203 protein-coding genes and 5 pseudogenes are annotated in these 229715 nt (G+C 64.3%); 118 read left to right on the top strand and 90 right to left on the bottom strand.

Annotated elements, in window-relative coordinates; translation table 11 throughout:
* The first annotated feature begins 166 nt into the window (after positions 1-166).
* Complete coding sequence (locus J4P02_RS01040; RefSeq protein WP_426186784.1) at positions 167-874, top strand: HPP family protein; 708 nt, start codon at positions 167-169, stop codon at positions 872-874.
* Between the two features lie 7 nt (positions 875-881).
* Here the strand turns inward: J4P02_RS01040 and J4P02_RS01035 are convergent, their stop codons facing one another.
* The 8 genes from J4P02_RS01035 to J4P02_RS01000 form a co-directional block, all read right to left on the bottom strand.
* Complete coding sequence (locus tag J4P02_RS01035; protein WP_426186781.1) at positions 882-1745, bottom strand: LysR family transcriptional regulator; 864 nt, start codon at positions 1743-1745, stop codon at positions 882-884.
* 62 nt (positions 1746-1807) lie between these two features.
* Positions 1808-2842, bottom strand: a complete 1035-nt coding sequence (gene astA / locus J4P02_RS01030) for an arginine N-succinyltransferase (protein WP_426186778.1) — start codon at positions 2840-2842, stop codon at positions 1808-1810.
* Positions 2839-3777, bottom strand: coding sequence for a citrulline utilization hydrolase CtlX (ctlX, locus tag J4P02_RS01025; protein WP_426186775.1), 939 nt, complete (start codon positions 3775-3777; stop codon positions 2839-2841). Before ctlX ends, astA begins: the two co-directional genes overlap by 4 nt.
* Positions 3778-3972: 195 nt before the next feature.
* Entirely contained in the window at positions 3973-4452 is a 480-nt protein-coding gene (locus J4P02_RS01020) for an Lrp/AsnC family transcriptional regulator (protein ID WP_426186772.1), read from the bottom strand.
* 12 nt (positions 4453-4464) lie between these two features.
* Entirely contained in the window at positions 4465-5226 is a 762-nt protein-coding gene (locus J4P02_RS01015) for an ABC transporter ATP-binding protein (RefSeq protein ID WP_426186769.1), read from the bottom strand.
* Positions 5227-5281: 55 nt separating this feature from the next.
* Positions 5282-5992 carry an ABC transporter permease gene (locus J4P02_RS01010; RefSeq protein WP_426186766.1) on the bottom strand — a complete coding sequence of 237 codons (711 nt, stop codon included), beginning with the start codon at positions 5990-5992 and terminating at the stop codon, positions 5282-5284.
* Positions 5989-6714 (bottom strand): ABC transporter permease, encoded by a 726-nt coding sequence (locus J4P02_RS01005; RefSeq protein ID WP_426186763.1) that lies wholly within the window; start codon positions 6712-6714, stop codon positions 5989-5991. Before J4P02_RS01005 ends, J4P02_RS01010 begins: the two co-directional genes overlap by 4 nt.
* 73 nt (positions 6715-6787) lie before the next feature.
* On the bottom strand, positions 6788-7567 hold the full coding sequence (locus J4P02_RS01000) for a transporter substrate-binding domain-containing protein (protein WP_426186760.1): 780 nt from the start codon (positions 7565-7567) through the stop codon (positions 6788-6790).
* A gap of 459 nt (positions 7568-8026) precedes the next feature.
* Here J4P02_RS01000 and J4P02_RS00995 point away from each other — a divergent pair, with 459 nt between their 5' ends.
* Positions 8027-9133, top strand: a complete 1107-nt coding sequence (locus J4P02_RS00995) for an enoyl-CoA hydratase/isomerase family protein (RefSeq protein ID WP_426186757.1) — start codon at positions 8027-8029, stop codon at positions 9131-9133.
* A gap of 4 nt (positions 9134-9137) precedes the next feature.
* Positions 9138-10289, top strand: coding sequence for an acyl-CoA dehydrogenase family protein (locus tag J4P02_RS00990; protein WP_426186754.1), 1152 nt, complete (start codon positions 9138-9140; stop codon positions 10287-10289).
* 99 nt (positions 10290-10388) lie between these two features.
* Here J4P02_RS00990 and J4P02_RS00985 read toward each other — a convergent pair.
* From J4P02_RS00985 to J4P02_RS00955, 7 genes and pseudogenes are all read right to left on the bottom strand, one after another.
* A pseudogene (locus tag J4P02_RS00985) lies at positions 10389-11816 on the bottom strand (type VI lipase adapter Tla3 domain-containing protein); the annotation flags it as partial.
* A gap of 195 nt (positions 11817-12011) precedes the next feature.
* Positions 12012-12785, bottom strand: coding sequence for an enoyl-CoA hydratase (locus J4P02_RS00980; RefSeq protein ID WP_426186751.1), 774 nt, complete (start codon positions 12783-12785; stop codon positions 12012-12014).
* A gap of 21 nt (positions 12786-12806) precedes the next feature.
* Entirely contained in the window at positions 12807-13934 is a 1128-nt protein-coding gene (locus J4P02_RS00975; RefSeq protein WP_426186748.1) for an acyl-CoA dehydrogenase, read from the bottom strand.
* Between the two features lie 12 nt (positions 13935-13946).
* Positions 13947-15137, bottom strand: coding sequence for an acetyl-CoA C-acyltransferase (locus tag J4P02_RS00970; RefSeq protein WP_426186745.1), 1191 nt, complete (start codon positions 15135-15137; stop codon positions 13947-13949).
* 12 nt (positions 15138-15149) lie between these two features.
* The gene (locus J4P02_RS00965; protein ID WP_426186742.1) at positions 15150-15911 is read right to left on the bottom strand and encodes an SDR family NAD(P)-dependent oxidoreductase; all 762 of its coding nucleotides are present in this window, start codon (positions 15909-15911) and stop codon (positions 15150-15152) included.
* A gap of 14 nt (positions 15912-15925) precedes the next feature.
* Entirely contained in the window at positions 15926-17590 is a 1665-nt protein-coding gene (locus tag J4P02_RS00960) for an AMP-binding protein (protein ID WP_426186739.1), read from the bottom strand.
* 279 nt (positions 17591-17869) lie between these two features.
* Positions 17870-18886 (bottom strand): AraC family transcriptional regulator, encoded by a 1017-nt coding sequence (locus J4P02_RS00955; RefSeq protein WP_426187693.1) that lies wholly within the window; start codon positions 18884-18886, stop codon positions 17870-17872.
* Positions 18887-19225: 339 nt separating this feature from the next.
* Between J4P02_RS00955 and J4P02_RS00950 the strand changes: the two genes are divergently transcribed.
* The 7 genes from J4P02_RS00950 to J4P02_RS00920 all read left to right on the top strand — a co-directional run bounded on the left by J4P02_RS00950 (position 19226) and on the right by J4P02_RS00920 (position 27483).
* Positions 19226-20536, top strand: a complete 1311-nt coding sequence (locus tag J4P02_RS00950) for an ABC transporter substrate-binding protein (protein ID WP_426186737.1) — start codon at positions 19226-19228, stop codon at positions 20534-20536.
* A gap of 66 nt (positions 20537-20602) precedes the next feature.
* Entirely contained in the window at positions 20603-21529 is a 927-nt protein-coding gene (locus tag J4P02_RS00945; protein WP_426186734.1) for a carbohydrate ABC transporter permease, read from the top strand.
* 10 nt (positions 21530-21539) lie between these two features.
* Positions 21540-22370 (top strand): carbohydrate ABC transporter permease, encoded by an 831-nt coding sequence (locus J4P02_RS00940; protein ID WP_426186731.1) that lies wholly within the window; start codon positions 21540-21542, stop codon positions 22368-22370.
* A gap of 48 nt (positions 22371-22418) precedes the next feature.
* Positions 22419-23522, top strand: a complete 1104-nt coding sequence (locus J4P02_RS00935; RefSeq protein ID WP_426186728.1) for an ABC transporter ATP-binding protein — start codon at positions 22419-22421, stop codon at positions 23520-23522.
* Positions 23523-23539: 17 nt separating this feature from the next.
* Complete coding sequence (locus J4P02_RS00930) at positions 23540-25024, top strand: mannitol dehydrogenase family protein (protein ID WP_426186725.1); 1485 nt, start codon at positions 23540-23542, stop codon at positions 25022-25024.
* A 13-nt stretch (positions 25025-25037) separates the two neighbouring features.
* A complete protein-coding gene (gene xylB / locus J4P02_RS00925; protein WP_426186722.1) occupies positions 25038-26534 on the top strand; it encodes a xylulokinase in 1497 nt (498 codons plus the stop codon).
* Positions 26535-26547: 13 nt separating this feature from the next.
* Positions 26548-27483 (top strand): carbohydrate kinase family protein, encoded by a 936-nt coding sequence (locus J4P02_RS00920; protein WP_426187691.1) that lies wholly within the window; start codon positions 26548-26550, stop codon positions 27481-27483.
* A gap of 78 nt (positions 27484-27561) precedes the next feature.
* Here J4P02_RS00920 and J4P02_RS00915 read toward each other — a convergent pair whose 3' ends face one another.
* Positions 27562-28863, bottom strand: a complete 1302-nt coding sequence (locus J4P02_RS00915; RefSeq protein ID WP_426186719.1) for an OprD family porin — start codon at positions 28861-28863, stop codon at positions 27562-27564.
* A 645-nt stretch (positions 28864-29508) separates the two neighbouring features.
* Here J4P02_RS00915 and J4P02_RS00910 point away from each other — a divergent pair.
* The 17 genes from J4P02_RS00910 (at position 29509) to J4P02_RS00830 (ending at position 47873) form a co-directional block, all read left to right on the top strand.
* Positions 29509-30861, top strand: coding sequence for a UDP-glucose dehydrogenase family protein (locus J4P02_RS00910; RefSeq protein ID WP_426186716.1), 1353 nt, complete (start codon positions 29509-29511; stop codon positions 30859-30861).
* Positions 30858-31877 carry an NAD-dependent epimerase gene (locus tag J4P02_RS00905; RefSeq protein ID WP_426186713.1) on the top strand — a complete coding sequence of 340 codons (1020 nt, stop codon included), beginning with the start codon at positions 30858-30860 and terminating at the stop codon, positions 31875-31877. The genes J4P02_RS00910 and J4P02_RS00905 overlap by 4 nt, the downstream gene beginning before the upstream one ends.
* 56 nt (positions 31878-31933) lie before the next feature.
* Positions 31934-32686, top strand: coding sequence for a sugar transferase (locus J4P02_RS00900; protein ID WP_426186710.1), 753 nt, complete (start codon positions 31934-31936; stop codon positions 32684-32686).
* Between the two features lies 1 nt (position 32687).
* Positions 32688-33332, top strand: coding sequence for a CpsD/CapB family tyrosine-protein kinase (locus J4P02_RS00895; protein WP_426186707.1), 645 nt, complete (start codon positions 32688-32690; stop codon positions 33330-33332).
* Positions 33333-33354: 22 nt separating this feature from the next.
* Positions 33355-34374 (top strand): polysaccharide biosynthesis/export family protein, encoded by a 1020-nt coding sequence (locus J4P02_RS00890; RefSeq protein ID WP_426186704.1) that lies wholly within the window; start codon positions 33355-33357, stop codon positions 34372-34374.
* Positions 34375-34385: 11 nt separating this feature from the next.
* The gene (locus J4P02_RS00885) at positions 34386-35978 is read left to right on the top strand and encodes a GumC family protein (protein WP_426186701.1); all 1593 of its coding nucleotides are present in this window, start codon (positions 34386-34388) and stop codon (positions 35976-35978) included.
* A gap of 11 nt (positions 35979-35989) precedes the next feature.
* Positions 35990-37090 carry a glycosyltransferase family 4 protein gene (locus tag J4P02_RS00880; protein WP_426187689.1) on the top strand — a complete coding sequence of 367 codons (1101 nt, stop codon included), beginning with the start codon at positions 35990-35992 and terminating at the stop codon, positions 37088-37090.
* Positions 37087-38442: an O-antigen ligase family protein gene (locus J4P02_RS00875; RefSeq protein ID WP_426186698.1), complete on the top strand. Its 1356-nt coding sequence runs from the start codon at positions 37087-37089 to the stop codon at positions 38440-38442. The genes J4P02_RS00880 and J4P02_RS00875 overlap by 4 nt, the downstream gene beginning before the upstream one ends.
* Before the next feature lie 74 nt (positions 38443-38516).
* A complete protein-coding gene (locus tag J4P02_RS00870; protein WP_426186695.1) occupies positions 38517-39482 on the top strand; it encodes a glycosyltransferase in 966 nt (321 codons plus the stop codon).
* Complete coding sequence (locus J4P02_RS00865; RefSeq protein ID WP_426186692.1) at positions 39475-40611, top strand: glycosyltransferase; 1137 nt, start codon at positions 39475-39477, stop codon at positions 40609-40611. The genes J4P02_RS00870 and J4P02_RS00865 overlap by 8 nt, the downstream gene beginning before the upstream one ends.
* Position 40612: 1 nt before the next feature.
* A complete protein-coding gene (locus J4P02_RS00860) occupies positions 40613-41611 on the top strand; it encodes a polysaccharide deacetylase family protein (RefSeq protein WP_426186689.1) in 999 nt (332 codons plus the stop codon).
* On the top strand, positions 41608-42915 hold the full coding sequence (locus tag J4P02_RS00855) for an oligosaccharide flippase family protein (RefSeq protein WP_426186686.1): 1308 nt from the start codon (positions 41608-41610) through the stop codon (positions 42913-42915). The genes J4P02_RS00860 and J4P02_RS00855 overlap by 4 nt, the downstream gene beginning before the upstream one ends.
* On the top strand, positions 42915-44843 hold the full coding sequence (locus J4P02_RS00850) for a hypothetical protein (RefSeq protein WP_426186683.1): 1929 nt from the start codon (positions 42915-42917) through the stop codon (positions 44841-44843). The genes J4P02_RS00855 and J4P02_RS00850 overlap by 1 nt, the downstream gene beginning before the upstream one ends.
* Positions 44840-45544: a GNAT family N-acetyltransferase gene (locus J4P02_RS00845; protein ID WP_426186680.1), complete on the top strand. Its 705-nt coding sequence runs from the start codon at positions 44840-44842 to the stop codon at positions 45542-45544. The genes J4P02_RS00850 and J4P02_RS00845 overlap by 4 nt, the downstream gene beginning before the upstream one ends.
* A complete protein-coding gene (locus J4P02_RS00840; protein WP_426186677.1) occupies positions 45541-46665 on the top strand; it encodes a GNAT family N-acetyltransferase in 1125 nt (374 codons plus the stop codon). Before J4P02_RS00845 ends, J4P02_RS00840 begins: the two co-directional genes overlap by 4 nt.
* Positions 46662-47477, top strand: coding sequence for a ChbG/HpnK family deacetylase (locus tag J4P02_RS00835; RefSeq protein ID WP_426186674.1), 816 nt, complete (start codon positions 46662-46664; stop codon positions 47475-47477). The genes J4P02_RS00840 and J4P02_RS00835 overlap by 4 nt, the downstream gene beginning before the upstream one ends.
* A 144-nt stretch (positions 47478-47621) precedes the next feature.
* Entirely contained in the window at positions 47622-47873 is a 252-nt protein-coding gene (locus tag J4P02_RS00830) for a DUF2790 domain-containing protein (protein WP_426186671.1), read from the top strand.
* Between the two features lie 48 nt (positions 47874-47921).
* Here J4P02_RS00830 and J4P02_RS00825 read toward each other — a convergent pair whose 3' ends face one another.
* Both J4P02_RS00825 and ilvA read right to left on the bottom strand, forming a co-directional pair.
* Complete coding sequence (locus J4P02_RS00825) at positions 47922-48185, bottom strand: DUF1652 domain-containing protein (protein WP_426186668.1); 264 nt, start codon at positions 48183-48185, stop codon at positions 47922-47924.
* Between the two features lie 331 nt (positions 48186-48516).
* Positions 48517-49530: pseudogene (gene ilvA / locus J4P02_RS00820) on the bottom strand (threonine ammonia-lyase, biosynthetic); the annotation flags it as partial.
* Positions 49531-49825: 295 nt separating this feature from the next.
* Here ilvA and J4P02_RS00815 point away from each other — a divergent pair.
* Positions 49826-50026: a ParD-like family protein gene (locus tag J4P02_RS00815; protein WP_426186665.1), complete on the top strand. Its 201-nt coding sequence runs from the start codon at positions 49826-49828 to the stop codon at positions 50024-50026.
* Positions 50023-50787 carry a type I methionyl aminopeptidase gene (gene map, locus J4P02_RS00810; RefSeq protein ID WP_426186662.1) on the top strand — a complete coding sequence of 255 codons (765 nt, stop codon included), beginning with the start codon at positions 50023-50025 and terminating at the stop codon, positions 50785-50787. The genes J4P02_RS00815 and map overlap by 4 nt, the downstream gene beginning before the upstream one ends.
* 8 nt (positions 50788-50795) lie before the next feature.
* Here the strand turns inward: map and J4P02_RS00805 are convergent, their stop codons facing one another.
* Positions 50796-52382, bottom strand: coding sequence for a RimK family protein (locus J4P02_RS00805; protein ID WP_426186660.1), 1587 nt, complete (start codon positions 52380-52382; stop codon positions 50796-50798).
* Positions 52383-52475: 93 nt separating this feature from the next.
* On the opposite strand from J4P02_RS00805, the gene rimI reads away from it, so the two are divergent.
* Positions 52476-53579: a ribosomal protein S18-alanine N-acetyltransferase gene (rimI, locus tag J4P02_RS00800; RefSeq protein ID WP_426186657.1), complete on the top strand. Its 1104-nt coding sequence runs from the start codon at positions 52476-52478 to the stop codon at positions 53577-53579.
* 91 nt (positions 53580-53670) lie between these two features.
* Here the strand turns inward: rimI and J4P02_RS00795 are convergent, their stop codons facing one another.
* From J4P02_RS00795 to lpxO, 3 genes are all read right to left on the bottom strand, one after another.
* Positions 53671-54822, bottom strand: coding sequence for a PQQ-dependent sugar dehydrogenase (locus J4P02_RS00795; protein WP_426186654.1), 1152 nt, complete (start codon positions 54820-54822; stop codon positions 53671-53673).
* Positions 54823-54899: 77 nt separating this feature from the next.
* Positions 54900-55274, bottom strand: coding sequence for a hypothetical protein (locus J4P02_RS00790; protein WP_426186651.1), 375 nt, complete (start codon positions 55272-55274; stop codon positions 54900-54902).
* A 252-nt stretch (positions 55275-55526) separates the two neighbouring features.
* A complete protein-coding gene (gene lpxO / locus J4P02_RS00785) occupies positions 55527-56426 on the bottom strand; it encodes a lipid A hydroxylase LpxO (RefSeq protein WP_426186648.1) in 900 nt (299 codons plus the stop codon).
* A 349-nt stretch (positions 56427-56775) separates the two neighbouring features.
* On the opposite strand from lpxO, the gene J4P02_RS00780 reads away from it, so the two are divergent.
* The 5 genes from J4P02_RS00780 to J4P02_RS00760 all read left to right on the top strand — a co-directional run bounded on the left by J4P02_RS00780 (position 56776) and on the right by J4P02_RS00760 (position 61345).
* Positions 56776-57516: an alpha/beta fold hydrolase gene (locus tag J4P02_RS00780; protein ID WP_426186645.1), complete on the top strand. Its 741-nt coding sequence runs from the start codon at positions 56776-56778 to the stop codon at positions 57514-57516.
* Between the two features lie 115 nt (positions 57517-57631).
* Positions 57632-57925, top strand: coding sequence for a hypothetical protein (locus tag J4P02_RS00775; RefSeq protein WP_426186642.1), 294 nt, complete (start codon positions 57632-57634; stop codon positions 57923-57925).
* 56 nt (positions 57926-57981) lie between these two features.
* Positions 57982-58191 (top strand): hypothetical protein, encoded by a 210-nt coding sequence (locus J4P02_RS00770; protein ID WP_426186639.1) that lies wholly within the window; start codon positions 57982-57984, stop codon positions 58189-58191.
* A gap of 229 nt (positions 58192-58420) precedes the next feature.
* On the top strand, positions 58421-60007 hold the full coding sequence (locus tag J4P02_RS00765; RefSeq protein ID WP_426186636.1) for an ABC-F family ATPase: 1587 nt from the start codon (positions 58421-58423) through the stop codon (positions 60005-60007).
* Between the two features lie 150 nt (positions 60008-60157).
* Positions 60158-61345 carry an MFS transporter gene (locus tag J4P02_RS00760; RefSeq protein WP_426186633.1) on the top strand — a complete coding sequence of 396 codons (1188 nt, stop codon included), beginning with the start codon at positions 60158-60160 and terminating at the stop codon, positions 61343-61345.
* A gap of 1 nt (position 61346) precedes the next feature.
* Here J4P02_RS00760 and J4P02_RS00755 read toward each other — a convergent pair whose 3' ends face one another.
* Positions 61347-62384 carry an alpha/beta hydrolase family protein gene (locus J4P02_RS00755; protein WP_426186630.1) on the bottom strand — a complete coding sequence of 346 codons (1038 nt, stop codon included), beginning with the start codon at positions 62382-62384 and terminating at the stop codon, positions 61347-61349.
* Positions 62385-62637: 253 nt separating this feature from the next.
* Positions 62638-63249 carry an FMN-dependent NADH-azoreductase gene (locus J4P02_RS00750; RefSeq protein ID WP_426186627.1) on the bottom strand — a complete coding sequence of 204 codons (612 nt, stop codon included), beginning with the start codon at positions 63247-63249 and terminating at the stop codon, positions 62638-62640.
* A gap of 132 nt (positions 63250-63381) precedes the next feature.
* Here J4P02_RS00750 and J4P02_RS00745 point away from each other — a divergent pair, with 132 nt between their 5' ends.
* Complete coding sequence (locus tag J4P02_RS00745; protein ID WP_426186624.1) at positions 63382-64290, top strand: LysR substrate-binding domain-containing protein; 909 nt, start codon at positions 63382-63384, stop codon at positions 64288-64290.
* Complete coding sequence (locus J4P02_RS00740; RefSeq protein WP_426186621.1) at positions 64287-64646, top strand: MmcQ/YjbR family DNA-binding protein; 360 nt, start codon at positions 64287-64289, stop codon at positions 64644-64646. Before J4P02_RS00745 ends, J4P02_RS00740 begins: the two co-directional genes overlap by 4 nt.
* Here J4P02_RS00740 and J4P02_RS00735 read toward each other — a convergent pair.
* Positions 64643-65062, bottom strand: coding sequence for a DUF1294 domain-containing protein (locus J4P02_RS00735; protein WP_426186618.1), 420 nt, complete (start codon positions 65060-65062; stop codon positions 64643-64645). The two genes, J4P02_RS00740 and J4P02_RS00735, sit on opposite strands and share 4 nt — an antisense overlap.
* A complete protein-coding gene (locus J4P02_RS00730; RefSeq protein WP_426186615.1) occupies positions 65059-65889 on the bottom strand; it encodes an undecaprenyl-diphosphate phosphatase in 831 nt (276 codons plus the stop codon). Before J4P02_RS00730 ends, J4P02_RS00735 begins: the two co-directional genes overlap by 4 nt.
* Before the next feature lie 293 nt (positions 65890-66182).
* On the opposite strand from J4P02_RS00730, the gene J4P02_RS00725 reads away from it, so the two are divergent.
* The 9 genes from J4P02_RS00725 to J4P02_RS00685 all read left to right on the top strand — a co-directional run bounded on the left by J4P02_RS00725 (position 66183) and on the right by J4P02_RS00685 (position 74282).
* Positions 66183-67817: a methyl-accepting chemotaxis protein gene (locus J4P02_RS00725; protein ID WP_426186612.1), complete on the top strand. Its 1635-nt coding sequence runs from the start codon at positions 66183-66185 to the stop codon at positions 67815-67817.
* Between the two features lie 90 nt (positions 67818-67907).
* Positions 67908-68471 carry a nicotinamide riboside transporter PnuC gene (pnuC, locus tag J4P02_RS00720; RefSeq protein WP_426186609.1) on the top strand — a complete coding sequence of 188 codons (564 nt, stop codon included), beginning with the start codon at positions 67908-67910 and terminating at the stop codon, positions 68469-68471.
* Positions 68468-68992 carry an AAA family ATPase gene (locus J4P02_RS00715; protein ID WP_426186606.1) on the top strand — a complete coding sequence of 175 codons (525 nt, stop codon included), beginning with the start codon at positions 68468-68470 and terminating at the stop codon, positions 68990-68992. Before pnuC ends, J4P02_RS00715 begins: the two co-directional genes overlap by 4 nt.
* A gap of 331 nt (positions 68993-69323) precedes the next feature.
* Positions 69324-69767, top strand: a complete 444-nt coding sequence (locus J4P02_RS00710; RefSeq protein ID WP_426186603.1) for a hypothetical protein — start codon at positions 69324-69326, stop codon at positions 69765-69767.
* A 1-nt stretch (position 69768) separates the two neighbouring features.
* Entirely contained in the window at positions 69769-70347 is a 579-nt protein-coding gene (locus tag J4P02_RS00705; RefSeq protein WP_426186600.1) for an adhesin, read from the top strand.
* 63 nt (positions 70348-70410) lie between these two features.
* Positions 70411-71406 (top strand): heme utilization protein, encoded by a 996-nt coding sequence (locus J4P02_RS00700; RefSeq protein ID WP_426186597.1) that lies wholly within the window; start codon positions 70411-70413, stop codon positions 71404-71406.
* Positions 71407-71469: 63 nt separating this feature from the next.
* Entirely contained in the window at positions 71470-72150 is a 681-nt protein-coding gene (locus J4P02_RS00695) for a C39 family peptidase (protein WP_426186594.1), read from the top strand.
* A gap of 45 nt (positions 72151-72195) precedes the next feature.
* Positions 72196-72936, top strand: coding sequence for a hypothetical protein (locus tag J4P02_RS00690; RefSeq protein WP_426186591.1), 741 nt, complete (start codon positions 72196-72198; stop codon positions 72934-72936).
* A 47-nt stretch (positions 72937-72983) separates the two neighbouring features.
* A complete protein-coding gene (locus tag J4P02_RS00685; protein WP_426186588.1) occupies positions 72984-74282 on the top strand; it encodes a hypothetical protein in 1299 nt (432 codons plus the stop codon).
* 70 nt (positions 74283-74352) lie between these two features.
* Here the strand turns inward: J4P02_RS00685 and J4P02_RS00680 are convergent, their stop codons facing one another.
* Positions 74353-75678: a sigma 54-interacting transcriptional regulator gene (locus J4P02_RS00680; RefSeq protein ID WP_426186585.1), complete on the bottom strand. Its 1326-nt coding sequence runs from the start codon at positions 75676-75678 to the stop codon at positions 74353-74355.
* Between the two features lie 353 nt (positions 75679-76031).
* Here J4P02_RS00680 and J4P02_RS00675 point away from each other — a divergent pair, with 353 nt between their 5' ends.
* Positions 76032-76298 carry a hypothetical protein gene (locus J4P02_RS00675; protein WP_426186582.1) on the top strand — a complete coding sequence of 89 codons (267 nt, stop codon included), beginning with the start codon at positions 76032-76034 and terminating at the stop codon, positions 76296-76298.
* 195 nt (positions 76299-76493) lie between these two features.
* On the opposite strand, the gene J4P02_RS00670 is transcribed toward J4P02_RS00675, so the two are convergent.
* The 3 genes from J4P02_RS00670 to paaX form a co-directional block, all read right to left on the bottom strand.
* Positions 76494-78641, bottom strand: a complete 2148-nt coding sequence (locus tag J4P02_RS00670; RefSeq protein WP_426186579.1) for a phosphocholine-specific phospholipase C — start codon at positions 78639-78641, stop codon at positions 76494-76496.
* Positions 78642-78932: 291 nt separating this feature from the next.
* Positions 78933-79937 carry an adenylate cyclase gene (locus J4P02_RS00665; protein ID WP_426186577.1) on the bottom strand — a complete coding sequence of 335 codons (1005 nt, stop codon included), beginning with the start codon at positions 79935-79937 and terminating at the stop codon, positions 78933-78935.
* Between the two features lie 205 nt (positions 79938-80142).
* A complete protein-coding gene (gene paaX / locus J4P02_RS00660) occupies positions 80143-81072 on the bottom strand; it encodes a phenylacetic acid degradation operon negative regulatory protein PaaX (protein ID WP_426186574.1) in 930 nt (309 codons plus the stop codon).
* A gap of 437 nt (positions 81073-81509) precedes the next feature.
* On the opposite strand from paaX, the gene paaF reads away from it, so the two are divergent.
* The 15 genes from paaF to nhaB all read left to right on the top strand — a co-directional run bounded on the left by paaF (position 81510) and on the right by nhaB (position 97424).
* Complete coding sequence (gene paaF, locus J4P02_RS00655; RefSeq protein ID WP_426186571.1) at positions 81510-82283, top strand: 2,3-dehydroadipyl-CoA hydratase PaaF; 774 nt, start codon at positions 81510-81512, stop codon at positions 82281-82283.
* Positions 82284-82316: 33 nt separating this feature from the next.
* A complete protein-coding gene (gene paaG, locus J4P02_RS00650; RefSeq protein ID WP_426186568.1) occupies positions 82317-83108 on the top strand; it encodes a 2-(1,2-epoxy-1,2-dihydrophenyl)acetyl-CoA isomerase PaaG in 792 nt (263 codons plus the stop codon).
* Between the two features lies 1 nt (position 83109).
* Positions 83110-84627 (top strand): 3-hydroxyacyl-CoA dehydrogenase PaaH, encoded by a 1518-nt coding sequence (gene paaH / locus J4P02_RS00645; protein WP_426186565.1) that lies wholly within the window; start codon positions 83110-83112, stop codon positions 84625-84627.
* The gene (gene paaI / locus J4P02_RS00640) at positions 84620-85069 is read left to right on the top strand and encodes a hydroxyphenylacetyl-CoA thioesterase PaaI (protein WP_426186562.1); all 450 of its coding nucleotides are present in this window, start codon (positions 84620-84622) and stop codon (positions 85067-85069) included. The genes paaH and paaI overlap by 8 nt, the downstream gene beginning before the upstream one ends.
* Positions 85062-86267 (top strand): 3-oxoadipyl-CoA thiolase, encoded by a 1206-nt coding sequence (gene pcaF / locus J4P02_RS00635; RefSeq protein ID WP_426186559.1) that lies wholly within the window; start codon positions 85062-85064, stop codon positions 86265-86267. Before paaI ends, pcaF begins: the two co-directional genes overlap by 8 nt.
* Before the next feature lie 67 nt (positions 86268-86334).
* Positions 86335-87654 (top strand): phenylacetate--CoA ligase PaaK, encoded by a 1320-nt coding sequence (gene paaK / locus J4P02_RS00630; protein WP_426186556.1) that lies wholly within the window; start codon positions 86335-86337, stop codon positions 87652-87654.
* A gap of 176 nt (positions 87655-87830) precedes the next feature.
* Positions 87831-88820, top strand: coding sequence for a 1,2-phenylacetyl-CoA epoxidase subunit PaaA (gene paaA, locus J4P02_RS00625; protein ID WP_426186554.1), 990 nt, complete (start codon positions 87831-87833; stop codon positions 88818-88820).
* A 31-nt stretch (positions 88821-88851) separates the two neighbouring features.
* Positions 88852-89133 (top strand): 1,2-phenylacetyl-CoA epoxidase subunit PaaB, encoded by a 282-nt coding sequence (paaB, locus tag J4P02_RS00620; protein ID WP_426186551.1) that lies wholly within the window; start codon positions 88852-88854, stop codon positions 89131-89133.
* Positions 89134-89141: 8 nt separating this feature from the next.
* Entirely contained in the window at positions 89142-89903 is a 762-nt protein-coding gene (paaC, locus tag J4P02_RS00615; RefSeq protein WP_426186548.1) for a 1,2-phenylacetyl-CoA epoxidase subunit PaaC, read from the top strand.
* On the top strand, positions 89890-90420 hold the full coding sequence (gene paaD / locus J4P02_RS00610) for a 1,2-phenylacetyl-CoA epoxidase subunit PaaD (RefSeq protein WP_426186545.1): 531 nt from the start codon (positions 89890-89892) through the stop codon (positions 90418-90420). Before paaC ends, paaD begins: the two co-directional genes overlap by 14 nt.
* A gap of 29 nt (positions 90421-90449) precedes the next feature.
* A complete protein-coding gene (gene paaE / locus J4P02_RS00605) occupies positions 90450-91526 on the top strand; it encodes a 1,2-phenylacetyl-CoA epoxidase subunit PaaE (RefSeq protein ID WP_426186542.1) in 1077 nt (358 codons plus the stop codon).
* Positions 91527-91589: 63 nt separating this feature from the next.
* Positions 91590-91898 carry a DUF485 domain-containing protein gene (locus J4P02_RS00600; protein WP_426186539.1) on the top strand — a complete coding sequence of 103 codons (309 nt, stop codon included), beginning with the start codon at positions 91590-91592 and terminating at the stop codon, positions 91896-91898.
* Positions 91895-93541, top strand: a complete 1647-nt coding sequence (locus tag J4P02_RS00595; protein ID WP_426186536.1) for a cation acetate symporter — start codon at positions 91895-91897, stop codon at positions 93539-93541. Before J4P02_RS00600 ends, J4P02_RS00595 begins: the two co-directional genes overlap by 4 nt.
* Positions 93542-93602: 61 nt before the next feature.
* Positions 93603-95657 (top strand): phenylacetic acid degradation bifunctional protein PaaZ, encoded by a 2055-nt coding sequence (gene paaZ / locus J4P02_RS00590; RefSeq protein ID WP_426186533.1) that lies wholly within the window; start codon positions 93603-93605, stop codon positions 95655-95657.
* 264 nt (positions 95658-95921) lie between these two features.
* Positions 95922-97424: a sodium/proton antiporter NhaB gene (nhaB, locus tag J4P02_RS00585; RefSeq protein ID WP_426186530.1), complete on the top strand. Its 1503-nt coding sequence runs from the start codon at positions 95922-95924 to the stop codon at positions 97422-97424.
* A gap of 111 nt (positions 97425-97535) precedes the next feature.
* Here the strand turns inward: nhaB and zwf are convergent, their stop codons facing one another.
* Both zwf and gnd read right to left on the bottom strand, forming a co-directional pair.
* Positions 97536-99053: a glucose-6-phosphate dehydrogenase gene (zwf, locus tag J4P02_RS00580; RefSeq protein WP_426186527.1), complete on the bottom strand. Its 1518-nt coding sequence runs from the start codon at positions 99051-99053 to the stop codon at positions 97536-97538.
* Positions 99050-100030, bottom strand: coding sequence for a phosphogluconate dehydrogenase (NAD(+)-dependent, decarboxylating) (gene gnd, locus J4P02_RS00575; protein ID WP_426186524.1), 981 nt, complete (start codon positions 100028-100030; stop codon positions 99050-99052). The genes zwf and gnd overlap by 4 nt, the downstream gene beginning before the upstream one ends.
* A 538-nt stretch (positions 100031-100568) precedes the next feature.
* Between gnd and J4P02_RS00570 the strand changes: the two genes are divergently transcribed.
* The 5 genes from J4P02_RS00570 to J4P02_RS00550 all read left to right on the top strand — a co-directional run bounded on the left by J4P02_RS00570 (position 100569) and on the right by J4P02_RS00550 (position 105637).
* Positions 100569-100751 carry a DUF6026 family protein gene (locus J4P02_RS00570; protein ID WP_426186521.1) on the top strand — a complete coding sequence of 61 codons (183 nt, stop codon included), beginning with the start codon at positions 100569-100571 and terminating at the stop codon, positions 100749-100751.
* Between the two features lie 235 nt (positions 100752-100986).
* The gene (locus J4P02_RS00565) at positions 100987-102729 is read left to right on the top strand and encodes a phosphoethanolamine transferase CptA (protein ID WP_426186518.1); all 1743 of its coding nucleotides are present in this window, start codon (positions 100987-100989) and stop codon (positions 102727-102729) included.
* Between the two features lie 268 nt (positions 102730-102997).
* Entirely contained in the window at positions 102998-103222 is a 225-nt protein-coding gene (locus tag J4P02_RS00560) for a hypothetical protein (RefSeq protein ID WP_426186515.1), read from the top strand.
* A 316-nt stretch (positions 103223-103538) separates the two neighbouring features.
* Positions 103539-104213 (top strand): heavy metal response regulator transcription factor, encoded by a 675-nt coding sequence (locus J4P02_RS00555; protein WP_426186512.1) that lies wholly within the window; start codon positions 103539-103541, stop codon positions 104211-104213.
* Positions 104210-105637 carry a heavy metal sensor histidine kinase gene (locus J4P02_RS00550; RefSeq protein WP_426186509.1) on the top strand — a complete coding sequence of 476 codons (1428 nt, stop codon included), beginning with the start codon at positions 104210-104212 and terminating at the stop codon, positions 105635-105637. The genes J4P02_RS00555 and J4P02_RS00550 overlap by 4 nt, the downstream gene beginning before the upstream one ends.
* A gap of 54 nt (positions 105638-105691) precedes the next feature.
* Here J4P02_RS00550 and J4P02_RS00545 read toward each other — a convergent pair whose 3' ends face one another.
* The 5 genes from J4P02_RS00545 to speB form a co-directional block, all read right to left on the bottom strand.
* Positions 105692-106183: a GNAT family N-acetyltransferase gene (locus J4P02_RS00545; protein ID WP_426186506.1), complete on the bottom strand. Its 492-nt coding sequence runs from the start codon at positions 106181-106183 to the stop codon at positions 105692-105694.
* A gap of 116 nt (positions 106184-106299) precedes the next feature.
* A complete protein-coding gene (zapE, locus tag J4P02_RS00540) occupies positions 106300-107460 on the bottom strand; it encodes a cell division protein ZapE (RefSeq protein ID WP_426186503.1) in 1161 nt (386 codons plus the stop codon).
* Between the two features lie 115 nt (positions 107461-107575).
* Positions 107576-107917: a nuclear transport factor 2 family protein gene (locus tag J4P02_RS00535; protein WP_426186501.1), complete on the bottom strand. Its 342-nt coding sequence runs from the start codon at positions 107915-107917 to the stop codon at positions 107576-107578.
* A gap of 51 nt (positions 107918-107968) precedes the next feature.
* Positions 107969-108685, bottom strand: coding sequence for a helix-turn-helix transcriptional regulator (locus tag J4P02_RS00530; protein ID WP_426186498.1), 717 nt, complete (start codon positions 108683-108685; stop codon positions 107969-107971).
* Positions 108686-108768: 83 nt separating this feature from the next.
* Positions 108769-109728, bottom strand: a complete 960-nt coding sequence (gene speB / locus J4P02_RS00525; RefSeq protein WP_426186495.1) for an agmatinase — start codon at positions 109726-109728, stop codon at positions 108769-108771.
* 97 nt (positions 109729-109825) lie between these two features.
* On the opposite strand from speB, the gene J4P02_RS00520 reads away from it, so the two are divergent.
* Positions 109826-110719: a LysR family transcriptional regulator gene (locus tag J4P02_RS00520; RefSeq protein WP_426186493.1), complete on the top strand. Its 894-nt coding sequence runs from the start codon at positions 109826-109828 to the stop codon at positions 110717-110719.
* 13 nt (positions 110720-110732) lie between these two features.
* On the opposite strand, the gene J4P02_RS00515 is transcribed toward J4P02_RS00520, so the two are convergent.
* The 3 genes from J4P02_RS00515 to J4P02_RS00505 form a co-directional block, all read right to left on the bottom strand.
* Positions 110733-113174 carry a TonB-dependent receptor gene (locus J4P02_RS00515; protein WP_426186490.1) on the bottom strand — a complete coding sequence of 814 codons (2442 nt, stop codon included), beginning with the start codon at positions 113172-113174 and terminating at the stop codon, positions 110733-110735.
* Positions 113175-113295: 121 nt separating this feature from the next.
* Positions 113296-114213: a FecR family protein gene (locus tag J4P02_RS00510; RefSeq protein WP_426186487.1), complete on the bottom strand. Its 918-nt coding sequence runs from the start codon at positions 114211-114213 to the stop codon at positions 113296-113298.
* A gap of 28 nt (positions 114214-114241) precedes the next feature.
* Positions 114242-114754, bottom strand: a complete 513-nt coding sequence (locus J4P02_RS00505; RefSeq protein WP_426186484.1) for an RNA polymerase sigma factor — start codon at positions 114752-114754, stop codon at positions 114242-114244.
* A gap of 257 nt (positions 114755-115011) precedes the next feature.
* Between J4P02_RS00505 and J4P02_RS00500 the strand changes: the two genes are divergently transcribed.
* Positions 115012-116451 (top strand): nucleobase:cation symporter-2 family protein, encoded by a 1440-nt coding sequence (locus tag J4P02_RS00500; protein ID WP_426186481.1) that lies wholly within the window; start codon positions 115012-115014, stop codon positions 116449-116451.
* Between the two features lie 74 nt (positions 116452-116525).
* Positions 116526-116987, top strand: coding sequence for an LEA type 2 family protein (locus tag J4P02_RS00495; RefSeq protein WP_426186478.1), 462 nt, complete (start codon positions 116526-116528; stop codon positions 116985-116987).
* A gap of 3 nt (positions 116988-116990) precedes the next feature.
* Here the strand turns inward: J4P02_RS00495 and glsB are convergent, their stop codons facing one another.
* The gene (glsB, locus tag J4P02_RS00490) at positions 116991-117899 is read right to left on the bottom strand and encodes a glutaminase B (RefSeq protein WP_426186475.1); all 909 of its coding nucleotides are present in this window, start codon (positions 117897-117899) and stop codon (positions 116991-116993) included.
* A gap of 441 nt (positions 117900-118340) precedes the next feature.
* Here glsB and J4P02_RS00485 point away from each other — a divergent pair, with 441 nt between their 5' ends.
* Positions 118341-119594: a ferredoxin reductase family protein gene (locus J4P02_RS00485; RefSeq protein ID WP_426186472.1), complete on the top strand. Its 1254-nt coding sequence runs from the start codon at positions 118341-118343 to the stop codon at positions 119592-119594.
* Here J4P02_RS00485 and J4P02_RS00480 read toward each other — a convergent pair.
* A complete protein-coding gene (locus J4P02_RS00480) occupies positions 119570-121123 on the bottom strand; it encodes an MFS transporter (RefSeq protein ID WP_426186469.1) in 1554 nt (517 codons plus the stop codon). The two genes, J4P02_RS00485 and J4P02_RS00480, sit on opposite strands and share 25 nt — an antisense overlap.
* 123 nt (positions 121124-121246) lie before the next feature.
* Here J4P02_RS00480 and J4P02_RS00475 point away from each other — a divergent pair, with 123 nt between their 5' ends.
* Positions 121247-122158, top strand: a complete 912-nt coding sequence (locus tag J4P02_RS00475; RefSeq protein ID WP_426186466.1) for a LysR family transcriptional regulator — start codon at positions 121247-121249, stop codon at positions 122156-122158.
* Positions 122158-122706: a GNAT family N-acetyltransferase gene (locus J4P02_RS00470; protein WP_426186463.1), complete on the top strand. Its 549-nt coding sequence runs from the start codon at positions 122158-122160 to the stop codon at positions 122704-122706. Before J4P02_RS00475 ends, J4P02_RS00470 begins: the two co-directional genes overlap by 1 nt.
* An 11-nt stretch (positions 122707-122717) precedes the next feature.
* Here the strand turns inward: J4P02_RS00470 and J4P02_RS00465 are convergent, their stop codons facing one another.
* Positions 122718-123638 carry a carbon-nitrogen hydrolase family protein gene (locus J4P02_RS00465; protein ID WP_426186460.1) on the bottom strand — a complete coding sequence of 307 codons (921 nt, stop codon included), beginning with the start codon at positions 123636-123638 and terminating at the stop codon, positions 122718-122720.
* An 84-nt stretch (positions 123639-123722) separates the two neighbouring features.
* Here J4P02_RS00465 and J4P02_RS00460 point away from each other — a divergent pair, with 84 nt between their 5' ends.
* Positions 123723-124658, top strand: coding sequence for a LysR family transcriptional regulator (locus J4P02_RS00460; RefSeq protein ID WP_426186457.1), 936 nt, complete (start codon positions 123723-123725; stop codon positions 124656-124658).
* On the opposite strand, the gene J4P02_RS00455 is transcribed toward J4P02_RS00460, so the two are convergent.
* The gene (locus tag J4P02_RS00455; RefSeq protein WP_426186454.1) at positions 124627-124884 is read right to left on the bottom strand and encodes a hypothetical protein; all 258 of its coding nucleotides are present in this window, start codon (positions 124882-124884) and stop codon (positions 124627-124629) included. The genes J4P02_RS00460 and J4P02_RS00455 overlap by 32 nt on opposite strands.
* A 222-nt stretch (positions 124885-125106) precedes the next feature.
* Here J4P02_RS00455 and J4P02_RS00450 point away from each other — a divergent pair, with 222 nt between their 5' ends.
* On the top strand, positions 125107-125427 hold the full coding sequence (locus J4P02_RS00450; RefSeq protein WP_426186451.1) for a DUF883 family protein: 321 nt from the start codon (positions 125107-125109) through the stop codon (positions 125425-125427).
* 57 nt (positions 125428-125484) lie between these two features.
* Here J4P02_RS00450 and J4P02_RS00445 read toward each other — a convergent pair whose 3' ends face one another.
* Positions 125485-126519: an Ldh family oxidoreductase gene (locus tag J4P02_RS00445; protein WP_426186449.1), complete on the bottom strand. Its 1035-nt coding sequence runs from the start codon at positions 126517-126519 to the stop codon at positions 125485-125487.
* Between the two features lie 273 nt (positions 126520-126792).
* Here J4P02_RS00445 and J4P02_RS00440 point away from each other — a divergent pair, with 273 nt between their 5' ends.
* Positions 126793-127794: a FecR family protein gene (locus J4P02_RS00440; RefSeq protein WP_426186446.1), complete on the top strand. Its 1002-nt coding sequence runs from the start codon at positions 126793-126795 to the stop codon at positions 127792-127794.
* 48 nt (positions 127795-127842) lie between these two features.
* Here J4P02_RS00440 and J4P02_RS00435 read toward each other — a convergent pair whose 3' ends face one another.
* Positions 127843-130179: an acylase gene (locus J4P02_RS00435; protein WP_426186443.1), complete on the bottom strand. Its 2337-nt coding sequence runs from the start codon at positions 130177-130179 to the stop codon at positions 127843-127845.
* A 295-nt stretch (positions 130180-130474) separates the two neighbouring features.
* Between J4P02_RS00435 and J4P02_RS00430 the strand changes: the two genes are divergently transcribed.
* Positions 130475-130855: a fe2+ zn2+ uptake regulation protein gene (locus tag J4P02_RS00430; protein ID WP_426186440.1), complete on the top strand. Its 381-nt coding sequence runs from the start codon at positions 130475-130477 to the stop codon at positions 130853-130855.
* 38 nt (positions 130856-130893) lie between these two features.
* Here J4P02_RS00430 and J4P02_RS00425 read toward each other — a convergent pair whose 3' ends face one another.
* Complete coding sequence (locus J4P02_RS00425) at positions 130894-131082, bottom strand: hypothetical protein (protein ID WP_426186437.1); 189 nt, start codon at positions 131080-131082, stop codon at positions 130894-130896.
* A gap of 167 nt (positions 131083-131249) precedes the next feature.
* On the opposite strand from J4P02_RS00425, the gene J4P02_RS00420 reads away from it, so the two are divergent.
* Entirely contained in the window at positions 131250-131384 is a 135-nt protein-coding gene (locus tag J4P02_RS00420; RefSeq protein WP_426186434.1) for a hypothetical protein, read from the top strand.
* Positions 131385-131467: 83 nt separating this feature from the next.
* On the opposite strand, the gene J4P02_RS00415 is transcribed toward J4P02_RS00420, so the two are convergent.
* The gene (locus J4P02_RS00415; protein ID WP_426186431.1) at positions 131468-132382 is read right to left on the bottom strand and encodes a LysR family transcriptional regulator; all 915 of its coding nucleotides are present in this window, start codon (positions 132380-132382) and stop codon (positions 131468-131470) included.
* A 121-nt stretch (positions 132383-132503) separates the two neighbouring features.
* Between J4P02_RS00415 and J4P02_RS00410 the strand changes: the two genes are divergently transcribed.
* Positions 132504-133499: an aldo/keto reductase gene (locus tag J4P02_RS00410; protein ID WP_426186428.1), complete on the top strand. Its 996-nt coding sequence runs from the start codon at positions 132504-132506 to the stop codon at positions 133497-133499.
* Positions 133500-133541: 42 nt separating this feature from the next.
* Here J4P02_RS00410 and J4P02_RS00405 read toward each other — a convergent pair whose 3' ends face one another.
* Entirely contained in the window at positions 133542-134066 is a 525-nt protein-coding gene (locus J4P02_RS00405) for a hypothetical protein (protein WP_426186425.1), read from the bottom strand.
* A 430-nt stretch (positions 134067-134496) separates the two neighbouring features.
* On the opposite strand from J4P02_RS00405, the pseudogene J4P02_RS00400 reads away from it, so the two are divergent.
* From J4P02_RS00400 to J4P02_RS00325, 16 genes and pseudogenes are all read left to right on the top strand, one after another.
* Positions 134497-135630: pseudogene (locus J4P02_RS00400) on the top strand (cache domain-containing protein); the annotation flags it as partial.
* 15 nt (positions 135631-135645) lie between these two features.
* Positions 135646-136491 (top strand): methyl-accepting chemotaxis protein, encoded by an 846-nt coding sequence (locus tag J4P02_RS00395; RefSeq protein WP_426187687.1) that lies wholly within the window; start codon positions 135646-135648, stop codon positions 136489-136491.
* 79 nt (positions 136492-136570) lie between these two features.
* A complete protein-coding gene (locus tag J4P02_RS00390) occupies positions 136571-137026 on the top strand; it encodes an SRPBCC family protein (RefSeq protein ID WP_426186422.1) in 456 nt (151 codons plus the stop codon).
* A gap of 160 nt (positions 137027-137186) precedes the next feature.
* A complete protein-coding gene (locus J4P02_RS00385) occupies positions 137187-139019 on the top strand; it encodes a copper resistance system multicopper oxidase (RefSeq protein WP_426186419.1) in 1833 nt (610 codons plus the stop codon).
* Positions 139016-139894, top strand: coding sequence for a copper resistance protein B (locus tag J4P02_RS00380; RefSeq protein ID WP_426186416.1), 879 nt, complete (start codon positions 139016-139018; stop codon positions 139892-139894). The genes J4P02_RS00385 and J4P02_RS00380 overlap by 4 nt, the downstream gene beginning before the upstream one ends.
* 135 nt (positions 139895-140029) lie before the next feature.
* On the top strand, positions 140030-140479 hold the full coding sequence (locus J4P02_RS00375) for a DUF411 domain-containing protein (protein ID WP_426186413.1): 450 nt from the start codon (positions 140030-140032) through the stop codon (positions 140477-140479).
* The gene (locus J4P02_RS00370; protein WP_426186411.1) at positions 140476-140916 is read left to right on the top strand and encodes a YqaA family protein; all 441 of its coding nucleotides are present in this window, start codon (positions 140476-140478) and stop codon (positions 140914-140916) included. The genes J4P02_RS00375 and J4P02_RS00370 overlap by 4 nt, the downstream gene beginning before the upstream one ends.
* 113 nt (positions 140917-141029) lie before the next feature.
* Complete coding sequence (locus J4P02_RS00365; RefSeq protein WP_426186408.1) at positions 141030-141983, top strand: D-2-hydroxyacid dehydrogenase family protein; 954 nt, start codon at positions 141030-141032, stop codon at positions 141981-141983.
* 475 nt (positions 141984-142458) lie between these two features.
* On the top strand, positions 142459-144027 hold the full coding sequence (glgA, locus tag J4P02_RS00360) for a glycogen synthase GlgA (protein ID WP_426186405.1): 1569 nt from the start codon (positions 142459-142461) through the stop codon (positions 144025-144027).
* 10 nt (positions 144028-144037) lie between these two features.
* Entirely contained in the window at positions 144038-145834 is a 1797-nt protein-coding gene (gene treZ / locus J4P02_RS00355; protein WP_426186402.1) for a malto-oligosyltrehalose trehalohydrolase, read from the top strand.
* Positions 145831-147912: a 4-alpha-glucanotransferase gene (malQ, locus tag J4P02_RS00350; RefSeq protein WP_426186399.1), complete on the top strand. Its 2082-nt coding sequence runs from the start codon at positions 145831-145833 to the stop codon at positions 147910-147912. Before treZ ends, malQ begins: the two co-directional genes overlap by 4 nt.
* Complete coding sequence (locus tag J4P02_RS00345; RefSeq protein WP_426186396.1) at positions 147909-150692, top strand: malto-oligosyltrehalose synthase; 2784 nt, start codon at positions 147909-147911, stop codon at positions 150690-150692. Before malQ ends, J4P02_RS00345 begins: the two co-directional genes overlap by 4 nt.
* Positions 150693-150713: 21 nt before the next feature.
* Positions 150714-151013, top strand: a complete 300-nt coding sequence (locus tag J4P02_RS00340) for a DUF2934 domain-containing protein (RefSeq protein ID WP_426186393.1) — start codon at positions 150714-150716, stop codon at positions 151011-151013.
* Positions 151014-151155: 142 nt separating this feature from the next.
* Complete coding sequence (gene glgX, locus J4P02_RS00335; RefSeq protein WP_426187685.1) at positions 151156-153288, top strand: glycogen debranching protein GlgX; 2133 nt, start codon at positions 151156-151158, stop codon at positions 153286-153288.
* Positions 153289-153559: 271 nt separating this feature from the next.
* On the top strand, positions 153560-154318 hold the full coding sequence (locus tag J4P02_RS00330) for a PIG-L deacetylase family protein (RefSeq protein WP_426186390.1): 759 nt from the start codon (positions 153560-153562) through the stop codon (positions 154316-154318).
* A 174-nt stretch (positions 154319-154492) separates the two neighbouring features.
* Complete coding sequence (locus tag J4P02_RS00325) at positions 154493-155182, top strand: alpha/beta hydrolase (protein WP_426186387.1); 690 nt, start codon at positions 154493-154495, stop codon at positions 155180-155182.
* 46 nt (positions 155183-155228) lie between these two features.
* Here J4P02_RS00325 and glgB read toward each other — a convergent pair whose 3' ends face one another.
* The 3 genes from glgB to J4P02_RS00310 all read right to left on the bottom strand — a co-directional run bounded on the left by glgB (position 155229) and on the right by J4P02_RS00310 (position 162896).
* Positions 155229-157460 (bottom strand): 1,4-alpha-glucan branching protein GlgB, encoded by a 2232-nt coding sequence (gene glgB, locus J4P02_RS00320; protein WP_426186384.1) that lies wholly within the window; start codon positions 157458-157460, stop codon positions 155229-155231.
* Positions 157457-160795 carry a maltose alpha-D-glucosyltransferase gene (gene treS / locus J4P02_RS00315; protein ID WP_426186381.1) on the bottom strand — a complete coding sequence of 1113 codons (3339 nt, stop codon included), beginning with the start codon at positions 160793-160795 and terminating at the stop codon, positions 157457-157459. Before treS ends, glgB begins: the two co-directional genes overlap by 4 nt.
* 112 nt (positions 160796-160907) lie before the next feature.
* Positions 160908-162896, bottom strand: a complete 1989-nt coding sequence (locus tag J4P02_RS00310) for an alpha-1,4-glucan--maltose-1-phosphate maltosyltransferase (RefSeq protein ID WP_426186378.1) — start codon at positions 162894-162896, stop codon at positions 160908-160910.
* 206 nt (positions 162897-163102) lie between these two features.
* Between J4P02_RS00310 and J4P02_RS00305 the strand changes: the two genes are divergently transcribed.
* The 6 genes from J4P02_RS00305 (at position 163103) to J4P02_RS00280 (ending at position 169178) form a co-directional block, all read left to right on the top strand.
* Positions 163103-163279 (top strand): hypothetical protein, encoded by a 177-nt coding sequence (locus tag J4P02_RS00305; protein ID WP_426186375.1) that lies wholly within the window; start codon positions 163103-163105, stop codon positions 163277-163279.
* Between the two features lie 51 nt (positions 163280-163330).
* Positions 163331-163564, top strand: a complete 234-nt coding sequence (locus J4P02_RS00300) for a DUF3203 family protein (protein ID WP_426186372.1) — start codon at positions 163331-163333, stop codon at positions 163562-163564.
* A 208-nt stretch (positions 163565-163772) separates the two neighbouring features.
* On the top strand, positions 163773-165188 hold the full coding sequence (ccoG, locus tag J4P02_RS00295) for a cytochrome c oxidase accessory protein CcoG (protein ID WP_426186369.1): 1416 nt from the start codon (positions 163773-163775) through the stop codon (positions 165186-165188).
* 172 nt (positions 165189-165360) lie between these two features.
* A complete protein-coding gene (gene mapR / locus J4P02_RS00290) occupies positions 165361-166770 on the top strand; it encodes a GntR family transcriptional regulator MpaR (RefSeq protein WP_426186366.1) in 1410 nt (469 codons plus the stop codon).
* Between the two features lie 540 nt (positions 166771-167310).
* Complete coding sequence (locus J4P02_RS00285) at positions 167311-168366, top strand: hypothetical protein (RefSeq protein ID WP_426186363.1); 1056 nt, start codon at positions 167311-167313, stop codon at positions 168364-168366.
* Between the two features lie 14 nt (positions 168367-168380).
* Positions 168381-169178: a PoNe immunity protein domain-containing protein gene (locus J4P02_RS00280; protein WP_426186360.1), complete on the top strand. Its 798-nt coding sequence runs from the start codon at positions 168381-168383 to the stop codon at positions 169176-169178.
* 190 nt (positions 169179-169368) lie between these two features.
* On the opposite strand, the gene J4P02_RS00275 is transcribed toward J4P02_RS00280, so the two are convergent.
* The 8 genes from J4P02_RS00275 to J4P02_RS00240 form a co-directional block, all read right to left on the bottom strand.
* Positions 169369-170115, bottom strand: coding sequence for an SDR family oxidoreductase (locus tag J4P02_RS00275; RefSeq protein ID WP_426186357.1), 747 nt, complete (start codon positions 170113-170115; stop codon positions 169369-169371).
* Between the two features lie 166 nt (positions 170116-170281).
* Positions 170282-172381: a putative bifunctional diguanylate cyclase/phosphodiesterase gene (locus J4P02_RS00270; protein ID WP_426186354.1), complete on the bottom strand. Its 2100-nt coding sequence runs from the start codon at positions 172379-172381 to the stop codon at positions 170282-170284.
* A 235-nt stretch (positions 172382-172616) separates the two neighbouring features.
* On the bottom strand, positions 172617-174110 hold the full coding sequence (locus tag J4P02_RS00265; protein ID WP_426186351.1) for an efflux transporter outer membrane subunit: 1494 nt from the start codon (positions 174108-174110) through the stop codon (positions 172617-172619).
* A complete protein-coding gene (locus tag J4P02_RS00260; RefSeq protein ID WP_426186348.1) occupies positions 174107-177214 on the bottom strand; it encodes an efflux RND transporter permease subunit in 3108 nt (1035 codons plus the stop codon). Before J4P02_RS00260 ends, J4P02_RS00265 begins: the two co-directional genes overlap by 4 nt.
* A gap of 127 nt (positions 177215-177341) precedes the next feature.
* Complete coding sequence (locus J4P02_RS00255; protein ID WP_426186345.1) at positions 177342-180434, bottom strand: MdtB/MuxB family multidrug efflux RND transporter permease subunit; 3093 nt, start codon at positions 180432-180434, stop codon at positions 177342-177344.
* Positions 180431-181762, bottom strand: a complete 1332-nt coding sequence (locus J4P02_RS00250) for an MdtA/MuxA family multidrug efflux RND transporter periplasmic adaptor subunit (protein WP_426186342.1) — start codon at positions 181760-181762, stop codon at positions 180431-180433. The genes J4P02_RS00255 and J4P02_RS00250 overlap by 4 nt, the downstream gene beginning before the upstream one ends.
* A 178-nt stretch (positions 181763-181940) precedes the next feature.
* Positions 181941-182441 carry a thiol peroxidase gene (gene tpx / locus J4P02_RS00245; protein ID WP_426186339.1) on the bottom strand — a complete coding sequence of 167 codons (501 nt, stop codon included), beginning with the start codon at positions 182439-182441 and terminating at the stop codon, positions 181941-181943.
* Between the two features lie 230 nt (positions 182442-182671).
* Positions 182672-183349, bottom strand: a complete 678-nt coding sequence (locus J4P02_RS00240) for a type 1 glutamine amidotransferase domain-containing protein (protein ID WP_426186336.1) — start codon at positions 183347-183349, stop codon at positions 182672-182674.
* Between the two features lie 530 nt (positions 183350-183879).
* Between J4P02_RS00240 and J4P02_RS00235 the strand changes: the two genes are divergently transcribed.
* Together J4P02_RS00235 and J4P02_RS00230 are read left to right on the top strand one after the other, a co-directional pair.
* On the top strand, positions 183880-185517 hold the full coding sequence (locus tag J4P02_RS00235; protein ID WP_426186333.1) for a molecular chaperone DnaJ: 1638 nt from the start codon (positions 183880-183882) through the stop codon (positions 185515-185517).
* Positions 185514-186491 carry a DUF3829 domain-containing protein gene (locus J4P02_RS00230; RefSeq protein ID WP_426186330.1) on the top strand — a complete coding sequence of 326 codons (978 nt, stop codon included), beginning with the start codon at positions 185514-185516 and terminating at the stop codon, positions 186489-186491. The genes J4P02_RS00235 and J4P02_RS00230 overlap by 4 nt, the downstream gene beginning before the upstream one ends.
* A 37-nt stretch (positions 186492-186528) precedes the next feature.
* Here J4P02_RS00230 and J4P02_RS00225 read toward each other — a convergent pair whose 3' ends face one another.
* From J4P02_RS00225 to J4P02_RS00215, 3 genes are all read right to left on the bottom strand, one after another.
* Entirely contained in the window at positions 186529-187200 is a 672-nt protein-coding gene (locus J4P02_RS00225; protein ID WP_426186327.1) for a DUF3313 domain-containing protein, read from the bottom strand.
* A gap of 273 nt (positions 187201-187473) precedes the next feature.
* Positions 187474-187968 (bottom strand): DUF934 domain-containing protein, encoded by a 495-nt coding sequence (locus J4P02_RS00220; RefSeq protein ID WP_426186324.1) that lies wholly within the window; start codon positions 187966-187968, stop codon positions 187474-187476.
* On the bottom strand, positions 187965-189638 hold the full coding sequence (locus J4P02_RS00215) for a nitrite/sulfite reductase (protein ID WP_426186321.1): 1674 nt from the start codon (positions 189636-189638) through the stop codon (positions 187965-187967). Before J4P02_RS00215 ends, J4P02_RS00220 begins: the two co-directional genes overlap by 4 nt.
* A gap of 263 nt (positions 189639-189901) precedes the next feature.
* Between J4P02_RS00215 and ccoN the strand changes: the two genes are divergently transcribed.
* Both ccoN and J4P02_RS00205 read left to right on the top strand, forming a co-directional pair.
* Positions 189902-191329, top strand: coding sequence for a cytochrome-c oxidase, cbb3-type subunit I (gene ccoN, locus J4P02_RS00210; RefSeq protein ID WP_426186318.1), 1428 nt, complete (start codon positions 189902-189904; stop codon positions 191327-191329).
* Positions 191330-191390: 61 nt separating this feature from the next.
* On the top strand, positions 191391-191609 hold the full coding sequence (locus J4P02_RS00205) for a cbb3-type cytochrome c oxidase subunit 3 (RefSeq protein ID WP_426186315.1): 219 nt from the start codon (positions 191391-191393) through the stop codon (positions 191607-191609).
* A 41-nt stretch (positions 191610-191650) separates the two neighbouring features.
* On the opposite strand, the gene J4P02_RS00200 is transcribed toward J4P02_RS00205, so the two are convergent.
* Entirely contained in the window at positions 191651-192421 is a 771-nt protein-coding gene (locus J4P02_RS00200) for a helix-turn-helix domain-containing protein (protein ID WP_426186312.1), read from the bottom strand.
* A 79-nt stretch (positions 192422-192500) separates the two neighbouring features.
* Between J4P02_RS00200 and J4P02_RS00195 the strand changes: the two genes are divergently transcribed.
* Positions 192501-193193: an aspartate/glutamate racemase family protein gene (locus tag J4P02_RS00195; RefSeq protein ID WP_426186309.1), complete on the top strand. Its 693-nt coding sequence runs from the start codon at positions 192501-192503 to the stop codon at positions 193191-193193.
* 37 nt (positions 193194-193230) lie between these two features.
* Here the strand turns inward: J4P02_RS00195 and J4P02_RS00190 are convergent, their stop codons facing one another.
* From J4P02_RS00190 to J4P02_RS00140, 11 genes are all read right to left on the bottom strand, one after another.
* Positions 193231-193749, bottom strand: coding sequence for a GNAT family N-acetyltransferase (locus tag J4P02_RS00190; RefSeq protein WP_426186306.1), 519 nt, complete (start codon positions 193747-193749; stop codon positions 193231-193233).
* A 97-nt stretch (positions 193750-193846) separates the two neighbouring features.
* Positions 193847-194824, bottom strand: a complete 978-nt coding sequence (locus J4P02_RS00185; protein WP_426186303.1) for a LysR family transcriptional regulator — start codon at positions 194822-194824, stop codon at positions 193847-193849.
* A gap of 189 nt (positions 194825-195013) precedes the next feature.
* Complete coding sequence (locus tag J4P02_RS00180; RefSeq protein ID WP_426186300.1) at positions 195014-195976, bottom strand: peptidylprolyl isomerase; 963 nt, start codon at positions 195974-195976, stop codon at positions 195014-195016.
* Positions 195973-196470 (bottom strand): YbjN domain-containing protein, encoded by a 498-nt coding sequence (locus J4P02_RS00175; RefSeq protein WP_426186297.1) that lies wholly within the window; start codon positions 196468-196470, stop codon positions 195973-195975. Before J4P02_RS00175 ends, J4P02_RS00180 begins: the two co-directional genes overlap by 4 nt.
* Before the next feature lie 20 nt (positions 196471-196490).
* Positions 196491-197138 carry a DNA repair protein gene (locus J4P02_RS00170; protein ID WP_426186294.1) on the bottom strand — a complete coding sequence of 216 codons (648 nt, stop codon included), beginning with the start codon at positions 197136-197138 and terminating at the stop codon, positions 196491-196493.
* A gap of 17 nt (positions 197139-197155) precedes the next feature.
* Positions 197156-198850: a putative porin gene (locus J4P02_RS00165; RefSeq protein ID WP_426186291.1), complete on the bottom strand. Its 1695-nt coding sequence runs from the start codon at positions 198848-198850 to the stop codon at positions 197156-197158.
* Between the two features lie 40 nt (positions 198851-198890).
* Positions 198891-199622, bottom strand: a complete 732-nt coding sequence (locus J4P02_RS00160; RefSeq protein WP_426186288.1) for an energy transducer TonB family protein — start codon at positions 199620-199622, stop codon at positions 198891-198893.
* Positions 199623-199625: 3 nt separating this feature from the next.
* Positions 199626-200048, bottom strand: a complete 423-nt coding sequence (locus tag J4P02_RS00155; RefSeq protein ID WP_053129146.1) for an ExbD/TolR family protein — start codon at positions 200046-200048, stop codon at positions 199626-199628.
* Positions 200049-200059: 11 nt separating this feature from the next.
* Positions 200060-201877 (bottom strand): DUF2341 domain-containing protein, encoded by a 1818-nt coding sequence (locus J4P02_RS00150; RefSeq protein ID WP_426186284.1) that lies wholly within the window; start codon positions 201875-201877, stop codon positions 200060-200062.
* 19 nt (positions 201878-201896) lie between these two features.
* Positions 201897-203531 (bottom strand): ShlB/FhaC/HecB family hemolysin secretion/activation protein, encoded by a 1635-nt coding sequence (locus J4P02_RS00145; RefSeq protein ID WP_426186281.1) that lies wholly within the window; start codon positions 203529-203531, stop codon positions 201897-201899.
* 74 nt (positions 203532-203605) lie between these two features.
* Complete coding sequence (locus tag J4P02_RS00140) at positions 203606-204217, bottom strand: transposase (RefSeq protein ID WP_426186278.1); 612 nt, start codon at positions 204215-204217, stop codon at positions 203606-203608.
* 923 nt (positions 204218-205140) lie between these two features.
* On the opposite strand from J4P02_RS00140, the gene J4P02_RS00135 reads away from it, so the two are divergent.
* Positions 205141-205404, top strand: coding sequence for a short-chain dehydrogenase (locus J4P02_RS00135; RefSeq protein ID WP_426186275.1), 264 nt, complete (start codon positions 205141-205143; stop codon positions 205402-205404).
* A gap of 493 nt (positions 205405-205897) precedes the next feature.
* Here the strand turns inward: J4P02_RS00135 and J4P02_RS00130 are convergent, their stop codons facing one another.
* The 3 genes and pseudogenes from J4P02_RS00130 to J4P02_RS00120 form a co-directional block, all read right to left on the bottom strand.
* A complete protein-coding gene (locus J4P02_RS00130; RefSeq protein WP_426186272.1) occupies positions 205898-206977 on the bottom strand; it encodes a DUF6708 domain-containing protein in 1080 nt (359 codons plus the stop codon).
* Between the two features lie 429 nt (positions 206978-207406).
* Positions 207407-207685: a toxin VasX gene (locus J4P02_RS00125; RefSeq protein WP_426186269.1), complete on the bottom strand. Its 279-nt coding sequence runs from the start codon at positions 207683-207685 to the stop codon at positions 207407-207409.
* Between the two features lie 47 nt (positions 207686-207732).
* Positions 207733-208056: pseudogene (locus tag J4P02_RS00120) on the bottom strand (contractile injection system protein, VgrG/Pvc8 family); the annotation flags it as partial.
* Between the two features lie 21 nt (positions 208057-208077).
* On the opposite strand from J4P02_RS00120, the pseudogene J4P02_RS00115 reads away from it, so the two are divergent.
* A pseudogene (locus J4P02_RS00115) lies at positions 208078-208497 on the top strand (serine hydrolase); the annotation flags it as partial.
* A 45-nt stretch (positions 208498-208542) separates the two neighbouring features.
* Here J4P02_RS00115 and J4P02_RS00110 read toward each other — a convergent pair.
* The 3 genes from J4P02_RS00110 to J4P02_RS00100 all read right to left on the bottom strand — a co-directional run bounded on the left by J4P02_RS00110 (position 208543) and on the right by J4P02_RS00100 (position 211020).
* Positions 208543-209769 (bottom strand): NADH:flavin oxidoreductase/NADH oxidase family protein, encoded by a 1227-nt coding sequence (locus tag J4P02_RS00110; protein ID WP_426186266.1) that lies wholly within the window; start codon positions 209767-209769, stop codon positions 208543-208545.
* 167 nt (positions 209770-209936) lie between these two features.
* Positions 209937-210377: a MerR family transcriptional regulator gene (locus J4P02_RS00105; protein ID WP_426186263.1), complete on the bottom strand. Its 441-nt coding sequence runs from the start codon at positions 210375-210377 to the stop codon at positions 209937-209939.
* Between the two features lie 223 nt (positions 210378-210600).
* Positions 210601-211020, bottom strand: coding sequence for an Imm50 family immunity protein (locus tag J4P02_RS00100; protein ID WP_426186260.1), 420 nt, complete (start codon positions 211018-211020; stop codon positions 210601-210603).
* A gap of 133 nt (positions 211021-211153) precedes the next feature.
* Between J4P02_RS00100 and J4P02_RS00095 the strand changes: the two genes are divergently transcribed.
* The 3 genes from J4P02_RS00095 (at position 211154) to J4P02_RS00085 (ending at position 212458) form a co-directional block, all read left to right on the top strand.
* Entirely contained in the window at positions 211154-211567 is a 414-nt protein-coding gene (locus J4P02_RS00095; RefSeq protein ID WP_426186257.1) for a hypothetical protein, read from the top strand.
* A 23-nt stretch (positions 211568-211590) separates the two neighbouring features.
* Complete coding sequence (locus J4P02_RS00090; protein WP_426186254.1) at positions 211591-211968, top strand: hypothetical protein; 378 nt, start codon at positions 211591-211593, stop codon at positions 211966-211968.
* A gap of 76 nt (positions 211969-212044) precedes the next feature.
* Positions 212045-212458 (top strand): DUF6896 domain-containing protein, encoded by a 414-nt coding sequence (locus J4P02_RS00085; protein ID WP_426186251.1) that lies wholly within the window; start codon positions 212045-212047, stop codon positions 212456-212458.
* 21 nt (positions 212459-212479) lie between these two features.
* Here the strand turns inward: J4P02_RS00085 and J4P02_RS00080 are convergent, their stop codons facing one another.
* The 4 genes from J4P02_RS00080 to J4P02_RS00065 form a co-directional block, all read right to left on the bottom strand.
* Positions 212480-212899: a PaaI family thioesterase gene (locus J4P02_RS00080; protein WP_426186248.1), complete on the bottom strand. Its 420-nt coding sequence runs from the start codon at positions 212897-212899 to the stop codon at positions 212480-212482.
* 171 nt (positions 212900-213070) lie between these two features.
* Positions 213071-213400: an antibiotic biosynthesis monooxygenase family protein gene (locus J4P02_RS00075; RefSeq protein ID WP_426186245.1), complete on the bottom strand. Its 330-nt coding sequence runs from the start codon at positions 213398-213400 to the stop codon at positions 213071-213073.
* A gap of 41 nt (positions 213401-213441) precedes the next feature.
* Entirely contained in the window at positions 213442-214416 is a 975-nt protein-coding gene (locus J4P02_RS00070; protein ID WP_426186242.1) for a zinc-dependent alcohol dehydrogenase family protein, read from the bottom strand.
* 63 nt (positions 214417-214479) lie between these two features.
* The gene (locus tag J4P02_RS00065) at positions 214480-214782 is read right to left on the bottom strand and encodes an ArsR/SmtB family transcription factor (protein WP_426186239.1); all 303 of its coding nucleotides are present in this window, start codon (positions 214780-214782) and stop codon (positions 214480-214482) included.
* A 483-nt stretch (positions 214783-215265) separates the two neighbouring features.
* Here J4P02_RS00065 and J4P02_RS00060 point away from each other — a divergent pair, with 483 nt between their 5' ends.
* From J4P02_RS00060 to J4P02_RS00050, 3 genes are all read left to right on the top strand, one after another.
* Positions 215266-215856: a helix-turn-helix domain-containing protein gene (locus tag J4P02_RS00060; RefSeq protein ID WP_426186236.1), complete on the top strand. Its 591-nt coding sequence runs from the start codon at positions 215266-215268 to the stop codon at positions 215854-215856.
* 203 nt (positions 215857-216059) lie between these two features.
* Entirely contained in the window at positions 216060-217598 is a 1539-nt protein-coding gene (locus tag J4P02_RS00055) for a cryptochrome/photolyase family protein (protein ID WP_426186233.1), read from the top strand.
* The gene (locus J4P02_RS00050) at positions 217595-217735 is read left to right on the top strand and encodes a DUF2256 domain-containing protein (protein ID WP_426186230.1); all 141 of its coding nucleotides are present in this window, start codon (positions 217595-217597) and stop codon (positions 217733-217735) included. The genes J4P02_RS00055 and J4P02_RS00050 overlap by 4 nt, the downstream gene beginning before the upstream one ends.
* Positions 217736-217773: 38 nt before the next feature.
* Here the strand turns inward: J4P02_RS00050 and J4P02_RS00045 are convergent, their stop codons facing one another.
* Together J4P02_RS00045 and J4P02_RS00040 are read right to left on the bottom strand one after the other, a co-directional pair.
* Positions 217774-218889: a contractile injection system protein, VgrG/Pvc8 family gene (locus J4P02_RS00045; protein WP_426186227.1), complete on the bottom strand. Its 1116-nt coding sequence runs from the start codon at positions 218887-218889 to the stop codon at positions 217774-217776.
* 216 nt (positions 218890-219105) lie between these two features.
* Positions 219106-220209, bottom strand: a complete 1104-nt coding sequence (locus J4P02_RS00040; protein ID WP_426186224.1) for a polyamine ABC transporter substrate-binding protein — start codon at positions 220207-220209, stop codon at positions 219106-219108.
* A 138-nt stretch (positions 220210-220347) separates the two neighbouring features.
* On the opposite strand from J4P02_RS00040, the gene J4P02_RS00035 reads away from it, so the two are divergent.
* Positions 220348-221139, top strand: coding sequence for a response regulator transcription factor (locus J4P02_RS00035; protein WP_426186221.1), 792 nt, complete (start codon positions 220348-220350; stop codon positions 221137-221139).
* Positions 221140-221245: 106 nt separating this feature from the next.
* Here J4P02_RS00035 and J4P02_RS00030 read toward each other — a convergent pair whose 3' ends face one another.
* On the bottom strand, positions 221246-222319 hold the full coding sequence (locus tag J4P02_RS00030) for a saccharopine dehydrogenase family protein (RefSeq protein ID WP_426186218.1): 1074 nt from the start codon (positions 222317-222319) through the stop codon (positions 221246-221248).
* A gap of 294 nt (positions 222320-222613) precedes the next feature.
* Between J4P02_RS00030 and J4P02_RS00025 the strand changes: the two genes are divergently transcribed.
* Positions 222614-223618 (top strand): acetoacetate decarboxylase (ADC), encoded by a 1005-nt coding sequence (locus J4P02_RS00025; RefSeq protein ID WP_426186215.1) that lies wholly within the window; start codon positions 222614-222616, stop codon positions 223616-223618.
* Between the two features lie 60 nt (positions 223619-223678).
* Here the strand turns inward: J4P02_RS00025 and J4P02_RS00020 are convergent, their stop codons facing one another.
* Positions 223679-224125: a MerR family transcriptional regulator gene (locus J4P02_RS00020; RefSeq protein ID WP_426186212.1), complete on the bottom strand. Its 447-nt coding sequence runs from the start codon at positions 224123-224125 to the stop codon at positions 223679-223681.
* Between the two features lie 203 nt (positions 224126-224328).
* Here J4P02_RS00020 and J4P02_RS00015 point away from each other — a divergent pair, with 203 nt between their 5' ends.
* Entirely contained in the window at positions 224329-225111 is a 783-nt protein-coding gene (locus J4P02_RS00015; protein ID WP_426186209.1) for a hypothetical protein, read from the top strand.
* 134 nt (positions 225112-225245) lie between these two features.
* Positions 225246-227465 carry an OsmC domain/YcaO domain-containing protein gene (locus J4P02_RS00010; RefSeq protein WP_426186206.1) on the top strand — a complete coding sequence of 740 codons (2220 nt, stop codon included), beginning with the start codon at positions 225246-225248 and terminating at the stop codon, positions 227463-227465.
* Between the two features lie 249 nt (positions 227466-227714).
* Here the strand turns inward: J4P02_RS00010 and J4P02_RS00005 are convergent, their stop codons facing one another.
* Complete coding sequence (locus tag J4P02_RS00005) at positions 227715-229289, bottom strand: sensor domain-containing diguanylate cyclase (RefSeq protein ID WP_426186203.1); 1575 nt, start codon at positions 229287-229289, stop codon at positions 227715-227717.
* Positions 229290-229715 lie beyond the last annotated feature (426 nt).

Here is a 229715-nt window from a genome sequence, read left to right as displayed (position 1 = left end):
GCAAAAATAATGCACTTAACCAGCATTATTATGAATTTGTCAGCTGCACCATTCCTGGGCACACTGTGCCCGTTCCTCCCCCAAATGTTGGAACGTTCAAGGGCTTTCTGGCGATCCAGACAAGCCCTTCTTTTTGCCTGCCGTTTGCCATGGAAAGTTCTCACCGATGTTTGCCCGCTGGAAACCCGCCGCCATCAATACCCGCCCCCTGGAATGGAGCCGCGCCGCCATTGGCATGGCCCTGGGCACCCTGTTCAGTGTCTGGTTCTGCGCCCAGGTCTATGACCTGCCGGTGGCGCTGCATCTGCTTGGCCCCCTGGGCGCCTCGGCGGTGCTGCTGTTCGCCGTGTCCTCGGGGGCCCTGGCCCAGCCCTGGTCGATCCTCGGCGGCTACCTGTGCGCTGGAATCATGGCGCTGCTGGTGGCCCATGTACTGGGTCGCAGCCTGGGCAGCGCCTGCCTGGCGGCGGGCCTGGCCCTGGTGCTGATGTGCTGGCTACGCTGCCTGCATCCACCGGCCGGGGGCCTGGCCCTAACCCTGGTGCTGGCAGACCCGGCCAGCATCGCCCTGGACTGGCTCGAGCTGGGCCCGGTGATGCTGGCCGCCGCCAGCCTGCTGGCCAGCGCCCTGCTCTACAACAACCTGACCCGGGTGCGTTACCCCAAGGGGGCGAGCGAAGCGCCGGTGCTGCTGCCGGCCATGGCCGCCAACGACAGCCTGGCGATTACCGCCGAAGACCTGAAGCAGGCCCTGGCGGAGATGGAAGAGTTCTTCGACATCACCCCCGAAGACCTGGAGCAACTGGTACATGCCAGCGAAGCCCATGCCCGCCGGCGCAGCATTGGCCAGGTGCTGTCTTCACGCACGGGCTAGCTCGATCTCAGAGCATCGGCGACCAGCGCTGCGACCAGTCGCTATCGCCCTGCACCACTTCGCGCAACACCCTGAATGCCTGCTGCAACTCTGCCGAATCCCGTTCCCGGGCATACAGCAGGTAGGTGGGGAAGTTGAATTCCGGAGCCTTTTCCACCCGTTCCAGCACCCCGCTGTCCAGGTAGCTCTGCACCACCCGGGTGCGGAAATAGCCACTGCCACCGGCATCCAGGATGTACTGCAGGGCCAGCGGCCCGAGGTTGAAGCCCAGCGCGGCCTTGGCCTGCTCGGGGAGCGCGGCGTCATGCTGGCGGCGGAAATCCTCGCCCCAGTCGATGTACACATAAGGCTCCGGGCAACCGGCCAGGCGCACCAGAATCAGTTTTTCCTCCAGCAACTGCTCCACCTGCAAACCCGGTGCATACAGCGGCTGGAACACCAGGGCGGCATCCAGCAGCCCCAGTTCCAGCTCTCGTTGCAGGCTGGCGCCCTCGCCGATCCGGGTGCGCAGCGCGTGGTTGGGCAACACCTGGCGCAAGCCCCGCACCCAGTTGAGCATCAGCGGGTTGCACAGGCTAGTCTCGCCGCCGATATGCAGCACATTGCGGTAGCCGGCGAGCAAGGGCAGATCGCGCTGGGCGGCTTCCCAGGTCTGCACCAACTGGTTGGCATAGGCGATAAAGGCCTCGCCATCGGCAGTGGGTCGGGCACCAGCGCGATTGCGCACCAGCAGCTTGCAATTGAGCTGGGCCTCCAGGTTCTGCACCCGGGCGCTGATGGCGGTCTGGGTCAGGTGCAAGCGTTCCGCGGCGGCGATCAGGCTGCCGCTGCGGACGATTTCCAGGAAAGTACGGGCCAGATCGATATCCATGGTGCCTCGCCGGCAGAAAATTCGAGCGCCATTGTAGCGGCGCTCGCCCGGCCCTGCTGCCCCTAGGCCGCGGACAACTGCCGGGCCGGCACCGCCAGGCTCACGGCCCGCACCGAAGCCCCCGCCACCAGCCCCAGGAGCCTGGCACTCTCGGCGCTGACAATCAGGGTGCCGGCCGCCACCCGGGCCGGCGCGGCGCTGATGCGGCAGTCGGCGAACTGGCGGTTGTGGATCAGGTAAGGCTCGGCCCCATCCCCCGGGGTGCCGACGCTCAGTTGTAGCACCTGGCTGTCGCGAACCGCGCGGATATCCCCGGTGGCGCACTCGATCAGCGGCCCGCCGTCGAAGATATCGATGTAGTCCTTGAAGGCAAAACCTTCGGCCTTGAGCATGCCCAGGGCCGGTTCGGTATTGGGGTGCACCCGGCCGATCACCGCCCGCGCAGCTTCCGGCAACAGGCAGGTGGGCAAGGGAAACTTGGGCATCAGCTCGGCGATAAAGGTTTTGTTGCCCAGGCCGGTGAGGTAGTCGGCGTCGGCGAAATCCATCTTGAAGAAATGTCGGCCCAGGCCCTCCCAGAACGGCGACACGCCCTGCTCGTCGGAATAGCCGCGCATCTCGGCGATCACCTTGTCGCCAAAGTGCTGGCGAAACTCGGCGAGGAACAGAAACCGTGCCTTGGACAGCAGCCGGCCATTGAGCCCCTGGCGATGTTCGGCATGCAGGAACAGCGAGCACAGCTCCGATTGCCCGGTCATGTCGTTGCCCAGGAACAGGGTCGGCAACTGCTGGTTGATGCCCAGGTTCTTCGAGGCGGCGACAAACAGCCCCAGGCGATAGTTGTACCAGGGCTCGCGCAGGCCCACGGCGCCGGCCAGGGCGCAGATGCCCACCACCTGGCCGGAGGCAGCCTGGAGCACGAACAGGTAGTCGGCATCGGCCCGCGAGGCCTGGCCGGCGAAGGTGCGTTCGGCCCATTCCAGGCGCGAACGCAGGCGCCCGGCATCCGCCGGCAAGGTGGTCAGGCCGGCGCCGGCGCTGTGGGCCAGGGCCAGCAGGGCCGGCAAGTCGGCCAGGATGGCGGGACGGACAATCATCGGGCGTTCTCCAGCTGGGGTTGACGTTCGGGCAGGTAGATTTCCGCCAGCATGCAGCGGGCGCTGCCGCCGCCGATGCGCTCGATGGTGTCGATATTCACCGGCAACGGCTGGACATGGCGCTCGATCAACTGACGCTGCTGGGCGTCCAGCGAGCGCCAGGCGTTGCGGGACATCACCAGCAAGGGCTCTCCGGCACTGTTGTGCAGCTCGAGCATATTGCCGGCGAAGGATTCCAGCTGGGCCCAGGTCAAGGGCAGCAGCTGTTTGCCACTGTCTTCCAGGCGCTGGCGCAGGCTCGCGCGCTCCTGGGGGTCGTCCAGGGCTTGCAGGCAGGCCAGGGCCAGTTGGCTGCCAACGCTCATCATCACGTTGGTGTGGTAGATCGGCACGCCGTGGCGGTCACGGGCATGGAAGGTGCACAGCTGGTAGCCCAGGTGCGTCGCCAGCTGCTCCAGGGCCTGGGCGTGGGTGCGGCTGGAATAGCCGGCGTAGCAGATGCGCTGCTGGCGATCGAGGACCATGCTGCCGGTGCCTTCGAGGAAGATTTCCTGTTGCTCCAGGGCGGTCAGGTCCAGGGTGCGGTGCACTTGATACTGCGCATGCAGGTGGGCCAGCACCCCCTTGAAACGTTCCAGGCGCCGGTTGTGGCCCTGCATCGGGTACAGCACCAGGGTGCCGTCGGGGTGGCTGCTCCAGCAGTTGTTGGGAAAGATCGAATCCGGGGTGTGAGGCAAGGCCCCATCCTCGTGCACCAGCACCTTGACCCCCTGCTCGCGCAAGGCAGCGACATAACCGTCGAACTCTTCCAGGGCCCGGGCCTGGACCTGTTCGGCAACCCCGGCCGGGCGCTGGAAATTGTTGTGGGCGGCGGTGTCCTGGTTGAACGCGAAATGCGTGGGGCGAATCATCAAAACGCTGTGGGTGGTCTGCATGGGGCACGCAAGCAATGTGGTTTGAGAGGTGCCCATTGTGATTTTGCAGAGAGGAAAAACCCGGCTGAAGGCCGGGCCCCGGCGAGCGGAAATGGCTGAAAGCGGGGGGCGGATCAGCCGATTCTGCGGTAACAGGTGCACACAAGATCAGCGCAAGACCCGAGGGCCTCTTCGCCGGCAAGCCGTCTCCTGCCGTTATTCCATACCGGTCTTGACCATCGCCAACTCGGGATGGCTCACCAGCTTGTCGATATGCAGCTCCGGGTCATCGAACCAGACCTCGGTCAGCACCCGGTAATGCTCCATGTCGCGACAGCGCATGCGCAGGCTGTAGTCGAAGGCGCCGCTGATCAGGCGGCATTCCAGCACCTGCGGACAGGCCCGGACCTTGGCCTCGAAGGCCTTCTGCGCCGCTCGCCCGCTCTGGTTGGACAAGGCCACCAGCACCAGCAGCGACAACCCCGGGGTCAGTTTCTTCTCATCGAGGATTGCCCCGTAACCGCGGATCACCCCCAGCTGTTCCAGTTTGCGCACCCGCTCCAGGCAGGGCCTGGGGGTCAGGTGCACGCGCTCGGAAAGCTTCTGATAGGTGATGCGCCCTTCGTGGCGCAGCACCTCGATGATCGCCTGGTCGATCCGATCCAGCACAATCGACACGTCGCGAATGTCCGCCATTAACGTTTTCCCTCACTTCAAACGACCGGATAGAAATTGCTGCAAACGCTCACTCTGGGGCTGGTCGAGGATAGCCGCACTGCCCTGCTCCTCGACCCGCCCCTGATGCAAGAACAACACCTGGCTCGACACCTGCCGGGCAAAACCCATTTCGTGGGTGACCATCAGCATGGTGCGCCCTTCTTCCGCCAGGGCCTGGATCACCTTCAGCACCTCGCCCACCAGCTCCGGGTCCAGCGCCGAGGTGGGCTCGTCGAACAGCAGGATCTCCGGCTCCACCGCCAGGGCCCGGGCGATCGCCACCCGCTGTTGCTGGCCACCGGAGAGAAACGCCGGGTACTGCTCGGCCACCCGTTGCGCCAAGCCCACCTTGTCCAGGTAGGCCCGGGCGCTGGCCTCGGCCTCCTGGCGGCTGCTGCCCAGCACCCGGCACGGCGCCAGCATGATGTTGTCCAGCACGCTCAAGTGGCTCCACAGGTTGAAATGCTGGAACACCATGGCCAGCCGCGTGCGCAGGCGCTGCAACTGGGCCGGGCTGCTGACCTGCATGCCACCGGGGGCATCGCGGGTGACGATGGCCTCGCCGTCCAGGGCAATGGCCCCGGCATCGGCCCGCTCCAGGAAGTTGATGCAGCGCAGCATGGTGCTCTTGCCCGAGCCACTGGCGCCGATCATGCTCACCACGTCGCCGGCCCGGGCATTCAACGAGACGCCCTTGAGCACCTCGTTGTCACCAAAACGCTTGTAGAGATTTTCCACGGTCAATTTGTACATCGAAAACTCCTGGAGCCACGGCAACCCGCCGCGGCCCTGGGCAAGAAATGAAGGGTCAGTGGGCCGGGCCGAGGAAGCTCAGCCAGCGCCGCTCGGCCAGGCGAAAGGCGCCCACCAGGCCGAACGACAGGCCCAGGTAGAGCAAGCCGGCGATACCGAAGGCCTGGAAGGTGAGGAAGGTCGCGGCATTGGCGTCGCGGGCCACCTTGAGGATGTCCGGGATGGTGGCGGTGAAGGCCACCGAGGTGGCGTGCAGCATCAGGATCACCTCGTTGCTGTAGTACGGCAGCGCCCGGCGCAGCGCCGAAGGCAGGATCAGCCGCCAATACAGGCGCCAGCCACTGAGGCCGTAGGCGTGGGCCGCCTCGATCTCGCCATAGGGAATGCTGCGGATCGCCCCGGCAAAAATCTCCACCGTGTAGGCACAGGTGTTGAGGGTGAACGCCAGCAGGGTGCAGTTCATCGCATCGCGAAAAAACGCCTCCAGCAACGGCTGCTGGCGAATCGCCGCGATGCCATACAGGCCGCTGTAGCAAATCAGCAGCTGGATATACAGGGGCGTGCCGCGAAACACGTAGGTGAACAACTGCACCGGCCAGCGCAGCAGCGCCCGCTGGGAGGTGCGCAGGATCGCCAGCGGCAGCGACAGGACAAAGCCCATGGCCAGGCTCGCCACCAACAGCCACAGGGTCATGGCCAGGCCGGTGAGGGTTTCGCCATCGCTGAACAGAAAGGGACGCCAGTATTCCTGGATCAGTTCGATCATCGCGCCAGCCCTCGCACGCCCTGGTTATAGCGCCGTTCCAGCAAGCGCAGCAGCTGGTTCGAGGCGCTGGTGATCAGCAGGTACAAGGCCGCCGCCAGGAGCAAAAAATCCAGCATGTTGAAGGTGCTCTTGCCGGCTTCCTGGGCCACCTTGACCAGGTCCGCAAGGCCGATGATCGACACCAGGGCGGTGGCCTTGAGCAGCACCAGCCAGTTGTTGCCCAGGCTTGGCAAGGCGAAGCGCATCATCTGCGGGAAGACCACGAAGCGAAACCGCTGCCAGCGACTCAGGCCAAAGGCCGCCGCCGCTTCCTGCTGACCCCGGGGCACGCTGAGCATCGCCCCGCGAAAGGTCTCGGTGAAGTAGGCGCCGTAGATAAAGCCCAAGGTGACGATACCGGCCACAAAGGGGTCGATTTCCATATAGGGCCAGTCCAGCAGCTCGGTGAGGCCAGTGAGCCAGCCCTGCAGGCTGTAGAAGATCAGCAGCATCAGCACCAGGTCCGGCACGCCGCGGATCAGCGTGGTGTAGCAGGCCGCCGGCAGGTTCAGCAGGCGCAACGGCGAGAGCTTGGCCGCCGCCCCCAGAAGGCCCAGGAGCATGCTCACCAGCAGCGCCAGGGCCGAGAGTTTCAGGGTCATCCAGGCACCGTGCAGCAACAGCGGGCCATAGCCTTGCAGGACCGCAAGGTCCAGGCCGAGAACAGAGGTTGAGGTAGTCACGCCAGTCACCTTGGGCGCGCCACGGCCCGACGCGGGACAGGCGCTTGCCGTCCCGCACCGAATCCGCGGGCGATCAGTTGTTGTAGAGGTCGAGGTCGCCGAAGTACTGGCGCTGGATCTGGGCGTAGATGCCCTTCTCGTGCAGGGCCTTGATCGCGCCATTGAGCATGGCCTTGAGCTCGTCCTGGTCCTTGCGCAGGCCGATGGCGATCTCGGAAGGCACCAGCGGGTCGCTGATCCCGGCGCTGTTCTCGAAGTCGGCGCCCTGGGGCGAGGCGAGGAAACTCATCTGCGCCTGCAACTTGTCCTGGATCGAGGCGTCGAGGCGGCCATAGACCAGGTCGGCGTACACCTGGTCCTGGTTCTGGTAGGCCCGCAGCTTGACCCCGGCCGGCCCCAGCTTGGCCTTGGCGTAGGTTTCCTGGACGGTGCCCTGCATATAGCCCAGGGTCTTGCCCTTGAGGGACTCGCCAGTGGGCTCCAGGCCCGAGCCCTTGCGGGTGACGATGGCGGTGGGCCCGGCGTACAGCCGGTCGCTGAAGTCGATCTGCTTGCGCCGCGCGTCGGTAACGGTCATCGACGACTCGATGGCGTCGAACTTACCGGCCTTGAGTGCCGGGATCAGGCCGTCGAAGTCGTTGCTGATCCACACGCACTTGAGTTTCAGCTCGGCGCAGATGGCGTTGCCCAAGTCCACGCCGAAGCCCTGCACACCGCCATCGGCAGTGCTGGATTCAAAGGGCGGGTAGCTCGGGTTGACCCCAAAGCGCAGTTCCTTCCATTCCTTGGCACTAGCGCCCATGGATACGCACGCAATTGCCAGGAACGGCACAGCCAGCCATGTTCTATTCATTCTTCAGAGTCCCGGATTATTTGGATTTATAGCGACCCGGCGGTAACGCCGGGCCCCACTTGTGACAGGGGCAGAGAGTGAGTGCGGGGTTACCGCCGTCGGTTCTTGTTGTGGTGTACCAGCCCGGCGCGCAACACCGCGGCTGTGTTTGTTGCCGCGCTCGGCGCTGCAACGGAGCGCCAGAATGCCAACACCCACCCGCGCCGGGGTGTCGTAAGGGGGGCTGCAAACAGCCGGGATCGGCTGATAACGGCTCATTCACAGCCGATTCTGTCGCCAGGGCTCTGCACTCGGATCCAGCGCGGTTGTGCAAGGCCCGACCGGGGTTTTCGACCTTGCAAAAATGCACAGTCGACCTGCAGGTTTCGGGGTTGTAATCGGCAAATTTGCACTGTTACGATCCGTCGATCCTTCGCGCGCGAGTGCGATATAAAAAACAATAAAAGCAGGGAGTTAGTGATGACTGCTCAGGTTTCATCCCAGGCGTCAAAGGAGTTGCACGCCGGTACTGAGGAAGTGCTGGTGGAGGTACGCAACCATATCGGCCACCTGACCCTCAACCGCCCCGCCGGCCTCAATGCCATCACCCTGTCGATGGTGCGCACCTTGCAGCAGCAACTCGATGCCTGGGCCCAGGATGCCACTGTGCATGCCGTGGTGCTGCGCGGCGCCGGGGAAAAGGCCTTTTGCGCCGGGGGCGACATTCGCTCGCTGTACGACAGCTACCAGGCCGGCGGCACCTTGCATGAAGAGTTCTTCGTCGAGGAATACGCCCTGGACCTGACCCTCCACCACTACCGCAAGCCGGTGCTGGCGCTGATGGACGGTTTTGTCCTCGGCGGCGGCATGGGCCTGGTGCAAGGCGCCGACCTGCGGGTGGTCACCGAGCGCAGCCGCCTGGCGATGCCGGAAACCGCCATTGGCTACTTCCCTGACGTGGGCGGCAGCTACTTCCTGTCGCGGATTCCCGGCGAGCTGGGGATTTACCTGGGGGTCAGCGGGGTGCAGATCCGCGCCGCCGACGCCCTGTACTGCGGCCTGGCCGACTGGTACCTGGCGAGCGACAAGCTGGCCCTGCTGGACCAGCGCCTGGACCGCCTGACCTGGGGCGACTCGCCCCTCAAGGACCTGCAGAGCCTGCTGGCCAAGCTGGGCGTGCAAACCCTCGGCGACGCGCCGTTACAGGCGCTGCGCCCGGCCATCGACCATTTCTTTGCCCTGGCCGACGTGCCGAGCATGGTCGAGCAACTGCGCAAGGTCACTGTGGCCGACAGCCAGGAATGGGCCCGGGCCACCGCCGATTTGCTGGCGACCCGCTCGCCCCTGGCCATGGCTGTGACCCTGGAGATGCTGCGTCGCGGTCGCGAGTTGAGCCTGGAACAGTGCTTCGCCCTGGAACTGCACCTGGACCGCCAATGGTTCGAGCGTGGCGACCTGATGGAAGGCGTGCGCGCCCTGATCATCGACAAAGACAAGAACCCCCGCTGGAACCCGCCCACCCTGGCCACGCTAGGCGCCGAACGGGTAGCGAGTTTCTTCAGCGGTTTCGACGGCAGCGGGAGCTGAACTCATGCACGACATCGAATTGACCGAAGAACAGGTAATGATCCGCGACATGGCCCGGGATTTTGCCCGCGGCGAAATCGCTCCCCATGCCCAGGCCTGGGAGAAAGCCGGCTGGATCGACGACGGCCTGGTGCGCAAGATGGGCGAACTGGGCTTGCTGGGCATGGTGGTGCCCGAGGAATGGGGCGGCAGCTACCTGGACTACGTGGCCTATGCCCTGGCCGTGGAGGAGATCTCCGCCGGCGATGGCGCCACCGGGGCGCTGATGAGCATCCACAGCTCGGTGGGCTGCGGGCCCATCCTCAACTACGGCAGCCAGGAGCAGAAACAGGCCTGGCTGCCGCGCCTGGCCAGTGGCGAGGCCATCGGCTGCTTCTGCCTCACCGAGCCCCAGGCCGGTTCCGAAGCCCACAACCTGCGCACCCGCGCCGAACTGCACAACGGCCAGTGGGTGATCAACGGCGCCAAGCAGTTCGTCAGCAATGGCAAGCGCGCGCAGTTGGCGATTGTGTTTGCCGTTACCGATCCAGAGCTGGGCAAGAAAGGCCTGTCGGCGTTCCTGGTGCCCACCGACACCCCAGGTTTTATCGTCGATCGCACCGAGCACAAGATGGGCATTCGTGCTTCGGATACCTGCGCGGTCACCCTCAATCAGTGCACCATCCCTGAGGCCAACCTGCTGGGCGAGCGCGGCAAGGGCCTGGCCATTGCCCTGTCCAACCTCGAAGGCGGGCGCATCGGCATCGCCGCCCAGGCCCTGGGCATCGCCCGCGCAGCCTTCGAAGCGGCACTGGGCTACGCCCGCGAGCGGGTGCAGTTCGACAAGCCGATCATCGAGCACCAGAGCATCGCCAACCTGCTGGCCGACATGCACACCCGGCTGAATGCCGCGCGCCTGCTGATCCTCCATGCCGCGCGCCTGCGCAGCGCCGGCCAGCCGTGCCTGTCGGAGGCGTCCCAGGCCAAGCTGTTCGCCTCGGAAATCGCCGAGAAGGTCTGCTCCTCGGCGATGCAGATCCATGGCGGCTACGGCTACCTGGAAGACTATCCGGTGGAACGCTACTACCGTGATGCACGGATCACCCAGATCTACGAGGGTTCCAGCGAGATCCAGCGCCTGCTGATTGCCCGGGAGTTGAAGCACTACCTGCTGTGATCGCTAGCCAGGAATAAAAAATCGCAGCCTGGGCTGCGATTTTTTTGCCTGCAATCTTTGTAGGCTCTGGCGCCGTGCAGCAGCACCGATCTACTGCCGCAGGTTCACCCCAAATGGCTGGCCGCCAACGGGCTTTTTACCCGGGGTGGGCGACGTCACGCTGATGATCGTCGCCTGGTCCTGACGACGCAGGGGAATCACCACGCTGCTGTCGGCATTCTGGTAACTGGCCATGGTGGCCAGCGCGATCGCCACGAAAGGTGAGGCGGCGCCGGTATCGCCCAGGCGTTGGCTGAGGTCGTAACTCACCCGGGAGTCGCGCAGGTCCAGCGAACTGCCGGCAGCCGTCAGTGCCGGTGCCAGTGCGGTCAGTGGCGTGCTGTCCGGCCCGCCGTCGTAGAACACCCGGGCTGGAGCAGGTGCAATGGCCTCCGTGGCCTTGACCCAGGCGCTGGCCAGTTGCGCAGCCAGGGCCTGGGGTTCAAGACGCTTGCCGCTGGCCGGGTGTTGCAAGGCAAGGCTGACCGGACGGTGCAGCTTGGCCAGCACCGGCATGGCGTCCCATTGTTCAAAGGCGTGCTCAGTCCAAGGTTGCGGGATGAAGGCTGAAGGCTGGAACTCGACGCCAGGTTTACGCCAGCCCCAGCCGTTGAACTCGGGATCGATGCGGTTCTTGTTGGCCTTGGTGAAGGGCGCGTAATAGCGCAGCCACTCGACACGCTCGGGGCGCCCCACCACCATGGCGACCATCGAATCGGTGAGCTCGCCGGGTTTGCGTGGCCCGGCGCCCCCGATCAAGGGCGCCTTTCTGGCGGACAGGGCGAAGGCCATGCTGAATCCTTCCTTGGCGTACACCAGCACCGCCGGAAGGTCGGGGTTACGTTCGAACAGCTGAAACAGGTTTTCGATCAGGTCTTCAGGAGTGTCGCTGCAGACGATGCCGTCCTGAAGATTGCGGATGCGATGCCAATGGAGCCCAGCCTTCACTCTCAGGTCATTGACCATGGCCGACAGGCTGTTTTGCGTTCTTTCAGGGGTAAAACGCAGGTTCGGAGCCTGTGGGTCCCAGCCTCGAACCACCGTGATGGTGGGGATCGGCCATTTCTCCAGAAAGTCCCACAACCCCAACTCCAATGCGTCCGCTTGGCGCTTTTCATAGGCCAGGTCCTTGTCATCGGCGCTCTGCGGATACTGCTGGGGATCCGTGGGCAGGATGCTGCCCACCTGCCGTGCCTCGGGCTGCCCGGCATTCTGCTTTTGCAACGCCTGCCAGACCTGCCCCTGACGAAACACATCCAGGCTGATGCCGATGCCGAGCACATCCAGGGTGGCCAGTCGAGGTGAAGTGCTGGGGGCACGGTAACGAGGTTCTACGGGCATGCTGGACGCCTTCCTGGCTGAGGTATAGGCCACCACGGGCGTGGCTGGACTGGCAAAGCAACGGCCTGCCATCAGGGGCAGCTCAGCGGCCTGAGCCCAGTGGCCGGCCTGCAACAGGCAGCCGATAAACAGCAGAGTGCGACGCATTGGAACAGCCCTTCCCTTCGGCACGGATCTTCAACGCCAGGCTTATCGGCTGCCGTTGGCGATCATCCATAAAAGCGGCCAAGACTACAGTGCTCTTGGGGGGCATGGGGCGGGCGAGGCAAAAAAAATCGCAGCCTGAGCTGCGATTGGATGCCGCGATGGCGAACAACGACGCTTGCAGGATCTGGCCCTTGGTTACCGGTCCTTGAACTGCGGATCGCGCTTGCCGATAAAGGCCGCCATACCCTCTTTCTGGTCCTGGGTGGCGAAGGCCGCGTGGAATACCCGACGCTCGAAACGCACGCCCTCCGACAGGCTGACCTCGAAGGCGCGGTTCACGCTTTCCTTGATCATCATGCTCACCGGGATCGATTTGCCGGCGATCAGCGCGGCCACTTTCAACGCCTCTTCCACCAGCTCATCGGCGGGCACGATGCGCGCGACTATGCCGCAACGCTCAGCTTCCACGGCGTCGATAAAGCGTCCGGTCAGGCACATTTCCATGGCCTTGGCCTTGCCCACGGCGCGGGTCAGGCGCTGGGTGCCGCCCATGCCCGGGAGCACCCCGAGGTTGATTTCCGGCTGGCCGAACTTGGCGTTGTCACCGGCCAGGATAAAGTCGCACATCAGGGCCAGCTCGCAGCCGCCGCCCAGGGCGAAGCCGTTGACCGCGGCGATGATCGGCTTGCGCCGGTTGGCCACTCGGTCGCTGTCGCTGAACAGGTCGTCGAGGTAGATCTGCGGGTAGCTCAGCTCGGCCATTTCCTTGATGTCGGCACCGGCGGCGAAGGCCTTCTTCGAGCCGGTGATGACGATGCAGCCGATTTGCGGGTCGGCTTCCAGGCGGTCCAGGGCCTGGTTGACCTCGGCGACAATCTGCGCATTCAGGGCATTCAACGCCTGGGGGCGGTTGAGGGTGATCAGACCGACCCGGTCCTTGATGTCGAGCAAAATGGTTTCGTAGCTCATGAATCAGCTCCTGCTAAAAAGTCAGAGATTGCGCGAAATGACCATGCGCTGGATATCGCTGGTGCCTTCGTAGATCTGGCAGATACGCACGTCGCGGTAAATGCGCTCCAGCGGGAAGTCGCTCAAATAGCCATAGCCGCCCAGGGTTTGCAAGGCAGCGGAACAGACCTTCTCGGCCATTTCCGAAGCGAACAGCTTGGCCATCGAGGCCTCCACCAGGGCCGGCTTGCCGGCATCGCGCAGGGCCGCGGCGTACTGCACCATCTGCCGCGCCACGGCGATTTGGGTGGCCATGTCCGCCAAGCGAAACGCCACCGCCTGGTGCTCGATGATCGGCTTGCCAAAGGTCTCGCGCTCGCGGGCGTAATCCCGCGCCGCCTCGAACGCCGCGCGGGCCATGCCCACCGACTGCGAGGCAATGCCCACGCGCCCGCCCTCGAGGTTGGCCAGGGCGATCTTGTAGCCTTCGCCCTCCTCCCCCAGGCGGTTGGCCAGCGGCACCTTCACATCCTCGAAGAGGATCTGGCAGGTGTCGCTGGCGTGCTGGCCGAGCTTGTCCTCGATCCGCGCCACCTTATAGCCCGGGGCATCGGTGGGCACGATAAAGGCGCTGATGCCGCGCTTGCCCGCCGCCGGGTCGGTGACCGCGAACACAATCACCACCCCGGCGTTCTGCCCGGAGGTGATGAACTGCTTGCAGCCGTTGAGCACATAGTGATCGCCATCGCGCCGGGCCCGGGTCTTCAGGCTGCTGGCATCGGAACCGGCCTGGGGCTCGGTCAGGGCGAAGGCACCGAGCATGGCACCGCTGGCCAGGGGCTTGAGAAAGCGCTCCTTCTGCTCGTCGCTGCCGAACTTGAGGATCGGCACGCAGCCCACCGAGTTGTGCACGCTCATGATGGTGGAACAGGCGCCGTCACCGGCGGCGATTTCCTCCAGGGCCATGGCATAGGCGCGGTAGCCGGTGTCGCAACCGCCCCACTGCTCCGGCACCAGCATGCCGAAGAAGCCCAGCTCGGCCATCTCGGCGATGGCCTCCTTGGGAAAGCGGTGCTCGCGGTCCCAGTCGGCGGCGAAGGGTTTCAGCCGTTCCTGGGCAAATTGCCGGGCCGCTTCGCTGATTTGCAGTTGTTCGTCATTGGGCAACATCACGGGTCCTCGTTACAGGCATTCAACGGCCATGGCCGTGGCTTCGCCGCCGCCAATGCAGATCGCCGCCACACCGCGCTTCAGGCCTTTCTGGCGCAGGGCCGAGAGCAGGGTCACCAGGATGCGTGCGCCGGAGGCACCGATCGGATGGCCCAGGGCGCAGGCGCCGCCGTGCACGTTGACCTTGGCATGGGGAATTTCCAACTTGGTCATGGTCACCAGGCTGACCACGGCGAAGGCTTCGTTGATTTCGAACAGGTCCACCTGGTCCAGGGACCAGCCGGTCTTCTTCATCAGGCGCTCGATGGCGCCCACCGGGGCCACCGGGAACAGGCTCGGGGTGTCGGCGAAAGCGGCGTGCCCATGGATCACCGCCAGCGGCTTGAGGCCACGCTTTTCGGCTTGCGAGCGGCGCATCAGCACCAGGGCCGCGGCGCCGTCGGAGATCGAGCTGGCGTTGGCCGCGGTCACGGTGCCGCCTTCGCGGAATGCCGGCTTGAGGGTGGCGATCTTGTCCAGCTTGGCCTTGGGCGGTTGTTCATCGTCGCAGATCAGTTTGCTTTCCTTGCCGATGGTCACCTGCAGCGGCACGATTTCGTCCTTGAAGGCACCGTCCTTGATCGCCTGCTGGGCGCGAGTCAGGGAGGCCACGGCAAAATCATCCTGGGCCTGGCGGGTGAAGCCGTTGGCCTGGGCGCAGTCCTCGGCGAAGGTGCCCATCAAGCGGCCCCTGTCGTAGGCGTCTTCCAGACCGTCGAGGAACATGTGGTCGAGCACCTTGCCATGGCCCATGCGGTAGCCACTGCGGGCGCGGTCCAGCAGGTAGGGCGCGTTGGACATGCTTTCCATGCCCCCGGCGATCACCACCTCGGCACTGCCGGCAGCCAGCATGTCGTGGGCCAGGATCGCCGCCTCCATGCCGGAGCCGCACATCTTGTTCAGGGTGGTGCAGCGGGTGCCCTTGTCCAGGCCGGCGCCCAGGGCTGCCTGACGTGCCGGGGCCTGGCCGAGGCCGGCGGACAGCACACAACCGAACAGCACTTCCTCCACGGAATCGGCGCCGATACCGGCCCGTTGCACTGCGGCGCGAATGGCTTCGGCGCCCAGTTGCGGGGCGCTGAGGCCCTTGAGTTCGCCCTGGAACCCGCCCATGGGGGTGCGCACGGCGCTGACGATGACAATCGGATCTTGAGCAATGGACATGATAAATCCTCCTTACTTGGCGGCCATGCGCAAGGCGCCGTCGAGACGGATCACCTCGCCGTTGAGCATGCTGTTTTCAATGATATGCCGCACCAGCGCGGCGTACTCGGCAGGTTTTCCCAGGCGCGGCGGAAATGGCACGCCAGCGGCCAGGCCGGCGCGCACTTCGTCGCTCATGCCGGCCATCATCGGGGTTTCGAAGATCCCCGGGGCAATGGTCATCACCCGGATGCCGAAGCGCGCCAGCTCGCGGGCCACCGGCAGGGTCAGGCTGGCGATGGCGCCCTTGGAGGCGGCATAGGCGGCCTGGCCGATCTGCCCGTCGAAGGCGGCGATGGAGGCGGTGTTGATCATCACCCCGCGCTCGCCGTCTGCGTCGGCCTGGGTTTCGGCGATGGCCGCGGCGGCCAGGCGCAGCAGGTTGAAGCTGCCGATCAGGTTGACGTTGATCACCTGGCTGAAGCTGGCCAGGGCGTGGGGGCCGTTCTTGCCCAGGACCTTCTCGCCGCGCACGATGCCGGCGCAGTTGACCAGGCCGTTGAGGCCGCCATAGGCCTTGACCGCCGCCTGCACCGCCGCTTCGGCAGCGGCCTCCTGGCTGATGTCCGCCACCACGCTGTGGCAGCCCAGCTGCTGGGCCTTGGCCGCCACGGCCTCGCCATTGAGGTCCACCAGCATCACTTTGGCGCCAGCGGCGACAAGCATTTCAGCACTGGCTGCACCGAGGCCGGATGCCCCGCCACTGACAAGAAAAACCTTGTTTGCAATCTGCATCGTTGAAACCCTGTTCAGGCGTTGACTGTTGCCGCCGTGGCCTCTTGAGCCTTGGCGATTTCCTGGTTGCGCAAGATAAAGCGCTGCAACTTGCCACTGGGGGTCTTGGGCAAGTCGCTGACAAATTCGATTTCACGGGGGTAGGAATGAGCCGCCAGGCGCTTGCGCACATGCTGGCGCAACTCCTCGGCCAACTCCGGGGTAGCGCGGTACTGCTCGCTGAGCACCACGAAGGCTTTCACCAGCTCGGTGCGCTCCGGGTCGGGCTTGCCCACCACCGCCGCTTCCACCACGGCCGGGTGCTCGATCAGCGCGCTTTCCACATCGAAGGGGCCGACCCGGTAGCCGGAGGTGGTGATCACATCGTCGCTGCGGCCAACGAAACTGATGCTGCCGTCCTGGTTCAACTCCACGGTATCGCCGCTGAGGTAGTAGTCGCCGACAAAGGCCTTGGTCGGCACCCCGGCATAACCGGCGAACCAGCACATCGGCGACTGGCTGCGGTCGATGGCGAGAATCCCTGGCTGGCCCACGCCCAGCTCCTGGTACTGCTCATCGAGCACCACGATGCGGTGGCCCGGCGAGGCAAAGCCGGCGGCACCGACATGCACCGGGTGCGCAAGACCGTGGTGGTTGCACAGCACCATGCCCAGCTCGGTCTGGCCGTAGTGATCGTGGATCACCACCTCCAACTGCTCGGCGAACCAGCGGATGACTTCCGGGTTGAGCGGCTCGCCGGCGCTGCTGACAATGCGCAAGCGGCCCTTGATCGACCGGGCGAAAGCGTCGCCGCCGGCAATCAGCAGGCGGTAGGCCGTGGGTGAGCCGGTGAGGTTGGTGATGCCGTACTTGTTGATCACCCGGCAGGTGCTTTCCAGGGTGAAGGGGCCATCGTAGAAGGTGATCGGATGACCCAGGCCCAGGGGCCCGGTGACGCCGAAATAGATGCCATAGGCCCAGCCCGGGTCGGCGACGTTCCAGAACGCGTCCTCGGGGCGCAGGTCCACCGCATCGCGGGTGTAGCTCTGGAACGCGACTATGGCCTTGAGCGGCACTTCCAGGGCCTTGGACGGGCCGGTGGTGCCCGAGGTGAACATCAACAGAAAGGGCTCTTCGCCGCTCAGCAGCACCGGCTCGCACTGGGCCGGGTACTGCGCCAGTTCGGCCCAGAAGCTGAAATCGCCGCGCACTATGCCCTGCCCCTTGGCGCCGCCCACCGTGACTGTGGTCGGGCAGTCGGCCACTTCGGCAAGCTTGGGCCGGTTGACTGCATCGGTGACCACCAGCTTGGCCTGGGAGCTGTGCAACCGATGCTCGATGGCCTTGGGGCCGAAGGCGGTGAACAGCGGCTGGTACACCGCGCCGATGCGCCAGGTGGCCAGCACGGTGATCAGCAGCTCGACATTGCGCGGCAGCAGCCCGGCGACCTTGTCGCCGCGGCCCACGCCCTGGGCCTGGAGGAAATTGGCCAGGCGCCCGGCCTGCTCCTTGAGTTCGCTGAAGGTGTAGCTGGCGCTGCTGCCGTCCCGGCCTTCCCAGAACAACGCGATACGACCGGGCAATGCATGCCGGTCACAACATTCGACACAGGCATTGAGGGCAGACAACGAACCCGCAAGGGTGCTGTCGACGGTGTGCTGGTAGTTGAAATCCTTGGTGGCGGACAGGTAGTTGCGCATTGCCAGAATCCCTCGCTGTTCTTATTAGGATGGGAACCGCATGAAAATCAGGCAAATACTGGCGCCAGAGCCCTCGCTGGACAATGGTCAAAGCTCTCAAGTTGCGTGACCGCTTTGGCCAAGAGCCCCCGATTGTCAGCGCCCGATAGGAGCGGGCCGGGCGGCGTTCCGCTTGCCCGCGAAGGCGTCCACAAGGGCGATGCATGGCTCAAGGGCCCTTTCGCCGGCAAGCCGGCTCCTACGATAGGGCGCTGTAGGCCAGGCTGGCGTTGATGCAGGCTATTGCGGGTCGTTGAGGATCAGGCTGCGATAGTGCCCGGGGTTGGAACCGGACCACTTGCGAAACGCCTTGTAGAACGAACTGGTGTCGGCAAACCCCAGGCGCTGGGCGATCTCGGCGAAGCTGATCTGCGGCTCCGCCAGCCAGAGAATCGCCAACTCCTTGCGCACGCTGTCCTTGAGCCCCTGGTAGCTCTGGCCCTCTTCCGCCAGGCGCCGGCGCAGGGTCGAGGCGGAGATGCACAGGCTCTGGGCCAGGCTCTCGCTCTCCGGCCACTGCTCCCCCGGCAACTGGCGCAACTGCTGCTTGATGCGGCTACCCAGGCTTTCGGGGTCGCGGTATTTCACCAGGATATTGGCCGGGGCCAGGGCCAGGAAACGCTTGAGCTCTTCCGGGCTACGCTTGATCGGCAGGTCCAGGTCGTCGGCGGCGATGATCATCCGCGTGCGCGGGCGGTCGAAACGCAGGTTGTCGGAGAACATCACCCGGTAGTCGTCGCAGAAATCCGGTTCAGGGCAGCGCAGCTCGATGGCCAGGATCGGAATCCGTCGCCCCGCCAGCCAGCAGGCCACGCCATGCACGATCATCCAGTAGGTGAAGTAGGTGAAGGCCCGGCGCGGCTGCGGCTCTTCCTCCAGCAGCACGATCTCCGCCAGGCTCTGCTGGCGCACCAATTGTGCCGGCAGGTGTTCGAGCATCAGCGAGAGGAAGCCCAGCACCGAATCCAGCCCCGCCGCCAGGTTCGGCTGGGCCATGGCCGCACGGCACATGAAGGCCAGGCTGCCCGAGCGCAGGCGCCGCGGGTCCATGCCGAAGAACTCATCGTCCAGGCGCCGTGCCAGCAGGCGCCAGAGCCGCGCATAGGCATTGGCCGGAACCCGGCCGCTGGCCAGGAGCAGGCCGGCGGGGTCGATGCCGACCTTGTGCAGCACTTCCTCGGTGGCGGCGCCCGGCGCACAGCTTTGCAGCAGCGCCTCGCGCACCAGTTGCAGGGAGATGGTGTCTTTTTCCGACATCGTGGCCAAGGCGTTCCAGGACAAGGGCTAGGACGGCCATCTTAGGCAGTGAGCGGGAAAAATCCAGTGGGCTTTGGGCTAAGGGGCGCTCCGCCAGAGCCTTGAAACCGATACGGATTCACCCGCCCCGTTATAACCACAAAACGGTAAACCGCCTGTCGCCCGGGTATCAGCCTTCAGCAGCAGTGCAAAAAAGTATCGATGGCAGTGTCAGGGATGATTTGTCAGGCCCTTGGCCAAGCGGCTGTAATCAGCGCAGATTCTTCCACCCCAGGTGGAAGGCATAACAACAATAAGCGTCCTTCTGTCGCCACCCGCGGCGCAGAACAGGAGTGATAGATGAAAACTCGCAACCACGCCCTGCTCCTTGCCTCCTGCATGACCCTCAGCAGCCTCGCCCTCGGCGCCCAGACCCTGACCATCGCCACCGTCAACAACAGCGACATGATCCGCATGCAGCGCCTGTCCAAGACCTTCGAGGCCGAGCACCCAGACATCAAGCTGAACTGGGTGGTGCTGGAAGAAAACGTGCTGCGCCAGCGCCTGACCACCGATATCGCCACCCAGGGCGGGCAGTTCGACGTGCTCACCATCGGCATGTACGAAGCCGCCCTGTGGGGTGCCAAGGGCTGGCTGCAAGCCATGCAGGACTTGCCCGCCAGCTATGACCTGGAGGACATCTTCCCCTCGGTGCGCGAAGGCCTGTCGGTCAAGGGCAGCCTGTATGCCCTGCCGTTCTACGCTGAAAGCTCGATGACCTACTACCGCACCGACCTGTTCGCCAAGGCTGGCCTGAGCATGCCCGAACGCCCGACCTGGGAGCAGATCGGCGAATTCGCCGCCAAGCTCAACCAGCCCGCGCAGGAGCAGTACGGCCTGTGCCTGCGGGGCAAGGCTGGCTGGGGCGAGAACATGGCGCTGATCACCACCCTGGCCAACAGCTATGGCGCGCGCTGGTTCGATGAAAAGTGGCAGGCAGAGTTCAACGGGCCGGAGTGGAAGAACGCCCTGAATTTTTACGTCGATAACATGCAGAAATCCGGCCCGCCGGGGGCCTCGAGCAACGGCTTCAACGAAAACCTGGCGCTGTTCAACAGCGGCAAGTGCGCGATCTGGGTCGATGCCAGCGTCGCCGGCTCCTTCGTCACCGACAAGAGCCAGAGCAGGGTCGCCGAACAGGTGGGCTTTGCCTTCGCCCCGCACCAGGTCACCGACCAGGGCAGCGCCTGGCTGTACTCCTGGGCCCTGGCGATCCCCGCCAGCTCCAAGGCCAAGGACGCCGCCAAGACTTTCGCCACCTGGGCCACCTCCAAGGAATACGCGGCGCTGGTGGCGCAAAAGGACGGTATCGCCAATGTGCCGCCGGGAACCCGCGCCTCCACCTACAGTGCGGCCTATATGAGCGCCGCGCCCTTTGCCAAGGTCACCCTGGAAGCGCTGCAGGCCGCCAATCCGCGCCAGCCGGGCGCGCGTCCGGTGCCCTATGTGGGCATCCAGCTGGTGACCATTCCCGAGTTCCAGGCCATTGGCACTCAGGTCGGCAAGTTGTTCTCTGCCGCGCTGATCGGCCAGAACAGCGTGAATCAGGCCCTGGCCGCGGCCCAGCAGAGCACCAGCCGCGACATGCAACGCGCCGGCTACCCGAAATAGCCCGGCGCAGCCCGGTCATACCGGCGCGGTGTTGCGCGCCCTTGTACCCAACTGGTTGTGAGCCTTATGAATACCTCGACTGCCAAGCTCCATGTGCAGCCCCAGGCCGCGCCGCGCAAGCGGCGCACGGCCCATCCCGGCGGGTTCCTGGTCAGCCCTTCGGTGGCGCTGTTGCTGCTGTGGATGATCGTGCCCCTGGGCATGACCCTGTACTTTTCGCTGATCCGCTACAACCTGCTGTACCCCGGTGAAAACCAGTTCGTCGGCCTGGAGAACTTCAGCTACTTCCTCAGCGACTCAGGCTTTTTGCCCGGGGCCGTCAACACCCTGTTGCTGGTGGGCAGCGTTCTGCTGATCAGCGTGGTGTTCGGCGTACTGATCAGTGCCCTGCTGGAGGCCAGCGATTTCCTTGGCCGGGGCCTGGTGCGGGTGCTGCTGATTTCGCCGTTCTTCATCATGCCGACGGTGGGTGCGCTGATCTGGAAGAACCTGATCTTCCACCCGGTGTCGGGGATTCTCGCCGCCCTGTGGAAGTGCTTCGGCGCCCAGCCGGTGGACTGGCTGGCCCACTACCCGCTGCTGTCGATCATCATCATCGTTTCCTGGCAGTGGCTGCCGTTCGCCATCCTGATCCTGATGACCGCCATGCAGTCCCTGGACCAGGAACAGAAAGAGGCCGCGCGCCTGGATGGCGCCGGGCCGATCGCGATCTTCTGGCACCTGACCCTGCCGCACCTGGCGCGGCCGATCGCGGTGGTGGTGATGATCGAGACGATTTTCCTGCTGTCGGTGTTCGCCGAGATCTTCACCACCACCAACGGCGGCCCGGGCTATGCCTCCACCAACCTGGCGTACCTGATCTACAACCAGGCCCTGGTGCAGTTCGACGTGGGCATGGCCTCGGCCGGCGGCCTGATCGCCGTGCTGATCGCCAATATCGCCGCGATCATCCTGGTACGGATGCTCGGCAAGAACCTGACCGACCCGCGCTGAGGAGCCCGTCATGACCCTGCAACAATCCCGACGCCTGCACAGCCTGCTGCTGGGCACCCTGGCCTGGGCCATCGCGATCCTGATCTTCTTCCCGATCTTGTGGATGGTGCTGACCAGCTTCAAGAGCGAGATCGACGCCTTCGCCACGCCGCCGCAGTTGCTCTTCACCCCGACCTTGGAGAACTACCTGCATATCCAGGAGCGCAGCAACTACGCGAGCTTCGCCTGGAACTCGCTGCTGATTTCCTTCAGCGCCACCGCCCTGGCGCTGCTGGTGGCGGTGCCGGCGGCCTACTCCATGGCCTTCTTTGAAACCCGCAACACCCAGCGCACCCTGCTGTGGATGCTCTCCACCAAGATGCTGCCGCCGGTGGGGGTGCTGATGCCGATCTACCTGCTGGCCAAGAGCTTCGGCCTGCTGGACACGCGCCTGGTGCTGATCCTGATCTACAGCCTGATCAACCTGCCGATCCTGGTGTGGATGGTGTACACCTACTTCAAGGACATCCCCCGGGACATCCTCGAAGCCGCGCGCCTGGATGGCGCCACCCTGCCCCAGGAAATGCTCCGGGTACTGCTGCCGATCGCCAAGGGCGGCCTGGCCTCCACCGTGCTGCTGTCGCTGATCCTGTGCTGGAACGAGGCTTTCTGGTCACTCAACCTCACGTCCGCCGACGCCGCCCCGCTGACGGCCCTGGTGGCCTCCTACTCCAGCCCCGAGGGGTTGTTCTGGGCCAAGCTCTCGGCCGTCTCGACCCTGGCCTGCGCGCCAATCCTGATCTTCGGCTGGATCAGCCAGAAGCAGCTGGTGCGCGGCCTGTCCTTTGGCGCAGTGAAATGAATCGCCTCCTACAACTCAAATCTGAATAAGAACAAGCGGAGGCCCACCATGGCCCATCTGAAAATCAGCAATCTGCAAAAAGGCTTCGAAGGCTTCGACATCATCAAGGGCATCGACCTTGAAGTGCGCGACAAGGAATTCGTGGTGTTCGTTGGCCCCTCGGGCTGCGGCAAATCCACCTTGCTGCGGCTGATCGCCGGGCTCGAAGAGGTCAGCGGCGGCCGCATCGAACTCGATGGCCGCGATATCACCGAGGTCAGCCCGGCCAAGCGCGACCTGGCCATGGTGTTCCAGACCTACGCCCTGTACCCGCACATGAGCGTGCGCAAGAACATGTCCTTCGCCCTGGACCTGGCCGGCGTCGACAAGGCCCTGGTGCGGCAGAAGGTCGATGAGGCGGCGCGCATCCTCGAACTGGGACCCATGCTCGAACGCAAGCCCAAGCAGCTGTCCGGCGGCCAGCGCCAGCGAGTGGCGATTGGCCGGGCCATAGTGCGCAACCCGAAGATCTTCCTGTTCGACGAGCCGCTGTCCAACCTCGATGCCGCGCTGCGAGTGCAGATGCGCCTGGAGCTGGCGCGCCTGCACCAGGAGTTGCAGGCCACCATGATCTACGTCACCCACGACCAGGTGGAAGCCATGACCCTGGCCGACAAGGTGGTGGTGCTCAATGGCGGTCGGGTGGAACAGGTGGGCTCGCCAATGGAGCTCTACCACCGTCCGGCCAACCTGTTTGTCGCCGGTTTTCTCGGCACGCCGAAAATGGGTTTTCTCAAGGGCCGCATCACCCAGGTGGATGCCCGCGGCTGCGAGGTGCAATTGCAAGCCGGGGCCTGCCTGCGCCTGGAGCAAAGCGGCGCGCAGTTGCATCCGGGCAGCACGGTGACCCTGGGCATTCGTCCCGAGCACCTGGAACTGGGCGTCCCCGGCCCCGGCAGCCTGGCGGTGACCGCCGATGTCGCCGAGCGCCTGGGCAGCGACACCTTCTGCCATGTCCGCAGCGCCTCCGGCGAGGCCCTGACCCTGCGCATCCGCGGTGATCTGGCCAGCCGCTACGGCGAGCAACTGCACCTGCGCCTGAACCCCGAGCATTGTCACCTGTTCGACGCCCAGGGCGTCGCCGTCCACCGCCCCCTGCGCGCCGCCGCCTGATTGCCGAGAGCCTCTTGATGAAACTCAATCGCTTCAACCTCAGCCAACTGCCGCTGCAGGTGCAGATTCCGCGCTATACCCGCGCCGACACCCAGCAGGGCATGGTGCATATCGGCGTCGGCGGTTTTCACCGGGCCCACCAGGCCTATTACACCGATGCCCTGATGAACCAGGGCTGGAGCCTAGACTGGAGCATCTGCGGGGTCGGCCTGCGCGCCGAGGACCGCCGCGCCCGGGATGACCTGGCAAGCCAGGATTACCTCTACAGCCTGTATCAGCTGGGCGATGGCGGAGGCCACCCGGTGCGGGTGATCGGCGCCATCGAGCAGATGCTGCTGGCCGAGGACGATCCCCAGGCGGTGATCGACAAGCTGGCCAGCCCGCAGATCCGCATCGTCTCCCTGACCATTACCGAGGGCGGCTACTGCATCGACGACAGCAGCGGCGAGTTCATGCTGCACCTGCCGCAGATCCAGCATGACCTGGCCCACCCGCAGCAGCCGCGCAGCGTCTTCGGCTTTCTCTGCGCAGCCCTGGCCAAGCGCCGCTCCGCAGGCATCCCGGCCTTTACCCTGATGTCCTGCGATAACCTGCCGCACAACGGCGACGTCACGCGCAAGGCGCTCCTGGCCTTCGCCGCCCGGCGCGACGCCGACCTGCACGACTGGATCGCCACCCACGTGAGCTTTCCCAATGCCATGGTCGACCGCATCACCCCCATGACCAGCAGCGCCCACCGCCTGCAACTGCACGACGAGCACGGCATCGACGATGCCTGGCCGGTGGTCTGCGAACCCTTTGTGCAGTGGGTGCTGGAAGACCGCTTCAGCCAGGGCCGACCGGCCTGGGAACAGGTGGGGGTGCAGTTCACCGACGACGTCACGCCCTACGAGGAAATGAAGATCAAGCTGCTCAACGGCAGCCACCTGGCGCTGACCTACCTGGGGGTTCTCAAGGGCTACCGCTATGTCCACGAAACCCTCGCCGACCCGCTGTTCGTCGCCTACCTGCGGGCCTTTATGGACCAGGACGTGACCCCGCAACTGGCGCCAGTGCCGGGCATCGACCTGGAACAGTACAAGGCCACCCTGCTGCAGCGCTTTGCCAACCGGGCGATCGCCGACCAATTGCAGCGGGTGTGCAGCGACGGCTCGTCGAAACTGCCGAAATTCATTGTGCCAACCCTCAACCGGCTGATCGCCAGCGGTGCCGACACCGAGCGCCTGGCCCTGGTGGTGGCGGCCTGGGCCCTGTACCTGCGGGGTGTGGACGAGCGCGGCGAGCCCTACCCGATTGCCGACCCTCGGGCCGATTTCTGCCAGGCCCTGGTGGCCGACGACCAGCACCTGGCCCAGCGCCTGCTGGGGGTGGAAGCCATCTTCGGCCTGGAGATCCCCCGCAGCCGGTCATTCGTCGAAGCCTTCGAACGCTGCTTCAATAGCCTGCGTGAACGGGGCGTGAGCCAGACACTGGAACGCCTGCTGGCACGGCAGGCGCTTTGATCAGGAACCCACAATGACCACAGCCAGGCTTTTTCTCGGTATCGATTGCGGCACCCAGGGCACCAAGGCGCTGATCCTCGACAGCCACAGCGGTGCAGTGCTGGGCCTGGGCAGCGCGCCCCACAGCCTGATCAGCGGCGCTAATGGCCGGCGCGAGCAGGAACCCGAGCAATGGCTGCACGCCAGCACCGCCGCCGTGCACCAGGCGTTGCAGGTGGCGGGGGTGGATGGCCGGGACATCCTCGGCATTGGCGTCTCGGCCCAGCAGCACGGGCTGGTGCTGCTGGACAAACAGGGCCAGGTGCTGCGCCCGGCCAAGCTCTGGTGCGACACCGAAAGCAGCGCTGAAAACCAGCGCCTGCTGGAGCACCTGGGGGGCACCCGCGGTTCCCTGGAACGCCTGGGGCTGGCCCTCGCCCCGGGCTATACGGTGTCGAAGCTGCTCTGGACCCTGGAGCAGCACCCGCAGTTGCTGCAGCGCATCGGCCATATCCTGCTGCCCCACGACTACCTCAATTTCTGGCTCAGCGGGCGCTGTTGCAGCGAATACGGCGATGCCTCCGGCACTGGCTATTTCGATGTGCGGCGCCGCGACTGGGATCGCCCGCTGCTGGCCCATATCGACCCCAGCGGTGGCCTTGAACAGGCGCTGCCGCAGCTGATCGAATCCCACCAGGCCGTGGGCCGGGTATTGCCCGAGATTGCCCGGCAACTGGGCATCAACCCCGAGGCCCTGGTGGCCAGCGGCGGTGGCGACAATATGCTCGGCGCCATAGGCACCGGTAATATCCGCCCCGGCATCATCACCATGAGCCTGGGTTCATCCGGCACCCTGTATGCCTACAGTGACCAGCCGCAGGTGGCCGGGGAAGCCGAGGTGGCCTGCTTCTGCTCTTCCAGCGGCGGTTGGCTGCCGCTGATCTGCAGCATGAACCTGACCAATGCCACCCATAAGGTGCGTGAACTGCTGGAGCTGGACCTGGCCACCTTCAACCTGCGGGTGGCCGAGGCGCCGATCGGTACCGAAGGCCTGCGCCTGTTGCCGTTTTTCAATGGCGAACGGGTGCCCGCCCTGCCCCAGGCCCGTGGCCAGTTGCTGGGCATGACCCTGGACAACCTGACCCAGGCCAATCTGTGCCGCGCCGTGGTCGAGGGCTGCACCCTGGGCCTGCGCTACGGCCTTGATCTGCTGCGCGCCAATGGCCTGCAAAGCCGCAGCATCCGCCTGATAGGCGGTGGTGCGAAAAGTCCGCTGTGGCGGCAGATGGTCGCCGATATCATGGGCACCGAGGTGATCTGCCCTCGCGAAACCGAAGCCGCAGCCCTGGGCGCGGCGATCCAGGCCGCCTGGTGCCACGGCCGGCAAAGCGACCCTAACCTTGAGCTGCAACAACTGTGCGAGCGTTGCGTCAGCCTCGACCCCTACAGCCAATGCCAGCCCCGGGCCGAGCAAATGGTGGCCTACGAGGCGCTGTACGCGGATTACCTGAAGCTTCTTTCAACCCTTTGACGAGCGAATGACTATGTATCTGGTGTGTGGCGAAGCGCTGTTCGATTTTTTCAGCGCCGATCAGGCCGAAGGGCCACTCAATCAAGTGGCGTTCCAGGCGATTGCCGGCGGCTCTCCCTTCAATGTGGCGCTGGGGCTGCGCCGCCTGGGTGTGAATAGCGCGCTGCTGGCCGGGCTGTCCAGCGACTACCTGGGTCAGCGCCTGCGCCGGGTGCTGGAAAGCGAAGGGGTGGACACCCGCTACTTGCAGGAATTCGCCGCCCCCACCACCCTGGCCATGGTCGCGGTAGGCGCCGACGGCTCGCCGCACTACAGCTTTCGCGGCGAAGGCTGCGCCGACCGGCAATTGCTGGTGGAACACCTGCCGCTGCTGGATGAGCAGGTGCGCGGCCTGCATATCGGCTCCTTTTCCCTGGTGGTGCAACCTATTGCCGACACCTTGCTGGCCCTGGTGCGTCGCGAGCAGGGGCGCCGCCTGATCAGCCTGGACCCCAATGTGCGGCTCAATCCGCAGCCGGATATCCAGCTCTGGCGCCAGCGCATCGGTGAACTGGTGGGTTATGCCGACCTGATCAAGGTCAGTGACGAGGACCTGTCCCTGCTCTACCCCGGGCAGGATGTGCAGGGGCTGGTCCAGGGCTGGCTGCAGCAGCGTTGCCAACTGGTGTTCCTGACCCGTGGCAGCCAGGGCGCGACGGTGTTCAGCCGCCGCCATGGCAGCTGGTCGGTGCCGGCGCAAGCAGTCAAGGTGGCCGACACCGTGGGTGCCGGTGACACCTTCCAGGCCGCGTTGCTGACCTGGCTGGCCGAACAAGGAATGGATTCACCGGCGGGCCTGGAGCGCCTGAGTCGGGAGCAGATCGACGCACAACTGCGTTTCGCCGTGGGCGCCGCAGCGCTGACCTGCAGCCGGACCGGGCCGGACCTGCCTTACCGGCATCAGCTCTAAGCCACAAGCGGCAAGCTTCAAGCTTCAAGCTTCAAGCTGAAAACTTGCCGCTTGCCGCTGCTCCTGCTGCTGCTTCTGTTAGAAGACCGAGAAGTTGTAGCTGACGATCAAGCGGGTTTCATCCATGTCGCGGGCGATCTGCTGGTAGTTGCTGCGGTAGGTGGCGTTGCGCAGGCGCAGGCTCACATCCTTGAAGGTGCCGCTCTGCACCACGTACTTGAGCTCGCTGTCGCGCTCCCACTCGCGGCCTTCGCGCAGGCTGCCCGGCACCTTGATGTTGTCACCGCTGACATAACGGGTGAGAAAGCTCAGGCCATTGAGGCCCACGGCCTTGAAGTCGTAGTCGTAGCGCAGCTGCCAGGAACGCTCCTGGATCGCCGCGAAGTCGTTGACCTGCACATAGTTCACCAGGTAGGGGTTGCTGCCATCCAGGTAGGGCATCGAGTTGTCGCCGTACATGCGCTGCCAGCCGGCGCTGAACACGTGGCCACTCAGGCTGTAGCCGAGCATGCCGCTCAGGGCCCGGTGGTCGATGCTGCCGGCCCGGGCCGCGCCGCTGTCGTCACTCTTGATCAGGCGCAAATCACCTTTCAATACCCCTGGCCCCAAGGGCTGGTTGGCCAGCAGGCCGACGAAGTGCTGGCGGTAGATATCGTCCAGCTCGGCGTAGTGGTACTGGCCGCTCAGGCGCTCGTTGAACTTGTAGTCCAGGCCGTAGGTGTCGAAGTGGTCGGCCTTGGTATTGCACGCATAGCGCTTGTTCTTGCAGTGCACGCGGATGTCCTGGGCATCGGTGGAATCCCGGGCGGTGTACTGGTCCAGGCGTGCGGCGGTCAGGGTCAGGTCCTTGACTTCCTTGGAGGTCAGTACCGCGCCATTGAACATAGTGGGCAGCAGGCGCCCGTCGTTGTACTTGAGCAGCGGCAGGTCGGGCAGTTGTGCGCCGTATTTCAGCACGGTCTGTGACAGGCGCACCTTGGCGGTCAGCCCCAGCTTGGCGTACTGGTCCGCCGAACCCCGCGGGTCATGCCCGCTGGAGGGCAGCAGGCCGCTGTTGCTGCGGTCCGGGCTGGAGTCCAGCTTGAGCCCGAGCATGCCCAGGGCATCCAGGCCGAAACCCAGGGTGCCCTCGGTGTAGCCCGATTGCAGATTGAGGATAAAGCCCTGGGCCGACTCCTCGCGCTTGGAAGCTCCTTGCTCGGTGCGGGTGTGACCGTCACGAAAATCCCGATTGAAATACACCGTGCGCGATTCGAGCTTGGCGCTGCTGTCCTCGAAGAAACCACCGGCGTCGGCCAGGGGGGCAAAACCGGCGCACAGGGCAGCCGCTCCAAGGCCCAGCAGCGGGCGCGGATTGAGTAGGGGCAAAGGGGGACGCATGAACGGGCTCCAGCAGAAAATCAGTGACGCGAGGTAAAGAAAAAGACCCAGGAGAAATTCACCCTGCTGATCGATGAGCGCAGGCTGAATTGATTGAATCAATGAGAATCGCCAATGGTGGCAGATAGCCTTGGCTCGACCCACCCGACTTTAGTCTGACTCCCCGGTCGCTCCCCGATAAGGCAACCGAGTCAAGCGAGCGCTGTCTGCGCCAAAATAAATCGATCAATTCCGCCAATTTTCGACCTCAGAAAAACCCGTCAAAAAAACTGTCGAGACGATCAGAAAACCCCTTGAAAAAGACGATGGCTAGTCGATAGTGGCAAAAAAGCATCAGCCTTTCGTCAAACTTTAATACCGTTCGTCGGATTATCTGGGTCGCTGCAAAAATAAACCAAGTATTTGACGCTTTCTATTACGACCTTAATCAATAGACTTATGTCTTTGTTTTATAACAATTTTAACTGCGTCAAAAAATCAAAATACATCCATGTGTCATTTATGCAACACCGCAAAACGTCAATTAAACGTCTTTATCTTATGGTAGTGTCAAAAAAAGAGCGCGATAGCGGCCATGTGCCACATGCTCTTTAACAAGGTGAGCCATCCCCTCACCCCACACTCATCATGGACGAGGTCGTTCCCGTGGAAGTCAGCGTTTTTGGTACTGGCTATGTCGGTCTGGTGCAGGCAGTCGCGCTTGCCGATGTCGGGCATAACGTGGTCTGTGTCGATATCGACAGCCACAAGATCGCCCAGCTGCAACGTTCCATCCCGCCCATTCACGAACCGGGCCTGGCGGGCCTGATCGAAACCAACCAGCAGGCCGGCCGCTTGCACTTCAGCACCCAGGCCAGCGATGCCGTGGGCCATGCCCAGGTGATTTTCATCGCGGTTGGCACCCCCTCCAACGAAGACGGCTCGGCGGACCTCGACCATGTGCTGGCGGTGGCACGCAACATCGCCAGCCTGATGTCCAGCGACAAGACCCTGGTGATCAAGTCCACGGTGCCGGTGGGCACCGCCGACCTGGTGATCGAGACCGTTGCCGAGCAGTTGGCGGACCTGGGCCGCTCGGGCCTGCAGGTGCATGTGGTGTCCAACCCGGAGTTCCTCAAGGAGGGCTCGGCGGTGGCCGATTGCATGCGTCCGGACCGGATCATCATCGGTTGCAGCCATGAACTGCCGCGCCAGCAACTGAGCGAGCTGTACGCGCCGTTCAATCACAGCCATGAGCGCCTGATGTTCATGGATAACCGCAGCGCTGAGCTGGTCAAGTACGCGGCCAACGCCATGCTCGCCACGCGCATCAGTTTCATGAACGAGATGGCCAACCTGGCCGAGCGCCTGGGGGTGGACATCAATGCCGTGCGCAAGGGCATCGGCGCCGATCCGCGCATCGGCTACCACTTCCTCTACCCGGGTGCCGGATTTGGCGGTTCGTGCTTCCCCAAGGACCTGCGTGCCCTGATTCATACCGCCGAGAGCCACGGCCTGGAGCCGCAGATGCTCAAGACCGTGCGCAACGTCAACGAGCAACAGCGCCACGTGCTGCTGCGCAAGCTCAAGGCGCATCTGGGTGACAACTTGCAGGGCAAGGTGATCGCCCTGTGGGGCCTGGCCTTCAAGGCCAATACCGATGACATGCGCGAAGCCACCAGCCGTTACCTGATGGAAGCGCTGTGGGCCCATGGCGCCCGGGTCCAGGCCTTCGACCCGCAAGCCATGACCGAATGCCGGCGCCTGTACGGCTACCGCGACGACCTGCACCTGTGCGCCACCCGCGACGACGCCCTGCAAGGCGCCGATGCCCTGGTGATCTGCACCGAGTGGAAGACCTTTCGCGTGGCGGATTTCAAGCTGCTGCGCGAAACCCTCAAGGCACGCCTGGTGGTCGACGGCCGCAACCTCTACAACCCGCAGCAGGCTGCGGACGCCGGCCTGCACTACCTGAGCATCGGCCTGCCGTATCGGCTACCGGAGGCCCTTGGCGCATGAATATCCTGATCACCGGGGCCGCCGGCTTTATCGGCGCCCATACCGCACTGCGTTTGCTCAAGGATGGGCACCAGGTCACCGGGCTGGATAATTTCAATCACTACTACGACCCCAAGCTCAAGCACGACCGGGTGCGCTGGGTGGAACAGCAAGTCGGGCACTTCCCCGTGCAACGCCTGGACCTGGCCGACAGCCAGGGCCTGGAGCGGCTGTTCGCCGAAGTGCGCCCGCAGGTGGTGATCAACCTCGCCGCCCAGGCCGGGGTGCGCTATTCCCTGGAAAACCCCAAGGCCTACCTGGACAGCAACCTCAGCGGTTTTCTCAACCTGCTGGAGATGTGCCGGCGCTATCCGGTGCAGCACCTGATCTACGCCTCGTCGAGCTCGGTGTACGGAGCCAACCAGCAGGTGCCGTTCAAGGTCAGCGATAACGTCGACCACCCGCTGTCGCTGTACGCCGCGAGCAAGAAGGCCAATGAGCTGATGGCCCACAGCTACAGCCACCTGTTCGGTGTGCCGGCCACCGGCCTGCGCTTCTTCACCGTCTATGGGCCCTGGGGCCGGCCGGACATGTCGCCGATCCTGTTCGCCGATGCCATCAGCCAGGGCCGGCCGTTGCAACTGTTCAACTACGGCATGCACCAGCGCGACTTCACCTATATCGACGACATAGTCGAGTCCCTGGTGCGCCTGCTGGGCAAGCCGCCGGAGCGCGACCCGCTGTGGGACCGGGACCAGCCGGACCCGTCCACCAGCATGGCGCCCTGGCGCCTGTTCAATATCGGCGGCCAGCGCCCGGTGGAGCTCAAGGACTACGTGGCGACCCTGGAAAAACTCCTCGGCCGCCCGGCCCAGGTGCAGTACCTGCCACTGCAGCCCGGCGATGTGTTGAACACCTGCGCCGATACCAGCGCCCTGGAAAACCTCACCGGGTTCGGCCCCCAGGTGCCCCTGGAGGACGGCTTGCGCCACTTCGTCCAGTGGTACCTGAGCTACTACCACAGCGGCTGCAACTGAACCCGGCGCGCACCTTTTTCTCCCAACCCTTTGCCATGGAAGTAGTTCCGGTGGATATGGAAAAACCCCTCTCTGCACCGCTGACCGAGGTCGCGGCCCCGACCCGCATCGACCGGCGCAACGACCCGTTCCGGCGCAAGGTGCAGGCTGCCATCGACCTGCAGCACCACGGCTGGATCACTGGCCGCGACGGTGGTCGGCCCTGGACCCTGTCGCGCAGCAAGCGCCTGACCTCGGCCTTGCTGGCTGCGGTAATGCTGGTGCTGCTGGCGCCGCTGCTGCTGCTGGTGGCCGTGCTGATCAAGCTCACCAGCCCGGGACCGGTGTTCTTCGTGCAACTGCGCACCGGTTTTCGCGGTCGGCGCTTCGGCATGTACAAGTTCCGCACCATGGTGGTCAACGCCGAGGCCCTGAAGGACTCGGTGCGCCACCTGAACAAGCACGGCGCGGATTCGGTGGATTTCAAGATCGACCGTGACCCGCGCATCACTGGCATCGGCGGTTTCCTGCGGCGTACCAGCCTCGACGAGCTGCCCAACCTGATCAACGTGGTGCTGGGCCAGATGCGCATCGTCGGCCCGCGCCCCACCTCCTTCCATGCCCAGACCTACAAGCAGCATCACCTCGGGCGGCTGAGCATCTACCCGGGGATCACCGGCCTGTGGCAGGTGTCCGGGCGCAGCGACGTGGACTTCGACGGCCGGGTGACCCTCGACATGACCTACATCTTCCAGCAGAGCCCCTGGCTCGACCTGAAGATCCTGATCAAAACCCCTTTCAAGGTCCTCAATGGCCACGGAGCAAGTTGATATGGCGGCAGCAACCCTAGCCAGTCTGAAAATTCAGAACCCCAGTGAAAGCAACCTGGCGGTGACCGTGCTCGACCGGGAATTGCGGGTGATCCTGCTCACCGCCGCCAACCGCCACAGCGGCGTCACCAGCAGCAGCCTGAGCATGGCCAGCGAACTGGCCCGCAGCAGCCGTGGCCGGGTATTGCTGGTGGACACCAGCCTTTCCGAGCAGAGCCTGACCCGCCAACTGGGCCTGGATCAGCAGCAGGGTTTTCTCGACCTGGCCCTGGCCGAACAGCCACCGCTGCTGGCCTCCTGCATCCAGGCCGGCGAACCCCAGGGCTTCGACTTCCTGCCCCTGGGCCGGCGCCAGCAATACGCCGAGCGCCTGACCCCGGAGCTGCTGCGCGAGCGCCTGCACAGCCTGGCCGGGGACTACCGCTTCGTAATCCTCGACGGCGACCCGGTGTACAGCAGCGGCGACATTCTCACCCTGGCCACCCAGGTGGATGGCGTGGTGCTGGTGGTGCGCAGCGAGGAAACCCGCTGGGAAGTGGCCCAGGCCGCGGCGCAACGCCTGATCCAGGCCGAGGCCAAGCTGATCGGCAGCGTGTTCAACGCCCGCAAGTACTACATGCCCAAGTGGGTTTATGACCGTCTCTGACCGGCACAAGGACCGTGTAACCATGAACAAGCCAAGATACTCCCTGCTCGGCCTGGCCCTGCTCGCAGCCCTGGGCGGCTGCGTCAACCGCGAGCCGCAGCAGATGCCGGTGCAGATCCTCAGCGCCCCGGCCGACCAGGCCCAGCTCAGCGAAGTGCTGCCCATCGAGCAGGTGCTGCGGCCCCAGGATGTGCTGGACGTGATCTTCCATATCGGCACCACCAGCGCGCAGCGCTACCTGGTGCAGCCTGGCGATCAGGTGGACATCAGTTTCCTCACCGCGGCGGAACTGGGGGGCAGCAAGCTGGTACTGCCCGACGGCAGCATCGACATGCCCTACGTGGGCAATGTGCAGGTGGCCGGGCTCTCCGCGGAGCAGGCGCGGCAGACCCTGGAAAGCCGCTACGCCAAGGTGCTGAAGAAACCGCAGATCACCTTCTCGATCTCCCACGCCATGGCCCAGCTGGACAACCTGCGCACCAGCCTGACCAACCCCGCCACCGGCCTGAGCCGGGAAATCGTGGTGGGCTCCGACGGCCGCGCCAGCTTCCCGCTGCTGGGCAGCCTGTCGTTGCAGGGCAAGAGCCTTAGCGAGCTGCAAAGCCTGATCAACCAGCGCTACGCCAAGGAAGTGGGCCAGGTCAGCGTCGACATCCTGCTCAAGACCACCGCCGCCAATGAAGTGTTTGTCATGGGCGAAGTGGGCCAGCCGGGCGCCTACCCGATCCGCCGGCCGATCTCGGTGCTCGAAGCCCTGACCCTGGCCAAGGGCAGCGCCCCCAGCGCGCGCCTGGACTCGGTGGTGATCATGCGCCGCCAGGGCAACCAGGTGCAGGCCCGGGTGTATGACGCCAGCGCCGCGCTGGATGGCAAGGCCCTGCAATTTGCCTACCTGCAGCCGGACGACCTGCTCTACGTGCCCAAGACCCGCCTGGCCAAGGCCGGCGCCCTGAGCAAGCAGCTGGCGGACGTGATCATGTTCCAGGGTGTCGGGTTCAGCTTCGGCTACCGCGTCGACAACAAAGAAACGAACAACAACTGAGTTCCCTCTCGATGACCAAGATCGAAAACTACCTGCACGAGTTTCTCCTCGTGTTCTTCGTCAATCGACGCCTGATCAAGCGGGTGTTCCTGGGTTTCGCCCTGCTTGCCCTGCTGCTGCCGCTGGTGCTCAAGCAAAGCTTCGAGATCACCGCGGAAGTGATTGTGCAGTCCAAGAAACTGTCGCAGACCGACGCCAACACCGTGCTCGCCCCGGACAGCGACAAGTTCATCCCGCCGTCCCTGGCGGATATGGAAACCGAGAGCAATATCCTCCGCTCGCCGACCCTGATCCGCGCCACCATCGACCAGCTGCGCAGTGAAGGGCAGTTCGGCGGCAACGAGGGGTTGCTGACCCGGTTGCTGTTCAAGCCGATCGGCAACGGCCTGGTCGACCCGCTGCGCAACCACCTGATCAACCCGATTCGCGGCTGGTTCGGCCTGGCCGTGGACCCAGTGCGCGACACCCGCCTGGATGCCTTCACCGAGCAGGCGGTCAAGGACCTGAAGATCGGCACCCTGCCCGGCTCCAACGTGATCTCCATCGTCTACGCCAGCGCCAATGCCGCCGAAGGCACGCGCTTTGTCGAGCGCCTGTTGGCCAACTACCTGAAGAACCGCCAGGACCTGCAATCCAACGAGCTGCCCGAAGCCTTCTATGAACAGAAGAAGGCCCAGTACCAGTCGCGCCTGGACGACCTCGAAGGCCAGCGCCAGGCCCTGCTGGAAGCGGCCCACGCCTCCGACCCCAAGGAAGAGATCACCTTCCGCCTGAATGCCATCAACACCGAGGAGCAGTCGCTCAACGGCTACCGCGACCAGGCCCTGGAAAACCAGCGCCGCCTCGACTACCTGCAAAAGAGCCTGGCCGCCGCGCGCAAGGCCAACCTCACCGACTACAGTTTCCCCTTCGCCTTCGCCAACACCGTGGACAACGTGGCCTATGAAGACCGCGAGATCAAACAGCTGGGCGAGCAACTGAGCAACCTGGTGAGCCAGTACGGCACCACCGCCGACACCTACCGCGCCGACAGCGTGCCCATGCAGCAGCAGCGCGAGCAGATTGCCCGGGCCCGCACGCAGTTTCTCAAGGTGGTGGAAAACCGTGTGCGCGAGCGCAGCAGCGAGTTGCAGATCACCCAATCGGTGATCGCCCAGAAGACCACCCGGATCAACGACTACAAGGCCCGGGTGCGCGACCTGCAGGAAGTGCAAAGCAAATTGCGCCAGCTGGACACCGAGATCGACGCCCTGCACAAGGCCTTCTTCACCTACACCCAGCGCTACGAGGAAAGCCGTGGCGAGCGCCTGATCAGCGGCGAACTGTCCAACGCCCGGGTGCTCAGCCAGCCCTATGAGCCCAGCGAGCCGGCCTTTCCCAAGCCGATGCTGATCATTCCCCTGGGCCTGCTCAGCGGTCTGCTGCTGGCCATCGCCCTGGGTTATGTCTACGAGTTCTTCGACCACCGCTTCAAGCACCCGGCCCAGGTTGCCGACCACCTTGGCCTGCCGGTACTGATGGTGCTCAACGACCAGCAACCCGCGCAGCACAACCCCTACCCGCGCTGGACCTGGCGCTGGGCCTGGCATTGGGCCAAGCAGTGAGCAACCTGGGAATGACCCCGCAGCCGATCGTGCACCTGATCCACAGCGGCGGTTTCTACGGTGCCGAACGCATGCTGCTGGACCACTGCCTGGCAACCCCGGGGCAGCATCGGGTGGTGTTTATCAACGCCCCCGACACCCTGCTGCGGCGCTTTGCCGAAGCCGGCGTGGCCTGCCACAACTGCCGCTGCCTGCAGAGCCTGCTGGGCCACCTGCGGCAACAGCCAGGGCTGCTCAACGCGCACAACTTCAAGGCCCAGGTGTTCGCCTGGGTCTGTGCCCGGCGCCTGGGCCTGCCCCTGGTGCTGACCCAGCACGGTTTCACCCCGCGCAGCCTGAAGCAGAAGCTCTACACCTGGGTCAGCCTGCGCCTGTGCCGCAGCCCCCGGGTACGCCGGGTGGCCTGCGTGGCCCAGAGCATTGCCCGCCTGCATCTTGCGGCCGGGGTTGCCGCGGACAAGCTGCGGGTGATCCCCAATGGCCTGCCGGAACCCGCCCCGCAACTGCCGGCCAGCCCCAGCGGGCCGCCCTCGGGTGAAGCCGAGATCGTCCGCGACCCGGCGCAGCCGCTGGTAGGTTTTGTCGGCCGCCTGAGCGCGGAAAAGGGCCCGGACCTGTTTCTCGACGCCCTGCTCGAACTGTGCCAGCAGCGCCCCGAGCTCAAGGCTGTGCTGCTGGGCGAAGGGGAACAGAACCAAGCCCTGCGCCAGCGTATCGAAGCGGCCGGGCTGGCCTCGCGCATCCTCCTGCCGGGCTATCAGCGCGATATGCAGCCCTGGCTCAAGCGCTTGAACGTACTGGTGCTCAGCTCGCGCACCGAGGGCACGCCGATGATCCTGCTGGAAGCCATGCAAGCCGGCACCCCGGTGGTGGCCTTTGCCGTGGGCGGCATTCCCGATGTGCTGCAACACCGGCACAACGGCCTGCTGGCCAAGCCCGAAGACAGCGCCGAGTTGCAGCAACAGATTGCCTGCCTGCTGGATGACCCGGCCCTGGCCGAGGCCCTGGCCGCGGCCGCCCGCGTCACCCAGCGCCAGCAGCATCATTTGCCGACCCTGGCCCGGCAATGGGATGAGCTGTATCGCATGGCCAGGGAGGTTGCGCCGGCATGATCGTGGTTCCTGTTCTCGGCCTGCTCCTGGGCCTGGCCAGCCTGTTGCTGCTGGCCAGCCCCTGGCCCTACCTCGCGCCCCTGGTGGTGTTTGGCCTGCTGGGCCTGGCCCTGCTGTATCGCCGTCCGGGCTGGGGCCTGCTGGGGATCTGCGCCCTGGTGCCCTTCGAGGGCCTGTTCAAGGACAGCGCCTTTTCCGCGGCCAAGCTGCTGGGGGCATCGCTGATCCTGATCCTGCTGTGCCAGCTGCTGTTGCGGCAGATCCCCGAGCGGCGCCTGGCCAGCAACCTGTGGCGGGCCCTGGGGCCCTTTCTGCTGTGCCTGCTGCTGAGCCTGATGTACAGCGAGAACCTCGGAGTGTCCCTGGACAGCCTGCGGGAGCTGGCGGTGGGCCTGGTGCTGTTTTGGGTCACCCTGCTGATTGCCCGCGAGGTCAACCTGCTGATGCTCTGCCGGTTACTGGCGCTGAGCGTGGCCAGCACCTGCGTGATTGCCCTGGTCTCGGCCAAGTACCAGGTCGGCGGACGGGCCATCGGCCTGCTGCAGGACGCCAACTATTTCGCTCTGCTGATCGCCATGGCGCTGCCCGCGGCGATCTTCCTCGCCCTGCGCGCACGGCACTGGCCGCTGCGGCTGTTCTGGGTCGGCATCTGCCTGACCCTGATGGCCGGCATGACCAAGACCGACTCGCGCTCGGGCCTGTTGGTGGTGCTACTGACCCTGGCCATCGGCGCCTGGCACTACCGCGAGCATTTCCGACGCCTGCGTCCCAAGCACCTGGGCTTCGCCCTGTTCGCCCTGGCCATCGGCGTGCCCACTGGCATCGCCGTGCTGCCGGCGGACTACGTGGCCCGGGTGCAGTCCCTGGGCCTGCTCAAGTCTGGCGCCCATTCCCAGGACGCCTCCCTGGGCCGGCGCAGTTCCTACCTGGTGGTGGGCGGGCAGATGATCCGCGAGAACCCGTTGCTGGGTTCGGGCCTGGGCACCTTCCCGATCCACTACGCGGCCACCGGCTTCGCCAGCGGCTTCTCGGAGAACCTCAACCAGCCGGACCTGTTCCGCCGCGCCCACAACACCTACCTGGAGCTGTTCAGCGAGCTGGGAATTCCCGCCGGCCTGAGCTTTGTCGCGCTGATGCTATTAGGCCTGCGCAACTTTGCCCGGGCGCGCCAGGGCTTCCTCGCCAGTAATCGCCAGGAGCAGGCCGATATCGCCACCCACCTGGGCCTGAGCCTGCTGGCCATGGCGTTGTTCCTGCTGTTTCTCAGTGCGCCGAACCACAAGTACCTGTGGATTTTCCTGGCCCTGTCCAGCGTGCTCCGGCGCCAGGCCGAAGCAGCCGAGGGCGCCTGATGCCGCACACCATCGAACCCGGCGCCGCAGTCCCGCGCCGCCGCACCGACACCATCTGGCCAAGGGAGGCAAAGATGCACAGGATCAGCGTGATAGTGCCCATGTACAACGAGGCGCGTCACATCACCCGCACCCTGGACAGCGTGATCCTCGCGGCCCGGGTGGCGGCCGTCGATTGCGAGCTGATCGTGGTCGACAACGGCTCCACCGACCAGGGGCCGCAACGGGCTCGCGAGCTGGGGGCGCGGGTGCTGCTGTGCCCGGGCCTGTGCATCGGCGCCTTGCGCAATCGTGGAGCAGCCGCGGCCACCGGTGATTGCCTGGCGTTTCTCGACGCCGATATCGAGGTGCCGGCCAACTGGCTGCAACTCTGGCAGCAGGCCCTGGCGACCGGCAGCACCGAAGTCTTCGCCCTGGATTGCGCAGCGCCGGGCCACGCCCCCTGGTTCGCCCGCGCCTGGCAGCGGCGCAGCCTGGCCGGCAATCGCCAGCCGCGCCTGCTGCACTGGCTGCCAACCCCCAACCTGTGCCTGCAACGCTATTGGTTCGAGCGCGTGGGCGGCTTCGACGAACAGCTGCGCACCGGCGAGGACAAGGACTTCGGCCTGCGCCTGCATGCCGCCGGCGCCCGTCAGTTGAGCCTGGCCCAACCCCAGGTGCTGCATTGGGGCTTCGAAGGCAGCTGGGCCGAATGGGCCGGCAAGGAACGCTGGCGCCAGGGCAGCCATGTGCAACTGCTCCGAAACGCCGGCCTCGACCTGCGCCTGCTGCGCTTTCCGCTGCTGTGCCTGGGCACCGCCGGGTTCAGCCTGCTGGCCCTGCTCGGGCTGCTGCTAGGGCGCCCGGGCGCGGCCCTGGGCTGCCTGTTGCTGGCGGCCCTCGCGCCCCTGTTACTGGCCCTGCGCCAGGGCTGGCGCCAGCGCGAACCGCTGTTGCTGCTGCAACTCTGGCTGCTGCACGGGGTGCGCTTGCACCTGGGGGCCCTGGCCCTGCTGCAGGCCCTGTTGAACAACGCTGTGGGGAGACCTGAACGTGGCTAAGACAATTTTCTGGCTGTGCCTGCTGCTGCCTTTCTATGCCTGGGTCGGCTACCCGCTGCTGCTGGGGCTGTTCGGCCTGTTCGCCAAACCGCGCCCGGTGCCCCGCGGTGAGCCCCTGTCGGTGACGGTGATCATCGCCGCGCACAACGAGGGCGCGCATATCGAGCACAAGCTGCGCACCCTGCTGCTGCAGGACTACCCGGCCAGCGACCTGCAGATCATCCTCGCCAGCGACGGCTCCAGCGATCACACCGTGGCCGCTGCCCTGGCGCTGCACGACCCGCGGGTGCTGGTGCTGGACCTGCCCCGGGCAGGCAAGGCCGGGGCGCTGAACACCGCAGTGGAGCTGGCGCGCAACGATATCCTGGTGTTCACCGACGCCGACAACCAATGGTCCACCGACACCCTGGGCAAGCTCCTGGCGCCGATGGCCGACCCCCAGGTGGGGGCCTGCGGTGGGCATATGATCATTCCCCGGCCGGGGCACAACCTGAGCCTGGGCGACAGCCTCTACCGCCACTACGAAGCCTGGCTGCGCGAGGCGGAGAACCGCACCGGCTGCATGGTCTCTGCCGACGGCGCGCTGCTGGCCCTGCGCCGCGAGCTGTTCCAGCGGATTCCCCCCGAGGTCAACGACGACTTCTTTATCAGCACCTGCGCCCCGGTGGCCGGCAAGCGCATCGTTTATGTGGAACAGGCCCAGGTGCTGGACCAGGGCGTGGACGAGGCCGGCAAGCAATACCGTCGGCGCCTGCGGGTCACGGTGGGCGGCCTGCAAAGCCTGGCCCAGCGCCGCGAGCTGCTGAACCCTTGGCGCCATGGCGGCTATGCCATCGCCCTGATCAGCCACAAGCTGATCCGCCGCCTGGCCCCGGTGCTGTTGCTGCCGCTGCTGCTGTGCAACCTCTGGCTGTGGGATGCGGGGGTGTTCTACCGCCTGTTGCTGATCGCCCAGTTGCTGGGTTATGGCGCCGGCATCCTTGGCCTGCTGGACAGTCGCGGGCGCCTGCCCAAGGTGTTTCGCCTGGCCGCTTTCGTCCTGGTGACCCTGGCCGGCATGAGCGTGGGCCTCTGGCAATTTCTCCGCGGGCGGCGCTACGCCCTGTGGAATCCGCAACAGAATCGCTGATATGAACCTCAAGCAAAGCCTCAAGCGCCTGCTCGGCAGCGCCTACCTCAACAGCTTCGGTCGCGCGCGCCTGAGCGAGGCCGGAGTGGTGCTGATGTTGCACCGGGTGCTCGCCGACTCGGCGGCCGCCAGCCTGCCCCATCGCGCGCCGCTGTGTGTCGGCCAGAGCCAGTTCGAGCAGCTGCTGCAATGGCTGCGCCGGCATTTTCATTGCGTGCCGCTGCAACAGCTGCTGGAGTTTCCCGGTGCCGATCGGCCGCGGCTGGCCCTGACCTTCGACGACGGCTGGCGCGACAACGCCGAGCTGGCCTACCCGCTGCTGGAGCGCTACGAGGTGCCGGCGAGCATCTTTCTTTCCACGGATTTTATTGGCAGCCACCAGGGCTTCTGGTGGGAAGCCATTGGCGAGACCCTGTGGCAGCAGGCCGATAGCCCTGGCGCCAAGCCCCTGCGCGAGCAATTGCAGGCCCTGGACCTGGCGCCGCCGGAAGCGCTGCTGCGACGCGGTGTCGACCCGGCCCGCAGTCGTGCCCTGGGCGCCTATCTGCAACGCCTGAAGACCCTAGCACCACAGACCCTGCAAACCCTGGCCGATAGCTGCCCGGCCACTGCCGCCCCGCATGCGCTGGACTGGGCCCAGGTGCAGCGCCTGGAGCGTTCAGGGCTGGTGCGTTTCGGCCCCCATGGTGCCAGCCATGGCATTCTCACCGGCCTCGACGGCTCGGCCTTGCGCGCCGACCTGCAACGTTCCCACCAGGCCTTGCAGGAACATTGCCAGGCACCGCTGGGGGTGTATTGCTACCCCAATGGCGATCACAGCCCACAGGTGCGCGCCGCGGTGGCTGAGCTTGGCTACCGCTTTGCCCTGGGCACCCAACCAGGGCTGATCGAGGCTGAAGGCAACTCGCTGCTGGCCTTGCCGCGCATCGATGTCAGCCAGGCCAACGCCGCGCGCCCGGGGCTGCTGGCCTGGCGCCTGTTGCAGGGAGCCCGGGCATGAAGCGCGGCGGCTACCTCTGGCACCTGGTGCTGAGCCTGGGCACCCGGCTGCTGATGATCGGCCTGCGGCTGCTGCGCAATGTGTTGCTGGCGCGCCTGCTGGGCCCGGCGGACCGCGGCCTGTTCGCCCTGCTCAGCAGCCTGCCGGACCTGATTGCCGCCGTGACCAGCGGCGGCCTCAACACCGCAGTGGGTTACCAGGCCGCGCGCCAGCGGCCCATGGGCCTGTTGCTGACCCAGGTGCTGGTGTACGGCTGCCTGTTGGCCAGCCTCTTGACCCTGGCCGGCCTGGCCTTGATGCACAGCCTTGGCAGCCAATGGGAGCTGAGCCTGCAACTGGGGGACCTGGCCTGGCTGCTGCTGTTGGCGGTGCCCTTGAGCGTGCTCAAGAGCGGCCTGTTGACCCTGCACAACGCCGATGGCCGGGTGGAGGCCTTCAATGCCCTGCGCTTGCTGGAATCCCTGGTGCCGCTGCTACTGTTCGTCGGCCTGTGGTGGCTGTACCGCGAACAACCGTTGAACGCGGCGATCGCCAGCTGGCTGGGGGGCACCTTGCTGGTGGTGCTGGTGGGGGCCTGCTGGCTGCGGCGCTGGCACGACCTGAGCCTGCGCTGGCAACCCGGGGAACAGGCCAAGCTGTTGCGCTACAGCGCCCAGAGCCATCCCGGGGTGCTGTCCCAGCAATTGCTCCTGCGTTCGGACTATCTGTTTATCGGCGCCCTGCTGGAACCTGCGGCGCTGGGCTGGTACGCCATGGCCAGCGCCGCCGCCGAGCTGCTGCTGATCATCCCCGAAGCGGTGACCACGCCCCTGATGAAGCGCCTGCTGCAACAGGGCGCCGGGATCGAGCAGCTCACTGCCCTGGCCCTGCGCCTGACCGCCACGGTGATGCTCGGCGCCTGCCTGGGCATGGCGCTGATCGGCCGTTGGCTGATCGTGACCCTGTTCGGCGCCGACTATGCCCCGGCCTACAGCGCCCTGCTGGCCCTGCTGCCGGGGCTGTTGGGGCTGTGCTACGCGAGCATCCTGCGCCTCGACCTGCTGGGCCGGCAGCGCCCCGGCGCGCTGTCCTGGCTGCTGCTGGGGGGGGCCGTGCTCAACCTGCTGCTCAATGCCCTGCTGATTCCCCGCCTGGGGCTGGTGGGCGCCGGCCTGGCCTCATCCATCGCCTACCTGGCGGTGAGCCTGGCCATGCTGGGGCTGTACTGCCGCCTCAGTGGCGTGGCCTGGCAGCACACCCTGATTCTGCTACCCGGAGACCTCCGTTACCTGCGCGAAATGCTGCGCCCCAAGGAAAAGGCCTGATGAAACTGCGTTCCCTGTCCGCCCTGATGCTGCTTGCCCTGGCCTGCTCGACCCTGGCGGCGCCCATGCAGTGGGGCGATATCCGCGATGGCAGCCTGTACCTGCAAGCCGCTGCCGACGACCGCCTGCACCTGCGCTGGAGCCCGGCCTGGCAAAGCGACGCCAACCACGAACAGCTGTACCTGCTGCGCCCGGACGGGCAGTTGCTGCAACAGCTGGAGATCCGCGCCGACCAGCCCTACGGCGAGCGCGAGATCGCTCTGCCGGCGGCCGCCGGCGACTACCGGCTGCAGGTGCCGGGCTACAGCTTCCGCAATTTCAAGGTGGGCCACGACAGCGCCACGCAAGCGCAATTCGAACCGGCCAAGGTGCATTTCAGCGCCGATGTGCCCAGCGGCGTGGAGCTGTACTTCAAGGTGGCCGCCGGTGAACACGCTGTACTGGCCGGCAAGTACCACGGCGGCGTCAGCCTGCTGCAGGCGGTGCGCCTGAGCGACAACACCCAGGTGCGGCTGAAGTTGCAGCCCTACTCCGAGTACCGCCAGTTCGACCAAGCGCCCTTGCCGGTGGCGGCCCAGGATGAAGTCTGGCGCCTATCCCTGGGCGGCTCGGGCAAGGTCGGCTTCTGGCTCGACGGCACCGCCAACCTGTTCGCCCAGGACCTGCGCCAGTTGCATCCCTTGCAGTGGACGCCGGGCCGGGTCGCGCTGCAGCTTCAGCCGCAGATGCCCGGCCCCAGCCCTCGCCTGGGCATCGCCCTGCCCTATGCCGAGCCGCCGCCGCAGACCTTCGAGCTGCTGCGTGCCCTGGCGCCGCGGGCGGCGAACTTCTACAGCTTTGTCGATGTGATCCGCCAGGAGCCTGCGCGCGAGCTGGGTTTTCGCCGGCTGTACCGCGAGCAGTTCGGCATCGACCGCGACATCACCCTATTGGCCGGCACCGGGCGCCGCGCGGTGCTGCAAGCCGACAGCCAGAGCCTGGACGGGCTGGATGCCTGGCTGGCGCACAGCGTGCAACTGGGCCACCAGGGCCTGCACTACCTGGCCTTCGCCGACGAGCCCAACCTCAACTACCCCAGCTATGGCGCCTTCGCCGAGTATTTCACGCGCATGCTGGCGCGCACCCAGGCCCACCCCGAGGCCCGGGCGGCCGGGGTGCGCATTGCCATGCCGGTGAGTTCGCGGCTGCTGGACGGGCCCTTCCGTACAGGCGCCGGGCAACGCCGCGGCATCGACTGGGCGCGCCAGCTATTGGCCGAGCATGGGGCGGATATCGACGCCCTGGCCTGGCACGAATGGATGGTCCGCGACCTTCTGGCCACCCGCCGTTACCGCGACAGCGTGCGCGCCGCCGCCGAGCTGGTGGGGCTCGATGCCCAGGGCCGGCCACGCAAGGCGCTGCTGCTGAGCCAGACCAATATCTCCAGCGGCCCGGACCTCAGCCCCTATCAGCAAGACAGCCATTACGCCGCCCTGTGGTGGATGTCGGTGGTGATCAACGCCTCCCAGGACGGCCTTTTGGACATGCTCAACTGGTTCCAGGCCGCCGACGAGCCCGAGTACCCCAAGGGCATGCTGGCCCAGCAGGACGCCCAGCATTTCAGCCTCAAGCCCGTGGCCCTGGCCCAGCAATTTATCCAGCGGCACTGGCTGGGACAGGTGCAAACCCTCGACAACCCGGCCTTCGAGCTGGACGCCCTGGCCCTGGGCGATGGCCCGCGCCACGCCCTGCTGGGGGTGAGCAAGACCCCACGCGCACAAGACATCGAGCTGGCGGGCGCCCAGGCGCTGTGCCAGTCCAACCCGCGCCTGGAGCTGCTGGGCGCCGATGGCCACAGCCGCGACGCCAGCCTGCGCTGTAGCGATGACCGGGCGCAGTTTCATGTGCCCGGTGAAACCCTGTTTGCCTTGACCTGGAAAACCCCATGAATCACCTGAACGACCTGTTGGCCAGAATCCGCCGCAAGGGCCTGCGGGGCAGCCTGCGGGTGCTGCGTGAACGCTTCTTCTATTACCACTGGGAGCTGCTGACCCTGGAGCGCTCCCTGGCGCTGCCGGTGCCCTGCCCGATCAACCCCGAACGCTGGCCCCAGGTGCCTATCAGCCACGAGCTGCTGCCGGCCTTCGACAAGTACTTCAAGGCCCAGTTGCCGGCGATTCGCGGCCTGCTGGACAAGGGCAGCCGCGGCAGCGCACACCTGGACCCGGACGGCAACGTGATGATGATGGTGTGGATCAGCGAACGCGATTATTACGACGACCAGCTGTATCGCTGCTGGATGCGCGTGCCGCCGGGCTGCCTGTACCAGTTCGCCGGGGAATGCGCGCAGCCGTTTCGTGGCTCGGGGGTGGTGATCCTGGCGCAGAAGCTGCTGTGGGACGAATACCGCGCGCGGGGATTCAAGGCCACCCGGGCCCTGGTCAACCTGCGTAACGAGCCGGCGCTGAAGATGCACATGCGCCTGGGCTTCCAGGAAGTCGGCGAGGTGCTGCATGTCTATTGCCTGCTGCGCTGCCTGCACTTTCACCGTCGCCGGCCCTATCACCAGCCCCGCCTGCACCACCTGCGACGCGGGCGCTTGGCCGAGGCCCAGCCTAGCCACCAGCCGAACAGCAAGGAGCACCTGTGAAACTGCGTTGGCAATGGTGTGCCAGCCTGCTGGCCGAGGACTTTCCGGTGGGCGCCTATGAACAGCTGCGGTGCAGCGTCGAAGGCGCCACCCCGTTCAATCGCCTGGGCTGGCTGCGCGGCGCCGAAAGCGCCCTGCACGGGCAACGGCTGCAGATTTTGCTGGGCTGGCAAGATCAGCGCCTGCTGCTGTGCCTGCCGCTGATTGCTGGACGCGAAAGCCGCGCCGGCCTGCCGCTGCGGGTGCTGCGTCACCTGGGCCACCCCTTGGCCGATCGCTTGGCGCTGCTGGTGGCGGATGAAGCACGGGGCGCCATGCAGGAAGCGCTGCAAGAGATTCGTCGACAGCTGCCCCACGACCTGCTGCAACTACACGAGCTGGTGGCGGCCGAGCAACTGCTGCAGCCCTGGGGCCGGGCCAGCTGGTATGTGCAGCAGTCTCTGACCTGCCGGGTGCCCGAGCATCGGATAGTCCCCGAAGATCGCCAGGAAGCCAGCGGCAACCTGCGCTATGAACTGCGCCGGGCACAACGGCGCTGCGCCGAGATCGAGGCCCGGGTGTTGCGCATTGCGCCCGGGGCCGATGAGGTCGATGAACTGCTGCAACGCTTGCAGACAGTGGAACAGGCCAGCTGGAAAGGCGCCGATGGCCTGGGGATTTTCTCCGGTGCTCAGCGCCAGCAATGGATGCACGGCGCCCTGCGCGGCCTGGCCGCCGAAGGCTGCCTGCGGGTGGTGCTGCTGGAGCATCAAGGCCGCTGCATCAGCTACCGCCTGGGCCTGTTGGAAAACGGCCGGTTGTATGACTACAACATCGCCTTTCTGGCCGAGTACGCCAGCCTGGGCAGCGGCCGCCTGCTGCTCGACGAATGGATTCGCTGGGGCCTGGATCAAGGCTGGCACTGGGTGGACGCCTCGCGGGTCAGCCTCGGTCGCTCCAGCCATCAACTGCATGAACGCCAGAGCGGCCAGGTGCTGCAGCAGCGCTGGAGCTTCTACAGCCGGCGGCCCCGCGGCCTGCTGGCGGGCAGCGGCGAATGGCTCTGGCAACGGCTCAAACCCCATCTTCAGGCCTGGCGCCAACGCCGCCAGCGCCACCCCGCACAAGGAACTCGCCCATGAAGCCGACCCAGGCCGCCAGCCGCCCGCAGCGGGTCATCGTCAATGCCGACGACTTCGGCCTCGACCCCGACTACAACCAGCTGACCCTGCGCGCCTTTGCCCGCGGGGTGATCAGCTCGGCAACCCTGATGGCCAATATGCCGGCCTTTGCCGATGCCTGCAGGCTGGCTCGGGAGCATGGCCTCAGGGGCCGCATCGGCCTGCATTTCAACCTGACCCATGGCGCCCCGTTGAGCCCGGGCATGGGCCAGCAGCGGCAGTTCTGTAATGCCCAGGGCGAGTTCGAGCTGAATCTGCCGCGCTCGCAGCTAAGCCTGAAGCCGGCAACCGCCGAGGCCGTGCGCCAGGAGTTGCTGGCACAGTGGCGCAGCTGCCTGGACCAGGGCCTGCGCCCCAGCCATATCGACTCCCACCAGCACGTGCACAACTTATGGCCGATTGCCGCGATCGTCGCGCGCTTTGCCGCCGAGCAAGGGGTGCCGGTGCGCCTGGCGCGCAATGTCGGCGGCAATATCGGCCCGCTCAAGCGCCTGTTCAAAAGCGCGCTGAACTGGCGCATCCGCCGGCTGGCCGGGCCCGGGGTGCGCTGGGTGTGCACGCCCAGGGACCTGCTGCAAGGGTTTCGGCCCCAAGGCCTGATCGAGGTGGTGGCCCATCCGACTCAACTGGCCGATGGCGATTTCGGCGACGACTACCTGCCGCCGGGGCAATCATTGCTGCAGGTGCTGGACCAGGCCTTGCCCGGGCATCGGCGGCTGGCCTACAGCGAGGTGCGCAGTGACCCGGTTGGCAATCAGCGAGAAAAAAGTTAGCTGCCTACTGAAATTAATCGGCGGTTAATCCTGCGCTCCGACAGTTGAGGTGACCGCGTAAGGTCGGGTTTTTCCGAATAGCTGCGCGGCAAGTTCCGAGCTTAAAGCTAGGAACTGACCTGGAACCTGCATCGGAGAATCACCATGAACCTGCGTATCGGCTTGACCCTCACCCTGCTGCTCGGCGCCGCCAGTGGCCTGGCCCAGGCGGACACCCACGCGGTGCCCTATCACTACGGAATGCCTCTGCATGTAAGCAAGGTGATCTCGATGAGCGAACCTGCAACCCAGGACTGCAAAGTGATCACCGCCGACATGAAGTTCATCGACAAACAGGGCAAGCCCGAGGAAATCACCTACAGCAAGATGTCCGACGCCTGCAGCAATCAGAACTGAGGTCCTGCCAATCCCGGGCCTGGGCTCGATCCAGGCCCGCAATAGGCGTTAGTGATGGGCGCGCTTCAGTTCCACGTGGCCCGCGCCGTGTGCCAGGTCATAGCGCAGCTCGGCGATCAGTTCGTTGATTTCCCGGCAGCCATTGAGTTGCGCGGCATCGATGCCGGTGACCAGCAGGTCGACCCGGTCGGTGGCAGGGTCGCCGAAGACTTTCACCGTCATCGACAGGTCAGGGCTCAGGGTGCATTGGCAACGCTTGGGTAGAAAACTGCTTTCGATGATATTGCGTAGTTCCAGGGCAGATAGAAACATGGCGACTCTCTCCTTCGGTGCGAGACGGCCAATCAATGGCCGAACGCTGTGACATCCGTGTTCATGGTGGGCCCAGGCGTGGTGCTAAGGGTTATTGCAGACGGGGCCAAGCTACAGACTAAGCTGCTTTCCAGGCCTCGCTAAATTCGATTTCGCTCTTTGCAATGTGGTTTTTTGCCAAAGGTGGCGGTGGCGTGCTTACCTTCATCCCCACCCTGCTTCGGTTGTCCTGACCCTGCTACCGCTCTCGTAGGAGCCGGCTTGCCGGCGAAGGGGCCCGCAAGCCATGCACCGCTTATGCCGACGCCTTGGCTGGCAAGCCGGTGCCGACCAAGGCGGCGCGTTCGGCGACGTGACGCAGGCTGTCGAAATTGATATTGGCCCCCGAATCAATGGCCACCAGGGTCTGCCCGCATGCCCCGCTCTGGGGCACGTACTGCTTGATTCCGGCCACTGCCAGCGCCCCCGAGGGCTCGGTGATGGAGCGGGTGTCGTCGTAGATGTCCTTGATCGCCGCGCACAGTTGGTCGTTGCTGACGCTGATCACCTGGTCGACATGATGCCGGCAGATCTCGAAGCCATGCTCACCGATCTGCGCCACCGCGACCCCGTCGGCAAAGGTGCCAACCGTCGGCAGCACCACCCGCTCGCCGGCCGCCAGCGCCTGTTGCAGGCAGTTGGAATGCTCCGATTCGACGCCGATGATGCGGATCTCCGGCCGCAGGTATTTGACATAGGCGGCGATCCCGGCGATCAGCCCGCCACCGCCCACGGGCACGAAGATCGCATCCAGCGCGCCCTGTTGCTGGCGCAGGATCTCCATGGCCACCGTGCCTTGCCCAGCGATCACATGGGGGTCGTCGAACGGCGAGACGAAGGTCGCACCGGTGGCCGCGGCCAGTTCCAGGGCATGGGCCAGGGCGAAGGGAAAGCTGTCGCCATGCAACAGCGCCTCGCCGCCCCGGCTGCGCACCCCCAACACCTTGAGTTCCGGGGTGTTGGCCGGGACCACGATGCGAGCGCGAATGCCCAGCTTCTGCGCCGCCAGAGCCACGCCCTGAGCGTGATTGCCGGCAGAGGCGGTGACCACCCCGCGGCGCTTCTGCTCCTGGTCAAGCTGCGCCAGACGGTTATAGGCACCACGGATCTTGAAGGAAAAGGTCGGTTGCAGGTCTTCGCGCTTGAGCAGCACCTGATTGCCCAGGCGCTGCGACAAAGCCGGCGCTGCCTGCAACGGCGTGCACAGCGCCAGGTCGTACACCGGCGCAGCGAGAATCATCTTCACATAGCGTTCCAGCAGGGCCCGGTCGGCGGGAGGCTGGCAAGTGAGGCGGCGGTGCTGCATGGCGGATCTCCTGGCTGTGTTCGAAGCCCGGGAGACAGAGAGAAAAAACCCGCCTCCAGGGCGGGTTGGGTGCAGTCGTCAGCAAGCCCGCCAATAAGGAATGGCGGTAATAATGCTTGGCTGGGCAACAACGAGATAAAAATTCATTGGCGGAAACTAGCAGAGCCAGAGAACAGCTACAAGCGGCAAGCTTCAAGCTACAAGCCGCTCTCTCTTGCAGCTTGTAGCTTGCCGCTTGAGCCTCTTTATACGTTTTATATATGATTCATATATTTCCCCAAGAGGCTCTTTATTCATGGGTATCGTCAAGATCTCCGATGAACTGCACGAGCAGATCCGCATGGCCAGCGCCGCCATGGATCGCTCGATCAACGCCCAGGCCGAGTTCTGGATCAAGATCGGCCTGTTGGCCGAGCTCAACCCGCACCTGGCCTACCACGAACTGATCCACAAGCTGCTGCTGAACAAACCCGACCTGCTCAGGGGGCGGACATGACCCAGGGCTTGATCAAGACCCCGGAGCAACTGGCGCTGATGCGCGAATCCGGGCGCCTGCTGGCCCAGGTGTTCACCTACCTCGACGGTTTTGTCGGCGCCGGCCTGTCCACCCTGGAACTGGACAGCGCGGTGGAGCACTACATCCGCCACGAACTCAAGGCGCGCCCGGCAAGCAAGGGCCAGTACAACTACCCCTTCTGTATCAACACCTCGATCAACGAAGTGGTGTGCCACGGCATGCCCCACGCCAAGGCGGTGCTCAGGGACGGCGATATCGTCAATATCGACATCACCCTGGAGAAGAACGGCTATATCGCCGATTCGAGCAAGATGTACCTGATCGGCAACGTCGGGCCCAAGGCCCAGCGCCTGGTGCAGAGCACCTTCGAGGCCATGTGGGCGGCGATCGAGGTGGTGCGTCCCGGCGCCCGCCTGGGGGATATCGGCCATGCCATCCAGTCCCACGCCGAGGCCCGGGGCTACAGCGTGGTGCGTGAATACTGCGGCCACGGCATCGGCCGGCAAATGCACGAAGAACCGCAGATCCTGCATTTCGGCCGCCCCGGCAGCGGCCTGGAACTGCGCGAAGGCATGGTGTTCACCATCGAGCCGATGCTCAACCAGGGCAGCGCCCGGGTGCGTGGGCTCAAGGACGGCTGGACCGTGGTGACCCGCGACAACGGTCTCTCGGCCCAGTGGGAACACACGGTAGCGGTCACCGCCGAGGGCTACGAGGTGCTGACCCTGCAACCGGCCTGACGCCCCGCCTACCAGGCCTGGCCGCGGCGCTTGAGCTCCAGGCGGCGGACGAACTCTTCCAGCACCAGGGAATACAGGTCGTCCTGCAGGTAGGCGTCCTCGATGCCGGCGTCAAGGTTGGGGTTGTCGTTGACCTCGATCACCACCACCTTGTCGCCGGACTGCTTGAGGTCCACCCCATAGAGGCCGTCGCCGATCAGGTTGGCGGTCTTCACCGCCAGTTCCACCACCGCCCTCGGCGCCTCGTGCACCGCCAGGGTGCGGCATTCGCCGTTGATGTCCTGGCCCTTGGCCTTGTGGTTGTAGATCTGCCAATGGCCCTTGGACATGAAGTACTGGCAGGCAAAGATCGGCTTGCGGTTGAGCACGCCAATGCGCCAGTCGTACTCGGTGTAGAAGAATTCCTGGGCCAGCAACAGCACCGAGTGCTCGAAGAGTTCCGCGGTGGCCGCCAGCAGCGCTTGCTGGCTCTCGACCTTGATCACCCCACGGGAAAAACAGCCATCGGGAATCTTCAGCACCAGGGGAAAGCCCAGGCGCTCGCCTACCCGTTCGAAATCCTGCGGTCGCTCCTTGTAGAGAATCTCGGTGGCGGGCATGCCCAGCTGGTGGCTGTTGAGCAGGTCGGTGAGGTAGACCTTGTTGGTGCAGCGCAGGATCGAAGTGGGGTCGTCCATCACCACCAGCCCTTCGCTTTCGGCCTTCTTGGCGAAGCGATAGGTGTGGTTGTCGACGCTGGTGGTTTCGCGGATCAGCAGCGCGTCGTATTCGGCCAGGCGCGCGTAGTCCTTCTTCTCGATCAGCTCGACATCAATGCCCAGGCCCTTGCCCACGCGAATGAAACTGTCCAGGGCCCGGGCGTTGGATGGCGGCAGGCTTTCATGGGGATCATGGAGTATCGCCAAGTCATAACGGGCCACTTGCCGGGACCTGGGCAGTCGCCAGACCTTGCGACTGAAACTGTCCAGGGAGTTGGCGAACTGATCTTCCTGGTCGTCGCGCAACTTATGCAAGGCCCCCGCCTTCACCCCTTCTATGTGCCAACTATCGGTGTGCTTGAAGTTGACCAAGAGAATCGGGCAAGGAAACAACTCGAATAACTGGCGGGCCAACTCTTGCAGAGGCTCTATATGGGTTTTGCCGAAATACAGGGTCAGGGTAAAACCTTCGGTAGCGCTGTAGAGGTGATTGCTCAGGGCTTTTTCCAGGCGCTTGTCGAGATCATCCAGAACCAGGCCATAGAGAGCCTTGCGGGTCAGTTCGCTGATCGTGCGCACCGAGGGAATCGCCCGGTGACCGCGGGCTTCGGCCAGCAGCGAACAGTAGTAGCCGTGCCCCAGGTACTTGTAGCTGCGGCACAGGTTGATCACCTGGAGCCTTTTCCCCGGGGCACTTTCGCGGCTTTGCTCAAGGTATTCCTGGGCCGTGAGTATGTTTTCACTGGGGAAGTAAGACGCCCAGTCTTCCTTGCGCTCGACAATGATAAGCAGCTCGCTGGAAGTTGCCCGGGGCCGTGGAAAATAACTTGTGGAAGTGATTGAAGCCGGCAAACTTTGCTCGGATACTGCTCGCCAATGACCTTGTACCGCTGACATAAAGTTCGCTCTCGCTGAAGAACCTGACCCTTTCTATTAAGCACGAACTTTTTTTGAAGTCTCGTTTCATTACGCAACTTTTACGGCGGTTATATGGATCTTGTCTTTCGCACTGCAGTCCCCGACGACTTGCCGGCGCTGGTGGCCCTGGAACAGCAATGTTTCACCAGCGACCGGCTGAGCCCACGCAGTTTCCAATGGATGATCAGCCGTGCCCATGGCCATTTGCTGGTGGCCGAGCACCAGCAGCAGGTGCTGGGCTACGCCCTGGTGTTGTTTCATCGCGGCACGTCCCTGGCACGCCTGTACTCCATCGCCATTGCCGAGGACGCCCGCGGCCTGGGCCTGGGCAAACGCCTGCTGCAACGCATCGAAGCCTGCGCCCTGGAACACGACTGTGCCTACCTGCGCCTGGAAGTGCGCAGCGACAACCTGGCGGCGATCGCCCTCTACGAGCGCCAGGGCTACCGGCGTTTCGCAAGGCTGCATGACTACTACCAGGACCACGCCGACGGCCTGCGCCTGGAAAAACGCATCCTGCAGCATCGCGAGACGCGCAATATCCGCGTGCCCTACTACCAGCAGACCACCGATTTCACCTGCGGCCCGGCCTGCCTGCTGATGGCCATGGCGGCCCTGCAACCGGCCAGGCCCCTGGAGCGGCGTGAGGAATTGCAGCTGTGGCGCGAGGCGACCACGGTATTCATGACCGCCGGCCACGGCGGCTGCAGCCCCCAGGGCCTGGCACTGGCGGCCTGGCGCAGGGGTTTTGCCGTGCGCTTGCAAGTCAACAGCGCCGGGCCGCTGTTTCTCAATGGCGTGCGCGACGAACACAAGAAAGACGTAATGCGCCTGGTGCACGAGGAGTTCTGCCGCGAGCTCGACGCCAGCCAGGTGCAGCAGGTGCTGGGCGGCCCGCTGGACCTGCCCGGGCTGTTGCGCGACGGCGGCCAGCCGCTGGTGCTGATCAGCAGCTACCGCCTGACCCGCTCCAAGGCGCCGCACTGGGTAATAGTCACCGACTGCGACCAGGATTTCGTCTACCTGCATGACCCGGAGGTGGACCACAGCCAGCATCGCCAGCCGATGGACTGCCAGCACCTGCCGGTGAGCCATGGCGAATTCGACAAGATGTGCAGCTTTGGCAGCAGCAAGTTGCGGGCTGCAGTGGTGCTGTTTGCTGCGCCTTGCTGGTAGGAGCCGGCGGGTCGGCGAACAGGCCCTGGAGCCTTGCGCCGTGATGGCGGGCGCTTTCGCGGGCGAGCCCGCTCCTACGTTTGGCGCCGGGTTATTGCAGGTCGATCTTGTAGAGCACGCCCTGGTCTTCGTCGGTGAGGATATAGAGGTAGCCGTCCGGGCCCTGGCGCACGTCACGGATACGCGCCTTGAGATCCCCCAGCAGGCGCTCCTCATGCACCACTCGGTCGCCGTCGAACTGCAGGCGGATCAGCTCGCGGCTGGCCAGGGCGCCGATAAACAGATTGTGCTGCCAGGGCTTGAAGCGATCCGCGTCATAGAAGGCCATGCCGCTGATGCCCGGGGACTTCTCCCAGACATGGTGCGGGGCCACGGTGCCCGGGGCGGTCTGGCCAACGGCCTCGGAGATCGGCTGGCCGGAATAGTCGATGCCATGGGTTGCCAGGGGCCAGCCGTAGTTCTTGCCGCGTTCGATGATGTTCAGTTCGTCACCGCCCTTGGGCCCGTGCTCGATCTCCCACAGGGTGCCGCTCCAGGGGTTGAGCGCCGCGCCCTGAGGGTTGCGCTGGCCGTAACTCCAGATTTCCGGACGCACGCCGGGCTGGCCGACAAAGGGGTTGTCGTCTGGCACACGGCCGTCCGGATACAGGCGCACCACCTTGCCCTGGAGCTTGTCCAGGTCCTGGGCGGTGGGCCGGTTGTTGTTTTCCCCCAGGGTGATGAACAGGTAGCCATCACGGTCGAACACCAGTCGCGAGCCGAAGTGATTGCCGGTGGACAGCTTGGGCTCCTGGCGAAAGATCACCTGGAAGTCCTCGAGGCTGCCAAGGTCCTTGGCCAGCCGTCCACGACCTACCGCGGTGCCGGCGGTGCCGCCCTGGCCACCGCCTTCGGCATAGGACAGGTAGACCAGGCGGTCCTGCTTGAAGTCCGGCGACAGTGCCACATCCAGCAAGCCGCCCTGGCCCTGGGCCCAGACCTGGGGCACCCCGCCCAGGGGCGCCGACAGCTTGCCATCGGCACCCAGCAGGCGCAGGTTGCCCGCGCGCTCGGTCACCAGCAGGCCTTGCCGGTCCGGCAGAAAGGCCAGGGCCCAGGGGTGGTTCAGGCCCTGGGCCAGCGGGGTCAGGCGCAGGTTGCCCTGCTCGCTGGGAAAGGTCTGGAGGTTGGCTGCCGCCGCTGGCAGCACCTGGCCCAGCAAGGCGCCGGCGCACAGGGTGGCGATAAGGGTCTTGCGCAACATGCTCGCTTCCTTCTGTGGATCAAGAGGTTCCCTGACAGTCACCGACCAGGTGGCCATCGTCTCGGTGATTTTCGGCTTCAGCGGCGATTGCCGTTGGCATCGTAGCTGGGGCTGGGCAAGCGTGGATCGGGGTTCGGCCGTTGCACCCCGCCGCGCGGGTAGCCATTGCCGATGCCGCCGTTTTCCAGGGTCGGCGCAGGCTTGGCAGGTGCGGTGTTGGGGCTGTGCAGCGACGGATTGGCCGGCTGGGTGCCCTGCATGCTGTTGGGGTTGGCTCGGCGGATGGGGTTGCTGTAGGGGTCGTTGTTGCCGCTGGCAGGCAGGTTTTGCGCCAGTTGCAGGGAGGCCGGCAAGGGCTTGGCGGGAGCAGCCTCAGGGCTGGCAGCCGAGGCTGGGGCGGCGACCCAGACCAGGGCGAAAATGGCCGCAAGGGCGCGAATCAGAGGGTGCATCACAAGCCTCCCGAGGCGTGGCGGATATCGAATTCGAGTCCACGCTACGCCCAGGGTTCGGCCTTGTTAATCAAATAATTTCGCAGAACATGTAACACCCGGTAACCGACCACCACCTTGCGCAGGAGCCGGGGCCATGAGCCTTGCAGTGTTCTCATCGACGCCTTCGCTGGCAAGCCGGCTCCTACGGTCCAGGTTCGCGGCGTTTTCCGTAGGAGCCGGCTTGCCGGCGAACAGGCCTGAGGCATCCACTCAGATATAGATGAACAGCAACAGCAAGGCGGCGAAGATCGCCCACTTTTCCAGGTAGTAGCGCGTGCGGTTGCGTTTTTTCAGCTCCTTGCCCCGCAGGCGGATCTTGTACAGCTTGGTGAAGGCACGGTTCAGGCCGCCAGTCCTGTCACCGGCATCGTTGGGCGAGCCGGCGGCGGACATCACGGTGCGGCTGAACCAGCCATTGAAGGCTGCGGCCCAGCGGTACTTCATCGGCCGCTCGACATCGCAGAACAGAATGATGCGGTTCTGCTCGGTGGTGTTTTCCGCGTAGTGGATATAGGTCTCGTCGAACATCACCGCTTCGCCATCGCGCCAGTGATAGCGCTCGCCATCGACCTCGATGTAGCAGCCTTCGCTGTTGGGCGTGGCCAGCCCCAGGTGGTAGCGGTAGGAACCGGCATAGGGGTCGCGGTGGCGCACCAGCTTGGAACCTGGCGGCAGTTCGGCGAACATCGCCGCCTTGATCGAGCCGATGCTCTGTACCAGCTCGGTGGTGCGCGGGCACAGCTTCATCGCCGAAGGATGGCTGTCGCCGTACCACTTCAGGTAGAAGCGCTTCCAGCCGGTCTTGAAGAAGGAGTTGAATCCCACATCGTTGTACTGGTCCGAACGCTTGATCTCGCCGGCTTGCAGCAATTGCTGGCCCTCGGCGCGGATTTCTTCCCAGTGTTCCTGCAGCTTGTTCATCTCCGGAAAATCTGCCGGGTCCAGGTACGGCCGGTTCGGATGCTTGGAGAACAAGTAGAGGAAGCAGTTGATGGGGGCCAGGAAGGTCGAGTGATCACTGAGCTGGCGCCCGAGCTTATGACGCACGCGCCCACGCAGGTGGACGTAGGCGATGGACAGGATATATGCAGCGGCAATGATGAGTTTCACGGAAATCGTCACACGTCAGAAGAGAACATGCTGCGCCCCTGAAAGCCCGAGGGCCAAAGGCAAATGGCAGCGTCTGAGTTGAAAAAAACTGATCGGCGCCTGGGTTGAACGCCGATCCGAGCCTTGGCATCTGGCCATTGGCTGGCATTTTAGCCACAGTTTGTAACCAATGGTTAACTCAAAATTGTGAAAAGCTTGGGGGCTTCTGTAGGAGTTTTCCTTGATTTCTGCAGGAATTGACTCAGGTCAATCGACAGGCTGCTGGCCATCCGCCTGCTGTCGCGACGCGCCGGGCAAGGTATGCTGCCGACCGCCAACGCCCCTCTTCCACCCGGCAAGGACCGCTGAATTGATCGACCCCACCCTGCCCCCGACCCTGGTACTGCTGCCCGGAATGGACGGCACCGGCCACCTGTTCGACCCTTTGTGCAAGGCCCTCAAGCCGCATATGCCGCTGCAAGTGGTGGCCTACCCCGACGATCAGTTCCTGGACTACCCCGCGCTGTTGCAACGGGTGTGGCCGCAATTGCCCAAGGACCGACCGTTCGTGCTGCTGGGGGAATCCTTTTCCGGCCCGCTGGCGGTGGCCATTGCCGCGCAACGTCCAGCCGGGCTGCTGGGGCTGGTGCTGTGCGCCAGTTTCGTCTGCAATCCACGACCGGCCTTGGCCGGGCTTTCGCCACTGCTGCCGCTGGTGCCCTTGCAACACCTGCCATTCTGGCCACTGGATGCCTTGCTGCTGGGCGGTTTTTCCAGCGCAACGTTGCGCACGGCCCTGGCCGGCGCCATTGCCCAGGTCAAGCCCAAGGTACTGCGGGCCCGGCTGCAAGCGGTGATTCGCGTGGATCAGCGCGAGGCCTTGCGCACTGTCGAAGTGCCGCTGCTGTACCTGCGGGCACGCCGGGACCGGCTGGTGCCGCCCGCGGCTTCGGCGCTGATTCGCCAAGAACGCGCAGACCTGCAACTGGTGGAAATCGACGCTCCGCACTGCCTGCTCCAGGCCGCAGCAGCGGAAGCTGGAGAACACTTGCTGGAGTTCATCCGCGCGGTGAGCGGCGAGCCCACGTCCCTGGAGCGCGCTTCGAGCTGATCCAGACGCACCGGACAAGGCTCGCGTTTTGTCGGCGCCTGCAAGCAACCGGCAGCGATATACTCCGACAACCGCTCCGGCGCCCTCCCCGGGCCGGACCTACAGGAGTTTTTCCGTGATGCGTCATCTGCCTGCTGTTATCCTGCTTTTCGCTGTCGCCACGTCGCTCTACGCCTGTACCACACAGCTCACCGCTGCCGGTCGCCAGGTCAATCTGGTCACTGCGGCCTCGGCACAGTCCTGCAAGGTGCTCAAGGCCTTCACTGTCAAGGGTTGGTCCAATGGCGACGCGCTGAACCTGGCCTTCAATCGGGCTGCCGAGCTGGGCGGCGACAGCCTGGCAGTGGTCGATGTCGGCGAAGACTCCAGGCTCCAGGCTGCGGCCTTGCAATGTCGCCAAGAGCGATAGGCTGCGGCAGTTCCATCATCCCGGTCGCGATAACGGCCTTGCAGAGGCCTCGGTATATGCCCAAGAAATCACCCCTAGAGACCCAGGCCACCAGTGCCGCAGAAATCGAACGCTCCATCCAGGCACTGAACAAGATGGCCGAGCGGCTGTGGGGCGACGGTCGGGAAGCCGAGGCGCAAGCCCTGCTCAATGCCCTGGATGCCTTGAACCGGGCGCTGGACCGAATCCGCATTGGCGAGAGCCGCAGAATCGTCACTCTTCATTAGCCATCGCCCAAGAACCGCCATACAACTGTCGTCGCAGCTATGCGACAATGCGCGCCATGTCTGGCATTAACCCCCGCATTTATCCCCCGGCAGCTCGGCCCTCCGCGCTGAAGCTGCTGTCAACTTATGCGCGCTGGATCAACCCAAGCTCGGATTGGCGCTCATCGGAACCCTTCCCGGTGACACCCAGCCGCAAAAGTGCACCCTAAGCTATTGATAGGTAAAGTAATTGATCTCCACTGCTAACATCACCATGCAGTTCGGCGCCAAGCCGCTGTTCGAGAACGTCTCGGTCAAGTTCAACAACGGCAATCGCTATGGCCTGATCGGTGCCAACGGCTGCGGCAAGTCGACCTTCATGAAAATCCTCGGCAACGACCTCGAGCCGTCCAGCGGCCAGGTCATGCTCGAACCCAATGTCCGCCTGGGCAAGCTGCGCCAGGATCAGTTCGCCTATGAAGAATTCACCGTGATCGACACTGTGATCATGGGCCACGAGGAGCTGTGGAAGGTCAAGGCCGAGCGCGATCGCATCTATTCGCTGCCAGAAATGACCGAAGAAGACGGCATGGCCGTGGCCGAGCTGGAAACCGAGTTCGCCGAGATGGACGGCTACACCGCCGAATCCCGTGCCGGCGAGTTGCTGCTGGGCCTGGGCATTCCCCTGGAACAGCATTTCGGCCCCATGACCGAAGTGGCTCCAGGCTGGAAGCTGCGGGTACTCCTGGCCCAGGCGCTGTTCTCCAATCCGGAAGTGTTGTTGCTGGACGAACCGACCAACCACCTGGACATCAACACCATCCGCTGGCTGGAAAACATCCTCACGGCGCGTAACAGCACCATGATCATCATTTCCCACGACCGGCACTTCCTCAACAGCGTCTGCACCCATATGGCCGACCTGGACTACGGCGAACTGCGCCTGTTCCCGGGCAACTACGACGAGTACATGACCGCCGCGACCCAGTCCCGCGAGCAGTTGCTGTCGGACAACGCCAAGAAGAAAGCCCAGATCGCCGAGCTGCAGACCTTCGTCAGCCGCTTCTCGGCCAACGCCTCGAAAGCCAAGCAGGCCACTTCCCGGGCCAAGCAGATCGACAAGATCCAGCTGGCCGAGGTCAAGCCATCGAGCCGCGTCAGCCCGTTCATTCGCTTTGAACAGACCAAGAAGCTGCACCGCCAGGCCGTGACCATCGAGCAGATGTCCAAGGGCTTCGACGGCAAGCCGCTGTTCAAGAACTTCAGCTTCACCGTCGAAGCCGGCGAGCGCGTGGCGATCATCGGGCCGAACGGCATCGGCAAGACCACCCTGCTGCGCACCCTGGTGGGCGAAATGACCCCGGACGCCGGTGCGGTGAAGTGGACCGAAAGCGCTGAAGTCGGCTACTACGCCCAGGATCATGCCCACGACTTCGAAGACGACGTCAGCCTGTTCGACTGGATGGGCCAGTGGACCCAGGGCGAGCAGATGATCCGTGGCACCCTCGGCCGCATGCTGTTCTCCAACGACGAGATCCTTAAGTCGGTCAAGGTGATTTCCGGTGGTGAGCAAGGCCGCATGCTGTTCGGCAAGCTGATCCTGCAAAAGCCCAACGTGCTGGTGATGGACGAACCGACCAACCACCTGGACATGGAATCCATCGAGGCGCTGAACCTGGCCCTGGAGAACTACCCGGGCACCCTGATCTTCGTCAGCCATGACCGCGAGTTCGTCTCCTCCCTGGCCACCCGCATCATCGAGCTGAGCCCTAGCGGCGTGATCGACTTCAGCGGCACTTACGATGACTACCTGCGCAGCCAGGGTGTGGTGTTCTAAAAGCAGCTACAAGCTTCAAGCTTTAAGCGGCAAGAAAAAGCCCCGTCACACTGGACGGGGCTTTTTTTGTGCAGATCGTTAGCCTGCTTTCTTTTCCCATCGCGGCACGCGATGATGCGCGTCTCTAACCGCCGCCCGCGAATGAGCCTCATGCCTGAGCCACACCCTCCCGCGCAAAGCTCCATGGCGATCACCCTGCAGATCGTCTCCATCGTTTTCTACACCTTTGTCGCCTTCCTCTGCATCGGCCTGCCGATTGCCGTGCTACCGGGCTATGTCCATGAACAACTGGGCTTCAGCGCGGTAGTTGCCGGGCTGACCATCGGCTCGCAGTACCTGGCCACCCTGCTCAGCCGGCCCATGGCCGGGCGCATGTCGGACACCCTGGGCACCAAGCGCTCGATCATCTATGGCCTGCTGGGGATTTTTCTCAGTGGCGTGCTGACCCTGGTTTCGGTGCAGTGGCAAGAGTGGCCACTGCTGAGCCTGATGGTGCTGCTGGGCGGGCGCCTGCTGCTGGGGGTGGCCCAGGGCCTGATCGGGGTCGGCACCATCAGTTGGTGCATGGGCCAAGTGGGCAGCGAACACACCGCACGCTCGATTTCCTGGAACGGCATTGCCTCCTATGGCGCCATCGCCATTGGCGCGCCGCTGGGGGTGCTGATGGTCGAGCAGTACGGTTTCGCCAGCCTGGGCATTGCCCTGGCGGTGCTGGCGGCGCTGGCCCTGGTATTGATCCGCAACAAACCTTCGGTGCCGGTAGTGCGTGGCGAGCGCCTGCCATTCTGGGCAGTGTTCGGGCGTATCGCACCCTTTGGCGTCAGCCTGAGCCTGGCGTCGATCGGCTATGGCACCTTGACCACCTTTATCACCCTGTTCTACCTCAACCGCGGCTGGACCGGCGCCGCCTATTGCCTGACGGTGTTCGGGGTGTGCTTTATCTGCTCGCGGCTGCTGTTTATCTCCAGCATCAGCCGCTTTGGCGGTTTTCGCTCGGCCATTGCCTGCATGTGTGTCGAGACCCTGGGCTTGGCGCTGCTGTGGCTCGCGCCCTCCTCCTCATGGGCCTTGGTGGGCGCCGGGCTCACCGGCTTCGGCTTGTCGCTGGTGTATCCGGCGCTGGGGGTGGAGGCCATCAAGCAGGTGCCCAACAGCAGCCGTGGTGCCGGCTTGAGCGCCTATGCGGTGTTCTTCGACCTGGCCCTGGCGCTGGCCGGGCCGCTGATGGGCGCGGTGGCGCTGAACCTGGGCTACCCGTGGATCTTCTTTTGCGCCGCCCTGCTCTCACTGTGCGGCCTGGGCCTGACCTTGCTGCTGCAACGCCGGGCCAGCGGTTAAGTCACTGATCGGCGGTCTGCATCCCGGCACGGCTCGGCTTGCCCAGGGTATGGGCAAAGAATTTTCCGGCCTCGAGGATCAGGTTGCGATGGATATCCTCGCGATCGACGCCATCGGCATCGGTACACAGGGCCGGCATGGCGGCCATCTGCTCGGCATTGCACGGCGCCATGAACACAAAGTGCCCGGCGCCGGCCAGCAGCTTGAAGTCCGGCGCCACCGGCAGCTTGCGAGCCAGGGCCGCGGCGTTCTTGTCCAGGGCCACCAACTGGTCGCCGTCGCCACTGTAGAGCAGCACTGGCACATGCACCCCGGCCAGGGTCTGGCGGCCGAACTTCAGGCTTAGCGGCGCCATCAGCATCAGTGCGTGCACCCGGGTGTCGGCTACCGGCTCCAGGTCGTCGCGGTCGACTATCAGTTCGCCCTGGGTATTGCAGGCATCGCGGTCGTCGGGGCGCTCCTGGCAGTAACGCCGCAAGCGGTCGAGGTCGGGGGTGGCGCCAGAGAGGATCAGCGCCGTTTCGCCGCCGGCGGAATAACCTATCACCCCCACCTGATCGGCGTTGACGAAGGGCGACAGCATCGGGTCGCCGAGGGTTGCGGTAATGGCTTCGGAAATCTGGATCGGCCGCCCATAGAGGTTGCTCAGGGTGCCCAGGCGGCTGTGGTCCTTGGAGTTGTCGCCGGGATGGATCACCGCCACCACCACAAACCCCTTGCGCGCCAGGGAGGTGGCCAGGTCGTGCAGGGCCAGTGGCGTGCCGGTGTTACCGTGGGACAGCATGAGCATCGGGAAGCGTCCGATGGCGATCTTGGCATCCCGCGAGGCGGCGATCCGATAGCCCTCCAGCTGGCTGGCATGCTCGATGCCGGTGGACGGGTAGAACGCGATGGCGCGCATCGGCTGCAGGTCCAGCGGGTCGAGAAAGCTCATTTCGTGGAAGCCCACGCTCCAATGCGGGCGTGGCGCAGGGGCGGCCTGCACCGAAACCGGGCTGCTGAGCAGGCACATCAGTAACACTGCACAAAGACCTTTCATCACCCACCCACCTTTGCCGCCGGATCGAGAAAACCCACTTCCCCCGCCATCCCTTGCCGCCAAGGCCTTGAAGCGATATCGGCTCACCAGCAGCGCTGCACGACAAAGGGGCATTGCCCATTGCACTGCATAACCCGAGCCAGAAACCTTGAACACCGCCAATAAAAAAACTCCGTACCCCGACCAACGAAAGCTGATCAGGATACAGAGTTTAGTGGCGCTTGCCGTGTGGCGTTGCGACTTTACACAAGCCTTACGCGGCAGCGAACAGCTGCTGGCTGATATGCGCCTGGGCGTCGCGCAGGGCCTTGGTCCGCACTTCTTCGCCATAACCCAGGCCGTGGGCGCGAACGAACTCGACATCGGTGATACCGAAGAAGCCGAACAGCACCCGCAGGTAGTCTTCATGGCCAACACCGGTGGCCTGGCCAACGTGCAGGCCGCCGGAGGTGGACACCACGATCACCTTCTTGCCGCCGCACAGGCCTTCCGGGCCGGCTTCGGTGTAGCGGAAAGTCTTGCCGGCCACCGCGATGCGGTCGATCCAGGCCTTGAGCTGGGTGGGGATGGTGAAGTTGTACATGGGCGCGGCCACCACCACCGCATCGGCGGCCAGGAATTCTTCCAGGGCCTGGGCACTGAGCTGGGCTTCATGGGCCAGGGCGGCATCGCGCAGCTCGGCGGCGGTGCCGGCGGCCACCAGGGTCGCGGCGGAGAAGTGGCTGATGGCGTCGCTGGCCAGGTCACGGTAAGTCACTTGCAACTGGGGCTCGGCGGCCTTCCAGGCCTGGACCACGCTCTGGCTCAGCTGACGGGAGGCCGAGTTGTCGCCAAGGATGCTGGAATCGATATGCAGCAGTTTCATCTGGAATCTCCAAGTGGGGACCGCCCCTTGGCGATCTGATGGTGGCAATCCTACAGATGAAACCAATAGCTGATTAGACGGCAAAAATGCGATAGTTCGTCCCACCAGCAGAACAATCGAGCCCTCCTTTATATGCAAGACCTCAACGACCTCTATTACTTCGCCAAGGTGGTGGAAGCCGGAGGCTTTGCCGCCGCCGGGCGCCTGCTGGGCATTCCCAAGTCGCGACTGTCGCGGCGCATTGCCGAACTGGAAGAGCGCCTGCGGGCGCGATTGCTGCAGCGCACCACGCGAAAACTGCAACTGACTGCCGTGGGCGAGCGCTACCTGCGGCATTGCCAGGCCATGCTGCTGGAGGCGGAAATGGCCGACGAGGCGGTGGCCAGCATGGCCAGCGAACCCCGCGGGCGCTTGCGGGTGTCGAGCCCGGTGGGCCTGGCCCATGAACTGCTGACCCCGCTGGTCAGCAGCTTTCTGGAGAAATACCCCCAGGTGCAGCTGGAGATGCTGCTGCTCAACCGCCGAGTCGACCTGATCACCGAAGGCGTCGATGTGGCCCTGCGGGTACGCGAACAGGGCGATGAAGACCCCTTGCTGGTGACCCGGCGCCTGCGTCGCGCGCAAACCGCCATGGTCGCCAGCCCGGCATTCTTGCGCGAGCACCCGGTGAGCCATCCCCACGACCTGCGACAGCTGCCGATTCTCGGCGCCCTGGAAGCCGATCGCCTTGTGCACCTGCGCCTGCTCGACCAGCAGGGCCAGGCCTGCGACCTGGCGCTGGAGGCGCGCCTGGGGATCGACGACTTTATCGTGCGCCGCGCCTGCGCCCTCGCCGGCCTGGGCTGCACCGTGCTGCCGATGCTGTATTGCGAGGAAGAGTTGGCCAGCGGACAGCTGGTGCAGATGCTGCCGGAGTGGTCCTTGCCTGGCGGCTGGCTGCAGGCGGTGTATCCTCACCGCCGCGGTGTGCTGCCGGCCGTGCGGGCCTGGATCGAACACCTGACTGAAACCTTCGAAGGCTGTGGAGAACGACTGCTGTGAACAAACCAACCTTCAGCGAAGCGCAAGTGGCGCAATTCTGCCTGGGCCTGCCGGGCGCCCGCGAAGACTACAAATGGGGCGGCGTACGAGTGTTCTCGGTGGCCGGCAGCAAGATGTTCGCCCTGCAGGGCCTGCGCGGCGACTCCCTGGCGTTCAAGGTCGACCCGGAGCTGTTCCTCGGCCATGTCGACCGCCCGGGCATTGGCCCGGCGCCCTATCTGGCCCGCGCCCACTGGATCATCATGCAAACGCCCTACCCCCTGGGCGCCGAAGAGCTCAAGCAACTGCTGCAACGCTCCCATCAACTGGTGGTGGCCAAGCTGCCCAAGCGCACCCAGGTTGGCCTGCTGCTCTAGAGCAGGCTCAGCAGGCCGCTTTGCAGGAACAGGCGGTCGATCCAGTACACCTGGTGCAGAGCGACAATCAGCCAGAACAGCGTCTGGTAGGACAGCTTGCGGGTCTTGTGCCGCAGCAGTTGCTGGGCCAGCAGCGCCCCGGGCCAGCCGCCGGCCAGCTCCAGGGCGTGCAACAGATTTTCCGGGGTGCGCTGGCCTTGCGCCCGGGCGCGGCGCTTGTCATGCCAGTACAGCAGGAAGGTCAGCAGGCTGACCGCGCCATAGGCCAGCAGCGGAAGGATCGAGATGCCCCGCTCCCACAGCGACAGCGAACCCCATAGCGGCAAGGCACAGAGCAGCAGCCACAACAGCAGCTTGATTTTCGCCTGGCGGATCTGCGGGCGCTGCTCGTTGCGCGCGCGAGGGGGGTTGGTCACGACTTGACCGCCGTCCAGTCGACCCAGCCGAACTGCCAGGTGGCGAGGATCAACAGGCCGAAGGCAATCCGGTACCAGGCGAACGCCGCGTAGCTGTGGCTGGCGATGAACTTCAGCAGGCCCTTGACCGCGATCATGGCGAAGATAAAGGCGGTGACGAAGCCGATGGCGAACACCGGGAAGTCATCGGGCTGGAACAGGTGCCGGTACTTGTAGCCGGAATACACCGCGGCGCCGACCATGGTCGGCATCGCCAGGAAAAACGAGAACTCGGTGGCGGTCTTGCGCGACAGGCCGAACAGCAAGCCGCCGATTATGGTCGAGCCCGAGCGCGAGGTGCCGGGGATCATCGCCAGGCACTGGGCGCAACCGACCTTGAGGGCGTCCTTCCAGGTGATTTCATCCACCGTTTCGGCATGCACCTCGTGCTGCCGGCGCTCGGCCCAGAGCATGATGATGCCGCCTACCACCAGGGCCGTGGCCACGGTGATGGGGTTGAACAGGTAGGCATGGATCAGATCGGCGAAGATCACCCCCAGCACCACCGCCGGCAGGAAGGCAATCAGCAGGTTGAGCGTGAAGCGCTGGGCCTTGGGCTGGGTCGGCAGGCCAAGCACCACTTCAAGGATCTTGCGCCTAAATTCCCAGACCACCGCCAGGATCGCCCCCAACTGAATAATGATGTTGAAGGCCATCGCCCGCTCGCCGCCAAAATTCAGCAGGTCGGCGACGATGATCTGGTGCCCGGTGCTGCTGATGGGTAAAAACTCGGTCAGGCCTTCGACTATCCCGAGTATCAATGCCTGTGCGGCGGTCCAAAGATCCATCAATCCCCCATAAGGCCATGCTCCTGGCATGCCTCTTTTTTAAGTGTTCGAAGCGTTGTTGCGTCGAGCGTAGCCGAGATTTCGGCTGGCATAAGTTCAACACAAGCCCATGAAAATTCTGTGAAAAGTCCGAAATGCTTCAGGTTTTGCGCGAAGGCGCCGAAATCCTAGCAGACAGGCGCAAAATGCGTCGCGATGTTATTGGACTTCCGTAGGGTTGGCGCTTTGCGGCCGGCATGCTTGGATGCTCACGGCCCTTAATGACAAGAACAAGAATCTGGAGTGACCGGATGATGAATAGCTTACGCAAGATGTCCATCAGTCAGCGCCTGTGGCTGATCCTGATCGTGGCGGTGCTGACCCTGGTGACCCTGGGCGTGATGATGCTCAAGCAGATTCATGGCGACCTGTACCAGGCCAAGGCGCAGAAGACCCAGCACGTGGTACAGACCGCCGCCGGCGTACTCGACTACTACCAGGGCCTGGAAGCCGCCGGCAGCCTGACCCGGGCCCAGGCGCAACAGCAGGCGCTGCAGACCATCCGCGGGCTGCGCTACAACCAGAACGACTACTTCTGGATCAACGACCTGACCCCGGTGATGATCATGCACCCGGCCAACCCCAAGCTCGACGGGCAGAACCTGGCGGCGATCAAGGACCCGGACGGTTTCCAGGTATTCAACGAGATGGTGGCCCTGGCCAAGGCCAAGGGCGCCGGCATGGTGGACTACCGCTGGCCCAAGCCCGGTGCCCAGCAGCCGGTGCAGAAAACCTCGTATATCCAGCTGTTCCAGCCCTGGGGCTGGATCATCGGTTCCGGGGTCTACATCGACGACCTGCAGGATGAGTTCTACAGCCAGGTACTGCGCGCCTCCTCCATCGGCCTGGTGATTGCCCTGCTGATGGCGGCGCTGGTGGTGCTGATTGTGCGCAGCATCGTCAGCCCGCTGCGGGAAAGCGTGCAGGCCATGGCCAATATCGCCAGCGGTGAAAGCGACCTGACCCGCAGCCTCGACACCCATGGCCAGGACGAAGTGACCGAACTGGCCCGGCACTTCAACGCATTCACCGCCAAGCTGCGCGGGGTGGTGATGCAGTTGCAGAACAGCGCCGCGGCCCTGGAGCAGTCCTCCAGCGAGCTGGGCAGCAATGCCGGCGAGGCCCAGGAACGCAGCCAGCAGCAATCGCAACAGATGGAACAGGTAGCCGCGGCCATCAGCCAGGTCACCACCGGGGTCCAGGACGTGGCGCGCAACGCCGAGCACGCCGCCGCCGAAGTGCGCGAGGCGGAGGTCCAGGCGCAGCAGGGCCAGGTCAATATCGACGGCAGCCTGCAGCAGATCGACCAGCTGTCCGGGACCATCGACCAGGCGGTGGAAGTGATCCGCACCCTGGCGGCGGAAAGCACCCAGATCGGCAGCGTGCTGGAGGTGATCCGCTCCATCGCCGAGCAGACCAACCTGCTGGCCCTGAACGCCGCCATCGAAGCTGCCCGAGCCGGCGAACAAGGTCGCGGCTTTGCCGTGGTGGCTGACGAGGTGCGGCTGTTGGCCCAGCGCACCCAGCAATCCACCGCGGAAATCCAGGGCATGATCGAGCGCCTGCAGAACCATTCGGAAGCCGCGGTGAAGGTGATCGGCGACAGCAGCCGCGCCTCGCAACTGACCATCGAACAGGCTGGCCTGGCCGGCAACAGCCTGAATGCCATCGGCCAGGCCCTGCGCACCCTCAACGGGCTGAATGCCTCGATCGCCAGCGCCACCCTGCAACAGGCCCATGTGGTGGAGGACATCAACCAGAATGTCGGCCAGGTGGCCGGGCTGAGCCAGGGCACTGCCCTGGCGGCCCAGCACTCCAGCGCCGCCAGCCATCATCTCAAGGAGCTGTCCGAGCAGCTCAACGGCCTGCTGCGCCAGTTCCGCGTCTGAGCCGTGTCTGAATCAGCGGCCCCGGGCTAACGCCTGGGGCCGACTCTGGGTACAATCCGCCCCCTCCTCCATTTCCCCCAAGGAACCGCCATGTCCGGGCTTGAACTGTTTGCCGCTGCGCTAGGCGTGATCGCCGTCTGGCTGACGGTCAAGCAGAACCCCTGGTGCTGGCCCATCGGCCTGGTCATGGTGCTGCTCTACAGCTGGATCTTCTACGAGGTCAAACTCTATTCCGACATGCTGCTGCAGGTGGTCTACGCGGTGCTGCAGCTCTATGGCTGGTGGCAATGGACCCGTGGCGGCGAGCAGCATCAGGGGCGCCCGGTGACTCAGTTGCAGGCCGGCGGCATGCTCCAGGGTCTGGCGCTGGGCGCCCTGGGCAGCCTGCTGCTGGGGTCGGCCATGGCACACTGGACCGACGCCGCGCAACCCTGGCTGGATGCCGCCCTGACCGCCTTCAGCCTGGTGGCCCAGTGGTGGATGGCGCAAAAGCGCGTGCAATGCTGGCCACTGTGGATCGCCGTGGATGTGATCTTCGTTGGCCTGTTCCTCTACAAGGCGCTGTACCTGACCGCCGCGCTCTACGCCCTGTTCACCCTGCTGGCCATCCAGGGCTGGCGCAGCTGGCGCGCCGACCCGGCCCTGCAATCGTGAAGGTGCTGGTATTGACCGGCCCTGAGTCCAGCGGCAAGAGCTGGCTGGCGGGCGAACTGCAAGCGCACTTTGGCGGCCTTCAGGTCGGCGAATACGTGCGCCACTTCATCGAGCAGGAATGCCGTGACACCTGCCTGGCGGACATTCCCCGGATCGCCCGCGGCCAGTTGGCCTGGGAAGACCAGGCCCGGGCACAGCGCCCCGAGTTGCTGATACTCGACACCCACCTGCTGAGCAACCTGCTGTGGAGCCGCACCCTGTTCGGCGACTGCCCCGAGTGGCTTGAGCCAGAACTGCTGGCCCGCCACTACGACCTGCACCTGCTGCTGTCGCCCGAAGATGTGGCCTGGAGCGACGACGGCCAGCGCTGCCAGCCACAACTGACCCAGCGCCAGGCTTTTTTCGACGCCACGCAGCAATGGCTGGAGCAACATGCCCAGCCCTACCGAATGATCCGCGGCGACTGGCAGGAGCGCCGCCGGCAGGCGTTCGCACAGGTCCGGCAACTGCTGCAGGGCTGAGGGAAAATCCCTGCGCGCGCACTGCCAGGTGTCCATTCCTGAAACACTTCCTCGACCAGCAGGCCCGGATTTTCCGGGTTTGGCGCGGCACTCGGGAAAACTGTTAAGCCGCTGATACAACCTGCCAGCAACCCTTGTTCCAGAGCATTTCCTCGGTCATGGCCAGTGGCCGTGGGAGGGACCTGTTTCAGCCCTGAAACAGTTGCTCTGTGCCCCGCCCGCGCTTTTCGCCAAGCCCTTGAATACCCACAACAAATAAAAAGCGGCACGGCTTCTGCTCTGTCCCTGTCAACGCTGACTAGGGCCAGCACCCAGAAGAAGGAATACCGCCGTGGGGACACTAAGCAAAAGTTTCACCCGCCTGCTACTGATCGGCTGTGCCGTCAGCGCGGTACACAGCCTTCCGGTTCTGGCCGCTGGTAATGGCGAAATCGTTCTCGAGCGCCAGATTCATCCGACCGCGATCGGCCGCTCCCTGAACCGCGACCCCAATCCCACCACAGTCAATGCCAATCCTTCGGGATTCGTCACCGGCACACTCAATAACGAAATGAGTGATAGCGACTTCGCCGGTATCAGCAGTGGTTCCTTGGTACGCGGTGCAGTGATGCCTAATGGCAGCGGGGTCGCCGGGATGAACGTGGTCACCAACCCCAATGGCCTGCCCGGCATGGCTGCCGGCCACGGCGGCGGTTCAGGCGGCGCGATCTCCGGCTCGATCAACCGCTCCATAGGTTCCGGCATGGCGCCGCTGAACAATATCGGAGGCCATTGAAATGAAGTTTTCATTGCTGCTGCTGGCCCTGCTCGGCTGCACCTCGGCCATGGCCGATTCCACCAGCCAGGTCACCGACACCTCGACCATCCAGAACTCCGGCGCCGGCTACACCGGCAACTTCAATGTCAACCAGGCCGCCGGCGACCAGCAACAACAAACCAACGTACGGGCCATCGCCATCGGCACCAATGCCACGGCGGTGACCAGCGTCAAGCAGAAAATCACCACGCCAGCCGACCGCTCGGTCAACGCCAGCAGCACCATCGGCGGCAACTCTTTTAGCAACGGCAGCGGCGCACTGGGTGTGAACCAGTCGTCCGGGGCCAATAACCAGATGGCCAATGCCCTGCGGATCAGCATCAGTGCCAATCCGCAAAGTATTGACGACAGCGCCCTGTCCCAACAGAACGTGGCGCTGCTACCAAACTCGGGAGCAACTGGCAGTCAACAAGGCAGCCGCCAGGTCGTTACCAGCGACCAGGCCTTCACCGGCAGCCGTGGCGTCGTTCAGGTGAACCAGAGTGCAGGGGTGGGGAACCGCATGGCTAACACCCTGAGTATCCGGGTCGCAGATTGACCCTTCGCAGTGCAATTAGAAAGTACCAACACTTAACCAACTAATAAGCACCGGAGAAACACCATGAAACCAACAATGGCTCTCAAACCACTGGTTTTCGCACTGGCCGCCGTCATGGCAATGGCTGCCCAGGCAGGTGGTAACGATCACGGTAACAACGGCGGTCATGGCAATGGTCATGGCGACCATAACCAAGGTCCGGATCTCAACACTCTGCTGCAAATCACCGCTGGGGCCGGTGCTGCAGTAATCGACGTGCAAAACAGCAACACCAACGTGGTGAACAACCAGGGCACCAACAACAACGCCAAGATGGACAACTCCCTCAACGGCTCCAACGGCAATATGGGCGCCAACGTCGCCGCCGGTGATGGCAACCAACAAGACAATGCCGCAGCCCTGGCAACCGCCGATGAAAACTTCATCTTCGGCACCGCTGTAGCAGCTTCCAGCGCCACCCAGGTGAACAACAACAACTATGTGAAAAACTCTTCGACACAGAACAACGCTGTGATGAACAACTCCGGCAACAATGGTTCCGGCAACATCGGCATCAACGTCACCGCCGGCGACTTCAACCAACAGAAAAACAACTTGGCCATCGCCGTATCCGGCGGTCGCGTAGCCACCGCCGCGGCTTCGGCCAACCAGTCCTCCACCAACCTGGTCGTAGAAAACAAAGGTGTCCAAGCCTACAAAAAAGACACCCTCACTGGCGGTTTCGTGGCTTCCGGCACCTACAAAGGCACTGGCAGCGGCAAAATCGAAGGCGGCGACGATCATGGCGGCGGTCATGGCTATGGCAACGACAACAAAGGCCATGGCAACGACGATCAGAAACTCACCTTCAAAGAACAAGGCACTGTCGAACTGGCTGGCTACTGGACCCAGCAAGTGCTGACCAAAGACGGCTGGAAAAACCCAGTGGTCAACAACGCCAGCATGACCGGCTCGATGAACAACTTCTCGGGCAACGGCGGCGCCAACGTCTCGGCCGGGGTGGGCAACCAACAAAGCAACTCGCTGTCCATCGCTGCTGGCTGCAAAGCCTGCATGTAGTCGCGATCGTAACGAAAGCCCCGGAAACGGGGCTTTTCCACAGTCTCTCCAGGCGTAACGATCATGCGTACTGCAATCCTTGTTCTCCTGCTTGGCCTGTTTGGCCCCGTGCACGCGGCACAGATGGCGGTTGCCGGGCTTCCCGACGGAGGCCTGATCTTCAAGAAAGTGCAAAGTGTGCGTGAGCGTAAATTCGCTGACATCGTCGAACAGAAAACCGACTTCAGCTGCGGCGCTGCCGCACTGGCGACCATCCTGCGCCAGGCCTACTGGCTGGATGTCAATGAAGAACAGATCATCAAGGGCATGCTGTTGCAGTCGGACCAGAAGCTGGTCCAGACCCAGGGTTTCTCGATGCTCGACATGAAACGCTACGCGGAAAGCATCGGTATGCGCGCCAGGGGCTACCGGATTCCTCCGGACAAGCTCGAAGCCGTCACCATTCCGGTGGTGGTGCTGATGGAGATTCGTGGCTACAAGCACTTCGTGGTGCTGCAGCGCGCCCAGAAAGACTGGGTGTATATCGGTGATCCGGTGCTGGGCCACAAACGCTACACCCATGAAGATTTCGTCAAAGGCTGGAATGGCATCGTGTTCGCCATCATCGGCCCCGGCTATGACAAGGCCAATGCCTTGCTCGACCCACCAGAACCACTGACCGCGAAAAACAAGCTCGACACCTTCTACCCGGTCAAAGATGCGGAACTGATGGATTTCGGTTTCATCCAGAGCGACTTCTTCTAGAAAGACGCCAAACGACTAGGGAGCTGGAGGCTCCGGGAGCAGCAGATGAAGACTTCATACTGGCTGGCCGCTGCCTGCCTGGCAGCAGCTCTTCCAGCTCATGCTGGTTTCAAACCCATAGAAGTTCAGGACCAGGAACTTTCGCAACTGCGGGGCCGCTACGTGATGCCCGGGCGAATCATCAGCTTCGGCCTGGTCATGAGCAGTACCTGGCGCAATGCCAGCGGCGATCTGATCGGCGCTACCAGCAGCCTGCAACTTCAACAAGCCACCGTCACCCCACAGTTCTATGTCACCACCCTCAACCAGAAGGGCAACGGTACTACCCCCTCCTTGGGCACAGGCAATGTGATCGGCGGCGCCGGCCTGGGCACCGGCCAAGGCGTGACCCAGGTGGTGCGCGCGGCCGGCGACGGCAACAGCGCCTATAACAATGTCAGCATCAATGTCAGCGAGGCCAATCAGGCCCCTGCTCTGGTCACCAACCCAGGCCAGGCCCTGCTCAGCGGCCAGACCATCACCGACAGCAATGGCGCCGGCAGCGTTGCGGTTTCCGCCACCAGCGGCGGTATCCAGATGGCCATCCAGGCCAGCGCCAATCAAGGCAATACCTTGCAGCAGGTGGCTCAAGGAAACGTACTGCAGAACACCCGGCTGCTGGGCAACAGTAACCTGATCAACAACCTGACCCAACTCAATGTGGTGCTGAAAAACAATGGTCCCAGCACCGGCGCGCTGGACTGCAACCTGACCACGCTAAATGGACTACGCAATTTGAAATATTGAACTAGGCTGATTTCGACCATTGGGGTTCACAAGGGACGGTTTATTTCATGTATCGATCGGTTTCACTGCGCGCGGTAGTGTGTTTGAGCACTCTTTTTCCGGCGGCGGTGCTGCAAGCAGCGCCTGACGCGGATGTAGAGACCCTGAAACGAGAACTTCTGGAGCTGAAGCAACGTTACGAAGTGCAGCAGAAGGCGCTGGCAGTGTTGGAGCAAAGGGTTCGCCAGGTCGAGGATCAACCTGCCACCCCGGCGCCCAGGCGACTGGCGAAGTCGCCTTCAGATCTCAAGGGCAATCCGCAAGTGGCCGGCAGAGGCGCTGCGGCAGCCTCTGGTGGAGCTGCGGGAGGAGCCAGTTATGGGCAGTCGCTCAAGGATGACTCGACGCCTGCCCAGAGTGTGACCAACCTTTATGACGAGGCCAGCGGCTTCTTCGGTGGTGGCAAGTTCAGCTTTGAAACGGGCCTGACTTATGCCCGCTACGATACCCGTCAACTGACCCTCAACGGCTTCCTGGCCCTGGACTCGATCCTGCTGGGCAATATCAACCTGGACCGGATCAAATCCGATACCTGGACCCTGGACCTGACCGCCCGCTACAACCTCAATAACCGCTGGCAATTCGATATAAATGCGCCAGTGATCTATCGCGAATCCATTTATCAGTCTGGTGGTGGCAACAACGGTGGTGCTCAAAACACCGTCGAAGAATCCGTCACTCGCGATCCGACATTAGGCGATGTCAACTTTGGGGTTGCCTACAAGTTCCTGGATGAGTCCGATAGCCTGCCTGATGCCGTAGTCAGCCTGCGAGTAAAGGCTCCTACGGGTAAAGACCCTTTCGGCATCAAATTCGTCCAGTCTCCCAAGAGCAACAGCCTAGTGGTGCCTGAAAGCCTGCCGACGGGTAATGGGGTCTGGTCCGTCACCCCCGGTATCTCGCTGGTCAAGACTTTCGACCCGGCCGTGCTGTTCGGCAGCCTGTCCTATACCCACAACCTGGAGGAATCCTTCGGCGATATCAGCTCCAACCTCGGCGAGAAGACTCCTGGCAAGGTCAAGCTGGGTGACAGCTTCCAGATTGGCGCTGGCGTAGCCTTTGCCCTGAACGAGAAAATGAGCATGGCGTTCTCGGTATCCGACCAGATTCAGCGCAAGAGCAAGCTCAAACGTAATGGCGAGGACTGGCAATCGGTGGTGTCCAGCGACGCCAACGCCGCCTACTTCAACGTCGGCATGACCATTGCCGCCACCAACAACCTGACCATAGTGCCGAACCTGTCCCTGGGCATGACCCAGGACGCACCGGACTTCACCTTCAGCCTGAAATTCCCCTACTACTTCTAACCTCACCCCACAAAGGCCAGGGCCCGCGACGATTCCCCAATCGTCGCGGGCCCTGGCCTTGTTCCCCGCCCTAGCGGATCTGGTGCTTGTGCAGCAATCGGTAGAAGGTCGGCCGCGAGACGCCCAGCACCCGTGCCGCCATGCTCAGGTTGTCGCTGTGCCGATTGAGCACGTCGCACAGCGCCTGGTGTTCGGCGCGGTGCTTGTAGTCTTCCAGGGTGCCCATGGGTGCGCCCTGGGACGTCTGGCCCTGCAAGCCCAGGTCGTGGGCCTGGATCTGCCGCCCCTCAGCCAGTACCAGGCCACGGCGCACCCGGTTGGCCAGCTCGCGGACATTGCCCGGCCAGTCATGCTTGCCCATGGCCACCAGGGCGTCCTCGCTGAAACTGCGGGGACGGCGGCCGGTTTCCTGGCTGTAGAAATGCGCAAAGTGGCTGGCCAGCATCCCCAAGTCGCCGTGGCGTTCACGCAGTGGTGCGGTGATCACCTGCAGCACATTGAGCCGGTAGTACAGGTCTTCCCGGAAGCGTCCGCTGACAATGGCGCTCTCCAGGTCGACGTGGGTCGCCGCCAGCACCCGCACATCCACCGGGATCGGCTGGCTGCCGCCCACCCGCTCGATGTGTTTTTCCTGGAGGAAGCGCAGCAGGTTGGCCTGCAGTTCCAACGGCAGGTCACCGATTTCATCGAGAAACAGGGTGCCGCCATGGGCCGCCTCGATGCGCCCGACCTTGCGCTGATGGGCACCGGTAAAGGCGCCTTTCTCATGGCCGAACAGCTCGGACTGGATCAGGTGCTCGGGAATCGCCCCGCAATTGATCGCGATAAAAGGCTTGCTGTGACGCTGTGACTGGCGATGCAGGGTGCGCGCCACCAACTCCTTGCCGGTCCCGCTTTCGCCGCGGATCAGCACCGGTGACTCGGTGGGCGCCAGCTTGCTCAGCAGTTTGCGCAACTCGCGGATCGAGCGGCTGTCGCCCAGCAGCTCATGCTCGGGCTGATCGACATGGATCGAGCCCTGCCCGCGCAACCGCGCCATGCCGAAGGCCCGGCCCAGTGTCACCTGTACCCGGGACACATCGAACGGCAAGGTATGGAAATCGAAAAACCATTCGCAGACGAAATCGCCGACCTTTTGCAGACGCAGCACTTCCTGGCTCAACACCGCAATCCACTCGGTGCCGCTATGGCTGATCAGGTCCTTGACCGCTTCCGGGCGTTCCAGATGAAAAGGTTGCAGGCGCAACAGGCCCACGTCACATGAGCGCTCCCGGGCCGAATCCAAGTCACAACTGTCGACATCCCAGCCTATGGTGCGCAAGCCGGGCAACAGGCGATGACAATCGTCACAGGGATCGACCACCAGCAAACGGCGCTGCACGGGGGCTTCGAGCATGACTGTTCCTTGCCGGCAAATAGCTGAAACGTTATTAGAAACAGTGGTTTGGAAAACCTGGCTGTAACATTAGCAAGAACTTGACACCTGTATGTATCGATTGCTTATAGCGGCGATTGCCAAAGGAACTAAGTTGGCCACGCGGCGCCGGCTCGAGCGACCGATTGTCGCAGTATTTTTTCTCAACCCCCGCAACTAAGGGCTCTGCCACGGGCCTTGTACCCGAAAGTTGTAAAAACTTGTTTTTCCTTGTGACCCGATCCCTACCTCGGTGCATCAGTACACATGAACAGCCGAACGGTAAGCCCAACCGACGGCACATCATTTGATTGGGCACATAGAGAGAACACCCCATGAACGCCCCGCTCCGTATCAACGAAGCACTTTTGATCGCCGACCGCGCATTCAAGCCTTTTCAATGCGTGGCCTGGGCCCCACAGGACGGGAACGGCGAGCTGAGCCTTACGGTTATCGACCGTACCAGCACACGCATCGGTCACACCCAGATTCCTAGCAGTGCCTACTCCGATCCAGCCCAGCTGGAAGACCTGCTCAAGCAAGCCCGCGCTGAACTGAGCGAAGATGGCTACATCTTGCAGTCCTGGGCCATGCCCAAGTAAGTGATGCTGTTAACGGATCACCCCAGTGGGTGATCCGTTATTCATGAGCAACAACTAAGCAAGCTATTCAGTTCCCCTTCCCGCACAACTTTTACTGCCTTCGCCTGGGTTGTTCAGGTTGTCGTGTCTATAGCACCAACGGCTGTTACCGCTATTGGAAAACAACCGTCCGCGCTCTTCCTGCCAAGTGACTTGTCACGGCTGGCCCATCAACGGGTCGCTGATGCTGTGGGCGCCGTTTTCCAGGCGTCCGGCCACCCTGCGCAACCAGCCGCCATCGCTGCGCAATGTCAGGTCGTACCAGCCGCCACTGGACTGGCAGGGGAACACCTGGCGCACTTCACCAGCGGCTGGCACCGCCAGCGTCCAGGGCCCTTGCTGGGTATAGGGGCAACGTTCGATGGTGATCGACACCTCATGTTCCGCCGGGTTGCTCAAGGTCAGTTGCAACTGATGCTGGCTGGAGGTCAACAGCAACTCGGGCTGGCGCTGTTGCAACTGGCCATGAAAGCTGCGGTGAAAACCGTTGGGGCCCAGCACCCAGAGCTCGTAGCGCTCCAGCACCGGCCAACTGTCTTCCAGGGCCTTGCCGGCCTCGATGGTGTAGCGCCGCGGGATCTCGCTCAGGTGCAGGCAATCGTAGACATGCAGCACTGCGCCCTGCCCTCCGGTGTTCTGCAGGCTCAGCGACAGGCTGCGGTTCTTGGCATCGACCCGGCTGTCCACATGCAGGCGATACGGTAGCGCCCGCGAAGGTCGTGCCAAACGCTTCTGCTGCGGCAACAGCTGTCGGCCGGCGGCGGGCAGCGGTACCGGCAGGAGTTTTTCCTGACGCTGGCGCAGGCTGTCGGCGGCTTGCCGAGTGGTGGTCTGCAGCGCCGGCAATGGCTCGTTGTTGGGGTCGACGAAGTTGAAGGCCGAGGTCAGGTCGCCACAGACCGCCCGCCGCCAGGCACTGATATTGGGCTCCTTGACGCCAAAGCGCTGCTCGAGAAATTGCAGCACCGAGGTGTGGTCGAACACCTGGGAGTTGACCCAGCCACCCCGGCTCCAGGGCGACAGCACCAGCATCGGCACCCGCGGCCCGGGCCCGTACACGCCGTTATCGGGCTTGGGCTGCTGGGTCGATCCCGGCGGTGCCGGATGGTGGAACAACTCGGCCTCGAACTCCAGGCTGGACTTGCCGGCATAGCTGCCATCCGCCCGCAGCGAGGGGGCCGACGGCGAAGGGACGTGGTCGAAGAAACCGTCGTTTTCATCGTAGGTCAGCAACAGCACGGTCTTGCTCCAGACCTCGGGGTTGTTGGTCAGGGCCAGGAGGATTTCCTGGGTAAACCACCCACCCTGTACCGGGCTCGACGGGCCGGGATGCTCGGAATAGGCCGCTGGCGCGACAATCCAGCTGACCTGGGGCAACTTGCCGGCCTGCACATCACTGCGAAAGCCGCCAATGATCGCCTCCAGGTTGCTGCCGCTGCTGGCCGGCAGGGTATTGCCATTGCCCTTGTACAGCGGGGCGCCGGCATTCAAGGCATCGCTGTAGGGCACATAGGCGTTGAAGTCCTTCGGTGGCTGGGCCGGGTTGCCCACCAGCACGCTGGCGGCGCGGTACTGGCGAAAGCCGGCCAGGGGGTTGTCGCCGAAGTTGTCCGGCAGATGCTGGTAGACCTTCCAGCTCACACCCTGCTGCTCCAGGCGTTCGGGGTAAGTCTTCCAGCTGTAGCCGACGTTCGCCGGGCCCGGGCCATCCCACTCGTTGACCACCGCGGCCACCCCGGTCGCCGACGGGCCATTGCTGCCGGTCCAGAGAAACAGCCGGTTGGGGTTGGTGCCGGCGTGCACCGCGCAATGGTAGGCGTCGCACAGGGTGAAGGTATTGGCCAGGGCGAACTGGAACGGCAGCTCCTGCTCGCGGTAATAGCCCATGGAGGTGTTGGTCTTGTGGGTCGGCCAGGCCGTCATGCGGCCATTGGCCCAGGCGGCATGGGCATCGCCCCAGGTATGGGGCGTGCCGCTGACCCGCTGGGCATTGCCCTTGCTGCTGTCCAGGTGATACGGCAGCACCAGGCGGCCCTTGCCCTGCTGTTCCCAGACTTGGCGCTGCCCGGGCAGCGGAATGGTGATGCGGTCGCTGAAACCGCGCACCCCGGGAAAGGTGCCGAAGTAATGATCGAAGGAGCGGTTTTCCTGCATCAGAATCACCACATGTTCAACGTCCTTGATGGTTCCGGTGCGGTTGTTCGCCGGTATGGCCAGGGCCTGGCGAATAGCCGGCGGCAAGGATGAAAAGAACGAACCGATGGCGGCCGCCTGCAAGAGCTTCCTGCGGGTAAGACTGGGCATGAGTCATTGAATCCTTTTAGTTGCAGCGAAAGGGATAAGGCTGCAGGAAAAGTATTCATTGCAAATAACAATGCAGTGACATTGCCATTGCAGTTTCAGCCAGGGTCAAGTTGACCTGAAAATGCTGTCCTGGCTTCTAGGGTCGGCAATAAAGCATATGCACGGAGCACTGGAAGAATATTTGATGAATAAAACACCCGAGCTTATCGATCACATCAAGCATGGTCATTCAAGCGAAGGTTTCTCGGGCCGGCCCCCTATGTATCACCGGCCCGAACAGCACCAGGTTAATTACAGATTATCCGCCACTTCATTGCGTTGTACCCGCAACGGGTTGAACAGCAGGCGGATAAACTGCGGGTCTTTCGCCAACTTGTAGTCTTCGCCGACAAAGTAGTCCTTGGCCGCCGGGTCATTCTTGCCGATATACAGCATCCAGGCCGTGCTGATACCGGCAAACTCGTTTTCCGGCACACTGCGCACCGGGCTGAAGTGCGTGGCGTTATGGGCCGTGGCGCTCCAGCCCGGCACCGTCTTGATCAAACCGCCCTGCCACAACCGCGGCCAGGCCCAGGCCGGCACCACCACGTCCGCGGCACCAGTCAGCACCAGGGTCGGGGTCCTGACGGTGGAGCCAAAGCCAATGGGGCCGGGCTCGATCGGCAGCGAACCGATGAAGTTCAGCTGCGGGTCGATACCCTTCAAGGTGTTGGCCGGCAAGCTGGAAGACAGCAGCGAGGCGCCGCCTCCCGCCGAATGCCCTGCCACTATGGTGCGCGCCAGGTCGACCTTGCCGAACAGCGGCGAAGTCGGGTCCTGATTGAGCTTGCTCAGTTCCAGCGCTCCCAGCACATGCATGCTTGGCGCGGTATTGATGAAGTCGGATGAGACAACCACCACAAAGCCGTAGCTGGCCCACAAGCGCAGCAAGTCGGTGTATTGCCCCTGGTTGGAGAGAATCCCGCCAACGAAGTTGATCACCGGCAACTTGTCCAGGGTCTTTATATTCGCCGGGTAATACACGCTGGTGGAAATTGGGCTGGAAAACCCATAGGGAAAAGATTGATTACATTGAATGCTGTTATCCAGCAGCATGATCCTGGCCAATACCCCCATCAGCCCGCGACAGTCACTGAGCACTGCATTGGTGGTCACACTGTAGGGCCCGGGCGTTTTGGCAAACTGTTCATTTGCCAGCCCCAGCGCCGGAACAAGTGGCGAAGCACCGGCCAATCCGGCACAACTAAGCATGGCACCAAGACACAAATTTTTTGCGAAGCGGCTGATCGATTTCATGGATAGGTCCTTTATCTGTCTGCTTTCCCTGCAAGACCGAATGCCCGTGTCTGGCCATGCGTTGCTTATTGCCCTTGAGCTGAACTTGAAGATTCAGTCATGCCACTGCAACCGCGCTGAAACATTGCCAGCTTAGTTGCACTGTGGGCTGTCGCGACCCTAGAACAGGTGAAATTGGCCGGTCAATGTTTATTTGCCAAACCGTCTAGAGCAAGCCGCCAAAACGCCGGTAGTAGCCCTCACCGACATCCGGCAACGGGCCATCGGCATTCTCCAGGGTGGTGGCCAGCCACTGCTCGGCGCTGGCCTGGATCAGGCGGTAGATATTGCGGCACAGCTGACGCGCCGCGCGCCCTTGCCAATCGCCGGGCAGCAACTCGTCCGGCAGTTGCGGGTCGCGCAACAGCAACTTGCGGTACTCATGGATCAACAACAGCCGAGCCAGGAAACAATCTTCTGGCTGCAATTGCTCCTGCTCGCGCAGGGCTTGCCACAAAGGCCGGAACAGCTGGATGAAATCCGCGTAATGGGTGGCCAGTTCGTCGATCTTCCAACTCTCGCGCACCTGCAGGCGCAGGGCCCTGGAACCCAGTACATCGTCGTCGTCGGGGGTGGTGGTGAAGACAATGGTCTCGTCCTGGGCACCGAGCTCCGCCAGGCTGGCGTTGATATCGCCGCGATCGCTGCGCGGGCACGCCAGCAGCAGCGGCGAAATCGCGCCAAAGCCTTGCCACTCCAGCTCTTCGCGTACCTGTTTGCGCAGCTCCGGGTTCAGTTGCGACAGCATCACCAGGCACCAACTGCCATCCCAGGCCGGTACTCCGGCGCTGTAGACCCGCTTGAAGGCTTTGTCGAAACGCCGCCGACCGCTCAAGGTCAGGCTGTAATAGCTGCGCCGCCCGACCTTTTCCGCGCTCAGCCAGCCCTCCTTGCTCAGGCGGAAGATCGAGGTGCGGATCAAGCGCTCATTGATGCCCATGGGCTCCAGCAACTGGATCAGGCTGCCCAGCCAGACCGTGCCGCCATGGGGTTCGATGGCATCGCCATAGAGGGTGATGATCAGCGAACTGGCGCGGATCGGCGTCTGCTCCTGGAAGCGTTTGATCAGGTGGTTCAGTGGCGCTAGGGACGACATGGAAATACCGGAAAAAGGAAGGAATATAGCGGGTTTCAGGCCTGTACGAGCCTGGGTCTTGCGCCTGAGGCGCCGGTTGCCATGGCTGATCCGCCGCAGGCAGCTGCAAGGCCATCGTCGCAGCAGAACAACCTGCTACAAGATAATTCTCGTCATTCTGTATCAGATTATTCGTAGCAGACAAGGTCATTGCTCCATCCCGTACGACCTCAGCACCACATGACAGCCGCCATAAAACAGGGGTAACCGCTACAAATCGCCCACTCTGTGCAGTTCACCCAGTAATTGCCCCTCTCGACGGAGCAATATTTAAGACACAATAATTGTAATATGATCTTGTTTTTATGTATCACATTGGCGATATACTCGGCGCCAACCGGCCCCGGCCGACCCAACAATCGAGCCGGTAACCGGCCACCCCTCCGAGGACATCCACCATGCCTCAGCACCTTGCAGTCGAAACCCTGGACGGCGGTATCCGCCTGATCACCCTGCAACGCCCGGAAGTGCTGAATGCACTGAACACCGCCCTGCTCACCGAGTTGGCCACAGCCCTGGACGAAGCCCAGCAAGACCCGCAAACCCACGCCGTAGTGTTGACCGGCAGTCGCCAGGCCTTCGCCGCCGGCGCCGACCTCCGGGAAATGGCCGAACGGGATCTAGTGGGCATCCTCAACGACCCGCGCCAGCGCTGCTGGGAACAGCTCCGTGGTTTCGCCAAGCCGCTGCTGGCCGCGGTCAACGGCCTCGCCCTCGGCGGTGGCTGCGAGCTGGCGCTGCAGGCCGACATCATCATTGCTGGCGAGGACGCACGCTTTGGCCAGCCGGAAATCAACCTCGGGATCATGCCCGGTGCCGGTGCCACCCAACGCCTGCCGCGCTGCGTGGGCAAGTCCCTGGCCATGCAGATGATCCTGACCGGCGAACCCATAGGTGCCCAGCACGCCTTGCGTGCGGGGCTGGTCAGCGAAGTGACCCAACCGGAGCGGGTGGTCGAGCGCGCCCTGCACCTGGCCAGGCTGATCGCCAGCAAGGCGCCGCTGGCGGTGCGCCTGGCCAAGGAGGCACTGCTCAAGGCCATGGACACCGACCTGGCCAGTGGCCTGCGCTTCGAACGCCATGCCTTCACCCTGCTGGCCGGCACCCAGGACCGCGAGGAAGGCATCGCCGCCTTCCAGAACAAGCGCCAGCCACAGTTCAAAGGCCAGTAAAGCCCCTTCGACCCAGCACGGAGCGTCCCGAGCATGAACTTCACCAGCATCCTGTTCTCCATCAGCGAGGGGGTCGCCCTCCTCAGCCTCAATCGCCCCCAGCAGCTCAACAGCTTCACCGCGCAGATGCACGGCGAAGTGCAAGCCGCCCTCAAGCAGGTGCGCAACAACCCCGAAGTCCGGGTGTTGTTGCTGACCGGCGAAGGCCGCGGCTTCTGCGCCGGGCAGGACCTGGGCGAGCGCAGCGTCGCCGCCGGGGAGGTAGCGCCGGATCTGGGCGACTCCATCGAACAGTTCTACAACCCGCTGGTGCGGGCCTTGCGCGACCTGCCGCTGCCGGTGATCTGCGCGGTCAATGGCGTGGCCGCCGGCGCCGGGGCCAACCTGCCCCTGGCCTGCGACCTGGTGCTGGCGGCACGCTCGGCGAGCTTTATCCAGGCCTTCTGCAAGCTCGGGCTGATTCCCGACAGCGGCGGCACCTGGCTGCTGCCACGCCTGGTGGGCATGGCCCGGGCCAAGTCCCTGGCGTTGCTGGGCAATCGCCTGAGCGCGGAACAGGCCGAGCAATGGGGGCTGATCCATCAATGCGTGGACGATGAGCGGCTGCGAGACGAAGCCCTGACCCTGGCCCGGCACCTGGCCAGCCAGCCCACCTACGGCCTGGCGCTGATCAAGCGCAGCCTCAATGCCAGCCTGCACAACAGCTTCGACCAGCAGCTCGATCTGGAGCGCGACCTGCAACGCCTGGCCGGGCGCAGCGAGGACTACCGCGAAGGGGTCGAGGCCTTTGTGGAAAAACGCCAACCGCGGTTCGGAGGGCGCTGAAATGGACCCACTCAAGTGCAACGCAGCGGTCGCCGTGGTGGGCGCCGGGGCCATGGGCGCCGGTATCGCCCAGGTCGTCGCGCAAGCCGGACACCCCGTGCGGCTGCTGGACCAGAGCCCAGGCGCGGCAGCCAGGGCGGTGGCCACGATCGACCAGCGCCTGGCCCGGCAGGTGGCCAAGGGCAGGCTCGACGAAGCCTCGCGCCAGGCCATCCATGGCCGCCTGCAACCGGTGGAGCATCTGCATGAACTGCGCGACAGCGCGCTGGTCATCGAGGCCATTGCCGAGAACCTCGCGGCCAAGCAGCAACTGTTCGCCGAGCTCGAAGCCCTGTGCACCGACGATTGCATTCTGGCCAGCAACACTTCATCGCTATCGATCACCGCCCTGGCGGCCGGCCTGCGTCGGCCGCAGCGGCTGCTGGGCCTGCACTTCTTCAATCCGGCGCCGCTGATGGCCCTGGTGGAAGTGGTGCCGGGCCTGGCCAGCGACCCCGGCATCGTGCAATGCCTGCACCAGACCCTGCTCGACTGGGGCAAACAACCGGTGCGTGCACGCTCCACCCCAGGCTTTATCGTCAACCGCGTGGCCCGACCCTTCTATGGCGAAAGCCTGCGCCTGCTGCAGGAAGGCGCGGCGGACTGCGCCACCCTCGACGCACTGCTGCGCGAGGCCGGGGGCTTCGCCATGGGCACCTTCGAACTCACCGACCTGATCGGCCAGGACATCAACGACCGCGTGACCTGCTCCATCTACGAGGCCTACTACGCCGACCCGCGCTTCCAGCCGTCGCTGATCCAGCAGGAGCTGGTGGCCGCCGGGCACCTGGGACGCAAGAGCGGCCAGGGTTTCTACAGCTACGCCGAGGGCGCGCAACGCCCGCCGATCCAGCAGTTGCACAGCAACGCGAAGATCAGTGACTGCGTGCTCGAAGGCGACCTGGCCTGGGCCATGCCCCTGGTCCAGCGCCTGGAGCAACGCGGCATCCAGGTGCTGCGACGCGATGGCCCCGGCCTGCTGCGGGTGGGCGATGCGGTGCTGGTGCCAAGCGACGGGCGCCTGGCCAGCCAGCGCGCCCGGGACAGCGGCCAGGGCAACTTGGTGCTGCTGGATCTGGCGGCCGACTACCAGCAGGCCACGCGCCTGGCCATCAGTTGCAACGCCGGCATCCAGCCCCACGCCCTGGATCAGGCCGTGGCCTTGTTGCAGCAGGCCGGCCTGCAGGTCAGCCGCCTGAGCGACACCCCGGCCCTGGCGGTACTGCGCACCGTGGCCATGCTGGCCAACGAGGCCGCCGATGCCCTGCTGCAGGGCGTGGCCTCGGCGGCGGACATCGACCTGGCCATGCGCCTGGGGGTCAACTATCCGCTGGGCCCACTGGCCTGGGCCGAACGGCTGGGGCTCGGGCATCTGCTCCAGGTATTGGAAAACCTCCAAGGCGCCTACGGCGAGGACCGCTACCGGCCTTCCCTGCTGCTGCGCCGGCGAGTGGCCGAAGGGAGAAACCTACATGACTGAACAAGCATCCATGGACCTGGCGCGCCGCTGCGGGCAGCACCTGTTCCAACGCGACCGGGCCAGCAACGGCCTGGGCATGCGCCTGCTTTCGGTGGCCCCCGGCGCCGCACGCCTGGGCATGAGCATCAGCGCCGAAATGTTGCAGGGCCACGGCACCTGCCACGGCGGCCTGATCTTCACCCTCGCCGATTCGGCTTTCGCCATTGCCTGCAACAGCCAAGACCAGGCCACCGTGGCACTGGGTTGCAGCATCGACTACCTGGCCCCAGCCCAGTTGGGCGACACCCTGACCGCCGATTGTCATCAACAGCACCGCCGCGGCCGCACCGGCCATTACGCGGTGCGTATCGAAAACCAGCACGGACAGCTGATCGCCCTGTTCCAGGGTCGCTCCTACCAGGTGCGCGGCACGCTGCTGACCCAGGAGACCGACCATGAATGACGCCTTGATCATCGATGCCGTGCGTACCCCCATTGGCCGCTACGCGGGCGCCCTGAGCAGCGTGCGCGCCGACGACCTCGGCGCCGTGCCTTTGCGTGAGCTGTTGCGCCGCCACCCGCAGGTGGACTGGTGCGATGTCGACGATGTGATCTACGGCTGCGCCAACCAGGCCGGCGAAGACAACCGCAACGTCGCGCGCATGTCGGCCCTGCTGGCCGGGTTGCCCACCGCCGTGCCCGCCACCACCCTCAACCGCCTCTGTGGTTCAGGCCTGGACGCCATCGGCAGCGCGGCGCGGGCCATCCGTTGCGGCGAGGCCGGGCTGATCCTGGCCGGTGGCGTGGAGTCCATGTCCCGGGCGCCCCTGGTGCTGGCCAAGGCCGACAGCGCCTTTTCCCGCCACACCGAGCTCTACGACAGCACCCTGGGCTGGCGCTTCATCAACCCCTTGCTGCACCAGCGCTACGGCACCGATTCCATGGCCCAAACCGCAGAGAACGTCGCCGAGCAGTTCAATATCTCCCGCGCCGACCAGGACGCCTTCGCCCTGCGCAGCCAGCAGCGCGCGGCGGCAGCCCAGGCCAGCGGGCGCCTGGCCGAGGAGATAGTTGCGGTGAGCATTGCGCAACGCAAGGGTGCCCCCCTCGAGGTGAGCCTCGATGAGCATCCGCGGCCCGATACCACCCTTGAGCAATTGCAGCAGTTGCCTACGCCGTTTCGCCGCGACGGCAGCGTCACCGCCGGCAACGCCTCGGGTCTCAACGACGGTGCCTGCGCCCTGCTGCTGGCCAGCCCGGCCCTGGCCGAGCGCCACGACCTGCGCCCCCGAGGCCGGGTGTTGGCCATGGCCAGCGCCGGGGTCGAGCCGCGGATCATGGGCATCGGCCCGGTGCCGGCCACCCACAAGGTGCTGGACCTGGCGCGCCTGAGCCTGGCCGACCTGGACGTCATCGAACTCAACGAAGCCTTCGCCGCCCAGGGCCTGGCGGTACTGCGCGAGCTGGGCCTGGCGGACGACGATCCGCGGGTCAACCCCAATGGCGGCGCCATCGCCCTGGGCCACCCCCTGGGCATGAGCGGCGCGCGCCTGGTGACCACCGCCCTGCATGAGCTGGAGCGCCGCCAGGGCCGCTATGCCCTGTGCACCATGTGCATTGGTGTCGGCCAGGGCATCGCCCTGGTCATCGAACGGCTCTAGAACCCAAGCATGCACTCAGCGCCCGCCGGCCAGCGGGTAGCACGACAACAACAATCAGAGTGAAACCATGACCATGCCCATTGCCACAAGCGTGCCCGCCACAGCGCTGGACCCGCTGGAAACCGCCAGCATCGACCAACTGCGCCAGCACCAGCTGCAACGCCTGCGCTGGAGCCTGGATCACGCCTACCACAAGGTGCCGCTGTACCGTCAGCGCTTCGACGCCCTGGGCATCCATCCCCAGGACATCCGCCAGCTCGACGACCTGGCGCAACTGCCCTTCACCACCAAGGCCGACCTGCGGGACCACTACCCCTACGGCATGTTCGCCGTGCCCATGCAGGAAGTGGTGCGCCTGCATGCCTCCAGCGGCACCACCGGCAAGCCCACGGTGGTGGGCTACACCCGCAACGACATCGACACCTGGGCCCAGGTGGTGGCCCGGTCGATCCGTGCCGCCGGCGGCCGCCCCGGCGACAAGGTGCAGATCTCCTACGGCTATGGCCTGTTCACCGGCGGCCTGGGGGCGCACTACGGTGCCGAGCGCCTGGGCTGCACGGTGATCCCCATGTCCGGCGGCCAGACTGAAAAGCAGGTGCAACTGCTCAAGGACTTCCAGCCGGACATCATCATGGTCACGCCTTCCTACATGCTCAACCTGGCCGACGAGATCGAACGCCAGGGCCTCGACCCGCACCGCCTGGCCCTGCGCCTGGGGATCTTCGGCGCCGAGCCCTGGACCGACGAGCTGCGCAGCGCCATCGAGCAGCGCCTGGGCATCAGCGCCCTGGATATCTACGGCCTGTCGGAGATCATCGGCCCCGGGGTGGCCATGGAATGCGCCGAGACCCGCGACGGCCCGACCCTCTGGGAAGACCACTTCTATCCCGAGATCATCGATCCCCACAGCGGCCAGGTACTGCCCGACGGCGAAATGGGCGAACTGGTGCTCACCTCGCTGACCAAGGAAGCCCTGCCGATGATCCGCTACCGCACCCGCGACCTGACCCGGCTGCTGCCCGGCACGGCGCGGCCCATGCGGCGTATAGACAAGATCACCGGGCGCAGCGACGACATGCTGATCATTCGCGGGGTCAACCTGTTTCCCACCCAGGTGGAGGAGCAAGTGCTGAAAGTCGAGCAACTGGCGCCCTGCTACGAGATCCACCTGTATCGCCACGGCAACCTCGACAGCGTCGATATCCACGTCGAACTGAAGAACGAGCACCAGCATCTGCAGGACGAACAGCAACGGAGCATCTGCAGCGAACTGAGCCGGCACATAAAAAATCACATCGGCATCAGCTCACGTATCGTTTTGCAGCCGCCCTACAGCCTCAAGCGTTCCGAAGGCAAGGCCGCCCGGGTCATCGACAAACGCCAGTGATTCTGGCCGTAGAAAGAGCCCCGTGATCACGGGGCTTTTTTCTGCCCTTCGCGCTCATCGACGAGCAAAGCGATACACAAATCAATATGACACCATTTTTAGTGTTTGATATTTATTTGCGTATCACATATAACCTTTCAACGGCTCACCCACACCCGCAACCCGGGAGGCATTCCATGTACGCACAGTTGGTAGAAACGGGGGTCAAGCGCATCACGCCGCTCGAGGAAATGTCCGAGCAGGAGCGCAGCTTCCAGGAAAAGATCGATGCAGAAATCAAGATCGAGGCCAAGAACTGGATGCCCGAGGCCTATCGCCGGACGCTGATCCGGCAGATTTCCCAGCACGCCCATTCAGAGATCGTCGGCATGCTGCCCGAAGGCAACTGGCTGACCCGCGCCCCGACCCTCAAGCGCAAGCTGCAACTGATGGCCAAGATCCAGGACGAGGCCGGTCACGGCCTGTACCTGTACAGCGCCATGGAAACCCTGGGCGCCAACCGCGACGAAGAAGTCGCCCGGCTGCACAGCGGCCAGGCCAAGTACTCGAGCATCTTCAACTACCCGACCCTGAACTGGGCCGACATGGGTGCCATCGGCTGGCTGGTGGACGGCGCCGCCATCGTCAACCAGGTGGTGCTGCAGCGCACCTCCTACGGCCCCTACGCCCGGGCCATGGTGCGCATCTGCAAGGAAGAGAGCTTCCACCAGCGCCAGGGCTACGAAATCCTCCTCGGCATGATGCGCGAGGGCAACCAGGCACAGAAGGACATGGTCCAGGACGCCATCAATCGCCTCTGGTGGCCGGCCCTGATGATGTTCGGCCCCAGCGACGCCGACTCCCCCAACAGCGCCCAATCCATGGCCTGGAAGATCAAGCGCCAGAGCAACGACGAACTGCGCCAGCGCTTCGTCGACCAGACCATCCCGCAGCTGGAGCTGCTGGGCTGCACCTGCCCCGATCCGGCCGTGCGCTGGAACGCCGAACGCGGCCACTACGATTTCGGCGAGATCCACTGGCAAGAGTTCTACGAAGTGCTCAAGGGCAATGGCCCCTGCAACGAGGAACGCCTGGAAACCCGCCGCCAGGCCATCGAGGACGGCGCCTGGGTCAGGGCCGCCGCCGTGGCCCATGCACGCAAGCAACAGAACAAGAACGCCGCCTGAAGGCGCGCCCGCCTGATCTGGAGTCAAGACCATGAACCAATGGACCCTCTACGAAGTTTTCGTGCGCAGCAAGCACGGCCTCAATCACAAGCATGTGGGCAGCGTGCACGCCGCCGACCACGCCATGGCCATGGCCAACGCCCGCGACCTCTACACCCGCCGCAGCGAAGGCGTGAGCCTGTGGGTGGTGCCCTCGGCGCAGATCATCGCCTCCTCCCCGGACGACAAGGAGCCGCTGTTCGACCCGGCGGACGACAAGGTCTACCGCCACGCCAGCTTCTATCCGCTGCCCCCTGAAGTCGGACACATGTGAGGCCCGCCATGAACCCTGCAAGCGATCTGCCCGAATACCTGCTGCGCCTGGGCGACAGCGCCCTGATCCAGGGCCAGCGATTGTGCGAATGGTGCGGCCGGGCGCCGGCCCTGGAAGAGGAACTGGCCCTGCTCAATGTCGGCCTCGACCTGGTGGGGCAGGCTCGCAACTGGCTGGACTACGCCGCCGAGTTGCTGGCCGACGGCCGCGACGCCGACCACCTGGCCTTTCGCCGCGATGAACGGGCCTACCGCAACCTGCTGCTGGTGGAACAGCCCAACGGCGATTTCGCCGTGACCATGCTCAAGCAGTTCTTCTACGACGCCTGGCACCTGGCGACCCTTGAGGGCCTGGTCTCCTCCAGTGACCCGCGGGTGGCCGGCATTGCCGCCAAGGCCCTCAAGGAGGTCACCTACCACCTGCGCCGCTCCAGTGAATGGGTCGAACGCCTGGGGGACGGCACCGAGGAAAGCCGGCGACGCATGCTCCAGGCCATCCCCCGGCTATGGCGCTTTACCGGTGAGCTGGTGGCTCCGCATGCCGCCGAGACGCGGTTGCACCAGGCCGGTGTGCTGGCCGCCCCGGCCCAGGTGGCCGACAGCTGGCAGGCCACGCTGCACGCGGTGTTCGCCCGGGCCAGCCTGACGCCGCCCGAAGCCCCCAGCCACTTCTACCTGGATGCCCGCCAGGGCCTGCACAGCGAGCACCTGGGGCCGCTGCTGGCGCAAATGCAAGCACTGCCGCGAGCCTATCCCGATGCGGTCTGGTGAGCTGATCGGCAGCGACCTCGGCGCCCGCGACCTGCAGCCCGGCGACCTGGAGCGGGCCTGGGCCGCCCTGGACCAGGTCATGGACCCGGAAGTGCCAGTGGTCAGCGTGCTGGACCTGGGCATAGTCCGCGACCTGGCCTGGCACCAGGGCCACCTGCAGGTGGCCGTGACCCCGACCTACTCCGGCTGCCCGGCCACCGAGGTGATCGAGAGCGACATCCGCCAGGCCCTGGAACAGGCCGGCTTCAAGGCGCCGCGACTGCTGCGCCAGTTGACTCCGGCCTGGACCACCGACTGGATCAACCAGCGCGGCCGCCAGCGCCTGCAGCAGTACGGCATCGCGCCACCGTCCGGCAGCAGCAAGCGCAGCCTGCTGGGCGAAGCGCCCGCAGTGCACTGCCCGCAATGCGGCAGCGCCGACAGCCAGCGCCTCAGCGAATTCGGCTCCACCGCCTGCAAGGCCCTGTATCGCTGCCGCGCCTGCCTGGAGCCCTTCGACTACTTCAAGTGCATCTGAGCGGCCTGACGCTCAAGGGGAGAACCATCATGAGCCAGTTTCATCGCCTGACCATCAAGGATGTACGCCACGAAACCCGCGACGCGGTGTCCATCGCCTTCGAGATTCCCCAGTCGTTGCAACAGCAGTTCCACTTCACCCAGGGCCAGCACCTGGTGCTGCGGGCCCATCTGGCGGGCGAGGAAGTGCGTCGCTCCTATTCCATTTGCAGCGGGGTCAACGATGGCGAGCTGCGGGTGGCGGTAAAACGGGTGGCCGGCGGGCGCTTCTCGGCCTACGCCAACGAACAGCTCAAGCCAGGGCAGAGCCTGGAGGTCATGGCCCCGGCCGGGCGCTTCCATGTGCCGCTGGACCCGGCGCGCCGCGGTCAGTACCTGGCGGTGGCGGCCGGCAGCGGCATCACGCCGATCCTCTCGATCATCAAGAGCACCCTGGAAAACGAGCCGCTGAGCCAGGTGACCCTGGTCTACGGCAACCGCTCCAGCGCCTCGACCCTGTTCCGTGAACAGTTGGCCAACCTGAAGAACCGCTACCTGCAACGCCTGAACCTGGTGCTGGTATTCAGCCGCGAGCAGCAGGACATCGACCTCTACAACGGCCGGATCGACGCCACCAAGTGCCAACAGTTGTTTGCCCGCTGGCTGGCCGTCGACCAGCTGGACGCGGCCTTTATCTGCGGCCCCCAGGCCATGAGCGAAACCGTGCGCGACAGCCTCAGGGCCAGTGGCATGGCCGCCGAGCGCATTCACTGCGAACTGTTCCTGGCCGCCGGCGACAACCGCAAGCGCGAGGCCCGGGAAACTGCCCGGGCCCTCGACCCGCAGTTGAGCCAGGTCACCCTGATCCGCGATGGCCGGGCCCTGGCCTTCGAGCTGCCGCGCAACAGCCTGAGCCTGCTGGATGCTGGCAATGCCCAGGGCGCCGACCTGCCCTACTCGTGCAAGGCCGGGGTCTGCTCCACCTGCAAGTGCAAGGTGATCGAAGGCGAAGTGGAAATGGACAGCAACCACGCCCTGGAAGACTACGAAGTGGCGGCCGGCTACATCCTTTCCTGCCAGTCCTTCCCCCTCAGCGAGCGGCTGGTACTGGACTTCGACCAGCCCTGAAGCCCCACAACAACAACAACAACAACAACAACAACAACAACAACAACAAGAGAGAACCGTGCCATGACTCCGCAACAGATCGAGCACATCACCCGCCACCCGGATTTCATCCAGCTGGTGCGGCGCAAGCAGCGCCTGTACTGGTCCCTGACCCTGATCATGCTCCTGGCCTACTACGGTTTCGTGCTGCTGGTGGCCTTCCACCCCGGCCTGCTGGGGCGCTCGCTGTCCGGCGGCGCCACCAGCATCGGCATGCCGGTGGGCGTGGCGATGATTGTGCTGGCCATCGCCCTCACCGGCTTCTATGTGCACTACAGCAACCGCCGGCTCGATCCGCTGAACGCCCGGCTCAAGCGCGAGTGCCAGTCATGAAGCGCGGTGCAGGGATGCTCCTGCTACCCGGCCTGCTGGCCAGCGACCTGGCCCTGGCGGCCGACGCAGGGTCGCGGCCATTGAACTGGAACGCCATCGGCATGTTCCTGGTGTTTGTCCTGCTGACCCTCGGCATCACCCGCTGGGCCGCCCTGCGCACCCGCTCCGCCCGCGACTTCTATACCGCAGGTGGCGGCATGAGCGGCCTGCAGAATGGCCTGGCGATCGCCGGCGACATGATCTCCGCGGCGTCCTTCCTCGGCATCTCGGCGATGATGTTCCTCAACGGCTATGACGGCCTGCTGTATGCCCTGGGGGTCCTGGCCGGCTGGCCGATCATCCTGTTCCTGATCGCCGAGCGCCTGCGCAACCTGGGCACCTACACCTTCGCCGACGTGGTTTCCTACCGCCTGGCGCAGACCCCGGTGCGCCTGACCTCGGCCTTCGGCACCCTGACCGTGGCGCTGATGTACCTGGTGGCGCAGATGGTCGGCGCCGGCAAGCTGATCGAGCTGCTGTTCGGCATCAGCTACCTGTACGCGGTCACCCTGGTGGGCTTGCTGATGGTCTGCTACGTGGCCTTCGGCGGCATGCTGGCCACCACCTGGGTGCAGATCATCAAGGCGGTGATGCTGCTGGCAGGCACCAGCTTCATGGCCTTCATGGTGCTCAGGCATTTCGGTTTCAGCAGCGAGGCGCTGTTCGCCCAGGCCAGCGCGGTGCACGCCAAGGGCAGCGCGATCATGGCCCCGGGCGGGCTGCTGTCGAACCCGGTCGATGCCATTTCCCTGGGGCTGGGCATGATGTTCGGCACCGCCGGGCTGCCGCATATCCTGATGCGTTTCTTCACCGTCAGCGACGCCCGGGAAGCGCGCAAGAGCGTGTTCTACGCCACCGGTTTCATCGGCTACTTCTACCTGCTGCTGATCGTCATCGGCTTCGGCGCCATCATCATGGTCGGCACCGAGCCCGAATACCGCGACGCCAGCGGCGCAATCATCGGCGGCGCCAATATGATCGCCGTGCACCTGGCCCAGGCCGTGGGTGGCAACCTGTTCCTGGGGTTCATCTCGGCCGTGGCCTTCGCCACCATCCTGGCGGTGGTGGCCGGGCTGGCGTTGTCCGGCGCCTCGGCGGTGTCCCACGACCTGTATGCCTGCGTGCTGCGCAAGGGCCAGGCCGGCGCCCGCGAGGAAATGCGCGTCTCGCGCATCGCCACCCTGGTGATCGGCGCCCTGGCGGTATTGCTCGGGCTGCTGTTCGAGTCGCAGAACATCGCCTTTCTCTCGGGGCTGGTACTGGCCATCGCCGCTTCGGTGAATTTCCCGGTGCTGTTTCTCTCGATGTTCTGGAAGGGCCTGACCACCCGTGGCGCGGTGTGCGGCAGCCTGGCAGGGTTGCTCTCGGCGATTGTGCTGCTGATCCTCAGCCCGGTGGTCTGGGTCAACCTGCTGCAGCATCCCCAGGCGCTGTTCCCCTACTCCAACCCGGCGCTGTTTTCCATGAGCCTGGCGTTCTTCTGCGCCTGGGCCTGTTCCGTCAGCGACCGCTCGCCCCGGGCCGAACTGGAACGCGGGCGCTACCAGGCGCAGTTCATCCGTTCCATGACCGGTATCGGCGCCGTCGGTGCCAGCCATCACTGATCCACCGCCGAATGCGGATAACGCCGCATTCGGCCTCGACCTACCCCGCGGAGAATTTCCCATGCCACAGCCTTCCATCCTGCAAAGCTTGATCGCCGGTCGCTGGGTCGGCCAGCACCCGGCCCAGTCCCTGCGCAGCGCCATCGACGGGCGCGAGGTCGCCCGCACCCATGAAGAACCGCTGGATTTCGCTGAGGCCCTGGAGCATGGCCGCCAGCACGGCAGCCGCGCCCTGCAGGCCCTGGACTTCCAGCAGCGGGCGCGCTGCCTCAAGGCCCTGGCGCTGTATCTGGCCGAGCACAAGGAGCAGCTCTATGCCCTGTCCCACCACAGCGGCGCCACCCGCGCCGACAGCTGGATCGATATCGAGGGCGGCAACGCCACCCTGTTCAGCTACGCCGGCCTCGGCGCCCGTGAACTGCCCTCGGGCAACCTGCTGCACGAAGGGCCGGCAATGCCCCTGAGCAAGCTCGGCAGCTTCGCCGGCAGCCATATCCTGGTGCCCCGTGGCGGCGTGGCGGTGCATATCAACGCCTTCAACTTTCCCATCTGGGGCATGCTGGAAAAGTTCGCCCCGTGCTTCCTGGCCGGCATGCCCTGCATCGTCAAGCCGGCCAGCGCCACCAGCTACCTGACCGAAGCGGCGGTGCGCCTGATGCACCAGTCCGGGCTGTTGCCCACCGGCAGCCTGCAACTGGTGATCGGCAGCAGCGGCGACCTGCTGGACCGCCTGCAAGGCCAGGACCTGGTGACCTTCACCGGCTCCGCGCAGACTGCCGCCACGCTGCGGGCCAACCCCAACCTGATCCGCCATTCGGTGCCCTTCAATGCCGAGGCCGATTCGCTGAACTGCGCGATCCTGGCCCCGGACGTCACCCCGGAGCAGCCGGAGTTCGAACTGTTCATCAAGGAGGTGGTGCGGGAAATGACGGTCAAGGCCGGGCAGAAATGCACCGCCATTCGCCGCGCCCTGGTGCCGGCCAAGCAACTGGACGCCGTGGCGGCGGGCCTGCGCGAGCGCCTGGCCAAGGTAGTGGTTGGCGATCCGTCGCTGGAGGGCGTGCGCATGGGGGCCCTGGCCTCCCACGAGCAACAGCGGGATGTGGCCGCGCGCCTGGAAAGCCTTCTGCACAGCAGCGACCTGCTGTTCGGCGCCCGGGACGGTTTCGAGCCCCGCGGCACTAACGTCGACCAGGGCGCCTTCTTCGCTCCGACCCTGTTGCTGTCCCGTGATCCGCTGGCCGCGGGCGGCGCCCACGATATCGAGGCCTTTGGCCCGGTCAGCACCCTGATGGCCTACGACGACCTGGAGCAGGCCTTGGACCTGGCCGCCCGGGGCAAGGGCAGCCTGGTGGCCAGCCTGGTCACCGCCGACCCGAAAATCGCCGCCCAGGTCGTGCCCCGGGCAGCGGCCTGGCATGGCCGCTTGCTGGTGCTCGATCGCGAGTGCGCCGCCGAGTCCACCGGCCATGGCTCGCCGCTGCCACAGCTCAAGCACGGCGGCCCGGGGCGCGCCGGCGGCGGCGAGGAGCTCGGCGGTTTGCGGGCGGTCAAGCACTACCTGCAACGAGCGGCGATCCAGGGCTCGCCAAGCATGCTGGCGGCCATCACTGGCGAGCACATCCGCGGCGCCCGGGTCATCGAAACCGAGGTTCACCCCTTCCGCCGGCACTTCCAGGACCTGCGCATCGGCGAATCCCTGCTGACCCACAGGCGTACCGTGACCGAGGCCGACCTGGTGAACTTCGGCTGCCTGTCGGGTGACCACTTCTATATGCACTTCGATGAAATCGCCGCCAAGGACTCGCAATTCGGCAAGCGCATCGCCCATGGCTACTTCGTGCTGTCGGCGGCGGCCGGGCTGTTCGTCTCCCCTGGGCCGGGGCCAGTGCTGGCCAACTATGGCCTCGACACCCTGCGCTTTATCAACCCGGTGGGCATTGGCGACACCCTGCAGGCGCGGCTGACCTGCAAGCGCAAGATCGACCAGGGCAAGCAAAGCCCCCAGGGCACCCCGCAGGGCGTCGTGGCCTGGGATGTGGAAGTCAGCAACCAGTTGGGCGAGCTGGTGGCCAGCTACGACATCCTGACCCTGGTGGCCAAGCGAGCAGACTGACAGCCGCCCTTCTACACAAGCTACCCCGGCGGCACCACATTCGTAGGAGCGGGCTTGCCCGCGAAGGCGTCCCTGAGCTTTGTGCAACTCTTGCGGGCCTCTTCGCCGGCAAGCCGGCTCCTACGTGGGTTCTGCGGGGTCGTCGCGGGGTCGTCGCGCCGATTACATGGGAGGGCGATAATTGTGGCAAAAGATTTCATTGTTTCTTGATTCTCGATCCGCCATGCGGCAAGTTGCGCGCTTCTTATATTCCAGGAGCAGCCCATGTCCGGCTCAATGGCCCAGGCGTTCGCGCACAATTTTCTTGGCCACTCCCCCCGCTGGTACAAGGCAAGCATCATTGCCTTCCTGCTGCTCAACCCGCTGCTGTTCTTCTGCGTCAGCCCGGCGGCGGCCGGTTGGTGCCTGGTGGTCGAGTTCATCTTCACCCTGGCCATGGCCCTCAAATGCTATCCGCTGATGCCCGGCGGCCTGCTGCTGGTGGAGGCGCTGCTGCTGGGCATGGCCACGCCCCAGGCGCTGTACGACGAACTGGTGCACAACTTTCCGGTGATCCTGCTGCTGATGTTCATGGTGGCCGGCATCTATTTCATGAAGGAACTGCTGCTGTTCCTGTTCTCCCGGTTGTTGCTGGGGGTGCGTTCCAAGGCCCTGCTGAGCCTGCTGTTCTGCTTTCTCTCGGCCTTTCTCTCGGCCTTTCTCGATGCCCTGACCGTCACCGCGGTGATCATCAGCGCCGCCGTGGGTTTCTATTCGGTGTACCACCGGGTGGCCTCCGGCAACGATCCGCGCCAGGACAGCAGCTACGGCGACGATCAGCAACTGCCAACCTTGCACCACCAGGACCTGGAGCAGTTCCGCGCCTTCCTGCGCAGCCTGCTGATGCACGGCGCCGTGGGCACCGCCCTGGGCGGCGTGTGCACCCTGGTGGGCGAGCCACAGAACCTGCTGATCGGCCATGAAATGGGCTGGCACTTCGCCGACTTCCTGACCAAGGTGGCGCCGGTTTCGCTGCCGGTGCTGGCCGCCGGGCTGATCACCTGCGTACTGCTGGAGAAGCTGCGCTGGTTCGGCTACGGCACCCTGCTGCCGGACAATGTGCGCCAGGTGCTGGCCAACTACGCCGCCGAAGACGATGCCCAGCGCAGCGCCCGACAACGTGCAGCACTGCTGGTGCAGGGCCTGGCGGCGCTGATCCTGATTCTCGGCCTGGCCCTGCATGTGGCCGAAGTCGGGCTGATCGGCCTGTTGGTAATAGTGCTGATCACCGCCTTCACCGGCATCACCGACGAACACCGCCTGGGCAACGCCTTCAAGGACGCCATGCCCTTCACCTCGTTGCTGGTGGTGTTTTTCGCCGTGGTCGCGGTGATTCATCAGCAGCAGCTGTTCGTGCCGCTGATTCACTGGGTGCTGGCCCTGCCGGCGGACCAGCAACCAGGCATGCTGTTCATCGCCAACGGCCTGCTGTCGGCCATCAGCGACAATGTGTTCGTCGCCACCATCTATATCACTGAGGTGAAACAGGCCTTCGCCGCCGGCTTGATGAGCCGCGAACACTTCGAGACCCTGGCCATCGCCATCAATACCGGCACCAACCTGCCCAGCGTCGCCACCCCCAATGGCCAGGCGGCCTTCCTGTTCCTGCTGACCTCGGCGATTGCACCGCTGGTGCGCCTGTCCTATGGCCGGATGGTGTGGATGGCCCTGCCCTACACGGTGGTGATGGGCCTGTTGGGCTGGTACGCGGTGAGCTACTGGCTGTAGGCACAAGCGGCGCTCGGGGCCATCGACGCTGCAGCAGCTAGCGCCGGATGGCCGGTGCCGCGCGGTCTTCCGGGTTGCAGCCGTTGATACCCAGGCCTGGCGCCTGTCCCTTTACCCCAGGGCCCGCCACACCCGGCCATCACGGGCCAGCAGTTCATCGCCGGCCTGTGGACCGTCGGCGCCCGCCGGGTAGTTTTCCACCCGGGCGTCCTCCTTCCAGGCGTCGAGGAACGGCTGCACCGCACGCCAGCCGTTCTCGATATTGTCGGCCCGCTGAAACAGCGTCTGGTCGCCGATCAGGCAGTCATAGATCAGGGTTTCGTAGCCGGTGGACGGCTGCATCTCGAAGAAATCCCGGTAGGCAAAACCCAGCTCGATATTGGCCATGTCCAGGCTCGGCCCGGGCTTTTTCGCCAGCAGGTCGAACCACATGCCCTCATTGGGCTGGATCTGGATCCGCAGGTAGGTCGGCTGCAGGCGCTCGACCTCGGTGTCGCGGAACTGCGCATAGGGCGCCGGCTTGAAGCAGATGACGATCTCGGTATCGCGGATGCTCATGCGCTTGCCGGTACGCAGGTAGAATGGCACGCCGACCCAGCGCCAGTTGTCGATCATCACCTTGAGCGCGACATAGGTCTCGGTGTTGCTGTCAGGCGCCACATTGGCTTCCTCGCGGTAACCCGCCAGGGGTTTGCCGGCCACTTCGCCCGCAGCGTATTGGCCACGCACCGAGTTGGCCCGGGCCTCTTCCAGCGACCAGGGGCGGATCGCCCCCACCACCTTGGCCTTTTCTCCGCGCACCGCATCGGCGCCGAAGGCCGCAGGGGGCTCCATGGCCACCATCGCCAGCAGCTGGAACAGGTGGTTGGGCACCATGTCACGCAGGGCGCCGGTGTGTTCATAAAAGCTGCCACGGGTTTCCACCCCGACGGTTTCCGCCGCAGTGATCTGCACGTGGTCGATGTAATGGTTATTCCAGAAGGCCTCGAACAGGCTGTTGGAAAAACGGCTGACCAAGATGTTCTGGACGGTTTCCTTGCCCAGGTAATGGTCGATGCGATAGATCTGTTTCTCGCTCATGACCTTGAGCAGGCAGGCGTTGAGGGTCTCGGCGGTTTGCAGGTCGGAACCGAAGGGTTTTTCGATCACCACCCGGCGAAAGGCCTCGGGCCCCTCCTCCAGCAACCCCGCAGCCCCCAGGCGCTGCACCACCTCACTGAAGAAACGCGGCGCGGTGGCCAGGTAGAACACCGCATTGCCGGTGCCGCTGGCGGCGATTCGCGCCGCCAGTTCAGCGTAGGTGGAGGGGTCCTGGAAGTCGCCCTGGACATAACTGATGCCCCGGGTCAGGCGGGCCCAGACGGCGGCGTCCAGCGCGGCCCCCTGGCCCTGCTTGCCCAGTACCTGATCGCGAAGGAAGTCTTCCAGCAAGCCAACGAACTGCTGGTCGCTCAGGGCGTTGTGGTCAACCCCGACAATCCGCAGTCCCTCGTCCAGCAGGCCGTCGCGGCTCAGGTTGTACAGCGCCGGCATCAGCAGGCGCTTGACCAGATCACCACGGGCACCGAACAGGAACAGCGTGGTCGCCGGCGCTGGCAACGCCTTGGACTTCTTTCGCGTAGCGGTCATTTCTTGGGAGTCTCCACATGGCCGCCAAAGCCGAAGCGCATGGCCGACAGCACCTTGTCACCGTAGGTGCCCTGGCCGCGGGAGCGATAGCGGGAAAACAGCGAGTTGGACAGCACCGGTACCGGCACCGCTTGTTCCATGGCGGCCTCGATGGTCCAGCGCCCTTCGCCACTGTCGGCCACCGAACCGGAGAAACCATCGAGCTTGGGATCGCTGGCCAGGGCATCGGCGGTAAGGTCCAGCAACCAGGAGGAAACCACGCTGCCACGGCGCCAGACTTCGGCGATATCCGCCACATTGAGGTCGAAACGCTGGTCTTCCGGCAGCAGCTCCGACGACTTGGTCTTAAGAATGTCGAAGCCCTCGGCGAAGGCCTGCATCATGCCGTACTCGATGCCGTTGTGGATCATCTTGACGAAGTGCCCGGCACCGGCGGGGCCGGCGTGGATATAGCCACGCTCGGCACGGTCATCGGCGGCCACCCGGTCCTTGGTCCGGGGAATGTCGCCCATGCCCGGGGCCAGGGCGGCAAACAGCGGGTCCAGGCGCAGCACTTCGGCAGCGTCGCCGCCGATCATCATGCAATAGCCGCGCTCCAGGCCCCAGACACCGCCGGATGTCCCCACATCTATATACTTCAGGCCCTTTTGCGCCAGGTCCCGGGCGCGGCGAATGTCGTCCTTGTAGTAGGTGTTGCCACCGTCGATGATCACATCCCCCGGTTCCAGCAACTGGCTCAGGGTGTCGATGGTCTCTTCGGTGGGCGCGCCGGCCGGCAGCATCACCCACACCGCGCGGGGTGCGTCCAGGCCTGCCACCAGGGCCGGCAGGTCGGCAACGCCCTTGGCGCCTTCAGCGGCCAGGGTGCTGACGAAATCGCCGTTGCGGTCAAAGACCACGGTCTCGTGCCCATTGAGCATCAGGCGCCGTGCAATATTGCCGCCCATGCGGCCCAGTCCAATAATCCCCAGTTGCATGTGCTGATGCTCCTACTGCAAAAAATTCAAATCAAAAATAGGTGGCCCGTCGGGCCGGGTGCCGCTTCAAGGGACGCAACTATACAAGGCAAAATGCCCCAAGACAGCGCAATCTTCTGACCAAAGAACAGTTTCTGCCGTCGACTGCGCTGAAGAAGCCGTGCAAACGCCCGAACTGGCAGGGTCAGATTGAAGATTAGTCCCAAGGCTGCCCATGAAGTTTCCCAAGCATTGGCTGGATATCGACACCCATCACCTGCAGGACACAGCGACCCCGGAAAATAAATAAGTTCCCTTTGCTGGAAAAATAAATAAAATTGCCGCGTATCAGGCTGCGTGAAAACGTCACGAGTGAAGACAAGACAAGGCAAAAACAGGCGAGGAAGCGGAGTTTACTGGCTGTAAATGAGCATTCCGAGGCTGTTTTTAACGCAGTATTGTCAAACGCAGTAGTTTTCACACGGCCTGAGATGATGCCTGGCGCAAGGGATGCGGACAGCCAAGCATAGTTCAGAGCCGCCATTTGCGAGGTGAAGCAATGGGCACAGCACTACCGGCACGACCTGCACAGACCCTCTACGTCACTATCCGCCGTGACGAATTGCGCCAACTCCAGGAGCAACGCGACCAATTGCAACAAGAGCTCGCACAATTGCGCCAGCTGTTGCAGCACCAGGGCCTGGCACCCGCCCCCGCACTGCCGCGCCCCGTCGCACGCTGAACCTCGCCCCGAACGCAGGCCCGGCCTGCGTCCGCCTGTCTGCCCTGGCTGCCTGGGCGCCCTTATCGGCAATCAGCCAGAACGTACAAAATAGCTACGCCAGGTCGACAAACTTTTCACATGTATCTGTTGATACTCCCGGCCATTGTGGCCGCCATGCAGTTCTCGGCGGCCGTCATTTGCCGCGCCGCCTCGGCGCACGATGATCACGGTTTCCCGGGGGAGCACACTGATAATGGCTTTGTTCAAGCGCAGCGCTACGACTGCGAAGGGTTTTGACTGGATGGGCCTGCTCTGGCAGTTCCTGTTCTTCTGGTACTTCTCCGGCATCACCCAACTGCTGATCCAACTCACCGACACTTCGGGCTTCACCGGCTTTCGCCAAGCCTTCTTCATGAGTGCCCTCTGGCTTGCGCCGATGCTGCTGTTCCCCAGGCAGAGTCGAGTCATGGCTGCGGTGATAGGCGTGGTGCTCTGGCTGTGCTCCATGGCCAGCCTGGGCTACTTCTTCGTCTACCAGCAGGAATTCTCGCAAAGCGTCATCTTCATCATGTTCGAGTCCAATCCCTCGGAAGCCGCCGAGTACCTGACTCAATACTTCGCCTGGTGGATGCTCCTGGCATTTCTTGCCCACAGCGCCCTGGCCTTCTTCCTCTGGACCCGCGTACGCCCGGTCTACCTGCCACGCTTGCAGGCCCTGGCGGCCGCAGTGGCGATTCTGGTGGCCGTCGTTGGTTATCCACTGGTCAAGCAGTTGTCGCGTACCGACAACCTCAGCGATGGCCTGGAGAAATTCGAAACTCGCATCGAGCCTGCCGTGCCCTGGCAGATGGTGATTGCCTATCGTCGCTACCGCGAACAGCTGGACAACATGCAAGGCATGCTCGACAGCGTGAGCAAAATCCCGCCCTTGACCAATCTCAAGGACAGCATGGCCAACCAGCCGGCGACCCTGGTGCTGGTAATCGGCGAATCCACCAACCGCCAGCGCATGAGCCTCTACGGCTACCCGCGCCAGACCACCCCGGAACTGGACAAGCTCAAGGACCAGCTGGCGGTGTTCAACAATGTCATCACCCCGCGCCCCTACACCATCGAAGCGCTGCAACAGGTACTGACCTTCGCCGACGAAGAAAACCCCGACCTGTACCTCAAGACCCCGTCCCTGGTCAGCGTGATGAAGCAGGCCGGCTACAAGACCTACTGGATCACCAACCAGCAGACCATGACCAAGCGCAACACCATGCTCACCACCTTCTCCGAGCAGGCGGACGAGCAGGTGTACCTGAACAACAACCGCAACCAGAACGCCCGCCAATATGACGGCGATGTGCTCGAGCCCTTCAGCAAGGCCCTGGCCGACAGTGCCCCACGCAAGTTCATCGTGGTGCACCTGCTGGGCACCCATATGAGCTACCAGTACCGCTACCCGCCGAGCTTCGACAAATTCACCGATCGCCAGGGCGTGCCGGACGGCGTGCATGACGATCAGTTGCCGACCTACAACAGCTACGACAACGCGGTGCTGTACAACGATTTCGTGGTTTCCAGCCTGATCAAGGATTACGCCAAGACCGACCCCAACGGCTTCTTGCTGTACCTTTCGGACCACGGCGAAGATGTCTTCGACTCTGCCGGGCACGACACCCTGGGGCGTAACGAAGGCAAGCCGACGGCGCCGATGTATACCATTCCGTTCATGGCCTGGGCCTCACCGAAATGGCGTGAGAGCCACAACTGGAGCTTTGCTTCCGACCTCAGCCGGCCCTACAGCAGCTCGCAGCTGGTGCACACCTGGGCCGACCTCGCGGGCCTGAGCTTCGATCAGCTGGACCGCAGCCGCAGCCTGGTCAGCGACAGCTTCAAGCCGCGACCGCTGCTGATCGGCGACCCCTATGGCCGCCAGAGCAAACCGCTGATCGATTTCAGCCTGATCAAGCCCAAGGCCCCTGGCGACACCGCCGTGGTCAAGCAGTAGGAACCGGCTTGCCAGCGAAGGGCCCGCAAGCCTTGTGTCGATCTTGCGGACGCCTTCGCGGGCAAGCCCGCTCCTACGCCATCCCTGGAACAACACGCCTCTTGTTAGGAGCCGGCAAAAAGGGCCCGCTGTCATATCCTGTCAAAGATGTAATTTCCCCTTCAGGCTGTCGTTAACCCTCACTTAATAGACTTCGGCAAGACTTCCCACCTCGCTTGTTGTGCAGGGATGGAACAAGTACCGAACACTCTTAAGCAGGAAATACAGCATGAAACTCTCGACTCTCCTTCTCGGCGGCCTGGTTCTGGTCGGTTCCAGTGCAGCGTTTGCCGAAGGCGGTTCCGAACGCGTACAGCAGTTCTACGACAACTTCCGCGTCAGCCAGCAGCAAGTGCATGGCGATCAAAACCAGAACACCGCCAAAGCCGAACAACAGAAGGCCGACCCGCACTATTCCGCCTCGGACGCCCAGCAAAAGCAGCCCGACGCCTGATACTTCAGCCCAGCAAGACCCAGCCCCGACAACTGGCTCCGTTGTCGCCACTGGATGTTTGGCGCCCTCTCGGGCGCCTTTTTCATGGTCCTTGGCAAGGCTTTTCTAACAGCCCGATGAGCGGCGAATGACAACTTTGTCATCGCGCCCCACAACACCCGCAGCTCCACTAGCATGGCCAGCCCACGGCCTTTGCAGCCAGCGGAGCAGCCCAATCTATTGAATTGCCTGCCTTATTTTCTTGACCCTATAGTTACTTCAGGCTTCATCCTCCCGGGATTCAAGAACATTCGCCGTACTCGAAGAGGAACTTGCCATGCGCATCCTGGTGGTTGAAGACGAACCCAAGACCGCGGCCTACCTGCACCAGGGCCTGAGTGAAAGCGGCTATGTGGTCGATCGCGCCGACAATGGCCTGGATGGCTTGCACCTGATCCGGCAACAGGCTTACGAATTGGTGATCCTGGATATCAACCTGCCCGGCCAGGATGGCTGGCAGGTGCTGCAACAGATGCGCGGCCAATCTTCGGCGCGGGTCATGCTGCTGACCGCTCGCGGGCGCCTGGAAGACAAGGTCAGGGGCCTGGACATGGGCGCCGATGACTACCTGGTCAAGCCCTTTCAATTTCCCGAGTTGCTGGCCCGGGTCCGCACCCTGATCCGCCGCAGTGAACCCCTGACCCCGACCCAGGTGTTGCAAGTGGCCGACCTGCAACTGGATCCACGTCGCCACCGCGCCTATCGCGGTACAAGGCGCATCGACCTGACCACCAAGGAATTCACCCTGCTGCATGTGCTGTTGCGCCACAGCGGCGAGGTACTGACCCGCACCCAGATCATCTCCCTGGTCTGGGACATGAATTTCGACTGCGACACCAATGTGGTGGAGGTTTCCATCAGCCGCCTGCGGGCCAAGATCGACGATGCCAGCGAGGTCAAGCTGATCCACACCCTGCGCGGCGTCGGCTACGTGCTGGAAGTGCGCCAATGAATCCGCCTGCGGCAAGGCCAGCCAACAGCAGCCTGTCGATGCGCCTGGGCCTCACCGTGAGCCTGATGGGCGCGGCCCTGGTGCTGCTGCTGGCGAGCCTGGCCTACCTGGCCCTGAGCCACGAGCTGGGCAGCCTGGCGCGCAAGAGCCTGGACAGCAAGCTGGAGCAGATCCAGCACAGCCTGTTCAGCGATCTCAAGAGCAGCGACCTGGCCGCTCACCCCCACGCCCTGCTGGACCTGGTGATGGGCCACGACAACCTGCAACTGAGCATCCTCGGCAGTGACCCCGCAGCCGAGCCCCTGCTGGAAGTCGGCGGCTTTGCCCGCCAGGCCTTGCCGCCACCTCTGCGCCAGAGCTCGGGCAGCGGCTACCGGGACTGGCGCGACAGCCGCGGCAAGCAGCTGCTCAGCGCGGTGCAACCCATGGGCCTGCGCAATGGCGAGCTGGTGCGGGTGGTGCTGAGCCTGGATCGCAGCAATGACCAGGCCCTGCTCAGCGCCTACCTGCGCTCCACCCTGATCGCCCTGCCACTGCTGTTGCTGCTGATCGGCATCGGCGCCTGGTGGCTGGTGCAACGCGGCCTGCTGCCGCTGCAGCAGTTCAGTCGGGTTGCGGCCAGGGTCAGCACCCAGGACCTGAGCCATCGCCTGAACCTTGCGCGCCTGCCCCGGGAACTGGCGGAACTGGGCCAGGGCATCAACGTCATGCTGCAGCGCCTGGATGGCGGTGTGCAGCGCCTGTCGCAGTTCTCCGACGACCTGGCCCACGAGCTGCGCTCGCCCATCAGCAACCTGATGGGCAAGGCCCAGGTGACCCTGTCCCGCGAGCGTCCGCCGGAAGAATACAAAGCCGTGCTGGAAGCCAGCATCGAGGAACTGGAGCGGGTCACGCGGATTGTCGCCGACATGCTGTTCCTGGCCCAGGTCAGCCAGCCAGCATCCCAGGCGCGCTTCACCCGCGTGGCCCTGGGTGAGGAAGCCCGGCGGGTGATGGAGCTGTTCGCCCTCTGTGCCGAGGACAAGCAACTGCAATTGCACCTGGACGGCGACGCCTGGGTCCTGGGCGATCGGCTGATGCTCCAGCGGGCGATTTCCAACCTGCTGTCCAATGCCATCCGCCACAGCCCCGAACACAGCTGCATCGAGCTGCGGATCGAGCGCCAGGAACAGACGGTGAGCCTGTGCGTGAGCAATCCCGGGCCGGGTATCGGCGCCAGCCACCTGCCCCACCTGTTCGAGCGCTTCTACCGGGTCGACAGCGGCCGCACCCGGGTCGAAGGCGGCACCGGCCTGGGCCTGGCGATCGTGCGCTCGATCATGACCCTGCATGGCGGGCGGGCCGAGGCCAGCAGCATTCCCCAGCAGCTGACCGAGTTCCGCCTGGTGTTCCCCAGGCTCGACCCGGCGCAGCAGGATCTCTAGCCCCGGGGCGTTGGCACCCGAGCCGGTGCCTCCATTCAAAACAGGGCTGAGGGGTTACAGGGCCTTGTTCCAGAACAGCATGCGACCATGGGCGGGATCGAGCATGGCGTCGGCAAAACCGCAGGCACGGTAGGCGGCCTGGGCCTGGGTATTGCCTTCCAGCACTTCCAGGGTGATCTTGCAGCAGCCGCGCTGACGGGCGATGTCCTCGACCTTCTGCAGCATGCGCTTGCTCAGGCCCTGGCCGCGAAAACTGTCGAGCACCACCACATCGTGGACATTCACCAGAGGCCGGCAGGCAAAGGTGGAAAAGCCTTCGAAGCAGTTCACCAGGCCCACCGGCTGACCGCCGGCAAACGCCAGCACGCTGAATGCCTGGGGACGCTTGGCCAGTTCCGCCGGCAGTTGCTGCAGCTGATCCGCGGCCAGGGCCTGAGCGCCGCCCATGGGGTCCTGTGCATAGTGATTGAGCAACACACCTATGGCTTCGGCATGCACCGGGTTGCTGTAACTGGCTTGCAGCACCACGACATCGGCAACGTCCATGTTCATCCTCGATCAACACTGTGAAAGTGAGCACTCAGGCTCAGGCAGCCTCGATTGTAGGCTGGGGGATTTGACCAAACGAAGATTTTTCGCCCGCGAGTGGCAGAAAATCCTAGCTATTGGCCGAGATCAACCACAGTCGGAAAGCCTTCCCCGGCCCGGGATGGGGCAAAGCGTTGCAGTTGCATCTCGCGCAGGCGGCTGAGGGTGCGGCGGAAGGGAAACTCCAGGTAACCCTCGGTGTACAGCTGCTCCATCGGCACCCTGGCCTCGATATACAGCGGCACCTGGCGGTCGTAGCACTCGTCTACCAACGCAATGAAACGGCGCACGCTGTCGTCATGGATCGACAGTTGCGGCAACTCGCGATCCCCCGCCTCGACCCGCTGGGCGCCGTCCTCGGTGCCACGGGCAATGCGTCCCGGGCGCCGACTGGCACTGAGGTTGGGCACCTCGCCCAGCAGAATCACCTTGAACCTGTCGCACAGGGCCATAAAGTCCATGGCCGCGAACGGCTGCTCGCACAGGTCGGCAAAACGACACCAGATCACCCCCTCGGCGGCCTTGATCACCCGCAGCGGACGGTAGCCGATCAGCAAGGGTTCAGTGGTCACCGCCTGGCCCCTGGCCAACTGGCGGAACAAGGGTTCCAGGGCACTGGGCTGGCCCTCGGCGCCGACCCAGTAACGCTGCGCCACAGTACCTGGGTGCAGGCGGTGGTCCTGCTCGCCGTCCACCGCCACCACCTGCATGTGCTGGCCGATGGCATGGATCGCCGGCAGGAAACGCTCACGGTTGAAGCCATCGGCATACAACTGCTCGGGGGGCTGGTTGGAGGTGCAGACCATCACCACGCCCTGCTCGAACATCACCTGGAACAGGCGGCCGAGGATGATCGCATCGCCGATATCGTTGACGAACAGCTCATCGAAACACAGCACCCGCACCTCTGCCGCCAACTCTCGGGCCAGGGCTTGCAGGGGGTCTGCGGTGCCGGTGAGCTGGAACGATCGCTGATGCACCCAGCCCATGAAATGGTGGAAATGCTGGCGCCGCGCCGGCACCCGCAGGCTCTGGTGAAACTGGTCCATGAGCCAAGTCTTGCCGCGCCCGACCGCGCCCCACAGGTACACCCCTTGCACGTCCTTGCGCCCTTGATGCAGGGCCTGATGACACTGCTGCAGGGCCAGCACCGCCCGTTCCTGGGCGGCATCGGCGACAAAGCCCTCCTGCTCCAGGGCATGCCGGTAGGCGCTCAGAGGGGAATCGAATGGCATGGGCGCAGGCCTCCTGGCAAAAAGGCCGAGTATGACAGGAGGGGCAGTTGCAAGCTGCAAGCTGCAAGCTTCAAGCTGCTAGCTCAAAGCTTGCCGCTTGAGGCTTATCTGTTTGTCAGCTGGAAATGTCCAGGCGCTCGATCTTGCCCTGGGGGTCCAGGCGGAAGGTGTAGCGCAGTGCCTGGGGGCTGCCGGGAAAGTCGCCGGAAATCAAGTTGTCCAGCAGCACTTTGCCGGTGCGTTGCTGCACCCCGAGGATCTCCAGCCGCGGGCGGTAGCGGCGCCCGGTGTCATCCATCCAGCGGGCGATGGCCTCGGGGCCCACGCGGTGTTCACGCTCATCGAAGACTTGCGCCTGGGCGGAGAAGATCGACGCGGCCCGGGAGCTGTCTCCGGCATTGGTGGCCGCCACATAGGCCATGATGGCCGGGGCCAGTGGAAGTTCGGTGGATGGCATGACAAAAGCTCCTTGGTGTCGATGGGCAGGCCATCTTAGGAGCCTCTCGCGTCATTTCCTGTCAGCAGTGAAACGCTTACCCTGCTCCTCTTGCAGGCGCTTGCGCCAGGTTCGCAGCCAGTCGCTGCGCCGACCCGGGTAGGCTTCGCCCTGCTCCCGGGCGGCGGCCACACGGTCGGTGCGGAAGGTCCGGTAGTCGGCGCGCAGTTCGCACCAGGCGACTATCACCCGGGCCTCGTTGAGAAAGCCCAGGGCCAGCGGCCAGATCAGACGCTGGCTGGGGGTCTGGTTGACGTCGGCGTAGTCGATCAGCAGCTTGGCCTGCTGGCGGATCGCCTGGCGGAACACATTCAACGACACCGGGTTATCGGGAAAACCATAACCCGCCGGCCCTGGCAGCAAGGTCGGGTTGCGCAGGGCATCCTGGGCCGCCGGGGCCAGCACCGCAGTGATTTTCGCCAGGGCATCGGCGGCGGCCTTGCTCAGCACCTCGTCGCCACGCTGGTCGACATAGTGCAAGCCCAGTACCACCGCCTCGGCTTCGTCGGCACTGAGCATCAGCGGCGGCAGGAACAGCCCGCTGCGCAGCACGTAGCCAATCCCGGCCTCGCCATAGATGGGCGCGCCCAGGGCACTGAGTTCGGCGATGTCGCGGTACAGGGTGCGCTCGGAAACCTCCAGTTCCGCCGCCAGGGTGGCAGCGGTGACGGGGCGACTCTTGCCCCGCAGCATTTGCAACAGGGTGAGTAAACGGCTGGCTCGCGACACCTTGGGTGAACTCCGGAAAAAACACCGGCGCAGGATACCAGAGCCTCCTGACAGAAATTGTCAGGAGGCTTGCAACGCCGCCGTCAGATGTCGACCTTATGCCGGGCGGCGTAGAGGCACAGCATCTCCATGGCCAGGGTGGCCCCCGCCAGGGAGGTGATCTCGGCGTGGTCGTAGGCCGGCGCCACTTCCACCAGGTCCATGCCCACCAGGTTGATCCCCCGCAGGCCACCCAGAATCTCCAGCGCCTGGGTGGTGCTCAGGCCGCCGCACACCGGGGTGCCGGTACCGGGGGCGAACGCCGGGTCGAGGCAATCGATATCGAACGTCAGGTACACCGGGTGATCGCCGACCCGCTGGCGAATCGCCGCGACTATCGCCTCGCAGCCCTGGCGATGAACCTGGCGCGCATCCAGCACCTGGAAGCCCTGGTGATCGTCATTGGTGGTGCGCAGGCCGATCTGCACCGAACGCGCCGGGTCCACCAGGCCTTCGCGGGCGGCATGCCAGAACATGGTGCCGTGGTCGATACGCTGGCCCTCTTCATCCGGCCAGGTGTCACTGTGGGCGTCGAAATGGATCAGCGCCAACGGGCCATGCCGGCGGTGATGGGCCTTGAGCAGCGGGTAGCTGATGAAGTGGTCACCGCCCAGGGTCAACATCCCGCAGCCGGCGTCGAGGATGCGTTGGGCATGGGCCTCGATGCGCTCCGGCACCGTTTGCGGGGTGCCGTGATCGAAGGCGCAATCGCCGTAGTCGATCACTGCCAGATGATCGAAGGGGTCGAACGCCCAGGGCCAGTGGCGTTCCCAGGCAATGCCGGCGGACGCAGCGCGAATTCCCCGTGGTCCGAAGCGCGCGCCAGGGCGGTTGGTGGTGGCGGTGTCGAACGGCACGCCGCTGACCACCAGGTCGACGCCGCGCAGGTCACGGCTGTAGCGCCGGCGCATGAAGCTGGTGATGCCGGCGTAGGTGGTTTCGGCCTGGGTGCCGTACAGGCTGTCGCGGGTCAGGGCTTGATCGTTGCGGTCAGCGATATCCATGGGTGTCTCCTCAGGGCAGTGGCGGCAGCTTGCCCGGGCCGCTACATTAGAAAAATTCCAAGCTTGTTACGCTGACATTCACCCGAGGTAATGTTTGATGTTGGGTCAACTGCATGATCTGGACCTGCAACTTTTACGGCTGTTCGTCAGCGTGGTGGAGTGCGGCGGCTTCAGCGCCGCCCAGGGCGAACTGGGGCTGAGCCAGTCGAGCATCAGCCAGCAGATGGCGCGCCTGGAAACCCGCCTTGGCTACCGCCTGTGCAGCCGTGGCAAGGCCGGCTTCAAGCTGACGCCCAAGGGCGAGCAACTGCTCAGTGCCACGCGCCCGCTGTTCGAATCCATCGAGGTGTTTCGCCATCAGTCCAACGGGGTCGCCGGGCGCCTGATTGGCGAGGTGCGGGTGGGGCTGTCGGAAGCCCTGGACCCTTCAGTGCTGCAAAAGGTCGCCACGGCGATCCGCCACTTTCGCCAGCGCGATGAATCGGTGCGGATCGAATTGATGAGTGCCATGCCTGGCGAAATGGAGCGCCTGCTGTTGCAGCAGCGCCTGGACCTGGCCATCGGCTATTTTTCCCAGGTGCAGCGGGCTTTCGACTACCGCCGCCTGTTCAGCGAGACCCAGCAACTGTACTGCGCGCTCGGTCACCCGCTGTTCGACGATCCGGCACCGGACCTTGATGCCCTGCACCGCGCCGACCGGGTGGACCACCCCTACCGCTTCCTGCGCGCCGACGAACCCTTCCAGGGTCAGCGCAGCTCGGCCCGGGCCGAACAGGTGGAAGGCACCTTGGCGTTCATCCTTTGCGCACGGCACATCGGCTACCTGCCCAGCCACTTCGCCCGCCCCTGGGTCGAGGCCGGGCAGCTCAAGGCGCTGTGTGCGGCGCAGTGCGACTTCGAGGTGGACTTTCACCTGGCCCGGCACCGCGCCCAGGTGCCCGGCGAGGCCCAGCAAGCCTTCGAGGAAGACCTGCTGCGGGCCTTTGCCTGAAAGCCTGCTCCACTCAGTACGCCATGCTCCAGCTCAGGGTGTAGGTGCGGCCCCGGCCCTGGTAGTCGTAGAGGTACTCGGGGCCGTAGGTCGGCGAGTAGAACAGCTTGGCGCGCTGGCCCCAGACGGTGCTGTATTGCTTGTTCAAGAGGTTCTGGATGCCGCCGCTGAAGGTACCGAACTCGGTGTCGTGGCTGCCCAGCAGGTCGAAGGTGGTGTAGCCGTCGATGCGGTGGTCGGCATCGTCCTTGAGGGTGAAGGCATGGTTGCCCTGCAGGCGCAGGTTGCTGCTGTCACCCTTCCAGCCAACGAAGGCGGTGGATTTCGACAGCGAGGCGTAGCGCGCATCGCGCTTGATCCAGCCGCCGTTGGCGCCCTCTTCCTCGGAACGCACCAGGTGCAAGGTGCCGCCCAGTTCCCAGCCGTTCTGCAAGTGCCGGGTCAGGGCGCTTTCAAAGCCGTAGTCGCGGCTCTTCTGGTCCTTGACGTCGATGGTCAGGGTGGCCTGGTCGGTGCTGATCACCTTGTCCGACCAGATGTAGTACAGCGCTGCCTGGGCATCCCAGTCGCTGTCGGCGAAGCGCCAGCCGGTTTCCACCTGGCGGCTCTTGATCCCGGCCAGGGGGTTGTCATCCACGCTCAGCCCCGGCTTGCCATAGAACTTGGCCGGGTCCGGCAGATCGAAACCCTCGCCGTAGTTGACCCACAGCTGATGGCCGTTCTTGAAGTCGTAGATGCTGCCCAGGTTGTAGAGGTTGACCGCATAGTCGTTGCTGCCGCCGGGCACATTCTTGAACTGGCCGACGTCCACATCCATCTGCTGGCGCCGGTAGCCGCCGGACACCGTCAGGTTGTCGGTGGCGTGCCAGTCCAGCTGGGCGTAGCCGGAAAGCCCGTCGACCCGGTAGCTGGGGTAGCGCGGGGCCTTGCTCTGGGTCACCAGGTCGAGGCCGCCGCTGCTTGAGGAAATGCGCGAGTCGAAGGTGCTCTGCTCGGCATTGAAGCGCTCGCGATCCAGATCCACCCCATAGGTCAGTTTGAACGCGTCGAATTCCTTGGCGAACAGCGCCTTGAGGCTGGTGACTTCGAAGTTCTGCTGCGAAGCGGCGAAGTACACGCCCTTGGCGCCCACCGGCTTGCCGCTGTTGTAGTAGGGAAACGGGAAGAAGTTGTCGTTTTCCTTGCGGTACGAGGCCTGCAGGTAGAAATCCTGGCCCAGTACATCGCTGTGGTGGTAGTTGGCGTTGAGCAACAGGCGCTTGGTGCGCGGCTCCAGGTCACTGGAGTAACCGCCGCGCAGTTGGGCGTTCTCCAGGTTGGAGGGCGCCTGGTACTTGAGGTTGGGGAAGTAGATCCCGGTGCTGCCGTGGTTGCCCGAGTCGTAGTACTGGGCCAGCAGGTCCAGGCTCTGCTGTTCGTTGAACTGCAGGGCCAGGCTGCCCATCAGGTCCAGGGTGCGGTTGTACTGCAGGTCGGTCTGGGTGTTGTCGATGAAGATCTGCTTGCCGGCGCCGTCATAGAACGCTTGGTTCTGCTCCCCCGCCACTGCCAGCCGACCGCTGATGGTTTCGTTGCCACCGCTGACCGACTGGGCGATGCGGGTGCTCAGGTCATCGCTGTTGTTGAAGCCGCTGCTGGCCCCCAGCTGGGTCTCGAAGCGTGCCGGGCCCGGCTCGCCCTTCTTGGTGACGATATTGATGATGCCGCCGGTGGCGCCGCCGCCGTAGATGGCGCTGGCCCCGGACAGCACTTCAACCCGCTCGACGTTGAACGGCGAAATGCTGTCGAACTGCCGGGACAAGCCCCGGGAGCTGTTCTGGCTGACCCCGTCGATCATCACCAGCACATTGCGCCCGCGCATGTTCTGCCCGTAGTTGGTGCGCCCCTCGGGGGCCAGGTCGAGGCCCGGCACCAGCTTGCCGATGGCTTCCTTGAGGCTGACCCCGGTGCTCAACTGTTCCCGCAGCTGGCTCTGTTCCACCACCCACACGGTGCCGGGTATCTCGCTGATGGCGCTGCTGGTGCGCGACGCCACGCTGACCTGGGTCGGCTTGAGGTTGAGGTTGCTGGTGGGCGCGGTGGCGCGACGCAGGATCACCGTGCGCGCATCGCTGAAGCTCCAGCTCATGCCGCTGCCGGCCAGCAGGCTTTGCAGGGCCTGGGCCACTGTGACCTCGGCATTGAGGGCGGTGGATTGCAGGCCCTCGACATCGTGGGTGGTGTACAGCAGGCGCAGGTTGGCCTGGTCGGCGAAGCGGGTCAGGGCCTGGTCCAGGGGCTGGGCCGGCAGGTTGAGCAAGACCCGGCGTTCCTCGGCGCTGCCGGCCTGGCTGACCGTGGCGGCCTCCTGGGCCTGGGCCAGGACCGGGCTCAAGGCCCCGGCAACCAGCGCCTGGGCCAGTAATGTGCGGCGCATGATGTGCTGACCGCGTTCCAGTGTCGACAGCTTGAACATTGCTTTCACGTGTTCCTTCCCAGCCCGTTGAAATGACGTCAATGAGAATGATTGTCTTCTCAGTCTCACTACGACGATTGGCCGGAAAGAAACTTGCAGTGCCCCGGGCAAAAAAATTCTCTCAGTGCAACAGAGCCAGCCAGGGCAGGTAGGTGACGTGCAGCGGATAACGCTGCTGCAGGGCTTTCAGCGAGCCTTGCGGATCATCCAGGTCGAACACCCCGCTGATGGCCAGTTTCGCCAGTTGCGGGTCGGAGATCAGGATGCGCCCGTGCTGGTAGCGCTCCAGTTCGCCTATCACCTCTCCCAGTGGGCGGCCGTTGAAGATCAGCTTGCCGCGCTGCCAGGCGGTCAGGCTGGCAGCATCCACCGCTTGCTGGGCCAGCAGCGGCTGGCCGCTCTGGTAGTCCAGGCGCTGGTCGGCCTGCAGCAGCACCGGGGCATGGTCGCCGGTGAACTGCACCTGCCCTGCGCGCACCACCACCGTCAGTTGGCTGCCTTGGCGGCGCACGCTGAAGGCATTGGCCGCGCCTTGCAGGCGCTGGTCGGCGCTTTGCACCACAAAGGGCCGCTGCCCATCGGCGAGCGGCTCGAACAGCGCCTCGCCACTGTGCAGGATCACCCGGCGCTCATCCGTCGAGTAGGCCAGCGACAGCGCCGTGCCGCTGTTGAGGGTGACCCGGGAACCGTCCGCCAGGGTCAGGCTGCGCTGCTCGCCGATGCCGGTGTGGTAGTCCGAAGTCCAGGCCGGCCATTGCTGCCAACCGATGCCCGTGCCCAGGGCCAGCAGCAGCGACGCCGCCAGGGCCGGCCACCAGCGCCGCGTACGGGGCGCGTTGGCCCGGTGCTGCGCGGCGGCCTGGGTCTGCCCCAGGTCGCCCCACAGTTGCTCGGCCTCGGCAGCCGCAGCGGCATGGGCCGGGCTGCTCTGGCGCCATTGCTGGAAGGCCATGCGCTGGGCCGCCGTGGCGTTGCCGGAATGCAACAGCACCAGCCAGTCGATGGCGAGGTCTTCAAGGCTCTCGGAATGTTGGGTCATGGCAGGGTCGGCGGCGGGCAAGGAGGAATCATTCATGGTGCTGTTGCAGCCAGTGGCGGCAATGGCGCAGGGCCTGGCCGATGTATTTTGCCACCATGCTTTCGGAAACGCCCAGCCGCGTGGCGATCTGCGCCTGGGTCAGGCCCTCCAGGCGATTGAGCAGCAGCGCCTGGCGGGCGTTGTCGGACAGTTGCGCCAGGGCCTGGTCGAGCACCGCCAGGCGTTCCTTGGCCAACAGCACCGCCTCGGGCGCCGGGGCCGGGTCTACCGCTTCAGCGTGTTCCGGGGCCTCCCCCAGGTTGGCCGCCAGGCGTTGCTCGCGGCGCAGGGTGTCAATGGCCAGGTTGCCGGCCACGCGAAAGATAAAGCGCCGATCGTTCTGCACCGCCACCACCTGCGGGTCGACCTTGAGCAGCTTGAGGTAGGTGTCCTGGGCCACGTCCGCCGCCCGTTGGCGATCGCTCATGCGCCGGGTGAGGAACTTCAGCAGGTCGTCGTAGTGTTCTTGAAAGCTGCGCAGCAGGCTGGGTGTCGGCAGCATCGGAGGTGGTCCGCAAATCGGGGAGGCGGATTATTCCATAAAGGCAAATGAGAAACAGTATCTTTCGTATCCCAGCAAACTTGGCTTTTTCGCGGTCTTTGCCCTTCAGGCGGCGGCGCCTTTCTGGCATCCTGCGCCTCCTTTTTTCTGACCGGGTGCGCAAGCCTTGTCCATGCCACGGCTTTGCGCCCCAAGTCCCGTCCACTTTCCGACCTGTGCCCCGGCTGTTGGCACAGGTCACTGGCAGGCCTTCTCCGATGACCGCACCTGATCGCTCCCCTCCCCGCTACAAGTCCGACCTGATCTACGGCCTCAATGACCGTCCGCATTTCAGCGCGGCGATCTTCGCCGCCCTGCAGCACGTGCTGGCCAGTTTCGTCGGCATCATCAGCCCGACCCTGATCTTCGGCGGCGTGCTGGGGCTGGAAAGCGAATTGCCCTACCTGATCAGCATGGCGCTGTTCGTCTCCGGCCTGGGCACCTTCGTCCAGGCGCGGCGCCTGGGGCCCATCGGTTCCGGCCTGCTGTGCGTGCAAGGCACTAGCTTTTCCTTTATCAGCGTGCTGCTCAGTGCCGGTTTCATGGTCAAGGGCCGTGGTGGCGATACCAACGCAATTCTCTCGACCATCTTCGGCATCTGTTTTGTCGCGGCCTTTATCGAGATGTTCCTCAGCCAGTTCATCGGCAAGCTGCGCAAGCTGATCACCCCGGTGGTCACCGGCACCATCATCACCCTGATGGGCCTGTCGCTGATCAAGGTGGCGGTCACCGACATGGCCGGCGGCTACGGCGCCAGCGACCTGGGCGCGGCCAGCAACCTGGGCCTGGCGGCGCTGGTGCTGCTGACCATAGTGATACTCAACCGTTTCAACAGCCCGATGCTGCGCCTGGGTTCCATCGTCATCGGCCTGACCCTGGGCTTTGTGGTGGCCTGGATGCTCGGCCGGGTGGACATGGCGGCCATGCCCGAAGTGCCGCTGGTGAGCGTGCCAGTGCCGTTCAAGTACGGCTTCTCCTTCGATCTGATCGCCTTTATTCCCCTGGCGGTGATCTTCCTGATCTCGCCGCTGGAGGCCGCCGGCGACCTGACCGCCAACTCGATGATTTCCCAGCAGCCGGTAAAAGGCCCGCTGTACATCAAGCGCATCAAGTCCGGGCTGCTGGCCGACGGCTTCAATTCGGCCGTGGCGGCGGTGTTCAACAGCCTGCCGATGGTGACCTTTGCCCAGAACAACGGGGTGATCCAGCTCACCGGCGTGGCCAGCCGCTACGTGGCCTACTTCATTGCCGGGCTGCTGGTGCTGCTGGGACTGTTCCCGGTGATTGGCGCGGTGCTGCAACTGATGCCCAAGCCGGTGCTGGGCGGCGCCACCCTGATCATGTTCGGCACCGTGGCGGTGGCCGGTATCAAGATCCTCGCCGAGGCCGGTCTGCATCGGCGCAATGTGCTGATCGTGGCCATTTCCCTCGGCATGGGCCTGGGCGTGGCGGCGGTGCCGGAAGTGCTGCGCGAGCTGCCCAAGGCGCTGCACAACATCTTCGAGTCGCCGATTACCGTGGGGGCCTTCTGCGCGATCTTCCTGAACATCTTCCTGCCGGAGGAATTCCTTGAGCTGGAAGAAGATGAGTTCGACCCGGAAGCGGCGACCCTCAAGGTGATGCAAGACCCGGACGTGAGCGCCAAGGCGAACTCCTGAGGCTGGCGGGCGTCTATGCTGCGTGCATGGCGCCCGTCGTGCACCTTTCGGCCCTTTCTCCAAGCAGGTGTTGCATGCGCAAATTCATCGCCCTGACCCTGGTCCTCCTCAACCTCGGTGCCTGTGCCCTGCTGCCTGATCGCGATCCTGTGGCGATCAACCTGGTGGGCATCGAGCCCTTGCCCAGCGAGGATATGGAAATGCGCTTCGCAGTGAAGCTGCGCCTGCAGAACCCCAACGAGAAGTCCATCGACTACAACGGCGTGGCCCTGGACCTTGAGGTCAACGGCCACCCGCTGGCCTCCGGGGTCAGCGACCAACGCGGGCATATTGGCCGCTACAGCGAACAACTGCTGGTGATCCCGGTGAGCGTCTCGGCTTTCTCGGTGCTGCGCCAGACCCTGGGCCTGAGCCAGACCCAGAGCCTGGACAAGTTGCCCTACGTATTGCGCGGCAAGCTGGCCGGCGGGGTGTTCGGCACCCAGCGTTTTGTCGAGCGCGGGCAGATCAGCCTCAGCCCTTCCAGCAACTGGTAAGGCTTAGAACACCGACCAGCCGATGCGCTGGCTGAGCAGCTCCAGGGCCGCCATGCCCACCAGGGAGTTGCCGGCGCCATTGAGCTCCGGCGACCACACGCACACCGTGAACTGCCCCGGCACCACCGCGACAATTCCCCCGCCCACACCGCTCTTGCCCGGCAAGCCGACTCGATAGGCGAAATTGCCGGCCTCGTCGTACAGGCCGCTGGTGGCCATGATCGAGTTGACCTGCTGGGTCTGGCGGCGCGTGAGGATCTGCTCGCCGCTGTGCTTGCAGAAGCCGTCGTTGGCCAAAAAGCAGAAGGCCCGGGCCAGGTCGACGCAGCTCATGCGCAGTGCGCAGTGGCTGAAGTAACTGCGCAGCACCGCTTCGACATCGTTGTGGAAGTTGCCGAAGGACTGCATCAGGTAGGCCATGGCCGCGTTGCGCGCGCGGTGCTGGTATTCCGACTCGGCCACCTTGCCGTCCACCAGTACCTGGGCGTTGCCCGACAGGCGCCGGACGAAATCGCGCATGGACAAGGCCGGCGCAGCAAAACGCGACTGGTTGATATCGCAGATCACCAGGGCCCCGGCGTTGATGAAGGGGTTGCGTGGCCGACCGCGTTCGAACTCCAGCTGCACCAGGGAATTGAACGGCTGCCCGGAAGGTTCATGACCCAGGCGCTGCCAGATGTCCTCGCCGGAATGGCCGATGGCCTGCACCAGGCTGAAGACCTTGGAAATACTCTGCACCGAGAACGGCGTGTCGGCGTCGCCGGCGCTGAACACCTGGCCATCGTTGCCATACACGGCGATGCCCAGCTGGTTGGCCGGCACATCGGCCAGGGCCGGAATATAGCTGGCGACCCGCCCTTGACCGATCAGGGGGCGGACTTCATCGAGAATCTGCTTCAACAGCGCTTGCATGCACGGGCTCATTATCGCGGGCCCCGATACGGCTGCGGGGCCAAGACTTGCTAGACGCCCGCCGCGGCCGACACAGCACACCCGCCGGCAAAACACCTGGCGCCCCACAAAAAAACCAGCCAACACCGCGCCATCGTAGGAACTGCCCGGGCGACGCTGCGCTTGCCAGCGAAGGCGCCCGCAAGAGCGACACAAGGCTCACGGGCCTCTTCGCCGGCAAGCCGGCTCCTACAGGTCGTATGCAGGCCGGTTGCGGACAAATGAAAATGCAATTGATATTCGATCATTTTCAACATATTCCCATTCAAGCCACCTCTGACATAAATCATCATTGAACAGGCCATGACAGTTACAATCCCATCTGTTTGCGTATCAGAAACCTGTCATAACCGCTAAAAGCCCTGCCCCATGACGGCATTTCCTCACCGGAGTCATGCACCCTTGAAAACCTGGCACACCCTGGTCGGCACGCTGCTGATCACCACCTTCGCCCTGCTGCTGGAAATCCCCCGTTCCAGCTGGCTGACCTCCGCCACCCTGAGCCTGATCCTGGGCAGCACCGCGCTGGCCTATATGGCACTTTCCTGCCTGCTGGGCAGCCGCTGGGGCTGGGTCGAGCGGCTGTTTGGCGGCCTCGACCGGGTCTACGAAGTGCACAAATGGCTGGGCATCTGGGCCCTGGCGTTCGCCAGTTATCACCTGGTGTTCAAGGCCAACCTGGATGAATGGAACAGCGTGCCGATCCTCGAGCTGTCCAAGTACTGGACACGCCTGGTGCGCCAGCTGAGCTACGTGGCCCTGGGCCTGATCGTGTTGCTGGCGCTGAACCGCAATATTCCCTACAGCCAGTGGCGCTGGTGGCACAAGCTCTCGGGGCCGCTGTTTGTGATCGTCATCCTGCACTGGCTGAGCTTCAAGTCGCCGATTGCCCTTGATAACCCGGCCGGGCTCTGGCTCGGCGCGTTGTGCCTGCTGGGGGTACTGGGGGCCCTGTACAAGCTGCTGCTCTACCCCTTCCTGGCCAAGGCCGGTGAGTACCAGGTGACTGCGGTGCGGGTGGAAAAGAACTCCCTGCACCTGGAGCTGATTCCCCAGGGCCGGGGCTTTGCCTTCCAGGCCGGGCAGTTCGCCTTTCTCTCGATGCAGGAAAAGGGCCTGCGCGAGCCGCACCCCTTCACCATCGCCAGCGCCCAGACCCACGATGGGCGCATCGAGTTTGTGATCCGCGCCCTGGGCGACTACACCCAACGCTTGCGCCAACAGGTGAAGGTGGGCATGCGTGCTGATCTGTATGCGCCCCACGGGCGCTTCAAGCGGCCGCTGCAGGCCCCCCGGGAAATCTGGATTGGCGGCGGGGTCGGCATCTCACCGTTCATTGCCTGGCTGCAGGACGCCAGTGCCGGGCAGTTCGACAAGGCCACCCTGGTGTACTGCTACAACCCGTCCCGGGCCTTTCCCAGCGTCGACAGCCTGCAAGGCATGGCCCAGGCTCGCGGGGTGCAGTTCGTGGCCAATGGCGGCGGCACCGAGGCCCTGGCGCAAACCCTCAAGCGCAGCGCCGCGGAAACCGACCCGCAACAGATCCAGGTCAGTTTCTGCGGCCCCAAGGGCCTGCTGGGGCGGGTGCGAGAGCTGCTGGACGAGTGCCGGATTCCCCAGGCCAACCTGCACTACGAGTTCTTCGAGTTCCGCTGATCAGGCACTGCCTGACGCGGCTCATGCAGGGTCAGGCGCACCACCAGCGCCGCCAGCAGGGTGATCAGCATCAGCACCTGCAACAGCTGGCTGAAGGCCTGGTCATAGCCGCGCAGCAGTGCCTGGCGCGGCACCTGGGGCAGGCTCGCGACACTGGCCGGCAGGTCACCGCCGGCCAGTTGCCGGGCCGCCAGCCGCACCGCCTGGTCCGCGCCGGCCAGCGCCCCCAGGTGGTGCTGCAACAGCCCCGCCAGCAAGGCCACCACCAGGGCCAGGGCAATCCCCTCGCCGGCCACCCGGGTGGTGCTGAAGATGCCACTGGCCATGCCCGCCCGCTCCTTGGGCACCACGCTCACCGACAGGCCGTCCATCAGCCCCCAGGGCAGGCCCGTACCCAGGCCGATCACCAGCAGCGGCCAGGCCCTTTCCAGCGGCGCCTGCCCCGGCGCCAGGCGGCTGAGCCAGAACAGCCCGGCAGCGGCCACCAGCAGCCCCAGGCTCGATAGCTTGCCGGCGCTGAACCAGCGGTTCAGCCAACCCGCGGCGAAAGGCACCAGCAGCATCGGCGCCGACAGCGCGAGCATCAGCATCCCGGCCTCGATGGCGCTGTAGCCCTCCACCCCGATAAAGCGGATCGGCAGCAGAATCAGCAGCACCACATAGCAGTAGCAGGTGGCGATGGGCAGTACCTGCACCCCGACAAAGCGCGGGTAGCGAAACAGCGACAGGTCGAGCATCGGCCGCATCGCCCGACCCTCCGCCCGGATGAACAGCCCCAGCGCCAGCAACGCGCCGGCCAGCAACAGCAGGACCCAGGGGCTGCTCCAGCCGCTTTGCGGCGCCTGCAGAATGCCCCAGGTCAGCAACACCAGGGCCAGGGTGAAACTCAGGGTGCCGGGCCAGTCCACGCCCTGGGCATCAGGGTCGCGGGACTCGACCATGCGCGGCACCCCGAACAGCAGCGCCAAGGCGCCTATCAATGCCCCGGAAAGGAAGATTGCGCGCCAGCCGCCATGCTCCACCAGCCCCCCGGCCAGCAGCGGGCCAAACGCCAGGCCCACGCCAAAGGTGGTACCCAGCAGGCTGAAGGCCCGGGTTCGCGCGGGGCCGTCGAAGGCCTGGGCCAGGGCCGCCGAACCACCGGCCAGGGCGGCGGCGCCGGCCAGCCCCTGGACCCCGCGCAACAGGTTCAGCCACAGCAGCGAGGGCACGAACACCAGGGCCAGGGAGGTCAGGCCGAACAGCGCCACCCCCAGGCTGAACAGGCGCTTGCGGCCGAACTCGTCGGCCAGGGTGCCGGCGGCCATCAGCACGCTGCCGAAGGTCAGCATAAAGGCGTTGGTGGTCCAGCTAAGGGCCAGGGGGCTGCCCCCCAGTTCATGGCCGATGGCCGGGGTCGCCACGGCCACCCCGACAAAGGTCAGGGGCAGCATCAGGGCCGCCAGGCAGACCGCTGCCAGCACGCCGTAGGCGCTGCGTTGCTGGGTCGCCGTCGGCTGGCCCAGGGAGAGTTCGAGTTCGGGATTCACATGCACCTCTTGTCCTGATCTGCAGGGTCATTGGCAAAAATTCAGAGTAAGGGCGCCGCAATCAGGGAAAAACCGGGCATTCTTCCGCTCTTTACGGACAAAAACGCTTGAATGAGGTGAGCAATGGACAATCTCAGCGGCTTGCAGGTGTTTGTCTGCGTGGTGCAGAGCGGCAGCCTGGTGGCCGCCGGTGCGCGCCTGGGGCTGTCCGCCTCGGCGGTGGGCAAGGCCCTGGCGCGCCTGGAGCAACGCTTGGGTGTGCGCCTGTTAAACCGCAGCACCCGGCGCATCAGCCTCACCGATGAAGGCGCGCTGTTCTACGAGCGTGGCCAGCGAATAGTCGCCGAGGCCGAGGAAGCGGAGGCCGAGCTGGCGCGGATCAGCGACACCCCTCGGGGCCGGCTGCGGGTCAGCCTGCCGGCCATCGGCTACCGCATGCTGCTGCCGATTCTCCCGGAGTTCTGCGCACGCTATCCGGATATCGAACTGGACCTGGACTTCAACGACCGGCTGATCGACGTGATTGCCGAAGGCGTCGACGCGGTGATCCGCAGCGGCGATCTGGCGGATTCGCAACTGCGCTCGAAAAGCCTCGGCCCCTTCGGTTTCGTGCTGATCGGTGCCCCGGCCTATTTCGCCCGGCGCGGCACGCCACAAACGCCCCAGGACCTGGAGCATCACGCCTGCCTGCGCTACAGGTTCCCCGGCGGCACCCAGCTGCAACAATGGCGCCTGCGCCAGGCCGAAGGCGAACCGCCGCTGGTGCTGGGCGGGGCCCTGACCAGCAACAACCTGGAAGCCTTGATCCACGCCGCGACCCAGGGCCTGGGCATCGCCTATGTGCCGGAGTTCGTGGTGTGCTCGGCCCTGGCCGATGGCAGCCTGGTGGCAGTGCTGGATGACTATCAGGTGGAGCGCGGCAAGTTCTCCATTCTCTGGCCCAGTAGTCGACATCTGCTGCCAAAGTTGCGAGTCTTCGTCGATTTTCTCAGCCAAAGACTGGTACTCGGCCATACCGACAAGGAGTCCGCCTGATGATCGACCCCGTGCCCCCGCTGTCCACTGCGCGCCTGTTGCTGCAACCCCTGGAGCTGGCAGATGCCCCAGCCATCCAGCAGCAGTTCGCGCAATGGGAAGTAGTGCGCTACCTGAATGCCCTGGTGCCCTGGCCCTACCCGGACGATGGCGCCCTCAACTACCTGCGCGAAGTGGCTCTGCCGGCCATGGCCCGGGGCGTGGAATGGCACTGGACCCTGCGCCTGCGCAGCGCCCCCGAGCAGTTGATCGGCAGCATCAGCCTGATGGACGAGACCGACAACCACCGTGGCTTCTGGCTGGCCCCAGAGTGGCAGGGCCAGGGTTACATGAGCGAAGCCTGTGCAGCGGTGGATCATTACTGGTTCGAGGTGCTGCAACGCCCACTGATGCGAGTGCCCAAGGCCGCGCCGAACCTGGCCTCACGGCGAATTTCCGAGCGCGGCGGCATGCGCCTGGTGCGCACTGAACAAGGCGCCTTCGTGGGCGGCGAGTTTCCCGTGGAGATCTGGGAAATCACCCGCGATCAGTGGCGCAACCGGCGCTGAGCCACACCGTTTCAGGTAAAGCGCACCCCGGGGCGCGGGCGCTGGTCCACCGTCAGCTCGAACACGTCGGGCCGCGCATAGTGGCCGACCACATCGTAGTCGTAGCGGGCCTTGACCAGATCACAGGTATCGATGGCCGCACTGATCAGCCCGGCACGCCCCACCAGCGGCCCGGCCAGCACCTCGCCCATGGGCCCGACAATCACGCTGCCACCGGCAATCAACGGCCGCTCGGCGGGCCAGTTGGCAATCTCCAGCCCCAGCTCCGCCGGCGACGCCTGCACCTGGCAGGCGCTGACCACAAAGCAGCGGCCTTCGTGGGCGATATGGCGCATGCTCACCTGCCACATCTCGCGCTCATCCACGGTGGGTGCGCACCACACCTCGATGCCCTGGGCATACATCGCCGTGCGCAGCAGCGGCATCATGTTTTCCCAGCAGATCACCGCGCCGAGCCGGCCCACCTGGGTGTCCAGCACCGGCAAAGTGGAGCCGTCGCCCTTGCCCCAGATCAGGCGCTCGGTGCCTGTGGGCATCAGCTTGCGGTGCTTGCCCAGCAGCCCCTGCTGCGGGTCGAAATACAGCGCGGTGCAATACAGGGTGCTGCCGCTGCGCTCGATCACCCCCAGCACCAGGTTGGCCCCGGTACGCGCCGACAGGCCGGCCAAGGCCTCGGTTTCCACCCCGGGCACCTCGATGGCGTTGGCGAAATAGCGGGCGAAGGCCTCGCGCCCCTCCGGCAGGCGGTAGCCCAGCTGGGTGCCGAACCCCTCGCCCTTGGGGTAGCCCCCCAGCAGTGCCTCGGGCATTACCACCAGCTGCGCGCCGGCTTCGATGATGGCGCCTTCATAGGAGAGGATCTGTTCCAGGGTGGCGGCCTTGCCTTCAGGCAGGGCACCGATCTGCAGGGCAGCGACTATGGACTGGGGCATGGGATGACTCCTTGAATGATCAGGTGTTGCGCATTCTCCCGCCGCCGCTGATCATCGATAAACCCCAGCCCAGTGCTTAATGATATGAACCAAATGAATATCGCCAGCGTCGACCTCAACCTGCTCAAGGCCTTCGAGGCCCTGCATGACGAGTCCAGCGCCAGCCGCGCCGCCTTGCGCCTGGGGGTCACCCAGTCCGCCATGAGTGCAGCCTTGCGCCGCCTGCGGGAGCTGTATGGCGATCCCTTGTTCGTGCGCACCGGTCGTGGCCTGGCGCCGACCCTCAAGGCCAATCAGCTGAAACCGGTGGTCAGCGATGCGCTGAACAAGTGCCGCCAGAGCCTGGCCATGGTCGCCCCGGACAACGCCGATTATCAGGGCCGCTCGGTGAGCATCGGGCTGTCGGATGATTTCGAGATCGCCTATGGCCGACGCCTGATCGAAGCCGTGGCGCGGCGCGCGCCCAAGTTGCGGCTGATCTTTCGCCAGAGTCACAGCCAGATAGTCGCCGAGGCACTGTTGCAGCGCAGCGTCGACCTGGCCATCAGTGCCGGCGGTTTCGCCGAGCGCCTGCTCAGCCGCCGGGTATTGGGCGAGGGTGATTACCTGTGCCTGGCAGACCCGGCCAGCCTGGCCCCCGGGCAGCAGCGCATGGAGCTTGAAGAGTTTGTCGAGCGTGAACACCTGCTGGTGTCGTCCCAGGGCTTTATCGGCATCACCGACGAGGGCCTGGCCAACCTGGGCCTGAGCCGCCAGGTGTGCGCCTCGACCACGCACTTTGCCGCCTTGCCGTTCCTGCTCAAGGGCAGCCAGGCGGTGGCCACCATCCCGGCCCACGCCGCCCGCCGCATCGCCGAACTCAGCGGCTTGCAATTGCTGCCCTGCCCCCTGGCGTTGCCGCGCTATCCGATCGAGCTGGGCTGGCGCACCAGCGCCCAGGTCGACCCGTTGCTGGAGAAAGTCCGCGAGGCGATTGTCGAGAGTTTTGCTACGCCTTGTTTGCCGCCATCAGGCGATTGACTTCACTGCGCACCATGTTGGCGAATTCCGGCGGCGACATGCCGTCCAGTTCCCCGCGCACCCACTCGGCCCACTTGCCCTTGCGCTTGGCGCGCTCGCCGAACAAGCGGGCCGCCTCGCCCTTGGCCTTGCCCAGGTTGCTCTGCCACAGCTCGAACAGCCGGGACTTCTCGTCCTCGATGGCGGCGCGCTCGGCCAGGGTCTTGTTCGCCAGATTGAAGCTCATGGAAAATTCCTGCTGCGTAAAATGGGCGCCATCTTACACTGTAGGGGCTCGGGGTTTTACTGCAGTGGCAACGGCAGGGCGCAAAATTGCTGCAACTTTTGCCCTCATGCCGAACTCCATTGCCAGTACCACCCATTCACCCGTGACCGCTGCCACAGGCTGCAAGCGCCCAGCAAGGCGCCACAGGCCGGTTCCAGCGACTGGATTTGCAAGGAAAACTTCATGGCTCGTAAAACTGCCGCGCAAGCGGAAAACGAACAGATCAAGGACCAGGCCTTCAGCGAGTTGCAGGCGCTGATCGAAGAATCGGAAAAGCTGCTCAAGGGCAGCGCCGCCCTGGTGGGCGAAGAAGGTGAAAGCCTGCGTCGGCAAGTCAGCCACAAGCTCAAGCAGGCGCTGGATTCGGTGAGCCATGTGCGTGAGCGCAGCAAGCCGGTGGTGGATGCCACCGAGCAGTACATCGGCGGCCATCCATGGCAGACCGTGGCCATTTCCGCCGGTGTCGGCTTGGTGCTGGGGCTGTTGCTGGGCCGCCGCTCGTAAGCGCGCCGATGCATCCCGGGCCAGGTTCGCCGCCAGCGACCTGGCCTTTTTTGCGCCTTAGTCCCGGGCCAGGGCTTGCAGCTGCTCCAACTGCGCCGGGCTGATGGCAATCCCCTGTTGCAATGAACGCTCGCGCTGGCGATGCCGGCGTTCGCCCGGCAGGCGCTTGAGGCCCACCGCGTGCATCTGCCGCACCAGCTCCTGGCTGCGTTCGGCAAAGCTCTGCCCCGCGGCCTTGCTCGGGTCGATGACAATCAGCAACTGGCCGGTCCAGGGGGTTTTCGCCCCGGGGTGATTGGACCAGTCGAACTCGAAGGAGAAGTTGCCGCCGGTCAGCGCCGCGGCCAGCAGCTCCACCATCATCGACAGCGCCGAACCCTTGTGCCCGCCAAAGGGCAGCAAGGCGCCGCCTTCAAGAATCGCCCTGGGGTCCTGGGTCGGCTGGCCCAGGCTGTCGACACCGATGCCCAGGGGCAGGCGCTCGCCGTTGCGCGCGGCAATCTGCACATCGCCGTGGGCCATGGCGCTGGTGGCCAGGTCGAAGACCAACGGCAGGCCCTGGGCCTGGGGCGCAGCGAAGGCGATGGGGTTGGTGCCGAACAGCGGCCGGTCGGCCCCGTGGGGCACCACGCAAGTCATGCTGTTGACCAGGCTCAGGGCCACCAGCCCTTCCTCGGCGAAGGGTTCGACATCCGGCCAGAGCGCAGCGAAATGGTGCGAGTTGCGGATCGCCAGCACGGCGATCCCGGCATTCCGCGCCTTGCTCACCAGCAGCTCGCGGGCGGCGGCCAGAGCCGGCTGGGCAAAGCCGTTGGCGGCATCGACCCGGACAAAGGCCGCGGCCACATCTTCCACCAGGGGCAGCGCCTGGCCGTCGACCCAGCCGCTGGCCAGGGTCGAGACATAACCGGGAATGCGAAACACGCCATGGCTATGGGCGCCGTCGCGCTCGGCCGCGGCACAGTTGGCCGCCAGGCAGCGAGCCACATCGGCGCTGCAGCCATGGCGCTGGAAGATGCTTTCCAGCAACTGGGTCAGGGCCGCGAAAGACAGGTATGAGGGCGTTTCAACCACCGGGGGCGATGCAGACATCTGAAGCTCCAGAATAATTATTGGAGGGGGCGACAGCGTGCGACTCGGCGATTAAACAACGGCCCGGGGCGCCACTGTCAACCGTCACCGGCAGCCGGCGGATCAGGTGCCAGAGTGGCTCGGGGAACCCGCTGCTTTGTAGATTGCTTGCTACATAGGGTTTTTTAACGCCAGCGCGAATGAAAATAACTTCACTTTGATGCTCATTCGCCATGACGACTGTTCTACAAGACTTGTCCTGGAGGGTAGAATGCGCGAAATCAGGAAGAGTCAATGAGCGAACAGATCCTCTCAGAAGCCGAATACGACGCCATTACCCAAGCCGCCGCCCAATGGTGCATGCGCCTGCATGAAGCCGATTGCAGCGACGCCGAGCGTCTGGCCTTTCAGCAATGGCATGATGCCGACCCCCTGCATGCCTTCGAATACGAGGCCATGCGGGAGATATGGGAGGTGGCCGATCACCTGCCCCGCACCGCCCCTGCACCGGCCCCCAGCAAGCGGGCGCCGCGCCGCACCTGGCAGCACTATGGGGTGGCCGCGGCGATTGCCCTGTGCGCCCTGCCCCTGGCCGCCTACAGCGGTTGGGAGCTGGGCTGGCTGCCCTCCTCCTACCAGCGTTTCGAGGCCGGCGACAGCCTGCGCAGCGTGACCCTGGCCGACGGCAGCCAGGTCGAGTTGAACCTGGGCAGCAGCCTGACCTACAGCAACTACAAGGATCAGCGCCGGGTCACCCTGAGCAAGGGCGAGGCCTTCTTCAAGGTCAGCCATGACCGCAGCCACCCATTCGTGGTCAAGGCCGCCAATGGCCAGGTCAAGGTCACCGGCACCCAGTTCAATGTGTGGATGTACGAGGATCAGGTGCGGGTCACCCTGCTTCAGGGGTCGGTGCTGGTGAGCAGCAACACCGCCCTGCCCGGCGAGGGCTTCCGCCTGGAACCGGGTATGCAGGCCCGCTACAAGGCCGGCGACTATGAACCGCAGATCAGCCAGACCTACAGCCACGACAGCTCCCTGGCCTGGCGCAACGGCAAGCTGGTGCTGGACAACCTGTCCCTCACCGAGGCCCTGCCGCTGATCAACCGCTACCTGGACGCCCCGGTGCAAGTGGCCGACAGCGCCACCGGCAAGATCCGCGTCGGCGGCATCTACAACACCGGGGAAATCCGCAGCCTGCTGACCTCGCTGCCCAAGGTGCTGCCGGTGTACCTGACGCGCAATCGCGACGGCAACCCGGTGATCAACTCCTTGCCGCAGTCCCCGCCCAAAGGCTGAAGGCCGCCCCATTGCGGGGCGGCCTCGAATCAATCCAACACCTGTCGATCACTGGCGAGCCAGGGGTTGCGCGTCCCTGCGCGGTTCGCTGATGGTTTGCAATTGGTATTGGCTGTCGGCACGGATCTGCGCCTCGGTAAAGGGCAGCAGGCTCCACTGATTGCCGGCAAAAGCCTGGGTCTGGTCGCGAAAGTGCGGCGAAGCCGGGTCGCTGGACAGGGAAAACGCCAGCAGCCCCAAAGCCTTTGGCCCCTGTTCGTCGAAGCTGACCACATTCAGATAGCTGGTGCCGCTGAACACTTCACGCTTGCCGCCAGCGGTCGGCAGGCTCTGGATTGCGTTGTACACACCCAGGTCTTCCGGGCCGCCGGGCACCGGTGTTGGCTGGCCACCCTGGCTCACCTGCTGGATATCGCCCCAACGCGCATCGGCCGCCAGCCCGGCTTCAGCCACTTCCCGGGCCGAGGCCAGCATGGCCTCGCGCAGGGCCTTGGCCACCTCCGGGCGGGCAATGGCCAGACCCCGCGGGGTGTGCTGCGGGTCCTTGGGATCGAAGGCCACACGCCAGATTTCCGGGTTGTGCAGCAGCGGCTGCATGATGCCCTGGAAATACACCAGGCCCAGGCCCGCTTGCAGGCCGGCGCTGCGGTCCCAGGATTTGAGGCGGGTGCACAGTGCCGCCAGGCGCTCGCTGTCGGGCCCCAGGCTCTCGGCGCAGAACTGCAGCAGGTCGGGCATCACCTGGCCGGCCAGGTACACCTGATCGTCCGTGACCATCTGCAGCAGGTCACTGGCCTTGACCTGATGCATGCGGCTCAGGCGATCGAGGGCGAAGCGTGCACGCATTTTCAACGGCACATCCTGCTGGCTGATCACCGGCGAGAAGCCCTCCAGGGGCGCAGCCGGGTTGACCATCCACGCCGAGTCGTTGGAGTGCTGCAGGTAGTCGTTGCGCGCCAGTTGCGGCAACTGGCTGGCGGCGAAGATCCCCGGCTGCGCCGCGCTCGGGTCGATGTCCCAGGCGCAGGCACTGCGCGAGCCGTCGAGCACGATGACCCGGGTGCCGACCCGCGGGTCGCTGCACTGCGCCAGCTTGGCCTGGGTCACCAGGGGCACCACCGACTGGTTCATGTAGAGCGTGCGGCCCTGGTCATCCACCGCCAGGGTGTTGACCCAGGGAATGCCCTGCAGCCGGTGCACGCTGTCTTGCAGGCCCGCCACGCTGGCGGCCTGGTTCATCGCCGCCCACTGGCTCAGCACCCGGCTGTTGTCGAGGTTGGCATCGCGCAGGCTGTAGGCGTACTGGCGGTCCCAGTCCAGCTCCCCGGGCCACTGCACCACGGGGCCGAACACCGAGCTGTAGAGGGTGCGGCTGTGCTCCTGCAACTGGCCGTCGGCGTCCTTGACCTTAAGCGTCACGCTCTGCCGCTCCAGGGGCACTGAGTGGCCGTCCAGCAGGTAGCGGGTCGGGTCCTTGGGGTCCAGTTGCAGGCGATACAGGGTGAAGTGCTTGGAGGCGTCCACGGTGTGGGTCCAGGCCAGGTGTCGGTTGAAACCGATATTGATCAGCGGCAGGCCGGGCAAGGCCGCGCCCATCACATCCAGCTGCCCGGGAATGGTCAGGTGCATCTGGTAGAAACGCATGGCGCCGACCCAGGGAAAATGCGGGTTGGCCAGCAACAGCCCACGGCCATTGAACGAGCGCTCGCTGCCGATGGCCACGGCATTGCTGCCGCGCTCCAGGGCGAAGCGCTGCTGGCGTGTCGCGGCCTGCTGCCAGGCCTGCCCCGGCAACGCCGCATAACGCGGTGCATCCGGTGGCGTGGCCCCGGCCAGGGCCTCGGCAAATTGCCCGGCACCGCCTTCCACCAGCAAGCGCCGGGTCAGTTTCACCAGGTCGCTGGTTGCCAAGGCCCGTACCCAGTCACCCTGGCACTGTTCGGGCAGGCCCTGGGCGCCACGCTCCGCCAGTTGGCGGTTGAAACCCTCGACATAACCCTGCATGCGCTCGCGCATGGCCGGGGTCTGTGCCTGCCAGAAGGCAGCCACCGCCTGGGGCGGGTTCAGCCAGCTGAAAAACAGGTCGCTGCTGAGGTTGTCGCGCTGCTCAAGGGTCTGGCCCTCGGCGCCGAAGTACTTCGAACGCTCAGCGTTGACCGTGAGCACTTCATTGGCCAGCAGGCACAGGTTGTCCTGGGCATAGGCGTAGCCGATGCCATAACCCAGGCCGCGCTCATCGGCGGCGAGAATATGCGGCACGCCAAAGCTGGTGCGGCGGATCTGCGCCTGGGTCGATTCGGGCTGGCTCAGCGCCTGGGCGCCACAACCAAGGCTGAGAAACAGGGCTGCAAGGCAAAACTGCGGTAATGGCCGGAAAATGATCACGCCAACTCCTGATGCAAAAATACACAACCAGGACTGGTGCGCCGGGAGCCTAGGCAATGCCGCCAGTCTGGGAATCCAGCCGCGCACGGATAGACCGACGCCTGCCTGCCCCTATAGACGAAAAACCTGGAAAAAATTTAATCCGCGACCAGCACAGGCCGTCTTGACATGTCAGCGACTCGATACTGACAAATTTTCTACATCCAGGGGCTCATGATTTGCCTTGCTCGTTCGTCTAGTAACTAGAGCACCCATCATTCTTTTCCTGATCAGGCTCTGATTAAGGAGTTTCTGCATGTACAACCAGCAAACGCCAATGGATGGCATCACCGTGAACAAAACGCCCTCCCTGAACGCTGGCGCCGGTGTCTTCGGCAAGCACGCCGAGCGCAACAGCAACGAACGGATCAAGCAACTGCTGAAAAGCTTCGGCCTGCGCACCAGCCTGATCCGCCTGAAAGTCATAGATGCCCTGCTCACCGCTGCCCAGGGCGAGCGCTCCCTGGGAGTGCGCGGCATCCATACCCAGCTGCTGGAGCTGGACATTCCGCTGTCGTTCCTCAGTGTGCGCGAGGTGCTCAAGCGCCTGTGCAGCGAGGGCCTGATCACCCTCAATGCCGACAAGAGCTACAGCCTGCACCCGCACGCCGCAGAAGTGCTCGACAACCTCGCCTGAGGTTGTCGGGGCCGGGCCAATCCTGGCTCAGGCTGGGTTCAAGGCTTGACCTTGCGCCGCATCACGCCATTGATCACCACCACGATCACCGCCACACCAATGGCGATGTACTGGAAGAGTTTTTCGCTGATGATGCCGTGGTTCTGCAGGTAGGACAGGCCGAGCATGGTGGCCAATACCACCAGGGAAATCAGGATCGAGTATTTCAAGCGTTGCGACTGGGTCATCAAGGAAGTCCTGGAGCTGAAATTGTATCTGCCGTGTATCAAGTTCGATGCCAAGCACATACCCGGATACGGGGATAAGCCGGGCAAATCGGGGTCACATGGTACAGGCGCGAAGGAGTTTTTTCTCCCTTGTCGCCGCCTTGCATTTACCCCTTGAGGATTGATCCATGCTTCGTCGAATCACACTGCTGATTCCCCTGCTGGCCATGCTGACCCTGTCGGGCTGCATCATCATGCCCAACGATGGCTGGCATCATCGTCACTACGACGGCGGCCCGGGTTACTACCACTATCGCCGCTGATTTATCCGGCCAAGCCATCGGCCCTATCAACCCAGCCCCCATCTGCAACGCCCGCCTCCCGCGGGCGTTGTGCATTGTGCGGGTCAGGGCCGCGAAGTGTGATTGCCCGGGCGGGCGAACAGCTCCAGCAACCAGTCAACAAACACCCGCACCCGGGTCGACAGGTGCCGCTGTGGCGGATACATGGCGCTCAAGGGCAGTGCCGGCACCGGGAAATCCGCCAGCAGCTCCTGCAAGGTGCCGGCGCGCAACTGCCGCGCCACATTGTAGTAAGGCGTCTGCACCAGGCCGTAGCCGGCTTCGCAGGCCGCCAGGTAGCCATCGGCGCTGCTGACCGCAACCTGCTTGGGCAAATCCATCTGGCGCAGCTCGCCATCGAGGAGAAATTCCAGGCCGTAGCGCTTGCCACTGTCGCGTGAGTAGTACTCCACCATCCGATGCCCATGCAGCTCGTGTGGAGAGCCGGGAATGCCGTGTTGGCGCAGGTACTCGGGGCTGGCGCAGGTCACCTGCTGCAACTGCACCAGGGGCCGCGCCACCAGGTTGTCGTCCAGGGCCGGCCCGGCTCGCAGGGTGCAATCGACGCCATCGCGAAGCAGATCCACGGGCCGGTCATTGAGCCCCAGCTCCAGCTCGATCAGCGGGTAGCGCGCGCTGAACTGCGGCAAGGCCGGAATCACGATCAGCCGCCCGATGCCCACCGGCATATCGATCCGCAACAGCCCGCGCGGGTTGTGCCGCGCCGAGGAGAACACCGCTTCGGCCTCCTCCAGGTCCGCCAGCAGGCGCACGCAGCGCTGGTAATAGGCGGCACCGTCCAGGGTCGGGCGGACCTGGCGCGTGGTGCGGTGCAACAGTTGCACCCCCAGGTGCGCCTCCAACTGCTTGATCAAAATGGTCACCGAGGCCGGCGGCAACTGCAGGCTTTGCGCCGCCCGGGCAAAGCCCCCCAGTTCGACGATGCGGGCAAAGGCGCGCATGGCATTGAAGCGATCCATTGAACCTGGCTCCGCGAATTATTTGGAAAATCATAATAGTGATAGCGTTTCTAGCCGGTTTATCGGCCATTTGTCGAGCAGCACAATAAACGCTCTTTCCCACTGATTGGAATCTTCAGCGATGCATACTCGACAACTCGGCCACAACGGCCCGCACGTCAGCGCCATTGGCCTGGGCTGCATGGGCATGAGCGACTTCTACACCACCGGCAGCGATGCCAGGGAGTCCATCGCCACCCTGCACCGCGCCCTGGAACTGGGGGTCAGCCTGCTGGATACCGCCGACATGTACGGCCCTCACAGCAACGAGGAGCTGATTGGCCAGGCGATCCGCGGCAAGCGCGAGCAGGTGTTCCTGGCCAGCAAGTTCGGCATCATCCGCGATCCGGCCAGCCCAAGCGCCCGCAGCGTCGACGGCCGCCCGGAGTATGTGCGCGCCAGCATCGACGGCAGCCTGCGCCGCCTGGGGGTGGAAACCCTGGACCTGTACTACCTGCACCGGGTCGATCCTGCGGTGCCGATCGAGGAAACCGTCGGCGCCATGGCCGAGCTGGTCAAGGCCGGCAAGGTGCGCTACCTGGGCCTCAGCGAAGCCTCGGCGGCGACCCTGGAACGGGCGCACCAGGTGCACCCCATCAGCGCCCTGCAAAGTGAATATTCGCTGTGGAGCCGGGACCCGGAAGACAACGGCTGCCTGGCCGCCTGCCAGCGCCTGGGGGTTGCCTTCGTGCCCTACAGCCCACTGGGACGGGGCTTTCTCACCGGCGCGCTACAACGCCCGGAGGATTTCGCCGCCGACGACTACCGGCGCAGCAATCCGCGCTTTCAAGGCGAGAATTTCCAGCACAACCTGCAACTGGTGGAACAGGTGCGGCAACTGGCAGCGCAGCTCCAGGTCAGCGCCGGGCAACTGGCCCTGGCCTGGGTGCTGGCCCAGGGTGACTACCTGATTCCGATTCCCGGAACCAAGCAACGGCGTTATCTGGAGGAAAATGTCGCTGCGCTGGAGATCCGCCTGAGCGACTCGGAGCTTTCGAGCCTGGGGCGAATCTTTGACCCACAGGCCACCGCAGGCAGCCGTTACAGCGAAGAAGTGATGGCGTTGCTGAACATCTGAGGCCGGCAGCCGGGGCGCTCGTCGAGCGCACCCGGCTCAGGTTCAGGCCTTGGTCAAACGATTCTTGTCAGTCACCGTGGTGCCGTTGCCCTTGCCATAGTTCTGCAGGCTCTGCAGCACGTAGATGGCCTTCTTGTACTCGGGAACCAGGTAGTTGGCGTACTTGTTGCCCTTGAGGTTGTTGCTCTGGATGTCATCGAGCTTCATCGCGAAGTACTCCATCGCATTGAACGGCTCTTCCGGGTTCTTGGGAATGCCGAAACGGTCGAACTTGTCACCGGCATTGAGCAGGTTCAAGGCGGTGACATCGGAGATCAGGCCATTGTTCTTGAGAAAGGTGCTCATGTTGCCCAGGGACTTGGCAGTCACATTGGTCGGATCAAAGCCCTTGATCTGCTTGTGCAATTTCAACTGGTCCATCTTGCGCACGTCGAGCACGGTCGGGTTGCTTCCCACCATGCTCAACATCTGCCGTACCTTAGCGCTTTGAACGGGCTTGGCGGAGCCGCCATCACTACCCAACAGACCCGCCTTGCTGGTCCAGTTTCCGACGTAGCCGATTGCCATGCTGATACTCCTGTAGTCCGACCTCCGAGTCCCCCTGTCGCCTGGGTCGAGCCAGTACCCTGAAGGCCTGGCAATCCCATCGAATCAGGGTGAAAGCCGTTAAGAAAATTTTGAATGGACGCAAGTATCAACGCCGACACAATCACCAACAACGGTTTATTTCGCGAATTTACAATTTTTCTACATTCTTGACACATTTACTGCAGAGGCCCTGTTTAAAGGGCACGGGAGATTTCACCAGGGTGCCGGGCAGCGGTTCTGGGGAAAGATTTCGCCACGCCACCCTGTGCTTTTCCCATACGGGTGCGAGACAAGAAGTTTTTTGCACGATCGTGCTAAAGAGCCGGGTCGGCGCGCCGACATCCTTTGGATGCCCCGTTGGGGCTCAGCCTCCGCCCCATAATAAAAATCGCCGTTAAGGACAGGTCCCATGCCCGCTTTGCGCACGATTCAAGCCCGCTACACGCTCTTTCTGGTCCTGTTCATTGTCTTGATGCTGGCACTCACTGTGGTGGGTATCAGCCAACTGGTGGCGCCCAAGCTGCAACACACCGAGGAACAGGTGGCCCTCAACCGCATCGCCGAAGTGGCGCAACGCATCCAGGGCGAGTTGAGCAAGGTCCAGGCCCAGCAACGCAGCATCACCCAGACCGTCCCCTTGCTCGACAGCGACAGCATCGACAAGGTGTTGCCGGGCCTGGTGGACCAGTATGGCGAACAGAAAGTCTTCGGCGGCGGCATCTGGCCCCTGCCCGGCCAGCGCACTCCGGGGCGCAACAAGCACAGCACCTTCTGGCACCGCGACGCCTCCGGCAAGCTGGTGGTCAATACCTTCTGGAACAGCGACCCGGCGCCCAATTACTACGAGCAGTCCTGGTACCAGGGCGGCCTGCGCGCTGCGCCTGGCCAGTGCGCCTGGGCCGCGGCCTACAAGGACGACGCCAGCGCCGAGCCACGCACCAACTGCGCCATGGCCATCCGCCGCGACGGCCAGCCCTGGGGCGTGGCCACCATCGACGTGACCCTGGGCTTCTTCAACGACCTGGTGGCACGCCAGGAGCAGGAGCTCAACGGCGCAATGCTGATCGTCGAGGCCGACGGCAAGATCATCAGCAACAGCAGCCGGATCAGCGGCCCGATCGTGCTGAAGAACATCCGCGAACTGGCCGCTGGCTCGCCGTTCGCCGCCCAGGTGCGCAGCGCCCTGGAACGTCGCGACACCGGTGCCCAGCGCAGCGAATTCGATAACGCCGGGGTGCCCAGCACCTTCTATATGCGCGCCATCGAGGGCACCCCGTGGTTCCTTGCCAGCGCCCTGCCCACCCGGCAGATCACTGCCCAGCGCGACGATGTGCTAAGCACGCTGAGCCTGATGCAGGTGCCGATGGTGATTCTGCTGGTGCTGCTGCAGGTCTATGCCATTCGCCAGCTGGTGCAGCGGATGAAGATCCTCAAGGGCAATATCGATGCCCTGGCCGCCGGCGATGCCGACCTGACAAAGCGCATCCAGATTCGCGCCGAGGACGAACTGGGGGCCATCGGCCACTCGGTCAACCACTTTATCCAGTACCTGCAGAACATGATCGGCGAAGTCACCCAGGCCACCGCCGCCATGGCCGACAGCCTGAACCAACTGCAGCACAGCTCGGCCCACAGCCAGCAGATCCTCTTGCGCCACGCCTCGGAAACCGACCAGACAGTGACCGCCATCACCCAGATGAGTAGCACCGCCGACAGCGTCGCCGCCAACGCTGCGCAAACCGCCGACTTCACCCGCCGCGCCAATGAGCACGCCGAACGCTCGCGAGTGGTGGTGGGCGAAGCTTCCGGCAGCGTGGTGGCGCTGATCGACGAGGTGGCCGACGCCACCCACAAGGTCGAAGCCATGCAGGCCGACGCCCAGAGCATCACCGAGATCCTCGGGGTGATCGGAGCCATCGCCGGGCAGACCAACCTGCTGGCCCTGAACGCCGCCATCGAGGCCGCCCGGGCCGGGGAACAGGGCCGTGGCTTCGCGGTGGTGGCCGATGAGGTGCGGGCCCTGGCCGCGCGAACCCAGGACAGCACTTCGCAGATCAACGAAATGCTCGGCCGCCTGACCCAGGGCGTGAGCTCCTCGGTCAGCGCCATGGAAAACACCCAGGCCAGCTGCCAGTCGGCGGCAGACGCCACCGCGCGGGTCAACAGCGGGCTGGACCAGATGGCCGATTCGGTGAACCAGATCAACAGCCTGAGCACCCAGATCGCCACCGCTGCCGAGCAGCAGAGCGCGGTCACCGAGGAGATCAACCGCAGCATGGTGAGCATCCGACACATGGTCGAGGAACTGGTGGACAGTGCCCGCGCCGGGGAAAGCAACACCCAGAGCCTGTTGCAGGCCAATGCCCGGGTCAGCCAGCTGATGAACCGCTTCAAAGTCCGCTGAACGGTCATGTCCCGCCGCTGGCGAGGTGCCACGGCGGGACTATATTTCTGGCTCCGATCACAGGGAAGTGGGGGCCATCATGGGTCAACGCCAGACACACCTGCTACAGGAGCAGATCTGCCACGAGCTGTATCTGCAGGCCGGCATCGACACCGTCTACTACTACGTCAGCCAACCGGACCGCTGGCCGGAGTGGCACCCTGCCAGCCTGGGGGCCGACACCGGGCACTGCGGCTCGCTGGCCGCCGGCCATCGTTTCAGTGAAGTGATGAACCTCCTGGGGGTGCAGATCCCCATGAGCTACCGGGTGCTGGTGGCGATTTTCCCCAAGGAGTTCAAGGCCCTGTTCAGCTCCGCCGCCCTCGACGGTTCGATCCACTACCAATTGAGCAAACAGGGCGACGGCACCCTGCTGCGACGCACCCTGGACTACTACACCGACCTGCAACTGGGCGGCTTGCGCGCGCGCATGGAGCAGCTCTCGACCCAGGCCCTGGGCAACCTCAAGCGCCTGGTGGAAACCCCGCCCGACTGATCGGAACAGAGCATTGGCGTTAGCCAGGGCAAGCCCTGGAAGACCGGGTACAGCCATGCCCGCTGACAAATCTGTAACCTGAACCTCAGTTCGCTGACAGCCACGGCTGATTAGTCTCTGCCTCAACCTGCAACCTCAGGACTGACGGGACTCGATCGGCATGCATGGCAATCCAACACGACGCAGCGTTATCAAAGGCCTTGGCGCCACCGCACTGCTTGGCGGCAGCGGCCTCTGGCGAACCTCGGCCTGGGCCCTGGGCAAGGGTTTGCAACCCGGGGAACTTCGCGGGCAGCAATTCGACCTGTTTATCGGGCAGACCCCGGTCAACTTCAGCGGCACCCCGCGCAGCGCCATGACCATCAACGGCGGCCTGCCCGGCCCCCTGTTGCGCTGGCGCGAAGGCGACACGGTGAACCTGCGAGTGCACAACCGCCTGGCCCAGGACACCTCGATCCACTGGCACGGCATCCTGCTGCCGGCCAACATGGACGGGGTGCCAGGCCTGAGCTTTGCCGGCATCGCCCCGGGGGCCTTCTACGACTACCGCTTCCAGGTGCGGCAGAGCGGCACCTACTGGTACCACAGCCATTCCGGCCTGCAGGAACAGGCCGGGGTCTACGGCCCGCTGGTGATCGATCCCCGCGAGCCGGAGCCCTTCCACTACGACCGCGAGCATGTGCTGCTGCTCAGCGACTGGAGCGACCTGGCTCCAGAGCGGCTGATGCAGATCCTGAAACAGCAGTCCTCCTACTTCAACGAGCACAAGCGCACCCTGGGCGACTTTATCGAGGATGTCAGCCGCGACGGCTGGGCCGCGGCGCTTGCCGATCGCACGATGTGGGCCGCCATGAACATGAGCCCCACGGACCTGGCCGACGTCAGTGGCGCCACCTACCACTACCTGCTCAACGGCCAGACCCCGGCCGGCAACTGGACCGGGCTGTTCAAGCCCGGGGAAAGGCTGCGCCTGCGGCTGATCAATGGCTCGGCCATGAGCTACTTCGATGTGCGCATTCCCGGGCTGAAAATGACCGTGGTGGCTGCCGATGGCCAGCCGGTGCGGCCGGTCAGCGTCGACGAACTGCGCATCGCCGTGGCCGAAACCTACGATGTGCTGCTGGAGCCCGGCCGGGAACCGGCCTACACCCTGTTCGCCCAGGCCATGGACCGCAGCGGCTACGCCCGTGGCACCCTGGCCGTGGGCCCGGGCCTGAGCGCGGCGGTGCCGGCCCTGGACCCGCGACCGCTGATCAGCATGGCCGATATGGGCATGGATCACGGCAGCATGGCGGGCATGCACCACGCCGCCGTGGGCGCCATGCCAGGCATGGATCACAGCGCCATGACCAGCATGCCGGGGATGGACCACAGCCAGATGGCTGGCATGGATCACAGTCAAATGACCGGCATGGATCACGCAGCCATGAGCGGCATGGGTGCCGGCAGCGCCATGCAACGCCACCCGGCCTCGGAAACCGCCAACCCGCTGGTGGACATGCAAACCATGAGCCCCAGCCCCAAGCTCGCCGACCCGGGCATCGGCCTGCGCGACAACGGCCGCCGGGTGCTGACCTACGCCGACCTGCGCAGCACCTTCGACGACCCCGACGGCCGCGAGCCGAGCCGCACCCTCGAGTTGCACCTGACCGGGCACATGGAGAAATTCGCCTGGTCCTTCGACGGCATCAAGTTCAGCGATGTCCAGCCCCTGTGCCTGACCTACGGCGAACGGGTGCGCATCGTCCTGGTCAACGACACCATGATGACCCACCCCATCCACCTGCACGGGGTCTGGAGCGACCTGGAAGATGAGCAAGGGCGTTTCCAGGTGCGCAAGCACACCATCGACATGCCGCCGGGCAGCCGCCGTAGCTACCGGGTCAGCGCCGACGCCCTGGGGCGCTGGGCCTACCACTGCCACCTGCTGTACCACATGGAAATGGGCATGTTCCGCGAAGTGCGGATCGAGGAAGCGAGGGCCCCGGCATGAGCCAGTTTTTCTCCCGTCTGCTGCCCGGGCTGCTGCTGGGGCTGGGGCTGTCCAGCGCCCAGGCCGCCAGCCAGCCGATGGACCACGGTGCCATGGACCACCGCCAGATGCCCGGCCTGTCGGCGGCGGATAGCACCACGACCCAGGCGGCGCCTTCTGCCAGCAGCAGCGCGGCGCTGCCGGTGCCCAGCGAGGCCGAGCGCCGGGCCGCCTTCCCCCCGGTGGCCGGTCATGGGGTGCACGACAAGGCCATCAACTCGCTGTGGCTGATCAACCAGCTGGAGTACCAGGATGCCGACCCGGGCAGCGCCCTGGCCTGGGAAGTCAACGCCTGGATTGGCGGCGATATCGATCGCCTGTGGCTGCGCAGCGAAGGCGAACGCAGCGCCGGGGTCACCGAAAAGGCCGAGCTCGAAGCCCTCTGGGGCCACGCCATCAGCCCCTGGTGGGATGTGGTGGGCGGCTTGCGCCAGGACTTCAAGCCCGGTACCGGGCAAACCTGGGCCGCCATCGGCCTGCAGGGCATGGCCCTGTACAACTTCGAAAGCCAGGCCACGGCCTATCTTGGCGAAGGCGGCCAGAGCGCCCTGCGGCTGAAGGCCGACTACGACCTGCTGCTGACCCAGCGCCTGATCCTGCAGCCCGCCGCCGAACTCAACTTCTATGGCCGCAACGACCGGCAACGGGGCCAGGGCGCCGGCCTGGCGGAGAGCGAACTGGGCCTGCGCCTGCGCTACGAGATCCGTCGCGAGTTCGCGCCCTATATAGGTGTGACCTGGAATCGCAGCTACGGACGCAGCGCCGACTACGCCCGGGAGGCCGACGAGCCGAGCAACGACCCGCGCCTGGTGCTGGGGGTGCGGTTATGGTTCTGAAACGACCGGTATCACCTTGAAACAAAAGCCCCCGGCAAAGCCGCGGAAAAACCGCAAAATGCACCACCCCCAGCGTGCACCCACGAGTGGCCAGCGCAGCCACCGTTCCCTGTTCACTGTTTAGCGAGACCCTTGATGAAAACCGCATTGCGACTGGCCGCCCTCTCCACCCTGCTGATCGGCTCCCTGGCCCAGGCCGCCGAGCTGATCCCCATCGACGTGCACCGCGACGCCAACTGCGGCTGCTGCAAGAAGTGGATCGAACACCTGCAAGACAACGGCTTCGCCGTCAACGACCATGTGGAAAGCGATATGAGCGCGGTCAAGCGTCGCCTCGGCGTGGCCCCGCGCCTGGGTTCCTGTCACACCGCAGTGATCGACGGCAAATTCGTCGAAGGCCATGTACCCGCCGAGCAGGTGCTGGCCCTGCGCAAGCGCGACGACCTGCTGGGCATTGCCGCCCCGGGCATGCCCATGGGCTCCCCCGGCATGGAGATGGACGGCATGGGCGCCGATGCCTACCAGGTCATAGGCCTGACCCGTGAAGGCCAGGACGTGCTGGTTGCGGACTACCCGGCCCGTTGATCCTCGGCGCCTACCTCGGGCTGTTCCTGGCGGCCTTCGGCGCCGCCACCCTGCTGCCCCTGCAGTCGGAGGCGCTGCTTGTAGCGTTGCTGCACAACAGTCAACTGGCGGTGCTCGGCCTGTGGCTGGTGGCAACCCTGGGCAATGTCCTGGGCTCGCTGGTCAACTGGTGGCTGGGAAAGCGCCTGGAACGCTACAAGGCGCGGCGCTGGTTTCCGGTTAGCCCGCGCCACCTGGCGCGGGCCCGGCAGCACTACCAGCGCTATGGGCACTGGTCGCTGCTGCTGAGCTGGCTGCCGATCATCGGCGACCCCCTGACCCTGGTGGCCGGGGTGATGGGCGAACCCCTCAAGCGTTTCCTGCTGATCGTCAGCCTGGCCAAGGGCGCCCGCTACGCCGTGCTGGTGGCCCTGACCCTGGGCTGGATGGCTCCGTAGGCGAAGGCGTCAATAGGCCTTGCCCGGTCTCGCCGCTCGCTTCACCAGCCATGGCGGCCAACAACGATCTGCGCGATTATCGACACCTCGCCCGCAGCCCCAGGACCCCGGATATGACCCTGCAGATCGCAGTACTCGACGATTGGCAAGACGTGGCCCGCGATGTGCTGGACTGGTCAGTACTGCAGAGCATCGGCCAGGTCAGCTTCCTGCATGACTACCCGACCGACCCCGCCAGCCTGATCCAGCGCCTGCACCCCTTCCAGGTGATCCTGCTGATGCGCGAGCGCACCCGCTTCGACGCCGCCCTGCTACAGGCCCTGCCTCAACTCAAACTGCTGCTCACCGGCGGCATGCGCAATGCCGCTATCGACCTGACGGCTGCCAGCGCCCTGGGCATTCAGGTCTGCGGCAGCGACAGCTACAAGCACGCCGCGCCGGAATTGACCTGGGCCCTGCTGATGGCCCTGACCCGCAACCTGCTCGGCGAAGCCAATGCCCTGCGCGCCGGCCACTGGCAACAGGGCCTGGGCGGTGATCTGCACGGCAAGACCCTGGGCCTGCTGGGCCTGGGCAGCATCGGCCAGAAAGTCGCACAGTTCGCTCAGGTATTCGGCATGCGGGTGATTGCCTGGAGCCAGAACCTGACCGCCGAACGCGCCGCCGCCGTCGGCGTGACCCACGTCAGCAAGCAACAATTGTTCGCTCAGGCCGACGTGCTCTCGGTGCACCTGGTACTCAGCGAACGCAGCCGGGGCCTGGTGGATGCCCAGGCCCTCGCCTGGATGAAGCCCGAGGCCTTGCTGGTGAACACCGCCCGCGGGCCAATAGTTGATGAAGCGGCATTGATCGAGGCCCTGCAACAGGGCCGCCTGGCCGGCGCCGCGCTGGATGTGTTCGACCAGGAGCCGCTGCCCGTCGAGCACCCCTTGCGCCACTTGCCCAATGTCCTGGCCACGCCACATATCGGCTACGTCAGCCGGCAGAACTACCAGCTGTTCTTCAGCCAGATGATCGAAGACCTGCAAGCCTGGCACGCCGGAAAACCGATCCGCCTGCTCAACTAAAGCCCCTGCCACCAATCCCAAGCCGCCCCCTACCAGGGCACCAGTGGCCGGGCCCTGCACCAGCATCTGGCGCCCGCTCACCGTTTTCGCCCCTGGGCCTTGTGCGCCGCGCTCCCCGACAGTGCAGCGACGACCTTTCGTCGGGAGCGCGCCAGCGTCTGTCCCGCCTCGGCCCGGGAAAACCCGGCCGCGCCCGGCGCCGCTCTAGGTTCTGTCCTAGACTGAGTTTCGCATTGTGACCGGGCAGTCACTTTGGCATTGAAAAAGTCGAAACTTTTCGCTTCGGCCCCAGGTCAGGTTAAAGGTAGGGGCATTGCCACTGGTGCATTCCTTGCAATGCCTCCTGCACCCTTTCTGCTTCAGCGTTCGAGCAGTCCAGGCTGATCGATCCATGGCGCCTTTGCGCCCGGCCACGGGAAGGGCCCGACCGCACCGCTTGAGACAAGGGAAACGCTCAATACAACGGGAGAACCAGATGATCAGCGCCGTATTGGATACCCAGGGAGACCAGCCACAACCTCAAGCCAACGAGCGCAGCGCCCTGCCGGTGCCTGTCTCGGGCAGCAGCAACCTGCTGCCACTGGCCCGGCATAACCCCAACCGCAAGCGGGTGCTGTTCGTCACCTCGGAAATCGCCGACCTGGTCAAGACCGGCGGCCTGGGGGATGTTTCCGCGGCCCTGCCCCGAGCCATGGCCCAACTGCACGATGTGCGGCTGCTGATTCCCGGCTACCGCCAGGTGCTGCACAGCGATTACCCGATCCATGTGATCGGCGAGCTGGGCGGCCACGCCGCACTGCCGGCCTGCAAGATCGGGCGCATGGACCTGCCCGACGGCCTGGTGATCTATGTGCTGATCTGCCCCGAACTCTACGAGCGCGAAGGCACCCCCTACGGCGCCAACAATGGCCGCGACTGGCCCGACAACCACATCCGCTTCGCCCGCCTGGGGCTGGCCGCCGCCGATATCGCCGCCAACCTGGCGCAGATCCACTGGTGCCCCGACCTGGTGCACGCCCATGACTGGCCCGCCGGCCTGGCCCCGGCCTATATGCACTGGCGCGGGCAGCGCACCCCGACCCTGTTCACCATCCACAACCTGGCCTACCAGGGCGTGGTCAGCCTGGCCTCGTGCCCGGAACTGGGCATCCCCGAACACGCCCTGCAACAGGAAGGCATGGAGTTCTACGGCAAGCTGTCGTTCCTCAAGGCCGGCATGGCCTACGCCAGCCATATCACCACGGTCAGCGCCACCTATGCCCGGGAAATCACCACCCCGGCCTTCGGCTGCGGGCTCGACGGTTTCCTCGCCAGCAAGACCCAGCAGGGCTTGCTCAGCGGCATCCCCAACGGCATCGACGAAAGCTGGGACGCCACCAGCGACCCGCACCTGTTCTGCCCCTTCGGCATTGGCGACTGGGACGGCAAGGCCGCCAATGCCCAGCATGTGCGCCAGCTGTTCGGCCTCGATGCCAGCAGCGGCCCGCTGTTCGCCGTGGTCTCGCGGCTGGTCTACCAAAAGGGCCTGGACCTTACCGAAGCAGTGGCCGAATTCATTGTGCAAAATGGCGGTCAGATCGCCATCATCGGCCGCGGCGAACCGGAAGAGGAACAGGCCATGCGCGAGCTGGCGCGGCGCTTTCCCGGACGCATCGGCGTGCATATCGGGTTTAACGAAACCGATGCCCGGCGCATGTTCGCCGGCAGCGACTTCCTGCTCATGCCCTCGCGCTACGAGCCCTGCGGCCTGAGCCAGATGTATGCCCAGCGCTTCGGCTCGCTGCCGGTGGCGCGCAACACCGGCGGCCTGGCCGACACCATCGAGAATGGCATCACCGGCTTTCTCTTCGACGAGTCGACGGTGGACAGCTACCGCGAGGCCCTGACCCGGGCGTTCAAGGTGTTCGGCTACCCACGGCTGCTCAATGCCATGCGTTGCCGGGCCATGGCCGCCCCCTTCAACTGGTGCCAGGCGGTGGAGCCCTATGCCGAGCTCTATGAACAGCTGGTAGCCAAGGCCCAGGGACAGGTCGCCAGGCAGTAGGGAGCCGAGCATGTCGCCAAGCCCCGTACAGAATTGGACCCACGGCGCCGTGCTGCTGGACGGCGGGCGCACCCGCTTTGCCCTTTGGGCCCCGGATGCGCGCTATGTCAGCGTCGAACTGGCGGACGGCCAGTCGCTGCCGATGCTGCCCCAGGCCGACGGCTGGTTCCTGATCCACGCCCACTGTCCGGCGGGCAGCCGCTACCGCTACCGCATCGACGAACAGCTGCTGGTGCCGGACCCGGCGTCCCGCGCCCAGGACGGCGACGTTCACGGCCCAAGCCTGGTAGTGGATCCCCAGGCCTATCACTGGCAGCACCCGGACTGGCGCGGCCGGCCCTGGCACGAGGCGGTGATCTACGAACTGCATGTGGGCCTGATGGGCGGCTACCGGGCCGTGCACCAGGCCCTGCCGGGCCTGGTGGAACTGGGGGTGAGCGCCATCGAGCTGATGCCCCTGGCGGAGTTTCCCGGCCCGCGCAACTGGGGCTATGACGGTGTGCTGCCCTATGCCCCGGAAGCCTCCTACGGCAGCCCCGAAGAGCTAAAGGCGCTGATCGACACGGCCCATGGCCTGGGCCTGGCAGTGATCCTGGATGTGGTCTACAACCACTTCGGCCCGGACGGCAACTACCTGGCGCACTACGCCCGCCGCTTCTTTCGCGACGACCTGCACACCCCCTGGGGCGCGGCCATCAACTTTCGCCAGCGGCCGGTGCGCGAGTTCTTTATCGACAACGCCCTGATGTGGCTGCTGGAGTACCGCTTCGACGGCCTGCGCCTGGACGCGGTGCACGCCATCGACAGCCCGGACTTTCTCCAGGAACTGGCGCTGCGGGTGCGCCAAGCCATGCCTGAGGGGCGCCAGGTGTGGCTCAACCTGGAAAACGAGCACAACCAGGCCAGTCTGTTGCAGCAGGGTTTCGATGCCCAGTGGAACGATGACGCGCACAACGCCCTGCATGTGCTGCTGACCGGGGAAACCGAAGCCTATTACGCCGACTTCGCCGAGCAACCCACACAACAGCTGGCCCGCTGCCTGAGCCAGGGTTTTGCCTTCCAGGGCCACGCCGACCGCCACGGCCGGGTGCGCGGCGAGCCCAGCGGCCACCTGCCGCCCAGCGCCTTCGTGCTGTTCCTGCAGAACCACGACCAGATCGGTAACCGTGCCTTTGGCGAGCGCCTCAACCAGCTGGCGCCGCCCCAGGCCCTGCACGCGGCCACCGCCCTGCTGCTGTTGTCGCCAATGATCCCGCTGCTGTTCATGGGCGACGAAGTGGCGGCCCAGGAACCCTTCCTGTTCTTCACCAGCCACCAGGGCCCGCTTGCCGAAGCGGTACGCGAGGGCCGGCGCAACGAATTCGCCGCCTTCAGCGCCTTCGCCGACAGCCAGCAGCGCCAGCGCATCCCCGATCCCAATGCCGCCGCCACCTTCCACGCCTCGCGCCCGCAAGGGCAATCCGCCCTCGCCGCGCAGACCCGCGCCCTGTACCGGCAGCTGTTGCACCTGCGCCAGCGCCAATTGCTACCGCGCCTGCCCGGCACCTGTTTTCTCCAGGCCCAGGTGCTGGCCGAAGGCGCCCTGAGTGCCTGCTGGCGCCTGGGGGACGACAGCCTGCTCCATATCGACCTCAACCTCAGCGCGCATCGGGTCGAGATCGAACCGCAGGCAGCGGCCGAGCTGTGGTTCGAACACCCGCCACACAGCCAGGCGCAGCGCTGCCAGGGCTGGCTGCCGGGGTTCAGCGTGGTGGTGCAGCTGCAACCCGCAACATCCCCGACCGCCACCGATGGAGAACGCCCATGAGCGATGCGCAACTGGAAATACTCGCCAGCCGCGCCGGCCTGGCCGTGGACTGGATCGACGCCAACGGCCGCCCGCAGAAAGTCCAGCCACGGGTGCTGCGGGCGGTGCTGGCCGGCCTGGGCCACCCGGCCGACACCCCCGAGCAGGTCGAGCAGAGCCTGGCGCAACTGCACAGGGCCCAACAGAGCCGGCAACTGCCGCCGCTGTTGACCGCGGACGTTGGCCAGCCCCTGGACCTGGCGCGCTATTTCCCGCCCCGCAGCCCCTGTGTCATCCGGCTCGAAGACAGCAGCCCACTGTTCCTGGAGCTGGATGAGCAGAGCCAATTGCCCGGCAGCCTGCCCCCGGGCTACCACGGAGTGCACATCGCCGAGCAGCACTTCGTGCTCGCGGTGGCCCCGGCACGTTGCTACAGCGTGGCCGACGCCGTGGACCAGGCCACCCCGCGAGCCTGGGGCCTGAGCGTGCAACTCTATGCCCTGCGCCGGCCTGGCGATGGCGGTTGCGGCGATACCCAAGCCCTGGAGGAACTGGCCCGGCAAGCCGCCGAGCGCGGCGCCGACGCCCTGGCCATCAGCCCGCTGCACGCGATGTTCAGCAGCGATACCCAGCGCTACAGCCCCTACTCGCCCTCCAGCCGGTTGTTTCTCAACAGCCTGTACGCGGCCCCCGCGGCGATCCTCGGCGAGCGCGCCTGGCGCAGCGCCCTCAATGCCTGCGGCCTGGAACCACAGCTGCAGGCACTGGAACAACAGCCGCTGATCGACTGGCCACAAGCGGCCCAGGCCAAGCAGCAGGCGCTGCGGGCATTGTATGAAGGCTTCTGCCAGGGCCAGCACCCGCTGCACGAGGATTTCGCCAGCTATCGCCGGGCCGCTGGCGAGGCCCTGGAGCAGCATTGCCGCTTCGAGGCGATCCAGGCCCAGCGCGCCGCCGCGGGCCAAGACCTGGACTGGCGCCACTGGCCCGAGGCCTGGCGTGATCCGGCAAGCCCGGCCCTGGCGCAATTTGCCCTGGAGCAAGCCCACGAGATCGACTTCCATGCCTTCTGCCAATGGCTGATCGCCCGCAGCCTGGAGCGTGCGCAGAGCGCCGCGCGCAGCAGCGGCATGGGCATCGGCCTGATCGCCGACCTGGCGGTGGGCGCCGACGGCGGCGGCAGCCAGGCCTGGAGTCGCCAGGCACAGCTGCTGGCCAACCTCACCGTGGGCGCGCCACCGGACATCCTCAATCGCCAGGGCCAGGGCTGGGGCATCTGCGCCTTCTCACCCGAAGGCCTGCAACACCACGGCTTTAGCGCCTTTATCGAAATGCTGCGGGCCAACTTCGCCCACGCCGGCGGCCTGCGCATCGACCATGTGATGGGCCTGCAACGGCTGTGGGTGATCCCCCAGGGCGCGCCACCCAGCGACGGCGCCTACCTCTACTACCCGGTGGACGACCTGCTGCGCCTGCTGACCCTGGAATCCCACCGGCACCAGGCCATAGTGCTGGGCGAGGACCTGGGCACGGTGGCCGACGGCCTGCGGGAAAAACTCGCCGCTCGGGCCATGCTGGGCATGCGCGTGCTGCTGTTCGAGCAGAACCACGGCTGCCACTTCAAGCCGATTCTCGACTGGCCGGACGATGCCCTGGCCACCACCAGCACCCACGACCTGCCAACCCTCGGCGGCTGGTGGCAAGGCCGCGACATCGAATGGAACCTGCGCCTGCAACTGATTGACGACAACGCCGCGCGGCACTGGGGCGAACATCGCCAGCGCGAGCGCGAGGGCCTGCGCCAGGCCCTGGCCGGCGACCCGCAGAACTTTCGCGAAGCGGCCTCGGAAAGCGATCAGGTCATCGATGCCGCCGTGCGCTTTCTCGGCCACACCCGTGCGCCCCTGGTGCTGCTGCCCCTGGAGGACGCCCTGGGCATCGACGAACAAGCCAACCTGCCCGGCACCCAGGCCGGCCATCCCAACTGGCGCCGGCGCCTGGCGGCCGCGAGCAAGCACCTGCTGGACGACAGCGACGCCGCCCGCCGCCTGGAACAGCTGGCCCGGGCCCGGCAACAGGCCCACGAGCGTGACCGATGACCCGGCACCCGACACCGCCACTGCGGGCCAGCCTGCGCCTGCAATTTCACCGTGGCTTCACCCTGGACCAGGCCGTGCCCCTGGTGCCCTACTTCGCCCGCCTGGGCATCAGCCACATTTATGCCTCGCCGCTGCTGTGCGCCCGCGCCGGGTCGATGCACGGCTACGACGTGGTGGACCCGACCCGGGTCAACCCGGAGCTGGGTGGCGAAGCGGCCCTGCAACGCCTGGTGCGCTGCCTGCGCCAGCAGCGCATGGGGCTGATCCTCGACATGGTGCCCAACCATATGGCGGTGGGCGGCAGCGACAACCCCTGGTGGCTCGACCTGCTGCAATGGGGACGCCTGAGCCCCTATGGCGAATTCTTCGATATCCAGTGGCACTCCCCCGACCCCTTGATGGAAGGCCAGCTGCTATTGCCCTTTCTCGACAACGACTACGGCGCCGCCTTGCAGCAAGGCAGCCTGGTACTGCGCCTGGACGAGGACCTGGGCGGCTTTCATATCCAGCACCACCAGCACCGTTTCCCCCTCTGCCCGGCCGACTACGGCGAACTGCTGCGCGTCGATGTATCGCCGTCGGCCCAGGCGGCGGAGCTGAAAGCCCTGGCCGACGAGTTTGCCGCCCTGCGCTTTCATGGCGACGCCCACGCCCAGGCCCGGCCCCTGCAACAGGCCCTCGGCCAATTGCTCCGCCAGCCAGCGCTGCGCGCCGCCATCGAGATGCATCTGCAGCGCTACGACTCGCGCCAGCCCGAAGGTTTCAAGCGCCTGCACCAGTTGCTGGAGCAACAGAGCTATCGCCTGGCCAGCTGGCGCACCGCCGCCGACGACATCAACTGGCGGCGCTTTTTCGACGTCAATGAACTGGGCGGCCTGCGGGTTGAACGGCCGGCGGTGTTCGAAGCCACCCACGGCAAGATCTTCCAACTGATCGAAGAGCGTTGGGTGGACGGTCTGCGCATCGACCATATCGACGGCCTGGCCGACCCTCGGGGCTATTGCCGCAAGCTGCGGCGCCGGCTGCAGCGCCTGCGTCCGGGGGAGCACTTGCCGATCTATGTGGAGAAGATCCTCGGCGCCGATGAACACCTGCACCGCGACTGGAGCGTGGACGGCAGCACCGGCTACGAATTCATGAACCAGCTGTCGTTGCTGCAACAGGCCGCGGCCGGCCAGGCGCCCCTGGCCGAGCTGTGGAGCCGGCACAGCGGGCGCAGCGCAGCGTTCGCCGAAGAAGCGCGGCTGGCACGGCGGCAGATCCTCGCAGGTTCCCTGGCCGGGGATTTCGAAAGCGTGGCCCAGGCCCTGCTGCAGGTGGCGCGCCTGAACCTGATGAGCCGCGACCTGACCCTGGGGGCCATCCGCCGCGCCCTGCAGGAGCTGATTGTGCATTTCCCGGTGTACCGCACCTATATCAGCGCCTGCGGCCGCGGCCCCGAGGACCAGCGCCTGTTCCAGCAAGCCATGCAGGGCGCCCAGGACAGCCTCAGCGAGGCCGACTGGCCGGTGCTCGACTACCTGGCGCGCTGGCTCGGCGGCGACAGCTGGCGCCAGCAGCCACCGGGGCGCCCGCGCAAACTGCTGCGCCATGCCGGCGTGCGCTTCCAGCAACTGACTTCGCCGGCGGCGGCCAAGGCCGTGGAGGACACCGCCTTCTACCGTTCGGCGGTGCTGCTGGCGCGCAATGACGTGGGTTTTGACAGCGAGCGTTTCAGTGCGCCGATCGCCGCCTTCCATGGGGCCTGCGAACAACGTCGCCACAGCTTCCCCGACAACCTGCTGACCAGCGCCACCCACGACCACAAGCGCGGCGAGGACAGCCGCGCGCGCCTGGCGCTGCTCAGTGAACGCGGCGATTGGTACGCCGGGCAAGTGGCGCACTGGCGGCAACTGGCCATACCCCTGCGCCAGGGCGCGGATATGCCCTCGGCGGCCGATGAGCTGATTCTCTATCAAACCCTGCTGGGCAGTTGGCCCCTGGACCTCGACGCCGAAGACCCGGCGGCCCTGCAAGGCTATGCCCAGCGCATCTGGCAATGGCAGCTCAAGGCCCTGCGCGAAGCCAAGCTGCACAGCAGTTGGGCAGCGCCCAACCCCGACTACGAAAGCGCCATGCAGGGCTTTGTCGACGCCTTGCTGCGCGAACCCCGGGGCCTGCCCCTGCGTCGCTCGATCGCCGCCGCAGCGAATGCCATCGCCCCGGCCGGCGCCCTCAACAGCCTGGCGCAAACTTTGCTGCGCATGACCACGCCCGGGGTTCCCGACCTGTACCAGGGCAACGAATTCTGGGATTTCAGCCTGGTGGACCCGGACAACCGCCGGCCCGTGGACTACCCGGCCCGGCTGCGGGCCATGGACTGCCCCGGCGACCCTGGCGACTGGCTGGCGGGTTGGCGTGACGGGCGCATCAAGCAGGGCCTGATCGCCCGCACCCTGGGCCTGCGCGCCCGTTGCCCGGAGCTGTTTCGCCTGGGGTCCTACCAGCCGCTGCCCGTGCTGGGGGAACAGGCCGAGCACCTGCTGGCCTTTATGCGCCACTACCAGGAGCAATGGGCACTGGTACTGGTGCCAGTGCAGGTGGCGGGCCTGCTGGATGCCGGGGCAACCCCCATGGTCGACGCACCGCGCTGGGGCGATACCCGGGTGCAACTACCGTTCGCCGCTTGCCCACGCACATTCAATGGACTTTTTTCCACGGGCGCAGTCACAGCCCACAAGGAGCTGCTGGTCAGTGCCCTGTTGCACGAGTTTCCGCTTGAACTGTTGTTTCACCCTTGAGTGATGTCCAGGAGCATTGCGATGAGTACCGACGACAAACGCATTCGTGAATTCGCCTATCAGATCTGGGAATCGGAAGGTCGACCGGACGGCCATGAAGCCCGGCACTGGGAAATGGCCCGCAAGCTCGCCGAAGCCGAAGCCCTGGCCCCCAGCCCGCCGACCAGGACCAGCAAGAGCAAAAGCCCGGCCGCCAAGCCGGTGGCCAAGGCCGCAGCCAAGTCCGGAGCCAAGTCGGCCGCTGCGGTAGTGGTGCCGCCCGGAGAAAAACCCGCTCCAGCGAAAAAGCCCCGGGCGCCGCGCAAGCCGCCGGCCCACTGAGCCCCGAGGGCATTCCCCGCCATCCACCTGGAGCGCGCAACGGCGCCACCAGGGGTACCCGTGCCGGCACGCCGGCCCGGGGAGCTTCGCCACTATCGCCGCAGGAGCCCGCATGCATACCGACACCCAGCACCCGGCAGCCATGCCCCAGCACGAACCCTCACGCATTCGCGAAGGCCTGCCCTTCCCCCTGGGCGCCACTTGGGATGGCCTGGGGGTCAACTTCGCGCTGTTCTCGGCGAATGCCACCCGGGTCGAACTCTGCCTGTTCGATGCCAGCGGCGAGGTGGAGCTGGAACGCATCGAACTGCCGGAATACACCGACGAGATTTTCCACGGTTACCTGCCCGACGCCCACCCGGGGCTGATCTACGGCTACCGGGTGCATGGCCCCTATGACCCGGCCAACGGTCATCGCTTCAACCCCAACAAGCTGCTGATCGACCCTTATGCCAAACAGCTGGTAGGGGAACTGAAATGGTCCGAGGCGCTGTTCGGCTACAGCATCGGCCACCCCGACGCCGACCTCAGCTTCGATGAACGCGACAGCGCGCCCTTCGTGCCCAAGTGCAAAGTCATCGACCCGGCCCATACCTGGGGCCGCGACCAGCGGGTCAACGTGCCCTGGGACAAGACCATCCTCTACGAGACCCATGTGCGCGGTTTCACCATGCGCCACCCGGCGGTGCCCGAACACCTGCGGGGGACCTTCGCCGGGCTGATGCAGGACGAGGTGCTGGAGCATATCCGCAAGCTCGGGGTGTCGTCGGTGGAGCTGCTGCCGATCCATGCCTTCGTCAATGACCAGCACCTGCTGCACAAGGGCATGACCAACTACTGGGGCTACAACAGCATCGCCTTCTTCGCCCCCGACCCGCGCTACCTGGCCAGCGGCAAGATCGCCGAGTTCAAGGAAATGGTCGCGCACCTGCACGAGGCCGGCCTGGAGGTGCTGCTGGATGTGGTCTACAACCACACCGCTGAAGGCAACGAGCAGGGCCCGACCCTGTCCATGCGCGGCATCGACAATGCCTCCTACTACCGCCTGATGCCCGACGACAAGCGCTTCTACATCAACGATTCAGGCACCGGCAATACCCTCGACCTGAGCCACCCCTGCGTGTTGCAGATGGTCACCGATTCGCTGCGCTACTGGGCCGCGGAGATGCACGTGGACGGTTTCCGCTTCGACCTGGCAACCATCCTCGGCCGCTACCACGACGGTTTCAACGAGCGCCACAGCTTCCTCGTGGCCTGCCGCCAGGACCCGCTGCTGAGCCAGGTGAAGCTGATCGCCGAGCCCTGGGACTGTGGCCCTGGCGGCTATCAGGTGGGCCGTTTCCCGCCAGGCTGGATGGAATGGAACGACCGTTTCCGCGACACCGTACGGGCCTTCTGGAAAGGCGACGACGGCCAACTGGCGGATTTTGCCGCGCGCCTGACGGCCTCCGGCGAGATGTTCAACCAGCGCGGCCGGCGGCCCTACGCCTCGGTCAACTTCGTCACCGCCCACGACGGCTTCACCCTGCACGACCTGGTGTCCTACAACGACAAGCACAACCAGGCCAATGACGAGAACAACCAGGACGGCAGCAATAACAACCTGTCGTGGAACCACGGCGTCGAAGGCCCCAGCGACGACCCCGAGATCAATGCCCTGCGCCTGCGGCAGATGCGCAACTTCTTCGCCACCCTGCTGCTGGCCCAAGGCACGCCGATGCTGGTGGCCGGCGACGAGTTCGCCCGAACCCAGCACGGCAACAACAACGCCTACTGCCAGGACAGCGAGATCGGCTGGGTCAACTGGCAACTGGATGGCGACGGCAAGTCGCTGCTCAAGTTCGTCAAACGCCTGATCAAGCTGCGCCTGAGCTACCCGATCCTGCGCCGCGGGCGCTTTCTGGTGGGCAGTTTCAACGAGGATATCGGGGTCAAGGACGTCACCTGGCTGGCCCCTGACGGCAACGAGATGAGCACCGAGCAATGGCAAGACAGCCATGGCCGCTGCCTGGGCATGCTGCTTGACGGCCGTGCCCAGGAAACCGGCATCCGCCGCCCGGGGGCCGACGCTACCCTGTTGCTGGTGGTCAATGCGCACCACGATATCGTCAACTTCCGCCTGCCGGAGGTACCGGCCGGGGAGTTCTGGACCTGCATGCTCGACACTCATCAACCTGCGATACACGGCCAGGAGCGCTTCGCCTTCAATGACCAGTATTCGGTCACCGGGCGCTCGCTATTGCTGTTCGAACTGCAACATGAAGAGGCGCAGTAGCAGCCTCAGGAGCCGGTCCAGCCTTCATCGCGAGAAAAAACCGTCTACCCTATGCAACGGCGCACCATTGGCACATAGGTCGTTGCCCCTCTGGGTCGACGGCGTGCCGCTGAGTATGATTGCGCAGCCAACACGGCGGACCAAAGGTATGGAACGCCGGTACTTCACATTGAGGCAGATGCCACGGAATCAATGTGCGTGCAAACCCAGGGCCGCTGCCGAACAGCGTTTGAGCCATGCCAGCGGCCCGGAAACAGGGATGTAGCCCCCCATGAAAGCCATACCCGCAATAGACAGCAACTGGCCCAGCCAGCTGTGGAACAGTGCCCGCAGCCTGGCCGACGTGCCGGCCATCAACCTGGCCAATCTGGTGCCTCCCGGGGCCCGGGCAGTGGTCGTTGCCCCCCATCCCGGGGACGAAGTGGTGGCGACCGGCGGCCTGTTGCAAGTGCTGGCCCACCATGGCCACCCCCTGCAACTGATCTCCATCAGCGACGGCAGCGCCAGCCATCCGGGCTCCGAGGTCTGGCCCAAGCGCCGCCTGAGCGTGTTTCGCCCCCAGGAAAGCGCCGAAGCCCTGCGTCGCCTGGGCTTGCCCCTGCACAGCCTGCAATGGATTCGCGGCGGCTTTACCGACAATGCCCTGAGCGAGCGCGAACAGCAGCTGGTGCCCTTTATCCGCCGTTACCTGCGCGACAGCGACGTGGTGTTCAGCACCTGGCGCGCCGACGGCAACCTCGATCACGAAGCCGTGGGCCGGGCCACCGCCCGGGCGGCGAGCCTGGTGGGCGCGGTCTTTCATGAAATCCCGATCTGGGCCTGGCACTGGTCGCCGCGCGAGGAACACCAGATCCCCTGGCACCGGGCGCGCAAGCTGCGGCTGGATACCTGGACCGTGGCCCGCAAGCGGCATGCGGCCCATGCCTACGCCAGCCAGCTGCAGGGGGAACCGGAAATCGGCCTGGAGCCCATCCTCTCGCCGGTGCTGCTGGAACGCCTGCGCCTGCCCTATGAAATCATCCTGATGTAGGCCGCTCCCAAGTGCCGGCCGGTGCTGGCGACGGCGGCCGGTGGCCATCGCCGCACATCAGAATCCGCGAAGAAAACGCCGCGCCCAGGCCCTCCTCGTCCATGCTGTTGCGGGCAGGGTTTGCGCAGTACGGCTAGCGGAGCCCCCCCTTTGCGGCATAGAAGGAGTCAAGCGATGAGCGATAAACCCACGATCGTCCTGGTCCATGGTTTCTGGGGTGGGGCCGCCCACTGGAACCGGGTGATAGTCGAACTGCTGAACCGCGGCTACGAGAAGATCCGCGCGGTGGAACTGCCCCTGACCTCCCTGGCCGAGGACGTTGCCCGCACTCGCAAGCTGGTGGCCCAGCAAGCCGGCCCGGTGCTGCTGGTGGGGCACTCCTATGGCGGCGCGGTGATCACCGAGGCCGGCCACGCGGCCAATGTCAAAGGCCTGGTGTATATCGCCGCCTTCGCCCCCGACCAGGGCGAGAGCCCCGGCGGCCTGACCCAGGAGTTCCTGCCCGCGGCTGCGGCCAACCTCGAGCCCGACAGCGATGGCTACCTGTGGGTGCGCCCGGAGCTGTTCCAGCAGAGCTTCTGCCAGGACCTGAGCGCCGAAGAAGGCCTGGTCATGGGCCTGACCCAGAAAGCCCCGCTGGCCAGCACCTTTGGCGACACCCTCGGGGCCCCGGCCTGGCGCGACAAACCGTCCTGGTACCAGGTGTCCAACGCCGACCGGATGATTGCCCCGGCCAATCAGGAACGCATGGCGGCGCGCCTGAACCCGCGCAAGGTGCTGCGCCTGGAGGCCAGCCACGCCTCCCTGGCGTCTCAACCCGGGGCGGTGGCGGCGCTGATTGTCGAAGCCGCGCAGGCGCTCTAGACACTCGCCACACCAGGCGCGCCCCGACTCCCTGGAGCAACCGGCGCTAGAGCTCGGGGCGCAGCACCAGCAACGCCAGCGGCGGCAGGTTGAGCACCAGCGACAGGGCCTGGCCATGGCTGCCCTGCTCTTCGCTCAGGGCCTCCCCGGCATTGCCATAGTTGGAACCGGCATACAGCTGTGAATCGCTATTGAGCAGCTCGCTCCAGCGCCCGGCCAGGGGCACGCCGACCCGGTAGCCTTGGCGCGGCACCGGGGTGAAGTTGGCCACCACCAGCAGCGGCTCGCCGGCCTGGCTCCAGCGCAGCCAGGCATACACGCTGTTGATTGCATCATCGCCAATCAGCCACTGGAACCCCTGGGGCGCGTGGTCCTGGTCATGCAGCGCCGGGTATTCGCGATACAGGCGGTTGAGGTCCGCCACCAGGCGCTGCACGCCGCGGTGCTCGGGGTATTGCAGCAGGTACCAATCCAGTTGCTGGTCATGGTTCCACTCGCGCCACTGGCCGAACTCGCAGCCCATGAACAGCAGTTTCTTGCCCGGGTGGGTCCACATGAAACTCAGGTAGGCCCGCAGGTTGGCGAATTTCTGCCAGCGATCGCCGGGCATCTTGTCGATCAGCGAATGCTTGCCGTGCACCACTTCGTCGTGGGAGATCGGCAGGATGAAACGCTCGGACCAGGCATACACCAGGCCAAAGCTCAGCTCGTTGTGGTGATGGGCGCGGTACACCGGGTCCTGCTGGATGTAGTGCAACGAGTCATGCATCCAGCCCATGTTCCATTTATAGGCAAAGCCCAGGCCGCCCTGCTCGGTACGCTGGCTGACCCCGGGCCAGGCCGTGGACTCCTCGGCGATCACCAGGGCGCCGGGGGCCTCCAGGGCCACCACATCGTTGAGGTGGCGCAGAAAGTCGATGGCTTCGAGATTCTCCCGGCCGCCATGGCGGTTCGGCACCCACTCCCCGGCCTTGCGCGAATAGTCGCGGTAGAGCATCGAGGCCACCGCATCCACCCGCAGGCCATCGACATGGAAGTGCTTGAGCCAGTGCAGCGCCGACGCCAGCATGAAACCATGCACTTCAGTGCGCCCAAGGTTGTAGATCAGGGTGTCCCAATCCTGGTGGAAACCTTCCTGGGGGTTGCCGTACTCATACAGCGCGGTGCCGTCGAACCGGGCCAGGCCATGCTCATCGCTGGGGAAATGCGCCGGCACCCAGTCAAGGATCACCCCCAGCCCGGCCTGATGGCAGGCATCGACAAAGGCGGCGAAGTCTTGCGGGGAGCCATAACGGGCGCTGGGGGCGAACAACGACAACGGCTGGTAGCCCCAGGAGCCGCCAAAGGGGTGCTCCATGATCGGCATCAGCTCGATATGGCTGAAGCCCAGTTCCTTGACGTAGGGAATCAGCCGCTCGGCCAGCTCGGCCCAGTGGTACAGCCGCGCCACCTCGCCGACGTCGTCCACTTCGCACTGCCAGGAACCGGCATGCAGCTCGTAGATCGACAACGGCCCGTCGGCTCGCTGGCGCTCGCTGCGGGCCTGCATCCAGGCCTGGTCCTGCCAGTCGAACTGCAAGGGCGCGGCGACTTTCGAGGCGGTGTCCGGTGGCAGCTGGCTGGCCAGGGCCAGCGGGTCGGCCTTGAGCGGCAGCACGCCCTCGGGGCCGAGGATCTCGTACTTGTAGGCCTCGCCAGGGCCCAGGCGCGGAATGAACAGCTCCCAGACCCCGGATGGATGCCGCAGGCGCATGGGGTGGCGGCGCCCATCCCAGTTATTGAAATCGCCCACCACCGAAACCCGCCGGGCATTCGGCGCCCAGACCGCAAAGCGCACCCCGGCCACGCCCTCGACGCTGATCAGTTGCGCCCCCAGGCAGGTGCTCAGGTCGCGGTGATTGCCCTCGGCGAACAGGTACAGGTCCATCTCGCCCAGCAGCGGGCCGAAGCTGTAAGGGTCTTCGCACAGCTGTTCACTGCCGGCCCATTGGATCCGCAGCAGGTAGGCCTGGGCGGTGCTGAAGTGGCCGACGAACAGCCCGGCCTGCTCCACCGCCTGCAGGCTGCCCAGCACCTGCTGGTGCTGGCGATCGAGCACCTGCACGCTCAGCGCGCCGGGCAGGAACACCCGGATAAACTGCCCACCGGCACCATCGGCATGGGGCCCGAGGATGGCGAACGGGTCCTGCTGTTCGGCCCGCACCAGCGCCTCCAGCGCCGGCGCTGCCGGGAGCAGTGTCGGTTGATGCTTGCCCTGTTCCTTGTTCGAGACACTCATGACTGCTCTCCACCACGCTCAGATTCGGAAAAGGGTTGCAGCTCAGTCAGCAGGCCCAGCATTCCGTGCAATGGCACATGCAGCCAGGCCGGCCGGTTTTGCGCTTCATAGGCCAGCTCGTAGGCGGCCTTCTCCAGGCTGCACAGGGCCAGGGCGGCCTCCGCTGCCGCCGGTTCCTGCCAGCCATGGGCAAGCGTAGCCGTCGCCAACCGATACGCCTGGACAAAGGCCTGGCGCGACTCGCCCAGGTAGCGTCGCAGCACCCTGTCACGCGCCGCGCCGGCCTCTTTCCCCCCTTCCAGCACCGGGGCCATGGCCGCCGCATACTCGAAGGAACGCAGCACCCCGCTGACATCCTTGTAAGGGCTGTGCCTGGCCCGGCGCTCGGCCAGGGGCCGCGCCGGCTCGCCCTCGAAATCGATCAGGTAGGCATCGCCCTGGATCACCAGCACCTGGCCCAGGTGCAGATCGCCATGTACCCGAATGCGCAGGCCACCCACCAGTTGCCTGGCCAGTTGCCCAACATGCTCGAGGATCAAGGCCTTGTGCTGCAGCAAGCGAGCCACTCGCTGGCGGTCGGCGCTGCCCAGTTGCCCGACCTGCTGTTGAAGCAGTTGCAAGCCGCGTTCCAGTTGCTCGGCCACCTGCAGGTTCCAGGCCTCGACATCGTCGGCGGTGCACCGCTGGGGGGCGAAATCCGGGTTGCCATCGGGCACTGCCAACAACTGGTGCATCTCGCCCAGGCGCTGCCCCAGCAAGGCGGCGAAATCCTCAAGTTCGCCCAGGGCGTTGTAATGCTGTTCCTGTTCGGACAGGGCATCGGCCAACTCATCGCGGATCGCCCGCTCCAGGTTGTTGCGGGTCCACTCCCAGGCATCGCCCTGATTGCTCAGGTAGCCCTGGGCGATCATCAGCAGATGCTCTTGGCCATTGTCCTCGCGGCGCCGCACCGAGCCGTACAAGGGTGCGATATGGGTAAAGCCGGCGGCGGTCAGGAAGGCGCTCATTTCCAGTTCCGGGTGAACCCCGGCCGAGAGCCGACGAATCAGCTTGAGCACCAGGCGCCCCCTCACCACCACCGAGCTGTTGGACTGTTCCGCCGACAGGTAGCGCACCTCGGACTCGGCCGTCAGCCCCAGTGCCGGCAAGCCCTCGCTGCCTTCGAAATACAGGGTGCCCGCGGCGCTTTCCAGGCGGCTCTGCGCCTGCAAGGCTTGCAGCACCTCATGCACGAAACTTTCAAGGACAAACCCATCGGTGATCAGGCCCACCTGGGGCCCGCGCCGCACCCGGGCCATGGCCAGTTGCTGGGGCAAGGCACTGTTGATCTGCTCTTCACGCAGAAAGCCCAGGGGCAATTGATAGCGCTGGCGCTGCCCGTCGCTCAGCACCTCGATTTCACACAGCAGCTTGGGCTGGCGCGGGTCGCCAAAACGCACTCCGTAAAGCAGATGCACCTGCTCGATGGCGGCGCCCTTGCCGGCGAACCAGCGACGATTTGGCAACCACTGCCCCAGCACTTCGTGCTCCAGACGGGTGCGTGCTGGCGCTTCGAGCAACTCTTCGAGGCGTTTCTTCAGCACCAGGGTAGTGAACTCCGGCAGGCTCCGGGCCGGCTCCACATGCCAGCTGGGCATGCGGTTTGCCGACGCCAGGACGAACCAGTAGAAACCGTAGGGCGCCAGGGTCAGCAGGAACGGCAACTGGCCGATGGGTGGAAAGGCGTTACCGCCAAGCATCTCCACCGGCACCCTGCCGGCGAATGCCGACAGGTCCAGCTCCGCCGCCTGGGCGCTGCGCGAGACATTGGCCACGCAGAGGATGATCTCCTGCTGGGCATCCGCCCCGGTGTATTCACGCAGATAGGCCAGCACCCGCCGATTGCTCGGCGACAGCATCTTCAGGCTGCCGCGGCCAAAGGCCCGGGACTGCTTGCGCACCGCCAGCAGGCGGCGGGTCCAGTTGAGCAGTGAATGGGGGTCGCCGGCCTGGGTCTCGACATTCACCGCGTGGTAGCCGTAGAGCGGGTCCATGATCGGCGGCAGCACTAGGCGCGCCGGGTCGGCCCGGGAGAAACCGCCATTGCGGTCGATGGACCATTGCATCGGCGTGCGCACGCCATCGCGGTCGCCCAGGTAGATGTTGTCGCCCATGCCGATCTCGTCGCCGTAATACAGGGTCGGCGTGCCGGGCATCGACAGCAGCAGGCTGTTGAGCAACTCGATGCGCCGCCGATCGCGCTCCAGCAGTGGCGCCAGGCGCCGGCGAATGCCCAGGTTGATCCGCGCCCGACGGTCGGCAGCGTAATGGTTCCACAGGTAGTCGCGTTCCTTGTCGGTGACCATTTCCAGGGTCAGCTCATCGTGGTTGCGCAGAAAGATCGCCCACTGGCAGTTGGCGGGAATCTCCGGGGTCTGGCGCAGGATATCGGTGATCGGGAAACGGTCCTCCTGGGCCAGGGCCATGTACATGCGTGGCATCAGCGGAAAGTGGAAGGCCATGTGGCATTCGTCGCCGTTATCGCCGTGAACATCGCCAAAATACTGCTGGGTGTCCTCCGGCCACTGGTTGGCCTCGGCCAGGAGCATGCGGTCCGGGTAGTGGGCGTCGATCTCGGCGCGAATGCGCTTGAGCACCTGGTGAGTCTCCGGCAGGTTCTCGTTGTTGCTGCCATCGCGCTCGATCAGGTAGGGAATGGCGTCCAGGCGCAGGCCATCGATGCCCATGTCGAGCCAGTAGCGCATCACCGCAAGCACGGCCTTGAGCACCTGGGGGTTGTCGAAGTTGAGGTCCGGCTGATGGGAGTAGAAGCGGTGCCAGAAGTACTGCCCGGCCACTGGGTCCCAGGTCCAGTTGGAGGCTTCAGTGTCGAGAAAGATGATCCGCGTGCCGGCGTATTGCTGCTCGTCGTCGGACCACACATAGAAGTTGCGCGCCGCCGAGCCGGGCTTGGCCTTGCGCGCGCGCTGGAACCAGGGGTGCTGGTCGGACGTGTGGTTGATCACCAGTTCGGTGATCACCCGCAGCTCGCGCTTGTGGGCCTCGGCGATAAAACGCCGGACATCGGCCAGGGTGCCGTAGTCGGGGCTGACGCCGCGGTACTCGGCGATGTCGTAGCCATCGTCGCGCCGCGGCGAGGGGTAGAACGGCAACAGCCAGAGGGTGTTGACCCCCAGCTCCTTGATGTAGTCGAGCTTGGCGATCAGCCCGGGGAAATCGCCGATGCCGTCGTCGTTGGAGTCGAAGAAGGACTTCACATGCACTTGGTAGATCACCGCGTCCTTGTACCAGAGCGGATCATTGATAAAGGTCGTGGAACGAGGTTTCTTGGCCATGTTCAACTCCTGAAAAAATCGATTGCAGCGCCCCGTAGGCGCTGGCTTGCCAGCGAAGGCGTCGGCCAGGCTTGCACCCGGCTCGCGGGCCTCTTCGCCGGCAAGCCGACGCCTACATTGGGGTAATGCGCCAGATGCCGAAGGGCTGGGTCGGCTCCAGGCGCATGAACTGGGTCTTGCCGTACCAGGTCCAGCGGTGGCCATTCATCAGGTCCTCGCCCTGGGTCGCGGCATCGTCGGCCAGGCCCAGCTCCCACAGCGGCAATTCGAAATGCGCCTCCTGGGCATTGAAGGGATCGAGGCTCACCGCCACCAGCAAAAAGTTGTCGCCGCTGCGCTTGCCGAAATACAGGATGCTGTCGTTCCAGGCGTTGTACAGCTTGAGCCCCAGGTGACTGTGCAGCGCCGGGTTCTCGCGGCGGATGCGATTGAGTTGGGTGATCTCGGCAATGATGTTGCCCGGCGCGTTGAAATCCCGCGGACGCAACTGGTATTTCTCCGAATCCAGGTACTCTTCCCTGCCCGGCAAAGCCGCCGATTCGCACAGTTCGAAGCCCGAATACAGGCCCCAGAGCCCCGAACCCATGCTGGCCAGCACCGCGCGTATAAGGAAGCCCGGACGCCCCGAGTCATGCAGGAACCCCGGGTTGATATCCGGGGTATTGACGAAGAAGTTCGGCCGAAAACAGTCGCGCAACGGCGCCCGGTTAAGCTCGCTGAAATAGCTGGCCAGCTCGCTCTTGCTGTTGCGCCAGGTGAAATAGGTGTAGCTCTGGGAGTAACCGATCTTGCCCAGGCGCGCCATCATCGCCGGGGTGGTGAAAGCCTCGGCGAGGAAAATCACTTCCGGGTACTGCCCACGCACCTCGGCAATCAGCCATTGCCAGAACGGCAGCGGCTTGGTGTGCGGGTTGTCCACGCGAAACGTCTTGACCCCCTCCTGGACCCAGCCGATGACGATATCCCGCAGCGCCAGCCACAGCTCAGGAACGGCCTCGGCGGCATAGAAGTCGACATTGACGATGTCCTGGTACTTCTTCGGCGGGTTCTCTGCGTATTTGATGCTGCCGTCGGGGCGCCAATTGAACCAGCCCGGATGCTGCTTGAGCCAGGGGTGATCCTGGGAACACTGGATGGCGAAATCCAGGGCGATCTCCAGGCCATGCTCGGCGGCGGCGGCCAGCAACCGACGAAAGTCCTCCCGGCTGCCCAGTTGCGGGTGGATGGCCCCGTGACCGCCCTCCTCGCTGCCAATGGCATAAGGGCTGCCCGGGTCGTCCGGGCCGGCCGTCAGCGAGTTGTTGGGGCCCTTGCGGTGGCTGCGGCCAATGGGGTGGATCGGCGGGAAATACAGCACGTCGAAGCCCATGTCGCGGATCATCGGCAGGCGCTCGTGCACATCACTGAAGGTGCCGTGCCGCCGGGGATCATCGGTAATGGAACGCGGAAACAGCTCGTACCAACTGGCGAACTGCGCACGTTCGCGCTCCACCTCCAGTGGGTACTCGGGGCTCTGGCTCAGGTGCGGGCGCTGATCGGCCTCAGCCATCAGTTGCCTGCTGCCCTGCTGCAGGAACAGCTCGACCTGCTGCTCATGGGGCAAGGCCTCAAGCTGGCGCTGCAGTTCCAGCAGTTGCTCGCGCAAGGCGTCGCCGCTGCGCTCGGCGGCCTGCTGCAGCTGCATCCGGCCTTCCTGCAACTCCAGGCCCAGGGGCACCCCGGCCTGGTGCTTTTTCTCCAGCTCGTGGCAGAAGCTAGCGTACTGATCGATCCAGGCCTGGATACAGAAGCGGTAGCGGCCCACCTGCAGCACCGGGAACTGCCCCAGCCAGCCGTCGTTGCCCTGCTCCTGCAAGGGCTGGCTGTGCCAGTCGGGTTGTTGCTCGTGGCGCCAGCACACCCGCACCGCCAGTTGCTCGTGGCCGTCGGCGAACACCTTGGCGCTGACCTGGATGCCCTGGCCAACCACCGCCTTGGCCGCGAACTGCCCGCCATCGAGCACCGGGCTGGCGTTCTCGATGGCGATGCGTGGCAGCAGCAAGGCCTGGGCCAGGGGCAGCGATGCCGGGTGTTGCACTTCGCTGGGGGATTGCGCGGTCATCGAGTCTCACTCCCTTCAGTCATGTCCACGACGCTCTGGTTACGGGGCGGCCAGCACCCCGCTGAATCAATCCACTTAGGTTCCGAGCCACGCGCGTCGGCGAAAGTTCACCGCGATTGCCCGGGCAATCGGTGGGAATCAAATCCTCGCTGTGGCGGTCCACCGAAAGAGCCCGTGCATCTGCAAGCACAAAGGAGGCCAGCAGCATGAGCATTCCGATTCCGCCAGAAACCCCCGATCCGAACATCGACCAGCCCACCCTGCCCCCCAGCGAACCGCAACCGGTGCCGGAACAGGAACCACCGGAAAACACCCCGCCGCCCAAGGGCGATCCACCCAGCGGCCAGCCGCCGGTGGTGGCCGGGCCAGGTCCTGAAGCATAGACAGCAACCGGGCCGGCACTGCTGTGCCGGCCATTGCCAGAGGTACTCGCCATGAGCCTGCGTATCGACAACCAAACCTGCTACTTCGACAGCGAAACCCTGCACCGCCAGTTGCCTGCCGGCGCCGTGACGGTGATCACCGACAGCGCCAAGGCCATGTCGGCGGTGGATATCGACGGCCAGCGGATCTACATCACCGAAGCAGAAGCCGACGCATTGACCGTAGCAGGCGCCCGCGACGGCCGGAGCCATCTAAAAGCCAGTACGGGTGATTCGGTGATTTGACTGATCCAGATCAGGGCCTCTGCCACAGGCCTGTGCCAGAGGCCTCCAACACCTTCCCCGGGGCACTTGCAGGGGGGTGCAGCAACTTGTCGCAGGGGCACGAAAGAGCCCATCTGATCCGCTTTTTTATCAAATAGCTGAGTCTGTTATGCAAACAGATCCATGGTCATAGTTGCCGGGCCTGATGGAGGCTGATGAGCGAACGACCATGAGCGAAAGAATCCCCGTCCGATTAGTAGAGAACTTCGAACCTTCACGCCCTAAACAGATGAAGACGAAGAGCACCGACAAGCACGTTTACACCCGTAGTTTCAGCGGCCTGTTCCGCACCCTGCGCTTGAGTGGCGCAGGCTTCCTGTTCCTGATGTTCTTCGGCACCGTGTGGCTGAACTGGGGTGGCCGCCAGGCGGTGCTCTGGGACCTGGCCGAAAGCAAGTTCCATATCTTCGGCGCAACCTTCTGGCCGCAGGATTTCATCCTGCTCTCGGCGCTGCTGATCATCTGCGCCTTCGGCCTGTTCTCCATCACGGTGTTCGCCGGCCGGGTCTGGTGCGGCTACACCTGCCCGCAAAGCTCCTGGACCTGGCTGTTCATGTGGTGCGAGAAGGTCACCGAAGGCGACCGCAACCAGCGGATCAAGCTGCAGGCCGCGCCCTGGAGCGCCAACAAGCTGGCCCGCCGGGCGATGAAACACACGCTGTGGCTGGCCATCAGCGTGCTCACCGGCCTGACCTTCGTCGGCTACTTCACCCCGATCCGCCCCCTGGCCCAGGAACTCCTGACCCTGCAAATCGGCGGCCTGAGCCTGTTCTGGGTGCTGTTCTTCGCCGGTGCCACCTACATCAACGCCGGCTGGCTGCGGGAAGCGGTGTGCATGCACATGTGCCCTTATGCCCGTTTCCAGAGCGTGATGTTCGACAAGGACACCCTGACCATCTCCTACAAGCCGGAGCGCGGTGAAAGCCGTGGCCCGCGCAAGCGCGATGTGAAACCCGCCGACGTCGGCCTGGGCGACTGCATCGACTGCCAGCTGTGCGTGCAGGTGTGCCCCACCGGCATCGACATCCGCGACGGCTTGCAGATGGAATGCATCGGTTGCGCCGCCTGCATCGACGCCTGCGACTCGATCATGGACAAGATGGGCTATGCCCGAGGGCTGATCGCCTACACCTCGGAACACGAGCTGCAAGGGGGCAAGACCCACCTGCTGCGTCCGCGCCTGGTGGGCTACAGCGCAGTACTGCTGCTGATGATCGGCGCCCTGGCGCTGGCCCTGGTGCAACGGCCGATGGTGTCCCTGGACGTGAGCAAGGACCGCGGCCTGTTCCGCGAGAACGCCCTGGGGCAGATCGAGAACATCTACAGCCTGAAGATCATCAACAAGACCCAGGAACGCCAGCAATACCACCTGGCCCTGGTGGACGGCGACGGCTTCGAGCTGCAAGGCAAGACCGAGCTGAGCCTGGCGCCGGGGGAGATCACCGACCTGCCGGTATCGGTGGCCATGACCACCGAGAAAGCCCAGAGCGGCTCCCAGAGCATCGGTTTCAAGGTTGAAGACAGTGATGATTCGAGCGTCTACGCCGTGGCCAAGAGCCGGTTTGTCGCGCCAATGAACCGCTGAGCCTCTAGAATGCCCGGGCACCGGCCGTCGCTCCCCAGGGGAAGCGGCACCGGGGGCCCGGGCCACGCCATGCTCGCTGCCGCCCTGGCCACTGCCCTGGCGGCCGAGCTTCCGACTTTCCTGCGCCCCAGAACACCTTGACCCGATGACCAGACTGGATCTTGCCCCGCAGATGAAACGCTACGAAAAATTCGCCGACGACATCGCCGAACTGATCCGCTCCGGAGTCCTGGGCCCTGGTCAGCGCGTACCTTCGGTGCGCTACGCCAGCCAGACCTACGGGGTCAGCCCGTCGACGGTGTTCCAGGCTTATTACTTGCTGGAGCGCCGCGGGCTGATCCGCGCCCGACCGCGCTCCGGCTACTTCGTCAATGCCCACGCGCCGAGCCCGTTCTCGGAGCCGGTGATCAGCAGCGAAGTCAATGAATCCACCGAAGTCGATGTCAGCGAGCTGGTGTTCTCGGTGCTCGACTCGATCAAGGACCCGAGCACCGTGCCCTTCGGCTCGGCGTTCCCCAGCCCGACCCTGTTCCCCCTGCAACGCCTGTCGCGCTCCCTGGCCAGCGCCAGCCGCGAGATGGACCCGCGGGTGGTGGTCACCGACATGTCGCCGGGCAACCCGCAACTGCGCCGGCAGATCGCCCTGCGCTACATGGTGGCCGGGCTGATGCTGCCGATGGAGGAGCTGTTGATCACCAATGGCGCCCTGGAGGCGCTGAACCTGTGCCTGCAGGCGGTGACCGAGCCTGGCGACCTGGTGGCCATCGAGGCCCCGGCCTTCTACGCCAGCCTGCAAGTGCTGGAACGGCTCAAGCTCAAGGCGGTGGAGATTCCCGTGCACCCGCGCGATGGCATCGACCTCGGGGTGCTGGCCCAGACCCTGGAACGGCACCCGATCAAGGCCTGCTGGTGCATGACCAACTTCCAGAACCCCATGGGCGCGAGCATGCCCGAGGCGAAGAAGCAGGAGCTGGTGGAGCTGCTGCGCCAGCACCAGGTGCCGCTGATCGAGGACGATGTCTACGCCGAGCTGTACTACGGCCAGCAGGCGCCGAAACCGGCCAAGGCCTTCGACACCGAAGGCCTGGTGATGCATTGCGGTTCCTTCGCCAAGAGCCTGGCGCCGGGCTACCGCGTCGGCTGGGTGGCGGCCGGGCGCTATGCGCAGAAGATCGAACGGCTGAAGCTGATGACCTCGTTGTGCGCCTCGATGCCGGCCCAGGCGGCGATTGCCGACTACCTGCAGCACGGCGGCTACGACCGTCACCTGCGCAAACTGCGCTATGCCCTGGAAGAACAGCAGAGCGCCATGCTGGCGGCCATTGCCCGCTACTTCCCGGCGCAGACCCGGGTCAGCCAGCCGGCCGGCGGCTACTTCCTGTGGCTGGAACTGCCGCCGCAGATGGACTCGCTGAAACTGTTCCAGATGGCCCTGGCCCAGGGCATCAGCATCGCCCCCGGGCCGATCTTTTCCCCGACCCAGCGCTTTCGCAACTGCATCCGCCTGAACTACGGCAGCCCGTGGAACGAGGCGGCGGAAAAGGCCATGGAAACCCTGGGGCGGATCGTGCGGTCGTTTTGACTGGTGGCCGATACGGCGTACTGCCTGTTCCATTGGCAGCTTTCGGCCTGCTCGAAACGGTAGGAGCTGGCTTGCCAGCGAAGGCGTTGGCATGAGCGACGCAAGGCTTGAGGGCCTATTCGCCGGCAAGCCGGCTCCTACGAAAAGCGCGTAAAACGCGCTTTGGCTCCAGCTTTTGATCTTGATCTTGCTTTTGATCTTCCTGCCCCTTCAGGAGGCCGAGCGCAGGCATTGCGCAGGGGGTAGCTCGGCATGGATGCCGAGCTAGCCGCCCCAGGCCATGGATGGCCTGTGGCGGCGTGCCCCCGGAGCAATGCCGGAGCGAGGGAACACCGAGCATTAGCGAGGTGCCGGATGCGGGGGCAGGAGCCCTTTGGTTACTTTGGGGCTTTTCCAAAGTGACCCGCTGTAAGAGCGGAACCAATTGCCGCAACACCCGCAGCAACGGATATGCACCCTCCCCAAAAAAAGCGCCGCTTGCCCAGAGCCCTCAATTCCTTCAGCATCCGCGCTTCATTTTTCCAGGGAAAGGAACACGTCATGGTCGAAGACCTGTATTACGACGACTACCCAGAAGCCAAGACCGAACTGCTCAGCGCCATCGAGCGCGGCCGCCTGCCGCTGCTGACCCAGGAACTCAACGCCTACGACTGCATCCAGGCGATCTTCGAACTGGACGCCATCAACAACCCCAAGGACGAGGAAGACGCCTTCTTCGACCTGGCCCTGGCCCTGATCGGCTGGATCCCCGGCCCCGGCCAGGGCTTGAAGACCCTGCTGCGCCTGATCAACCGCGCGCCCCAGCGCCATGCCGAAAAGCTCTTCGACATGATCCGCTACACCCTGCAAGCCTGTCGCTTGAAGACCAGCCCCGAACAGTTGCTGGAAAAGTGCCTGGACCCGCAGCGCCTGGCCGAGGAGTTGCCGCAAATCATCAACGGCGTGCAAGCCTCCACCACCTTCAACAGCCTCACGCCCCAGCAGCAGCGCCTGGTGCTGCACAACCTCAACGAAGCCCGGGAACACAGCGAGTTCCTCATGGTATCGGTGCAAAAGCGCATCGCCCCGTGGATCGCCGAGCAGCGCAACAACTCGGCCGCCGCCCACAGCAACGGCCCGGCCCTGGTGCCCAAGCCACAGTCCTCCCTCGAACCGCGCGCAACGACCATCACCCCCGCGCCACAACCCGCAACCCAGGACGCCGCAAGCATTGCCCAGGAGATCAACCAGGGCCTGGAACACCTCACCGGCGAAGGTCACTGGCTGGAGCTGAACCTGCACTACCCCAACCTGGAACCGGTGCCCGGCGCCGCCTACCGAGCCGTCTTCAGCGACGACTCGCAAGCCGAGGGCAACCTCGACGAAGAGGGTTTTGCCCGCCTGGAAGGCATCCCTGAAGGCCCGGTGAAGATCTACTACGGGGAAGACCCGCGGCCTTACCTGCGCCTGCCGATCCAGGCCCTGGCGGCCGACCCGCAGCAGTTGGAGGAAGAGCTGCAAGAGTTGGAGCTGGAACCGGCCGAGGTCGACCTGCCAACCCTGTTGCTGGAAGCCTCACAGCGCAAGGCGCCCTTCACCCTGATTCCCGTCTACTGAGGCCCGGCACCGAGATGAACCGCAGACAAGTGTTTCTCAGCCACAAGCAGTACCACAGTCAGCTCGAGATCCTCGCCGGTGAAGAAGCCCATTGGCAGACCCACTCGTTGATGGCCGACAGTCCCGAGCAGGAAGCCTCCCTCAAGGCCTGGAATGTCCAGCATGCACGCCTGCACCACCTGATTCTCGGCTACACCGGTGGTGCGCCCATGGAACAGCTGGCCCAGGAGCTGGATGGGGTGATCGACAGCTACGAGGACTACCAGCGCAAGCTGGAGCGCTATGAGGAACGGCCAGGCATCGCGCCTCTGAATATCGAGGACTACCCCCACGATTACGAGGAATACGTGCAGGTGCTCAGCCTGTGCATCCTGCTGCAACGCAGCGACCTGCTGCCGCGCATGGCGCTGTTGCAGGACCGCGCCGGCTTCCACGGCGAAGACACGCTGGTCGAAGACCTGCTCAAGCCCTACCTGCCTGATCGCGAGGATGTTGACGAGTGGTATCACCACGTCTATACGCCGCTGGTCCATGCCATCTACAGCCAGGACCCGGACGAGCCCCGGGAACTGCTGGTGGAGTACTGCAACCAGTGGTACCTGGCCTTCGAGCATGCCCCCTGGCATGACACCCATCTCAACGGCGACGAGGGTTCCTACACCGGCTACTGGGCCTTTGAAGCCGCCGCGGTGGCCTACCTCTACGGCCTGGACGACAGCGCGGTCAAGCACATGGTCTTCCCCCGGCACATGCTCGAATACGCCCGGCGCTTTACCCCGCCGCCGATTCCAGAACTTGCTGAGCAGGACTGAACGGCGCCAGGGCCCTTTCGCCGGCAAGCCGGCTTCTACGAGAAGGTTGGGGTATCTCGGGCCATCGTAGGAGCGAGCTTGCTCGCGAAAGCGGTCGCAAGAGCGATGCAAGACTCCCGGGCCTCTTCGCCGGCAAGCCGGCTCCTACGAGAGGGGGCCGGGCGCACAAAAGCCCGGGCGCCGGCCAGGCTCAGCGGCCGCCACCCAGGTCGACGAAGGTACCGGTGGCGTAGGAAGCCTTGTCCGAGAGCAGCCAGACAATCGCCTCGGCCACTTCGTCAGGGCGCCCGCCGCGGCCCATGGGGATTGCCGATTCCAGCTTGCTGACCCGATCGGCATCGCCGCTCAGGGCATGGAAGTCGGTGTAGATATAGCCCGGGCGCACCGCATTGACGCGGATGCCCTCGCCCGCCACTTCCTTGGACAGGCCGATGGTGAAGGTGTCCAGGGCGCCCTTGGAGGCGGCGTAGTCGACGTACTCCCCCGGCGAACCCAGGCGTGCCGCCACCGACGACACATTGACGATGCTGCCGCCCTGCCCGCCATGGCGCGGCGACATGCGCAGCACCGCGTGCTTGGCGCAGAGGATCGGCCCCATGATGTTGGTCTTCATGATTTTCTGGATGCGGAACTCGGACATTTCGTCCAGGCGCGACTTGTGGCCCACGGTCCCGGCGTTGTTGACCAGGGCCGTGACCCGCCCCAGTTCGCTGTCGACCCGGTTGAACAGGCCGATCACTTCATCCTCGATACTCACGTCGGCGCGTACCGCGATGGCCTGGGCCCCCAGGTCGCGCAGTTGCTCGAGCACCTGCTGGGCGGCCTGCTCGTCGGCCTGGTAGTTGATGCACACCTTGAAACCCTGTTGCGCGGCCAACAACGCCGTGGCCGCGCCGATTCCCCGCCCGCCACCGGTGATGACGATGACTTTATCCATGCTGCCGACTCCCTCGCTGATCAATTCAACGCGAGCCATTAAACACCCCACCGCCAGCGATTTAAACCGCCATATCCCGCCTGCCCGGGCCATTGGCCCGTGGATCAGGGGTGCGTTGCGGCGCCAGGCCCCAGGCGGCGGGCCCTGAAGCCCCAATGTATCGGGCTCAGAGGCCGTTCAGCGTCTCGGGCAGCGCGGCTTGTTCGCCCTGGCGGATCACCTGCATAAAGCCTTCGGCCGGCAGCGGATGGCCAAGGAAATAACCCTGCAGCGAATCGCAACCCAGTTGGGTGAGGAAGCTCTGCTGCACGCCGGTTTCCACGCCCTCGGCAACGATGCGCAGGCCCAGGGCCTGCCCCAGGGCGACTATCGCCGAAACGATGGCGGCATCGTCGCTGTCCTGCTCCAGGTCGCGGACGAAACCGCGGTCGATCTTCAGCTCGTTGGCCGGCAGGCGCTTGAGGTACATCAGGCTCGAATAGCCGGTGCCGAAGTCGTCGATGGACAGGTCCACGCCCATGTCCGCCAGCTGTTGCAGCACGATCAGGCTGACATCGGCGTCGTGCATCGCCGTGGTCTCGGTGATCTCCAGGGTCAGGTTGTTGGCCGGCAACTGATAGCGCTCCAGGGCCGTGGCCACGCTCTTGACCAGGCCCACATGGCAGAACTGCACGGCCGAAAGGTTCACCGCGATGCGCCAGTCGGTGTAGCCCTGCACATACCACTCGCGCATCTGCCGGCAGGCCTCGTTCAGCACCCAGTCGCCGATGGCGATGATCAGCCCGGTCTTTTCCGCCAGCTCGATGAACTTGTCCGGCAGCATCAGGCCATGCTGCGGGTGCTGCCAGCGCAGCAGCGCCTCGGCCCCCACTGGCCGGCCATTGAGCGCATCGAACTTGGGCTGGTAGTGCAGGCAGAACTGATGCTGCTCCAGGGCGTTGCGCAAATCCTGCAGCAGTTGCAGCTGGCGCCGGGCGTTGCTGTTCATCGAGGCGTCGAAGAAGCTGTAGCCGTTCTTGCCGGTGCCCTTGGCGTGGTACATCGCGGCGTCGGCATTCATCAGCAGTTCCTGGGCGGTGTAGCCGTTGCCCGGGTACAGCGCAATACCGATGCTGGCGGAAATCTGCAACTCATGCTCGGCCACCCGGAACGAGCGCGACACCAGGCCCACCTGGCGCGCCGCCAGGCGCAGGGCATCGTCCGGCTCGCCCAGTTGCACCAGCAGCACGAATTCATCGCCGCCGATTCGCGCCAGGGTGTCTTCGCTGCGCAGGTCCTCACGCAGGCGCAGGGCCACCTCGCGCAGCAACTGGTCGCCCATATGGTGGCCGAAGGCGTCGTTGACCGGCTTGAAGCCGTCCAGATCGATGAACATCAAGGCAAAGCAGCCGCCATGGGCCGTGACCCGGTGCATGGCCTGGTCGATGCGATCGGCCAGCAGGATGCGGTTGGGCAAGCCGGTCAGGGTGTCGTGCAGGGCCAGTTGGGTGAGTTCCTTGTTGGCCTCGGTCAAAGACTGCGCCAGCACCGCAGTGCGAGCCTCCAGCCGGGCATCCAGCACCGAGGTCAGCAAGGCGATCACCAGCACCGCCAGGGTGGTGATCAGCACCAGGTTGTCCAGGCCCTTGCCGCTCAGGCCGGTGCCCAGGGCGCCACAAAAGCTGCCGTCGGTAAAACGTGCCGCGGCCATGCCGGTGTAGTGCATGCCGACAATCGCAAAGCCCATGAGCACCGCCGCACCGATGCGCGCCAGGCGCACATAGGGGGTGTTGCGACGCAGGTGGAAGGCGATCCACAACGCCGCCAGCGAAGCGCCGAAGGCAATCAGCAGCGAGGCGCCGAACAGCCCCGGGTCATAGTCGATGCCCGGCTGCATGCGCATGGCCGCCATGCCGGTGTAGTGCATGCCGCTGATGCCCGAGCCCATGATCAGGGCGCCGAACAGCAGTTGCACCAGCGGCAGGCGCGGCTGGCTCACCAGCCACAGGGCGAAGCCGCAGGAGAGGATCGAGATCAGCAGCGACAAGGCGGTCAGGCCGATGTCGTAGCCCAGGGGGATCGGCAGTTCGAAGGCCAGCATGCCGATGAAGTGCATCGACCAGACACCCACCCCCATGGCCAGGGCCCCGCCGAACATCCACAGTAAGGCGGCGCGGCCACTGGTGGTGGTGATGCGCCCGGTCAGGTCTAGTGCGGTATAGGAGGCCAGAATCGCCACGAAAATGGAGATCAGAACCAGAGCGGAAGAGTAACTACCGATGAGCATGGGGCATCTCGTGGCCGTTGTGCCGACATCCCTGCGCGGCGGCAAAAGCGCAGATTGTACTGATTGCGCACAAGAACGCATCCCCCAAACTTAGCAAAAAGCCATTAGTCGGACAGAACGCTCTATTTCACCCCTCCAAGACCTTACAGCCCTTGTGGGCATGGGCTTTGCGGCGCATCGGCCACTCACACAAAACCCTTCTGAAAGGCCCGGTCAAGGCCCCGTCGGGCACAGGCTATGGCTGCTCGCTGGCCTGTAACAAGCCATCCCAACCACCGCCCATGGCGGCAATCAACTGCACACTGGCAATCAGCCGGCTCTGCAACAGGCTGAGCACGCTGCGTTCGTTGCTCAGGGCAGTGGTCTGGCTGGTGACCACGTCCAGGTAGGCGATCAGCCCGGCCTTGTACTGGTTCTCGGTCAGGCGCAGGGCCTCGCGGGCCGAGTCCAGGGCTTGCTGGCGCACCCCCGCCTCATCCTCCAGGACCTTGAGCTGGACCATGTAGTTCTCCACCTCGCGGAAACCGTCGAGCACGGTCTGCCGGTACTTGGCCACGGTCTGGTCGTACACCGCTTCGGTGCGATCCACCTCCGCCGAACGCTGGCCGCCGTCGAACAGGGTCATGGCCAGTTTCGGCCCCACCGACCAGAAGCGGTTCGGCAGGCTGATCCAGTCGGCGTAGGTGCTGCTGCTGTAGCCGCCGGCCAGGCTCAGGGTCAGGTCCGGGTAGTAGGCGGCCTTGGCCACGCCGATCTTGGCGTTGGCGGCGATCACCGAGCGCTCCGCCGAGGCGATGTCCGGGCGCCGCTCCAGCAATTGCGAGGGCACCGCCAGTGGCACCTGGGGCAAGGCCGGGATGGCCTGGCTCTCGGCCAGGTTGAATTCCGCCGGCGGCAGGCCGATCAGCACGGCGATGGCGTTCTCGAACTGCGCCCGCTGCCAGATCAGGTCGATCAGGTCGGCCTGGGTGCTTTTCAGCTGGGTCTGCGCCTGGGCCACCGCGTCCTTGCCGGAAACCCCGGCCTGGTACTGGTTCTGGGTCATGGTCAGGGAGCGCTCGTAAGCCGCCACCGTGGCCTGGAGCAAACGCTTCTGCTGGTCGATCACCCGCAGTTGCAGGTAGTTCTGCACCAGCTCCGACTGCTGGCTCAGGCGCATGGCCGCAAGGTCAGCGAAGCTGGCCTCGGCGCTGGCATTGTTGGCTTCCAGGTCACGCCGCAGCTTGCCCCACACGTCGGCTTCCCAGCTCACCCCCAACTGGGTGTTGTAGGTGTCGCGGATACCGCTACTGGAGCTGCTCAACCCCGAACTGCTGCTGCCGGTGCCCTGGCTGGCGCGGGTCTTGCCGGCGCTGAGGTCGACGCTGGGGAAGAACGCCCCCCGCGAGCTCTGCACCAGGGCCCGGGCCTGGCGGTATTGGGCTTCCGACTGGGCGACAGTCTGGTTGGCGCTGTTGAGCTTTTCGACCAGGCCATTGAGCTGCGGGTCGCCGTACAGCTCCCACCAGGCGCCACGGGCCAGAGCATCGCTGGGGTTGGCCTGGCGCCAGCCCTGGGCCTCTTTGTACTGCGCAGGCTCGGCCAACTGCGGGCGTTGGTAGTCGGGACCGATGGCGCAGGCGCTGAGCAGCAGCACGCACAGGCCCAGGCTCAAGGCACGCGAACCCCGGGCCATGGCCAGGCGCTGGGCGGACAGCAGAGTAACGGGACGGGACGATTGGTCGGTCATAACGGCGTTTCCAGAGCAGCATCGGTACGGACCCCACGCCAGTGGTTGAACTTGTGGCGCAGGCGATCCAGATAGAGGTAGACCACCGGGGTGGTGTAGAGGGTCAGCACCTGGCTGAAGACCAGGCCGCCAATGATGGTCAGGCCCAGGGGCTGGCGCATTTCCGAACCTTCGGCGCCGCCCAGCAGCAAGGGCAAGGCACCAAGGATGGCCGCCAGGGTGGTCATCAGGATCGGCCGCAAGCGTTGCAGGCAGGCGCTACGGATCGATTGCAGCGGGTCCAGGCCCTGGTGGCGCTCCAGCTGCAACGCCAGGTCGATCATCAGGATGGCGTTCTTCTTCACCACGCCGATCAGCAGGAACAGCCCCAGCAACGAGATCAGGCTGAACTCGCCGCCCAGCACGTAGATCGAGAGCAAGGCGCCAACGCCGGCCGAAGGCAAGGTGGAGAGGATGGTCAGCGGGTGAATGTAGCTTTCATACAGCACCCCCAGCACCAGGTACACCGCCAGCAACGCGCCGAGAATCATGAACGGCTGGCTCTTCTGGGTGGCGGCGAAGGCGTCGGCGGTGCCGGCCATCTTGACGATCACATCCTCGGGCATGCCCAGCTTGGCAATCGCCCGTTCGATGGCGGCGGTGCCCTGCTCCACGGTCACGCCCTCGGCCATGTCGAAGGAAATGCTTTCCGAGGCGAACTGCCCTTCATGGCTGACCCGGTCGTCTTCCAGGCTGTTTTCATAGTGAGCGATGGCCGACAGCGGAATCCGCGCACCGGCGCTGGTGATCACTTGCACCTGGTTCAGGGTGATCGGGTCCTGGGCGTATTTCGGATTGACCTCCATCACCACCTGGTACTGGTTGAGGCTGTCGTAGATGGTGGAGATTTGCCGCTGGCTGTAGGCGTTGTTGAGCACCGCGGTAACCATGTTCATGTCCACCCCCAGGCGCTTGGCCTGGTCGCGGTCCACCACCAGGGTCACCTGTTGGGCGCCGCGACCTTCGCGGGCATCGATGGCAGTGAGTTCCGGCAAGGCGCGCAGCGCGGTCACCACTTTCGGGTACCACTGGCGCAGCTCACCCAGGTCGCCGCTCTGCAGAATGTAGGAATACTGCGAGGTGGTCTGCTCGCGACCGCCGCCGAACTGCAGGTCCTGGTCGGCCATCAGCATCAGCTGGGCGCCGGGCACCTTGGGCATTTCCTTGCGCATGCGCTCGATCACCTTCTGCGCGGAAATATTGCGCTCCTTGATCGGCTTGAGGCGCACCAGCATAAAAGCGTTGTTGGTGCCGTTGTTGCCACCGATAAAGCCGGCCACGCTTTCCACCGCCGGGTCCTTGAGCACGGCGCGGCGGAAGGTTTCCATCTTCGGCTGCATCACGCTGAAGGACAGGCCATCGTCGCCGCGCACGAAACCGATCAACTGGCCGGTGTCCTGCTGCGGCAGGAAAGTCTTGGGCACCACCACATACAGCGCCACGTTGACCCCGATGGTCAGCAGCAGGCTGAACAGGGTCAGGCGCTTGTGCCGCAGCACCCAGTCCAGGCTGCTGGCGTACTTGCCCACCATCCATTCGTTGCAGCCTTGGCTCCAGCGCTGCAGGCGGTTCTCCTGGCCCGGGACGTGGGGCTTGAGCCAGCGCGCGCAAAGCATCGGGGTGAGGGTCAGGGACACCACCAGGGAGACCACGATGGCCGCCGCCAGGGTGATGGAGAATTCGCGGAACAGGCTCTCGATGATGCCGCCCATAAACAGGATGGAGAGGAACACCGCCACCAGCGAGACGTTCATCGACAGCAGGGTGAAGCCCACCTCCTTGGCCCCCAGGTACGCCGCCTTGAGCGGCGCTATGCCTTCGTCGATATGCCGGGAGATGTTCTCCAGCACCACGATGGCATCGTCCACCACCAGCCCGGTGGCGAGTATCAGCGCCATCAGCGACAGGTTGTTCAGGGAAAAACCATAGAGGTACATGATGGCGAAGGTGCCCACCAGCGACACCGGCACCGCCAGGGTGGGGATCACCGAAGCGCGGAAATTGCCGAGGAACAGGAACACCACCAGGATCACCAGGGCCACGGCGATCAGCAGGGTCATCTCGGCCTCGTGCAGGGTGGCCTTGATCACCGGCGAGCGGTCCATGGCCAGGTTGAGCTTGACGCTGGCCGGCAGCACCGCCTGCAAGGCCGGCAACTGGGCCTTGATCTCGTTCACCGTCTCGATGATGTTGGCCCCCGCCTGGCGGTTGATCACCAGCAGCACCGCCGCGTCGTCGTTGAAGAAACCGCTGTTGTAGCGGTCTTCCACGCCATCGCTGACCTTGGCCACATCCTTCAGGCGCAGGGCCGCGCCGTTGTTGTAGTGAATGATCAGCGGCTCGTAGTCCCGGGCCTTCTCCAACTGGTCGTTGGCCTGGATCTGCCACAGCCGCTGCTCATCCTCCACCGAGCCCTTGGGCCGGCGCTGGTTGGCATTGGCAATGGCGTTGCGCACGTCGTCCAGGGCTACGCCGTACTGGTTGAGCAACTGCGGCTCGAGCTCGATGCGCACCGCCGGCAAGGAGCTGCCGCCGACCTGCACTTCGCCCACGCCCTGCACCTGGGACAGGCTCTGGGACAGGATGGTCGAGGCCAGGTCGTAGAGCTGGCCCTTCTGCAGCACATCGGAAGTCAGCGACAGCACCATGATCGGCGCCTGGGACGGGTTGACCTTCTTGTAGGTGGGCATGCTGCGCATGCCGCTGGGCAACAGGTTGCGCGAGGCATTGATGGCCGCCTGCACTTCCCTGGCCGCGCCGTTGATGTCGCGGTCCAGGTCGAACTGCAGGATCACCCGGGTCGAACCCTGGCTGGAACGGCTGCTCATGGTGTTGACCCCGGCTATCGCGCCGAAGGAGCGCTCCAGGGGCGTGGCCACAGTGGACGCCATCACCTCGGGGCTGGCCCCCGGCAGGCTGGCCTGGACCACGATCACCGGGAAATCCATCTGCGGCAGCGGTGCCACCGGCAACAGACCGAAGCTGACCCCGCCCAGCAGCATGATCGCCAACGACAGCAGCATGGTCGCCACGGGGCGTTTGATGAAGGGAGCCGAGAGATTCATGGGCGACCGCTCCAAGTTTCAAGCTGCAAGCTGCAAGAGAAAAGCGGGATCAGCGCACGCTTTTGCTTTTGCTTGTGCTGTTGATCCAGCTTGCAGCTAGTAGCTTGCCGCTTGCCGCTGACGCCCCTCACACCACTTCTCCTACGGCAGGCTTGGCAAATCGGCGGCCCAAGCGGTCGAAGTACAAGTAGATAACGGGCGTCGTGAACAGGGTCAGCACCTGGCTCACCAGCAGGCCGCCCACCATCACCAGGCCCAAAGGCTGGCGTAGCTCGGCGCCGGAGCCGGTGGCCAGCATCAGTGGCACGGCGCCGAACAGCGCCGCCAGGGTGGTCATCAGGATCGGCCGGAAACGCAGCAGCGCCGCCTGGTAGATGGCCTGCTCCGGGGCCATGCCCTGGTGGCGTTCGGCGTCGAGGGCGAAGTCGATCATCATGATCGCGTTCTTCTTGACGATGCCGATCAGCAGGATGATGCCGATGATCGCGATCATGCCCAGGTCATTGCCGCTGAGTATCAGCGCCAGCAAGGCCCCCACCGCTGCCGAGGGCAAGGTGGAGAGAATGGTGATGGGGTGGATGTAGCTCTCGTAGAGCACGCCGAGCACGATGTACATGGTCACCACCGCCGCCAGGATCAGCAGCAAGGTGCTCGACAAGGAGGCCTGGAAGGCTTCCGCGGCGCCCTGGAAGCGGGTCTGCACCCCCAGCGGCATGCCGATCTGTTGCTGCACCTGCTCGATCACCTGCACCGCCTCGCCCAGGGCCACCCCCGGCGCCAGGTTGAAGGACATCATCACCGCCGGGAACTGGCCGATATGGGCGATGGCCAGTTGCGCCTGGCGCTCTTCCACCCGGGCCAGGCTCGACAGCCGCACTTGCCCGCCATCGGTGGTCTTGACGTGAATCTGCTCCAGGGCCTGGGGCCCAATGCGCTCGCCGGCCTGGGCCTGGAGCACTACCCGGTACTGGCTGGCCTGGGTGTAGATGGTGGAGATCTGCCGCTGGCCGAAGGCGTCGTACAGGGCGTCGGTGATATTCGACACCGACACCCCGAGCCGCGAGGCGGCGTCGCGGTCGATCACCAGGTACACCTGCAGGCCCTTGTCCTGCAGGTCGCTGGCCACGTCGGTGAGTTCCCGGCGCTGGGCCAGGGCTTCCAGCAGGCGCCCGCTCCACAGGCTCAGCAGCTCGGCATCCGGCGACGACAGGCTGAACTGGTACTGGGTACGACTGACCCGGTCCTCGATGGTCAGGTCCTGCACTGGCTGCATGAACAGGCGGATACCCAGCAGCTTGTCCACTTCGGGCTGGAGGCGTGCAATCACCTTGGCCGCGCTCAGGTCGCGCTCGCTGTGGGGCTTGAGGTTGATCAGCAGGCGGCCGCTGTTGAGGGTGGCGTTGTCACCGTCCACGCCAATGTAGGACGACAGGCTTTCCACCGCCGGGTCCTGCAGGATGATCTTGGCCAGGTCCTGCTGGCGCTGGCTCATGGCGGCGAAGGATATCGACTGCGGCGCCTCGGAAATGCCCTGGATCACCCCGGTGTCCTGCACCGGGAAGAAGCCCTTGGGCACCACCAGGTAGAGAAATACGGTCAGGCCCAGGGTGCCGATGGCCACCATCAGGGTCAGGAACTGGTGCTTGAGTACCCACTGCAACTGGCGCCCGTAGCTGTCGATCAGCCAGTCGATCCAGGCCCCGCTGGCGCGGTAGAAGCGCCCCTGCTGTTCGGGCTTGGGCTCGGGCTTGAGCAGTCGCGCGCACATCATCGGGGTCAGGGTCAGGGACACCACCAGGGAAATCAGGATCGCCACCGCCAGGGTGATGGCGAATTCGCGGAACAGCCGCCCTACCACATCGGCCATGAACAGCAGCGGGATCAGCACCGCGATCAGCGACAGGGTCAGGGAAATCAGGGTGAAGCCGATCTGCTTGGCGCCCTTGAGCGCCGCCTGCAAGGGGCTGTCGCCCTCCTCGATAAAGCGCGCGATGTTCTCCAGCATGACGATGGCGTCGTCCACCACGAAACCGGTGGCGATGGTCAGGGCCATCAGGGTCAGGTTGTTCACCGAGAAGCCAGCCAGGTACATCACGCCGAAGGTGCCGATCAGCGACAGCGGCACGGCGATCGATGGAATGAGGGTGGCGCTGGCCCGACGCAGGAACAGGAACGTCACCATCACCACCAGGGCAATGGCAATCAACAGCTCATGCTGCACGTCACGCACCGAGGCGCGGATGGTCTGGGTGCGGTCGGTGAGCACGGTCACGTCCAGGCCCGCCGGCAGGTTGTCGGTGATGCTTGGCAGCAGCGCCTTGATCCGGTCCACCACCTCGATCACGTTGGCCCCGGGCTGGCGCTGGATATTCAACAGCACCGCTTGGTTCTGGTTGGCCCAGGCCGCCAGGCGCTCGTTCTCGGCGCCATCGACGATCTCGGCGACATCCTTCAGGCGCAGCGGCGCACCGTTCTTGTAGGCCAGGATCAGCTCGGCGTAATCCTTGGGCGAGGTCAACTGGTCGTTGGCGTCGAGCATCGAGACCCGGGTCGGGCCGTCGAAGTTGCCCTTGGGCTGGTTGACGTTGGAGGCGCCGATCAGGGTGCGCACGTCGGAAAGGTTCAGGCCGTTGGCCGCCAGGGCCTCGGGGTTGACCTTGATCCGCACTGCCTGGCGCTGGCCACCGGCGATGCTGACCATGCCCACGCCGCTGATCTGGGCGATTTTCTGCGCCATGCGGGTATCCACCAAGTCATTGAGCTTGGGCAGCAGCATGGTCTTGGAGGTGATGGCCAGGGTCAGCACCGGGGTGTCCGCCGGGTTGACCTTGTTGTACACCGGCGGCGCCGGCAGGTCCTTGGGCAACAGGTTGGTGGCGGCGTTGATGGCGGCCTGCACCTGCTGCTCGGCCACGTCCATATTGATGTCGAGGCTGAAACGCAGGGTCAGCACCGAGGCGCCGCCGGAGCTGGTGGAGGCCATCTGGGTCAGGCCGGGCATCTGCCCGAACTGACGCTCCAGAGGGGCGGTGACCGCGCTGGTCATCACGTCCGGGCTGGCGCCCGGGTACAGGGTCATGACCCGGATGGTCGGGTAATCCACCTGGGGCAAGGCCGACACCGGCAACAGCCGATAGGCGATCAGGCCGGCCAGGACAATCGCCAGCATGCTCAGGGTGGTGGCTACCGGACGGAGGATGAACAGCCGCGAGAAATTCATGCGCCGACCTTTTGCGCCTTGCCATCGGCCGGCTTGCCCTCAACCCCCGGGGCACTGGCCGAACCGGCCGGTTTGCCCTGCAGATGCTCGGTGGGGGTGGTGGGCACGGCACTGCTGTCGTTGACCACTTCCACTTCGCTGCCATCCTTGAGGCGGTCGATGCCTTCCATCACCACTCGGTCGCCGGCCTTGAGGCCGTCCTCGATCACCGTCGAGTCGCCATTGCTGGCGCCCACCTTGAGCGGGCGGATCTTCACCTTGTTATCGCCATCCAGGGCATAGACGAAGGTGCCGCTGGTGCCGAACTGGATCGCCGCCGAGGGCGCCAGCACCACGTTTTTCAAGGTGTCGGCCAGCAGCCGCACGTTGACGAACTGATTGGGGAACAGGCTCTGGTCGCGGTTATCGAAGCGCGCCTTGAACTTCAGGGTGCCGGTGGTGGTGTCGATCTGGTTGTCCAGGCTTTGCAACAGGCCGTTGGCCTGCAGTTTCAGGTCGCCTCGGTCCCAGGCTTCCACCGGCAGCTTGGCACCGCTGTGATAGCGCTTGAGCACGGTTTCCAGGCTGTTTTCCGGCAGGGTGAAGGCCACGCTGATGGGCTGGGTCTGGGTGATAATCACCAGCGCGGTGGTGTCGTTGGCCGCCACCAGGTTGCCTACGTCGAGCTGGCGCAAGCCCAGGCGCCCGGCGATCGGTGCGCGGATATTGGTGAATTCGAGGTTGAGCTTGGCGTCGTTGACCGCCGCCTGGTTGGTCTTCACCGTGCCCTGGTACTGCCCTACCAGTGCGGCGGCGGTGTCCAGGGTCTGCTTGGCGATGCTGTCCTGGGCGTACAGGCCGCGATAGCGCTCAAGGTCGACCTGGGCGTTCTTCAACTGCGCCTGGTTCTGCAGCAAGGTGCCCTCGGCCTGCAGCAGGGCATTCTGATACGGGCGTGGATCGATCTGCGCCAGCAGGTCGCCGGCCTTGACCATCTGCCCTTCCTCGAAGTTGACCTTGACCAGCTCCCCCGCCACCCGGCTGCGCACATTGATGGTATTGAGCGCGGTGACCGTGCCCAGGGCCTTGTAATAGAGCGCGAAGTCGCCCTGGGTCACCGGCTCGACCCGCACCGGGATCGGCCCGCTGGCGCCGCCGAATCCTGGCCGCATGCTGCCGCTGCGCCCGGTATGCCCGGTGGCGGCTTTCTGCTGGGCACCTTCCGAGTGGCTATTGCCGGCCGGCCAGAACTTCCAGCACAGGCCGGCGACCAGCAGCAGGACAAACAGGCCGAACAGCCAGCGACGGGAGTTGCGGGGGGCAGAGGATTGCATGGAGTGATCAACCATTGGGCGCGTGGGAGGCTTCTTTTGAGAAGGCTGAAAGATAAGCACTAGAGCGGTTTTAGCAAAGCGCCTTTACCGGCAATTTACTTTAGCCTGACGTTTCGGACAGTGGCGCTAAATTACTGAAGCACAAATAAAAACGGCCTGGACAGAGCCAGGCCGTGAACAATTGTAAAAGCTGTTACTTGAGTACGGCCAGCGCCGCGTCGTAGTTCGGCTCCTCGGCGATTTCCTTGACCAGCTCGCTGTGCAGCACTTTGTCGTTTTCGTCCAGTACCACCACGGCTCGGGCGGTCAGGCCTGCCAGGGGGCCGTCGGCGATGGCCACGCCGTAGTTCTCGATGAATTCGCGGCCACGCAGGGTCGACAGGTTCTGTACGTTTTCCAGGCCTTCGGCGCCGCAGAAACGCGCCTGGGCGAATGGCAGGTCGGCAGAGATGCACAGCACCACGGTGTTGGCCAGCTCATTGGCCTGGGCATTGAACTTGCGCACCGACGTGGCGCAGGTCGGGGTATCGACGCTTGGGAAAATGTTCAGCACCTTGCGCTTGCCGGCGAGGCTGCTCAGGGTAACGTCGGCCAGGCCAGCGCCCACCAGGGAGAATGCCGGAGCCTTGGAACCGACTTGCGGCAGTTGGCCGTTGACCTGGACCGGGTTGCCTTTGAGAGTGACTTGAGCCATGAACGGAGTCCTTCTAGAACGGTGATTGGAAACAGCGATAAGCAATTCTTGAGAGGCCGAAGTTAAGCATGAAACGCTGCGCCCACCTATGCCTGGGCGGATAAATTGTCCAACAAGCGGCGTTTGCGCCCCCTTCCGTAGGCGCGGGCCGGGCGGCGTTCCGCTTGCCCGCGAAAGCGTCATCCGCCACTGCACAAGGCTCAAGGTCCCCTTCACCGGCAAGCCGGCGCCTACAGATGCGCCAGCAGCAACTCCGCCACTGGCCCGCCGGACGCCGGGTTCTGCCCGGTGATCAGCCGCCGATCCTCCACGGCGAACGGCGCCCAGGGCGCTGTGGCCTTTTCATACAGGGCCCCGCGTTTGACCAGCTCGGTTTCCGTCAGGTACGGCACGTACTGATCCAGTTCGGCGAGTTTTTCCTCTTCATTGGAAAAACCTGTGACCCGCTTGCCGGCCACCAGCAGCGAGCCATCGCTGAGGTGGATATTCAGCAGCCCCACCGCGCCATGGCACACCGAACTGACATAACCGCCCTGCTCGTAGATCTGCCGGCTCAGGGCCTGCAGCTCGGCGTTATCGGGAAAATCCCAGACCACGCCATGACCACCGGCGTAGTAGATCGCCAGATAATCCTCGGCCTTGACCTGTGAGGGCTTCAGGGTGGCGCCCAGGCGCGCCATAAAGGTGCTGTCCTGGTACCACTGCCAATCGGTCTCGTCGGCCATGGCCAGGCTATGGGGATCGATGGGGGTATAGCCGCCCTTGGGGCTGACATAGTCCACCGCATATCCCGCCGCCTCGACCTTCTTCACAAAGTGCACCGCCTCCCCCAGCCACAGGCCGGTGGCGCGGTTCAGGGTCGGGTATTTGGCCACGCTGGTCAGCACCACCAGAATCTTCTTGCTCACGGCATGCTCCTCGACAATCGACAGGTAGAGACCGCGGCGTCGCTTGAGCCAAGGGCTCGCCAGAGCACGCCGCCAACGCCCGAAGAATAGGCGCCTTCAGGCATTGACCGGCAACCGCCGCAAAGGTGCAGCGACCAACCTGCCGAGAGGCGAAAAAGGGCCAGCCGGCAGGCCGACCACGCAGGCTGGAATAGCCTGCCCGAGACCGAAAAAGCGCTAATCCCCACAGACAAAATCAAATAAACAACATCATATAATCAATATATCTATATGTTTTATAACGATTTTATAAATCTAGAAATGAGATTAACTTAACCATGTATTTTGTATTGAAATAATTACAAGCAACCTTAACATCAGCCCTCTGCCAACCTTCTCGAGATCCGCCAGGCTCAAACCCTGCCCAGCCACTCAAACGGCAATCGGCGGCACCCTGGCAAGGGACTTTTTGCGCTGAAACAGGTAGGGTGCGCAGCCTGTCCGGTGCTCACCGGAATCCGCCACGGGTTTGCATGGAGTCGAACCACCCGATGAGTTGCTGGACCCTGCTCGGCCTGCCGGCCACCGACGACACCCGCGCCATCAAGCGCCACTACGCCAAGCTGCTGAAACAGACCCGTCCGGATGAAGATCCGGAGGCTTTCCAGCGCCTGCGCGAAGCCTATGAAGAGGCGCTGGAACAGGCCCAGTGGCTGGCCAGCGAAGACAGTGAGCAAGCACCGCAAGAACTCGCCGCCGACGAGGGCTGGCCTGGGCTGCTGGAACGCCTGCAGCAGACCCCTGCACAACGGGTGGCACCGCTGCTGGAAGGCATCCGCATCGAGGAGCTGGACCAGCGCTTTCAACAGGCCATCAGCCTCGACTGCCCGCTGGAATTCGAATTGGGCCTGCTGCGCCATTGCGTGGAGCGCCCCGAGCAATCGCATCAGTTGCTGGCCTGGGCCTTCGCCAACTTCCACTGGCTCACCGCCTGGCAACGCCTGGAATTGCCGGAATACCTCACCGACGAGCTGTTGCAGCAATGCCGGCAAGCCTTCGAACAACCGCTGCACGATGCCCTGGAGCGCCAGGACAGCGCGGCCTTTATCCAGCACTATGCACGGCGCTCGGAACTCGCCTGGCTGGGCAATCTGGACCAGGGCCAGTGGCTCAACCTGCGACTGGCGGCCCTGCTCCTCGACAGCCCCTACTGGCTGCCCGCGGTGTTCGAGGCCGTGTGCCAGGGCCAAGGCTGGCAACCCGGCCCCCACAATGCCTGCGCGGAGCTGGAGTGGGAGCGCCTGCTGGCCCGTCATGAAGCGCCGCAGTTCATTGCCCGGCAACAGGCCCTGGCCGCCGAACCACTGGCCAGCCCCGAGCAGCGCGCCGCCCACCTGCTGCTGGCACCTATCAGCTTCAACCAGCGCCGAGCCTTGGCCCGACGCCTGCGTAGCGACGACTGGGCGGCCTGCCGCCAGCTCAGCTCGCGACTGCATGCCAACCACCCCGACGTATCGGCGGCCATGCCCGGCGGTACGCCGTTCTTCTGGCGCGACTGGGAGTTCAGCTTCGACGCCTGGCCCAGCTACCTGGGCATTGTCCTGGCGTGCCTGGTGGGGGCGTTCGCCCGCTATGCGCCGCAAGGCAGCGGTGTGGCGGAAATCCTTGGGGTGACGCTGTTCTGGAGCCTGTGTTTCGCCGGCCCCGGCGCCCTGCTGCAATGGCTCTGGCAACCCCTGGCACACCGTTTCTGGGCCCGGGATCAAGCCCTCAGCGCGTGCCTGTTGCGCGGGCTCGACCCACAGCGCCAGGTGCTGATACTCCAGGACCTGCTGCCAGCCGCACTGCTGGCGGTTGGCCTGGGCTATTTTTGCGGCGCCGTCAGCGGCGCCAGCTATATTGCGGTGCTGCTGGCGGTGGCCGGTATCCGCCGCGGCGAGCGCAAGGCCCGGGCTTCCTGGGAGAAGACCAACCCGTGGTTGCGGCGCCTGCTGCTCGGCCTGGGCGCGCTGTTGCTGGTGGTGGGCCTGGGGTTGTTCAAGCTGATCAGCAACCAGAACACCCTGCAGCCCAACCAGGGCCTGCAGCCATGGAGTGAACGCCTGTGTTCGCGGCTACCGGCCACGGCCCCCGGCTGTACGATTCCCGCCACCGAACAACAGTGGTACCGCCAGGAGCCGCGCCCATGAACCCCAACTGGCTACTGCCGATTGGCATCACCCTGGGCCTGACCCTGATCGGCCTGGCCGGCGCCAGCAAACCCCTGGGTCAACTCGACCTGTGGCTCGACCAACAAGACAGCCCGCTGACCGCCCAGGCCAATGCCCTGGCGCCGATCATCGACTGCCTGAACCAGGCCGACGTGCCCTTGCGCCAAGCGCACCAGGCCTACCAGGACCAGGGCGCGCCACGGGAGCTGGCGCCCGCGGCCTACGACATCAGTTCCCCAAGCGGCCTGGATCTGGAGACCACCTACCGCTCCTCTTGCGCCTCCCGGATCACCGACAAGCTGCGAGCCCTGGACCCGCAGAGCCCGCTGCTCGCAGCCACGGAGCGCTACCTGGAGGTGCTCGGACGCTTCAGTACCCTGACCCGCGACTCGCGCATGCAGCGCATGGGCTTTGGTCGCGATCTGAACGAGGCCCAGCTCGATCAGTTGGTCAGCCAGTTGCAGAGCCTGACCCCGCAATACCTGCAAGCCGCGGATGCCGTGCGGCAACTGCTGCTGCCTCTGGATATCCAGCCCCGCGCCGCCCAGTTGCAACAGCTGGAACAACGCCTGGGACGCAATGCGCAATGGGCGCTGCTCAACTACATGATCCAGGCACGCAGCACCGTGGATCAGTTGGATAGCGGCCTGCGCCAGGGCAGCCTGACCCCGGCGCAACTGGCCGAGGCCACCCGCGCGCTGCGCCAGGCCTGGGATGCCCGGCAACAGTTCCAGCGCATCGGTCAGCCAAGCAAGGACATAGAAGAAGCGCTGTATCTCTGGCACCTGATCGAAGCGCCCAGCCAGGAGTACCTGACGGCCCTCGAGCAGTTGCACCAGGATTGGCAGCAACACGCCGCGCCGCAACGCCTGAGCCTCGACTTCCTGGCCGTCACCCGGGGCTACGACAAGATCCTGTGGCACTACAACCAACTGGCCCGCAACCAATACTGAGCGACTGGCTGCGGGCCAGCAGGGCTTGCGACTCAGCTCAGTGTTTCTTCAGCAGCAGGTAGGACTGGTGCAGGTCCGAGGCCCAGCCATCGATGACGTTCTTCACATCGGCCGGCTGCATCACCTGGGTATCGTTGGCCAGGGATTTGCCATTGCCCTTGCGCACCACCTCGGCCACCACCTGGTGATTGCCACCGTCGAGAAACGCCGCTTCGGTGCCCAGGGTGGTTTGCTGGTCGCGAATGCCGGTGGCGGTGCTCACCGCCGCGGCCACCAGGGCCACCGGGATGATTTCATAGGGTTGCAGGCTTTCGGTCTTGCTGCTCACCGCGGTAATCGCCGCCCGCACCACTATCACCCCGGGCCCCGGGCCTTGCGCCAAGGGCATGGATTTGCTCAGTTCACGCTTGAGGGCCTCGTCGTAGTAGCGGGTGATGCCGGTCAGGGTGCCCTGGGGGATCTTCACCGTCGGTTGCGGCTGCGGATAGAACTGGGTGGGTTCGATATACACGCTGGTGTAGCGATCCAGCTTGAGCTTGGGATCGATCCAGCGCATCACCGGCACCCCGGAGGGCGACTTGGCTTCCTTGAGCTGGCTGTAATCCTGGAGAAACCCGGAGTATTCCTCCGGCTGGGTCACCTTGCTGGCGCAGCCCAGCATCCCGAATGCGGCCAGGCACAGCGTACCGAGGGTCAGTGCTAGCTTCATATGTAACTCCTTTAGGCGAGGCAGCCAGAAACTGGCTGAAGGAGTTACAGGTATAGCCAAAAGGCCGGGACAAGGGGTTAATGCCAATCAATTAATGGCAGCGCTGTACTTGTGGCGAGGGAGCTTGCTCCCTCGCCACAATTTATTTTTGCTCGCCTTAACCTGCCGTAGGAGCTGGCTTGCCAGCGAAGGCGCCCGCCAGAGCGATGCATGACTCAGGGGCCTGTTCGCCGGCAAGCCGGCTCCTACGTTACGGTGGGTGGTATGGGATGCCTAGCGCCGACGGAACAGCGGCCGCGGTTCGATCACCGAGCGGCCATAGAGCACGCTCATTCCCGCCAGGCCCTTGAGGGCGTCCTGGGCGCACTTGTCCTCGCGGATGGCGAAGCTGTCGAAGCCGCACTGGCGCATATGGCTCAACTGGTCGCGCAGCACATCGCCAATCGCCCGCAACTCGCCCATCCAGCCCAGGCGGGTGCGCAGCAGGTAGGCCTGGCTGTAGCCCCGGCCATCGCGAAAGCTGGGAAAGTCCACCGCCACCAGAGGCACCAGCTTGAGCCAGGGCTTGAGGCTTTCCACTTCATCGTCCGGGCCAATCCATACGCTGTCGCGGGCCGGATAATGCTCGATGCGGCGCATTAGCCAACGGGCCAGGGGCAGAATCAGCGGCCCCTCTGGCAAGGGGTCGTCGACCCCGCGCACCAGGTTCCAGGCATCGTCTTCCACCAACTGGGCCTCGCCCTCGTGCAAACGCAGCAGGTTGTTCATGCCAGCACCTCCGCGACCTTGGGGTAGACCTTTTCCTTGAACGGCTCCAGGCCGATGCGCTGCAGGGTATGCACGAAGGCCTCGTCGCTTTCGCGGTAACGCACGAAGGTGCCGATGATGCGCTCGATCACCTGGGGAATTTCCTCGGCGCTGAAAGACGGGCCTATCACCTTGCCCAGGGCGCTGTCCTTGCCCTGGGCGCCGCCCAGGGTCACCTGGAACCACTCCTCGCCGCTCTTGTCGACCCCGAGGATGCCGATATTGCCGATGTGGTGGTGGCCGCAGGCATTCATGCAGCCGGAGATATTCAGGCTGATGTCCCCCAGGTCGTGGAGGAAGTCCAGGTTGTCGAAGCGCTCCTGGATGGCCAGGGCGATAGGGATCGAGCGGGCATTGGCCAGGGCGCAGAAGTCGCCGCCCGGGCAGGCGATGATATCGGTCAACAGCCCGGCGTTGGCATTGCCCAGCCCCGCCTCGCAGGCCAGGGACCAGAGCTCGAACAGCTGCGCCTTGGGCACATCCGGCAGCACGATATTCTGCTCGTGGGCGATGCGGATCTCGCCAAAACCGAACTGCTCGGCCCAGTCGGCCACCGCCTCCATCTGCACTCCGGTGACATCCCCGGGCGGTGAAGCTGGCCCGGGTTTGGTGGACAGCACCACGCTGGTGTAGCCCGGCACCTTGTGCGGCTGCACATTACGCGCCACCCAACGGGCGAAGGCCGGGTACTCGGCCAGGCGGCTGCCGTGCTCCAGGTCGATATCGCCCTGGCGCTCGTAGATCGGCGGCACGAAGGCACTGGCGACCCGTTGGTATTCGTCCTCGGTGAGCTGCGCCGGGCCGTCCTTGAGGTGCTGCCACTCCTCCTCCACTTCCTTGGCGAAAGCCTCGATGCCCAAGGCCTTGACCAGGATCTTGATCCGCGCCTTGTACTTGTTGTCGCGCCGGCCATGGCGGTTGTAGACCCGCAGCACCGCCTCGACATAGGACAGCAGGTGCTGCCAGGGCAGGCCCTCGCGGATCTGCTGGCTGAGGATCGGGGTACGCCCCAGGCCGCCGCCCACCATCACCCGCAGCAGCATCTGGCCGTCGGCGGCGCGGTACAGATAAAGGCCGATGTCGTGCATCATGATCGCCGCGCGGTCCTGCTCGGCCGAGCAGATGGCGATCTTGAACTTGCGCGGCAGGAACAGGAATTCCGGGTTGATGGTGGACCACTGGCGCAGGATCTCGGCCAGGGGCCGCGGGTCGATGCACTCGTCGGCGGCCACCCCGGCAAAGGCTTCGGTGGTGATATTGCGCACGCAGTTGCCGGAGGTCTGGATGGCATGCATCTCCACCTCGGCCAGACGCTGCAGAATGTCCGGCACCTGGGCCAGTTCGATCCAGTTGAACTGCAGGTTCTGCCGGGTGGTGAAGTGGCCGTAGCCGCGGTCGAAGTCGCGAGCGATGCTGGCCAGGGTGCGCATCTGCCGCGAGCTCAGGGTGCCGTAGGGAATCGCCACCCGCAGCATATAAGCGTGCTTCTGCATATACAGGCCGTTCTGCAGGCGCAGGGGCAAGAACTCCTCCTCGCTCAGCTGGCCACCCATAAAGCGCCCGACCTGGTCGCGAAACTGCGCCACCCGCTCGAACACCAGGGCCCGGTCATAGTCGTCATATTGGTACATGTGCTACCTCATCAGAAACGGTCGTGCTCTACGGCGCGTGCGGTGAGGGGCGACTATGCGCTTGCAGCGCAGAGCGTTCCAGATTCAGGTCAAAACTAAAAAACCATATCAGCGGTGACCATAGCGCCGTGGGCATGAGGCGAATCTGATCCGTATTTATGCTGTTTTTCTGAGTCTGTTTTGTTTCCTCGTCGATTCCTACAGTGCTCCCCGTGCCAGACCGGGTGGCCTGGCAAGACTTTGCAACCGTGGAAGCATTGACCATGAACTCAGCAACAATCGGACAGGCCTACAACTACAAGGTGGTTCGCCAATTCGTCGTCGCAACAGTGGTATGGGGTGTGATCGGCATGGCCATGGGGGTGTGGATCGCCTCGCAGCTGGTCTGGCCGGAACTCAACCTCGACCTGCCCTGGACCACCTTCGGCCGCCTGCGGCCGTTGCACACCAGCCTGGTGATCTTCGGCTTCGCCGGCAGCGCCCAGTTCGCCGCCAGCTACTACGCAGTACAGCGTACCTGCCAGGTGCGGCTGTACTCCGACAGCCTGGCGGCCTTCACCTTCTGGGGCTGGCAGGCGGTGATAGTGATCATGCTCATCACCCTGCCCCTGGGCTACACCACCACCAAGGAATACGCCGAGATCGAATTCGCCGGCGCGGTGTGGATGGCGGTGGTCTGGGTGGCCTATGGGATTGTCTTCTTCACCACCGTGGTGCGGCGCAAGGCTAAGCATATCTATGTCGGCAACTGGTTCTTCGGCGCCTTCATCCTGGTGATCGCCATGCTCCATGTGGTCAACCACCTGTCGATCCCGGTGGACTGGTTCAAGTCCTACCCGGTGTATTCCGGGGCCACCGACGCCATGGTGCAGTGGTGGTACGGGCACAACGCCGTGGGCTTCTTCCTGACCACCGGCTTCCTGGGGATGATGTACTACTTCGTGCCCAAGCAAGTGGGGCGCCCGGTGTACTCCTATCGCCTGTCGATCGTGCACTTCTGGGCGCTGATCACCCTGTACATCTGGGCCGGCCCGCACCACCTGCACTACACCGCCCTGCCGGACTGGGCACAGTCGCTGGGCATGGCCATGTCGCTGATCCTCCTGGCGCCCAGCTGGGGCGGCATGATCAACGGCATGATGACCCTCTCCGGGGCCTGGCATAAATTGCGCACCGACCCGATCCTGCGCTTTTTGGTGCTGTCCCTGGCGTTCTACGGCATGTCGACCTTCGAAGGCCCGATGATGGCCATCAAGACCGTCAACGCCCTGTCCCACTACACCGACTGGACCATCGGCCACGTACACGCCGGGGCCCTGGGCTGGGTGGCAATGATCACCTTCGGCGCCATCTACCACATGGTGCCCAAGGTCTTCGGCCGCGAGCAGATGTACAGCATCGGCCTGATCAACACCCACTTCTGGCTGGCCACCATCGGCACTGTGCTGTACATCGCCTCGATGTGGGTCAACGGCATCACCCAGGGCCTGATGTGGCGCGCGGTGAACGAAGACGGCACCCTCACCTACTCCTTTGTCGAGGCCCTGCTGGCCAGCCATCCGGGGTTCGTGGTGCGCTTTGCCGGTGGCGTGTTCTTCCTCAGCGGCATGCTGCTGATGGCCTACAACACCTGGCGCACGGTGCGCGTGGCGGATGAAAAACTCGCCCTGAGCGATGCGCAAATCGCCTGACCCCACCCTTGCACGCCGGTCCCAGTGACCGGCGTTCTACTTTCAGGAAGGCGCATGCCCCATGGAAATTCTGTTCAACCTGCTGGGGGTGGCGTTTCTCTACCTCTGCGTCGAGTACTGCCTGCGTCACCAGAGCGCCAAGAGCCTGGATGATGCCAGCCTGATCCCCTTCGCCGACGACCCGGAGGTGGCCCAGCGCGTGGAGCAGGCCACCGGCAAGAAGGTCAACGCCGTGGCCCCGGAGGAAGCCAAGCCGGGCTGGATCAACCTGGAAATGTAGGTGCCGGCTTGCCAGATTGGCGCAAGGCTAGCGGCCGCCTTCTACGGGATCAGGAAGCGTTGGCGGTAGCTGCGGGGGGTCATGCCGAGGGATTTGCGCAGGGCGCTGCCCAGGTGCGACTGATGGGCAAAACCGCAATCCTGGGCAATCGCCGCCAGCGGCAGGTCGCCCTGCTCCAGCAGGCGCCGGGCAGCCTGCACGCGCACCTCGGTGATCCAGGCATGTGGCGTGATGCCCAGCGCCCGGCGAAAGTCCCGCAGCAGGCGCAATTCGTTATGGCCATAGGTGACGGCCAGGTGCGCCAGGGACAGCGGCTCTGCGTACTGCTCGGCAATCTGCTGCAACACCAGGCCCAACCGCGGCAATGAGGCTACAGCAGCGGCCGGCTTCTGCGGCAGGCCGACAAAGGCCAGGGCGCATTGTTCCAGGGCCAGCTCATCGCGCACCGACGCCAGCAGCAGGCGGCGCATTTCACCGCCCAGGGCCAGGGCCAGTGCATGCCCGGGGCATTGCAGGCGCCGCGCGCCGGCAAGCAAGGGCGCCTCGCCCTGCCAGCGTGCCAGCAGGTACTCGCCGCCCGTGGCAGATTCGGAAAATACCTCGATGCCCTTGGGCGTCAGCGCCAGGGTGCCGGGCCAGGTGTCGAAATCCTCACGACGATCGGAGTCGATGGCATGCACCCCGCGCTGGCGCTCCAGGGTCACCCCCAGGGTTTGCCACTGCAGCGGATCGCGGGCGCTGTAGGCCGTGGCCGGCAACAGTTGCAGCACCAGGCGGCCGTCCAGCAGGCGATGTTCGAGCACTCCGGGCATATGAAATTTCCTGATAGATCGCCACCCGTGGCAGCGTGAAACTGGGGGCTCACTCAACAGCACCACAGAGGAGTTGCCCATGCGCACCATCGGCCTGCTTGGCGGCATGAGCTGGGAATCCAGCGCCGAATACTATCGCCTGATCAATCAGCAAGTGCGCGACCGCCTGGGGCCGCTGCGCTCGGCGCGGTTGCTAATGTACAGCCTCGACTTCGGCCCTGTCGAACAGGCCCAGCATGCCGGGCGCTGGGACGATGCCGCGGCGATCCTGGTGGATGGCGCCCGCCGTTTGCAGGCCGGCGGTGCCGACTGCGTGCTGCTCTGTACCAACACCATGCACAAGGTGGCGGAGCAGATTCAGGCCGCCATCGACGTGCCCTTCGTGCATATCGCCGACGCCACCGCCCAGGCCGCGCTGGACGCCGGCACCCTGCGGGTGGGCCTGCTGGGCACCGCCTTTAGCATGGAGCAGGACTTCCTCAAGAGCCGCCTGGCCGGCCATGGCCTGCAGGTGCTGGTGCCCGACGCCGAACAGCGCCAGCAGGTGCACCGGATCATCTATGAGGAATTGTGCGTGGGCATCATCAGCGAGACGTCGCGCCGGGTGTATCAGCAGGTGATCGACTCGCTGCAGGCCCAGGGCGCCCAGGCGGTGATCCTCGGCTGCACCGAGATCGGCCTGCTGCTCAAGCCCGAGCACAGCCCCCTGCCCCTGCTCGACAGCACCGAACTGCATGCCCGGGCAGCGGTGGCCTTCGCCCTGGGGGACTGACCAGCGCCACTCGGGTGCAGCGGTTGAGGGGAAAGACTCAAGCCGGACGACGCAGGCGGGCCATGCTCAGCACATCGATAAATTGGCCGCCACGCACCGCGTAGTCACGCAGGCGGCCTTCGCTCTCGAAGCCGAATTTCTGATACAGGCCAATGGCTGACAGGTTGTCGGCATACACCGTGAGCTCCACCCGGTGCACGTTCATCCAGTTGTCCGCCACCTCCAGCACCGCCGCCAGCAGGCGGCTGCCAATGCCCTGGCGCTGCCACGCAGGCGACACCCCCATGCCGATACTGGCGCAATGGGCGCGACGCACCCGGGCCATCTGCTCCAGGCTGCAACTGCCGATCACCGCGCCCTGGTGCAGCGCCACCAGGGACACCAGGCGCTCGTTGTCAGCCCGCTGCAGCAGGCGCTGGCGCCACAGCTCGCGGGACTGGTAAGGCAGTTGCAGGGTCTGGGCCGCCACACTGGGTTCGCTGTACAGCAGGGTCAGGCCGTCGATATGGGCCTCGGTGGAACGCTCGATGATGATCCTGGGGTGCTCGCTGGCCATGGTGCAGTCGTCCTTGCTGGGTAAATGGCCATCGAGTGTAAAAGGATCAAGGCCGCCATGGCGAGGGGGCTGCGCGCGCCAGGCCGATCAATCGCCCTCAGACAAACCAGTCTTCACGCTCGGCGAAGGTGTGCAGAATCAGCTCCACCAACTGCTGCACCTCGCCTTCATGCTGCACCTGGGCATTCACCGCCAGCCAGGCACGGCGCTGCATGCTCTCGGCGAACAGCCCCGGCAAGGCGGTCAGGCCGCGGTCAAAGCGGCTGATGTACTGCGGCAGCAGGCCGATGCAGGCGCTGCAGCGGATCATCTCCAGCATCAGCTCGTAGGAATGCACCTGCACCACGCCGGCCAGGCGCTGTTCCACCAGGCTGTTCCAGGGCCGGAACGGCTCCACCTGCCGGTCGTGCTGCCACTGCACCAGCATGTAGTCGCTGAGGTCGTCGAGGCTGTCGGGGCGCGCCGCCACCCGCGAGTAACGCTTGGCGATATGCGGCAGGTAGTCCATGCGCGCCAGGGGCACAGGCTCGCGGGTGGCGAAGCTGGGGCCCGGCAGGGGCGAATCCTCGGCCGCCAGCCACAGCACCAGGTCGGCGCTCAGGGCCCGCAGCGACAAGTCGCTGTCGATGGAGATGATTTCCAGGCGGGCGCTGGCATTGCGTCGCAGCAAGGCGATCAGGTCACGGCCGAGGATGTCGTGGAGGATGGTTTCCGCCACCGCCACCCGAATCAGCGGCTGCTCGATCACCGGCAGGCGTCGCTGATGGGCCAGGGCAATCAGCTGTGCCTGCAATTGCAGGCCCTCGCGGCTCAGGCTCAGGACATTGCCCTGATAGCAGAACAGCGAACGCCGCAGCTGCTCTTCCAGCAGCGCCAGTTGCTTGCGCAGCAAGGTGGCCTTGATGTTCAGGCTGCGCGCGGCCTGCATAAAACAGCCGCAACGGGCGCTGACCAGGAAGTACTGGGCAACGTCCGGGTCTATCCCGGCGGCCAGGGCCAGCCAGGCTTCCCGGGGTTCCTGGGGCACGCTGTAGGGAACGACGCCCTGGAGAGGAGCTGGTTCGAGAAAAGACATTGGTGACTCCCTGTCGTATGGGTATTGCTTCCTTGTTGGCGAGCCCGTGGGCTCGCCTTTTGTTGCCGGTGAATGCGTCCGCGAACGCACCTCCATCGGTAGGAGCCGGCTTGCCGGCGAAAGGGGGCCGTGAGATCGCCTTCGCTGGCAAGCCAGCTCCTACGGGTGGCGATTGCCGTTGGAGCGCCATCAGTTCTGGGGTTGGTCCTCCAGTACCTGGTTGAGCGCCGCGCCATCGATGCTCAGGGTCGCGGTATTGAGCATGCCTTCCAGGTAGGCCTTGGCGATCTGCTCCTGACGCTGGGCCCGCAGGGCCTGGGTCAGGCGTTCCCGCAGCTCGTCGAGGCTGGCGCTGCGCGGTGGTTGCTGTTCGGTGAGTTTGAGCACATGGAAACCCGCCGCGCTCTGCACCACCTCCGACACCCCGCCGACCTTTAGCCGAGCCACCGCGGCGCGCACTTCTGGCACCAGTTGCTGCAAGGGCTGCAAGCCCGAGTCGCCCCCGCGCCGGGCGCTGTCCGGGTCCTGGGAATACTGCGCCGCCAGGGCAGCGAACTCACCCGGCGCAGCCTGGGCCTTGCGGCTCAGTTCCTGGGCCTGTTTGCGCACCGCCTCCAGGGCCTGCGGATCACCCACCGCAAGGAAGATCTGGCTGACCCGGTACAGCGCCGGGGTCACCCAGGCCGACTTGCCGCTGTCATAGGCCTGTTGCAGTTCCGCGACGCTGGGGTAGTCCGCCGGCACCTGGCTGACCGACTGCATATAGTCGCGAAAGACAATCTGCTCGGTGGCGACCCGGGTCTGGCGCTCCACTTCCGGACGCTGGCGCCAGCCCTGGGCATCGGCCTGCTCGAGCACGGTCTTTTCCGCCAGCCGCGAACGGATCCAGGTTTCCAGCGCCGCACGATTGCCCCGCAATTGCTCGCGAGCTTCCGGCGGCAGGCTGGCGAACAGGCCCTTGAGTTCCTCGGCCGCCACCTGCTGATTGCCCAGGCGCGCCACTGCCGGACCGGCCGCCGCGCCCTGTTGCAACACCGTCGGCGCCGGCTGCTGGGCAGCGACCGGGTCGTTGCCCGGCCGCAGGCTCAAGCCCAACGCCAGCCCCAGCAGGGCCAGGGCCCCGCCACCTAAGACCAGGGTTGGTTTCTTCACAGGCTCGACGCCTCTTCGCGCACCTGCGGCTCGCTGGCGGCGCCCTCGGTCTGGGCCTGGGCCTGCAACTGGGCTGCCTGCTGGCTGTATTCGCGCAGGTAGACGATGAACTCCTGCAGCAAGCGGTCCCAGAGTTCCAACTGGCTGCGCAAGTGGATATCACCGACCCCGGCGGCCACCACATCCATTTCCATCACCAGGAATTCGCCCTGCAGCGACAGCCTGGCGAACCGCCGCGAGGCGTTCCACAACTCCGCCAGCCCCGCCGGCAATTCGCCCTGCACCCGCAGCGCGCAGCTGTAGGTGAAGTCCACATAGTGGCCGGGCTCGGTGGCCGGATTACCGAAGCGCAGCGCATAACCGATGCCCTGGCTAGCGCTGAGCAATTGCACGATGCCGTTCTGTTCACTCTGGTTGACCCGGTACCCGGCGCCTTGCAGCAAGTCGGTGAGGCTGTCGATGGTCACGCTGTTGATCAGTGTCGCTTGAGTCATGGGTAGATCTTCCTGGTTGATCAGTGAGCGAGCGCCGTCTTCGGCGCGTCGAACTGGTTAGTGTAGAGCGCGTCGCCAAAACCCTGAGCCAATTCCTCGAACTTGACCCGGGCACTGCCGGCGAAGGGCTGGCGGATCTTCATCACCTCGGCCACATCGATTTTTTCGTAGGCCTCGAGGATCTGCTTGGCGACGCCGTACATCTGCTGATTCTTCACCGCGCATTGCTGCACTTGTGTGTCACGTTCGCTCAATTGCGCCTGCAGCTTGGCGCGCTCGGCCTCCTTGCCCCGGGCCAGCACCAGCAGCTCGTCATAGGCCTTCTTGAACTTGCCCAGTTGCTCGCCGTTGGCGGCCGCCTGGGCCTGGGCCTGGCTTTGCAGGTTCTGCTGCTGGCCCGCCAATTGCTCGGCCACGCCCCGGGCCTTGGCCAGTTCGGCGCTCAGTTGCTTGATCTGCGCCTGGGCCTCCCGGGCGCTGTTCTCGGCGGCCAGCCGCGCCGCCGCGGCCTGGGCCTGCTCGCTCTGCAGGGCTTGCAACTGCTGGGTGGTGCTGCGCAACTGGGTGCGCAGGCGCTCCTCCATGCCCTCGGCGCCGGCCACGCCACTGGCCAGCACACTCCAGGCCAGTAACAGGCCCTTGGCCCCTGCCCTTGCTCGGCTATTCATAACCTTCCTCCTGACGCTTAGAAGCGCGTGTTGAGTTCAAGCTGCATGACATCGACCTCGTAGCGCGGGCCGTAAACTTGCGAGGCGCTCATGTAGCGCGCCGTGGCGTAGATGTTCTTGTCGATGCCGTAGTTGCCGCCGACGAAGTAGCCCTTGGCGTTGGTGCCGCCCAGGTGGAACGAGGAATCGTTGAAGCCGTCGGGCAAGGCGTCGGGCTGGATGTACTTGTAGCCGGCCAGCAGGTTCCAGTCGCCGGCCTTCTTCATCTCCAGGGCATTGCCCAGGGTGAACTGCACCATCAAGGCATTGCCGCCGCTTTCGAACTCGCCGTTGCGGTTGATGTTGTTGACGATCTGGCCTTCGCTGCGCTTGAGCATCTCGCCCTTGTCGTAGGCCAGGTTGTGGATGTAGTTGGTCTGGCTGCGCAGGTGCAGGTCATCCGGCAGTTCGGTGTCCCAGGCCAGGTTCAGGTCCAGCACGTCGAACTTGGAGGCCAGGCCAACGAACTGCGGTTGCGGGGTCAGGCCCGGGGTGGCCGGGTTGGGGGTGATATTGCGCAGCAGGAACACGCTGTTGCCCTTCTGCATGAAGGCTACGCGGGAGCCGTCGCTGTCGCAGCCCGGGGCCCCGGCCCAGGGCGCACAGGGGCTGGAGCGCTGGCCTTCGATATCGTCGAAGCGGTAGTAGGCCAAGGCGCCTTTCAGGCTGTTGCTGCGGTTGATCTTCCAGTTGGCGCCGATCTGCCCGCCGAACAGCCACTTGGTGTCGCTCTCGTTCTTGTCGAAGCCGTTGCTGGTGGCGGTGTCGTTGGTGTACTCCACCGGGAAGGCGCCGAGGGTGCCGAACAGGCCCCAGTCGCTGTTGAGCTTGTGGTTGAAAATCGCCGCCACGCCGTCGAAGTTGAGGTCGTTGGAATACAGCATGTCGGTGGAATAGAACGGGTTGGCGAAACGCCCGCCGGTCAGGGTCAGGTCGGGGCTGGCCTTCCAGGTCAGGTAGCCCTGGTCGAGCCAGATGTCCTTCTTGCCGAAGCCGCCGCCCAGGGTCTGGGTGGTGGACACCGGGTTGTTGTCGGAACCTGTGCCGATGCGAATGCCGGCGGTCCATTCCGGCGAGATCACCGCCTTCATCCCCAGGCGCGCGCGCAGGCGGAACAGGTTGTCGCGGTCTTCACGGCTGTTGAGCAGCGGCGGCAGCTTGCTGTTGGTGTCCTTGTTGACGTCGTAGGGGCCGTTGTCGTTGAGCTTGGCGTAGTCCACCAGCTCGTTGCTGTTGTTGTCGGCGAAGAACCGCGACTCGCTGCGCAGGCGGATATCGCCATCGAAGCTGATGCGCGACACCCAGTCGGGGAAGGTGTTGGGCTGGGCCCAGTTCTCCTGCTTGGCGGTGGCCATGACCTCGGCCTTGACCTGGTCGCGGATCTGCTCGCGGACGATGGCCGGCACATACTGCACCCGCACATCGCCGGGCGCCGCGGCCGGGCCGCTGGCGGCCACCGCAGTGGCGGAGCGGGCCTGCTGGGCCTCCTTCTCGGCCTGGGCGATCAGGCCCTCGGCCTGTTCCTGCTTCAATACCCCTTGCTGCACCAACAGACGGATCAGGTTGATCGTGGCGTTCTCCGAGGGCGCGGGCGTTGCCGCCGCGGCCTGGCCGGCCAGGGTCAGGGCGACCATGCCGAGCGCCAGGGTCAATCGATTCAGGGTGGAAATCATCTGCACACAACTCCTGTAGAAACTGCAAATAGGGGTTCGATCACTCCGGGCGCCGGCCCTTGAGGGACAGGCGCACCGGCAAAGTCAGGGAAGCCGGCATGCGCTCCTTCAAGCGCGGCGTGGCCCGCAGCGCCGCCAGCACCTGCTGGTCGGTGTCGGCATTGCCGCTGGAGCCGACCAGCTCGGCGCGGGTCACCTGGCCGTCACCGCCCAGCCACACATCCACCTGCAGCGCATAGGCCTTCTTGCGCAGCTCCGGGTCTTCGCGCAGCGCCCGCTGGAAGGTCGCCGCCAGGTACTGCTTGTAGGTGCCGGTGCCCAGCCCGCCGCCACCGGCACCGGCCATGCCACCGCCCTTGCCGGCACCGACGTTGAAACCGTCGTTGCCGGACTGGGCCTCACCGTCCATCTGCATCGGGTTGGCCAGATCGTCCGCCGGCGAAGGCGGTGCCTCTTCCTCGGGCTTGACCTCCTCGGGGGTGGGCGTGGGCTCGGGTTCCGGCACCTTCTGCTCCACCGGTTCCGGCTCCTTGGGTTTTTCCGGCGGCGGCGGGGTTTCCGGTGGCGGCGGGGTTTCCGGTGGCGGCGGCAGCGGAATGATGGTCGGCACCTTGGGCGCCTCGCGGCGCACCCCGGCCATGTCATTGGCCCACTGCCACAGCAGCCAGGCCGCCACGCCGGCCGCCAGCAGGCCCAGGCCCCACTTCAACAAGCGCAGGGAGCGGGGCTTTTCCTGCACCGGCGGTAACTGGATCGGTTGTTGTGCGGTCATGACTCAGCCCTGGGGTTTGCCGGTGACCAGGCCCACCTGGGACAACTCCAGGCGGCGCAACAGGTCGAGGACTTCGATGACCTTCTGGTACTGCACCGTGGCATCGCCGCGGACGATGATCGGGAAGTCCGGGTTCTGCGCCTTCTCGATGCGCAGGCGTTCTTCCAGCTCGCCCAGGGTCACCGGGTAGGCATCGAGGAACACCTGGCCGCCGTCGTTCACCGAAATGGCCTTGGTCTTGGCCTCCGACAGGGACACCGAGGCACTGGCCTTGGGCAGGTGGATCTGGATGCCCGACACCTGGGCGGTGGCGGTGAGGATGAACATCACCAGCACCACCATCAGCACGTCCACCAGGGGCGTGATATTGATGCTGTCGACGGCGGCATCGTCTTCGTCGTCATGGGAGGCATTCACGGAAGCCATGCTGTTTCTCCTCAGGCCGGCACGGAGGCGTTGGAATGGCTGACCCGCCAGTGGGCGTTCTCGCTGTGCTGGCTTTCGCCGTGCAGCTCCGCCAGCCGGGTGATGAACTCGTCGACGAACACCCGCATATCGGCCCCCACTTCCTTGTTGCGGGTGATCAGGCGGTTGTAGCCAAACAGCGCCGGAATGGCCACGAACAGGCCCATGGCGGTGGCCAGCAGGGCCGCGGCCATGCCCGGGGCGATGGCGTTGATGTTCACGTCACCGGCCATGGCGGTGCCGAGGAACACCACCATGATCCCCAGCACCGTACCCAGCAGGCCGATATAGGGGCCACCGGCAATGGCGTTGGACAGGGTCGAGAGCTTGGCACTGAGCTGCTGGTTTTCCCGGGTGCGCACGCCGTCCATGGAACAGCGGATGGCCTCGATGGTGGCCGCCGACACCGACGAGGTATCGGCGCCCTGCTCGCGGCGGGTGCGAATTTCCTTCACCGCCACCAGGTACAGGCGCCACAGCGAGGAATGCTCCAGGCGCGCAGCCAGTGCTTGGTCGTCGGCGAACATTTCCAGGCGGGTGCCGACCCGGGTGAACTGCTCGCGAAACAGCCCGTTGGCGGCGCTGACCCGGCTGACCATGCGGTTCTTGCGCAGCATGATCACCCACGACTGGATCATCATCGCCACCAGCACCAGGATGATCACCCAGGCATCCACCGGCACCGCCTTGAGCAAGAAGCCCAGGCTGCCGAAACCGAAGCCCGACTGTTCTTCATCGACGCCATAGACCACCAGCTTGGATTCCGCGCCCTGGGCGCTGGCATCGGCCAGGATCAGTGCCGCCGCACGCGCCACCTTGGACAGGCGCAGCTCGTCCAGGGCCCCAGTGAACGGCAGGAAGTGGCTGGCCTCGGCCCCCGCCGCCGCCGGCAAATCGGCGCCAATCGCCAGTGGCGAATTGAAGCTGGGGATGGCCTGGGCCAGGCTCGCGGTTTCCCGGCCATTGACGTAGAGCGCCAGCCGGCTGCCCTCGCCGCTCAGGGCCAGGTGCTGCCATTGGCCGGGGTTCAGCGGCTGGGTGGAAGCGGCGCGCTGGCCGTCCACTTCAACGAAGGGCATGCCCTGGTTGACGCCGATCAGCAAGCTGCCGGCGCCTTCGCGACGGGCCAGGATCAGTTGCTCGCCGCTGGCCTGATCCAGGCGCACCCAGGCGCTGAAGGTGAAGGCGCCGCCGGCGTTGTGCTGCAGCGACGGGCTGGCGGGCAGCAACAGTGGCTGGCCGCTGAACTGCAGGGCCCGGCCAATCACCCCATCGATGGCCGCGCCGGTGGCGTTCTGCGCGGTGTTGCCGTAGGCGGTGGTGTCCTTGGCCGGGGTGCCGTTGCTGCCGCCGAAGTGGTAGACCGCGGTGTAGCTGGGGTCGAAGGTCAGCTGGCCATTGGCGGTGGCCGGGGCCTTCTGGTTGCCGTAGTACATCCAGATGTCCTGGCGCTGGCCGCCTTCCACCTTGGGCACATCGACCCAGATCAACGCCATGCCCATCAGCGGGTCGAAGCTTTCGATCTGGTGGTTGAGCAGGGTCTTGTCATCGGCGGCGACAAAGCGCAGGTCGGCACCGTCTTCCTTGACCCCGTCGAAGGTGAAGTTACCGGTGTGCAGGCGCACCAAGAGCGCGGTGCGGCCCAGCGCCTCGTTGATGCCGGCGCCTTGCGGGGTGGTGTCCACCGAGATCTGCTTGCGGTAATGCCAGTCGTCCTGCCACCAGGCTTGGGCCGTGGCCGGGAGCACGAAGCCCAGGCAGATCAACAGGCTCAGAAATAAGCGTTGCATGTGAAGGGTCTCCGTAAAGTCAGAACGTGGCTTGCACGCTGAAGTGCAGGCGCGGGTCGTATTTCTGGGTGTTGGGGCCGTCTTTCAGCGGGTAGCCCCAGTCGAGGCTGCCGGACAGCCATTTGCTCAAGCTGGCGCGGGTGCCCAGGCCAACGCTGGCCAGGCTGTACTGGTCTTCCTGTTCCGCCATGGGCTCGTGCAGGCGCAGGTGGGCGCCTTCGGCAAAGGCGTAGAAGCGCCACTCCTGCACATAACTGCCGAGGAACTTGGCCAGGGACGGCGTGCGCAGCTCCTGGGAAAACAGGTAGCCCTCGTCCCCGGTGCGCTCGGCGGCCAGGTAGCCGCGCACCGAGGTGGCGCCGCCGGCGGAGTACTGCTCGTTGGACACCAGCGGCCCCGAGGCCAGCTGGAAGCCGCCCTTGGACGCCGACTGCCAGTCGTTGGCGAAGGTGTAGGTGAAATTCAGGTCGCCCTTGAGCACCGAGAAACTGGCGCTGGCCTCGTCGCGCTTGTAGTGGAACTCCTCGGCGTCGCTGCCATAGCCGAAGAAGCGCCGAGTGCCGACGATCAGGTTCAGGCCCAGGCCCAGCTGGGATTGCTCGCTGTAGCGATAGCCGTTGTAGCCAAAGGTGATGGGGGCGTACTTGAGCGGGATCTGGTCGCTGCTGCGGCCAAAGCGCATCTCTTCGTCGAAGTCCTTGAAATCCACCCCCACCGACAGCGAGTTGGCCCAGTTGCCGGCGGCGGGCAAGGTGTAGATCGCCGACACCCCGTAGGAGTGGCCCTTGCCCAGCACATTGCTGCCGCCGATGGTGGCGATATTGCTGTCGGACTGGTAACCGGAGAACTGCAGGGCCCAGCGATCGCTCAGGGGCGCGGTGTAGGAACCGGACCAGACCTTGGCGTTGTCGCTGTCCTGGGGCGCGGTGAAATAGGTCAGGGAAATGCTGTGGCCCAGCTGCCAGAGGTTGTCGTAACCGAGGCTGACCACGGTGCGCAGCTTTTCGGTGTCGGCGCTGTAGTCGTTGTTCAGGCCAACGCTGGCGCGCCAGGGGTTCTGGTCTTCCACTTGCAGGTCCACATCCATGGTGCCGGGGCGCTGGCCCTCGCGCACCAGGGGCATCACCTGGCGCCCGGCGCCACGGTTGAGTCCGGCCAGCTGGCTTTGCACCGTGGCGAAATCCGGCACCTGGCCTTCCTTCAGCGCCGGCACCTGGTCGCGGATCTCCACCGGCGAATAGTGCTTGGCACCCACCACCCGCACCCGGCCCACGGTGGTTTCACTCACCTGCAGATAGACAATGCCGTCCTCGACCTTCTGCTCCGGCAACTCGACGAACACCGACTGGTAGCCGCGCTGCTGATAGACCTTCTGCAGCGCATCACGAGCGCCCTCGATATCGGCCAGGGCCTTCTGCGGGCCGAGGAAGGGGTACACCGCCTCCTCGATGGCCCGGGCATCGAGCACGGTATTGCCGCGCACGAAGTACTCGTTGACGTCCACCAAGCGCGCCGGCGCCGCGGCCTCGCTGGCCGCCTGCTCGCCCTCCTCGGCCTGCACCGCCGGCGCCAGCGCCGCCACCGCCAACCAGCCGCACAACGGCCACCAGCGCCCGCTACTGCCGGGTCGCCCTGATTTGCCCAGATGCTCCACACCGCCCCCTAGAAGTCTGAAAAGTGGCGCGCACGCGCGCATTGCCGTCGCCGTCTGCACAGCGTTTGGCCGAATCAATTGCTGGTCATCGAACTGTGTTCATGGCGCGCCAGCCAGGTATGCAGCAGCGCGAAATTCAGCGAGAACTCGGGCATCTGCAGCAGCGCGCCGCAGAACACTTCGCCGATGATTTTCTGGATCAACCGCACCGCCCGCGGGTTGTTCAACAGCGTGGCGATATCGCGACTGAAGACACTGAAGCTCCAGACCTTCTGGTTCAGGTCCAGGCCGACGAACCAGCGGAACAGCAGGTTGTAGCTGAGCTGCTCGTACAACTGCTGCTCGCTGGGCACCGAATACAGCAACTGCAACAGCAGGATGTGGATCACCGTGCGCGGCGCAATCAGCAGGCCCGGCTCGGCGTCCAGGGCCTTGAACAGCTCGCGGTGCTGCTCCAGCAACTCCTCGATCTGCGGGCGCAGCAGCACCAGCGAATGCCCCGGCGGGATATAGGCCGACACCTCCTTCAAGGCGCCCTGCCAGTCATCCTGGGACACAATCCAGACCCAGGGCGCGCCATAGCGATAGACCGACACCGGCTTCTTGCGCGCGGCCTCGACAATCTTCGACAGCCGTTGATCCAGCTCCTGCATGCCCACTTTCGAGTAGCGTTCCATAGTCCCCATAGCCTCACTCCCGGCGTCCCGCCTCGGCTTAGAAAAGTGGCCTGGCGGCCCCCTCCAGCGCGTTACATACCCAAGACGCGCGTGGCCATGTGCTACCGAACTTTTGTCATAAAAGCTTCATTCACAACGGGGGATGGTGGGCGTAAAGCCCTGGAGAAGACAGCGCGCAACGCAATGCCCTGGTAGGAGCCGGCTTGCCGGCGAAGAGGCCCGTAAGCCATGCACCGCCCCGGCCGACGCCTTCGCGGGCAAGCCCGCTCCTACAGGAAAAGGACGAGGCCGCCAGGCCAAAGTTTGCTCTGGCTCTGGCTTTGGCTTTGGTTTTGGTTTTGGTTTTGGTTTTTGCTGTTGATTTTGATCTTGAAGGCCCCGTCAACCACGATGGCCGCACGCAGGCATTGATCCGTGGGTAACCCGGCAGGACGCCGGGTTAGCCGCCCCAGGCCATGGATGGCCTGTGGCGGCGGCCCACGGATCAATGCCGGAGTGCGGGCATGCCGAGCCTCAGCGAGGCACCGAGTGGAGGGGCAAGCGTTTTTGGTTCCTTTTTACTGGGCCGGCACTCCGGGCGACTGTAAAAAGGGACTCGCCGTAAGGGCGAAACCATAAGTCGCAACACCCGCAGCAACGGATATGTCCCCCCCACCAAGAAAACTGGCCGGCTAAAAGGCCGCCAAGCCCAAGAAAGCATTCCTACAGAACTTGCAGAATCGCCTGACTATCCCCTCAAAACCTAACCCGCTATGGTCTCCACTCACCTACCAAGTGACAGGTTTGGCGACCTGGAATTAACCAACAAGCCACCCGATTCACAGCGCCTATCGCCCAGCAATCCCGCTGACGACAGCCCTCTGAACACGGCCAAACACAGGACAGCCTCAAAGGACGTCCTGTTCAATATTGGTTAATACGGAGCCTTACCCATGAGCCAACAATACATTCCCATCACCGGCATCGACTGCCTGGTCCCCTGCCTCTATATCGACAAGACCGCACCCTTGGATGTGCTGTATGCCAACGGCGCTGCCCGCTTGTTGGCAGTGACTCAATTGATGGAGAGCCTCTCTCGCACAGAGCTGAAGAATGTCGATGACAGCGACTTGAAACACATTTCCAATGTTGCCGCGATTCTGCTGCGCGATAGTTGCGACCTGTTGGGAGTGATGGGCTGGCGACTGCAAGCCTGATGTGTTGCGCTCCGCGCTGCTGGGTGGCGCGGAGCGATTTATAGGGTGGGGTATGTTCTATTGGGGGGAAGAAGTCATTTAAAGGTGGCGGCAATCGGCTGTGGATTCAACCGGTCATCGCCGCCCAGATAGATGGTCACATCCCGTGCAAATGACGGGTCAAGTCGAATGCAAATGAGTGGTTATTCCATGCAATTACGCACGGAATCTTCGAGTCTGGCGACATCGTGGATGAGTATGATGTCGGCGCTGATGCGATTTTGGCCCAGGTTGCTGCTTCAGACTGACCCACACGCTGCCTCCGAAATCACCCGCAAGGTAATCATTTCTTGAGTACTCGGGTGGGTCAATGAATTCCGGTAGCCTGCGTCAAAATCGCATCAGCGCCAACAGATGATCGCGTCTTCGAGTTTTGTAAAAGCTCAGACTCGATGTAACGGTTGTCGGGCCACCTGATTTTTGGCAACTATATAGCTCAGCTATTTGTTAATTCCTATGCCTTGCTTTCGTTTAGGTTTGCCTTGAAGTACGTCATAAAATCCTGTCCTTGAGCAAAGGCTTTTTCGATTTTCGCGCTTTGCTCATTAAGCGCCGGGCTTGGCTTGCTCCATTGTTCAGGTGGAAGAGGTTTAGACCACTCAGCAATGGATTCAGGTAGAGATTTCATGCCGAAACGATGGTCCCATTCTGCTACCCAATACGGAAAACGCCACCAAGTGATCAAATGTGTCAGGTACCACCAACCAACTCCTAAAGCGGAACGTTCGTTGTGCTGGTATTCCTCGTGCATGTCTTGTCGTTTTTTATCAAAGGTGTGGCGACCCTCGTAGGGTGCCTTGCCTGGGCAGAACTCTAGACCTTTTTCCATATAGATCCGTATGGCTTCCCACTTACCCAAGGCATGGGCAGGAGTCATCACGCCTTGTCTCACAAAATGCACTACGTCAGCTCTTGAATCGTCGAACGCCATACCAAATGTATAGGCGCTTGTTACGCCTACTCCAGTAACACCTGTACTGATCGAAAGCCAAGATACTGTCTCTTCCCATGGTTGAATGACGGGGAGATCAGAACCTTCGGGAAAGAAACAGACTTCGCGACGTTGGCGATTGAATCTAATTGGACGGGTGCGCGACTTCGCTCTGGTAGTGCTCAAGATAACGTAAATACCCAAGAGCGCAGCTATTCCTCCACCCCAAATACTAAAGGTCACACCGAAATCGAACATGCCTGCAGTTCTGTCCCAAAAGGACTCGGAAAATGGGGATCCCCAGGTAGTAGATCCTGCAAGCAAAGGCAAAATAATCAGGCATGAAAAAATAAACATCATCCCGAGCCCAATCATTGCCCTCGCTTGGAAAGCCTTGCCGAAATTACTACTGCCTACGTCGAGGAATGTGTCATTTACCTCAACAAAGCTTCCGCCCAAATCCATGGGGACGTTGCCCGTTGGTATCGGAAGCGGGGAGAAGAATAATGCCTCACCTGTCGCGAACTTACGTTTCTCACCAGCCACGGGCGGTATTTTTTTGAGATTTAGATCGTCGCTGGATCGCTCATTTATTGAAGACATTAGGTTTGCCCGGCTTGTTTTGATGATTCGAGCACAGTTAGCGTGTCGATGGTCATAATGAATGCTTAAGCAGTTGTATTTCGTGCGCTGAGAAACCCGGTTGTTGAAAATTCCTTCCCGCTTCCAACGTTAAGCATCTTAGTTTCAAACATTATTTCCTGAAGTTTTTTGGCTCCGAGGAGTGAATGGTATCGCAACTTTATGGCAAGACCGTGCTGAGCGTTAGCCTCATGCGCAAAAATTTCTAACCCCAGTTGGAGTGGCGCGTCTGGTGGACTCAGTAAATTGAGTTGATATAGCAAAGGTTCAGTCCAAGGCTCCCAGTGATTGCGCTGGAGATTGCTTGACCAATACGCGGCAAGGCCAAATCCAACATCATCCAGCTCTCGAATTGTCATATTTGGAATGCTAATCACTGCAGTAGGTCTGTTATTTATTTGTCTTAGACCGACCTGAGGGGTTGAAGTGATCTCTGCCAGTTGCATGCGATCTTCTTGGAATCCGCGATTTTGGTTCTTCTTCGCCCACATTACTTTCGCGTTTATTGGCGGTGATCTCACCTTTCTCCCACAGCAGTTGCGTAACGATGCCGTCCTGAATACGGTATTCGTGCATTACGGCTTCAGGCTTCTTGTCGACGACGACGTAGAGCCAGCCGTCACGCATCAATCGAATGCCTAGTGGGCGAGAAATGGTTTTGTACGGCATGGTCAGCGCGCTTGACAGGGCGAGTCGTTCAACGAGGCCGTAACGCAGTGGGATGAGAGGGCGAGGAAGTGGCCGCTGACCAGCAACGGTTGATCGCTCTTGCCTTCAGCCAGCTTGAAATCGCTGCGATGGCGTTCGAGGGCGCGTTTGGCCAAGTGCTTGCCGCGCTCGCGGTCGATGAAACGACCTGGGTAATCGTAGTCTTCGAGGTCGGGCAAGGCGTCGCCACGGTTTTCGCTTTCGAGTGTGAGGCGCGGTTTTTCGAAGTCGTAGTCGCGGCGGGTGGTGCGGCGGGTGCGGGTTTCCAGACGCAGGTCGAAGCGCTTGATCACCGGATTGCTGGCGACCATGCCGGAATCTTGCTGGAGTGCGCGATAAACGAGTCAGCCTGACCACCCACTGAAATGATCCAGCGCCTCGACGGCACCCGACTTCGCTACCACCCCGGCACCCATTGGCGCTACTCGAACCAGGGCTACCTGCTGATCGGCAACCTGATCGAACGCCTCACCGATCTCCCCCTGGCCGACGCCGTGAATCAACGCGCATTCACCCCGTTGGGTCTGTCCAAGGTCCGCTTCGCCCCCCCCCCCCCTGCAGAGCTGCAAACCACCCACCTTGGAGCAACCTCAAACTACGACCCCATCTGGGTCCATCACGGCTTGCTGATCGGCCCCATTTCCCAAGCCGCACTGTTCCTCGATCGACTCCTGCGCGGCGACCCTCTCCCCACCAGCCTGCCGCTGGAAATGCAGGACGCACGAATATTGGGCGGCCCGATGGCCGGGCATCCATGGTTTACCGCAGGCTATCCTTGGCCCGACAGCACAGGCCCCCTGCCCAACCCCCACGCCACCTCAACGACAAGCCATGCGCCGCCGGTACTGGCGAGTACGCCAGGCATTGGCCAATTGCTGCACAATCAAGGCCCACCACGGCGACACCTCAGGCTGGGGCGCCTTGCTGGCACTGAGCTTGCCCAGCTGGAATTTCACCACCGCCATATTGCCCAGCGAAGCCAGGGCCTTGTTCTTCCAGGTAATGGCCGGCAGCTGTGGCGCGTTGTCCCTGCCGGCCTGCCAGTCCCGGGGCAAGGCCGGGTCGATGGCCAGGGCGGTGCCGATGCCGACCATCTCCACCCCGCTGGCGATCACCTGCTCGGCAACCGGCCGCCGCCGAATGCCCCCGGTGACCATGATCGGCATCTTCGCCACCCCACGAATGTCGCGGGCAAACTCCAGGAAGTAGGCTTCCCGAGCCAGGGTACGGCCGTCCCGGGCCTCGCCCTGCATGGCCGGTACTTCGTAGCTGCCGCCGGAAATCTCCACCAGGTCCACCGCCAGCTCATTGAGCAGAAGCACCACCTGCTTGGCATCCTCGGCACTGAAGCCGCCGCGCTGGAAGTCCGCCGAGTTGAGCTTGACCGCCACCGCGAACTGCGGGGCCACCACCGCCCGTACCTCCTTGACGATATCCAGCAACAGGCGCGCGCGATTGTGCAGCGAACCGCCCCATTGATCCCTACGCTGGTTGCTCAAGGGCGACAGAAACTGGCTGAGCAGGTAGCCATGGGCGGCGTGGATCTCCACCCCACTAAAGCCGGCCTGCTCGGCCAGCCGCGCGGTATTGGCGAAACGCCGGACCACCTCCTCGATCACCTGGGCAGTCATGACCTGGGGCACGGCGAAATGCTTGGACATGCTGCCCAGCTCCAGGGCCACCGCCGACGGCGCCCAGGTGGCCTGGCCCAGATTGGCCTGCATCTGCCGGCCTGGGTGATTGATCTGCAACCAGAACTGCGCGCCTTGGGAGCGCCCGAGGGCGGCCCATTGGCGGAACTGCTCAAGGTGCCGCTCATCTTCCAGCACCACCCCGCCCGGGCCAGTCATGGCGCGGTTGTCGACCATCACATTGCCGCTGATGATCAGGCCGGCGCCACCCTCGGCCCAGGCCCGGTACAGGCGCAGCAGTTGCGGCGACGGCGCGTGCTCGGCGTCGGCCATGTTTTCTTCCATGGCGGCCTTGGCGATGCGGTTGGCAATGGTTGAACCATTGGGGAGAGTCAGGGGGCTGAACAGGTTCATGGGCGCTACCTCAAGTGGGGGTGAGCGGACGTTAACCTTGAAGTTGAGTTTAAGGTCAAGCCCCTGATTTCAGCTTGAGCACCCACGCCGCCACTTGATCTCCACGAAGCCTGCTCCGACCTCGCCATGTGCCGATCGAGGCGCCTTTTCTCAGCGCACTTGCCGACTCACCGGCCAAGCGTGGCGCCGGCCTTGCCCAAGGCGATCTCCCCCCGCAACCGTTCCAGCACCCGCTGGGTATTGTCCAGGCACGGCACGCCCTCGGGTTTGCCTTCGATACTGTCGATCACCAGCAGCAGCTGTTCCTTGTTGCGCGCCAGACGCTGTTGCAGCGCATCGATTTCCTCGACCTTGCGCTTGAGCCCGGAAACCAGTTCCTCGTGCTGCCATCCCTTGGAACCGAGCGGCAGCAAGTGGCGGATCTCCTCCAGGGAAAACCCCGTCGCCTGGGCACTGGTGATCAGCTCCAACACCCAGACCGCATCGTCTGCGTAATCCCGGTAGCCATTGGCCTTGCGCGCCACCGAGTGGATCAGCCCGCTGGCCTCGTAGAAACGGATGCGCGACGGGGCCAGGCCAGTGATCTTGGCCAGCTCTCCTATTCTCATGGGGGAGGCCTTTTTCGAAGTGAGTGGATCTTGCCGCGAACTTCAATCCTGCGGCAGCTTTGCAGCCAAGAGTGACGATACTGATCTACAACCTATGGCCAACGCAGCGGCGATTCTGCTGCGTGATAGTTATGATCTGTTGGGGATGATGGGCGGGCGCCTGCAGCCTATTGGATGGCAACGGTGGCAGTGCCATCCGTAGGCACACTGCAAATCCGGATGATCAATCCAAGAGGTTGGTCATTTCACCGACGGCTACCGTGGTGCAGCGGATGACTCCGCCAAAACCCCAGATGGAGACCAGTTCAGCAATAATCGATGAATCCTGCGAGCGTTTGAAATGGATTGATTCGAGCACGTTTTGGCGGTTGAAATCCTCCAGCGACAGTTCCTGGAGGTCACTGAATATCAGTTCAATGAGTAAGCTTTTGCAGCAAACGTATTCAAAATCTGCGGTACCCGCCCCCACTATTTCATGCTCACGATAGTGAATGCAGAGCTTGGCGACGGTAACCGAATGGGCCCGGTGAAGGGGCCGCGATAGCGAAAACGAAATGACTTCTGCGTCGTGAAACGATGGCCAGAAGCCAATGTGGCCAATCACGCGCCCTGCTCCATCTATCAACTCTTCTGCGGCATCCATGGCCGGCCTCGCAAATGATATCGTTGACGGATTTTAGTCAGATGCACCAGCAAAGTGGAGATAATCCACTAGCGACTACTGACTCGCCCCAGCCCGTTCCTCCCGTCTGCCATCAAGAGATAAAGAGCCGCTCATGCACTTTCACAACTTCCTCCTGGGCCATATCGAAGTTGAAGTGCAGGGACGTGCCTACGATCTGCACAACTTCTATAACGCCGATGCCATCCAATACGACGTCCTGAAAGGCACCCTGACCCTGACCTTCAACCGCCTGGAGCAAGACTGGGTGCCCGCCGAAGAGGCGCGCCAGATCATTCTCAGCTTCAGTCAGTTGAGCTACTTCTGCGCCGATGCCAGGGAATTGAACGCCTTTGAAAGCGATATGGGCTGCGTGCATGCCATAGGCGTGGTGGAAGCCGGAGCCGCCACCGAGACCTTCTACCTTTCGAACCAGTTTCCTGCGGACCATCACCTGGTGATTGAATTCACCTCGGGCCTGATCCTGCGCTTGCAGGCGCAAGAGGCGCAGTGCGCCTTGTTGTTCTGATGGACCAAGAGTATTAGCCGCAGATGCAATTCACCCCCGAACAACTGGCCCACAGAACCGGCACTTGCGCCATGGACAAGCAAGTGCGCAACTGGCTGCTGAGCCTGCCAGCGCCCGAGCGAGTCGACTTTATTAAACGCCTGTGGCCACTGAACTTCAGCCATGCACTGCAACTGCAGCAGGCCGCGCAGTTGTCGCGCCAGGAGAACCAGCAACTGTTGAGGCACTGGCTGAGTAGCGGCCACCACAACACCGCCCAGGAGCTGATCAAGCGCCTGGAGCCACTGTTGGGGGAAGAGACTTTCTGGCGCATCGCCGCGCAGGAAACCGTGACCACTGCCATGCGGGACTTTTTGAACTACCACGGCAAGGGCCGTCTGGAACGGCCTAAAAAGCACTGATGCGAGTACAAACTGCCACCGCCCCTGCAGTCCTTTATCCAAGAGCCCAGATCCGATGAACCAGCACCTCGCCCAATTGATTGCCGACTACCAGAACGCTGTCCGCAACGCCGTCGATCTGCTGCAACAAGCCGCCATCCCCCTGCCCACCAGCAACGCCGATTGGGCGGATATGAACATTGCCGAACAAGGAGAACTGGCCGGCGGTGTACGTTACTTCAAGCATGGCTACGGCTGCGCCGTTCACCTGCCGGCGGGGCCGGTGAGTTTCGACTTTGGCGAACAGGGCGAAATCGATGGTTTCAACCTGTCACGGCTGGCCGGCTTTGCCGGGGACAGGCTTGCGCAATATGGCTTCGACGACGAGCAGGCACTCAAGTTGAGTTTCGACAATGAAGTGGCGGCCGGCTCGCTGCTGTACTCGGGGTACATCCTTTATTACCTGGCGAGTGCCAGCCGGACCAATCAAAAAAGCGATTTTGCAACCTAATCAATGCTCTACATAAAACGCCTATAACTGGCGGATCAATGCGGATGCAGTTGCGGCTGCAACAATTTTCCCAGCTTGTTCAAGCTCACCGGAAAGAAAACAAACCTGGCCTCCTTTTCTGCTCACGCGCCCTCTTCCAATCAATGTCCCTATTTGCGCAGGCGCATAGAAACTGACATTCAGGTTCAACGTTGGCGCGAACTCACCTTTCTTGAGTGTTGAGGCAAGAGCGGGCCCCATGGTGTCATCCAGCATCGCGGCAAGAAAGCCGCCCTGTACGTTGCCCACGGGGTTTGTGAAAGCTGCGGTAGCCTCGAATGAAACTTCGATAGTTCCCTTATCGCCATCCACCTTCAATATTTTTATACCAAGGGTTTCGGCCGCCGGCGGAGCGGGTAAATGACCATCCTGTACCTGCCAGAAAAAAGCGTCCTTATCCATTGCATACTCCCCATATTCACGCCACTCATTGGAAAAGCGATCAGTCCTGAGTTACGTAGACACATTTTCAATGACTGCTTTTGGCCGAACTCTACCGTATCTGACCTTCAGCTATGGGTCGGAAACCGCCCTTCACAGCAGGCAACTCACGGCCAAAAGTAGTCAGTCGCTCTAGTCTACGATATCGGCAACTACCTGTTCGCCAGCAGCAAAAGCAGCCCCTTCAATGTGGTAGACCCTCGGCTCTTCCGAAAAATATTCCTCCAGGCCCATCATGAATATCCGATGGTCTTCACTCTCTTCGAAGCCCGGCGTGTGATCTTCAAGTGAAGCCCAGCGCACTATCAGGTTGAATCGCTCGGGGCTTTCAATCCCTTGCGCGAGCAAGTGGCCGCCGTAACCCTTTGCACGGGTGAGCAAGGGAGCGACCTTGGCAAATGCATGCCTGAAACTTTCAATGCGTTCTTTGTGGACGGGGAGCAGAGCGATCTCATAAATCATGGCGTTCCTCTCATATGGCTTGAACGGTTAACAGTACGCACTTACGAAATGAGCGATGGCTCGACTGCAATCGCAATTTTTCCTTGAATGCCGTTGTTGGGGCTTTCCAACCGGGCATGGGCGAGCGCCATGTCTTCAAGCGAATAGACAGCGCCAACGTGTGGCCGCAGCTGACCGCGCTCTACCAATGTGCTCAGTTCATCAAGCTTGCCCCGGTTCTGTCTGGTGAAAACGAAGTGATAACTCGCGTTCTTGCCCCAGGCCTGAACAAGGTTCTGCGGCAGGGCAATGTCCACAATCGAGACCACGCGGCCGAGTTGAGCGAGCACGTCGGGGCTGCGCGTCAACGTGTTGCCGCCGATGGTGTCGAACACCACATCGACTCCGCGGCCATCCGTCTCCCGATTGATGACGTCGACGTAATCCTCCTTTTCGTAGTCGATGAGCACAGCGGCCCCCATGCCTCGTGCGAACTCGAAGTTTGCTTCGCGCACGGTCGTGAAGACCCGCGCTCCAATGGCCTTAGCCACCTGGATCGCGATATGACCTACGCCCCCCGCGCCGCCGTGGATTAGGATGCTTTCTCCCACTCTGAGCGCTGCACGCCCGGTCAGTGCTTCCCACACCGTCCCGCCAACCAGGGTCAGGCTTGCCGCTTCGAGATGGCTCAGCGATGGCGGTTTCTTCCCGATAATGCTTTCGGCCGCAACGTGGTATTCGGCATAACTGCCTGGCCCTTCAAATATCTGCGGGGTGTACCAGACTTCGTCTCCCGGAGCGAAGGACGTCACCCCCGGCCCGACTTCCTCGACAACCCCCGAGACATCGTGTCCGGTAATGGCCGGCAGTTGCACCAGGTCGGAATAGTCACCACGTCGAACCTGATAATCCAAGGGGTTGATGGAGGTTGCGTATACCCGCACCAGAACTTGTCCCGCGCCCGGCACGGGCTTGGGCACGTCGCAGAGTTCGAATGATTCCGGGCCGCCAAATGACTTGAGCATCAACGCTTTCATTCTGAATCCTCGTATCGATAAAAAGAGATATCGAGAAATCTAGATATCTCGTGGTAAAAAAAATTAGAGATCTGTCCCTATGATCTCGGCAAGCGCACTGATAGTGGCTTCATTGCGCTTGTAGTAGGTCCACTGACCGATGCGCCTGACCTCGACCAGGCCCACTCGTTGCAGCGTTGCAAGATAACCAGACACCGTTGACTGCGACAGCCCAATGCCTTCTTGAATACTACTTACGCAGACCCCCACCGTGAGAACGTCTCCTTCATCCTGCGGAGGGAAGTTCTTAACGGGGTCCTTCAAGCCTTTCAGGATTTCAAGGCGTATCGGGTTGGAGAGGGCTTTGAATATTTCGACTAATTCCATGAGCTGAGGATATCGAGATTTATCGATATGTCAATACGAGAGTCAAAAGAGGACGAAACAGGCAAGGTAATGATTTTCCCCGGGGGCTTTTGGGCGATAGGTTGAAGGCGTCGGTCGCCGATCCGACTGACCGCTTTGGGCCGTTCTCTGCTGGTCAAGTTCGATGCAAATGGGTGGGCAAGTCCGTGCAATTACCCCTATAGCCGCTGCTGGGGAAAAGACCTTCTGGCGCATCGTCTCGCAGAAGATGCTGACCGCACCTGCTCTCAAACCGCCACGCCCCAGAACGCAATCCTACAGAACTTGCAGAATCACCTGACTTGTCCCCCCAGGACCCACCGCCCATAGTCCCTATCGGCTCGCCAACCCGCGTTCCGAGCACCTCTCGCGTACCGAATCAAAGGACACCGAAATGCCCTTCTACACCCATACCGACTACGTCCTTGCCAGCGCCTGGTATGCAAGAAACCAAGGGGTAAAACGATGAGCACTGCCCACAACGAACTGCAAACCCTGATCGCAACGCTTGCTGAGCTCCACGGGGTGCTTGAGCGCCTGCGCGGTGAGTTTGTGCATGGCATCAAGACCCCGGCGGACTATGCACGTGCAACCCTGCTGCTCGATGAACTCACTGACGGGCGCGAACTGAGCAAGGTCGAGGAAAGAATTCTGCTGGAGCTCGAGGATAAGATGCTGGCCTACCAGCGCGACTCCGAGCAGTTTCGCCAAGCGAATGCCGCTTTTGTGGCCAGCTGCAGCCCTGTGCAGTTGCTCAAGGACCTGATGGAAACCCTCGGGCTCACGGGTTCGGACCTTCCTGAAATTGGCGATAAAACCGCCGTATCCAAGGTGCTCAGTGGCAATCGGCCCATCAGCCACAAGATGGCATACGCACTGGCGGAGCGGTTTTCGATGGAGCCCAGTGCTTTTGTGTCACCAGCCTCGGCAAAGGCTGCGCCCGGCAAAACCCTCAGCGCCAAGGCAAAAAAACCTCAGCTTGCAGCCGCTTCCCCAACACCCCCTAAATCCCGCGCCCTGCGCAAGCCTTCGACAACCCTGAGCCCAAACCGCTAACGTCCCAGGGATCACAGACCGTCAGATAAAGCCCCGGGGGCGTCACTACGCCTCCGCCATCGCCCCCTAACAACCGCGCAACATCACCGCCCCCCAAAAAGCTTTCCCGCCCAAAGCACGCCAAAAATACTTGTACATAAATATTATCTTGTACAATTTATCCATCATCCCGCACTCCACCTATCCCGCCGGACCCACCCCCCATGACCACCACCCACCGGCTATGCCTGGTCCTAGGCGACCAGCTCTCTCTCGACCTCGCCTCACTGCAAGGCCTGGACGCCGAGCGCGACTGCGTTTTGCTGGTGGAGGTGATGGAAGAAGCCAGCCATGTGCCCCACCATCCGCAGAAAATCGCCCTGGTCTTCAGTGCCATGCGCCATTTCGCCCAGGAACTGCAGCAGCGCGGTATCCGCGTGCACTATGTCGCGCTCGATGACCCGCGCAACACGGGCTCGGTGCCCGGCGAGCTGCAGCGCTGGCACTCACAACTGCAGCCCAGCGAACTGCACCTGACGGAATGCGGCGACTGGCGCCTGGAACAGTCGCTGAAGCAGTGCGGCCTGGCCATCCATTGGCATGCCGACTCGCGTTTTCTCTGTTCACGGGGCGAATTTTCCCGCTGGGCGCAGGGCAAAAAGCAACTGCGCATGGAGTTCTTCTACCGGGACATGCGCCGCAAGAGCGGCTTGCTACTCAATGGCGATGGCAGCCCGGTGGGCGGCGCCTGGAACTTCGATGCGGATAACCGCAAGGCCTTGCCCAAGGGCCTGAGGCCCCCTGCCCCGGCACGCTTTGCCGCGGATGCCATCACCCAAGAGGTACTGGCCCTGGTGGCCAAACACTTCCCCCACCATTACGGCCGCCTCGACAGCTTCGACTATCCCGTCACCCGCGCCGACGCCCAGTCCCTGTGGCAGTACTTCCTCGATTGGGGGCTGGCCGCCTTCGGCGACTATCAGGACGCCATGGCCAGCAACGAGCCCTTTGTGTTTCACGCCAGGATCAGCGCGGCGTTGAATATCGGCCTGCTGGATCTGCGGCAGCTGTGCAGCGATGTGGAAGCCGCCTATGGGTCAGGCACTGTGGCGTTGAATGCAGCCGAAGGCTTTATCCGCCAACTGATCGGCTGGCGGGAATATGTGCGCGGGGTCTATTGGCTGAAAATGCCGGACTACGCCCATGGCAATGTTTTCGGCAACAGCCGGTCGCTTCCGCCGTTCTACTGGAGCGGCGAAACCCGGATGAACTGCATGCGCCAGGCAATCGGCCAGAGCCTTGAGCATGCCTACGCCCACCATATCCAGCGGTTGATGGTGACCGGCAACTTCGCCCTGCTCGCAGGCATTGCCCCCAGTGAGATCTGCGCCTGGTACCTGGCGATCTATATGGACGCCTTCGACTGGGTCGAGCTGCCCAACACCCTGGGCATGGTGATGCACGCCGACGGTGGCTACCTGGGCTCCAAGCCCTATTGCGCCAGCGGCCAGTACATCAAGCGCATGTCCGACTACTGCACGGGCTGCGCCTACAAGGTCAGTGAAAGCACCAGCGAAGATGCCTGCCCCTTCAATGCGCTGTACTGGCATTTCCTGATGCGCCACGCGGACCTTCTGCGGGGCAATCAACGCCTGGCCCTTATCTACAAGAACCTGGCGCGCATGCCAGAGTCCAGGCAGCAGGCGCTTTGGCAACGTGGGCAGCACCTGCTCGCCACACTCGATGCCGGTCAGCCGTTGTGAAAAACACCGAGCTGGCAGTCAAAACCTGCGCCACCTGCGGCCTGCCCTTTACCTGGAGAAAGAAGTGGGCCCGCTGCTGGGAAGAGGTGCGCTATTGCTCTGAGCGCTGTCGGCGCAACAAAGCGGGCAAAGGCTGAAGCAACCGTCATGTCACTCTTGCCGAACCTCACCCCCTTCAGCGGCCCAGCAGACAACCGCCCAGCAATGGCCGATCAGGATCGTTTTCAACAAAGGTGACCAGCACTTCCATCCCCATGCTCAGCGGCTCGCCCGGGCAATCGCTGGCCATCTGTAGCCAGCAACTGCTCTTGTCATCAAAGCGCCCCTCACGATCCCAGGGGAACCTGACCTTGACCCGGCCCGCTTGCCGCTCCCGGTCCTCCAGGGCAATCACTATCGCGCTCTGGCTGCCAGGCACTTGGGGTTTTCTGTGAGTCAGGGGGGGACGGTAGAGCTGGCTCCAGGGGCGAACCTGGAAGCGGTTGCGGTAACCCTGATAGCCGTCATCTTCGGCGCCGCTGTTGCCAGCGCCAAGGCTTTCCCCCGGCACTTGCGGCTGCCGTCCTTCATGGCTGACCTGGGTCAGTAGCCACAGGTCGTTCCATTGCCGGTCCTGGTGCTCGCCGATGTCCAGCACATGACCGCTGGCCAACCCCGTCTGCTGGCTTTGCCCTTCAGCCTGATGGTAAGCCCCGTGGCTGCGCTGCATGGCGCACCGCCCGGGTTGCTCGATCCTGGGAAACGCCGCCTGCCGATCGGCGAACACCAGCACATGGCCTTGAGCGCTGTGGCGAAAGTGAAAATGAATGCCCTCCTCTTCGCACAGGCGCTGGATAAAGTGCAGGTCGGTTTCCTCGTACTGGGTGCAGCAGTCGCGCTCGGGGTAGCTGGCGGCCAGATCAAAGCGATAGGCCTCGCCCAGTATTCCGTGCTCTTCCAGAATCAGCGCGATGATCTTCGGCACCGAGAAGCCCTGGTAGATCCGCTGGTTGATGCGGTGGCGCAAGTAGGACAAGTGCGGAACCAGGGCCAGGTGGTAGCGCCCATTGGCACTCTGGGCGAGGTGATAGATACGCCCATGAACGCCATTGCCCTGGTTGTCGAAGGCCAGAAAAGCCTGTCGGTCGAAGAAGCTTTGAAGATCCAGGTCCGAACGCTGGCTCAGCAGTTCAATATTGAACAAGTAAGGCCGGTTGATCCCCTCCTCACCGGTAAAGGCGAGCACTTGGAAATCCTGCTCAAGGCCATCGATGGTCAACGCGAAGTGCACTTGATTGGCTGGGCTGAACATCCGCTGTTCCCTTCCTGCATGGAGCGTTGAATGGGCGCTGTGATCAACAGCGATATCAGAACGCCGGGCACACGCCGCCCGGGGCAATCACCTGTAGCCGCAAGGAACATCCTGCTCCGGGCATCTGAACGATGGGCCACCGCGGGCCACAGCTCATGCTGGGCACTGGGGTAACAGGCATTACCCCAGTGCTTCAACGCCGCCAATCAAGCTGGATCAAATACTGCTCTTGACCTTGGTCCAGACCCGCGTGCGGATACGTTCCAGCTTCAAGGGCAGCGGTTCGAGGGGAACCAGGCTGGCGACGGTGTTCTTGTCGGGGTAGATCCAGGGGTTGTCGCGCAAGGTGCGCTCGACAAACTCGGTGGCGTCTTTATTGGCGTTGGGGTACAGGGTGTGGTTCGAGGTCTTGGCGATCACTTCGGGCCGCATCATGTAGTTGAGAAACGCCATGGCTTCCTTGGGATGGGGAGCGTCCTTGAGCATCACCAGGTTTTCCGACCACACCAGCGCACCTTCGCGCGGCAGGCTGTAGGTAATCCGCCGGCCGGTGTTGTTCTTCTCATTGATGGCCTGTGCAGCCAGTGCGCCATTGGCCCAGCCCACTACTGCACAGATATTGCCGTCGGCCAGGTCGGTGTCGATTTTCGACGAGTCGAAATAGACGATGTAAGGCCGGATCTTCAACAGCAGGTCCTGGGCTTTCTGGTAATCGTCGGGGTTCTTGCTGTTGCTGGGCAGCCCGAGGTAATTCAGGGCAATGGAGATGATCTCGCTGGGAGAATCGAGCATGGCCACGCCGCAGGACTGCAGCTTGCTGATGTTCTCTTCCTTGAAGATCAGATCCCAGCTATTGACCGGGGCGTTATCGCCCAGGGCGGCCTTGACCTTGTCGACGTCATAGCCAATGCCGGTGGTGCCCCACAGGTAGGGCACGGCGTAGCGATTGCCCGGGTCGTTGACCGCCAGCTGGGCCAGCATAGCGGGATCGATATGGGCCAGGTTGCTCAGTTGCGCCCGGTCCAGGGGTTGCAGCACCCCGGCCTGGATCAGGCTGGGCAGCACGTTGGAGGTCACCACCACCACGTCATAGCCGGTGCGCCCGGCCATGACCTTGCTCTGCATCATGTCGGCGCTGTCGAAGGGGTCCATGTGAATCCGGGTGCCGGTTTCCTGCTGAAACTCCTTTGGGGTTTCCGGGGCCAGCAGCCCGAACCAGTTGTACAGGTACATCACCGGCTCTGCGGCGACCGCCGATGTGCTAATGCCCACCGCAAGCAGCGAGGCCGAAAAAATGGTTCGCAAGCGTGACTTTCTCATGCAACATCCCTGTCCAGACGATTGGCCCTCATGGCCGTCGTTAACTCTGACAGCGAATATACTGGGCGTCGCGCAATAGTAAATACCTACGAATACTTAGCCTCGAAGCCCCCATTCCTAACCCTAAAGGGGTAGACAATGCCGCTCGACCTGCAGAGCCTGGCCTGGCACCGTTCGATTGGAAAACTGATCATGCAGCTGAACCGCCCAGAGTTCTGGAGTTCGCTGATACGCACCTTGAATGAGTATGTGCAGATCGATAACTGGGTGGTGCTGGTGTTCAGCAATCGACACGTGCAAGTGGTCAGCCTGCCTGAAGTAGCGGATGCGGAAGAAGTCGATGCCTTTATGCATCACTATGTAAAGGGCCTGTATCTGCTGGACCCTTTCTATATAGCCAACCGGGAAAACCCGCAGAGCGGGTTCTTTCACTTGCTGGATATTGCCCCGGAGTACTTTCTGGAAACCGAGTACTACCAGCAGTATTTTGCCCAGTACATTTCGGTCGATGAGGCGCAATACAACGTCCAGCTCGACCCGGATCGCACCTTGTGCATGTCCATTGGCAGCGGCGCCCGCTTCAGCCAGGAGCAGATTACCCTGCTGGATATCGTCAAGCCCTGGGTCATGGCCTTGATGCATCAGCGCATGTCTTTCGAGAATGAAGTCGAACGCAACCTCAGCGTTCCCTCTGCATGGCCGGAAACGGTCAATCAGCTGGGCACGCAAATAACCACCCGGGAAAGCGATGTGCTCCGGTTGCTGCTCAGCGGTTTTTCCACCAAGGAAATAGCCGGCAAACTGTCCCTCTCGGCGGAAACCATCAAGGTTCACCGGCGCAACCTCTACGCCAAGCTCAATATCAAGTCGCAGTCCGAGCTCTTTGCCCGCTTCTTCATGCCCAAGCAGGATGTGCTGCCGGCCCGTTGAAGTTGCCGCTGCTGATCAGGCCGGCGCCGCTGTCGGCCTGGGCCTGGTCGGCATCCGCCATTTGCGCTTCCAAGGTCGAGGCTTTTTCAGGGGCATCCTGGAAGCTTCACTCGATGCTCAAGGCGCCCGACCCGGGCAGTTGCGTCACCAGGTCAGCCCCCAGCAGCTTCGCCGGTGTGTAGGCCCCTCCGCCGGGCCGCTCCTGCAACAGATGGCCAACCACGCTCAAGGCCGCATCAATCGTCAGGCTGTAGACATTCGCAGTGTGCACCCGCGCCACTTTGCGCTCGCCCCGCGGGTTGCGGGCTTCGCCCCAGACATAGGTGCCCTGGTCGGCGCGTCTTTGTAGATCCGGGCCCACCACCGTCTTGCCAATGCGCGCCTTGAGCCTTCGCTGCACCCAGGCCAGGCCCAGCAGCGGGCGGATCAGGTTGGCGAACCGGGCGCCGCGAATCATGGCCACGGAACCCGGTATAAACACTTCGATATTGGCGATGCCGGTGGTGTGATAGGCCGTGGACACATCCCCCCAGGGAATGGTCATGGCCAGTTTCTCTCCGGCGCCGAAGTCGATCCGGCGCACCTCATAGGCCAGCGGCACGCTGACAATCCGTCCGTCGCGGCGGACCTTGCCGCCCTGGGCCATGCCTTCCACCGAGGTCTTGGCGGTGCCCGGGGAAAAGCTCGAACGGGAATCGAAGCCCAGGGCCAGGTGGGTTGCATCGGGCAACGCCGCCTTGAGTGCCGCCGCCACACAGTCGGTGGGCACCACATCGAAACCCACGCCCGGGCAGATCACCACCCCCGCCGCTTGCGCACGGGCGTCCAGGGACTGGGCATGCTCGAACACGGCAATCTCCCCGGTGATGTCCAGGTAATGCGCCTGGGCGTGCAAGCAGGCCTCCATCATCGGCGCGGCGGTTGCCGAAAACGGCCCGGCGCAGTGCAGCACCAAGCCCAAGCCCTTGATCTGCGCCAGCAAGCGCAGCGGGTCATCCAGGCCGAAAACCCGGGCTTCAAGGCCCAGCTCCCGGGCCAGGGCTTCTACCTGGTCCCGGCTGCGCCCCGCCAGCACCGGTTTGAGCCCGCGCTTGGCGGCCTCACGAGCAATCAGTTCACCGGTGTAGCCGTTGGCGCCATAGATCATCCATGGCATCTGTGGGGTGTGTTGCTGACTCATGCGTTGCTCCTGAACCTATTGATGAAGTGCCACATTGCCTCGTCCAATCGGTGGCAGACGCTAGCGTTAAAGTCAGGTTGAGAGTCAAGCAGAAGCCTGTCGGCGTGGCGTTGATTTTCTACCTTGGCGGGTGTTGACCTTAAACTTAAGTTCAACGTTAAGGTGAATGTCGGCAGGCCCCGAACGCCTGCCCCGGCGGATTTCGCCGGGCATGGCGGCGCCAGCGATCAAGGCGCAGCGCACGCTCGGTGGAGTTCTCTGGTCGATGCCATCCAGCACCAGGAGAGAGACAGAGTGAAATTCGCAAGCGCCGTTCTTACCGCAGTGCTCTGCACCACCATGGCCAGCCATGCACTGGCGGCGACAGCTGAAATGCCCAGCCAGGCCGACAGCACAATGATCGATATCGCCGGTCACCCGGTGCCCGTGGTCAAGGGTGGCCTGTACGAGCGTTTTCGCTCCAACCCTCCTCTGTCGCTAGTAGCGCAACAGTTGCCGGGGGTTGACCTGAGCTGGTTCGAGGGGCTGGAGAAGCACAAGGTGGACATGGGCTTCGAGTCCTATTCGCCCAACTTCTACTACCAGAACAGCCGCGTAACCGCGGTCTACACCGCAGACCTGGAGCGGCTCCGGGCACTGATGCCGGCCGCAGTACTGGCCCACGTGCAGCCGCTGCAGGTGTGGCCGGGTCGCGGCCTGATCGCCTTCACCGCCTACACCTATGAGCACTGCGACAACGACGCCTACAACGAAGTGGCGGTGTCGATCATCACCAACAAGCCGGGCAAGGCCAACCTCGGGCCCTTCACCCTGGTGGGCCAGTCGCTGTCGGGGGACTTCTGGGGCTATGTGCTCAAGCTGCCGGTCAATACGGAGCTGGCGCGGGTGCGTGGCGTGGTCGGCTACAACCTGCCGAAATGGCTGACGGCAATTGACCGCAAGGAGGATGGGCTGTCGGTGGCCTATGAGATTGCCGACAGCCAGACCGGCAAGCTGGATGTGTCCTTCAGGGCCAGGAAACTCGGCGACCTGTCCAGCAGCGTCGATACCGTCACCAACAGCTTCACCAACCTCGATCACCAGGGCCAGCTGGCCTATGGCTATGCGGTTTCCCGCCAGCTCAGGCATGGTTCCAGCAGGGACGAAGATTTGGTAGTCCTGACCCTGGGCGATGGCAGCCTGTCGAACTTCCTGCGCTCCTTGCAGCTGGGGAAAATGCTCAAGTACGAATATGTGCCGCAGTTCCAGAGCGCGCTCTACGCCCCCAAGCCACTGGCCACCCTGCTGGGCGAGCGCTGATTCAACCAGCGGGAAAACCCCACGCACCTGTCAGGCCGGGGTCGCCTGACAGGCTGCAGCTCACTTGCCCGCCCGGGCACCAGCACGTTCGGCGGCCGCCATGCCCTCTTCACGCAGACGATTGATCAGCTGTTGCGCGTTGTCCGCACAGGCCATGCCCTCGGGCTTGCCCTCGATACCCTCGATGACCCGCAGCAACTGCGCCTTGTTCTGCACCAGCCGCTGTTGCAGGAGTTCGATTTCCTCCACCTTGCGCTTGAGCCCGTCGAGCATTTCCTCATGCCGCCAGCCATTGGCATTCATCGGCAGCAATTGGCGGATTTCCTCCAGGGAAAAACCGGCCGCCTGGGCCCCGGTGATAATCTCCAGAACCCACTCGGTGTCCGCGGCGTAATCCCGGTAACCGTTGGCTTTGCGCGCCACGGAGTTGATCAGCCCACTTGCCTCGTAGAAGCGGATGCGTGAAGGTGCCAAGCCGCTGATTTTCGCCAGTTCGCCTATTCTCATATTCCCCTCGGATAGCCATTGACCTTGAACCTGACTTTAAACCTAAAGTTATTTTCCGGCCAAGCGACGCAGACCTGTTGCCTAACGCGCAACGCCATCCTGTACAGGTTCGCTGCTTGCAAAACCCACTGCGCAGTGGATGATCTGCCTCGGCTGAGGCTTACTCATTCCCCTCAGCACCAACATGGAGTCAGTGGCGATTAATGAATATCCAATTTTGCGCAAATGAATTGCCGGGAAACCCATCTGCCGGCACCTGCGATGAATACCGCTTGAGTGCCATTTCCAGCCTGGACCAACTGCTGCAGGCCTATCACAAGATCGCTGCCGAGCACCCCGGGTTCAGGCCGCTGATCACCCTGGATGACCTGGCCCAGGCCCGCTACACCTCAGGCCATGCGCGCAATAACCTGGGCCTGGACGATGCCACGGAGCAGGAAATCGCCCGGCTACCCGCAGAGTGCTTCGAGGACGGTGAGTACCTGGGCTACCCCACCACCAAGGCCGAGTTCGAGATCTGCCTGCGCAACTTCACCGAGCTGGTGGCCACCAGCTCGTTCGCAGACGCTTGCGCACATGGCTTGAGCCTTGATCAACAGGCCCTGGAAGAGTGGCGCGAGTATCAACAGAACCCGGTGACACTGCTCGACCAGCCCCTCTCGGCACTGCTGGTTCCCGTCGAGCACGCCTGCCAGGCGCTCGCGGCCTTCCCCAACGGCTATTTCACCAGCGACCTGGGCCCTGCGCAGAACTATGGCGTGGCACGCCATTTTGCCCAGGCCCATGGCTATGAACTGCTGGGCATCGGCGCCTCGTACCTGGGCTTTTTCCGTGCAGAACCTGCCGATCTGTCTGTGGCCAACGCGGTGGCGGCAGACTTTTGTGCCCTCTACCACGTCGCCGATGAGCACCGCCAAGCCGTGATTTCAACCGTGGTCGAGGCAATCTGCAATCGCACCCACCTGTGGCTGCGCTACGTGGAGTGACGCCCGCAGGCGTCTTGGCATGGATGGAGACAACCTCAGTACCGGTCAGCCCTCAATCCGAAAAACCACAACACCGCCCGGCAAAAACCCGGATAATGCCCACCATTTTTTGCCTCGTCACACCGGTGCCCCCCATGGAAATCAAGGTCAACTTTCTCGACAACCTTCGACTTGAAGCCAAGTTCGACGACTTCACGGTGGTGGCCGACCAACCTATCCGCTACAAGGGCGACGGTTCGGCGCCGGGTCCGTTCGACTATTTCCTCGCCTCCTCGGCGCTGTGCGCGGCCTACTTCGTCAAGCTCTACTGCCAGACCCGGGACATTCCCACCGAGAATATCCGCCTGTCGCAGAACAACATCGTCGACCCGGAGAATCGCTACAACCAGATCTTCAAGATCCAGGTCGAGCTGCCGGCGGACATCTCCGAGAAAGACCGCCAGGGCATCCTGCGCTCCATCGACCGTTGCACGGTGAAGAAGGTGGTGCAGACCGGCCCCGAGTTCGTGATCGAGGAAGTCGACAACCTCGACGCCGACGCCCAGGCCCTACTGATGCCCCAGGCCGCCGCCGGCCAGGCGACCTATATCGCCGGCAAGGACCTGCCGCTGGAGCAGACCATCGCCAACATGTCGAAGATCCTCGCCGACCTGGGGATGAAGATCGAGATCGCCTCCTGGCGCAATATCGTGCCCAACGTCTGGTCGCTGCATATTCGCGACGCGCAGTCGCCGATGTGCTTCACCAATGGCAAGGGCTCGACCAAGGAAAGCGCCCTGGCCTCGGCCCTGGGCGAGTTCATCGAACGCCTGAACTGCAACTTCTTCTACAACGACCAGTTCTGGGGCGAAGAGATCGCCAACGCGCCGTTCGTGCATTACCCCGACGAGCGCTGGTTCCAGCCCGGGCGCAAGGATGAGCTGCCCAAGGAAATCCTCGACGCGCACTGCCTGGCCATCTACAACCCCGATGGCGAGCTGCGCGGCTCCCACCTGTTCGACACCAACTCGGGCAATACCCAGCGCGGTATCTGCTCCCTGCCCTACGTGCGCCAGTCCGATGGCGAGGTGGTGTACTTCCCCTCCAACCTGGTGGAGAACCTGTTCCTCAGCAACGGCATGAGCGCCGGCAACACCCTGGCCGAAGCCCAGGTGCAGTGCCTGTCGGAGATCTTCGAGCGCGCGGTCAAGCGCGAGATTCTCGAAGGCGAACTGGCCCTGCCGGACGTGCCCCAAGAGGTGCTGGCCAAGTACCCGGGCATTCTGGCTGGCATCCAGGGCCTGGAGGAACAAGGCTTCCCGGTGCTGGTCAAGGATGCGTCCCTGGGCGGTGAGTTCCCGGTGATGTGCGTAACCCTGATGAACCCGCGCACCGGCGGCGTGTTCGCCTCCTTCGGTGCCCACCCGAGCTTCGAAGTGGCGCTGGAGCGCAGCCTCACCGAGCTGCTCCAGGGTCGCAGCTTCGAAGGCCTCAACGACCTGCCGCAGCCGACCTTCGAGAGCCAGGCGCTGATGGAGCCGAACAACTTCGTCGAGCACTTCATCGACTCCAGCGGCGTGGTGTCGTGGCGCTTCTTCAGTGCCAAGGCGGATTTCGAATTCGTCGAGTGGGACTTCACCAGCCAGGTCGACGCCAGCGAGCGGGAACAGGCCAACACCGAGGAAGCCGCGACCCTGTTCGGCATCCTCGAAGGCCTGGGCAAGGAAGTCTATATGGCGGTGTACCAGCACCTGGGCGCCACCGCCTGCCGCATCCTGGTGCCGGACTACTCGGAAATCTACCCGGTGGACGACCTGATCTGGGACAACACCAACAAGGCGCTGTTCTTCCGCGAAGACATCCTCAACCTGCACAGCCTGGATGAAGATGCCCTGCAAGACCTGGTGCAGCGCCTGGAACAGAGCGAGCTGGACGACTACACCGACATCACCACACTGATCGGCATCGAGTTCGACGACAACACCGCCTGGGGCCAGCTGACCATCCTCGAATTGAAGCTGCTGATCCACGTGGCCCTGGGGCAGTTCGACCCGGCCAAGGAACTGGTGGAGATGTTCCTGCAATACAACGACAACACCGTCGAGCGCGGGCTGTTCTACCAGGCCCTGAACGCGGTGCTGGAGGTGGAGCTGGACGACGAACTGGCGCTGGCCGACTACGAGTTCAACTTCCGCCGTATGTTCGGCAACCAGCGCATGGACGCGGTGATCGGCTCGGTCAACGGCAGCGTGCGTTTCCATGGCCTGACCCCGACCAATATGCAGCTCGAAGGCCTGGACCGGCACCAGCGGCTGATCGACAGCTACAAGAAGCTGCATGCCGCGCGGGCGCGGATGAGCGCCGTCTCGGCCTGAGGCCGACAAAAGGCTGTTCGCTTGACAAAAAACGGCGCTTGCCTTGGATGGACAAGCGCCGTTTTTTTGGGCCCATTCAACAGCTCGACCTTGTGGCGAGGGAGCTCGCTCCCGCTGGGGTGCGCAGCGCCCCCATCTACAGCCTATGAGCCGCACCAGCAGGCTTTTCGAGGAGCGCCGGCCGAAAGGGCGGGAGCAAGCCCCCTCGCCACATGCTTCGTTCAGCGGCTTGAGTGAAGAGCATTGAGCTCAGGCCGGGGCCTGGCTCAGTTCCTCGGCCACCACCCGGTTGCGCCCCTGCTGCTTGGCCTGGTACAGCAACTGGTCGGCCTTCTCCAGGGCATCGGCCAGCGAAACGCCACCCGGGCGCCACAGGGTCACCCCCAGGGACACGGTGATATGGCCCACGGTCTCGATCTGTGCTGCCTCGATCGAGGCCCGCAGGCGTTCGGCGACATCGGCGGCGGCGCGCAGCGAACTGTTGGGCAGCAGCAACATGAACTCCTCGCCGCCGACCCGGCACGCCAGGTCGTCGCTGCGCAGGTTCTGCCGCATCAGGTTGGCGATCACCTGCAGCGTCACATCCCCCGCCGCATGGCCGTAGGTGTCGTTCACCCGTTTGAAATGGTCGATGTCCATGGAGACGATGGCGAAGGCCTTGTCGCTGTCGCGCCACAGCGTCAGGGTGTCCTGCATCGCCCGGCGGTTGGCCAGGCCGGTCAGGGCATCGCTTTGCGCCTGCTGGTTGAGCCGGCCGATCTTTTCCTGCAACAGGCTGGTGCCCAACAGCAGCGCGCGGCGAATCTGCCAGCTTTCCACATAGTGGGTGGCAATGGCGCTGATGCGCTGGTAGCTCTCGGGGCTGTCCAGCCGCTTGGCACTCTCGGCGAGCCGCGACAAGGGCACGGAAATCCGCGCCCCCAGCCACCACATCAGCAACAGCCCGAACAGCGCCAGCGGAATCATGCCGCGGATGATCTTGGACAGGGTCTCTTCCAGGCTGGCGTAGATATTGGCCAGCGGTTGCTGGGAAATCACCCCCCAGCGACTGCTGGGCACATAGGCGACGCCGGCCAGCATCTGCTCGCCATGGGCATCCTGCGCCTGCAGCGCCGTGCTGCTCTGGCTCAACGCGGCATCGACGATCGGGTCGGCGGCGACAACGCTGCCGATCCGTTCGGCATAGGGGTGGTAAAGCACCCGGCGCGTGCTGTCCACCAGGTAGACGTGTGCACCGTCTTGCCGCACCTGGCGATCCATCAGATCTTGCAGGGCATTTTTCTGCTCCAGGCGAATGCTCCCACCCACCAGGCCCAGGTACTGCCCTTGGGCATCGAACACCGGCTGGGAGACAAACACCACCAGGTGGCCGGTCAGGGATTTGAAGGCGTTGCTGATGATCGGCTGCTGCTGCTTGAGCGGCCCCTGGTTCCTGATCGGCTGACCATTGAGGCCCAGGCTCGCCGGGGCCGAAGCGATGATGGTGCCGCGCGCATCGGTGATCAGCACCGAGTTGAAGCTGTTGTCTTGCTCCAACAGGCGTTGCGCCTCGCCGGCCAGTTGCTGCGGGTCGTTGATGGCGCGAGCGATAATCAGCGAGGCGTATTGCAGCCGGGTCTGATCGGAGCTGAGCACCTGCTGCACCCCGCTGGCGATGCGCTCGGCGTACGCCTGGTTGGCTTGCAGGGCGTTATCGATCAGTTCCTGCTTCTGGATCTTGAACATCACCCAGAAGCTGTTGCCCAGGGTGGCCATCGCCGCCAGCAGGACAAAGGCCAGGATCAGGATACGCAGATTGAGCTTGGGCTGGGGCCGGTTGGGCATTTAACGGGGTCCGGGTGGGCAATCGGGCAGACGCTCAGTGCTGCACATGGCCCCTCAACCCGCGGCCCCGGCAACCTCGAATTGCGTCGAGCCGCGCAGTCTACCTGGCCTGGGGCCATTGGCAACCGTGAAAATGGCCAACGGCCAACCAGCCCAGGCCCGGCTGCCGGCGGGCATGAAAAAAGCACCTCGGGGGGGGTAATGCCGATCAGTTAAGCGCTAGAGCAAGCAAAAATGACCTGTGGCGAGGGAGCTGGCTCCCGCTGGGCTGCGTAGCGGCCCGGGACTCAGGCGGCGGTGTCTTGCCGGTGTATCGCGCGGTCTGGGTTTGGGCTTGCTGCGCAAGCCAGCGGGAGCAAGCTCCCTCGCCACAAGAGCGAAGCGTTCAGCGGCGGTAAGCCGCGCCGGTGTGTCGTTCAGGCAGCT

This window comes from Pseudomonas sp. NFXW11, from assembly GCF_049887815.1.
In the GTDB taxonomy this organism is placed as follows: Bacteria; Pseudomonadota; Gammaproteobacteria; order Pseudomonadales; family Pseudomonadaceae; genus Aquipseudomonas.
The sequence above is the reverse complement of the archived record's forward strand: the minus strand, read 5'-3'. Positions and strand labels throughout refer to the sequence as shown.

Coding starts and splice junctions, on each gene's coding strand:
- J4P02_RS01040 (WP_426186784.1), top strand. CDS start 167: ATGTTTGCCCGCTGGAAACCCGCCGCCATCAATACCCGCCCCCTGGAA.
- J4P02_RS01035 (WP_426186781.1), bottom strand. CDS start 1,745: ATGGATATCGATCTGGCCCGTACTTTCCTGGAAATCGTCCGCAGCGGC.
- astA (WP_426186778.1), bottom strand. CDS start 2,842: ATGATTGTCCGTCCCGCCATCCTGGCCGACTTGCCGGCCCTGCTGGCC.
- ctlX (WP_426186775.1), bottom strand. CDS start 3,777: ATGCAGACCACCCACAGCGTTTTGATGATTCGCCCCACGCATTTCGCG.
- J4P02_RS01020 (WP_426186772.1), bottom strand. CDS start 4,452: ATGGCGGACATTCGCGACGTGTCGATTGTGCTGGATCGGATCGACCAG.
- J4P02_RS01015 (WP_426186769.1), bottom strand. CDS start 5,226: ATGTACAAATTGACCGTGGAAAATCTCTACAAGCGTTTTGGTGACAAC.
- J4P02_RS01010 (WP_426186766.1), bottom strand. CDS start 5,992: ATGATCGAACTGATCCAGGAATACTGGCGTCCCTTTCTGTTCAGCGAT.
- J4P02_RS01000 (WP_426186760.1), bottom strand. CDS start 7,567: ATGAATAGAACATGGCTGGCTGTGCCGTTCCTGGCAATTGCGTGCGTA.
- J4P02_RS00995 (WP_426186757.1), top strand. CDS start 8,027: ATGACTGCTCAGGTTTCATCCCAGGCGTCAAAGGAGTTGCACGCCGGT.
- J4P02_RS00990 (WP_426186754.1), top strand. CDS start 9,138: ATGCACGACATCGAATTGACCGAAGAACAGGTAATGATCCGCGACATG.
- J4P02_RS00980 (WP_426186751.1), bottom strand. CDS start 12,785: ATGAGCTACGAAACCATTTTGCTCGACATCAAGGACCGGGTCGGTCTG.
- J4P02_RS00975 (WP_426186748.1), bottom strand. CDS start 13,934: ATGTTGCCCAATGACGAACAACTGCAAATCAGCGAAGCGGCCCGGCAA.
- J4P02_RS00970 (WP_426186745.1), bottom strand. CDS start 15,137: ATGTCCATTGCTCAAGATCCGATTGTCATCGTCAGCGCCGTGCGCACC.
- J4P02_RS00965 (WP_426186742.1), bottom strand. CDS start 15,911: ATGCAGATTGCAAACAAGGTTTTTCTTGTCAGTGGCGGGGCATCCGGC.
- J4P02_RS00960 (WP_426186739.1), bottom strand. CDS start 17,590: ATGCGCAACTACCTGTCCGCCACCAAGGATTTCAACTACCAGCACACC.
- J4P02_RS00955 (WP_426187693.1), bottom strand. CDS start 18,886: ATGTCGGAAAAAGACACCATCTCCCTGCAACTGGTGCGCGAGGCGCTG.
- J4P02_RS00950 (WP_426186737.1), top strand. CDS start 19,226: ATGAAAACTCGCAACCACGCCCTGCTCCTTGCCTCCTGCATGACCCTC.
- J4P02_RS00945 (WP_426186734.1), top strand. CDS start 20,603: ATGAATACCTCGACTGCCAAGCTCCATGTGCAGCCCCAGGCCGCGCCG.
- J4P02_RS00940 (WP_426186731.1), top strand. CDS start 21,540: ATGACCCTGCAACAATCCCGACGCCTGCACAGCCTGCTGCTGGGCACC.
- J4P02_RS00935 (WP_426186728.1), top strand. CDS start 22,419: ATGGCCCATCTGAAAATCAGCAATCTGCAAAAAGGCTTCGAAGGCTTC.
- J4P02_RS00930 (WP_426186725.1), top strand. CDS start 23,540: ATGAAACTCAATCGCTTCAACCTCAGCCAACTGCCGCTGCAGGTGCAG.
- xylB (WP_426186722.1), top strand. CDS start 25,038: ATGACCACAGCCAGGCTTTTTCTCGGTATCGATTGCGGCACCCAGGGC.
- J4P02_RS00920 (WP_426187691.1), top strand. CDS start 26,548: ATGTATCTGGTGTGTGGCGAAGCGCTGTTCGATTTTTTCAGCGCCGAT.
- J4P02_RS00915 (WP_426186719.1), bottom strand. CDS start 28,863: ATGCGTCCCCCTTTGCCCCTACTCAATCCGCGCCCGCTGCTGGGCCTT.
- J4P02_RS00905 (WP_426186713.1), top strand. CDS start 30,858: ATGAATATCCTGATCACCGGGGCCGCCGGCTTTATCGGCGCCCATACC.
- J4P02_RS00900 (WP_426186710.1), top strand. CDS start 31,934: ATGGAAAAACCCCTCTCTGCACCGCTGACCGAGGTCGCGGCCCCGACC.
- J4P02_RS00895 (WP_426186707.1), top strand. CDS start 32,688: ATGGCGGCAGCAACCCTAGCCAGTCTGAAAATTCAGAACCCCAGTGAA.
- J4P02_RS00890 (WP_426186704.1), top strand. CDS start 33,355: ATGAACAAGCCAAGATACTCCCTGCTCGGCCTGGCCCTGCTCGCAGCC.
- J4P02_RS00885 (WP_426186701.1), top strand. CDS start 34,386: ATGACCAAGATCGAAAACTACCTGCACGAGTTTCTCCTCGTGTTCTTC.
- J4P02_RS00880 (WP_426187689.1), top strand. CDS start 35,990: ATGACCCCGCAGCCGATCGTGCACCTGATCCACAGCGGCGGTTTCTAC.
- J4P02_RS00875 (WP_426186698.1), top strand. CDS start 37,087: ATGATCGTGGTTCCTGTTCTCGGCCTGCTCCTGGGCCTGGCCAGCCTG.
- J4P02_RS00870 (WP_426186695.1), top strand. CDS start 38,517: ATGCACAGGATCAGCGTGATAGTGCCCATGTACAACGAGGCGCGTCAC.
- J4P02_RS00860 (WP_426186689.1), top strand. CDS start 40,613: ATGAACCTCAAGCAAAGCCTCAAGCGCCTGCTCGGCAGCGCCTACCTC.
- J4P02_RS00855 (WP_426186686.1), top strand. CDS start 41,608: ATGAAGCGCGGCGGCTACCTCTGGCACCTGGTGCTGAGCCTGGGCACC.
- J4P02_RS00850 (WP_426186683.1), top strand. CDS start 42,915: ATGAAACTGCGTTCCCTGTCCGCCCTGATGCTGCTTGCCCTGGCCTGC.
- J4P02_RS00845 (WP_426186680.1), top strand. CDS start 44,840: ATGAATCACCTGAACGACCTGTTGGCCAGAATCCGCCGCAAGGGCCTG.
- J4P02_RS00835 (WP_426186674.1), top strand. CDS start 46,662: ATGAAGCCGACCCAGGCCGCCAGCCGCCCGCAGCGGGTCATCGTCAAT.
- J4P02_RS00830 (WP_426186671.1), top strand. CDS start 47,622: ATGAACCTGCGTATCGGCTTGACCCTCACCCTGCTGCTCGGCGCCGCC.
- J4P02_RS00825 (WP_426186668.1), bottom strand. CDS start 48,185: ATGTTTCTATCTGCCCTGGAACTACGCAATATCATCGAAAGCAGTTTT.
- J4P02_RS00815 (WP_426186665.1), top strand. CDS start 49,826: ATGGGTATCGTCAAGATCTCCGATGAACTGCACGAGCAGATCCGCATG.
- map (WP_426186662.1), top strand. CDS start 50,023: ATGACCCAGGGCTTGATCAAGACCCCGGAGCAACTGGCGCTGATGCGC.
- J4P02_RS00805 (WP_426186660.1), bottom strand. CDS start 52,382: ATGTCAGCGGTACAAGGTCATTGGCGAGCAGTATCCGAGCAAAGTTTG.
- rimI (WP_426186657.1), top strand. CDS start 52,476: ATGGATCTTGTCTTTCGCACTGCAGTCCCCGACGACTTGCCGGCGCTG.
- J4P02_RS00795 (WP_426186654.1), bottom strand. CDS start 54,822: ATGTTGCGCAAGACCCTTATCGCCACCCTGTGCGCCGGCGCCTTGCTG.
- J4P02_RS00790 (WP_426186651.1), bottom strand. CDS start 55,274: ATGCACCCTCTGATTCGCGCCCTTGCGGCCATTTTCGCCCTGGTCTGG.
- J4P02_RS00770 (WP_426186639.1), top strand. CDS start 57,982: ATGCCCAAGAAATCACCCCTAGAGACCCAGGCCACCAGTGCCGCAGAA.
- J4P02_RS00760 (WP_426186633.1), top strand. CDS start 60,158: ATGCCTGAGCCACACCCTCCCGCGCAAAGCTCCATGGCGATCACCCTG.
- J4P02_RS00755 (WP_426186630.1), bottom strand. CDS start 62,384: ATGAAAGGTCTTTGTGCAGTGTTACTGATGTGCCTGCTCAGCAGCCCG.
- J4P02_RS00750 (WP_426186627.1), bottom strand. CDS start 63,249: ATGAAACTGCTGCATATCGATTCCAGCATCCTTGGCGACAACTCGGCC.
- J4P02_RS00745 (WP_426186624.1), top strand. CDS start 63,382: ATGCAAGACCTCAACGACCTCTATTACTTCGCCAAGGTGGTGGAAGCC.
- J4P02_RS00730 (WP_426186615.1), bottom strand. CDS start 65,889: ATGGATCTTTGGACCGCCGCACAGGCATTGATACTCGGGATAGTCGAA.
- J4P02_RS00725 (WP_426186612.1), top strand. CDS start 66,183: ATGAATAGCTTACGCAAGATGTCCATCAGTCAGCGCCTGTGGCTGATC.
- pnuC (WP_426186609.1), top strand. CDS start 67,908: ATGTCCGGGCTTGAACTGTTTGCCGCTGCGCTAGGCGTGATCGCCGTC.
- J4P02_RS00705 (WP_426186600.1), top strand. CDS start 69,769: ATGAAGTTTTCATTGCTGCTGCTGGCCCTGCTCGGCTGCACCTCGGCC.
- J4P02_RS00700 (WP_426186597.1), top strand. CDS start 70,411: ATGAAACCAACAATGGCTCTCAAACCACTGGTTTTCGCACTGGCCGCC.
- J4P02_RS00695 (WP_426186594.1), top strand. CDS start 71,470: ATGCGTACTGCAATCCTTGTTCTCCTGCTTGGCCTGTTTGGCCCCGTG.
- J4P02_RS00690 (WP_426186591.1), top strand. CDS start 72,196: ATGAAGACTTCATACTGGCTGGCCGCTGCCTGCCTGGCAGCAGCTCTT.
- J4P02_RS00685 (WP_426186588.1), top strand. CDS start 72,984: ATGTATCGATCGGTTTCACTGCGCGCGGTAGTGTGTTTGAGCACTCTT.
- J4P02_RS00680 (WP_426186585.1), bottom strand. CDS start 75,678: ATGCTCGAAGCCCCCGTGCAGCGCCGTTTGCTGGTGGTCGATCCCTGT.
- J4P02_RS00675 (WP_426186582.1), top strand. CDS start 76,032: ATGAACGCCCCGCTCCGTATCAACGAAGCACTTTTGATCGCCGACCGC.
- J4P02_RS00670 (WP_426186579.1), bottom strand. CDS start 78,641: ATGCCCAGTCTTACCCGCAGGAAGCTCTTGCAGGCGGCCGCCATCGGT.
- J4P02_RS00665 (WP_426186577.1), bottom strand. CDS start 79,937: ATGAAATCGATCAGCCGCTTCGCAAAAAATTTGTGTCTTGGTGCCATG.
- paaX (WP_426186574.1), bottom strand. CDS start 81,072: ATGTCGTCCCTAGCGCCACTGAACCACCTGATCAAACGCTTCCAGGAG.
- paaF (WP_426186571.1), top strand. CDS start 81,510: ATGCCTCAGCACCTTGCAGTCGAAACCCTGGACGGCGGTATCCGCCTG.
- paaG (WP_426186568.1), top strand. CDS start 82,317: ATGAACTTCACCAGCATCCTGTTCTCCATCAGCGAGGGGGTCGCCCTC.
- paaH (WP_426186565.1), top strand. CDS start 83,110: ATGGACCCACTCAAGTGCAACGCAGCGGTCGCCGTGGTGGGCGCCGGG.
- paaI (WP_426186562.1), top strand. CDS start 84,620: ATGACTGAACAAGCATCCATGGACCTGGCGCGCCGCTGCGGGCAGCAC.
- pcaF (WP_426186559.1), top strand. CDS start 85,062: ATGAATGACGCCTTGATCATCGATGCCGTGCGTACCCCCATTGGCCGC.
- paaK (WP_426186556.1), top strand. CDS start 86,335: ATGACCATGCCCATTGCCACAAGCGTGCCCGCCACAGCGCTGGACCCG.
- paaA (WP_426186554.1), top strand. CDS start 87,831: ATGTACGCACAGTTGGTAGAAACGGGGGTCAAGCGCATCACGCCGCTC.
- paaB (WP_426186551.1), top strand. CDS start 88,852: ATGAACCAATGGACCCTCTACGAAGTTTTCGTGCGCAGCAAGCACGGC.
- paaC (WP_426186548.1), top strand. CDS start 89,142: ATGAACCCTGCAAGCGATCTGCCCGAATACCTGCTGCGCCTGGGCGAC.
- paaD (WP_426186545.1), top strand. CDS start 89,890: ATGCGGTCTGGTGAGCTGATCGGCAGCGACCTCGGCGCCCGCGACCTG.
- paaE (WP_426186542.1), top strand. CDS start 90,450: ATGAGCCAGTTTCATCGCCTGACCATCAAGGATGTACGCCACGAAACC.
- J4P02_RS00600 (WP_426186539.1), top strand. CDS start 91,590: ATGACTCCGCAACAGATCGAGCACATCACCCGCCACCCGGATTTCATC.
- J4P02_RS00595 (WP_426186536.1), top strand. CDS start 91,895: ATGAAGCGCGGTGCAGGGATGCTCCTGCTACCCGGCCTGCTGGCCAGC.
- paaZ (WP_426186533.1), top strand. CDS start 93,603: ATGCCACAGCCTTCCATCCTGCAAAGCTTGATCGCCGGTCGCTGGGTC.
- nhaB (WP_426186530.1), top strand. CDS start 95,922: ATGTCCGGCTCAATGGCCCAGGCGTTCGCGCACAATTTTCTTGGCCAC.
- zwf (WP_426186527.1), bottom strand. CDS start 99,053: ATGACCGCTACGCGAAAGAAGTCCAAGGCGTTGCCAGCGCCGGCGACC.
- gnd (WP_426186524.1), bottom strand. CDS start 100,030: ATGCAACTGGGGATTATTGGACTGGGCCGCATGGGCGGCAATATTGCA.
- J4P02_RS00570 (WP_426186521.1), top strand. CDS start 100,569: ATGGGCACAGCACTACCGGCACGACCTGCACAGACCCTCTACGTCACT.
- J4P02_RS00565 (WP_426186518.1), top strand. CDS start 100,987: ATGGCTTTGTTCAAGCGCAGCGCTACGACTGCGAAGGGTTTTGACTGG.
- J4P02_RS00560 (WP_426186515.1), top strand. CDS start 102,998: ATGAAACTCTCGACTCTCCTTCTCGGCGGCCTGGTTCTGGTCGGTTCC.
- J4P02_RS00555 (WP_426186512.1), top strand. CDS start 103,539: ATGCGCATCCTGGTGGTTGAAGACGAACCCAAGACCGCGGCCTACCTG.
- J4P02_RS00550 (WP_426186509.1), top strand. CDS start 104,210: ATGAATCCGCCTGCGGCAAGGCCAGCCAACAGCAGCCTGTCGATGCGC.
- J4P02_RS00545 (WP_426186506.1), bottom strand. CDS start 106,183: ATGGACGTTGCCGATGTCGTGGTGCTGCAAGCCAGTTACAGCAACCCG.
- zapE (WP_426186503.1), bottom strand. CDS start 107,460: ATGCCATTCGATTCCCCTCTGAGCGCCTACCGGCATGCCCTGGAGCAG.
- J4P02_RS00535 (WP_426186501.1), bottom strand. CDS start 107,917: ATGCCATCCACCGAACTTCCACTGGCCCCGGCCATCATGGCCTATGTG.
- speB (WP_426186495.1), bottom strand. CDS start 109,728: ATGGATATCGCTGACCGCAACGATCAAGCCCTGACCCGCGACAGCCTG.
- J4P02_RS00520 (WP_426186493.1), top strand. CDS start 109,826: ATGTTGGGTCAACTGCATGATCTGGACCTGCAACTTTTACGGCTGTTC.
- J4P02_RS00515 (WP_426186490.1), bottom strand. CDS start 113,174: ATGTTCAAGCTGTCGACACTGGAACGCGGTCAGCACATCATGCGCCGC.
- J4P02_RS00510 (WP_426186487.1), bottom strand. CDS start 114,213: ATGACCCAACATTCCGAGAGCCTTGAAGACCTCGCCATCGACTGGCTG.
- J4P02_RS00505 (WP_426186484.1), bottom strand. CDS start 114,754: ATGCTGCCGACACCCAGCCTGCTGCGCAGCTTTCAAGAACACTACGAC.
- J4P02_RS00500 (WP_426186481.1), top strand. CDS start 115,012: ATGACCGCACCTGATCGCTCCCCTCCCCGCTACAAGTCCGACCTGATC.
- J4P02_RS00495 (WP_426186478.1), top strand. CDS start 116,526: ATGCGCAAATTCATCGCCCTGACCCTGGTCCTCCTCAACCTCGGTGCC.
- glsB (WP_426186475.1), bottom strand. CDS start 117,899: ATGCAAGCGCTGTTGAAGCAGATTCTCGATGAAGTCCGCCCCCTGATC.
- J4P02_RS00475 (WP_426186466.1), top strand. CDS start 121,247: ATGGACAATCTCAGCGGCTTGCAGGTGTTTGTCTGCGTGGTGCAGAGC.
- J4P02_RS00470 (WP_426186463.1), top strand. CDS start 122,158: ATGATCGACCCCGTGCCCCCGCTGTCCACTGCGCGCCTGTTGCTGCAA.
- J4P02_RS00465 (WP_426186460.1), bottom strand. CDS start 123,638: ATGCCCCAGTCCATAGTCGCTGCCCTGCAGATCGGTGCCCTGCCTGAA.
- J4P02_RS00460 (WP_426186457.1), top strand. CDS start 123,723: ATGAACCAAATGAATATCGCCAGCGTCGACCTCAACCTGCTCAAGGCC.
- J4P02_RS00455 (WP_426186454.1), bottom strand. CDS start 124,884: ATGAGCTTCAATCTGGCGAACAAGACCCTGGCCGAGCGCGCCGCCATC.
- J4P02_RS00450 (WP_426186451.1), top strand. CDS start 125,107: ATGGCTCGTAAAACTGCCGCGCAAGCGGAAAACGAACAGATCAAGGAC.
- J4P02_RS00445 (WP_426186449.1), bottom strand. CDS start 126,519: ATGTCTGCATCGCCCCCGGTGGTTGAAACGCCCTCATACCTGTCTTTC.
- J4P02_RS00440 (WP_426186446.1), top strand. CDS start 126,793: ATGAGCGAACAGATCCTCTCAGAAGCCGAATACGACGCCATTACCCAA.
- J4P02_RS00430 (WP_426186440.1), top strand. CDS start 130,475: ATGTACAACCAGCAAACGCCAATGGATGGCATCACCGTGAACAAAACG.
- J4P02_RS00425 (WP_426186437.1), bottom strand. CDS start 131,082: ATGACCCAGTCGCAACGCTTGAAATACTCGATCCTGATTTCCCTGGTG.
- J4P02_RS00420 (WP_426186434.1), top strand. CDS start 131,250: ATGCTTCGTCGAATCACACTGCTGATTCCCCTGCTGGCCATGCTGACC.
- J4P02_RS00415 (WP_426186431.1), bottom strand. CDS start 132,382: ATGGATCGCTTCAATGCCATGCGCGCCTTTGCCCGCATCGTCGAACTG.
- J4P02_RS00410 (WP_426186428.1), top strand. CDS start 132,504: ATGCATACTCGACAACTCGGCCACAACGGCCCGCACGTCAGCGCCATT.
- J4P02_RS00405 (WP_426186425.1), bottom strand. CDS start 134,066: ATGGCAATCGGCTACGTCGGAAACTGGACCAGCAAGGCGGGTCTGTTG.
- J4P02_RS00395 (WP_426187687.1), top strand. CDS start 135,646: ATGATCGGCGAAGTCACCCAGGCCACCGCCGCCATGGCCGACAGCCTG.
- J4P02_RS00390 (WP_426186422.1), top strand. CDS start 136,571: ATGGGTCAACGCCAGACACACCTGCTACAGGAGCAGATCTGCCACGAG.
- J4P02_RS00385 (WP_426186419.1), top strand. CDS start 137,187: ATGCATGGCAATCCAACACGACGCAGCGTTATCAAAGGCCTTGGCGCC.
- J4P02_RS00380 (WP_426186416.1), top strand. CDS start 139,016: ATGAGCCAGTTTTTCTCCCGTCTGCTGCCCGGGCTGCTGCTGGGGCTG.
- J4P02_RS00375 (WP_426186413.1), top strand. CDS start 140,030: ATGAAAACCGCATTGCGACTGGCCGCCCTCTCCACCCTGCTGATCGGC.
- J4P02_RS00365 (WP_426186408.1), top strand. CDS start 141,030: ATGACCCTGCAGATCGCAGTACTCGACGATTGGCAAGACGTGGCCCGC.
- glgA (WP_426186405.1), top strand. CDS start 142,459: ATGATCAGCGCCGTATTGGATACCCAGGGAGACCAGCCACAACCTCAA.
- treZ (WP_426186402.1), top strand. CDS start 144,038: ATGTCGCCAAGCCCCGTACAGAATTGGACCCACGGCGCCGTGCTGCTG.
- malQ (WP_426186399.1), top strand. CDS start 145,831: ATGAGCGATGCGCAACTGGAAATACTCGCCAGCCGCGCCGGCCTGGCC.
- J4P02_RS00345 (WP_426186396.1), top strand. CDS start 147,909: ATGACCCGGCACCCGACACCGCCACTGCGGGCCAGCCTGCGCCTGCAA.
- J4P02_RS00340 (WP_426186393.1), top strand. CDS start 150,714: ATGAGTACCGACGACAAACGCATTCGTGAATTCGCCTATCAGATCTGG.
- glgX (WP_426187685.1), top strand. CDS start 151,156: ATGCCCCAGCACGAACCCTCACGCATTCGCGAAGGCCTGCCCTTCCCC.
- J4P02_RS00330 (WP_426186390.1), top strand. CDS start 153,560: ATGAAAGCCATACCCGCAATAGACAGCAACTGGCCCAGCCAGCTGTGG.
- J4P02_RS00325 (WP_426186387.1), top strand. CDS start 154,493: ATGAGCGATAAACCCACGATCGTCCTGGTCCATGGTTTCTGGGGTGGG.
- glgB (WP_426186384.1), bottom strand. CDS start 157,460: ATGAGTGTCTCGAACAAGGAACAGGGCAAGCATCAACCGACACTGCTC.
- treS (WP_426186381.1), bottom strand. CDS start 160,795: ATGGCCAAGAAACCTCGTTCCACGACCTTTATCAATGATCCGCTCTGG.
- J4P02_RS00310 (WP_426186378.1), bottom strand. CDS start 162,896: ATGACCGCGCAATCCCCCAGCGAAGTGCAACACCCGGCATCGCTGCCC.
- J4P02_RS00305 (WP_426186375.1), top strand. CDS start 163,103: ATGAGCATTCCGATTCCGCCAGAAACCCCCGATCCGAACATCGACCAG.
- J4P02_RS00300 (WP_426186372.1), top strand. CDS start 163,331: ATGAGCCTGCGTATCGACAACCAAACCTGCTACTTCGACAGCGAAACC.
- ccoG (WP_426186369.1), top strand. CDS start 163,773: ATGAGCGAAAGAATCCCCGTCCGATTAGTAGAGAACTTCGAACCTTCA.
- mapR (WP_426186366.1), top strand. CDS start 165,361: ATGAAACGCTACGAAAAATTCGCCGACGACATCGCCGAACTGATCCGC.
- J4P02_RS00285 (WP_426186363.1), top strand. CDS start 167,311: ATGGTCGAAGACCTGTATTACGACGACTACCCAGAAGCCAAGACCGAA.
- J4P02_RS00280 (WP_426186360.1), top strand. CDS start 168,381: ATGAACCGCAGACAAGTGTTTCTCAGCCACAAGCAGTACCACAGTCAG.
- J4P02_RS00275 (WP_426186357.1), bottom strand. CDS start 170,115: ATGGATAAAGTCATCGTCATCACCGGTGGCGGGCGGGGAATCGGCGCG.
- J4P02_RS00270 (WP_426186354.1), bottom strand. CDS start 172,381: ATGCTCATCGGTAGTTACTCTTCCGCTCTGGTTCTGATCTCCATTTTC.
- J4P02_RS00265 (WP_426186351.1), bottom strand. CDS start 174,110: ATGACCGACCAATCGTCCCGTCCCGTTACTCTGCTGTCCGCCCAGCGC.
- J4P02_RS00260 (WP_426186348.1), bottom strand. CDS start 177,214: ATGAATCTCTCGGCTCCCTTCATCAAACGCCCCGTGGCGACCATGCTG.
- J4P02_RS00255 (WP_426186345.1), bottom strand. CDS start 180,434: ATGAATTTCTCGCGGCTGTTCATCCTCCGTCCGGTAGCCACCACCCTG.
- J4P02_RS00250 (WP_426186342.1), bottom strand. CDS start 181,762: ATGGTTGATCACTCCATGCAATCCTCTGCCCCCCGCAACTCCCGTCGC.
- tpx (WP_426186339.1), bottom strand. CDS start 182,441: ATGGCTCAAGTCACTCTCAAAGGCAACCCGGTCCAGGTCAACGGCCAA.
- J4P02_RS00235 (WP_426186333.1), top strand. CDS start 183,880: ATGAGTTGCTGGACCCTGCTCGGCCTGCCGGCCACCGACGACACCCGC.
- J4P02_RS00230 (WP_426186330.1), top strand. CDS start 185,514: ATGAACCCCAACTGGCTACTGCCGATTGGCATCACCCTGGGCCTGACC.
- J4P02_RS00225 (WP_426186327.1), bottom strand. CDS start 187,200: ATGAAGCTAGCACTGACCCTCGGTACGCTGTGCCTGGCCGCATTCGGG.
- J4P02_RS00220 (WP_426186324.1), bottom strand. CDS start 187,968: ATGAACAACCTGCTGCGTTTGCACGAGGGCGAGGCCCAGTTGGTGGAA.
- J4P02_RS00215 (WP_426186321.1), bottom strand. CDS start 189,638: ATGTACCAATATGACGACTATGACCGGGCCCTGGTGTTCGAGCGGGTG.
- ccoN (WP_426186318.1), top strand. CDS start 189,902: ATGAACTCAGCAACAATCGGACAGGCCTACAACTACAAGGTGGTTCGC.
- J4P02_RS00205 (WP_426186315.1), top strand. CDS start 191,391: ATGGAAATTCTGTTCAACCTGCTGGGGGTGGCGTTTCTCTACCTCTGC.
- J4P02_RS00200 (WP_426186312.1), bottom strand. CDS start 192,421: ATGCCCGGAGTGCTCGAACATCGCCTGCTGGACGGCCGCCTGGTGCTG.
- J4P02_RS00195 (WP_426186309.1), top strand. CDS start 192,501: ATGCGCACCATCGGCCTGCTTGGCGGCATGAGCTGGGAATCCAGCGCC.
- J4P02_RS00190 (WP_426186306.1), bottom strand. CDS start 193,749: ATGGCCAGCGAGCACCCCAGGATCATCATCGAGCGTTCCACCGAGGCC.
- J4P02_RS00185 (WP_426186303.1), bottom strand. CDS start 194,824: ATGTCTTTTCTCGAACCAGCTCCTCTCCAGGGCGTCGTTCCCTACAGC.
- J4P02_RS00175 (WP_426186297.1), bottom strand. CDS start 196,470: ATGACTCAAGCGACACTGATCAACAGCGTGACCATCGACAGCCTCACC.
- J4P02_RS00170 (WP_426186294.1), bottom strand. CDS start 197,138: ATGAATAGCCGAGCAAGGGCAGGGGCCAAGGGCCTGTTACTGGCCTGG.
- J4P02_RS00165 (WP_426186291.1), bottom strand. CDS start 198,850: ATGATTTCCACCCTGAATCGATTGACCCTGGCGCTCGGCATGGTCGCC.
- J4P02_RS00160 (WP_426186288.1), bottom strand. CDS start 199,622: ATGACCGCACAACAACCGATCCAGTTACCGCCGGTGCAGGAAAAGCCC.
- J4P02_RS00155 (WP_053129146.1), bottom strand. CDS start 200,048: ATGGCTTCCGTGAATGCCTCCCATGACGACGAAGACGATGCCGCCGTC.
- J4P02_RS00150 (WP_426186284.1), bottom strand. CDS start 201,877: ATGCAACGCTTATTTCTGAGCCTGTTGATCTGCCTGGGCTTCGTGCTC.
- J4P02_RS00140 (WP_426186278.1), bottom strand. CDS start 204,217: ATGGGGACTATGGAACGCTACTCGAAAGTGGGCATGCAGGAGCTGGAT.
- J4P02_RS00135 (WP_426186275.1), top strand. CDS start 205,141: ATGAGCCAACAATACATTCCCATCACCGGCATCGACTGCCTGGTCCCC.
- J4P02_RS00130 (WP_426186272.1), bottom strand. CDS start 206,977: ATGTCTTCAATAAATGAGCGATCCAGCGACGATCTAAATCTCAAAAAA.
- J4P02_RS00125 (WP_426186269.1), bottom strand. CDS start 207,685: ATGCCGTACAAAACCATTTCTCGCCCACTAGGCATTCGATTGATGCGT.
- J4P02_RS00110 (WP_426186266.1), bottom strand. CDS start 209,769: ATGAACCTGTTCAGCCCCCTGACTCTCCCCAATGGTTCAACCATTGCC.
- J4P02_RS00105 (WP_426186263.1), bottom strand. CDS start 210,377: ATGAGAATAGGAGAGCTGGCCAAGATCACTGGCCTGGCCCCGTCGCGC.
- J4P02_RS00100 (WP_426186260.1), bottom strand. CDS start 211,020: ATGGATGCCGCAGAAGAGTTGATAGATGGAGCAGGGCGCGTGATTGGC.
- J4P02_RS00095 (WP_426186257.1), top strand. CDS start 211,154: ATGCACTTTCACAACTTCCTCCTGGGCCATATCGAAGTTGAAGTGCAG.
- J4P02_RS00090 (WP_426186254.1), top strand. CDS start 211,591: ATGCAATTCACCCCCGAACAACTGGCCCACAGAACCGGCACTTGCGCC.
- J4P02_RS00080 (WP_426186248.1), bottom strand. CDS start 212,899: ATGGATAAGGACGCTTTTTTCTGGCAGGTACAGGATGGTCATTTACCC.
- J4P02_RS00075 (WP_426186245.1), bottom strand. CDS start 213,400: ATGATTTATGAGATCGCTCTGCTCCCCGTCCACAAAGAACGCATTGAA.
- J4P02_RS00070 (WP_426186242.1), bottom strand. CDS start 214,416: ATGAAAGCGTTGATGCTCAAGTCATTTGGCGGCCCGGAATCATTCGAA.
- J4P02_RS00065 (WP_426186239.1), bottom strand. CDS start 214,782: ATGGAATTAGTCGAAATATTCAAAGCCCTCTCCAACCCGATACGCCTT.
- J4P02_RS00060 (WP_426186236.1), top strand. CDS start 215,266: ATGAGCACTGCCCACAACGAACTGCAAACCCTGATCGCAACGCTTGCT.
- J4P02_RS00055 (WP_426186233.1), top strand. CDS start 216,060: ATGACCACCACCCACCGGCTATGCCTGGTCCTAGGCGACCAGCTCTCT.
- J4P02_RS00045 (WP_426186227.1), bottom strand. CDS start 218,889: ATGTTCAGCCCAGCCAATCAAGTGCACTTCGCGTTGACCATCGATGGC.
- J4P02_RS00040 (WP_426186224.1), bottom strand. CDS start 220,209: ATGAGAAAGTCACGCTTGCGAACCATTTTTTCGGCCTCGCTGCTTGCG.
- J4P02_RS00035 (WP_426186221.1), top strand. CDS start 220,348: ATGCCGCTCGACCTGCAGAGCCTGGCCTGGCACCGTTCGATTGGAAAA.
- J4P02_RS00030 (WP_426186218.1), bottom strand. CDS start 222,319: ATGAGTCAGCAACACACCCCACAGATGCCATGGATGATCTATGGCGCC.
- J4P02_RS00020 (WP_426186212.1), bottom strand. CDS start 224,125: ATGAGAATAGGCGAACTGGCGAAAATCAGCGGCTTGGCACCTTCACGC.
- J4P02_RS00015 (WP_426186209.1), top strand. CDS start 224,329: ATGAATATCCAATTTTGCGCAAATGAATTGCCGGGAAACCCATCTGCC.
- J4P02_RS00010 (WP_426186206.1), top strand. CDS start 225,246: ATGGAAATCAAGGTCAACTTTCTCGACAACCTTCGACTTGAAGCCAAG.
- J4P02_RS00005 (WP_426186203.1), bottom strand. CDS start 229,289: ATGCCCAACCGGCCCCAGCCCAAGCTCAATCTGCGTATCCTGATCCTG.